Source organism: Lolliginicoccus lacisalsi (genome assembly GCF_014841105.1).
GTDB classification, from domain to species: Bacteria; Actinomycetota; Actinomycetes; order Mycobacteriales; family Mycobacteriaceae; genus Lolliginicoccus; species Lolliginicoccus lacisalsi.
This window is the reverse complement of record NZ_JACYWE010000008.1, coordinates 1-205,829: the sequence shown is the minus strand read 5'-3', so window position 1 is coordinate 205,829 and position 205,829 is coordinate 1. Positions and strand designations below refer to the sequence as shown.

161 protein-coding genes, 1 tRNA gene and 2 riboswitches are annotated in these 205,829 nt (G+C 69.0%); of the genes, 86 read left to right on the top strand and 76 right to left on the bottom strand.

The features are described 5' to 3' along the window. Window positions 1–265 precede the first annotated feature (265 nt). Both HT102_RS13615 and HT102_RS13610 read left to right on the top strand, forming a co-directional pair. Entirely contained in the window at window positions 266–1,306 is a 1,041-nt protein-coding gene (locus tag HT102_RS13615; protein ID WP_192039970.1) for a tetratricopeptide repeat-containing glycosyltransferase, read from the top strand. A gap of 53 nt (window positions 1,307–1,359) precedes the next feature. Beyond that, window positions 1,360–1,995 (top strand): DedA family protein, encoded by a 636-nt coding sequence (locus HT102_RS13610; RefSeq protein ID WP_192039969.1) that lies wholly within the window; start codon window positions 1,360–1,362, stop codon window positions 1,993–1,995. A gap of 9 nt (window positions 1,996–2,004) precedes the next feature. Here the strand turns inward: HT102_RS13610 and HT102_RS13605 are convergent, their stop codons facing one another. The 6 genes from HT102_RS13605 to HT102_RS13580 all read right to left on the bottom strand — a co-directional run bounded on the left by HT102_RS13605 (window position 2,005) and on the right by HT102_RS13580 (window position 6,553). Beyond that, complete coding sequence (locus HT102_RS13605) at window positions 2,005–2,541, bottom strand: redoxin domain-containing protein (RefSeq protein ID WP_192039968.1); 537 nt, start codon at window positions 2,539–2,541, stop codon at window positions 2,005–2,007. A 22-nt stretch (window positions 2,542–2,563) separates the two neighbouring features. Further along, window positions 2,564–2,983, bottom strand: a complete 420-nt coding sequence (locus HT102_RS13600) for a TOBE domain-containing protein (protein WP_225443691.1) — start codon at window positions 2,981–2,983, stop codon at window positions 2,564–2,566. Next, a complete protein-coding gene (locus tag HT102_RS13595; RefSeq protein ID WP_192039966.1) occupies window positions 2,980–3,714 on the bottom strand; it encodes an ABC transporter ATP-binding protein in 735 nt (244 codons plus the stop codon). Before HT102_RS13595 ends, HT102_RS13600 begins: the two co-directional genes overlap by 4 nt. Continuing rightward, window positions 3,711–4,442: an ABC transporter permease gene (locus HT102_RS13590; protein WP_333473452.1), complete on the bottom strand. Its 732-nt coding sequence runs from the start codon at window positions 4,440–4,442 to the stop codon at window positions 3,711–3,713. The genes HT102_RS13595 and HT102_RS13590 overlap by 4 nt, the downstream gene beginning before the upstream one ends. A gap of 47 nt (window positions 4,443–4,489) precedes the next feature. Further along, entirely contained in the window at window positions 4,490–5,308 is an 819-nt protein-coding gene (locus HT102_RS13585) for an ABC transporter permease subunit (protein ID WP_192039965.1), read from the bottom strand. Window positions 5,309–5,314: 6 nt separating this feature from the next. After that, window positions 5,315–6,553: an ABC transporter substrate-binding protein gene (locus HT102_RS13580; protein ID WP_225443666.1), complete on the bottom strand. Its 1,239-nt coding sequence runs from the start codon at window positions 6,551–6,553 to the stop codon at window positions 5,315–5,317. Window positions 6,554–6,692: 139 nt separating this feature from the next. Here HT102_RS13580 and HT102_RS13575 point away from each other — a divergent pair, with 139 nt between their 5' ends. From HT102_RS13575 to HT102_RS13560, 4 genes are all read left to right on the top strand, one after another. Further along, entirely contained in the window at window positions 6,693–7,373 is a 681-nt protein-coding gene (locus HT102_RS13575) for a TVP38/TMEM64 family protein (RefSeq protein ID WP_333473451.1), read from the top strand. Then, window positions 7,366–7,989, top strand: coding sequence for a CDP-alcohol phosphatidyltransferase family protein (locus HT102_RS13570; RefSeq protein ID WP_192039964.1), 624 nt, complete (start codon window positions 7,366–7,368; stop codon window positions 7,987–7,989). The genes HT102_RS13575 and HT102_RS13570 overlap by 8 nt, the downstream gene beginning before the upstream one ends. A gap of 260 nt (window positions 7,990–8,249) precedes the next feature. Further along, entirely contained in the window at window positions 8,250–8,903 is a 654-nt protein-coding gene (locus tag HT102_RS13565) for a glutaredoxin family protein (RefSeq protein ID WP_192039963.1), read from the top strand. A gap of 243 nt (window positions 8,904–9,146) precedes the next feature. Continuing rightward, a complete protein-coding gene (locus HT102_RS13560) occupies window positions 9,147–9,437 on the top strand; it encodes a hypothetical protein (RefSeq protein WP_192039962.1) in 291 nt (96 codons plus the stop codon). A 114-nt stretch (window positions 9,438–9,551) separates the two neighbouring features. Here HT102_RS13560 and HT102_RS13555 read toward each other — a convergent pair whose 3' ends face one another. Both HT102_RS13555 and HT102_RS13550 read right to left on the bottom strand, forming a co-directional pair. Next, a complete protein-coding gene (locus HT102_RS13555) occupies window positions 9,552–10,127 on the bottom strand; it encodes a hypothetical protein (protein WP_225443665.1) in 576 nt (191 codons plus the stop codon). Window positions 10,128–10,452: 325 nt separating this feature from the next. Further along, window positions 10,453–11,880, bottom strand: a complete 1,428-nt coding sequence (locus HT102_RS13550; protein ID WP_192039961.1) for a dihydrolipoyl dehydrogenase family protein — start codon at window positions 11,878–11,880, stop codon at window positions 10,453–10,455. Window positions 11,881–12,047: 167 nt separating this feature from the next. On the opposite strand from HT102_RS13550, the gene HT102_RS13545 reads away from it, so the two are divergent. Beyond that, the gene (locus tag HT102_RS13545) at window positions 12,048–12,689 is read left to right on the top strand and encodes a class I SAM-dependent methyltransferase (RefSeq protein WP_192039960.1); all 642 of its coding nucleotides are present in this window, start codon (window positions 12,048–12,050) and stop codon (window positions 12,687–12,689) included. A 111-nt stretch (window positions 12,690–12,800) separates the two neighbouring features. On the opposite strand, the gene HT102_RS13540 is transcribed toward HT102_RS13545, so the two are convergent. Further along, entirely contained in the window at window positions 12,801–13,571 is a 771-nt protein-coding gene (locus HT102_RS13540) for a glucosamine-6-phosphate deaminase (protein ID WP_192039959.1), read from the bottom strand. 649 nt (window positions 13,572–14,220) lie between these two features. Beyond that, complete coding sequence (locus tag HT102_RS13535) at window positions 14,221–15,372, bottom strand: hypothetical protein (protein ID WP_225443664.1); 1,152 nt, start codon at window positions 15,370–15,372, stop codon at window positions 14,221–14,223. A gap of 96 nt (window positions 15,373–15,468) precedes the next feature. Here HT102_RS13535 and HT102_RS13530 point away from each other — a divergent pair, with 96 nt between their 5' ends. Then, complete coding sequence (locus HT102_RS13530) at window positions 15,469–16,065, top strand: DUF6642 family protein (RefSeq protein WP_192039957.1); 597 nt, start codon at window positions 15,469–15,471, stop codon at window positions 16,063–16,065. A 136-nt stretch (window positions 16,066–16,201) separates the two neighbouring features. Here the strand turns inward: HT102_RS13530 and HT102_RS13525 are convergent, their stop codons facing one another. Beyond that, window positions 16,202–17,155: a pirin family protein gene (locus HT102_RS13525; protein WP_192039956.1), complete on the bottom strand. Its 954-nt coding sequence runs from the start codon at window positions 17,153–17,155 to the stop codon at window positions 16,202–16,204. A gap of 85 nt (window positions 17,156–17,240) precedes the next feature. Between HT102_RS13525 and HT102_RS13520 the strand changes: the two genes are divergently transcribed. Next, window positions 17,241–18,092: an alpha/beta hydrolase gene (locus HT102_RS13520; RefSeq protein ID WP_333473450.1), complete on the top strand. Its 852-nt coding sequence runs from the start codon at window positions 17,241–17,243 to the stop codon at window positions 18,090–18,092. 4 nt (window positions 18,093–18,096) lie between these two features. On the opposite strand, the gene HT102_RS13515 is transcribed toward HT102_RS13520, so the two are convergent. Next, complete coding sequence (locus HT102_RS13515) at window positions 18,097–19,146, bottom strand: hypothetical protein (RefSeq protein WP_192039954.1); 1,050 nt, start codon at window positions 19,144–19,146, stop codon at window positions 18,097–18,099. 105 nt (window positions 19,147–19,251) lie between these two features. Between HT102_RS13515 and HT102_RS13510 the strand changes: the two genes are divergently transcribed. Beyond that, window positions 19,252–21,189, top strand: coding sequence for a penicillin-binding transpeptidase domain-containing protein (locus HT102_RS13510; protein ID WP_192039953.1), 1,938 nt, complete (start codon window positions 19,252–19,254; stop codon window positions 21,187–21,189). 18 nt (window positions 21,190–21,207) lie between these two features. Here HT102_RS13510 and HT102_RS13505 read toward each other — a convergent pair whose 3' ends face one another. From HT102_RS13505 to HT102_RS13485, 5 genes are all read right to left on the bottom strand, one after another. Beyond that, window positions 21,208–21,609 (bottom strand): DUF3054 domain-containing protein, encoded by a 402-nt coding sequence (locus HT102_RS13505; protein WP_192039952.1) that lies wholly within the window; start codon window positions 21,607–21,609, stop codon window positions 21,208–21,210. A gap of 75 nt (window positions 21,610–21,684) precedes the next feature. Next, the gene (locus HT102_RS13500; protein WP_192039951.1) at window positions 21,685–23,226 is read right to left on the bottom strand and encodes an adenylate/guanylate cyclase domain-containing protein; all 1,542 of its coding nucleotides are present in this window, start codon (window positions 23,224–23,226) and stop codon (window positions 21,685–21,687) included. After that, complete coding sequence (locus HT102_RS13495) at window positions 23,223–24,722, bottom strand: adenylate/guanylate cyclase domain-containing protein (RefSeq protein WP_192039950.1); 1,500 nt, start codon at window positions 24,720–24,722, stop codon at window positions 23,223–23,225. The genes HT102_RS13500 and HT102_RS13495 overlap by 4 nt, the downstream gene beginning before the upstream one ends. Window positions 24,723–24,746: 24 nt before the next feature. Then, window positions 24,747–25,916: a lysylphosphatidylglycerol synthase transmembrane domain-containing protein gene (locus tag HT102_RS13490; protein WP_192039949.1), complete on the bottom strand. Its 1,170-nt coding sequence runs from the start codon at window positions 25,914–25,916 to the stop codon at window positions 24,747–24,749. A 51-nt stretch (window positions 25,917–25,967) separates the two neighbouring features. After that, on the bottom strand, window positions 25,968–27,455 hold the full coding sequence (locus HT102_RS13485) for an adenylate/guanylate cyclase domain-containing protein (protein ID WP_192039987.1): 1,488 nt from the start codon (window positions 27,453–27,455) through the stop codon (window positions 25,968–25,970). Between the two features lie 187 nt (window positions 27,456–27,642). Here HT102_RS13485 and HT102_RS13480 point away from each other — a divergent pair, with 187 nt between their 5' ends. Beyond that, entirely contained in the window at window positions 27,643–28,287 is a 645-nt protein-coding gene (locus HT102_RS13480; RefSeq protein ID WP_192039948.1) for a DUF1707 SHOCT-like domain-containing protein, read from the top strand. Between the two features lie 37 nt (window positions 28,288–28,324). On the opposite strand, the gene HT102_RS13475 is transcribed toward HT102_RS13480, so the two are convergent. The 5 genes from HT102_RS13475 to trmB form a co-directional block, all read right to left on the bottom strand. Next, window positions 28,325–28,684: a fluoride efflux transporter FluC gene (locus HT102_RS13475; protein WP_225443663.1), complete on the bottom strand. Its 360-nt coding sequence runs from the start codon at window positions 28,682–28,684 to the stop codon at window positions 28,325–28,327. Continuing rightward, entirely contained in the window at window positions 28,681–29,112 is a 432-nt protein-coding gene (locus HT102_RS13470) for a fluoride efflux transporter FluC (protein ID WP_192039947.1), read from the bottom strand. Before HT102_RS13470 ends, HT102_RS13475 begins: the two co-directional genes overlap by 4 nt. 8 nt (window positions 29,113–29,120) lie before the next feature. Continuing rightward, window positions 29,121–31,322: an MMPL family transporter gene (locus HT102_RS13465; RefSeq protein ID WP_192039946.1), complete on the bottom strand. Its 2,202-nt coding sequence runs from the start codon at window positions 31,320–31,322 to the stop codon at window positions 29,121–29,123. 77 nt (window positions 31,323–31,399) lie between these two features. After that, window positions 31,400–32,095 carry an NYN domain-containing protein gene (locus tag HT102_RS13460; RefSeq protein ID WP_225443662.1) on the bottom strand — a complete coding sequence of 232 codons (696 nt, stop codon included), beginning with the start codon at window positions 32,093–32,095 and terminating at the stop codon, window positions 31,400–31,402. Then, the gene (gene trmB, locus HT102_RS13455; RefSeq protein ID WP_408611364.1) at window positions 32,092–32,883 is read right to left on the bottom strand and encodes a tRNA (guanosine(46)-N7)-methyltransferase TrmB; all 792 of its coding nucleotides are present in this window, start codon (window positions 32,881–32,883) and stop codon (window positions 32,092–32,094) included. The genes HT102_RS13460 and trmB overlap by 4 nt, the downstream gene beginning before the upstream one ends. Before the next feature lie 105 nt (window positions 32,884–32,988). Here trmB and HT102_RS13450 point away from each other — a divergent pair, with 105 nt between their 5' ends. The 6 genes from HT102_RS13450 to HT102_RS13425 all read left to right on the top strand — a co-directional run bounded on the left by HT102_RS13450 (window position 32,989) and on the right by HT102_RS13425 (window position 40,052). Beyond that, window positions 32,989–34,023: a hypothetical protein gene (locus tag HT102_RS13450; RefSeq protein ID WP_192039943.1), complete on the top strand. Its 1,035-nt coding sequence runs from the start codon at window positions 32,989–32,991 to the stop codon at window positions 34,021–34,023. After that, window positions 34,020–35,648, top strand: a complete 1,629-nt coding sequence (locus tag HT102_RS13445; RefSeq protein WP_192039942.1) for a hypothetical protein — start codon at window positions 34,020–34,022, stop codon at window positions 35,646–35,648. Before HT102_RS13450 ends, HT102_RS13445 begins: the two co-directional genes overlap by 4 nt. Before the next feature lie 16 nt (window positions 35,649–35,664). Further along, window positions 35,665–37,047, top strand: a complete 1,383-nt coding sequence (locus HT102_RS13440) for a glucose-6-phosphate dehydrogenase (RefSeq protein WP_333473449.1) — start codon at window positions 35,665–35,667, stop codon at window positions 37,045–37,047. 129 nt (window positions 37,048–37,176) lie between these two features. Further along, a complete protein-coding gene (locus tag HT102_RS13435; protein WP_192039940.1) occupies window positions 37,177–37,503 on the top strand; it encodes a DUF6802 family protein in 327 nt (108 codons plus the stop codon). 325 nt (window positions 37,504–37,828) lie between these two features. Then, window positions 37,829–39,661, top strand: a complete 1,833-nt coding sequence (locus HT102_RS13430) for a phosphoenolpyruvate carboxykinase (GTP) (RefSeq protein ID WP_192039939.1) — start codon at window positions 37,829–37,831, stop codon at window positions 39,659–39,661. A gap of 175 nt (window positions 39,662–39,836) precedes the next feature. Further along, window positions 39,837–40,052, top strand: coding sequence for a dodecin (locus HT102_RS13425; protein WP_192039938.1), 216 nt, complete (start codon window positions 39,837–39,839; stop codon window positions 40,050–40,052). On the opposite strand, the gene HT102_RS13420 is transcribed toward HT102_RS13425, so the two are convergent. Beyond that, the gene (locus HT102_RS13420) at window positions 40,049–40,852 is read right to left on the bottom strand and encodes a class I SAM-dependent methyltransferase (protein WP_192039937.1); all 804 of its coding nucleotides are present in this window, start codon (window positions 40,850–40,852) and stop codon (window positions 40,049–40,051) included. The two genes, HT102_RS13425 and HT102_RS13420, sit on opposite strands and share 4 nt — an antisense overlap. A gap of 155 nt (window positions 40,853–41,007) precedes the next feature. Here HT102_RS13420 and HT102_RS13415 point away from each other — a divergent pair, with 155 nt between their 5' ends. Then, window positions 41,008–42,207: a glycosyltransferase family 4 protein gene (locus tag HT102_RS13415; RefSeq protein ID WP_192039936.1), complete on the top strand. Its 1,200-nt coding sequence runs from the start codon at window positions 41,008–41,010 to the stop codon at window positions 42,205–42,207. Here HT102_RS13415 and HT102_RS13410 read toward each other — a convergent pair. Then, window positions 42,178–43,998 (bottom strand): hypothetical protein, encoded by a 1,821-nt coding sequence (locus HT102_RS13410; protein WP_225443661.1) that lies wholly within the window; start codon window positions 43,996–43,998, stop codon window positions 42,178–42,180. The two genes, HT102_RS13415 and HT102_RS13410, sit on opposite strands and share 30 nt — an antisense overlap. Window positions 43,999–44,064: 66 nt before the next feature. Here HT102_RS13410 and HT102_RS13405 point away from each other — a divergent pair, with 66 nt between their 5' ends. Continuing rightward, window positions 44,065–45,291 carry a lipopolysaccharide biosynthesis protein gene (locus tag HT102_RS13405; RefSeq protein ID WP_333473448.1) on the top strand — a complete coding sequence of 409 codons (1,227 nt, stop codon included), beginning with the start codon at window positions 44,065–44,067 and terminating at the stop codon, window positions 45,289–45,291. Here HT102_RS13405 and HT102_RS13400 read toward each other — a convergent pair. Then, window positions 45,270–46,394 (bottom strand): DUF3068 domain-containing protein, encoded by a 1,125-nt coding sequence (locus tag HT102_RS13400; protein ID WP_192039935.1) that lies wholly within the window; start codon window positions 46,392–46,394, stop codon window positions 45,270–45,272. The two genes, HT102_RS13405 and HT102_RS13400, sit on opposite strands and share 22 nt — an antisense overlap. Before the next feature lie 139 nt (window positions 46,395–46,533). On the opposite strand from HT102_RS13400, the gene HT102_RS13395 reads away from it, so the two are divergent. Then, window positions 46,534–47,778, top strand: coding sequence for an acyltransferase family protein (locus tag HT102_RS13395; protein ID WP_192039934.1), 1,245 nt, complete (start codon window positions 46,534–46,536; stop codon window positions 47,776–47,778). Here HT102_RS13395 and HT102_RS13390 read toward each other — a convergent pair. The 4 genes from HT102_RS13390 to HT102_RS13375 all read right to left on the bottom strand — a co-directional run bounded on the left by HT102_RS13390 (window position 47,685) and on the right by HT102_RS13375 (window position 53,860). Continuing rightward, window positions 47,685–51,935: an alpha-(1->3)-arabinofuranosyltransferase gene (locus HT102_RS13390; RefSeq protein WP_269902762.1), complete on the bottom strand. Its 4,251-nt coding sequence runs from the start codon at window positions 51,933–51,935 to the stop codon at window positions 47,685–47,687. The two genes, HT102_RS13395 and HT102_RS13390, sit on opposite strands and share 94 nt — an antisense overlap. Window positions 51,936–51,949: 14 nt before the next feature. Then, window positions 51,950–52,120 carry a DUF2613 domain-containing protein gene (locus HT102_RS13385; protein WP_192039933.1) on the bottom strand — a complete coding sequence of 57 codons (171 nt, stop codon included), beginning with the start codon at window positions 52,118–52,120 and terminating at the stop codon, window positions 51,950–51,952. 72 nt (window positions 52,121–52,192) lie between these two features. Further along, complete coding sequence (locus HT102_RS13380; protein ID WP_333473447.1) at window positions 52,193–53,299, bottom strand: isochorismate synthase; 1,107 nt, start codon at window positions 53,297–53,299, stop codon at window positions 52,193–52,195. An 81-nt stretch (window positions 53,300–53,380) separates the two neighbouring features. Next, a complete protein-coding gene (locus HT102_RS13375) occupies window positions 53,381–53,860 on the bottom strand; it encodes a universal stress protein (protein WP_192039932.1) in 480 nt (159 codons plus the stop codon). A gap of 194 nt (window positions 53,861–54,054) precedes the next feature. On the opposite strand from HT102_RS13375, the gene HT102_RS13370 reads away from it, so the two are divergent. After that, entirely contained in the window at window positions 54,055–55,257 is a 1,203-nt protein-coding gene (locus tag HT102_RS13370) for a glycoside hydrolase family 3 N-terminal domain-containing protein (RefSeq protein WP_192039931.1), read from the top strand. Between the two features lie 104 nt (window positions 55,258–55,361). Beyond that, a complete protein-coding gene (locus HT102_RS13365) occupies window positions 55,362–55,961 on the top strand; it encodes a TetR/AcrR family transcriptional regulator (protein WP_192039982.1) in 600 nt (199 codons plus the stop codon). A gap of 98 nt (window positions 55,962–56,059) precedes the next feature. Here HT102_RS13365 and HT102_RS13360 read toward each other — a convergent pair whose 3' ends face one another. Beyond that, a complete protein-coding gene (locus HT102_RS13360) occupies window positions 56,060–56,941 on the bottom strand; it encodes a MaoC/PaaZ C-terminal domain-containing protein (protein WP_192039930.1) in 882 nt (293 codons plus the stop codon). Beyond that, window positions 56,941–58,284: a 3-oxoacyl-ACP reductase gene (locus tag HT102_RS13355; RefSeq protein WP_192039929.1), complete on the bottom strand. Its 1,344-nt coding sequence runs from the start codon at window positions 58,282–58,284 to the stop codon at window positions 56,941–56,943. Before HT102_RS13355 ends, HT102_RS13360 begins: the two co-directional genes overlap by 1 nt. A 232-nt stretch (window positions 58,285–58,516) precedes the next feature. Here HT102_RS13355 and HT102_RS13350 point away from each other — a divergent pair, with 232 nt between their 5' ends. Both HT102_RS13350 and HT102_RS13345 read left to right on the top strand, forming a co-directional pair. After that, window positions 58,517–59,833, top strand: a complete 1,317-nt coding sequence (locus HT102_RS13350; protein WP_408611360.1) for an acetyl-CoA C-acetyltransferase — start codon at window positions 58,517–58,519, stop codon at window positions 59,831–59,833. A 362-nt stretch (window positions 59,834–60,195) separates the two neighbouring features. Continuing rightward, window positions 60,196–62,037: a VanW family protein gene (locus HT102_RS13345; protein WP_333473446.1), complete on the top strand. Its 1,842-nt coding sequence runs from the start codon at window positions 60,196–60,198 to the stop codon at window positions 62,035–62,037. Window positions 62,038–62,344: 307 nt separating this feature from the next. Here HT102_RS13345 and HT102_RS13340 read toward each other — a convergent pair whose 3' ends face one another. From HT102_RS13340 to HT102_RS13325, 4 genes are all read right to left on the bottom strand, one after another. Next, window positions 62,345–64,357 (bottom strand): YhgE/Pip domain-containing protein, encoded by a 2,013-nt coding sequence (locus tag HT102_RS13340; protein ID WP_192039927.1) that lies wholly within the window; start codon window positions 64,355–64,357, stop codon window positions 62,345–62,347. Window positions 64,358–64,380: 23 nt separating this feature from the next. Beyond that, window positions 64,381–65,070 carry an ATP-binding cassette domain-containing protein gene (locus HT102_RS13335; protein ID WP_192039926.1) on the bottom strand — a complete coding sequence of 230 codons (690 nt, stop codon included), beginning with the start codon at window positions 65,068–65,070 and terminating at the stop codon, window positions 64,381–64,383. Window positions 65,071–65,317: 247 nt separating this feature from the next. Next, window positions 65,318–67,153, bottom strand: a complete 1,836-nt coding sequence (locus HT102_RS13330; protein ID WP_192039925.1) for an acyl-CoA dehydrogenase — start codon at window positions 67,151–67,153, stop codon at window positions 65,318–65,320. Window positions 67,154–67,322: 169 nt separating this feature from the next. Then, complete coding sequence (locus HT102_RS13325) at window positions 67,323–68,483, bottom strand: hypothetical protein (RefSeq protein WP_192039924.1); 1,161 nt, start codon at window positions 68,481–68,483, stop codon at window positions 67,323–67,325. On the opposite strand from HT102_RS13325, the gene HT102_RS13320 reads away from it, so the two are divergent. Together HT102_RS13320 and HT102_RS13315 are read left to right on the top strand one after the other, a co-directional pair. Continuing rightward, entirely contained in the window at window positions 68,482–68,649 is a 168-nt protein-coding gene (locus HT102_RS13320) for a hypothetical protein (protein WP_192039923.1), read from the top strand. The genes HT102_RS13325 and HT102_RS13320 overlap by 2 nt on opposite strands. Before the next feature lie 303 nt (window positions 68,650–68,952). Next, entirely contained in the window at window positions 68,953–69,483 is a 531-nt protein-coding gene (locus HT102_RS13315; protein ID WP_192039922.1) for a hypothetical protein, read from the top strand. A 120-nt stretch (window positions 69,484–69,603) separates the two neighbouring features. Here HT102_RS13315 and HT102_RS13310 read toward each other — a convergent pair. Beyond that, window positions 69,604–69,677 (bottom strand) — tRNA-Gly (locus HT102_RS13310). 386 nt (window positions 69,678–70,063) lie between these two features. On the opposite strand from HT102_RS13310, the gene dcd reads away from it, so the two are divergent. The 3 genes from dcd to HT102_RS16445 all read left to right on the top strand — a co-directional run bounded on the left by dcd (window position 70,064) and on the right by HT102_RS16445 (window position 73,881). Beyond that, window positions 70,064–70,630 carry a dCTP deaminase gene (dcd, locus tag HT102_RS13305; RefSeq protein ID WP_192039921.1) on the top strand — a complete coding sequence of 189 codons (567 nt, stop codon included), beginning with the start codon at window positions 70,064–70,066 and terminating at the stop codon, window positions 70,628–70,630. Window positions 70,631–70,732: 102 nt separating this feature from the next. Next, window positions 70,733–72,067, top strand: a complete 1,335-nt coding sequence (locus HT102_RS13300) for a UDP-glucose dehydrogenase family protein (protein WP_192039920.1) — start codon at window positions 70,733–70,735, stop codon at window positions 72,065–72,067. 191 nt (window positions 72,068–72,258) lie between these two features. After that, complete coding sequence (locus tag HT102_RS16445) at window positions 72,259–73,881, top strand: hypothetical protein (RefSeq protein WP_192039919.1); 1,623 nt, start codon at window positions 72,259–72,261, stop codon at window positions 73,879–73,881. A 13-nt stretch (window positions 73,882–73,894) separates the two neighbouring features. Here the strand turns inward: HT102_RS16445 and HT102_RS13290 are convergent, their stop codons facing one another. From HT102_RS13290 to HT102_RS13280, 3 genes are all read right to left on the bottom strand, one after another. Continuing rightward, entirely contained in the window at window positions 73,895–75,151 is a 1,257-nt protein-coding gene (locus HT102_RS13290) for a pyridoxal phosphate-dependent aminotransferase (protein WP_192039918.1), read from the bottom strand. A gap of 172 nt (window positions 75,152–75,323) precedes the next feature. Continuing rightward, window positions 75,324–78,497 carry a heterodisulfide reductase-related iron-sulfur binding cluster gene (locus HT102_RS13285; protein WP_225443660.1) on the bottom strand — a complete coding sequence of 1,058 codons (3,174 nt, stop codon included), beginning with the start codon at window positions 78,495–78,497 and terminating at the stop codon, window positions 75,324–75,326. A 372-nt stretch (window positions 78,498–78,869) separates the two neighbouring features. Then, window positions 78,870–80,222 (bottom strand): S1 family peptidase, encoded by a 1,353-nt coding sequence (locus HT102_RS13280; RefSeq protein WP_192039917.1) that lies wholly within the window; start codon window positions 80,220–80,222, stop codon window positions 78,870–78,872. Between the two features lie 313 nt (window positions 80,223–80,535). Here HT102_RS13280 and dnaK point away from each other — a divergent pair, with 313 nt between their 5' ends. The 16 genes from dnaK (at window position 80,536) to HT102_RS13200 (ending at window position 117,603) form a co-directional block, all read left to right on the top strand. Next, window positions 80,536–82,377 carry a molecular chaperone DnaK gene (dnaK, locus tag HT102_RS13275; protein WP_192039916.1) on the top strand — a complete coding sequence of 614 codons (1,842 nt, stop codon included), beginning with the start codon at window positions 80,536–80,538 and terminating at the stop codon, window positions 82,375–82,377. Then, window positions 82,374–83,075, top strand: a complete 702-nt coding sequence (grpE, locus tag HT102_RS13270; protein WP_192039915.1) for a nucleotide exchange factor GrpE — start codon at window positions 82,374–82,376, stop codon at window positions 83,073–83,075. The genes dnaK and grpE overlap by 4 nt, the downstream gene beginning before the upstream one ends. A 27-nt stretch (window positions 83,076–83,102) precedes the next feature. After that, a complete protein-coding gene (gene dnaJ, locus HT102_RS13265; protein WP_192039914.1) occupies window positions 83,103–84,284 on the top strand; it encodes a molecular chaperone DnaJ in 1,182 nt (393 codons plus the stop codon). Next, the gene (locus HT102_RS13260) at window positions 84,284–84,685 is read left to right on the top strand and encodes a heat shock protein transcriptional repressor HspR (RefSeq protein WP_192039913.1); all 402 of its coding nucleotides are present in this window, start codon (window positions 84,284–84,286) and stop codon (window positions 84,683–84,685) included. Before dnaJ ends, HT102_RS13260 begins: the two co-directional genes overlap by 1 nt. 133 nt (window positions 84,686–84,818) lie before the next feature. Next, window positions 84,819–85,526 (top strand): TetR/AcrR family transcriptional regulator, encoded by a 708-nt coding sequence (locus tag HT102_RS13255; protein WP_192039912.1) that lies wholly within the window; start codon window positions 84,819–84,821, stop codon window positions 85,524–85,526. A 198-nt stretch (window positions 85,527–85,724) separates the two neighbouring features. Next, a complete protein-coding gene (clpB, locus tag HT102_RS13250) occupies window positions 85,725–88,283 on the top strand; it encodes an ATP-dependent chaperone ClpB (protein WP_192039911.1) in 2,559 nt (852 codons plus the stop codon). Between the two features lie 144 nt (window positions 88,284–88,427). Then, window positions 88,428–89,096 (top strand): type III secretion system chaperone family protein, encoded by a 669-nt coding sequence (locus HT102_RS13245; protein WP_192039910.1) that lies wholly within the window; start codon window positions 88,428–88,430, stop codon window positions 89,094–89,096. Between the two features lie 128 nt (window positions 89,097–89,224). After that, window positions 89,225–89,788, top strand: coding sequence for an orotate phosphoribosyltransferase (pyrE, locus tag HT102_RS13240; RefSeq protein WP_192039909.1), 564 nt, complete (start codon window positions 89,225–89,227; stop codon window positions 89,786–89,788). 416 nt (window positions 89,789–90,204) lie between these two features. Next, a complete protein-coding gene (locus HT102_RS13235) occupies window positions 90,205–112,263 on the top strand; it encodes a non-ribosomal peptide synthase/polyketide synthase (protein WP_333473445.1) in 22,059 nt (7,352 codons plus the stop codon). A gap of 85 nt (window positions 112,264–112,348) precedes the next feature. Beyond that, entirely contained in the window at window positions 112,349–113,179 is an 831-nt protein-coding gene (locus HT102_RS13230) for a crotonase/enoyl-CoA hydratase family protein (protein WP_225443658.1), read from the top strand. Window positions 113,180–113,184: 5 nt separating this feature from the next. Next, entirely contained in the window at window positions 113,185–113,679 is a 495-nt protein-coding gene (locus HT102_RS13225; RefSeq protein WP_333473444.1) for a MarR family winged helix-turn-helix transcriptional regulator, read from the top strand. A gap of 77 nt (window positions 113,680–113,756) precedes the next feature. Continuing rightward, window positions 113,757–114,332, top strand: coding sequence for a hypothetical protein (locus HT102_RS13220; RefSeq protein ID WP_192039908.1), 576 nt, complete (start codon window positions 113,757–113,759; stop codon window positions 114,330–114,332). A gap of 152 nt (window positions 114,333–114,484) precedes the next feature. Continuing rightward, window positions 114,485–115,015, top strand: coding sequence for a copper chaperone PCu(A)C (locus HT102_RS13215; protein WP_192039907.1), 531 nt, complete (start codon window positions 114,485–114,487; stop codon window positions 115,013–115,015). After that, complete coding sequence (locus HT102_RS13210; RefSeq protein ID WP_192039906.1) at window positions 115,005–116,228, top strand: Dyp-type peroxidase; 1,224 nt, start codon at window positions 115,005–115,007, stop codon at window positions 116,226–116,228. Before HT102_RS13215 ends, HT102_RS13210 begins: the two co-directional genes overlap by 11 nt. Before the next feature lie 54 nt (window positions 116,229–116,282). Next, window positions 116,283–117,023, top strand: a complete 741-nt coding sequence (locus HT102_RS13205) for a DsbA family protein (protein WP_192039905.1) — start codon at window positions 116,283–116,285, stop codon at window positions 117,021–117,023. Then, window positions 117,007–117,603: a vitamin K epoxide reductase family protein gene (locus HT102_RS13200; protein ID WP_192039904.1), complete on the top strand. Its 597-nt coding sequence runs from the start codon at window positions 117,007–117,009 to the stop codon at window positions 117,601–117,603. Before HT102_RS13205 ends, HT102_RS13200 begins: the two co-directional genes overlap by 17 nt. 325 nt (window positions 117,604–117,928) lie before the next feature. Here the strand turns inward: HT102_RS13200 and HT102_RS13195 are convergent, their stop codons facing one another. Beyond that, window positions 117,929–119,224: a YibE/F family protein gene (locus HT102_RS13195; RefSeq protein ID WP_333473443.1), complete on the bottom strand. Its 1,296-nt coding sequence runs from the start codon at window positions 119,222–119,224 to the stop codon at window positions 117,929–117,931. A 46-nt stretch (window positions 119,225–119,270) separates the two neighbouring features. On the opposite strand from HT102_RS13195, the gene HT102_RS13190 reads away from it, so the two are divergent. Beyond that, window positions 119,271–121,694, top strand: a complete 2,424-nt coding sequence (locus HT102_RS13190) for a glycerol-3-phosphate 1-O-acyltransferase (protein WP_192039902.1) — start codon at window positions 119,271–119,273, stop codon at window positions 121,692–121,694. A gap of 1 nt (window position 121,695) precedes the next feature. Further along, on the top strand, window positions 121,696–123,108 hold the full coding sequence (locus tag HT102_RS13185) for an HAD-IB family hydrolase (RefSeq protein WP_192039901.1): 1,413 nt from the start codon (window positions 121,696–121,698) through the stop codon (window positions 123,106–123,108). Between the two features lie 21 nt (window positions 123,109–123,129). Here HT102_RS13185 and HT102_RS13180 read toward each other — a convergent pair whose 3' ends face one another. Further along, window positions 123,130–123,609, bottom strand: a complete 480-nt coding sequence (locus tag HT102_RS13180; protein WP_192039900.1) for an alpha-isopropylmalate synthase regulatory domain-containing protein — start codon at window positions 123,607–123,609, stop codon at window positions 123,130–123,132. Between the two features lie 253 nt (window positions 123,610–123,862). On the opposite strand from HT102_RS13180, the gene HT102_RS13175 reads away from it, so the two are divergent. The 3 genes from HT102_RS13175 (at window position 123,863) to fbaA (ending at window position 126,842) form a co-directional block, all read left to right on the top strand. Next, on the top strand, window positions 123,863–124,552 hold the full coding sequence (locus HT102_RS13175) for a TrmH family RNA methyltransferase (RefSeq protein WP_192039976.1): 690 nt from the start codon (window positions 123,863–123,865) through the stop codon (window positions 124,550–124,552). Window positions 124,553–124,594: 42 nt separating this feature from the next. Further along, window positions 124,595–125,692: a glycoside hydrolase family 76 protein gene (locus HT102_RS13170; protein ID WP_192039899.1), complete on the top strand. Its 1,098-nt coding sequence runs from the start codon at window positions 124,595–124,597 to the stop codon at window positions 125,690–125,692. A gap of 115 nt (window positions 125,693–125,807) precedes the next feature. Beyond that, window positions 125,808–126,842, top strand: a complete 1,035-nt coding sequence (gene fbaA / locus HT102_RS13165; protein ID WP_192039898.1) for a class II fructose-bisphosphate aldolase — start codon at window positions 125,808–125,810, stop codon at window positions 126,840–126,842. Window positions 126,843–127,061: 219 nt separating this feature from the next. On the opposite strand, the gene HT102_RS13160 is transcribed toward fbaA, so the two are convergent. Continuing rightward, window positions 127,062–127,889 (bottom strand): SDR family oxidoreductase, encoded by an 828-nt coding sequence (locus tag HT102_RS13160; protein ID WP_192039897.1) that lies wholly within the window; start codon window positions 127,887–127,889, stop codon window positions 127,062–127,064. Continuing rightward, window positions 127,886–128,080: a hypothetical protein gene (locus tag HT102_RS13155; RefSeq protein ID WP_192039896.1), complete on the bottom strand. Its 195-nt coding sequence runs from the start codon at window positions 128,078–128,080 to the stop codon at window positions 127,886–127,888. Before HT102_RS13155 ends, HT102_RS13160 begins: the two co-directional genes overlap by 4 nt. Before the next feature lie 94 nt (window positions 128,081–128,174). Here HT102_RS13155 and HT102_RS13150 point away from each other — a divergent pair, with 94 nt between their 5' ends. Then, window positions 128,175–128,783 (top strand): TetR family transcriptional regulator, encoded by a 609-nt coding sequence (locus tag HT102_RS13150; RefSeq protein ID WP_192039895.1) that lies wholly within the window; start codon window positions 128,175–128,177, stop codon window positions 128,781–128,783. Window positions 128,784–128,929: 146 nt separating this feature from the next. On the opposite strand, the gene HT102_RS13145 is transcribed toward HT102_RS13150, so the two are convergent. Further along, a complete protein-coding gene (locus tag HT102_RS13145) occupies window positions 128,930–129,604 on the bottom strand; it encodes a TetR/AcrR family transcriptional regulator (protein ID WP_192039894.1) in 675 nt (224 codons plus the stop codon). A 95-nt stretch (window positions 129,605–129,699) separates the two neighbouring features. Between HT102_RS13145 and HT102_RS13140 the strand changes: the two genes are divergently transcribed. From HT102_RS13140 to HT102_RS13130, 4 genes are all read left to right on the top strand, one after another. Further along, the gene (locus HT102_RS13140) at window positions 129,700–131,703 is read left to right on the top strand and encodes a CocE/NonD family hydrolase (RefSeq protein ID WP_333473441.1); all 2,004 of its coding nucleotides are present in this window, start codon (window positions 129,700–129,702) and stop codon (window positions 131,701–131,703) included. Between the two features lie 46 nt (window positions 131,704–131,749). Beyond that, entirely contained in the window at window positions 131,750–132,166 is a 417-nt protein-coding gene (locus tag HT102_RS16020; protein WP_225443657.1) for a DUF3151 domain-containing protein, read from the top strand. A gap of 94 nt (window positions 132,167–132,260) precedes the next feature. Further along, the gene (locus HT102_RS13135; RefSeq protein ID WP_225443674.1) at window positions 132,261–133,328 is read left to right on the top strand and encodes an FUSC family protein; all 1,068 of its coding nucleotides are present in this window, start codon (window positions 132,261–132,263) and stop codon (window positions 133,326–133,328) included. Window positions 133,329–133,683: 355 nt separating this feature from the next. Then, complete coding sequence (locus tag HT102_RS13130) at window positions 133,684–134,601, top strand: cation diffusion facilitator family transporter (RefSeq protein WP_192039892.1); 918 nt, start codon at window positions 133,684–133,686, stop codon at window positions 134,599–134,601. 31 nt (window positions 134,602–134,632) lie between these two features. On the opposite strand, the gene HT102_RS13125 is transcribed toward HT102_RS13130, so the two are convergent. Beyond that, entirely contained in the window at window positions 134,633–135,313 is a 681-nt protein-coding gene (locus HT102_RS13125; protein WP_225443656.1) for a hypothetical protein, read from the bottom strand. Between the two features lie 89 nt (window positions 135,314–135,402). Between HT102_RS13125 and HT102_RS13120 the strand changes: the two genes are divergently transcribed. Together HT102_RS13120 and HT102_RS13115 are read left to right on the top strand one after the other, a co-directional pair. Continuing rightward, on the top strand, window positions 135,403–136,692 hold the full coding sequence (locus tag HT102_RS13120) for an adenylosuccinate synthase (RefSeq protein WP_192039891.1): 1,290 nt from the start codon (window positions 135,403–135,405) through the stop codon (window positions 136,690–136,692). Window positions 136,693–136,700: 8 nt separating this feature from the next. Next, window positions 136,701–137,609, top strand: a complete 909-nt coding sequence (locus HT102_RS13115) for a ribonuclease Z (RefSeq protein ID WP_192039890.1) — start codon at window positions 136,701–136,703, stop codon at window positions 137,607–137,609. A 9-nt stretch (window positions 137,610–137,618) separates the two neighbouring features. Here HT102_RS13115 and HT102_RS13110 read toward each other — a convergent pair whose 3' ends face one another. Then, complete coding sequence (locus tag HT102_RS13110; RefSeq protein WP_192039889.1) at window positions 137,619–138,590, bottom strand: COX15/CtaA family protein; 972 nt, start codon at window positions 138,588–138,590, stop codon at window positions 137,619–137,621. 211 nt (window positions 138,591–138,801) lie between these two features. On the opposite strand from HT102_RS13110, the gene HT102_RS13105 reads away from it, so the two are divergent. The 3 genes from HT102_RS13105 to HT102_RS13095 all read left to right on the top strand — a co-directional run bounded on the left by HT102_RS13105 (window position 138,802) and on the right by HT102_RS13095 (window position 142,099). After that, window positions 138,802–139,809 (top strand): AurF N-oxygenase family protein, encoded by a 1,008-nt coding sequence (locus HT102_RS13105; RefSeq protein WP_192039888.1) that lies wholly within the window; start codon window positions 138,802–138,804, stop codon window positions 139,807–139,809. A gap of 7 nt (window positions 139,810–139,816) precedes the next feature. Beyond that, window positions 139,817–141,331: an FAD-dependent oxidoreductase gene (locus HT102_RS13100; RefSeq protein WP_192039887.1), complete on the top strand. Its 1,515-nt coding sequence runs from the start codon at window positions 139,817–139,819 to the stop codon at window positions 141,329–141,331. A 63-nt stretch (window positions 141,332–141,394) separates the two neighbouring features. Then, window positions 141,395–142,099, top strand: a complete 705-nt coding sequence (locus HT102_RS13095; protein ID WP_192039886.1) for a haloacid dehalogenase type II — start codon at window positions 141,395–141,397, stop codon at window positions 142,097–142,099. Here HT102_RS13095 and HT102_RS13090 read toward each other — a convergent pair. From HT102_RS13090 to HT102_RS13075, 4 genes are all read right to left on the bottom strand, one after another. Next, on the bottom strand, window positions 142,096–142,542 hold the full coding sequence (locus HT102_RS13090; RefSeq protein ID WP_192039885.1) for a hypothetical protein: 447 nt from the start codon (window positions 142,540–142,542) through the stop codon (window positions 142,096–142,098). The genes HT102_RS13095 and HT102_RS13090 overlap by 4 nt on opposite strands. An 8-nt stretch (window positions 142,543–142,550) precedes the next feature. Further along, the gene (locus HT102_RS13085) at window positions 142,551–143,480 is read right to left on the bottom strand and encodes a DUF368 domain-containing protein (protein WP_225443655.1); all 930 of its coding nucleotides are present in this window, start codon (window positions 143,478–143,480) and stop codon (window positions 142,551–142,553) included. Window positions 143,481–143,561: 81 nt separating this feature from the next. Beyond that, window positions 143,562–144,788, bottom strand: a complete 1,227-nt coding sequence (locus tag HT102_RS13080) for a hypothetical protein (protein ID WP_192039884.1) — start codon at window positions 144,786–144,788, stop codon at window positions 143,562–143,564. A gap of 24 nt (window positions 144,789–144,812) precedes the next feature. Continuing rightward, window positions 144,813–145,244 (bottom strand): hypothetical protein, encoded by a 432-nt coding sequence (locus tag HT102_RS13075; protein WP_192039883.1) that lies wholly within the window; start codon window positions 145,242–145,244, stop codon window positions 144,813–144,815. Between the two features lie 72 nt (window positions 145,245–145,316). Between HT102_RS13075 and purT the strand changes: the two genes are divergently transcribed. Both purT and HT102_RS13065 read left to right on the top strand, forming a co-directional pair. Beyond that, a complete protein-coding gene (gene purT / locus HT102_RS13070; RefSeq protein ID WP_408611357.1) occupies window positions 145,317–146,510 on the top strand; it encodes a formate-dependent phosphoribosylglycinamide formyltransferase in 1,194 nt (397 codons plus the stop codon). A 242-nt stretch (window positions 146,511–146,752) separates the two neighbouring features. Further along, a complete protein-coding gene (locus HT102_RS13065) occupies window positions 146,753–147,235 on the top strand; it encodes a DUF456 domain-containing protein (RefSeq protein ID WP_192039881.1) in 483 nt (160 codons plus the stop codon). Window positions 147,236–147,345: 110 nt separating this feature from the next. Here HT102_RS13065 and HT102_RS13060 read toward each other — a convergent pair whose 3' ends face one another. Further along, the gene (locus HT102_RS13060) at window positions 147,346–148,725 is read right to left on the bottom strand and encodes an FAD-dependent oxidoreductase (protein ID WP_192039880.1); all 1,380 of its coding nucleotides are present in this window, start codon (window positions 148,723–148,725) and stop codon (window positions 147,346–147,348) included. Between the two features lie 173 nt (window positions 148,726–148,898). Between HT102_RS13060 and HT102_RS13055 the strand changes: the two genes are divergently transcribed. Together HT102_RS13055 and HT102_RS13050 are read left to right on the top strand one after the other, a co-directional pair. Then, window positions 148,899–149,312 (top strand): rhodanese-like domain-containing protein, encoded by a 414-nt coding sequence (locus HT102_RS13055; RefSeq protein WP_192039879.1) that lies wholly within the window; start codon window positions 148,899–148,901, stop codon window positions 149,310–149,312. Beyond that, window positions 149,309–150,508, top strand: coding sequence for an O-succinylhomoserine sulfhydrylase (locus HT102_RS13050; RefSeq protein WP_192039878.1), 1,200 nt, complete (start codon window positions 149,309–149,311; stop codon window positions 150,506–150,508). Before HT102_RS13055 ends, HT102_RS13050 begins: the two co-directional genes overlap by 4 nt. Window positions 150,509–150,531: 23 nt before the next feature. Here the strand turns inward: HT102_RS13050 and HT102_RS13045 are convergent, their stop codons facing one another. The 3 genes from HT102_RS13045 to HT102_RS13035 are packed head-to-tail and all read right to left on the bottom strand — an operon-like array spanning window position 150,532 to window position 155,233. Then, window positions 150,532–151,422: an ATP-grasp fold amidoligase family protein gene (locus HT102_RS13045; protein ID WP_192039877.1), complete on the bottom strand. Its 891-nt coding sequence runs from the start codon at window positions 151,420–151,422 to the stop codon at window positions 150,532–150,534. Further along, window positions 151,419–154,667 (bottom strand): non-ribosomal peptide synthetase, encoded by a 3,249-nt coding sequence (locus HT102_RS13040; protein ID WP_192039876.1) that lies wholly within the window; start codon window positions 154,665–154,667, stop codon window positions 151,419–151,421. Before HT102_RS13040 ends, HT102_RS13045 begins: the two co-directional genes overlap by 4 nt. After that, the gene (locus HT102_RS13035) at window positions 154,664–155,233 is read right to left on the bottom strand and encodes a YybH family protein (RefSeq protein WP_192039875.1); all 570 of its coding nucleotides are present in this window, start codon (window positions 155,231–155,233) and stop codon (window positions 154,664–154,666) included. Before HT102_RS13035 ends, HT102_RS13040 begins: the two co-directional genes overlap by 4 nt. A gap of 77 nt (window positions 155,234–155,310) precedes the next feature. Between HT102_RS13035 and fgd the strand changes: the two genes are divergently transcribed. The 4 genes from fgd to HT102_RS13015 all read left to right on the top strand — a co-directional run bounded on the left by fgd (window position 155,311) and on the right by HT102_RS13015 (window position 161,417). Beyond that, complete coding sequence (gene fgd / locus HT102_RS13030) at window positions 155,311–156,327, top strand: glucose-6-phosphate dehydrogenase (coenzyme-F420) (protein WP_192039874.1); 1,017 nt, start codon at window positions 155,311–155,313, stop codon at window positions 156,325–156,327. A 79-nt stretch (window positions 156,328–156,406) separates the two neighbouring features. Continuing rightward, window positions 156,407–158,467 carry a phosphate acetyltransferase gene (gene pta, locus HT102_RS13025; RefSeq protein ID WP_192039873.1) on the top strand — a complete coding sequence of 687 codons (2,061 nt, stop codon included), beginning with the start codon at window positions 156,407–156,409 and terminating at the stop codon, window positions 158,465–158,467. A 6-nt stretch (window positions 158,468–158,473) separates the two neighbouring features. After that, window positions 158,474–159,670 (top strand): acetate kinase, encoded by a 1,197-nt coding sequence (locus HT102_RS13020; RefSeq protein ID WP_192039872.1) that lies wholly within the window; start codon window positions 158,474–158,476, stop codon window positions 159,668–159,670. A 193-nt stretch (window positions 159,671–159,863) separates the two neighbouring features. Then, window positions 159,864–161,417 (top strand): MDR family MFS transporter, encoded by a 1,554-nt coding sequence (locus HT102_RS13015; protein WP_333473439.1) that lies wholly within the window; start codon window positions 159,864–159,866, stop codon window positions 161,415–161,417. A 200-nt stretch (window positions 161,418–161,617) separates the two neighbouring features. Here HT102_RS13015 and HT102_RS13010 read toward each other — a convergent pair whose 3' ends face one another. Genes HT102_RS13010 through HT102_RS13000 form a run of 3 tightly spaced genes read right to left on the bottom strand, consistent with a single transcriptional unit; the run spans window position 161,618 to window position 166,579 of the window. Then, on the bottom strand, window positions 161,618–164,083 hold the full coding sequence (locus HT102_RS13010; protein ID WP_192039870.1) for a serine/threonine-protein kinase: 2,466 nt from the start codon (window positions 164,081–164,083) through the stop codon (window positions 161,618–161,620). A gap of 43 nt (window positions 164,084–164,126) precedes the next feature. Beyond that, a complete protein-coding gene (locus HT102_RS13005; protein ID WP_192039869.1) occupies window positions 164,127–165,143 on the bottom strand; it encodes a glutamate ABC transporter substrate-binding protein in 1,017 nt (338 codons plus the stop codon). Further along, window positions 165,140–166,579, bottom strand: a complete 1,440-nt coding sequence (locus tag HT102_RS13000; RefSeq protein WP_192039868.1) for a hypothetical protein — start codon at window positions 166,577–166,579, stop codon at window positions 165,140–165,142. The genes HT102_RS13005 and HT102_RS13000 overlap by 4 nt, the downstream gene beginning before the upstream one ends. Window positions 166,580–166,774: 195 nt before the next feature. Between HT102_RS13000 and HT102_RS12995 the strand changes: the two genes are divergently transcribed. Beyond that, window positions 166,775–167,626, top strand: coding sequence for an NUDIX hydrolase (locus HT102_RS12995; protein ID WP_192039867.1), 852 nt, complete (start codon window positions 166,775–166,777; stop codon window positions 167,624–167,626). A 15-nt stretch (window positions 167,627–167,641) separates the two neighbouring features. Here HT102_RS12995 and thiE read toward each other — a convergent pair whose 3' ends face one another. Further along, the gene (gene thiE / locus HT102_RS12990) at window positions 167,642–168,316 is read right to left on the bottom strand and encodes a thiamine phosphate synthase (protein WP_192039866.1); all 675 of its coding nucleotides are present in this window, start codon (window positions 168,314–168,316) and stop codon (window positions 167,642–167,644) included. Between the two features lie 37 nt (window positions 168,317–168,353). Further along, window positions 168,354–168,462: riboswitch (TPP riboswitch) on the top strand. Here thiE and thiO point away from each other — a divergent pair. From thiO to HT102_RS12965, 5 genes are all read left to right on the top strand, one after another. Beyond that, window positions 168,462–169,532, top strand: a complete 1,071-nt coding sequence (thiO, locus tag HT102_RS12985; protein WP_192039865.1) for a glycine oxidase ThiO — start codon at window positions 168,462–168,464, stop codon at window positions 169,530–169,532. Its footprint overlaps the riboswitch before it by 1 nt. Continuing rightward, window positions 169,529–169,747 carry a sulfur carrier protein ThiS gene (gene thiS / locus HT102_RS12980; RefSeq protein WP_192039864.1) on the top strand — a complete coding sequence of 73 codons (219 nt, stop codon included), beginning with the start codon at window positions 169,529–169,531 and terminating at the stop codon, window positions 169,745–169,747. Before thiO ends, thiS begins: the two co-directional genes overlap by 4 nt. Continuing rightward, complete coding sequence (thiG, locus tag HT102_RS12975) at window positions 169,740–170,513, top strand: thiazole synthase (protein ID WP_192039863.1); 774 nt, start codon at window positions 169,740–169,742, stop codon at window positions 170,511–170,513. Before thiS ends, thiG begins: the two co-directional genes overlap by 8 nt. A gap of 105 nt (window positions 170,514–170,618) precedes the next feature. Next, the gene (locus tag HT102_RS12970) at window positions 170,619–171,554 is read left to right on the top strand and encodes an ABC transporter ATP-binding protein (RefSeq protein ID WP_192039862.1); all 936 of its coding nucleotides are present in this window, start codon (window positions 170,619–170,621) and stop codon (window positions 171,552–171,554) included. After that, the gene (locus HT102_RS12965; protein ID WP_192039861.1) at window positions 171,554–172,348 is read left to right on the top strand and encodes an ABC transporter permease; all 795 of its coding nucleotides are present in this window, start codon (window positions 171,554–171,556) and stop codon (window positions 172,346–172,348) included. The genes HT102_RS12970 and HT102_RS12965 overlap by 1 nt, the downstream gene beginning before the upstream one ends. A gap of 239 nt (window positions 172,349–172,587) precedes the next feature. Here the strand turns inward: HT102_RS12965 and thiD are convergent, their stop codons facing one another. Continuing rightward, window positions 172,588–173,436: a bifunctional hydroxymethylpyrimidine kinase/phosphomethylpyrimidine kinase gene (gene thiD / locus HT102_RS12960; RefSeq protein WP_192039860.1), complete on the bottom strand. Its 849-nt coding sequence runs from the start codon at window positions 173,434–173,436 to the stop codon at window positions 172,588–172,590. After that, the gene (gene thiC / locus HT102_RS12955; RefSeq protein ID WP_192039859.1) at window positions 173,436–175,106 is read right to left on the bottom strand and encodes a phosphomethylpyrimidine synthase ThiC; all 1,671 of its coding nucleotides are present in this window, start codon (window positions 175,104–175,106) and stop codon (window positions 173,436–173,438) included. Before thiC ends, thiD begins: the two co-directional genes overlap by 1 nt. Further along, window positions 175,102–175,210: riboswitch (TPP riboswitch) on the bottom strand. Its footprint overlaps the gene before it by 5 nt. Before the next feature lie 171 nt (window positions 175,211–175,381). Here thiC and HT102_RS12950 point away from each other — a divergent pair. Together HT102_RS12950 and HT102_RS12945 are read left to right on the top strand one after the other, a co-directional pair. After that, the gene (locus tag HT102_RS12950; RefSeq protein ID WP_192039858.1) at window positions 175,382–175,717 is read left to right on the top strand and encodes a GNAT family N-acetyltransferase; all 336 of its coding nucleotides are present in this window, start codon (window positions 175,382–175,384) and stop codon (window positions 175,715–175,717) included. A gap of 181 nt (window positions 175,718–175,898) precedes the next feature. After that, window positions 175,899–176,060 carry a hypothetical protein gene (locus tag HT102_RS12945; protein ID WP_192039857.1) on the top strand — a complete coding sequence of 54 codons (162 nt, stop codon included), beginning with the start codon at window positions 175,899–175,901 and terminating at the stop codon, window positions 176,058–176,060. Window positions 176,061–176,224: 164 nt separating this feature from the next. Here HT102_RS12945 and HT102_RS12940 read toward each other — a convergent pair whose 3' ends face one another. Next, complete coding sequence (locus HT102_RS12940) at window positions 176,225–177,028, bottom strand: exodeoxyribonuclease III (RefSeq protein ID WP_192039856.1); 804 nt, start codon at window positions 177,026–177,028, stop codon at window positions 176,225–176,227. Between the two features lie 10 nt (window positions 177,029–177,038). Beyond that, on the bottom strand, window positions 177,039–177,629 hold the full coding sequence (locus HT102_RS12935; RefSeq protein ID WP_192039855.1) for a peptide deformylase: 591 nt from the start codon (window positions 177,627–177,629) through the stop codon (window positions 177,039–177,041). 185 nt (window positions 177,630–177,814) lie between these two features. Here HT102_RS12935 and HT102_RS12930 point away from each other — a divergent pair, with 185 nt between their 5' ends. The 4 genes from HT102_RS12930 (at window position 177,815) to HT102_RS12915 (ending at window position 180,949) form a co-directional block, all read left to right on the top strand. Next, window positions 177,815–178,228, top strand: a complete 414-nt coding sequence (locus HT102_RS12930; RefSeq protein ID WP_192039854.1) for a DUF3263 domain-containing protein — start codon at window positions 177,815–177,817, stop codon at window positions 178,226–178,228. A 13-nt stretch (window positions 178,229–178,241) separates the two neighbouring features. After that, window positions 178,242–178,907, top strand: coding sequence for a LytR C-terminal domain-containing protein (locus tag HT102_RS12925; RefSeq protein WP_192039853.1), 666 nt, complete (start codon window positions 178,242–178,244; stop codon window positions 178,905–178,907). Between the two features lie 101 nt (window positions 178,908–179,008). After that, window positions 179,009–179,755: a superoxide dismutase[Cu-Zn] gene (sodC, locus tag HT102_RS12920; RefSeq protein WP_192039852.1), complete on the top strand. Its 747-nt coding sequence runs from the start codon at window positions 179,009–179,011 to the stop codon at window positions 179,753–179,755. 63 nt (window positions 179,756–179,818) lie between these two features. Further along, on the top strand, window positions 179,819–180,949 hold the full coding sequence (locus HT102_RS12915; RefSeq protein WP_192039851.1) for a glutamate--cysteine ligase: 1,131 nt from the start codon (window positions 179,819–179,821) through the stop codon (window positions 180,947–180,949). 27 nt (window positions 180,950–180,976) lie between these two features. Here the strand turns inward: HT102_RS12915 and mnhG are convergent, their stop codons facing one another. From mnhG to moeA, 11 genes are all read right to left on the bottom strand, one after another. After that, window positions 180,977–181,303 carry a monovalent cation/H(+) antiporter subunit G gene (gene mnhG, locus HT102_RS12910; protein ID WP_192039850.1) on the bottom strand — a complete coding sequence of 109 codons (327 nt, stop codon included), beginning with the start codon at window positions 181,301–181,303 and terminating at the stop codon, window positions 180,977–180,979. Then, window positions 181,300–181,602: a monovalent cation/H+ antiporter complex subunit F gene (locus HT102_RS12905; RefSeq protein ID WP_192039849.1), complete on the bottom strand. Its 303-nt coding sequence runs from the start codon at window positions 181,600–181,602 to the stop codon at window positions 181,300–181,302. The genes mnhG and HT102_RS12905 overlap by 4 nt, the downstream gene beginning before the upstream one ends. Continuing rightward, complete coding sequence (locus HT102_RS12900) at window positions 181,599–182,156, bottom strand: Na+/H+ antiporter subunit E (RefSeq protein WP_192039848.1); 558 nt, start codon at window positions 182,154–182,156, stop codon at window positions 181,599–181,601. Before HT102_RS12900 ends, HT102_RS12905 begins: the two co-directional genes overlap by 4 nt. Then, window positions 182,153–183,802 (bottom strand): Na+/H+ antiporter subunit D, encoded by a 1,650-nt coding sequence (locus HT102_RS12895; protein WP_192039847.1) that lies wholly within the window; start codon window positions 183,800–183,802, stop codon window positions 182,153–182,155. Before HT102_RS12895 ends, HT102_RS12900 begins: the two co-directional genes overlap by 4 nt. Next, window positions 183,799–184,305, bottom strand: coding sequence for a Na(+)/H(+) antiporter subunit C (locus HT102_RS12890; RefSeq protein ID WP_192039846.1), 507 nt, complete (start codon window positions 184,303–184,305; stop codon window positions 183,799–183,801). The genes HT102_RS12895 and HT102_RS12890 overlap by 4 nt, the downstream gene beginning before the upstream one ends. Next, window positions 184,302–187,208, bottom strand: coding sequence for a Na+/H+ antiporter subunit A (locus tag HT102_RS12885; RefSeq protein ID WP_192039845.1), 2,907 nt, complete (start codon window positions 187,206–187,208; stop codon window positions 184,302–184,304). The genes HT102_RS12890 and HT102_RS12885 overlap by 4 nt, the downstream gene beginning before the upstream one ends. Window positions 187,209–187,259: 51 nt before the next feature. Next, window positions 187,260–188,675 carry a hypothetical protein gene (locus HT102_RS12880; protein WP_192039844.1) on the bottom strand — a complete coding sequence of 472 codons (1,416 nt, stop codon included), beginning with the start codon at window positions 188,673–188,675 and terminating at the stop codon, window positions 187,260–187,262. Between the two features lie 5 nt (window positions 188,676–188,680). Further along, on the bottom strand, window positions 188,681–190,918 hold the full coding sequence (locus tag HT102_RS12875; RefSeq protein WP_192039972.1) for an AAA family ATPase: 2,238 nt from the start codon (window positions 190,916–190,918) through the stop codon (window positions 188,681–188,683). A gap of 117 nt (window positions 190,919–191,035) precedes the next feature. Continuing rightward, window positions 191,036–191,959 carry a CDP-alcohol phosphatidyltransferase family protein gene (locus HT102_RS12870; protein WP_192039843.1) on the bottom strand — a complete coding sequence of 308 codons (924 nt, stop codon included), beginning with the start codon at window positions 191,957–191,959 and terminating at the stop codon, window positions 191,036–191,038. Between the two features lie 70 nt (window positions 191,960–192,029). Continuing rightward, window positions 192,030–192,743: a phosphatidylserine decarboxylase gene (locus HT102_RS12865; RefSeq protein ID WP_192039842.1), complete on the bottom strand. Its 714-nt coding sequence runs from the start codon at window positions 192,741–192,743 to the stop codon at window positions 192,030–192,032. Between the two features lie 133 nt (window positions 192,744–192,876). Then, window positions 192,877–194,079, bottom strand: a complete 1,203-nt coding sequence (gene moeA, locus HT102_RS12860; protein ID WP_192039841.1) for a molybdopterin molybdotransferase MoeA — start codon at window positions 194,077–194,079, stop codon at window positions 192,877–192,879. 131 nt (window positions 194,080–194,210) lie between these two features. On the opposite strand from moeA, the gene HT102_RS12855 reads away from it, so the two are divergent. Next, entirely contained in the window at window positions 194,211–194,987 is a 777-nt protein-coding gene (locus HT102_RS12855) for an HAD-IIA family hydrolase (protein WP_192039840.1), read from the top strand. A gap of 33 nt (window positions 194,988–195,020) precedes the next feature. Here the strand turns inward: HT102_RS12855 and HT102_RS12850 are convergent, their stop codons facing one another. Next, window positions 195,021–195,941 carry a pseudouridine synthase gene (locus HT102_RS12850; RefSeq protein WP_333473435.1) on the bottom strand — a complete coding sequence of 307 codons (921 nt, stop codon included), beginning with the start codon at window positions 195,939–195,941 and terminating at the stop codon, window positions 195,021–195,023. A gap of 295 nt (window positions 195,942–196,236) precedes the next feature. Here HT102_RS12850 and groL point away from each other — a divergent pair, with 295 nt between their 5' ends. Next, entirely contained in the window at window positions 196,237–197,862 is a 1,626-nt protein-coding gene (gene groL / locus HT102_RS12845; RefSeq protein ID WP_192039838.1) for a chaperonin GroEL, read from the top strand. Between the two features lie 61 nt (window positions 197,863–197,923). Here the strand turns inward: groL and cysC are convergent, their stop codons facing one another. Together cysC and HT102_RS12835 are read right to left on the bottom strand one after the other, a co-directional pair. Beyond that, window positions 197,924–198,532, bottom strand: a complete 609-nt coding sequence (gene cysC, locus HT102_RS12840) for an adenylyl-sulfate kinase (RefSeq protein ID WP_192039837.1) — start codon at window positions 198,530–198,532, stop codon at window positions 197,924–197,926. Between the two features lie 68 nt (window positions 198,533–198,600). Beyond that, window positions 198,601–200,070, bottom strand: coding sequence for a sugar transferase (locus HT102_RS12835; protein WP_225443653.1), 1,470 nt, complete (start codon window positions 200,068–200,070; stop codon window positions 198,601–198,603). A 565-nt stretch (window positions 200,071–200,635) separates the two neighbouring features. On the opposite strand from HT102_RS12835, the gene HT102_RS12830 reads away from it, so the two are divergent. The 4 genes from HT102_RS12830 to HT102_RS12815 all read left to right on the top strand — a co-directional run bounded on the left by HT102_RS12830 (window position 200,636) and on the right by HT102_RS12815 (window position 205,777). Continuing rightward, the gene (locus HT102_RS12830) at window positions 200,636–201,766 is read left to right on the top strand and encodes a glycosyltransferase (RefSeq protein ID WP_192039835.1); all 1,131 of its coding nucleotides are present in this window, start codon (window positions 200,636–200,638) and stop codon (window positions 201,764–201,766) included. After that, window positions 201,763–203,568, top strand: a complete 1,806-nt coding sequence (locus HT102_RS12825; RefSeq protein WP_192039834.1) for a DUF4012 domain-containing protein — start codon at window positions 201,763–201,765, stop codon at window positions 203,566–203,568. The genes HT102_RS12830 and HT102_RS12825 overlap by 4 nt, the downstream gene beginning before the upstream one ends. A 9-nt stretch (window positions 203,569–203,577) precedes the next feature. Next, a complete protein-coding gene (locus HT102_RS12820; RefSeq protein WP_192039833.1) occupies window positions 203,578–204,495 on the top strand; it encodes a rhamnan synthesis F family protein in 918 nt (305 codons plus the stop codon). 256 nt (window positions 204,496–204,751) lie between these two features. Further along, window positions 204,752–205,777 carry an alpha/beta hydrolase gene (locus tag HT102_RS12815; RefSeq protein ID WP_225443652.1) on the top strand — a complete coding sequence of 342 codons (1,026 nt, stop codon included), beginning with the start codon at window positions 204,752–204,754 and terminating at the stop codon, window positions 205,775–205,777. Window positions 205,778–205,829 lie beyond the last annotated feature (52 nt).

The window sequence follows — 205,829 nt, the reverse complement described above, 5'->3', positions numbered from 1 at the left end:
CTCCGCTCGCGGCGACGGTATCGGGAACCCAGCAGGCAAATGGTGATCCAAGTCGCTGGCAGTTCCGCGCGACAGTGGTCGCGAGCCGGCTCTTCACCGCCACGGTCTGCTTCTCCCCGTCCGCTTGATCCGTCACCGGCAGGGCTCGGGAGTCAGTTCCCGAGCCCTGCCGGTTCCACGTCGGGAGCAATTGGCGTCCGGTCGACCTCGGGCCAGTGTGACACGAAGGGAAACGGTAGTGAATCGCCCCACGATTTGTCTCTGCATGATCGTGAAGAATGAGGCTGGGGTCATCGAGCGTTGCCTAGCGTCGGTGAAGCCCCTCATTGATTTCTGGGTGATCTCGGATACGGGCTCGACGGATGGCACGCAGGGGATCATCCGGGATTTCTTCGCTGACGTGCCGGGTGAGCTGCACGAGGACGAGTGGGTTGACTTTGGGCACAATCGTTCCTTGAACGTGCGGCATGCGCGCGGCAAGGCCGATTATCTGCTGCTGATCGATGCAGACATGGTGGTGCGGGTCGAGGGTCCGTTGCCGGAGCTTGGGGCGGATAGCTTCATGATTCAGCACGCGGGTGAATTGCTGTATCGCAACCGCAGGCTGGTGCGCGGCGATATTGATTGGCGCTACGTGGGTGCGACGCATGAGTACATCACTGCCGATCGTGCCGTGAGCGCTAAGAACCTGGACGCATGGGTGGTCGAGCATTTCGCCGATGGCGGTTCCCGGGCGGACAAGTTCGATCGGGATGCAAGGCTGCTGCAGCAGGATATCGATCGTGATCCCGGGAACGCCCGTGCTGTGTTCTATCTGGCACAGACGATGCGGGACATGAAAAACACGCAGCAAGCCATTGACTTGTATTCGCGGCGGGCGTCGATGGGGGGCTGGGCCGAGGAGGTCTATTTCTCGTTGCTGCAGGTCGGGGTGCTCGAGGCTGATCGTGGCAACTGGGGCGCGGGGATGGATGCGCTTGTTCGAGCGTGGGAAGCCCGGCCGCAGCGCTCGGAGGCTTGCTACGAGCTCGCGTCACGATTGCGAGCCAAGGGGCATTACCAGGCTGCCCACGCGTTCGCGATTGCTGGCCTGGGGCGACCCATGCCCGACGATGTGCTTTTCATGAGTCCTTGGGTCTATCGCTGGGGATTGCTGTTCGAGTTCTCCATCACGGCCTATTGGGTGGGGGATCGTGCGGCCTCATTGCGGGCGTGCGATCAACTGCTGGCAATGGACGAGCTGCCAGCGCGCTTCCGGGAGCAGACCCTGCGAAATCGTGAGTTCGCCGCCAAGCCCGCTGCCTAGGAGGTCGACTTCCTCGCGCCACGCTCCTCGGTGCTTCGTGCCAGGATGTAACCATGCCCCATGGTGACGGTGGGTCGATCGCCGGCTTGTTCGACACCCTGGGTGGCCAGCCGCCCGGGGTCGTTGCGCTGATCCTGTGCGGGCTACTTATCATCCAGACGACGTTCCTCGTCGGCCTGCTGCTGCCGGGCGACCTGTCCCTCGTGCTGGCGGGGATGAGCGTGTCCGGTCCTGCGGAGTGGGCTATCGTCGTCGGCGGTGGCCTGGTGGGCTGCGTGATCGGCGCTTCCGGCTCATACTTGCTGGGCTCGCGGTGGGGGCCGGGGATCCGCCGCTCGCGCCTGGGCCGAATGGTGGGGGAGAAGCGCTGGACGCGCGCGGAGAGCTACCTGCAAGGCACTGATGGCGGACCGACGATCATGGTGGCGGTGTTCATCCCGGTCGTGTTCGCGCTGACCCCGTTCACCGCGGGCGCGCTGCGGGTGCCGTACCTGGTGATGATCCGCTGGTGGGCACTGGGAAGCCTGGGCTGGGTCGCGATCTATGTGACGCTGGGCGCCGTTGCGGGAGAGCTGGCTCGCCGCTATCCGGGCTGGTCGGTGCTGTTCGTCACGGGCACGGTGGTGCTGATAGTCCTGCTGGCGGGCACGTTCCGGCACAAGGCGCACCAGTCGGCCCGCCCGCAGTAGGAGATTCTGTCAGTGCTTCTTGACAGCGGCGAGCACGTCCTTGACCGGTGGGTAGTGGCCGAGGGTGTGGCCGCGGTGAAGCAGCGTGATGGTGCCGTCAGCGCCGAGGATCGCGAGGCCGGGGGCCTGGAGCGGATGCCCGGTGATCTTGCCCTGCCGTGCCTTGAGCGCGGCCTTCGCGTAGCGCCACCACGTCTCGGGGCTGAGCATCATCCACCAGTGGATCCGGGTGATGTCGAGGGCCTTGTACAGGGTGAGGTCTGGGTCGAGGAGGAGGGGGAAGCGCACGCCGTTCTCGATGAGGTGGCGGGCCTGGTAGTCGGCGGCACCGCCGACGCCAATGACGTCGGCCCCCGCATCGGTGAAGTCGTCGAGGTGCTCGCTCATCTCCTTGAGGTAGGCCTGGCAGGGCATGCAGCCGTAGTAGCGGACCATGACGATGACAGTGGGGCGGGTGAGCAGCGCATCGAGCTCGATGGGCTCGTCGTCGATGCTGCGGAGCGTGATGCCGGTGACGCGGTCGCCGACCTTGGCCTGGGTCTCCACGTTGGGATCCTCCTCGGGGGTGTTATCTCTGGGGCTGCCAATCCTGGGTGGCGGGTGCCGCGATGGGAACCCGGCCGGGGTCCCGTGCTATTCCCAGGATGACGTGGCGTGCCTCTATCGGCACGTCGATCGAGATGCGGGATCCGGGAGGGAAGGGCTGGGCGAGATCAACCTCTGCCCACACGCTGGCTCCCCCTGCATCGGGGTCGATCCGCAGCCGCTGCCGCGCTCCCATCACGCGGGCTTCCGTGACGGTCCCGGAGATGGCCGCACCGGCGGTTCCAGCCGAGTGGACACGCACGCTCTCATGCCGGAACACCAGGGTCCCGGGTCCCGGGGGCAGCTCCCCGCTGACCTCGTGTTCCCCGAGGGCGCTGCGGTGCACCATGCCGTGGCCGTGCCGGTGCAGCGTCCCAGGCATTGCGTTGAGCCCGCCCATCATGCGGTGCACGGCAAGGGTGGCCGGGCGGGTGTAGATCTCGCGCGGCGCGGCCACCTGCGCGNTGCGGTGCACGGCAAGGGTGGCCGGGCAAAAAACCGGGCCTCGAGCAGCACCGCGATCCGATCGGACAGCACGGCCGCCTCCTGCTGATCGTGGGTCACCAGCACGATCGTCGGCCGTAGCTCGGCCCGGACCTGCCGCAGCAGATCATGCATCTCGCTGCGCAGCGTGGGATCGAGCGCGCTGAACGGCTCGTCGAGCAGCAGCACCCGCGGCGTGGCGGCAAGTGCCCGCGCGAGAGCCACCCGTTGTGCTTGCCCGCCGGAGAGGGCGCCAGCGCGCCGGTGCGCGAGCTCCCCTAGTTGCACGACGTGCAGGTAGTCGCGGGCGTGGTCGCGTGCTGCCCGTCGGCCTTTCCCGGCCGCGCGTGCGGCGAAGGCGACATTGTCGAGCACATCGAGGTGCGGGAACAACAAGGGTTGCTGGAACATCATCGAGACGCCCCGCTGCTCGGCTGGGACCTCGCTCATGTCCCGGTCGGCGAGAAGGATCGTGCCCCGCGTCGCGGTGTCGAGGCCGGCGATGATCCGCAGGATCGTGGACTTGCCCACCCCGGAGGGACCGAGCACAGTGACGCATTCCCCGGCCTCCACATCGAGGGAGACATCATCAAGCACCACGTGCCCGTCGAACGACTTGCCCAGGTGGTCGAGGCGCAGTGCCACGCTCATGATCGGCGTCCTCTCACGGCTAGCAGGGCAACGAGCAAGAGCAACGGAGGCAGCACAGCGCCCACCGAGAGCGCTGCGGTGATGGGCTGGTTCCCGGTGCCCGAAGCATAGGAACCCACCAGCACCGGCACCGTCACCAGGCGACCGCCCCCGATCAGCAGCGTCACGATGTAATCCGTCCAGCCGACGAGGAATGCCAGGAAGGCCGCGGTCGCTACGGGAGCCGCCAGCAGCGGGCCCTGCACATGGAGCATGACGAACCAGCGTGAGGCGCCCAGCACGCGGGCCTCCTCCTCGAATCGCACGTCGTAGGCGCCGAAGCCCACCCGCATCACATAGGTGGTGTAAGGGATCGCGAGGACCGTCAGGATCAGCACAACACCGGGGAAGGCAGGAACGCCGAGGCGCAGGAACAGCACGTCAAGGCCCATCGCCACCGCGAACGGCGGGAACGCCAGGGGCGCGAGCAACAGCGCCGCCACCACACCGCGCCCCGGCACCCGATGCAGCGCCAGGGCTCGTCCCGCCAGGATGCCCGCCGGCGTGGCCAGCGCTGCCACGCATGCCCCGAGCAGGGTGGATGCCACGAATGCGCTGCCCGCGCCCGCCTCGATCGCGGTGCGCGCGCCACGCAGCCCCCATTCCTGCGGCAGCACAGCGGGGAACGCCCACCGGTTCGCCAGCGCCCACAGCACCAGCGGCACGAGCGGCAGCGCGAACCACGCCACCAGGAGCCAGCGTCCCGGCACCCATCTGCGCGGTCGGGCGCGCGCGGTCACCGCCACAGCGACGACCTCCGCGCCAGCACCAGCGCGATCGCCAGCACCGTCACCGACAAGACGCTCGACACCAGCGCCGCTGCCGCCGCATCCGGCCGGGAAGCCAGATCGATCGAGGAGAAGACCCGCACCGCCAGCACCGGCAGCGGCTCGGGATACGGCCTGCCCAGCAGCAGCGGAACCTCCACCGAACCGAACGAGTACACAAAAGTGATCATCGCCGCCGCAGCGAGCGCCGGGGCAGCGAGAGGCAGGGTGACCAGCCGGAACCGTGTGGCCCGCCCCGCGCCCAGCGTGGCCGCGAGATCGGAATAGCCCTCGATGCGGGTAGCCAGCGTGCCCGCCACCACGATCGCCACGAACGCGGATTCCTTCCAGGCGAACTCCAGGATCACCGCGACCCACCACGGCCCGCCCACGAGCTGCGGCCACTGCGAGCCTTCGATGCCCAGCAACCGGGGCAGCAGCCCGGAGTCCGCGATGAGCAGCCCGATAGCGGCGGCACCGATCAAGTGCGGCACCGGCACCGTCACCGCAGCGAGCACCGCGACCACCCGGCCCCGCGCGGCGATGGCGATGCCGGCGGCCAGCCCCACGATCACCGCGAGGATGGTCGACGCCGCTGCGATCCACAGCGATACCAGCGTTGCGCGCGCGAGATCGTCGGCTTGACCGGTGAACGCGCCCGCGCTTAGCGCCGGCTCGCCCACCAGGGGCATCAGTCCGAGGGCTTGCAGCGCCGCAGTGCCCAGGCCTGCCCCGAGCACGAGCGCCACGGGGATGCATGCGGGAGCCAGGAGCAGCACCGGGCGCATGCGAGGCTACTGCCCGGCGAGCACGGACCGCCGCCAGCCCTCATCGAGCGCAGGAACCCACGCCGTCTCCAGCTCGGGCCGCGCGTTGCGGGACAGCTCCTCGTACGGCGGCACGATCGGCGACGAGGGAAGGGACTCGAACGCCTCCCGGTCCGCCGCGCTCAGCCGGTCCAGATCGAGCACCGTGAATTGCCCCCACACCTCCGGCTTGGCCTTGCTCAGCTGCTGGGCCGGGGAGAGAGCGACGTTCGCCGCCACGCGGGCGCCCGCGGTGTTGCCCGAGGTAGAGGGAATGGCGAGGAAGCTCGCGTTGCCCACTGTGCCCTCGTCCAGGGTCAGCACACGCGTCGTCGGCGGGAAAGTACCGTTTGCCACGCGCTCGGTCAATGTCGCGGGGCCGTAGGTCATGGTCATGTCCACCTGCCCGTCGGCGAAGAGCTGATTGAGCTCCTCGACATCCTGCGGATAGGTGCGGCCCTCCCGCCACAGCGACGGCGCGAGATCGTTGAGCTCGGTGAACAACGCGGGCGCGTGCTCGTCGTAGGCCTCGTCGCTGTGCTGCAGCGGCACATCCTCGGATACGCGTGTGAGCACTTCCCGGATGAACACTGAGCCGGTGAAGTCTGGTGGCGCCGGGTAGGTGAAGCGACCGGGATCGGCGCGAGCCCAATCGAGCACCCCCTCGAGCGTCGTGGGTGGCTCGGCGATGCGTGCCTCGTCGTAGACGAGCGTGAACTGGGCCTTGTGCCAGGGGGCCTCGCAGCCATCGACGGGCGTGCCGAAATCAGACAGCAGCAGCGGATCATCCGGATCGGTGTACTCCATGCTGGGCAGGTCCGAGGTCCAGTCGCACAGCCACGCTCCGGCCTGCTTGCCGGTGGCGAAGTTGTCGCCGTTGACCCAGACGAGGTCGATCTCGCCATCAGTGATGCCGGCCTGCCGCTCGGCGAGGATGCGGTTCACCGCGTCCCCCGTGTCGGAGACCGGTACGCGCCGCAGGGTCACCCCCTGCTCGGCCACCGCCGGAGCGAGGATCTCGTCGACATACCGGTTGCCCTGCTCATCGCCGCCCCACATCCACAGCGACACCGTCTGCCCCTGCGCGGACTCGACGACCTCGTCCCAGCTCCCCTCGGTGGGGGTCGGTGCCTCCGAGGAGGGAGCAGAACAAGCAGACAGCATCACCGCGCTCGCGGTCGCTGTCGCCGCGAGCATCCATCCGGTTCGGTGTCGCCTCGTCCTCATCGTTGCTCCTGACATCCTTGCTCCGTCATCGCTCCTGTGCTCCGGCCCATCGATTGTGGCGGGAGCAACACTTCGCCGGGAACACTATGGGTAGTTCGGAGCATTCCCGTTACAGGACTGCCCATCTGAGAGGACCACTGTGAAAGATCCAGCCCGGCGCACCACGCTCATCAAGCTCGCGATGCTTGCGGTGCTGCTCGCCGTCGCCACGATCATTGCTCTCACCGTGAACGTGCCCGGGCCGGAGGAGATCCGTGACCGGGTCGCGGCGGCCGGGCTGCTCGGGGTGGCGGTCTTCGTGCTCGCCTACGCCGGGCTCAGCCTCACCCCGGCCCCGGCCAGCGTGTTCAGCATCGCCAGCGGGGTGCTCTTCGGTTTCGTCGGCGGCGCGCTGGTGGTGTTCGCCGCCGCCATGATCGCCGCCACCATCGCCTACGGGATCAGCCGCTACCTCGGCGCGGAGGCCCTCGCCCGGTACGGCGGCGACCGCACCGCGCGAGCCGTGGCGTTCCTCCGCGAGCGCGGACTGGTATCGGTGCTGCTCGCCCGGCTCATCCCGCTGTTCCCGTTCTGGCTGGTCAACTACGCGGGCGGGCTCAGCGGCATCACGTTCCGCCACTACACCCTCGGCACCGCCATCGGCATAATCCCGGGCGTGCTCAGCTACGTCGCGCTCGGCGCTTTCGGCACCGACCCGCTCTCCTGGCCCTTCCTCGCCGCCATCGCAGCCTTCCTCGTTCTCACCCTCGCCGGTAGCTACTCCGCTCGTCGCATGCGGAGCAGCAAGCCCATGCTCGCGGAAGGGGCCGGCCATGCTTGACGCCCCGCTGCGCGCCCGCCTCGATGCGCCGCTGGCCCGGGCAGCGAAGGCACTGGACCGGTCGTGGATCAGTCCCGACCGGATCACCACGGCCGGCCTGGTGCTGGGGCTCGGCAGCGCCGCCACCGCCGCCCTGCAGCTCTGGGCGATCGCCCTGCTGCTCTGGCTGATCTCCCGGCTCGCTGACGGGCTCGACGGGCCGCTCGCCCGGCTGCGCGCCCAGCGCTCCGGCACCGAAAGCGGCGCGGGCGGGTTCTACGACATCACTGCCGACTTTGTCGTCTACGGCACCACCGTTGTCGGTGTCGCGATCGGCGCGTCCGCCGCCTACGACGTCTCGCTCTGGCCATTCCTGCTCGTGCTGCTCGCCTACTACCTCAACGGGGCCGCGTTCCTCGCGTTCTCCTCCATCGCCGAGCGCCACCACCGCACTCTCGACGACGGACGCTCCCTGTCCTTCCTCGGCGGCCTCGCCGAAGGCACCGAGACCATCATCGTCCACAGCCTCTGGCTGATCCTGCCCATGCTCGCCTGGCACATCGCCATCGGCTGGGCGGTGATCGTCGGCATCACCGCGGCCTGGCGCATCCATGCGGGGTACCGGGCGCTGCGGTAGCTGTTGCCGCTGGTGGTGGGCCGGTGCCGCGCGGTGGTGCCGTGCGGTGGTGCTTGGCCGCGCGGCGAGTGTGCTGGGCGGCGAGTGTGCTGGGCGGCGAGTGGAAACTTTTCCCGCTGTGAGCGGGAAAAGTTTCCACTAGCGCGGGCGAAGGGGCCAGCGCGAGGCGCGGCACCCCGCGGGAATGCGCGCGGACAGCCAGCGCGTTCCCGGAGCGAGACAACAGATCAAGACCTGCCGCAATCGAGGCCGAGGAAACCATGACCGAGCCCGCTGTGACGTTCTACTGGCGTCCCGGATGCCCCTTCTGCACGTCGCTGCGGGCCCGGCTGCAACGCCTCGGCATCCCGCTCGACGAGCGCAACATCTGGCAGGACGAGGAAGCCGACCGGGCAGTGCGCGCCGCCAACCGCGGCAACGAGACCGTCCCCACGGTGGTGGTGGGTTCCACGACGCTCACCAATCCCTCGCCGAAGCAGGTGCTGCGGGCCGCGCGCGCCCAGTACCCGGGGGCATACCCAGGTGCCGACGAGGGCCCGGCGGAGGGGCACCGAACGGGGCGCGACTCCTGGCTGCTCGTGCTCCTGCCGGCCATCGCGATCATCCTGCTCTGGCTCGTGCTCGCGGTCGCCCGGCCCGAGGCGACGTTCCACCTCGCGCCCCTGCTCGTCGCCGGGATCCCCGCGTGGATCGCGAGCCGACCGGGAGGCAGCGCGGAGCGCGCGTTCATCCTCGCCAGTGCTGCGGCTGGCGGGGCGATCACGATCATCGCCGCGACATTCCTCGAGCAGCTCGGGATGCTCGCCGGCCCCGCTCTGCTCGGCCTGCCGAACGCATGGACGGAAGCAGTCATCCTCGCGCTCGCGGGCAGCGTCCTCAGTGGCCTGTTCGGTGTGTGGCGGTCGCGCGCCTGACGCGCCATGCGGCCTCGTCCCGTGCCGCCTCGTGCCGCGCCGTGCCGCCAGTGCCGTGCCACCGTGCCGCCGTGCCGTGCCGCCTCGTGCCGCGCCGCCAGTGGAAGCTTTTCCTCCCTGGCGCGGGAAAAGTTTCCACTGGCGAGGGGCCAGGGCGCGGTGACCGGCCCGAAATCGAGGCTAGGCACCAGCGAGGGGCCAGCGCGGCCACGGACCAACGGGCCAGGCTCTAGGCTTGGAGGCATGCTGAGCCGCCCGTACCGCGAATGCGTCGTCGCCGATCGATTCGTTCTGGTCCTCGATAACCGGGTCCTCGAGGTGTTCGACCGGGGCGGTGTTTCGCGCCGCTGGCATGTGCTGCACCTCGGGGTGACCGCGCGGCGAACCCGCACCGGCTTGGAGATCGTGGTGGGCGCCCGCTCGGACGAAGGAGGGCTCGAGCCAACGAGCAAGCCCGTCATGATCGACGTGCCGGAGGAAGAGTCAGCGCGCGTCGAGGAGTTCTTCGACGAGGTCAAGCGCGCCCGCGAATAGGGAGATCGCGCAGCCTGCCGGCTGGTGCCGCGCATGTGCTCGCGGAGGAACGCGCGAGCCCCGCGCCAGCATGGTTGCGGTGGCGCGGGGCAGCGGGATAGGGGCGGAGCTGGCCTAGCGGTGGGCGCGACGGGCCGCGAGGGGCAGCAGCACCAGCGCGAGCACCACGCCGAACAGAATGTGCTCGGCGATGAACGTCGGGTAACCGACCATCGTGGCCATGTCGCGGATCGGGTCCCCGCCGCCGAGGATCGACGCGGTCAGCGGGAGCAGCAGCCAGGCGCTCGCGGCGAACACGACGAAGCCGTAGACAGCGCCGGCGACGGTGAGCACCGCGCCGCGCAGCGCAGCCACCTTGGCGATGGCCGCGAAAACAATGCCGTAGCCCGCGCCGACCATCATGTGCACCAGCGCGCCGACGATTGCCGGGCCCACGATGAAGACGAAGTTGTTGCCCTCCATCGCGGATTCCATGGATTGCATCATCGCGTCACCAGAAATGACGGAGGATGCGATGTGGTAGAGCGGGGTGAAGAATCCGACGCCCTGATAGGTGGCGGCCGCCGTCATCGCAAAGGCAGCCATCGCCAGGGAAGCAATGACACCAGCAATCGCACCGGTCACGGCCCACTTTCCCCATCCTGCGGTGGTCGTTCCGCGCGCGGCGGCATGCGGGGTGTGCGTGGTCATGTCTGTTCTCCTTCGGTTGGTCCACGACCGTTCCTGGTCGTACGAAACCGAAACCCGCCAGGTGTCACTCGCCATTCCGGTTTGGGCGAGTTTTTTTGCACGGAACTTTCAGGATCCGGAAAGGCGCAGAGGCGTCATGGCCGCAGTTTCTTGGGATGCCAGCCGCGCGGTGCGGTCGTTTCTCCCGGCCGGGCTCTCGTAGTGTCGGGCTTCGTGCTGTCCCCTGCTCCGCGACGGTCGTCGAATCGGCCACCCGCGCCTTGGCCATCAATGCCGACCCTGCCCCCGTCCCCGGCAGCCTCTCCGCCCCAGACCGCCAGCGCCGCTACCGCGCAATCCTTAGCCAGCCGCGCCGCAGCGACGACAATGCCCCCATCGCGCGCTGGGCGCGAGGGGATTCGAGCTGCTCGCGAGTGTCCGCAAGCGCGGCGTTCCATATGCCGTCGTTGTAGGTCGGGTATGGGTGCATCGTGGCCGCGAGATCGCGGGCGCGCAGTCCGAGCTTCACGGCAAGCGTTACCTCGCCGATGGTCTCGCCCGCGCGGGGGCTCACTACCGTGCCGCCGATGATCCGTGACTTGCGGTCGAGGATCAGTCGTGAGAAGCCGTCGGTGGAGTGCTCGGTGATTGCCCGGTCGAGGTGGTCATGGCTGATCGTGTGGGCCGTCAAGCGGCTCGCCTCATGCGGGTCGCTCACTCCCACTGACGCGACCTCGGGATCGGTGTAAGTGACTCGTGGGATCCCGGTGGTCCCAGCCTTGCGGCGGAGGCCAAGCACCGCGTTGCTCGCGGCGATGCTGCCGAACGAGCCAGCGGCGTGGGTGAACTGGGGGAGCGGAGTGACGTCTCCTGCGGCCCAGATGCGTGGATTGGTGGTGCGCAGCGTGGGCGAAACGATGACCTGGCCACGATCGTTGGTGCGGACACCAATCTCCTCGAGCCGGAGCCCGGAGGTGCGGGCCGCGCGGCCCACGCTCACCAGCACCCGGTCGAAATCGACCACCGTGCCATCGGCCAATCGCGCCCGCGAGTCCGCGATGCTCTCCACGGATGCGCCCGCAACCACAGTCGCTCCATCATTCTTGAGCGAGCGCGCCACGATCCGCGACGCGTCCTCGGGCTCGCCCATCAGGATGCGCGGCGCGGCCTCAACGATCGTGACAGTGGAGCCGAGCCGCGCGAATGCCTGACCGAGCTCGCAGCCGATGCTTCCCCCTCCGATCACCAGGAGCCTGGGAGGCAGGTCCTCGATGTCCCAGATGGTCTCGCTGGTCAACGGCGCATGATCCGCGAGGCCTGGGATCGGGGGCAGCACGGGCGAAGCCCCGGTGGCGATGACTGCCTGGCGGCACCGGATGGGATCGCCATCGACCAGCACCGTGTTGCCGGTGGAAAACTCGGCGTGGCCTGAGCGCACCTCGATGCCCTCGGACTCCAGGGCCTCCGGGGTATCGATCGGCTCGATCGCGGAGATCGCCGAGCGCACATGATTCATCACAGCGGCGAAGTCCACCGCTGGCTCGCCGAAATGCACCCCCAGGCTCGTGGCACGACGCGCGGCAGCCACATGATGGGCCGCAGCGAGCAATGACTTCGACGGCACGCATCCCGTCCACAAGCAGTCCCCACCCGTGCGGGCGGACTCGATCAGTAGCGCGCTGGCACCAAGCTTGACTGCCGTTTTCGCGGCCACCATTCCTGCCGCTCCGCCGCCGACGACCACGAGGTCATGGACATCGTGGGTGCTGCTCATTGGGCCTCCCGGCGGGTCATCGATCATTTCCTGCGCTCGGACCAGGGCAGAACCAGGCAACGGCCAAGCGGGCGGGCAAGGCAGACTAGGAAGCAGCAGCCAGCCCCCACCACAGCCTGCCAGTTCTACGCCAACGTGCCAGTTCAACCAATGATCTAGGGAGCCCCGTGCCGCCCACGTTCCCATCCAAGTACACCGTATCCGCCCGCTTCTACGACGCGATCTCCGCCGAATGGCCGATCTACGGCGCGGGCCGCGCGGCAGCTATCCCGTTACTCCACCTTGAGGCTGGCGCCTGGGTCCTCGACGTCGGGTGCGGTACCGGGCTGAACTTTCCCTGGCTGCAGCGCCGCATCGACCCGAGCGGGCTCATCGTAGGCGTCGACGTGAGCACGCACATGCTCGAGCAGGCCCGTCGCAAGGTGCGTTCGCGGGGCTGGTCGAACGTGCAAGTCCTCGCGGGGGACGCGACCACGGCGACCGCTGCGCGATTGCGCGAACCGATCGATGGCGCGGGCTACGACGCCGCTATCGCCACCTACGCGCTGTCGCTCATGGACGACTGGCCGGCAGCGCTCGCCACCATGGCCGCCGCTTGCCGACCGGGCGCGCGCCTCGCGATCGTCGACATGCAGCCACCGCAGGGCCACGCCGCGCTGTGGTCACCGCTCGCCAGACTGGCCTGCCGCGCGGGCGGATCCGACATCCACGCCCGCCCCTGGACTCTGCTCGACCACTACTGCGAGGACATCACGGCCCGAAGCGTGCGTGGCGGGCATATCCAGGTAAGGGTCGGGACCGTGCGGTAGCGGGTGCGGTGGCTGTGGGGCGAGGTCTACCGCTGGGAGTGGAAACTTCTCCTGGTTGAGGCGGGAAAAGTTTCCTCTAGAGAAAGATGGCCGAGCCGGGATGGGGCGCGACTACGCATGACCGCGGGTGCCCTGGCGCTCACGCCCATACGCCGGCAGCTCCAGCTTGCTCGCCGCTGCCGCATCCACGACGAACGTCGCGCGCGGATGCCATTGCAGGATCGACGCCGGGCACCGGGCGGCCAGCGGGCCCTCCACGGCGGCAGCGACCGCGGGTGCCTTGCGCGCGCCCGTCGCGATGAGCACGATCTCGCGGGCCTCGCTGATCGTTCCCAGGCCCTGGGTGAGCGCCAGCTGTGGCACGTCATCGAGGTGATCGAAGAACCGGCTGTTATCCATCCTCGTCTGCTCCGCGAGCGCCACGACACGAGTGCGGCTCGACAGCGAGGACGGCGGCTCGTTGAACCCGATGTGCCCATTCGTGCCGATGCCGAGGATCTGCAGATCGATGCCCCCGTGCGTGGTGATCAGGTGGTCGTAACGATCAGCCTCGGCGATGAGATCGGCGGCATCACCTCGGGGGCCCTCGATGCGACTATCCGGGATGCCCGCGGCCTCGGTGAGATCGCGGCGGATCACCTGGTGGTAGGACTCCGCATGCCCGCGCGAAAGGCCCACATACTCATCAAGCAGGAACACCCTCGCGTGGCCGAAGGAGAGCTCGCCGCGCTGTGCCCGCTGGGCGAGCTCCTGGTAGGTGGGGACTGGCGAGGATCCCGTCGCGACGCCCAGGTTGACCACCCGGTGCCGGAGCGCGCGAGCGACGATATCGGCAGCAGCCCTGGCGACGCCGACCGGATCGGCCGCGATGACGACGTCCACTCGTCGGTTCCTCCTTCCGGCATGCTGTCGTGGCGGCCCGGTCGGTGCATCGGCCCGCTCGCTCCCATGCTGCCCCATCCGCCGTGGCCAGGCGACTGGAAACGTGATCATGGTGGAGCGTTGGGGGTGGGGCTGTGCTCTTTCCGGTGAGCGCGGCGCTCACTGCGGGTGAGCGCGGCGCTCACTGCCACCAAAAGCACCGGCAACCGTCAAACGCGATAGAAATCGGCCCGGGTTCTGGGCGGTTTCTATCGCGTTTGCCTCCTCGCGGGGCGGGTGCCCTCCTCGCGGGGCGGATGCACGGCGCAGACCGCAGCGAGCTACCTCCAATGTCGGGCTCCTGCGCGGTGGGCGTCGTGCTGCTTCCCGCCGCCAACATCGGCCAGGTCAAACGCTCACAGGTGGGTGCAGGAACTAGCGCTGTTTCTGCGGGAAACGATGCCTGAGCAGTAGGTGAGGCGACCGGATGTGCCTCGCTCTAGGGTCTTCTAGGTTTTCTAGGCGAGACCTCGTGGTGCCGGTTGGCTGCGGAGCTGTGCGGCACTGTGGGCATCGATGAGTCGCGTCTACCCTTCGGCGAGACTGAGGGCCATGTTGTGGAGCAGGCCGAGCCTCGCGGCTCGTTCGCACGCCCGTGAACTGTAACGAATCACTGGCGGTACTCCGCCGGTGTGATCGTGAACAGGTATTCCCAGATCTGCTGATCATCCTCGGTTGAGGGGGCTAGCACGTCAGCGGAACCGTCCGTTGCGATGATGAATCCGTAGTCTGTGCCGAACCACTGCTCCGAGGGGCCTCCAATTTCGGCAGCTCGGCGGTGCCTTCCTGGACGCCTCCACGAAGTCGTCACGCCGACACCCGCAACAACCCGATGGGGCATCCGTCCTGGGTAAAGTACTTCGCGACAGCGATTTCCAATTGATTTGCTGAATTCATTCGTAGCAGGATCGAGGAATTCCCATGTGCAGGTGCTTTGGTCGACGAGCATATCAAGGGCTGCCGACCAATCGCCTGCGAACGTGATTTGCGCGATCGAATCGAGCAACCGCATGATCTCGTTAGGCGTCTCAGGAGCGCACAACATTGTCACCGGCTCGAAAGTCGACTGGCCAGGAAGTTTTCGAGCGATGGCGATGCGACTATCCCGGTTGCGTCGCCACAGCGGCTCAATCTCGCTGTGCCTTCCATCCGGGGCCGAGTGCTCGGCGGGCAGCCATGGCGGGATCCAGCAATGGTCGCAGGCCATGCACAACCATTGGTCATCAGATTTGCGCTGCGTGCGGAAGGCAGCACAACGTGGGCACTGGGGCTCCGAAGCGGTGACGGGCTCGGTGTCGCGATCGGTCGCATCGGTGCAGTTGGCACAGATCAGGACAACAGAGTCGGGCTTGTTCGCAGGCATGGAGCCGATGCCTGGATCGTTGGGGTTGACCCGCTGCAAGCAAGATATGCAGATGGGATTCGCCGCACGGCGGCGGTCACGCAGGCCTGGATGGCGAGCACGTGCCTCATCGAGCGAGCCGCGCAATCGGAGGGGAGAGCGACGCTCCACCACTCGTCGGGGCGAAGGAGCCGTGCGCCGAACAGGGGCCACGGCTGGAAGTGGTGCAAGAAGGTCATCCTCAACAACGATTCCCGCGCTCAGGCGCAGGGCTTTGATGCGCTCGACGAGACGTGGGCGCTCGGCCCAGAACGGCGGGATTTGCTGGAGTCCAAGCGGGACGTCGAGCGCAAAACCGGACTCCGGATCGATCGGACCGATAGCGGAACCGGGCCATTTGTCAGATGGAAGGCGCATCACAATCTTTCACGTACCTCTCTACGGCGTTACCGCTATGATTGCACGGGGCACCGACAAGAAATCGGTTGCTTATCAGCGGATTGAAGGGAGCGACGGGTGGCGAATCCACCAGGGGTTGTCTGTTTTGAGGGCGAGTGGGAAGGCTTCGAAAGCCCGGTGACCATCAGGCCTAGCCTCGAGCTGCTGGAGAATCTCAACGCGATCCGGTTTGTTCATCGCAACGCAACGACGAAGGACGAGCTACGACATAATCTTGACCGCTGGCTTAGCAGTCGCAAGCAGGGTTATGACTTCTGCTACCTCGCTTATCATGGTTCGCCGGGCGAGCTTGACCTTGTGAACTCTGAACGGGCGGATGAAGACATGGAGGGGCTGGCCCTAGAGGACCTGGCCGACATGCTTGGCACGCGGGCCGAGGGGAAAATCCTCCATTTCGGCTCTTGCGCTGTTCTCTCGGTCCCGGATGATCGGTTGGTTGATTTCTGTCGCCGTACTAAGGTTCGTGCGATCAGTGGGTATACCCGACAGATCGATTGGGTCGATAGCGCGGCTTTCGAGATCATTGCCATCGAGACGCTGTGCACCGCGAAGAAGCTCAGGCCCGCGTACAACAGGCTGTACGGGGATCATCCCGTGCTCGCCAAGCGGCTAGGTTTCAAGATGGCCACCGCGAAGTGGGTCGACGACCACTGATCTCGTCTAGTGGTGTGCCTGGAGCGCCACCCCTCTCACCAAAAGCACCGGAAACCGTCAAACGCGATAGAAATCGGCCCGGGTTCTGGGCGGTTTCTATCGCGTTTGCCTCCTCGCGGGGCGGCGCCGCACCCGCCTACGCCCACAGCCCAGCGTGCATCTCCCACGCCAGGACCTCAGCACCATCCTCGCCAGCCGTGAGGCTCCCACCAGCGCCGGTGAGCCGCACGGAGTCCCCGGCCCGCAGCTCGATCTCGCCGCCGAGACGATCGCCGCCAGAAAGCTCGCCGGAAGCCCCGCCGTCGCCGGAAGCCCCGCCGTCGCCGGAAGCCCCGCCGTCGCCAGCGGAAGCCCCGCCGCTGCCGGAAGCCCCGCCGCTGCCGGAATCGCCAGCAACTGCCTCCACTCGCAGCGCGATGGTGCCGCGCACGACGTGCAGATGGACCCACGGGGCGGACGGCAGGTCGAGGGTGGTGCCCGCACGAGGGCGCGCGGCGTGCAGGGCGGCGTGTGTGTTGCGGAGCGAGACGGCTGCGGTTGCGTCGTGCTTGGCCATCCCGGAGGCGAGGACCATCCAGTTTCCGGAATCGATCTCCGTGGAGACATCGGCTTGCGCGTAGTCCGGGGCAGCACCGGTGCTGCTGGGTGTCACTGTCATCTGCAGGAACCGGACGCTGGCACCAGGCAGGACGCTGGCACCCTGCGAGGCAGTGGCACCGGGGTCGGGGTCGTTGCGCTCCGAGTGCTCGATGCCACTGCCCGCGCTGAGCCTTTGCACCTGGCCGGGCCTGATAATGCCGACGTTTCCGCTGGTGTCGCGGTGCACGAGGCTGCCCTCGAGCACCCAGGTGATGATCTCGCTGTCGCGGTGCGGGTGCAGGTCGAAGCCGGTGCCGGGCGCGAGGGTCTCGTCGTTGTGGATGAGCAGGCAGCCGTGGTGGGTGTTGGCGGGATCGTAGTGCGGGCCGAAGGAGAAGCTGTACCAGGCGTCGGACCAGGCGGTGCTGGTGTGGAACCGCTCCTCGGCGCGAACGATGCGAGCCGCGAGCGAGGGCCGGGGCATGGATGGCCGGGGCGATGAAGGGGACATGTCAGGCATTCCGTTCGCGTGCGTTCTGGGGGCGCGCCCGCTGCGCCACCACCCCTCGGGGCATCCGGTGCCTACAATCGAGCCCGTGGAGCATTCGGAGTCATCTTTCAATGGCGCGCAGGGAACACAGATTGTCTACCAGGTATGGAAGCCTGACGCTGACCCCACCGCGGTGGTGGTCATCGCGCATGGGCTAGGCGAGCATGCCCGCCGCTACGCGGATGTTGCGGCGGAGCTCACCGCTCGTGGCATCGCGGTGTACGCCCTCGACCATCGCGGCCACGGCCGGTCGGCGGGCCGCCGATTGGCGCTGCGGCATTGGCACGACTTCCTCGAGGATCTCGGCACGATGCTGGAAATCGCCCGCGATGCGGTGCCGGACGTGCCGCTGATCCTCCTCGGCCACAGCATGGGCGGCGCGATCGCCTTGACCTACGCTCTTGATCGTCCCCGTGACCTCGATGCGCTGGTGCTGTCCGCGCCCGCGGTGACCCTCGGCACCGGAACGCCCAAGGTTGTCATTGCGGTCGGAAAGGTGCTCGGGCGGTTCCTTCCGTGGGTGCCGGTGGAGAAGATCGATCCCGCGTCGGTTTCCCGCGATCCTGAGGTGGTGGAGCGCTACAAGGCGGACCCGTTGGTGCACCACGGCATGATCCCGGCCGGCATTGCCCGCCAACTGGTGCTGACGATGGAATCCCTGCCCGGGCGCATCCCGGCGCTGCGCGTGCCGACGCTCGTCCTGCATGGCAGTGCCGACCAGCTCACGGACGTCGCGGGCAGCCGCATGATCCCGGATCTAGTGACCAGTGCCGAATGCACCATGCATGTGTATGACGGGCTCTATCACGAGTTGTTCAACGAGCCGGAGCGCCAGCAGGTGCTCGGGGACCTGCTGGACTGGCTCGCCCCGCGCCTTGCCGGAGCGAGCACGAAGTAGGCGACTATGCCTGCGGGCGTTCCCGCAGCAGCGCCTGCACCTCGTCGCTGTGCGCGAACGGGCCGAACAGCCGCTCGACAATGCTCGTGAGCATGCCGTTGGTGGCGGTGAGCTCAAGGATCGGGGGGGCGAAGCGCAGCGCCTCCTCGATCATGTCGTCGCGGCTCACGCCGACCTCGTCGAGCAGCTCCGCGAGTGTCACGGGGGAGTACTTCTCGAAGAAGTACTCCACGCCCTCGCTGACGATGTTCCGGAAATGGGTGGTCTGGCGGAAATCGCGCCAGAACTCGAAGCCCAGGATGAGGAAGTCCTCGATGTCGTCGGGGTTGACCGCGGCGATCACCGATCCCACGGGGTCGCTGGAGTGCTCGTCCCACAGCTCGAGGATCGCCTCCACCAGGGGCTCGTTGTCGGTGAGGGCGCCGTCCACGTTCTGGCGGGAGATCAGCCGCTGGGCGGTCCGCTCGGCGAGCTCCCGGATGGCGATCTCGAGGGAGTGGCCCGCCCGGGGCACGATCCTCGAGCTGATCCGTTCGGTGACTTCCAGTAGCAGTCCCAGGCCCGGTACCGCACGGACGGCGTCATGCTGCCGCTGCAGCTTCCCCGCAGCCGAACGGTAGAGCAAGAATGACACCCAACGAGCTGTCACGGGGCTGCCGACGATCTCCTCGAGGAGCCGGCGGAACGCCGGTAGGCTCGTGACCTTCTCGGCGAGCCCCGCGAAATGCTCATCATCAACGACATCGCTGATGGGGGCATCGTCGGTGACGAGGGTGCGGGCGTGCACGCGACGCGCGATCTCCCCCGAGAGCTCCGGGATCGCTCCCTCGATGCGCCACTCGGAGGCATACTTCAGCGCCACCCCGGTCACCTGCTCGGCGGTCATCACGTCCCCGAGAGTCAGCCTCGCCGCAGCGTCGAGCGCGTGATCGACCTCCTGGTGCACGAGCTCGACGAAGCGATCGCCGGTCACTTGCTCGGTGACGTACCGCGCGAACGCTTCGACGAGCAGATCGGGGCTGGACGAGGATGGGGTCGCTTCGGGGGTAGCCACGTCCCCAAGGATAGGGTGCCCCCGGACCTGGTGCTTGCCTGGGATTCGGGTAAGAATCACGCCGCTGACTACGCATCGTTGAAACGGACAGGCACAATCGGGTCTGTGTGCCCCGCAGCCCCACCCCCAGCGCGACGCCGCTACCGCGGTGCGGTGGCGATGGCGCTCGCGGGAATGCTGGGCGCGGTGATGCTCACCGCCTGCGAGGCAGACACCGCAGGGGCACCCTCGCCCTTGCCGGTGATCAAGGATTTCACCGCGGCTCTGGCTGCTGGGGATCTCGATGCCGCGGCGAGCCTCACCACCGAGCCATCGCGGGCAGGCGATGGGCTGGCAGCGATCTTCGGCGCGCTCTCTGGCAATGGCGCGGAGTTCGCTGTGCAGGGTCTCTCCGTGGACGGCGACGAGGCGAGCTTCACCCTGGGCGCGGCCTGGGACCTGGGCGACAGCGCCTACGGTCCACGCAGGTGGGTGTTCTCCACGACGGGGATCGCCGCGCAGACCAGTGCTGGCTGGCGGATCGAGTGGCGCCCCGACGTCATCATCCCGGGGATGACCGACCACCACACGGTGCGCCTGCTGCCCGAGCCCCCGCCACCCACGGAGGTTCTCGACCGCAACGGCGTTCCGCTGCTCGCGCAGGCCGTCGTGCACGTGGTCACCGTGGATCCCGGCAGGGCATCGAGCAGCGGGGCTCTCGCCGAGGAGCTCGCGGAGCTGATCTCCCCGGTGGATCCGCGGATCACCCCCGCGACCCTTCTGCTCGCGATCAACGCGGGGCAGGGCCAGGGGGTGCCCGTCGTCGAGCTGCGCGACGAGGACTACCAGCCCATCGCCGAGCGCCTCGCCAGCATGAGTGGCGTATCGGTGCAGCAGCGTCGCGGCATCCTCACCGCGCGCGATGACCTTGCGTCGCCGTTGTTCGCGCAACTGCGCGCGGAATGGCAGCATCGCCAGGACGTCTCGGCGGGGTGGAGCGTCGAGCTCGTCGGCCGCGATGGGGACGTGACAGTGCTCGAGCAGGCCCCTGGGATCCCGCTGCCGGACATCACCACCGAGCTTGATCTGGAGGTGCAGCTCGCCGCCCAGGAGGCTGTCGCCTCGGTCACCGACAGCCCCGCCATGATCGTCGCGCTGAAATCCAGCACGGGGGCTGTCCTGTCGGTCGCGCAAAACCCTGCTGCCGACGCTATCGGTCCCATCGCGCTCGCCGGCCTGTACGAGCCTGGCCCCGTGTTCGCGATGGTCGCTGCGATCGCGGCTCTCGAGAATGGCCAGGTCACCAATGGCTCGACGGTTTCCTGCCCGCCCGATGGGCTGTACGGCGATCGATATGTCGCCAACCCCGGACTTCTCGACCTCGCCGACTCGACATTTTCTGAGGCATTCGCGCGATCCTGCGCCACCACCATCGCGGGCCTCGCCACCGGCATGGCCAACAGCGACCTGCAAGACACTGCCTCGCGGCTCGGCCTCGGGCGCGACTTCTCCGTGCCCGGGATGACCACGGTGACCGGCGCCATCCCGGAGCCAGGATCCGCCGCTGACCGGGTAGCTACGGCGCTCGGTGGTGGCGGTGCCATGGTCTCGCCGTTCAGCATGGCGTTGATGGCGGCGACGATCGCGCGCGGCACCACGCCGGAACCGATGCTCCTGCGCGACCGCCCCACCGCGACGGACGAGTCCGTGGGCGGAATCGCCTATCCGGTGCTGCGTGATGCGCAACGCCTCATGCGGGGAGTCATTGAATCGGGCGCTGCGCAGAGCCTCGCGGGATTCCGCGGGCTCATCGGCGCGACCGGCGCCGCCCAGGATGAGGCTGGCGAGGGCATCAACGACTGGTTCATCGGCGTGGATGGCAATCTGGCGTTCGCCGTCCTCGTGACCGATCCGTCGACCACCGATGCCGTCACGGTGGCGGGCCGGTTCCTGGACCCGCTGGTGGACCGAGCGTCCGTCAGCAGCGGCGGGGCCTCCAGCGGCGTGGCCCCCACCGAAGGGGCGTCCATCGAGGAAGTGCCGATCGCGGAAACCAAGAACTAGCCGCGGGACCGCGTGGATCTATGCCGCGGGGCGGGGCGCTCGGCCCGGGCGCAGTCGCAGGAAGATGCGCGCGATCAGCCGCCATCCCAGCAGCAGGCCCGCAGTGATGATCGCTGCGGTCAGCACGAATGGCCATGCGATCCCGGTCGCGGTGAGCAAGCGGAGGATCACGCCACCGAGCATGGTCCAGGCCCACACGGCGACACCAGCTGGGAACACCTTGGTCACCTCCGCCGAATCCAGCGCGCGCAGCACGGTGACCCATCCCGCGCCCAGGCCAAGGAGGAACGGCCAGGCCGTCTCCAGCACGCCACCGGGGGTCGCGACCTCGCCGTGGGTGATGCGACCAGCCGTGGCGAAGGCAAGGATCGCGACAACATCAACGACGATGGCGGCAGTAACAACGCGAGGGGAATGCACGCCGCCAGAGTAGCCGTTGCGCCCGATCGGGGACCAGTCCGTCGCAAGCCCGGCCGACCAGGGCGCGCGTCCCCGCTAGCGTGGCACCGCGAGCCGGGTCGGGGTGGGGCGGCCACGCAGGGTCACCGCCGAGGCTGGTTGCCAGCGCGCGGCCTCCGCGGCATCGGCCTGCCGCACCACCTTGTAGGCCGCGAGGACCCGACCGTTCCAGGACTTCGCGAGGTCGGTGAGCCGGGCCGCCTCGTTCACGGGATCACCGATCACGGTGTACTCGAGGCGATTGCGGGCACCGACGTTGCCCGCGACGGCCTTGCCGACGGAGACGCCGATCCCGAAGTTCAGCTTCGTCGTCGCGGGTATCCGGGATCGCAGCTCGCGGGCGGCAGCGAGCGCGGCACCGGCGTGGTTCGCGCGCGCGACCGGCGCTCCGAACACCGCGAGCACCGCATCGCCAGTGAACTTGTTGACCATGCCACCGTGGACATGCACGGTATCGACAACGACCTCGAAGAACTCGTTGAGCATCGCGGTGACCCGGTGCGGCGGCCACGTCTCGATCAAGCGCGTCGAGCCGACCAGGTCGACGAACATGACCGACACCTCGCGCAGCTCCCCGCCGAGCGAGCCGCCGCGCTGGAGGACCTCCTGGACGACGTCCTCGCCGACGCGCGCGCCGAACAGCTCCGAGATGCGTTGCCGCTCGGCCAGCCCCCGCACCATCTGGTTGAAGCCATACTGCAGGCGGCCGATCTCCGAGCCGTCGTAGATGGGCACCGAGATGTCGTAGCGACCGGCCTGCACCTGGGTCATCGCGCCGCACACCTGCTTGATGGGGTCCGCGATGGACCGTGCGACGACGGCCATGCCGAAGACACCCACCACGATCGTGAGGACCCCAAGGATCACCACGGCTGACGCGGTCTGCTCGGTGTCGGGCAGGAAGGACGAGAAGAACCGGAAAGACACGACGAGAGCGATCCACACGAGGGGGATCGCGGCGGTGACGAGCCACATCATCATCAGGCGCAGCGCGACGGTCGTGGCGGAGCGCGAGTCCACGCTGCGTCCGCTCATGGCGTCGGCGATGGTGCGGCGCAGGATCCTCTCCGCGACGAAGTAGCTGATCGCGCAGCAGATGATGCCGTTGGACACGAAGGTGGAGAACACCATCGCCACGAGTTGCGGGCTGCCGGTCCGGATGACGCTGACGCTGAACATGATGCCGACCGCGAACCAGAGGATGCCGATCAGTCCGGTCTGGCGGGCTGGGGCGCTGACGATCAGCTCGTACTGGCGCGCCGAGGGTATGCCGCCATGCTTCATCCAGAAGAAGATGGGCCGCCCATGCCAGATCGAGATGGCGCATGCCACCGCGACGGCGAGGGGGATGGAGGTGACGAGCAGCATCGTGTTCGAGGCCCGGATGTCCGGGGTGACATCCGCATTGGCGGGCAGCGGGATGATGTAGCGCAGCAACGCGAAGCTGACCACGACCCCCACGACGTTGGTGACGGTCAGGGCTGTGCCGTAGGCGATGGTAACGGGCTTGAGAAGCTGGTTGAGGATGTCGACGAACTGCTGGGTGACGGGCCTGCGCCCGTTCTTGGGCAGGCTCATTCCGGCACCTCGTCGGGCGGGACGGGCTCGGCGACCCGCTCATCGCCGATGGTCACGAACGACCAGTTCGGTGCCTGGCGCGGGGCGGCGAGCAGGGTCACTGCGCTCGCGACCACGCGGCCCGGGCGCTTCTTGGCCACGTCGCTAAGGCTGGCGGCGGTGATCACCGGGCCGCCGAGGATGGTGTACTCGAACCGGCTGCTCGCGCCGATGTTGCCAGCCAGCGCGGTACCGGTGGCGACGCCGATGCCGAAGTCCAGCGCGATGCGGCCGCGCAGGGATTTCTGCAGGGCAAGGGCGCACGCGAGCGCCTCGTGCTCGGGCTCGCTGAGGGATATCGGCGCGCCGAAGACAGCGATCGCGGCATCCCCCTCGAACTTGGTGACGAACCCACCATGCTCGGTGACCTCGTCGACCACATGCTCGAAGAACTCGTTCAAGGCGCCCACCACCGCCTCGGGCGAATGGGTGGTCGCCATCGTCGTGGAGCCCACGAGGTCGATGACGAGCGCTGTCACGGTCACCAGCGAGCCGCCCCGGTTGTTGCCCTGCTCCATCGCGGACCGCGCGATCTCCTCGCCGACGTGCTTGACGAACAGCTCCGAGAGCCGCTGGCGCTCGGACAGCCCGAGCACCATGCGGTTGAAGCCGGTCTGCAGCTCGCCGATCTCCGAGCCGTCGTACACATTGACCCGGACTCCAAGGTCCCCTTCCTCCACCCGGGACATCCCGTTGCTCACTTGCCGGAGCGGGTCGGAGATCGACCGGGACACGGCCACGATCCCGATCATGCCGATCACCATCGCGATGGCCACCTGCACGAGCACGGCGAGGTTGAGGCCGGGGTTGACGGGGCCATCCTGGTCAACGATCTGCGATAGCGAGACCAGCACGATCCCGAAGGTCGGTATCGCGGTGGTCAGTCCCCAGATCAGCAGCACGCGGGCGCCGACGCCGGGGGCGTGGATCTGCTCGGGGGTCTCCACCGACATGGCGATGGCGGTCAGGGGACGCAGGATGCGCTCACCGAGGACGTAGTTGAGCGCCGTGGATACCGCGCCCGCCATGGAGATGGTGATGATGATCAGGATGATCAGCTGGGTCGAGCCGACGCGCACGTTGATCAGCGTGAAGCCGATCACCGCGATCCCCCAGGTGAGGGCCTCGACTGCTACCTGCCGGGTGGTCTGGCGCAGCGCGACGCGTGCCTCGCGCGGGCGGGGCAGCCCGCCACGCGCCAGCCACTCGAGGTTCGGCCAGCTCAGCCGCAAGTGGACCAATGGCGCGGTGATCGCGACGATGCCGCCGCCGATGACCGACCAGGCGACGTTGCGCTCCCAGATCCCGCGGGGGTCCGGGAGGGTGGGAATGGGAATCACCGAGCCGATCAGGACCAGGGCTGTCATGGCCGCGATGAGCGAGACCATGAGCACGCTGAGGATGTAGGTCAGCACGATGGGGTGCGCGAGCTGGCGGAGCACATCTAGTCGGTTCATGAGCGCGACGGTCTCCTCACCGGCTCACGCCCCTTCGCGATCGTGCGGGTGCCGCGCCACGGTGCCGGGCAGCTCGCTCGCGCCGACGGCACCGGGCTGCGCCGAGGAGTGCCCGCCGCCCGCCACCGCGCGGGCATCACCGGCCCGGCCGGAGCGGAACACCAGCAGGAACACGATCCATCCGGCGATGTTCAGCAGCACCAGCGTGACCAGCCGGTAGACGAACACCGCGGCGAGCGCCTGGGAGGCGGGCAGCCCGGCGGAGACCGTCAGAGCGACGACCAGCGTCGCGTCCACGGTTCCGATGCCGCCCGGCGCGAGCGGTACCGACGCCACGGCCTTCGAGGCGGTGAACGCGATGATCACGCCCGCGAGGCGCGGATCCGCACCCACGGCCAGGCAGGCGAACCAGAGGCAGGCCACATCGGTGCTGCGATGCACGATCGACCACCAGAACGTGCGGGCGGCATCCCCCGGGCGCAGCCGCACTGCCTCGATCTGGTCGAGTACTGCCCGCACCCGATCGATATCCTGGCGCGGTGGCCTGCGCCGCGCTCGGTTGACCAGCCCGACCCCCCAGCGCCCCACCGACTCGAGCCGCTGAGGGTTGCGCTGCGCGATCCGCAGCACCAGGACCAGGACGAGCATGCCCAGCAAGGACATGCTGAGCGTGACCGGGCTGATGCTGTTGCCCACCGCGATGGCGCCGATCGTCCCGACGATCGCGAGCGTCGCCGTGGCGATCACCCCGGCCATGGCGAGCTGCCAGGTAGCGACGACGTGCGTGGCGCCCCAGCGGCGGGTCTGCCGGTAGGTGAAGGCCGCGGAGAACACCTGGCCCGCGGGCAGGGTGAGGGTCATCGAGGTCGATGCGTAGAGCACCGCCTCGGAGCGTCGCTGCGAGACCTCGACCCCGCCGGCGTGCAGCAGCACGCGCTGTACGCCCCCGAACCCCGTCATCGACAGCGCGATCGCGGCGATGCACGCGGCGAACCACCCGATGTGCAGCTCGCGGATCGCTCGCACCGAATCGGAGAAAGTCGGCCACAGCACCACCCCCTGCACGATGAGCAGTCCCGCGAGCACCAGGGCCGCGACGACCCGCCACCGCCGGAAGCGACCGCGCTTGCCCCGCACGGCAACGTCCGCGCGAGGAACCGTGGCCCCCTCGGGTTGCTGCGCGGACGATGTCACGTCGCCAGAGTATCGACTCGCGTGCCCCCACGTGGCGTAGGTGGAGGTTTGTCATCCCGATTCGGAGCTGGACGGATAAGCGTTGCCCGGCGGCGTGCTGCCCTGGGCGCGCGGCCAGGCAAGCTGCGTCAGCTTGATGCGCCCGCGCAGCGCCACGAGCTCGCCGAGCTCCCAGCGCTCCTGCTCTTCCTCGCTGGCGAAGTACACGGTGTGGCTGGACGCCAGCACGCTGCCCGGGCGCTTCTTCGCGAGCTCGGTGAGCCGGGCCGCCTCATTGACCGGATCGCCGATCACGGTGTATTCGAACCGCTCCACCGAGCCGATATTGCCGGCCACCACCGTGCCCGACGACACGCCGATGCCGATCCGCACATCGGGCAGGGCCTCGAGCTCGGCGCATAGCTCGCGCGCCGCCGACAATGCCGCGGTGGGCGCGTCCGCCCGGTAGAGGGGCGCGCCGAACACCGCGAGCGCCTCATCGCCGACGAACTTGTTGACGAAGCCGCCGTGGCGCTTGATCACGCCGATCACGATGTTGAAGAACTGGTTGAGCATCGCCACCACTTCGGCGGGCTGCATCGTCGCGACGATGCGCGTGGAGCCGACCATGTCCACGAACAGCACCGCCACGAAGCGCGTCTCGCCGCCGAGCTCGGTGCCAAACTTCAATGCCTGCCGGGCAACATCCTCGCCCACGTGCTGGCCGAATAGCTGGCGCAGCACGCGACGCTCGGCGGAATCGGCCATCATGCGGTTGAAGCCGACCTGAAGCAGCCCCACCTCGCTGCCGTCGTACACCTCGACCTGCACGTCGTCGCCACGATGAACGTCAGTGACCGAGCGCGTGAGCTCCCGCAAGGGGATGGAGACCTGGCCGGAGAGCAACGCCGTGGTGATCATCGCCGCCACCATCATCACGATCGCCACGATCAGCACCGACCATGCGAACGAGCGCGGCGCGTACATGTGCGGCGTGGCCAGCTGGGTGATGCACAGAGCCGCGATGCCCACGGCGGGCATCAGGGTGCCGGTGAGCCAGCCGAGGGTCATGCGCAGCCGCACGCTCGGTACCATCCGCCGGTCTGGCACGCCCATCGACAGGGCGCGCGCGGCGATCGGCCGGATCAGCTGCTCGCCGATCAGGTAGGACAGCCCGAACACCACGATGCCGGCGAGCAGCACGGTTCCTCCTGCCGCTCCCGCGAGCTCGGGCATCTCCTGCATGATCAGCACGACGAACAACGTCCCGCCCACCAACCACAGCACCAGGTGGACCAGCGCCTGGATGAGTGGGCCGCGCATCGCGACGAGCTGCTCGCGACGAGTCGGGGGACCGCCGCGCACGTACCAGCGCAGGATGATGCGCAGGATGATGATGGCGCCGCCGAGGATCACCACCCCGCTCAGGCCGAGGTAGGCGGAGAGGACGAGCTGGCTCGCCTCGCCCTGGACGATGAGGCCGGGCCCGGGCGAGGTAGGCAGCCCATAGCGGATGAACGCGAGCACGAAGAGCGCGCCCATGAAGTTGAACGCGAGCATGAAAAGCACAAACAGCGCCCAGCGGATGCTGAGCGTCCGCGACAGCGAACCCGGGATGAGCTTCACCGGTCTTACGGTACTGCCCGCGCGAGAACGCCGGCATCGGTTGCGCCGCGATGCCGGCTTGAGAGAATACTGAGGGGCCAGCGGCCGGGAGGCCGGCAACAGCCGAAAGGGCGTATCCAGCGTGGATGAGAAGGACTTGCGGGTGTCCGATGCCGAGCGCGAGCACATCGGGCAGATCCTCCAGCGCGCGGTCGGGCAGGGCTACATCTCGATCGCGGAATTCGGCGAGCGGATGGACCAGGCCATGGTGGCGCGCACCAGGGGCGAGCTCAATGCCGTCGTCGTCGATCTGCCGGGAGCACGGCTGCGGCCTGACGCGCGCGATCCGATGCCGGGACCGCCAGCAGCACGGCCTGCCCCGATCGACCCGTACCACCCGGGAGGCGAGGCGGCCCCGCACAGCGTGCTGCTGCGTGAACGCTTCGGCACGCTCACGCGGAAGGGACGATGGACCGTTCCGGGCTGGATCGAGCTTCGCACGCTCTGCAGCGATGTCACCCTGGACTTCACCAACGCCCACCTCACGAGCCCCGTCGTGCACATCAGCATCGATGACAAGGCATCAACGATCGTGCTCATCGTCGACGCGCACACCACCGTTGACACGAGCGCGGTAGAGACCATCGCCGGCACGGTGACCACCCGTGTCGGGCCATCGGCAGCAGCGCCACGGCTCGCGATCACCGTCAGCGGCAAGCTCTGGTTCGGCACGCTGAAGGTCCGGCACCCGTTCGGCACCTCCCTGCGCAGGATGCTCGACTCCTAGCTGCCCCGCGGCTGCCTGGCCTAGCGCCACAGTCCTCTCACGGCATGCCCGTCACCGACGCCAGGGCCATGAACGCGAGCAGCCCGCCAGCCGTGTTGGCCACCACATTGATCCCAGCGATGCCCCGCGCGCGGTGCTCGGCGAGCCGCACCGTGTCGAGCGCGAACGTCGAGTAGGTGGTCAGCGCGCCGCACAGGCCCACGCCCACCAGCAGCGCGAGCTCACCGGGCAGCGCGAGTCCTGTCACCGCACCGAGCAGCCCGCACCCGGCGACATTCACCGCCAGCGTGCCCCAGGGGAACGCTCCGTCATGGAACGTGCTGATCCACCGATCAGCGAGATACCGCAGGGGAGCGCCCACCGCGGCGCCGATGACGACCAGCAGCCAGTCCATCATCGTGGTTGCCCGTCATTGGACCGCGCGAGCACGAGGCGGGCGGCGCGCGTTCCAGCCCAAGCCGCTGCCAGCGCGGCGAGCAGAGTGAGGACGAGGTACGTCCCGCCGAGCATGATGCTGCCACCGGAGAGCAGGCCCTCCGCCTCGCCCGCGTACGCCGAGAACGTGGTGTATCCGCCGAGGAAGCCCGTGCCGAGAAATGGCCGGGCGAGCGGGGGAGCGGTCAGCGCCTCGGTGAGCACGACGATCAGCGCCCCGATGGCGAGGCAGCCGGAAACATTGACCAGCAACGTCGCCCAGGGGAATCCACCGGCATGCGGCAGGAGCAGCGACAGCCCATGCCGGGAGGCTGCGCCCAGCGCGCCGCCCAGGGACACCACCGCGATGGCTGGCCCCTGCCCGGCGAGGACGGTCGCGGCGCGCGCCATGCCCGGGGCTAGCCGACGCGGTCCGGCACGGGGCCAGCCGTCGCGGAATCACCGACGGGCTCGGCATCGTCATGGCCGAGCTCATCGGCGAGCTCATGCTCCTGCAGGCCGATGCGCCGCTGGATGCGCTTCATCCATTCCGGCGCCCACCAGCACTCGTCGCCCAGCATCGCCATCACCGCGGGGACGAGGAGCATGCGGATCACGGTCGCGTCGATGATGAGGGCAGCAATCATGCCGAACGCGATGTACTTCATCATCGCGATCTCCGAGAGGCTGAACGCGCCGGTCACCACGATCAGGATCAGTGCCGCGGCCGTGATGATGTGACCTGTCTGCGCGGTTCCCATCCGGATGGCCTCGGTGGGGGACGCGCCACGCGCCCTCGCCTCGCCCATGCGGGAGACGAGGAACACCTCGTAGTCGGTGGAGAGGCCATAGATGATCGCGATGATCAGCACCACCACCGCGGCCATCAGCGGGCCCGGGGTGAAGTCGAGCAGCCCGGCGCCGTGGCCCTCGACGAAGATCCAGGTGAGGATGCCGAGGGTGGAGCCCAGGCTCATGCCGGTCATGGCCACCGCCTTGATGGGCATGGTGAGGGAGCCGAACGCGAGGAACATCAGCAGCGTCGTGAAGACGATGACCATCACCGCCATGTACGGGAACGTCTCGACCATCGCATCGATGCTGTCGCGCTCGATGGCTGGCCCGCCACCGACAAGCACCTCGGTGCCGTCGGGGACGTCCATCGCGCGCAGTTGCTCGATCGAGGTGGCGGACTCGGCCTCGTCGACCAGCCCGGCGCTGAGCATCACGGCGTTGCTATTGCGCTGCTCGAGGGTGAACGGGCCGGTGAAGCCCTCGACCGCGTTGGCCTGCCGCAGCACCTGCCCGGTGGCGGAGAGGTCGCCGGTGATGACGACCTGCACCGGCTTCGTGCGGAACTCGGGGAACTGCTCGTCGAACTGCTGCTGCGCCTGCCGGGTCTCGTTGGCTGGCGGGAGGTATTTTTCTGACAACCCACCGAACGCGATGTTGTTGATCGGGATGATCAGCAGGAGCAGGCCCACGACCACGGGGATGGCGACGCGCATGGGCCGCTTGATCGACCAGTTCGCGACCCGTCCCCAGAACGTGTGCTGCATCTCCCCGGCGGGCAGCGTCGGGCGCATGCGGGCGAACCCGAGCGCATCGATGCGGCGCCCCAGGATCGACAGCATCGCTGGCAGCAGGGTCACCGCGAGCAGCGCCGCGATGGTCACGGCCGCGATCGCGCCATACGCGACGGACTTGAGGAAGCCCTGCGGGAACACCAGCAGTCCGCCGAGGCTGATCGCGATGATCGTCGCGGAGAACACCACGGTGCGGCCCGCGGTAGCCACGGTTCTTCGGACAGCATCCCGCACGTCGTAACCTTCCGCGAGCTCCTCCCGGTAGCGGCTCACCACGAACAATCCATAGTCGATGGCGAGACCGAGACCGATCAGGGAGATCACGGACTGCGCGAACACGTTGACCTCGACCACGCTGGTCAGCAGGCGCGTCACGCCCCAGGCCCCGGCCACGGTGAGCACCCCGGTGATCACCGGCAGGGCCGCGGCGACGACGCCGCGGAAGATGAGGAACAGCAGCACGGCGACGGCGGGGAGCGCGATCAGCTCCATCCGCTTGATGTCGTCCTCCATGCCCTTGCTCAGCGCGTTGGCCACCGGCTGCAGCCCAGCGAGCTCCACATCCAGGCTGGTATCGAGCAGTTGCGGCTCGATCGCCTGGTAGTTCGCGAGCACCTCGGTGTCGTTGGCGCCGAGCAGGCCAACGCTGGCGATCGCATGCTGGCGGTCGCGGGTAGCCATGACACTGAAGCCGGAGGTCCAGTAGGACTCGACGAAGTGCACCTCGTCCGGATTGCGCTCGCGCACCCCGGCGAGCAGTTCCTCGGCCTCCGCGGCGAACGCGGGATCGTCGACAGTGCTTCCCTCGGGGGCGGTGAAGAGCACGACGATGTCGCCGCGATTGTCGCGGCCGAAGTTCTCGTTGACGATGCGGGCGGCGGCGACGGACTCGCTGCCCGGATCATCCCAGCCGCTCTGCGACAGGCGATCTCCCAGCCCGAGGCCGTAGGCGCCAGCGGCGAGCAGGAGCCCAACCATCACGGCGAGGACGGTGAACCGCGCGGTGTAGACGAACTGGCCCGCCTTCGCGAACAATGTGTACTCCTTCGAACGAGCTATCCCTCTGCCGCGGCAGCCACGACCTCCAACAGTGGCAGAACGTGGGGCGGATGTCAGCGTATGGTGAGCAACGCCGCAAGCGGCCGGAACGGCTGCAGCCAGGCGCCCTCGTCGGGCAGCGACTCCAGGCTGACCCGGGGCAACGGCTCGCGGAAGACCCCGGTGATGTCCTCGAGGTCCACGAACTGCAGGAGCGTCGAGGACACGGCCCAGCTCGCGTGCTCGCGGAACCCGATGACCTGCACGGGCACGTCGTCCTCGGCGAGCTCCTCGAGCGGCTCCCGGAACGCCTGCCCATCCGCGGACGCGACCATGAGGCCGGCGAGGCCGTCGGTGGCATGGCGCATCTCGATGTGATCCAGCATGTCCGCATCGACATCGCTGTCATCGTCGATCTTGGGCTTGGCGAACACCGCGAAACCAACGTTGCGCAGTGCCTCGACCCAGGGGCGCACCACATCGGCGCTGCCGGGAGCGATGTTGGTGAAGACGGTCGCCTCGGGCTCGAGCGAGCCGGCGGGGGCCCCGGTGCTGCGCTCGATCTCGGCGGTGCGCTGCAGCAACCATCGGCCGAGGGCATCGAAGCGCGGGCGGTACGCGGCCGTGGGGCGGCCACCGAGGATCGCGCCGAGCCCCATATCGAGGTTGGGCGCGTCCCAGACGAGGAGCACGCGCCGACGACGGCCGCCCCCGCTCGGGCCGGCAGGGCCGCCCGCGTGGCTGGCAGTGTCGTCGTTGCTGAGGCTCATCGTGGAAGCTTCCCCCATGCGAAGTCGGATATGGAGTTACCGATGCGGGCCGCCCGGCCCTCGAACTTGGTCTCCAGGCGGACACTGCTCATCGGCCACGGCCACGTGACCGGGCCGAGCAGCGGCTCAGCGTTGCCGGATTCCTCGATGAACTCAGCGTACTCGGAATGATCGGTCGCGACGTGAACGCCCCCGCCCGGTCGCAGCCGCGTCGCCATGAGGTGGAACATCGCTGTCGTGAGCAGCCGGCGCTTGTGGTGGCGCTTCTTCGGCCACGGATCGGGGAAGAACACCCGGAAGCCGTCGACCGAGCCCGGCCCGAGCATGTCCTCGAGGATCGACACGGCATCGCCGCGCAGCACCCGGATGTTGCTGATGCCGTTGTCCTCGATGAGCTGTAGCAGCTTGGCGAGGCCCGGCTTGTACACATCGATGGCGACGAGGTTGATGCCCGGCTCGGCGAGAGCCATGTCGGCGGTCGCGGTGCCCGTGCCGCAGCCGATCTCCACCACGAGCGGGGCTTCCCTGCCGAACCATTCGCTGGCGTCGAGCGGGGCGTCGCTGGCATCGCGGCCCAGGATGCCCCACTGCCGGTCCCACACATCCTGGCGGGTTGGCTTGAGCACCCCGGTGCGGGTGCGGCAGCTGGTGATCCGTGGGTGGGCGGGCGCGTCGCCCTGACCGCCAGCCGGGCTGGCGGCGCTATCGCCGGAACCGGTGGCGGGCTCGGGCGTGGACGGGGACTGCTGGGGGCGTGAATCACTCGGCACGTGCCTATCGTCCCTGATGCGACTGGAAACACCACCATGGGGGCTGCCGCGCCCGAAGTGTTTGGCGTAGCCAGGAGCGCCCGGCCACACTAGGACCGGGGAGATCGCTCGAGGGGGGACGACATGGGGGAGCAGCAGATCGCGCCTTGCGCTGGACTGGTCCAGGTCATTGGCACGCCCGGTTCCGGGGTGTCCACGCTGGCCGCGGAGATCCGCGCCTGGTGGCCGGGCGAATCACCAGCCGGAGGGCGGTGGCTCGAGGTGCGCGAGGGCCAGATCACCATCGCGGGCACGATCGAGTGGGAGGGCACTCCGCCAGCGTCGCGCGGGGTGGTGGTGCACGTCCTCGGCCAGCGTTCGCGGCGGGAGGACCGTGCCGCGCTCGCCGCGCTGACGACCGATGATCACTCGGGGAGCCTGGGAGGCCGCAGCGAGCAACCCCGCAGCGAGCAGCCCCGCAGCGAGGAGCCCCGCTCCAGGGTCATCGCCGTGCGCGCGCGAGCCGACCTGTGGTGGCCCCCGCGCCGCCCATCGCACGGCGATTCGCGGGTTTCGGCGCGTCATCACGCTAGTTCGGCCGATGGTGATCCCACAATGGACGTGGTTGCCCTCAGCGCGCTCCACGCCCGGGCGCCGCGCGTGCTCACACTCGCTGACCTCGGGTCACTGCGGGCGCTCGCCAGCGCATCGGCGCACGGCACGGAGGCGTACTGGCTCGCCGGCGACTTGTTCGCCCGGGGAGCAACCGCTATCGAGCCCGAGCAGCGGCAGCGCCTGCTGCAGGTCCTCGACCTGACGGGCATCAGGATCGCGGTGGATGCGCTGCGGGCGAACCAGTCCCTGGCGCTCGACGATATTGGAGGGCTGATGCAGCAACACAGCGGGATCGGTGCACTGCGGGAGCGGCTCGCGCACGCCCTATGGACCCAATCGGCCGAGCGTGCCGGGAACGCGCGTCTCGGTGGCACCGAGGCCGCCGCGCCATTGCGCGGCCTGCCGTGGGAACCGCTGGCAGGGGACGAGGACCAGGCCACGCTGATCGAGCGCGCCGCGCGATCGCGAGCCCGTTCGCGTGCCGCGACGAGCCCGCGCGCGGCCCGGGCGGCCCTCGCCGAGTACCAGCACATGGTGCGGATCGCGCAGGGATGCGCGCAGTGAGCACCAACGAGGCCGTCCGCGCCGCCATCCAGGACAATGTAGCCGCGCGCATGCTCGCCGATGACCTCCATCGCACGCTCGCCACGCATGAGCCGGAATCCGCGGCCGAGCTCTCGGGACTGCGCTCCATCCGCGCCCCCCGCACCCGCGAAGTCATCGACGTGGTGGTGATCGGCGCGGGGGAACCGGGGCGCGGCGGCCTCATCGAGGCTCTCAACGCCACGGATGTGACCGGCAGCGTGCGCTACGTCGAGCGGGAGCTCGAGCCAGGCTACGAGGATGGCGTGACCATCCCGGTGGCGCTGATGGTGTTCGATGCCGCCGGGCCCATCGGTAGCACCGAGCTCGCCGAGCTGCGCTCCCTCGCGCACAGCGTTGACCAGGTCGTCTTCGCTATCACCAAGACCGATATGCACACCAACTGGCGGCAGGTCCGTGACCGTGACGCCCAGCTGCTCTCGATCCACACGCCGCGCTTCACCGGCGCGGAGATCCATCCCGTGGCCACCCCGCTCGTGCACGCCGCCAACGACCGTCGCGACACCGATCCCGAGGCCGCCCGCTCGCTCGCTGACTCCGCCGGGATCGATGCGCTGCATGCCGCTGTGCTCGACAGCCTCCCTGCCCCCCGGACCGACTACGTCGCTCGCAACGTGCTGTGGTCGATGGTGGGGGCGCTGCAGGACGCGCAGGCCGCGCGCCAGCGCATCGGCCGCGATATCCAGAACAATCCCGAGATCAATCGGCTGCACCGGGTGCGCGCCGAGCTGCTGCGCACCCGCGGCGCGGGCCGCACCGAGGACCTGACCACCGTGCGCGCCGACATCCAGCGGGCCCGCGTGGACCTCGGGCACGAGGTCACCGGATGGTCCAGCAGCACCGCCGCCCTCGCGCGCAACGAGATCGATGCCCTCGACGGTCGCGCGCTCGCCGACTACCCCGCCCGCATCAGGCAGCTCGTGCGAGCCGGGCGGGACCAGAACGAGGCCCGGATCACCGAGCACGCGACCGAGCTGTTCACCACCCGCTCGCTGCCCGTGCCCGCACCGGTTACCGGCAGCACGCCGCGGCCGGACGCGGAGGCGGCCAGCGACCAGGCGACCGCCGGGGCCCCGGACATCATGCCCCGCCGCGGCCCCGAGGATTACGTCATCGCGGTGCTCGGCGCCTCGGCCGGGCTCGGGCTCGGCCGGCTCTTCCTCGGGCCGCTCGCCCTCATGCCCGTGATCGACATGATCGCGATCCCGCTGACGCTCCTGCTTGGCGTGGTCGTGGCCCTCTGGATGCTGCGCGTGCGCCGGCAGGTCGTCGCCCGCGGCCGCTTGCGCGAATGGACGGCCACCCAGATCAGCCAAGCGCGGGCACTGATGGAGCGGGAGGTCGCCAACCGGCTCGTCACTGCCGAGCAGCACCTCGTCACCGCCACCAACGAGACGCATGACCGCAGGATCGCCGGTACCGATGAGAACATCGCCGATCACGAGGCGAGCCTGCGGATGCTCACCGCGCGCCGGGACGACCGGCTCGCCGAGCTGACCGGCGAGATCAACGATATGAACCGGGCCATCGACCGCGCCGTAGCGTTCCTGCGCGGCCCCGATGAGCAAGCGGAACAGGCCGGATAGCCCTAACGTGGGGTTGGTGAAGACCCGCACCTTGCTCGTGCTCGGAGCCAATGGCGATCTCGCCAACCGGCTGCTCCTGCCCGGCCTGCGCAGCCTGCTCGACGCCGAGCCTGATCTTGATGTGCGCCTGATCGGGGCGGGCCGCAAGGATATCCCGCACGCGGACTGGAAGCGTGCCCTCGAGAAGACCCTGCGCATCGATGACAGGCCCGCCAGCGACAGTGCCAAAGCCCGGCTGCGCGGGGTCATCGATAGCTCCCGCTACCTGCAGGCCGATGTCGGTGACCCAGCCGCGCTGCGCGAGCTCATCGGGGCCTGCCCCACCGCGCCAGCGGTGTACTTCGCGCTGCCACCGGCCGTGGCGATCGCTGCCTGCGAGGCCATGCGCGGGATCGAGCTGCCGACCGGCACGGTGCTGGCCCTGGAGAAGCCGTTCGGCACAAGCGTGGCGACCGCGCGGCAGCTCAACGACCTGCTGGCCACTCTGGTCCCGGAGCAGCAGGTGTACCGGGTCGATCACTTCCTGGGCAAGTCCACGGTGCTCAACCTGCTCGGCCTGCGGTTCGCCAATCGCATCTTCGAGCCGGTGTGGAACAGCACCTCGGTCGATCACGTCGAGATCGTCTATGACGAGAAGCTCGGGCTCGAGGAGCGCGCGGGCTACTACGACCATGCTGGCGCGCTGACCGACATGATCCAGAGCCACTTGCTGCTCGTGCTCGCGCTGGTGTGCATCGAGCCCCCGGCCGGTCTCGATGCCGAGGACCTGCGCGGTGAGATGGCCCAGGTGCTGCGGGCCACCCGGCCCTACGGCGGCGATCCCGCTGCGGCATCGCGCCGGGCCCGGTATACCGCCGGAAGCATCGAGGGGCGCGAGTTCCCCAGCTATGCCGACGAGGACGGGATCGATCCCGCGCGGGGGACCGAGACGCTCGCGGAGGTGACCGTGGGCGTGGAGAACTGGCGGTGGTCCGGGGTGCCATTCACCCTGCGCTCCGGCAAGGCCCTCGGTGATGCGCGCAAGGAGATCATCATCACCTTCAAGCCCGTGCCGCACCTGCCCACCGGATTCCTGGGCTGCGCGTCGCCGCCCCGGCTGCGGATCATCCTGGGCCCGGACTGCCTGCACCTCGATCTGAACATCAATGGGGCCGGGGATCCCTTCACGCTCGAGCCCGTTACCCTCTCGGCCCGTTTCGCGGAAGGCGACATGACGCCTTATGGCGAGGTCCTCGACGGCATCCTCGACGGGGATCCCCTGTTGTCGATCCGCGGCGATGTGGCCGAGCAGTGCTGGCGCATCATCGAGCCGGTGCAGCAGGCATGGCGCAAGGGTGCCGTGCCGCTCGAGGAGTATCCGGCAGGCACCCCTGGCCCGGCGGGGTGGGGCGCGCGCTGATTTCCCAGGGGTTCCTGTTCCCTGGGATTTCCGCGACGGCGGGGAACCAACGAGGGGGCCTCGCGCGTCCAAGCCAGTGCGGGAGGTCCCAGGGCGGGAGGTCCCCGCGCGATGAGGAGGGCAAGCACCATGTGGACACCGGATGAGCTCGCGGGCGGGGGGTGCCTTGGCGATCTGCTGGGGGAGCGGGACGGGCGGGCCGGCGTGTCGCCGGAGCTGTGCAGGCCGGAGCTGCTGAACCCCTCGCTGGACCTCAATGGTGATGGAATCCACGACAGCGCTCGCTTGCTCGTGGGCGAAAGCGTGATCGTGGCCACGGATTACTCCGCGGATGGGTACATTGACACCGTTGCCAGCTTCGATGCTGACGGCACGTACACGGTGTGGAATGTGACGAAACCGGCAGCTAGTGAAGGTGAACAGTGGCAGATCAACGATGAGGGGCTGCTAGCCTAGGGGCGAAGTGCTGCATTGGTGCTCGACCGTGAGCGCGCGGTGGGCCGGTGCTGCGGATCCGCTCTCACAAAGGGCTGGCTGGGTTCGTTGCGGTGGTTCCATGCGGCACTCGCAGTGGCCAGAGGCGCACAACCCCTCGCGTCGGCGCTAACCTGTTTATTAGGACACCAGGTGTTTGCATTTTCGGTCGACCGGAATCAGCATGTGCTTCCGGTTGTTCGTAGCAGTGCAGGCACCGAACTGAGTGGATGCGGCAACGCTCGCCCATCCCGGCCGCCCGGCCCGGGATCACGAGCCGCGACCGGTCCCCTACCAGGAGAGGCTGATGACAGCAGCGACCATTCCAGGGCTGAACGGAACGGGCGACACGGTTCCGACGAAGCATGCAGAACTTCTCGCATGGGTGCAAGAAGTCGCCGAGCTCACCCAGCCGGATCGCGTCGTGTTCGCCGACGGTTCCGATGCAGAGTGGGAGCGCCTCACCGATCAGCTGGTCGAGGCCGGGACCTTCACTCGTCTCAACGACGAGAAGCTGCCCAACTCGTTCCTGGCACAGTCCGATCCGTCCGATGTTGCCCGTGTGGAATCGCGCACCTACATCTGTAGCGAGCGCGAGGAGGACGCCGGGCCCACCAACAACTGGATGGCGCCCGACGAGATGCGCCGCACCATGACCGAGCTCTACCGCGGCTGCATGCGCGGCCGCACCCTGTTCGTGGTGCCCTTCTGCATGGGCCCGCTGGGCTCCGATGATCCCAAGCTCGGCGTGGAGCTCACCGATTCCGAGTACGTCGTGGTCTCGATGCGCGTGATGACCCGCATGGGCAGTGCCGTCCTCGACCTCCTCGGCGAGGACCGCCCCTTCGTCAAGGCGCTGCACTCGGTGGGCGCGCCCCTCGAGCCGGGCCAGGACGACGTGCCGTGGCCCTGCAACGACACCAAGTACATCACGCACTTCCCCGAGGCCCGCGAGATCTGGTCCTTCGGTTCCGGCTACGGCGGCAACGCGCTGCTCGGCAAGAAGTGCTACGCGCTGCGCATCGCCTCCGCCATGGCACACGACGAGGGCTGGCTGGCCGAGCACATGCTCATCCTCAAGCTCATCTCGCCCGAGGACAAGGTCTACTACATCGCGGCAGCGTTCCCGAGCGCGTGCGGCAAGACCAACCTCGCGATGATCCATCCGACAGTGCCCGGCTGGCGCGCCGAGACGCTCGGCGACGACATCGCCTGGATGCGATTCGGCGAGGACGGGCGGCTCTACGCCGTCAACCCCGAGTTCGGATTCTTCGGCGTGGCACCGGGCACCAACTGGAGCTCCAACCCCACCGCCATGAAGACCATCGAGGCCGGCAACACCGTCTTCACCAACGTCGCCATGACCGATGATGGCGGAGCATGGTGGGAGGACCTCGAGAACCAGCCCGAGCACCTCATTGACTGGCTCGGCCAGGACTGGACCCCGGACTCGGGCCGCAAGGCCGCGCACCCCAACTCGCGGTACTGCACCCCCATGTCGCAGTGCCCGACCCCCGCTCCCGAGTGGGACGATCCGCAGGGCGTCCCGATCTCCGCGATCCTCTTCGGAGGCCGCCGCAAGAACACGGTGCCGCTGGTCAACCAGTCCTTCAGCTGGCAGCACGGAACGTTCATGGGGGCGACGATGTCCTCCGAGCAGACCGCGGCGGCCGAGGGCCAGGTCGGTTCCGTCCGGCGCGACCCCATGGCCATGATCCCGTTCCTCGGCTACCACGTAGGTGACTACCTGCAGCACTGGATCAACATCGGCAAGAACTCCGACGAGGCCCAGCTGCCGAAGATCTTCTACGTCAACTGGTTCCGCCGCGGCGACGACAAGCGCTTCCTCTGGCCAGGATTCGGTGAGAACAGCCGCGTGCTGAAGTGGATCGTCGAGCGCATCGAGGGCACCGCGGACGCGCAGGCAACCCCGATCGGGTACGTGCCCACTGCCGCCGACATCGACCTCGACGGCCTCGATGCCGACCGCAACGACGTCGACGAATCGCTCGCGGTCAATGTGGATGACTGGAAGGCCGAGATCCCGATGATCGAGGAATGGCTGCAGTTCGTCGGTGACAAGCTGCCCAGCGGCATCCGCGACGAGTTCGAGGCACTCAAGGAGCGCCTCGACAGCTAAGCGGCGCGCGCATCATGCGTGAAAGGGGCCGGCCTGCTCGTTCAGGCCGGCCCCTTTCCGCGTCCAGCATCATCACGGGACCCTGCATCATCACGGGACGGCGAAACCGCTGCGCTAGCCCCGCGCGCATGGGAACAATGGGGGAACCGGCAACCCCCGAGCTACAGGAGCACCCATGGCAGACCACACCTATCGCGTCTCCGAGATCGTCGGCACCTCGTCGGCCAGCATCGAAGACGCCGTGAGCGGCGCTATCGGGCGGGCGTCGCAGACCCTGCGCGGCCTCGACTGGTTCGAGGTCACCGAGATCCGCGGCCACATCGTCGACGGGGCCGTCGCCCACTACCAGGTCGGCCTGAAGGTCGGCTTCCGCCTCGACGACCCCAGCTAGGCCTGCTCGCGCTTGCGCAGCACCAGCACCAGGTTGCTGGTGATCACTTCCCGCAGCACCGGTACCCGCAGCACCCACCAGGACCACCACGGGTTGTAGCGCGGGAACGCGGCCACGAGCTCCGCTGGACCCTCCGCCCCGGTCGTCGCCCGTGCCCACCGCAGGCCTGCCGCGGCCGTGATCGGGAACAACGACACCCCGAACCGGTTCTTCGGCTCGTGACCGTGCAGGCGGCGATACCGGCGTGCCGCGAGCTCCCCGCCCAGGAAATGCCACTGGCCGGTCTCGTGCCCGCCGAACGGGCCCCACCACAAGGTGTAGGGCAGCACCACCAGCCCGCCCGGGCGGACCACGCGCACCATCTCGTCCGCCATCCGCCACGGCGCGCTCACATGCTCGGCCACGTTCGACGAGAAGCACACGTCCACGCTGTCGCTGCGGATCGGCAGCGCCATGCCCGAGCCGCGCACCGAGCCGGGGTGACGGATGCCCGCGGCATGCATCTCGGACGCATCGGGCTCCACCGACACATAGCGGGCGCCGAGCTCATCGAACGCGTCGGAGAAGTACCCGGGGCCGCCGCCCACGTCGAGGACGAGGTCACCGGCCAGGCCCCGGCCGGTGGCACCGGCATGCACCTCGGCGAGCATCAGCGCCGTATCGTCGGCGACGGCGCCGTAGAACCGGGCCGGGTCGGACTGCTCGAAGCGAAAGGACCGCAGCAGCGACCAGGAGCGACGCAGCGACGCATGACGAGCGAACGCGCGCGAGGCCGGCGCAGGAGCAAGAAGGGGCGACACATCGATACAGCGTAGTGACGATCACGGAACGGCACACCCCGGCCGTTCGCGGTGGCAGGCAGGCCCGCGCGCGTCTATCGTGTGGCAGAGCCCACCGCGGGCACGGCCAAGCCATGCTCGCGGTGGAGCGCTGGACGAGGAGTTGGGAGCAACGCGTGCGCGAGGTCTTGCTGTTGTGCTGGCGCGATACCAGCCACCCGCTCGGCGGCGGCAGCGAGCGCTACCTCGAGGAGGTGGGGGCCGCGCTCGCGGCGCGGGGGGCGCGCGTCACCCTGCGCACTGCCAGCTACCGTGGCGCGCCGCGCTCCGAGTTCCGCAACGGCATGCGCATCAGCCGCGGCGGCGGCCGCTTCACCGTCTACCCCTGGGCGTTGCTGGCCATTGCCGGTGCCCGGTGGGGGATCGGGCCGCTGCGGGGCAGCAAGCCCGACGTGATCATCGATACGCAGAACGGCGTGCCCTTCTTCGCCCGGCTCGTCGCCTCCGCGCCGGTGGTGCTGCTCGTGCACCACTGCCATCGCGAGCAATGGCCCGTCGCGGGGCGCCTGCTGGCCCGGCTCGGATGGTGGATCGAATCGTGGCTCTCGCCCCGGCTGCATCGCCACGACCAGTACCTGACCGTGTCGTTGCCGTCGGCAGATGAGCTCATCAGCCTCGGTGTGGCGCCCGCGCGGATCGCGGTGGCGCGCGCTGGTGCCGATGCGCCACCGCCCAGCGTTCCTCCGGGAACGCCGGCGACCCGGGCCGGGGATCCGACCATCACGGTGCTCTCGCGGCTGGTCCCGCACAAGCAGATCGAGGACGCGCTCGTTGTCGTCGCTCGCCTTCGTGCCACCATTCCGGGGCTGCGCCTCGATGTGATCGGCGACGGGTGGTGGCAGCCCCGGCTGCGCCGCGAGGTCGCCGCCCTGGGCATCGAGGACGCGGTCGTCTTCCATGGGCACGTCGACGAGGAGACGAAGCATCGCCTCCTCGCGCGGTCGTGGCTGCACGTGATGCCGTCCCGCAAGGAGGGGTGGGGGCTCGCCGTCATCGAGGCCGCCCAGCATGGGGTGCCCACCATCGGCTATCTATCCTCGCGCGGCCTGACCGACTCGATCATCGACGGCGTCACCGGGCGCCTTGTCACCGATCGCGGCGAGCTCGTCGAGGTGGCGCGGGAGCTGCTCGACGCCGATGTCGAGCGTGCCTTGCTCGGCGAGAAGGCGCGCGCCCGCGTGGCCGAGTTCTCGTGGCAGCAATGCGCCTCCAGCGTCGAGACGGTCCTCGAGGCCGTGGCGCGCGGCGAGCACCGGTCGGGGATCATCGTGCCCGGTCCCGCCGCGTCACCGCTTCCCGATGCGCGCACTGCCTGACCCGCTGCGCGCTCCTGCCCGCCCGGCCGCCGCGCCCGCGAGCAGCACCGCGCCCGCTGCAAGCAGCGCGAGCCACGCCACATGCGCCACTAGCACCGTCCTATAGGCCATGGAATCGCGCTCCGCGGTCGCGATCGGCCCCGGCACCTCGTGCAGCACCACGTCCGGCCCGGCGACCACGATAGGCAGCGTGGCCAGCACCGCCGCCGCCTCGCCACGACGCCCCGGCGCGGTGGGCTGATCGATCACCCAGCGCACCCCGAGCGCCGCGAGCTCGCGGGACGGCCCGCCACCGAGCAGGACAGCCTCCACTGCGCGGGCTCGCGAATCCTCCCCGCGGACCACCGTGCCACCCACCGGGAGGTCGCTCGTCATGACCACATCGCGCGGCAGCATCCGTGCGGCGGGATCGAGCACCACGGGGCCCGGCGCGTAGGGATACTGCCGCAGCAGGCCCGCGGGCAGAACCGCGACATCGCCAGGCCCGGAGGCCCCCTCCAGGTGCTCCGCCACCGCTGCCCATTCGGCCGGGTACTGGACCGGGCGCAGCGCCCCTCCCGCCCCCCAGGCCGCGTCCGGCAGCACCGCCACCAGCATCACCACCAGCACTGCCGGGGCGGCACGAGGGGCCCACGCCTGGGCCAGCCAGCGCGTCGCGGCCGCGGCGCACAGCACCAGGAACGGCACCGCCAGCGCCACCCACTTGTGCGTGTCGCGCAGCAGGCCTCCGCCCGGCAGCGCGACCACCACCTCCATTGCCCGAAGCCCCGGGCCGGTGGCGGCGAGGGCAGGACCCAGCACCGCGGCAGCGGCCAGGATCGCTAGCACGACGCTTGCGCGCCGGGGCGCGGCAGCGGGCCCCGAGGGAACGGGGCCTGAAGGGAAGGGGCCGCGCGCGCGGCGGCCGAGAAGCATCCGCCCACTGGCCAGCACGATCAGCACGATCCAGGTGGTGGCCAGCACGCCGAGGCCCGCGGCCCGGCTCGCCGGGACAGCCCCGGAGTTCCAGATCCCGCCCAGGCTCACCAGGCTCCCCAGCGTGCCCAGGCCAGTCTCGGCCCGGGCCGCGAACGCCGCCACCCCGGCAGCATCGCTCGTGCCGGGCTGCCCGGCCATCACCGCCGCAGTCAGCCACGGCGACCCAACGACCAGGCTGATCGATACCAGCGCGCCCACCGCGCGGGCCACCCGCGGGGGCGGGAACGCGATCAAGCCCGCGCACGCCGCGACGACAGCGACGACCGCCCCGGTCGGGGTCAGGCCCGCCACCGCCATCGACACCACCAGCAGCGGGAAGCCACCGGGGGCGCGCCGGTGGATGCGCGCGGCCGCGACGATGATCCACGGCAGCGCGCCATAACCAGCGAGCAAGCTCCAGTGCCCCTGCAGGAGTCGCTCCACCACATAGGGGTTCCACACCGCCAGGGTGGCGGCCACGATCTCCGAGCCGGCCCGGCCGCTTCCGGGTCCCCACCACAGCTGCACCAGTGCGATCGCGCCCCAGCCTGCCGCGAGCAGGAACAGCGACAGCATCACCGTGACCAGCACGCCCCCATCGACCCAGCGGGAGAGCAGCGCCAGCAGCCAGTCCGGCGGCACCGCGCGCGGCGCCGAGCCCGCCACTCCCAGCGCAGTGTCCGTGACGTAGGAGCGTGGCGTGGCCACCGCATCGCGGTGCAGCAGGTAACCGGGCCGCCATAGTGGCAGCAGCATCACGCTGACCAGCAGCATCACATGAGCGGGGCCGGCCCAGCACCACCAATGCGTCGCTCGCGGACCAGGAAAGGGCATGCCGGAACGATACGTGCCGGCGGGCGCGGCTGGCTTGCCGAGGCGTGGGCACGCCATGATGGGGGCGTGAAGGATCAGGCGCGCACGGGCACCCTCATGGCCGGGATGTCCCTGGTGACGGCCGGATCGCTTGTCGCCAACGCCGCCTCCTACCTGCTCCACGTTCCCGCGAGCAGCTGGCTGGGGCCGAGCAGCTACGGCGCGTTCGCCAGCTTGCTCGCCGCGCAGCTCATCCTGGCGGTTCCAGCGCTTGCCCTGCAGATGGTGGTGGCCCGGCGGATCGTCACCGGTCGCCTCGCCGGCATCGACCGCACAGGGGAAGCGCGTCACCTCGGTGCCGCGACAGTCTTGCTGGTCGCGATGGTGGCGCTGCTGGTCGTCCCAGCGGCAGCGTGGGCGCTGGGCACCTCGCTGGTAGCGACGCTGCTGGCGCTGAGCACAGCACCCCTGCTGGTGGTGCTCGCCGCGGAGCAGGGGATCCTGCAGGGCACCGGGCGGTTCGGGGCGCTCGCGCTGGTGATCGCCGGAGCCGGGCTGGCCCGGGTGGTGCCCGCGATCATTGTCCTCGGCCTCGGCGGGGGAGTGGCAGCGGCCCTCGGGGCGGGCGCCCTCGGCACCATCGTGGCGGCTGTCGCTGCGCGGCGCCTGGTGGGAGAGGCTCCCCGGGATGACGCCGAGCAGGGCCAGGCCCGCCCCGACGTGGCCGCGGTCCTGCGGGCCTCGCAGGTGCAGCTCGTGATCATGGCGTTCACCGCGATCGACCTGCTGATCGCGCGCATGGTTCTCGACGAGGTCGCGGCCGGGGTGTATGCGCTGGGGGCCGTCGCGGCGAAGGTGGCGTTCTGGCTGCCGTTCGCGGTGGGGGTCGTGCTGTTCCCGCGGATGGCGGATCCCGCGCGCACCCGCGAATCCCTCGGCTCGATGCTCGCCGTGCTGGCGGTGCTGGGCATCACGGCGACGGGGGCGGCCTGGTTGCTGGCGCCGATCGTTCCCCACGTGGTCGGTGAGGACTACCGGCCCGTCGTGAGCCTGCTGTGGCTGTTCGCCGCCCACGGTGCCGTCCTCAGCGCGGTGCAGGGGGCTCTGCTATCGGTGATCGCGCGGGATCGCACTGCCGTCGCGGCGCTCGCCTGGACTGGGCTGGCAGTGCTCGCCGTGGTGCTCCTGCTTGTCCCCGCCACTGTCACCGGCTTCATCATCACGTCGCTGCTCGTGGCCACGGTGACGCTGGTGGCCGTGACGGGCGCGGTGCTGTGGTCGCTGCGGGAGCCCTACCCGCGCGCGCCCGAGTAGAGCATCACCGCGGGATCGTCGTCCGGGTCCGTGCCGCCGCTGGGATCGTCGCCCGCGCCCGCGACGTCCTCGGTCCGGGACGAGCGAATCCCGAGGGCGAGGCCCGCGGCCAGCGCGGCGAGCCCGAGCACCACGAGGATCCACGAGGCGTGGATCGATACCGGGCCAGCACCGATGGCGAGCTGCACCCGGTCGCGCTCGGACCGCGCGGCGTCGAGCTGCGTGGCAACGGTCGCGCTGGTGAACGCGAGGTCATGCTCGGAGACCGGGAGGCCCTGGTCCTCGGGGCCAGTACCGAAGAACTGGCTGGCCTGCTCGCGGGCATCGACGATGGTGCCCGAGACGGGCTCGACCCACAGGTCGCGCTGCACCGTGTAGTAGCGGGTCATGAACACGATCTCCCCGGCATCGGCGGCGGATTCATCCACCAGGCCCCAGCCCGACCGTGTCATCCCGACGCGGTTCGCCTGGTCACGGGTGGCGCGGAAGAGATCCACCGGGCCGAGGGACTGCCGATAGTGGCGAACGGTCACGCCGTCGAGCTCGGTGTCGCCCACGAACTCCGCCTCCGAGGAGGCGCGCGCGGTGAGGTCATACACCGGATATGCCTCCGGGGCCGCGCCGTAGGGGAACCGGTACTGCACTCCATCGCGGGGCAGCTGCACGGCCGGTGACTCCCGATCGACCTGCAACGACGCCATCGTGTCGCCCGCCGGCATCGCATCATGCCGGTCGATCGCCACCCGATCGATGTGGGCCGACACCAGCCCGCGGCCCGGCGTCGAGTCCGCGCGCATCAGCGCATGCCCTGCCTGCAATGTGGCGGTCTCGCTCGATACCGGATCCTCGACGGTGACGCGCGTCTGGCTGCGCAGGGCGACATCCTCCTCCCACGGCGCCTCGTCGCCCTTGGCGAGCAGCGCGGCATCGAGCAGGGTGCCGGAGCCCTCCATGATGCGGGTGGACTCATGGCCGAGAGGGAGCCGCTCGAGCTTCGGCGCGGTGTAGAGCGGCAGCAGCGCCGCCACAACCAGGAGGAACACCGCGAGCCCCACGAGCAAGGAAGCAGAAAGACGAGCTGCGCCCCCGGAACGTCCTGCCATGAAGGATTCCCCCCGTATGCGTCACGCACGTGGATTCTCGACTACGATCGACCGACGATAGCAGCTGTCCCAGCGGCCCGCCCGGCAGCGATTGCTGCCGTTATGCAACCAATACCCGCGGGATACGGGGGTGACACCGATGAGCAAGGAACCGCGTGGCACGACCACCGCAGTCACCTCGCCCGTGGCCGGCGCGGCTGGGTTCCTGCCGGCTTGCGAGGGGCTGCGCGCTGCTGCCGCGCTGGGTGTGCTGCTCACCCACGTGGCATTCCAGACCGGGTCGGTCACCGACACGATGGTGGGCAGGATCTACGGCCGCTTCGACCTCGCGGTGGCGCTGTTCTTCGCCCTCTCCGGCTTCTTGCTGTGGCGCCCGCATGCCCGTGCGGCGCGCGCCACCGCCGCGGCACCCGCCAGCACGGCCCGCTACCTCCGGCACCGCCTCGTCCGGATCATGCCGGCCTACCTCGTCGTGGTGATCGCGGTGCTGGCGCTGCTGCCCGAGGCGCACGGCGCGTCGATGCAGACCTGGCTCGGCAACCTCGCGCTCATGCAGGTGTTCGTTCCCTACAGCCTCACCAGCGGTTTGACCCAGATGTGGAGCCTGTCGGTGGAGATGGCCTTCTACCTGATCCTTCCCCTGCTGGCATGGATCCTGTGGCGGCTGCGAGGGCCCGCCGCGCGATGGCGCGTCCCGGTCATCGCTGGGGCAGCACTGCTCAGCCTCGGCTGGGGCTTCCTGCCCATCCCCACCGCCGATGGGGTGCACCACGACAACTGGCTGCCCGGCTACCTGGCATGGTTCGCGGCGGGCATGATCCTCGCCGAGCAAGCCATGCGGCCGCCCGCCTGGGCGGTGCGGGTGGCCAGGGTCCCTGGGCTGATGCTCGCGATCGCAGCGGTCGCGTTCGTCGTTGCCGCGTCCCCGATCGCAGGGCCTCCCGGCCTCGTGGACCTCGTTGCCCGCGAGTACGCCGCCAAGATCGTCGCCGGAGCGATCCTGGGATATGCCCTCCTCGCGCCGATCGTGCTGGGCGAGCCGGGGCGTCCGCACCGCATCCTCGCGCACCCGGTCGCCCTGATGCTGGGCCGATGGTCCTACGCGCTGTTCCTGTGGCATGTCGCGGTGCTGATGGTCGTGTTCCCCATCCTCGGTGTGCCACCGTTCTCCGGCTACATGCTGGCCGTGCTGCTGCTCACCGTCGCCATCAGCGTCCCGATATCCTCCATCAGCTTCGCGCTCGTGGAGGAACCATCGCGCCGCGCGCTCCACGCCTGGGAGGAGCGGCGCTACCGGTCGCGGCCACCCGGCCAGGCCGCGATGACCACCGCCGCCACCGCCACGAGCGCGAGCCCCTGCGTCGACGCTTCATCGCCCAGGTAGCCGTTCGGGGAGCGCCAGGGCCCCGTCGACAGGACCGCAGCGGAAAGTGCCATCGCGGTGCCCGCCCCGATGGCCAAGGCCCGGCTCGCCCGCGATGCGCCCCACCGCCGAGCGATCGCCCATGAGGACGCCGCGACGAGCGCGTAGAGCCCCGCTCCAGGCGCTCCCGCGATCATGAGCGCCGCGGCCAGCCCGCCGGCCATCGCGAGTCGCCGTGACCGCCATGGCCGCGACGGGGGAGCCTCCCGGCCCCGGTCCTCGCGGCGCAGCAGCAGCACCCCCCCGAGCGGGAGCAGCAGCGCGAGCCCGCCGAACAGGGCGAGCCGGTAGCCGCCATCCAGGGGGTACGTCAGCGTCACCGGGCCCGCGAGGCCCGCCGGGACGATCCAGCCCTGCTGCCACCCGTTGATCGTCACCGGGACGAGCTCCGCGCCGTCCGGGCCATGTGCGACCCACCCGCTGTTGCGGCTCTCCGGAACGATCAGTAGCTCATCGGATGCGGCATCCACCTCGCCGACACGACGGGCGGGGGACCATTCCCCGGCCTGTACCGGACTAGCGGATCCACTGCCGCGCGGTGCCGCCCCCGGCCCCTCCAGCCGAGCCCCGTCTACCTGCAGCGCCTCGCCCGGGTCCACGGTCACCATGCTGGCGCCAGGCCCGAGCCGCACGCCCGCGGAATCGCACGGGGTCGCCTCCACCACGACCCCTGCCCGGGCCTCGGCCTCGGTCATGGTCACCGAGAACCGCACGGTGTCCTCGCCCACCTCGAGGCGGGGCCCGTCCTCGCAATCGATCTCGATCACGCGTGGTGCTGCGCCGCGTGCCCCGATCACGCCGTCGTTGCCGCGCACCGCGATATCGGCGATGCCGGGCGGAACGGTGCTCGACAACCCGAATGGCTCGCTGGTGCGGGTCTCGCGCCACTCAAGGATCGTCACCTCCACCGCGTCGGTCCGCGCTTCCGGGACGGGGATAGCGAGGGAACCTCGTTCTTGCTGCTGCTCGGTGACCTGTGCCGTCGTCGTCGACTCCCCGGTATCGACCCGCAGCACCGTCGGCATGGCGGGCACATCCGCGCGCGGCAGCGTCACCTCCACGGCGGTGACCAGTTCCTCCTCGGGCAGTTCCACGGTCACCGTCGGAAGCTCCCCCGCGGCGACGCTCGCGGTGGCCGGGGCGTACCACACGGTCCGCGGGTCGCCATCCGCCACGGCGAACGCGCTGCCCCGGGTATCACCGATGCTCGAGGGCCCCGTGCCGCGAGGGGCGTCCTCACCGGCCAGCAATTCCTCGAGGCGCCCGCTCTGCCGGGCCTGGACGAAGACGCGCGCCCGCGCGCCGACCTCCTCGTCCGCGGTGATGCGGCGCGACACCACGCCAGGCTCCTCCGCCGCTTGGCCCAGCGACGGAAGGCAGATCGCTTGCACGGGCCCATCGAGGCAGGGCAGCCGACCCGGATGCTGCTGCCCGAGGTCCCACGCGGTGATCGTGGCGCCGGCCGGGGCGGGGGGCACCTCCAGGGCGCGCCCCAGCTCGACCTGTCGGCCTTCCGCGCTCACCGAGACATCCGCGATGCCGAACTGTCCGCCGAGCGACCCGTCCTCCGTCGATCGAGCGGTGATGCGTGCCCAGCGCGTCGCCCCGAGCGGCAACGCGGCGATGACCTCCTCGCCGGCCTCGGGCACATTCACCGTGGACGAGCCACGCTCCGTCCTGATCTCGAGGAAGCGGACCGCGGGCCCCGCGGCGGCGGCGCTCGTGGTGATGCGCAGCACCGCCTGCTCGATCGGTTCATCGAAATCAAGCTGGAGCCATTGGCCCACCGCTGCCTCGCCGCTGTTCGACAGCCAGGCGGTGGACGTGCTCCCATCCACGGCTGCCGCGGGCCCGGAACCAGGCTGCACCGCGCCGATCTGCGTGGCATCGCCGGCCGAGGACGACACCGTGATCGTCGGACCGATCGCGACCGCACGGACTAGGGGCTCGCCGGTGGCGTAGTCCGCGATCCTGTTGCGGGTGCGGCGGGGATCATCCGGGCCCAGCGCGTGCGAGCGCTGGTGGTCCACCCGGCCGAAATCGGCCTCCCGGGCTACCGGTGTGTCCGTCAGGGTGATCGGCCCCACGGGCAGGCCCGCATCGAGCGCGTCCCGCGACAGCACGTGCGGCGTCGCCTCGCCCGGATGCGCGCGCTCGTGGAGCCGCAGCAGGGCCTCGGGGCCGCCCTGGACGATCGGGACATCCTCTACCGGTATGGTGTGCACGCCAGCCGGGAAGCCGGGATCAGCCACGACCTCGAAGATCTCGATGGCAGGGAAGCGCGGGCGCGTCCCCGCGCTCGGCACCTCGAGCGATGGGTCGTCCGAATCGGTCTCGGGCGGCCGGGGGCCGACCGGCCCGCCGAAGGTCTCAGCCTTGACCAGCCCCGGGGATCCCAGGAGGGCCTGGCGGGCGATCGCTGGCGACACCGATTGGCCGGTGACCGGGTCGATATCGTTGCGCAGCACCACATGCCGGATGCCCTGGGCCGCCAGCATCGATGCCAGCCCGGGGGAAGGCTGGCCCGCGACGAGCAGGCGCTGGACGGAATCGAGCATGCGGATGCCACCAGGCGGGATCAACGGCACGATATCGCGGCTGCCCCAGGGCGTGGTGGCCAGTGGTTGCAGCGGCTCGTCGCGGGTCAAGCCCCACACCTGGGAGCCGAACGGCGCGGCCGGGACCACCAGCGCGCGCGAGGGCAAGCCCGTCTCCACGCCCTCGGAGTTGCTGGCGAGCCACTGCGCCGTCTGCGCCCAGTAGTCGGGAATGCCACCGTGCGCGCCGCGCGGGGCGAGCTTTCCCGTCCACACAAGCGATGTCGCGACCGCCACGGCAAGCACCACCGCCGTCGCGACCGCCATGATGGGCGCGCGCTCGGGATGGGCGATCGCCCGGCGCCACGCCGTCCTAGTGACCGCTCCTGGCAGGGGTGCCCGCGCGAGCAGTGCCGCTAGCCCCACCGCGAGCGGCAACCGGACCAACGGCTCCAGCTTGTGCACGTTTCGCATCGGCGCGCCCGCGCCATCGAGGAACGCGCGGGCGAGCTCGCTCACCGGCGAGCCCCACGCGCCCGCGTATCCCACACCGATCCCGACGAGGCCGACGACGAGCACCAGCACCAGGCGTCCACGGGCGGGGGTGCGCAGCGCCAGCCCCGCCAGTCCGGCCGCCGCGACCAGACCGGTGGCGAGCACCGAGACCGGCTGGGTGACCAGGATCGCCCCGGCCATGCGATCCGGCGAGATGAACGGCGTCCAGCTATCTGTCCCCCGCAGCACCTCCACCAGTGATGTCCACCGTGTCGTCGTCCCTGCGGACTCGATGTAGTCCAGGAACGGCGGGCTCACCGCGCCCAGCATCAGCAGCGGCACCACCCACCACGCTGTCGCCGCGATGCCCAGTGGCACCCACCATGCGGTGAAGCGCCACCACCGGCGGTCCGGCCGATGCGCGAGCCACCACACCACTGCGACTGCCGCGCCGAACGCGGTGGCCACCGCATTGATCGCGCCCATGCAGGCAACAGCGAACGCTGATGCGGCCGCGAGCTGCCACATGGGCCGCCGTGATCGTCCATCGAGCGCGAGGATCACCGGCAGCAGCACCCAGGGGGCGAGCATCATCGGGGTGGTCTCCGAGGAGATCGCCCCGATCGTGGTCAGGACGCGGGGGGAGCACGCATAGGCGACCGCAGCGATGATCCGGGAGGGGCGGGTGCCGATGCCCAGCGCCTCGGTGACCCGGATGATTCCCCAGAATCCAGCAGTGAAGAGGATCGCCCACCACACGCGCTGCGCCACCCACGCTGGCGCGCCCAGGGCATCGGTGGCGGTGAAGAACGCGCCCTGCGGGAAGAAGTACCCATAGGCCTGGTTCTGGGTCTGCCCGAACGGGGCAAGGCTCGACCACAGGTGGCTCGCGCGATCCAGGAACCCTCGCGGGTCCACGACAAGATCAAGCTTGGTGTCGGCGACCAGTAGCCCCGGCGCCTGCAGCATGCTCGCGACGAGCGCGAGCAGGGCAACAACAATCAATCCCCATCGGGGGAGCGGGCGCGACGCGCCCGGCACCGCGTCCTCGGCGAGGGTGCGCGCGGGATCGGCTCCGGCTGCCAAGAACTGCGCGGCGGCTAGCGGCTGCCGTACTCAGGCTGGTTGAGCAACGCCGTCTGCGCCTGCTCGGACCGATCCACCTCCGGGCGGGTGTTCTGCTCCGCCAGGCCAGTCCCCACGATCACCAGCGCGAACGCCAGAGTGGTACCAGCCAGCGCGGCGATCGCCCCGGGGACGAGGAACTTCATGGAAACACTCCTAGGATCGGGCGCGCGGTGCAGTCCCCGACAGGATAGCGGCCCAAGCGGCGATCCCGCACGCTACACGCCACCCAGCATGTCCGAGGGAACGCCCAGGGCCCCGAGCAGCGTCCGCAGCTTCGCGCTCGTCTCGTCGAGCTCCGCGCGCGGATCCGAGCCCGCCACGATGCCGCCGCCGGCGAACGCGCGCGCCCGGTCACCGCGTACTTCCGCGCAACGGATCGACACCATCCACTCCCCATCGCCCCGCGAATCGCACCAGCCGACAGCCCCGGCATAGAAGCCACGACTGCCCTCGGACGCCCGGATCGCCTCGAGCGCGGCTTCGTGCGGGGTGCCCCCCACTGCTGGGGTCGGGTGCACGTGCAGCGCCACGTCCAGCGCCGAGATGGCCGGATCCCGCAGCGTTCCCTCGATGCGCGTCCCGAGGTGCCACACCTGCGGCGTCGCGACGACGGAGGGGCGCGCCTCCACGCGCAGCCCGGAGCACAACGGCGCGAGCCGCTCGCGCAGCCAATCCACCACGAATCCATGCTCGTGCACGTTCTTCGCCGAGCTCGCCAGTTCCTCGGCGCGCTGGACGTCGACGACGGGATCAGGGGAACGGGGAGCGGTGCCCGCGAGCGGCCAGCATGACACCGACCGGCCGTCGCGGCGGACCAGGGACTCCGGGCTCGCGCCCACGAGGAACGCGTCCTCCATGCCGGGGCCGGCGGGGGACAGGTCCGCGCAGAACCCGTTGCCGGCGTGATCGCGCGCCACGAGCGCGGCGAGCAGGCCGTGCGGATCGATGCGCCCCGCGCACGCCACCTCCACCGATCGCGCCGCGACGACTTTCGCGAGCTCGCCCGCGTCGATCCGTGCCACTAGTGCCGCGATCCGGCGCATGTGCTCGGCGCCCGATGGTTCCTCGCGCGCGCCCACGATCGAGGGAAGCGGCGGAACCGCGACGGGGGGCCGCCACCGGGCATCCCGCACTGTGAACGTCGCTGGCACGGTCAGGGCGCAGGGCTCGGAGAGGTCGAACGGCAGCGCTCCCACCACGGCCCGGGCGGATCCGTCCGCGAGCGCCCGCAGCGCAGCACCCGGATGATCGAACAGGGCAAGCCGGCCCTCGCCGATCACGGATCGGTGGGGGCGGGACAGCACGAAAGCAGATCGATCCACCCCAGTGAGTATTCCTGGCCGGGCCGCGCCCGAGCAGGGCGGGGGGAGTGGTGGATCAGCGCCCCCGCGATGCCGGCGGGGCTAGCCCTCGCACGGCGGCACGATCATCACGGGGCGGTGGCAATGCTTGAGCACCTGGTCGGCCACGCTGCTATGCAGCAATGCCTTGATGCCCGTGGCGCCCCGCGTGCCGGTCACGAGGATGCTGACGTCGTACTCGTCGGCCGCATCGACGATCGCAGCCCAGACCGTGGTCACGGTCTCGATGCAATGCCCCTCGCAGCGCAGCCCGGCCTCGCCCGCGAGCCGGACACCCTCCTCGTTGACGACGCGCGCGTCGGCAAGCGCCGCGTCCTCGGCCGCGGTGTCCGGTACCCAGCCGGGCTGCATGACGCCGCTCAGGCCGGAGATGCGGGCCGCCTGCCGCGAGAGCGGCTCCCAGGCGGTGACGATGATGGCGCGGCTCGCGCTCAGGAAATGGCCCGCGTGCCGGATAGCGCGCTTGGCATTGTCCGAGCCGTCGTAGGCGATGAGGACGAGATCCGAAGCCCCCGATGCCATGATTGCCTCCCGGAACGATCAGTCTCGGTGGTCCTGGGCACAAGACTACTCCGCTCCATGCGCCAGCGCGGCGATCTTGTTCGCCCGGTTGCACGCTGTGCCCGATCGCTAGCACGGGGATCGCTGGACGTGTCGGCCCGGGCGGCGCCTCCGGATGAGTAGGATCCTGCACAGTCGACGAAGGGATGGGCGCGATGCTCACGCAAACCCGGACCGCGGCGCGGCTCGCCGCGCTGCTGCTGGCCGCGACGACCGCGACAGGTCTCGTGGCCTGCACGAGCAGCGAGACCTCCGGCGGCGGAGGGCCGACGAGCAGCGAAGCGCTCGCCACGGTCACCTCGCCGGTCGCGCACACCCCGGCGCAGGGCACGGGTTCCCTCGGTTTGCCGTGCGGCGAGCAGGAGTTCCTGGCTCGCTTCACCACGCGCCAGAAGCTCGCCCAGATGCTCAACGTCGGCGTCACCGGGGAGGCCGACGCCCGCCGCGTGATCGAGCAGGAACAGATCGGCGGGTTCTTCGTCACGAGCTGGGCAGACCCCAGCTTCCTTGCCAGCGGGCGCGTGGCGGCCGTGGCTGCCGAGTCCGAGGTCCCCGTGATGGTCACCATCGACGAGGAGGGCGGGCGCGTCAGCCGCGCCAAGCACGTGATCGGCGCATCCCCGTCGGCGCGCGAGCTCGCCCGGACCCGCACCGCCGAGGAGGTGTACGACATCGCCCGGCAGCGCGGCGCAGCGCTGCGCGAGCTCGGCATCACCGTGGACTTCGCGCCCGTTGTGGATGTCACCGATCAGCCCGACAACGCGGTCATCGGCGATCGTGCCTTCGGCGCCAACCCCGACGTGGTCACTGAGTACGCGGGAGCCTATGCGCGCGGCCTGCGCGACGCCGGAGTGCTGCCCGTGCTCAAGCACTTCCCCGGGCATGGGCGCGCCACCGGCGACTCCCATGTCGAGGGGGTGACCACCCCGCCCCTGCCCGAGCTGCTCGGCCATGATCTCGTGCCGTTCCGTTCCCTCATCGGGACCGGTGCCGCAGTGATGGTCGGCCACCTCACAGTGCCGGGGCTCACCGAGCCGGGGACTCCCTCGAGCCTCAGCCCCGCCACGATGTCCCTGCTGCGCTCGGGTGTGGGCTACGGTGCCGCGCCGTTCGATGGGCTGATCTTCACCGACGACCTCGGCAGCATGCGGGCGGTCACCGATCTGTTCGACATCACCGAGTCGGTGCTGCGCTCGTTGCAGGCCGGCGCGGATATTGCCTTGTGGATCTCGACCGATCGCGTCACCGACGTGCTCGACGTGCTCGAGGGCGCGGTCGCCAGCGGCGAGCTGCCGATGAGCCAGGTCGATGCTTCCGTGGTGCGGATCGGGAAGGCCAAGGGGCTCGTCGACTGCTGAGCCCGCCTGGCCCGCCAGGCCCAGCTATTCGCGTGCCGGGGTCGCGCCGCGCAGCCTCGCACCGTAAACTTACCCGCGGGTAAGTTTCTACGGTGAGGGTAGTGATGGGTGGTCAATCCAAGCGACTGCCGCGGGCGATCCGCGAGCAGCAGATGCTGGACGCTGCCATCGACGTCTTCGCCAAGCATGGGTACCACGGCGCCTCGATGAACGCGATCGCTGCCGAGGCGGAGATCTCCAAGCCCATGCTGTACCTGTACTACGGCTCGAAGGACGAATTGTTCGCGGCATGCATCCGTCGCGAGAGCACTCGTTTCCTCGATGCGCTCACCGGGGCCGCCGACCCGACCCTGACCCCGCGCGAGCAGCTCGAGCATGGCATCCGCGTCTTTCTCGGGTTCGTCAACACCAACCGCAAGGCCTGGCGCGTGCTCTATCGGCAGGCCCTGTACCAGAACGAGTTCGCCGAACTGGTGCTCAGCAGTCGCGATCGCGCGGTCGAGCTGACCGCGCTGATCCTGCGCTCGAGCAGCCGCGACGAGCGCAGCAACGACCAGTACCGCCTCATGGCGACCGTGCTCATCGGCGCGGGGGAGGCAGTCGCGGACCTGATCGCCGATGGGACGGCCCAGACCGAGGACGCGGTCACCCTGCTGACCGATCTCGCGTGGCGCGGCCTCGCCGGGCGCAAGCCCGTCCACTAGCGCGCCCCGCGCTGTGGACCGTCACCCGGCACCCCCACAGAAAAGAACCAGCCCCAGGGGGAAATCCCCTGGGGCTGGCGCAATGCTGGACGCGTCGGCTACCGCGCGGTCACCGTAGCGGTGAGGTGCGTGTAGCCCTTCTTCGGGTGCCTCAGCGCCAGGCTCCAGCCATTCGCGGACTTGTCCGCGTAGACCTTCACCTTGGCGGGGAGCACCACGGGCTTGCCGAACTCGACGGAGTAGTCCACCGAGTCGGGGATGCGGCCCTCGATGATGCCAAGCACCGCGGCCGAGCTCCACATGCCATGCGCGATGACCGACGGGAAGCCGAATGCCTTCGCGCCGACCTTCGAGATGTGGATGGGGTTGCGGTCGCCGGAGACCTCCGCGTACTGCGAGATCAGCGCTGGGGTCACCTTGAGGGTGGTGTTTGCCACGCGACCATCAGCGCCCGGAGCGCTATCCGTGCGCTCGGGGCGCGGCTCGTCGCTTAGGCTCGTTCGCTGCTTGCGCAGGAACGTGCTGGCCTGCCGCCACACCAGCTCGCCCTCGACAGTGATCTCGGTGATCAGGTCGACGAGCAGGCCGGACCGGTGCTCCCGCAGGTCAGCGGCATGCACATCGATGGTGAGCACGTCGCTGACGGAGATGGGCTTGATCTGCTCGATGTTGTTGGCCATGTGCACCATGCCCATGGCGGGCAACGGGAAGTCCTTGGCCACGAGCAGGTTCATCACCGCGGGGAAGCTGAGCACGAACGGGTACGTCACCGGCACCGTGTCGCGCAGGCGCAGCCCGCACACGTGGTTGTAGTCCGCGAGGTTGTCGATGTCGATGCGGACGTTCTCGATGCGCAGGACGCGGTCCGGCAGGCCAGTGGCCTTGGCACCAGGCAGGGGAAGCATTCCCGCCACGGCCTTGGCGTAGTTGCCGAGCATGCTCTGCTTGTCGAGTACCTCGATGTTGGTTGGCTTGCTCATCACGCACCCAGCAGGCTCTGGCCGCACACGCGGACGGTGTTGCCGGTGACCGCGCTGGAGGCGGGGCTGGAGAAGAACGCGATCGTCTCGGCGACGTCCACGGTCTGGCCGCCCTGCAGCAGCGAGTTGAGGCGACGGCCGACCTCGCGGGTGGCGAGCGGGATCGCGGCGGTCATCTGGGTCTCGATGAAGCCCGGAGCGACCGCGTTGATGGTGATGGACTTCTTCGCGAGCTCGGGAGCCTCGGCATCGACCATGCCGATCACGCCGGCCTTGGAAGCGCCGTAGTTGGTCTGGCCGCGGTTGCCGGCGATGCCCGCGATCGAGGAGACGTCGACCACGCGGCCACCCTCCTTGAGCCCACCGTTGGCGACGAGGCCCTCGGTGATGTTCTTCGGGGCAACGAGGTTGACGGCCAGGACCGAGTTCCAGCGCCCGTCGTCCATGTTGGCGAGCATCTTGTCGCGGGTGATCCCGGCGTTGTGGACAACCACGTCGAGGCCACCGAAGCGCTGCGCGGTCTCGGCGATCTTCTCCGCGGCGTTGCTCGCGGTGACGTCGAGCGCGAGGGCAACCCCGCCGATCTTGTTGGCGACCTCGGAGAGCGCGTCCCCGGCCTGCGGGACATCCGCCACGATCACCTTCGCGCCGTCGCGGGCCATGACCTCGGCGATGGTGGCGCCGATGCCGCGAGCAGCGCCGGTGACAAGCACGACCTTGCCGTCGAGGGGCTTGTCCCAGTCCGCGGGAGCCGCAGCGGTCTTCTCGTCCACCCGGACGACCTGGCCATCAACGTAGGCCGACTTGGCGGAAAGGAAGAACCGCAGTGGCGCGGCCAGGCCGGTGAAGTCGTTCTTGGCCTTGGGGGAGACGTACAAGAGGTTCGCGGTGGCGCCGCGGCGCAGCTCCTTGGCGATGGAGCGGCTGAAGCCCTCGAGGGCGCGCTGCGCGATGCGCTCGTCGGCCTTCTTCACGAGCTCCGGAGTGGTGCCGATGACCAGGACGCGGGCGCAGGGCGCCATCTTGCGCATGAGCGGCTGGAAGAAGTCATGGAGCTGCTTGAGCCCCTCGATGGTGGTGATGCCAGTGGCGTCGAAGACCAGGCCACCGAACTTATCGGTGCTGTCGTCGCCGAACTCGTAGTCCGAGAGCAGGTCGCGGATCGGCTCGACCAGGCGGCCCTCGCCGCCGACGATCACGGGGCCGGGGAGCGCGGGCTCGCCAGCCTTGTAGCGGCGCAGCTCCTCGGGCTGCGGCAGTCCCATCTTGCCGGCCAGGAACGCACCTGGGGCGGACGAGATCAGGGTGGAGTACAGATCAGTGCTTCCCTTTTTGCCTGACACGGGTCACCTCTCGTGAGTGTAGTCACTCGTCGCAGTTTCGCTTGTCGCAGTTTCGCTTCCGCACGGTCATTGACCTGCGGCGCGCCGCCGGGATGGGCGACATCCGCACATTGCTCCCGGCCGCGTTGTATCCTCCCGGAATGTACGCCGGAGTGCACGGTATCGACAACTAACTTACCGGTGAGTAAGAATACGTGGTAGTCCAACACTCCCGAATTGTTTGGAGACTGAAGTGACATCGTCGAATAACGCGGCCAACGCCCCCGAGGGCCGGCAGACCCGCCCGGTAGCCATCCTCGGTGGCAACCGCATCCCGTTCGCGCGCAGCAACAAGGCCTACTCGAAGGCCTCCAACCAGGACATGTTCACTGCTGCGCTCGACGGGCTCGTGAGCCGGTTCAGCCTGCAGAACGAGCAGATCGGCCTCGTCGCCGGTGGCGCCGTGCTCAAGCACTCGCGCGATTTCAACCTCATCCGCGAGTCCGTCCTCGGCAGCGCGCTCTCGCCCTACACCCCCGCGATCGACGTGCAGCAGGCCTGCGGCACCGGCCTCACCGCCATCAGCATCGTCGCGGACCAGATCGCGCTCGGCCGCACCGAGTCCGGCATCGGTGGTGGCAGCGACACGACCTCTGACGCTCCCATCGCCGTCAATGAGGACCTGCGCAGCCTGCTGCTCGACCTCAACCGCGCCAAGACCACCGGCGACCGCATCAAGCTGCTCGGCAACCTGCGCCCCAGCCAGCTCGTGCCCGCGATCCCCACCAACGGCGAGCCCCGCACCGGCCTGTCGATGGGCGAGCACGCCGCCATCACCGCCACGGAGTTCGGCGTCTCCCGCGAGGGCCAGGACGAGCTCGCCGCGGCCTCGCACCAGAACATGTCCAAGGCCTGGGACGCCGGGTTCTTCAACGACCTCTCCACCCCGTACCTCGGCCTGACCCGGGACGACAACCTGCGCCCCGACTCGAGCGCCGAGAAGCTCGGCAAGCTCAAGCCGGTCTTCGGCAACTCGCTCGGCGATGCGACCATGACCGCTGGCAACTCCACCCCGCTCACCGACGGTGCCTCCACGGTGCTGCTGGCGAGCGACGAGTGGACCGCCGAGCGCAACATCCCCGTCCTCGCGTACCTGCGTGACTACCAGACCGCTGCGGTCGACTTCATCCATGGCCCCGACGGCCTGCTGATGGCGCCGACCTACGCGATCCCGCGGATGCTCAAGCGCAACGGCCTCTCCCTCCAGGACTTCGACTTCTACGAGATCCACGAGGCATTTGCCTCCGTGGTGCTGTGCACCCTCGCGGCGTTCGAGTCGGAGGAGTACTGCAAGGAGCGCCTCGGCCTCGACGGCGCGCTCGGCAAGATCGATCGCAGCAAGCTCAACGTCAAGGGCTCCTCCCTCGCGGCCGGGCACCCCTTCGCCGCGACCGGTGGCCGCATCGTCGCCTCGACCGCGAAGATGCTTGCCGAGAACGGTGGCGGGCGCGCGCTCGTGTCGGTCTGCGCCGCGGGCGGCCAGGGCGCTGTGGCGATCATCGAGGCATAGGCCTTTCGCCCATCGGGGGCGCGCGCTAGGCCGTCTGGCCTGGCCACGCTCGTCCCGATGGTTGGCTCGCGGGAGCCCCCGGGCATTTGTTGCCGCCCGGGGGCTCCCGCGTTCCGTAGGGGCCTGTAACGCGTTGCGGGGCAACGCCGATACGGCTAGTAAGTCCCGCGCGCAGGCCCGAAACCCCGACCTGGCCGTCCGCGCGGGGCTTCCTGCGGCCCAGGGGCGAGGGAAGCCGGGTGAACGGTTCGGATTGACCGGATTGGTCTAGGCGATGCCGCCGCGCGCGTGCGATGGCGCGGGGCCTAACCTATTAGGAAGCGTGTTACCGGAGCCGCTCGCGCGGTTGGGAGGCGACTGTGGTGAATCACAAAGGGTCAAGGGCGCGGCCGCTAGTGGTCGTGGCGGGCTTGCTGATCGTGCTGGTGCTCGCCGGTGCTGTGGCGTACGCGGTGGACTGGTTCGTGTCGCGGGACAAGATGCCGCGCAACGTGACCGTGGCCGCTGTCGAGATCGGGGGAATGTCCCCCGAGGATGCGCGCCAGCGCCTCGAGGCCGAGCTCGTTCCCCGTGCCTCGGAGCCCTTCGTCGTGATCGCGGACGATGTGGAGTCATCGATCCTGCCGGAGGAGGCGGGCCTGGCCCTCGATGTCGATGCGACGATCGAGCAGGCGAGCCGCCAGCCCATGAACCCCGTGACGCGCCTCGCGGACCTCTTCCGGACCCGCGAGGTCGGCTTCGTCAGCTCCGTCGATGATGAGCGGCTCGCCACCGTCGTCGAAGAGGTGAAAGCCAGTGTCGACCAGGAGGCGGTCGAGGGCGACATCGTTTTCGTCGATGGCTCTCCCCAGCTCATCCAGCCGCGAAACGGACTGGTGCTGCCCGCCGACGAGGCGCGGACCGAGATCGTGGAGCGATGGCTGCTCCCCGAGCCGGTGGCGCTGCCCGTGCAGGTCGAGGAGGTCACCGTCACCGAGGAAGGCCTCGATGCCGCGTTGACCGAATATGCCCAGCCCGCCGTCGCATCGCCCCTCGTGGTCCGGGGCAAGGAAGGCACTGAGGCGATCCTCGCTCCCGAGGAAGTCGGCGATGTCGTGTCGTTCTCCCCGGACGGCGATGGCGGCCTCGAGCCCGAGTACAGCGTGGATGCCGCGCGCCGGGCATTGGCTCCGCAACTGCGGGATACCGAGGTACCGCCCGTCGAGGCGACCGTGAGGCTCGGCGGCGACGGCCCCGAGGTCGTGCCCGACCAGGTCGGCACCACCGTCGACTGGGACGCCACCCTCGAGGACCTCCCCGAGCTGATGACACGCGTCCAGGGCCGCACCGTCGACGCCGTGTACGAGGACACCCAGGCAGAGTTCACTACTGCTGACGCCGAGGCGCTCGGCATCGAGGAAGTGATCGGCGAGTTCACCACCGGCGGATTCGCATCCACCTCGGGCATCAACATCCGGCAGGCCGCCGAGGAGACCAACGGGGCGATCATCAAGCCCGGCGAGACGTTCTCCCTCAACAACCACACGGGCACCCGCAGCTATGCGCAGGGCTACGTGGATTCCGGCATTATCCTCGGTGGGCGGCCCTCGACCGCGGTCGGCGGCGGCGTGAGCCAGTTCGCGACCACACTGTACAACGCTGCCTACTTCGCCGGGCTCGAGGATGTCGCTCACACCGAGCACAGCTACTACATCTCGCGGTACCCCGCGGGCCGCGAGGCCACAGTCTTCGAGGGCTCGATCGATCTCCAGTTCCGCAACCAGTACGACACGGGCGTGCTGATCCAGGCATTCGGCGACGCATCGTCGGTGACGGTACGCATGTGGGGCACCAAGACAGTCGAGGTCGAATCAGTCAACGGTGGACGGTGGGACTACACCTCGCCGCCGCGGATCACCCTCCGCGAGGGTCCCAACTGCCAGCCAAGCTCCGGCGGGCAGGGATTCACCACCAGCGACACGCGCATCATCCGCGACGCGGACTCCGGCGCCGAGATCTCCCGCGAGACACGCACCGTCCGGTACGTTCCGCAGCCCGTCGTGGTCTGCGAGGCACCGCCCCCACCGCCTCCGCCACCCTCGGCGGGCGACGGGGACGACGAGCGCGAAGAGGGGGAGGAGCGTCCCTCCGAGGACCCGGAGCCCGCTCCGCCCGCCGAGACTAGCCCTGCTGAGCCGGCCCCCGCCGAGCCCACGGAGGGCTAGCCTTCCCTAGCGCTGACGAGCGCCCCGCGGTTGCTGCGCAGCCGCGGGGCGCTCGCGTCGGTGGCGTGCGCGGGTGTGCGCGGGTGTGCGCGGGTGTGCCTGGGCTCCGGGACCCGCAAACGCACCGGAAACTCGCTGCCCGTCGGCGTGTTGCACCGGCGTGTCGAGCAGCTTCTATCGCGTTTGGCGCCGGATCGCGCCACCGCCACCGCCGCCACCGCCGAGCGCCGCCATCGCCGCCACCGCCGAGCGCCGCCACCGCCACCACCGCCGCCGAGCGTCGAGCGCCGCCGCGGCTGAGCGCCGACTACGCCGGGATCGGTGGGTGCAGGCGCTTCATGCTCCATTCCTGCTGCCGTCGCGCGGAGTAGGCGGAGATGGCCATGGAGACGACGAGCAGGCCCACCAGGACGATCACCGATTGCCAGAGCCTGCCGTCCGCGCCACCGATGATGAGCTGCCGGAGCCCGGTGACGGAGTAGGTCATGGGCACGTACGGGTGGATGATCTCGAAGAGCCGCCCGGTCGTCTCGGTCGGGTAGAGGCCGCCGGCGGACACGAGGTTGACCATCAGCAGGGCGAGCACTGCGACGCGCGCGGTGGATGGGCCGAGGAGCACGAAGATCATCTGGATGAACGCGAGGAACGCGAGCGCGACAAGGATGAGGAAGACGATCAGGCCCGCGGGATTGGCGGCCTCGAGGCCGATCGCGTAGCGCGCCACGAGGAAGGTGACGATGGCCTGGGCGGCGCTGACGAGCATCGCCGGCCAGTAGGAGGCGAGGATCGTGCGGAGGCCGCCGAGCCCCGCGGCGAGCGCCCGGGGCTGGAGGGGCCGCATCAGCATCCAGAGGATGAATCCGCCGATGAACAGGGCCAGCGAGATGAAGAACGGTGCCACGCCGGTACCGAAGTTGGCGGCGTACGCGACATGGCGGGGGTTGACCTCGAGGGGGCCGCCGATGACTTCGGCGTGCTCGAGGCGTTCCTGGTTGTTCCAGGCGGGGATCTGCTGGGAACCGGCGGCGAGCTCGCTGGCGAGGAGGTTGGCGCCCTCGTCGAGCTGGGTGGTGCCGTCGGTGAGCTGGCCGACTCCACCGACGAGTTCTCCGCCACCATCGGCGAGCTGGCGCAATCCGTCGGCGAGCTCTACGGCACCGTTGTTGATCTCCTGCGCGCCGTCGCGGAGCTGGGTGACACCCCCGGTGAGCTGGTCGCCCCCGTCGGCGGCGAGGGCAAGCCCGGAGCGGAAGGGGCTGGTGGGATCCCCAATCTGGTAGGCGAGCTGGGCGGCGCCGTCGCGGAGCTGCTGGAGCTGGCTGCGTGACTCGGGGCCGAAGCCTTGCCGGTCGATCTCGCCGCGGATCCTGTCGAGCTCGGCGGCCGCGTCCTGGGCGACGGGGTGGGGAACGGTGCGCAGGTGCACAGCGACATCGTTGATCGTGCCGGTGATGTGGGCTTGCTTCGCGGCAAGCGCGTCGAGCTGGCCGACGAGCTGGTTCACGCCTCCGCTGAGCTGGTCGGCGCCATCGCCGAGCTGCCGAGCACCATCCTGGAGATCGCCGAGCCCGTCGGCGAGGGGGAGCACACCGTCGGTGAGCTGCTGGAGGCCTGCGGAGAGCTGCCCGGTGCCGTCCGCGAGAACGTTCGCGCCGTCGCGGGCGGCGACAAGGTTGGTCGCGAGCAACTGCGCGCCGTCGCTGAGCTCGGCCACGCCGTCGCGGAGCTCGCTGGTTCCGTCGGCGAGCTGCTGGCTGCCGTCAGCCGCCTCGACGAGGCCGCCGCGCACTGTCTGGAGGCCGATGAGGACTTGGTCGACCGACTGGGCGCCGATCGTCTCGGACATGACGTTGAGGATGCGATCCATCGCGGTCTGGGCGATGGTGGTGCCGATGGCGTTGGTGGCGTCGTTGTAGGTGACCTTGATCGTGGCCTTGCGCGGGTCGTCCCCCGCGGCGGAGACGAGCGCGTCGCTGAAGTCCTCGGGAAACTCGACCGCGAAGTAGTAGGTGCCGTCCTCGACCCCTTGCTGCGCCTGGTCATGATCGACACGGACCCATCCGAGATCGCCGCGCTGCTGCAGCTCGCGGGTGACCTGCTCGCCGAACCGGACCGTCAATCCGTCCACCTGCGCGCCAGTGTCGCTGTTGACGATGGCGACGGGCATCTGATCGACCTTGCCGAGCGGGTTCCAGTACGCCCAGAGGTACATCGCGCCGTAGAGGAGCGGCAGGAAGATGATCGCCACGATGGCGAGGCGGGGGAGCTTCTCTCGGCCGAACCTCTTGAGCTCGGTGCCGAAGGAGAGTGCTGCGACCATGGTTGGAGTCTCCAGAACGGGGTTCAGTGGCGGCTGGCGGCAAGCTCGAGGCGAAGCACCGCGGGATGGTCAGCGACGGGATCCACGGACGTGGTGAGCACGGTGGTGCGCTCGGTGAGGGCGGCGAGCCGCTCGACGAGGAAGCCTCGCTCGATGCTGTCCTCGATCTGCGCGAGATCATCGACGGCGAGGATGCGCGGGCTGCTCATCATCGACAGCGAGATCTGCAGCAGCAGCCGGTCGAGCTGGCTGAGGTCCCACAGCACGGTCTTGGCGGCGGGGATGGGTCGCTCTCCGAAGACTGGCCCGCAGGCCTCCTCCACCTCGTCATCGCCGGGGCGGCCCATGGGCCGGTACCAGGGACTGTTCCAGGTGGCGCGCTCGCGCAGCGCATCGCGGACGGTGAGGCTGTCGTCGAGGTCGTCGCTGGTGCTGAACCCCGCGATGGCAGTGTGCTTGCGGATGCGGTGGCCCCGCTTGGGGTAGGGCATGCCGAGGATGGTCGCGGAACCGGAGCCCGGCCGCATGCGGGCGGTGAGGGTGAGCAGGAGCGCGGTGCGGCCGGTGCCCGGGGGGCTCTGGAGCACCGCGAGTTCGCCGTCCTCGATGTCGAAGGTGTGCGGGCCATAGACGGTTCCGCGCTCCCCGCGGAGCGACAGCTCGGTGACGGAGATGATGGTTTCGGCGGTCGTGCCGCCGCGCGCGTCGTCCATGGATGGTTCCTCCGCAGTGTTGCCGCAGTGTTCCCGCGATGCCGTGTTGTCGCTGGCAGTGGGGCAGGTCCTGTGGTGACCACTATCGCGGACGCCGCTCGGGTGTGCCCGTTGATTGACGTTACTGACTGCTGATCAATCGTGTACGGGAAGGTGGTGGAAATCATGCGGGCCCACCTGGCGCACGAGCAGGGGCGGACCGCTTGCGCGGCCCGCCCCTGCTAGGTGCTGGTTGGTGCGAGGTGGATCAGAACGCGGCCTCGTCGAGCCCCATCAGGTCGAGATCGATGTTGGTCAGGACCTGCCGGATAGCGTGGATCTCGGGCAGCATGTTCTTCGCGAAGAACGAGCCGACCGCGACCTTGCCCTGGTAGAACGGCACGTCCTTCTCGCTGGCACCCTTGTCGAGCGCGGCGAGCGCGAGCTCGGCCTGGCGCAGCAGCAGCCAGCCGATGAGCAGGTCGCCCACGGCGAGCAGCAGTCGCACGGAGCCCAGGCCGATCTTGTAGAGCTCCTCGATCTGCTCGGCGGCACCCATCAGGTGGCCGGTGAAGGTGCCCAGGATCGCCTGGATATCCTCGAGCGCGGCGTTGAGGAGCTCGCGCTCGTTCTTCAGCCGCTCGTCACCGTTCGGGTCGTCGATGAACTTCTTGATCTCGCCAGCGACGTGGGCGAGTGCGACGCCCTTGTCGCGGGCGATCTTGCGGAAGAAGAAGTCGAGCGCCTGGATGGCCGTGGTGCCCTCGTACAGCGAGTCGATCTTGGCGTCGCGGATGTACTGCTCGATCGGGTAGTCCTGCAGGAAGCCCGATCCACCGAGGGTCTGGAGCGACTCGGTGAGGTACTGGTAGGCACGCTCCGAGCCGACGCCCTTGACGATCGGCAGCAGCAGATCGTTGACGCGGTAGGCGAGGTCCTTGTCGACGCCCGCGACGATCTTCGCGGCGGCCTCGTCCTGGTGGATGGCGGTGTAGAGGTAGACCGCGCGCAGGCCCTCGGCGTATGCCTTCTGCGACATCAGGCTGCGGCGCACGTCCGGGTGGTGGGTGATGGTGACGCGCGGCGCGGTCTTGTCGGTCATCCGGGTCATGTCCGCGCCCTGCACGCGCTCCTTCGCGTAGGAGAGCGCGTTGAGGTAGCCGGTGGAGAGGGTGGAGATCGCCTTGGTGCCCACCATCATGCGGGCGTGCTCGATGACCTCGAACATCTGCGCGATGCCCTCGTGCACCTCGCCGACCAGCCAGCCCACGGCTGGCTTGCCGTTCTGGCCGAACGTCAGCTCACAGGTAGCCGAGACCTTCAGGCCCATCTTGTGCTCCACGCCCGTGACGTAGACGCCGTTGTGCTCGCCGTACTCGCCGGTCTCCCAGTCCACGTGGTACTTCGGGACGAAGAACAGGCTCAGGCCCTTCGTGCCGGCGCCAGCACCCTCGGGGCGCGCCAGGACGAGGTGCATGATGTTCGGGAAGAGGTCATCGGAGGTCGCGGAGGTGATGAAGCGCTTCACGCCCTCGATGTGCCAGGTGCCATCCTCCTGCTTGATGGCCTTGGTGCGGCCAGCGCCAACGTCGGAACCGGCGTCCGGCTCGGTCAGGACCATCGTGGCGCCCCAGCCGCGCTCCACGGCGTGCTCGGCCCACTTCTTCTGCTCATCGGTGCCGAGGTGGTACAGGACGTTCGCGAACGAAGGACCGGCCTGGTACATGAAGGCGGCGGGCTGCGCGCCGAGCAGCATCTCCGCGATCGACCACACGAGGATGCGGGGCGCGGGGATGCCGCCGATCTCCTCGGAAAGGCCCATGCGGTACCACTCGCCGTCCCACAGTGCCCGGAAGGACTTCTTGAAGGAATCGGGGAGGGTGACCTCGTGCGTCTCGGGGTCGAAGACAGGGGGGTTGCGATCCGCATCCGCGAAGGACTCGCCCAATGGGCCCTCAGCAAGACGCGAGACCTCGGACAGCATGTCGCGCACGGTGTCGACGTCCAGGTCGCCGAACTCGCCGGACTTCAATACTTCCTCGAGGCCCAGGAACTCGAAGAGGTTGAACTCCAGGTCGCGAACGTTGCTCTTGTAGTGGCCCATTCTTACACTCTCTCCGTTGAGATGTTCGTCGGATTCCCTACCAGGAGCATGATGCCGTGGCCGCCATGCACAGCATGGTCAACCCAGCAACCTACTCGCCAGTAACTTTCGCCAGTTTACGTCCAGACCGCGTCCATGCCAATAGCACCACCTGCGAACTGCACCACATTCATGGCAATGCGTCGCTGCTCCCGGGCTCCCGGACCGCCTCGCCGAACTCACGCACGGTCGGGGGCAGGATCAGCACAGCGACCAGCGCCTCGCTCACGAAGAACCACCAGCCCACCGCCGCCAGGCCATGATCATTGATCGATAGCGCCACCCCCACGAGGAACACCACGGTCGTCGCCGACCGCGCCGCCACCAGGCGCCCCACCAGGCCATTGATCCGCGCCAGCGACCCATGCATCGCCTGCAGCGCCACGAACGGGAACGCCGCGGCACCCGCGTACAACAACGCCGCGCTATGCGTCCCATAGCTCGCGTCGATCAGCCCGAACGCCGTCGGGGCCAGGATCGCCAGGAACATCGAGCCCGCCAGCGCCATCAACGACAGCAAGAACGCGAACCGATAGACCAGGCCCGGCAAATCCCACGCCGACCGGTCCGCCGCGCTCACGAACGGACCCATCACCGCGGTCAACATCGTCGCGAACATCAGGATCAAGAAGAACGCAGGGATGAAATGCCCCGCCGCGATCGGCCCCAGGTTCACGATCACCAGCAGCGGCAGCACCGTCGGCATCACCGCGCCCAGCGCCGCCGGGCCATACGCCCGCAGCACCCCCCGCATCATCTGCCCGCGATCGACCTGCTGCGGCGCCAGCGCCGCGAACTCGCTCCTGCCGATCTTGCGCGCGATCACCGCCGTCAAGACCGGCACCAGCACCATCGTGGGCACGAACCAGGCCACGGCGATCCCCGTCGAGCCCAGCGAGAACAGCCCCAGCACCACCAATAGCGCCAGCCTCGCCCCCGCCTGCGCGACCATCGCTACCGCGCTCCACCGGGCCCGGCCCAGCCCCGACACCATCGCGTCATACGACGCCAGCACCGACAGCCCCGCGACCAGCGGTGGAAATGCCCACGCTTGCCAGGAATGCTCGAAAACCACCTGCCGCGGGACGATCAGCACCACGACTGTCCCCGCGAGCATCGCGACGATGAAAACCGCGGCATTGCCACGGAGGAACCAGCCCATCGCCTTCACGCCCGAGAACGGCACCACCCGCGACACCACCGCGCCGATGCCCAGGTTCGCCAGCGTGGATACCCCGGTAGCGGCCGCCACCAGCACGCCCGCGAAGCCCAGCGCCTGCACATCGAACATGAACGCGGCCACCACCCAGAAGACCGCCGTGAAGCTCGCGCCGAAAACGCTCGACACCAACGCCGCCAAGGCATCAGCATCCAGCACCCGGCGCGACGCCAGCCCCGCTGACGGCGTCAAGTCCCAGCTGTTCGTATTCGCGCTCTCCGACACGACCCAAGCCTAGTGACGCGACCGCAGGCCCCGGGCACGAAGGGGGAGACGGGGTTCGCGGCAGAGCTGGCAACCGGGGCAGCAAGGTGGCCGGGCGCCGCACATGCGCCCGGCCCCCTCTGCGTTTGCGCGCGGGCTCGCGGGGTATTCCCCCTACAGATGCCGCAGCTTCGCCCCTTCTCGCTGCCTCCGGCTTCCTGCGTTGACTCCCGCGAAAGGACAGCGACGAGGAAGTACGCGAGCAATCGTGATCGCTTCACTGCGCCATGTCCCATCCCAGCCCCTGATCGGGGGCTAAGCACAACAAGGAATCGAAATGGATACCACCACCACCATCGTCGTCATCATCGCCGTGGTCGCGGCGTTGCTGATCGCCGCCGTCATCTGGTCGCTTGTCACGAAGAAGCGCAAGGAGAGCCGCAGGGCCGAAGCCACCCACCTCCGCACTCAAGCGGCCGAGCACTCGCACGATGCCGGGCAGCGGGAGGCTCGCGCCGCCCAGACAGCGGCAAAGGCGCGCGCCGCCCAAGCCGAGGCCGACGCGAAGGCGGCCGAAGCGGCAGGATTGCAGCACCAGGCGCAGACACGTCGAGCCGACGCGGCCTCCGCCCGTGACACGGTGAACCAGGAGTTCGACCAGGCCAACGAGGTCGACCCGGACCTGTCGACCCGAGGCACAGACGTTGGCGCCAGGCCGGACGAGCACACGCGCGGCACTACCGGGCGTACGTTCGAAGCGGGCCGCGGCAACCGGGCTAGCACCGGTTCCGCCAGCAGGGCAGACATGCCCCCACAGGATGCCCCGGAACGCCAACAGCCACGGCCGCCACACGATCAGCAGCGCTGAGGGAACAGGAGAGGGCAGGGAGGTGCAGGGCGCTCCTCCACGAGGCGCGCTCGAGGCGTGCCTGGCAATGAGAGAAGGCGCCTCCCCACGGGGAGGCGCCTTCTCGATCGCGGCAACTGATGGAGCCGATGACGGGAATCGAACCCGCGTATTCAGCTTGGGAAGCTGATGTTCTGCCATTGAACTACATCGGCGTTGCAGCGTGCTTGCTGCGGTATGCGAGTGTAGCAAGCTTTGGGCAGTCGTTCCCGTCGCGGGTGTTCACGGCGGTGGGCGTGTCGGGCCGGGGCGGGTGGCAGGTGGGTCGGATCGGGTCGGGGCCAGCCGCGTGCGGGGGTCAGCGCTGGAGGGTGCCCGCGCTGGAGGGTGCCCGCGCTAGTGGGGACCAGCACTGGAGGGTGCCCGCGCTAGTGGAAACTTTTGCCGCTCGGAAGGGGAAAAGTTTCCACTGAAGGAGCGGGAGGCCGCAAGCGGCTGGCCCGAGCGGGCGCTCGCGAACGGCTGGCACGAGCGGGCAACCGCCAGCCAAGCCACCACGCGCCGGACCAGCAGCGCATCCCCGCACCGGTAGGCTGTGCCGATGCTTCTTTCTGATAGGGATATCCGCGCGGAGATCGGGGCGGGCAGGCTGGGCCTGGAGCCGTTCGATGATGCGCTGGTGCAGCCGTCGAGCGTGGATGTGCGGCTGGACACCATGTTCCGGGTCTTCAACAACACGCGGTACACGCATATCGATCCGAAGCTGCAGCAGGATGAGCTGACGTCGCTGGTGGAGGCCCCCGCGGGGGAACCGTTCGTGCTGCATCCAGGGGAATTCGTGCTGGGCTCGACCCTGGAGCTGTGCAGCTTGCCCGATGACCTGGCGGGACGACTGGAGGGGAAGTCCTCGCTGGGGCGGCTGGGCCTGCTGACGCATTCGACGGCGGGGTTCATCGATCCCGGGTTCAGCGGGCACATCACGCTGGAGCTGTCGAACGTGGCGAACCTGCCGATCACGTTGTGGCCAGGCATGAAGATCGGCCAGTTGTGCTTGATCCGGTTGTCGAGCCCGGCGGAGTTCCCATATGGCAGCGCGCGGACGGGTTCGAAGTACCAGGGGCAGCGCGGCCCCACGCCGTCGCGGTCGTACTTGAACTTCCGGACCTAGGACCAGTACTGAGGTTACGGAGAGATACGTCATAGTGAACTGATAGTCGGACTTCACCGATTGGTCGGACTTCATTAACTCGCACTGCCTAGGGTTTGGGGCATGGCGATTCGGATGACGGTGTTCGGTACGGGCTATCTTGGTGCAACGCATGCCGCATGCATGGCCGAGCGCGGCCACGAGGTGCTGGGCGTGGACGTGGACGCGGAGAAGGCCGAGCGGCTCAAGGCCGGTGATGTGCCGTTCTACGAGCCCGGCCTGCCGGAGGTCCTCAAGCGGAACATCGAGGCGGGACGCTTGAGGTTCACCACATCGTACGAGGAAGCAGCGGAGTTCGGCGATGTGCATTTCATCGGCGTGGGCACCCCGCAGCGGCGCGGTGAGTACGCCGCGGACCTGAAGTACGTGCACAGCGTGATCGACACGCTCGGGCCGCTCCTGAAGCGCCCGGCCTTGATCGCCGGCAAGTCGACGGTTCCCGTGGGAACGGCCACGGAGCTGGCGGAGCGCGTGGCGCGGCTCTCCCCGGTAGGGGACCAGGTGGAGCTGGCCTGGAACCCGGAGTTCCTGCGCGAGGGATTCGCCGTCAAGGACACCCTGGAGCCGGACCGGATCGTGGCGGGCGTGCAGCCTGGCGGAAAGGCAGAGGCGATCCTGCGGGAGGTCTACGCCAAGGCCGTCGATGCGGGCACCCCGTTCCTCGTGATGGACTACGCCACCGCGGAACTGGTCAAGGTGAGCGCCAACGCGTTCCTCGCGACGAAGATCTCGTTCATCAACGCGATGGCGGAGATGTGCGAGGCCGTTGGTGGGGATGTCACATTGCTCGCTGATGCGATCGGCCACGATACCCGCATCGGCCGCCGGTTCCTCAACGCTGGCCTCGGCTTCGGCGGAGGCTGCCTGCCCAAGGACATCCGGGCCTTCATGGCGCGAGCGGGCGAGCTCGGGGCTGATCAGGCCCTGACATTCCTGCGAGAGGTGGACAACATCAACATGCGACGACGTGGCCGCATGGTCGAGATCGCCACCGAGGCGCTCGGGGGCACGCTGATCGGCAAGAACGTTGCCGTCCTCGGCGCGGCGTTCAAGCCGGACTCCGATGACGTGCGCGACTCCCCGGCGCTCAACGTTGCTGGCATGCTGCAGCTCAAGGGCGCCGCGGTCAGCGTGTACGACCCGAAGGCCATGGAAAACTCGCGCAAGATGTTCCCCACTCTGGGCTATTCCGAGTCGGTGGTCGATGCGTGCGAGAAGGCCGATATCGTGCTGGTGCTCACCGAGTGGCAGGAGTTCCGGGAGCTTGATCCCGCGGAGCTCGAGGGAGTAGTGCGCGGCCGTGTCGTCGCGGACGGTCGCAACTGCCTCGATGCCCGCAAGTGGATCGATGCCGGGTGGAACTACCGTGCGCTGGGACGCAACCTCTCCACCGTCTAGGCGGCGGATTCCCGCAGCGTTCGCATTCGGTGACCGATAGGTTTCGATTTGACTGCGAAGCACTACAGTTGCCAGATTTCCGGCGCAGCGGGCGTTCACACTCTCCCTATCGGCGTGCGGGCCAGCGACGGCCGCTACGGAAGGGACGCTAGGTGGGATCGGTACTGGGAATCGCAATAGACGCAGGACACGTGCGGTCCGCGTTGCGCTACCCCGACGGGGCCTGCGATGAGCAGTGCATTCCCATCACGGATGGCGCCTACGCGGAAGCAGTGGTGGCAGCGGTCACCGCCATGCAGGACTGGGTGGCGCGCACCAAGGCGGCCCGGTTCGCCATCGTCGTGGTGGCGTGCCCGATGGAATCACAGAATCCCCAGGTGCTCGAGGCGCTCTCCTCGATCGAATCGCTCACGGTGCGCTTCGTGGACTTCGCGGAGGCGCAGTGGGCCTATCTCGAGGAGATCGGTGCCTACACTCCTCCGGGCAACGTCATCCTGCACGGGCAGGGCGACGAGGGGACGATCTTCAGCCTTATCGATCCGGTAGCGGGGGAGTGCCTGGCGCGGGCATACGATCCTACGCTGAGCCTGCGCACGATCGATGACGCGATCGCCTCGGTCGTGGGCAGCCGCGCGCGCATCGATCATTTCCGCCACACGCTCATTGATCGCGAGTCGATCGCACTGGGGCGCCGTGGCACGATCGACCGCAAGGACGTCGCCCGTGTCATCGATGGCGTGGCGCAGCGGTCCTTCCGTAGCTCCCTCGACGTTGCTCACCAGTTCGGCCTCTCGGCGGAGTCGATCGTCCTGCTGGGCACGGCCTCGGCGCTCGTCGCGCCGATCGCCCGCAACTATCGGTCCGTCCCACTGGTCGTCGCGGAGGATCCGACCGCGATCGCAGCGATCGGTGCCGCTGTGCTCGTCGCCCGCTCCGACCCGTCCGCAGGGGCCGCCCCTGTGGCATTCGGGGCCGGGCTGGTGATGCCAAGCTCAGCGGATCGTCGCGGGAGGGCACTGGGACGCAGCTCTCTCGCGTCCCGTGGGCTCACGCGGGCCGCGGCCGTGATCGCCATCCTCGCCACGACTGGCCTCGGGATCCATCTGACAACCGGAATGACCTCGTCGGGGACTGCATCCCTGGTCATCGATGGAACGCTCGCTGAGTCCTTGCCAGGGCAAGCCGAAGGCAGCAAGGATGTGCTGCCACGGCAGGACCGCACGATCGCGGAAAAGCCCCCGCCCAGCCAGGTCGAGACCGAGGGCGGGCCAAGCGAACCAGCGGAAGCTGGCCCTGCCGCCGCGGCCGAGCAGCCCGCTGCGCCGGAGCAACCGTTGGAGGACGAGCAGACCTCTGGGGCAGCGGCGCCGCAACGGGGCGAGCCGACGGGCCCATCGCAGGCAGAGGTACAGGAAGGGCCGCAACCGCAAGAGACGCAGCCTCGCCGCGAGCAAGGGTGGTTCCCGGCGGCCGAGCCCGCAGCGCCCGAGCCCGCGCCTGCGCCAGCCCCTCCACCCGCACCAGCTCCTGCACCAGCGCCTGCGCCAGCTCCTGCACCAGCGCCCGCCCCTGCGCCAGCGCCAGCCCCTCCACCCGCGCCAGCCCCTGCGCCAGCTCCTGCACCAGCGCCTGAGCCGGAGCCGGAGCCAGTACCGGAGCCTGCGCCAGCCCCGGCACCAGCACCTGCACCAGTGCCGGCACAAGCACCAGCGCCTGCTCCCGCCCCGGAGCCTGCTCCAGCACCGGAGCCCGAGCCTGAGCCGGAGCCGGAGGCTGCTACATCGATCAGCGAGATTCCCCTGGACCTGGGCTGAGGCGCCGTCTCACCTACTGCGAGTAGCTGGCGAGGAAGTTGCCGATGCGTTCGATCGCCACGGTGAGGTCGCGCGAGTAGGGCAGCGTGACGATGCGGAAGTGGTCGGGGTCGGGCCAGTTGAAACCGGTGCCCTGGACGACGAGGATCTTCTCGTGCAGCAGGAGGTCCTGCACGAACTGCTCATCGTTGTGGATCTCGTGCACCTCGGGATCCAGGCGGGGGAAGCAGTACAGGGCTCCCTTGGGCTTCACGCAGCTCACTCCGGGGATCGCGTTGAGGCGTTCCCATGCGGTGTCGCGCTGCTCGAGCAATCGGCCTCCCGGCAAAATCAGCTCGTTGATCGACTGGTGCCCGCCCAGTGCTACCTGGATGGCATGCTGCGCGGGGACGTTGGGGCAGAGTCGCATCGAGGCCAGCAGGTTGATGCCTTCGAGGAAGCTCGTCGCGTGGTCCTTGGGCCCGGTGATCACGAGCCAGCCGGACCGGTAGCCGGCCACGCGATAGGCCTTCGATAGCCCGTTGAACGTCAACGTGAGCAGGTCGGGAGCGAGGGCCGCGAGCGAGACGTGCTTGGCATCGTCGTAGAGGATGCGGTCGTAGATCTCGTCAGCGAGCAGCAGGAGCCGATGCTTGCGCGCGAGTGAGACGAGCTCGTTGAGCACATGCTCCGAGTAGACCGCGCCGGTGGGGTTGTTCGGGTTGATCACCACGATCGCCTTCGTCTTCTTGGTGATCTTGGACTCGATGTCCGCGACATCCGGGTTCCAGTCGTCCTCCTCCGCGCACCGGTAGTGCACCGGAGTGCCACCCGCGAGGCTCGTGGCTGCTGTCCATAGGGGATAGTCGGGTGCCGGGATGAGCACCTCGTCGCCGTTGTCGAGCAGTGCCTGCATGACCATTACGATCAGCTCGGATACCCCGTTGCCGAGGAATACGTCATCCACATCGAACTCGGGGAACCCGGGCTCGAGCTCGTAGCGGGTGACGATGGCGCGCCGTGCCGACAGGATGCCCTTGGAGTCGGAGTAGCCCTGCGCGTAGGGGAGGGCGGCGATCATGTCCCGCATGATCACATCGGGCGCCTCGAAGCCGAACGGGGCCGGATTGCCGATGTTGAGCTTCAGGATCCGGTGCCCCTCGGCCTCGAGCCTGGCCGCGTGCGCGTGCACGGGGCCACGGATCTCGTACAGGACGTCCTGCAGCTTGCTCGACTGCTGCAGGACGCGAGGCTGGTAGTGATGCGGGTGCAGGGGATCGTTTCGGCTCACGTGTTCATCGTGCCACTGCTGTCGAGTGAATAATGCACGGACCTGCCAGAGACCATGACGCCGGTGCTGGACGGGCGCCGCGGCCCGAGGCCCGGCTGGTGCTTGGCACAAGACTGTGGCCCCGATCCCCCGCTACAGGGGATCGGGGCCACAGCGTTCCTGACGTGCTCGGCTAGCTGGCGCCCTGCCCGGGACGCTTGGCGCCGGGCTGGATCCCGAGGCCCTTCGGCTTCGGCTTGTCGGCGGGCGCGGCCTTGTCCGCGGCCTCGGTCGAGGAGTCATCGCTCGCGGGCGCGCCGGAATCGTCAGCCGCAGGTTCCGATGGCGCCTGGGGCTCGGCGGCCTTGGGCTCGGGTGCCTCCGCTGGCTCCGGCTTGGGCTCAGCCTTCTTCGCGGCAGGCTCCGTCGCGGGCTTCGCGGATCCCGCTGCCTGCGACCCCGGCCGCTTGGCGGCGGCCTTCATCTGGAGCCCGCCCTTAGCGGGTGCCTTTGCCGGTGCTGCCTCCTGGGTCGCGTCCGGCTCGGCGGCCTTGGGAGCCTCCTGCGCAGGCTTCTCGGCGGCTGGCTTGTCCTCGGCGGGCTTATCCGTCGCGGGCTTGGCCGCGGGCGCGGCTGCCTTGGCCCCGGGCCGCTTGGCGGCGGCCTTCATCTGGAGCCCGCCCTTTGCGGGTGCCTTTGCCGGTGCTTCCTTCTGGGTCTCGTCCGGCTCGGCGGCCTTGGGAGCCTCCTGCGCAGGCTTCTCGGCCGCTGGCTTGTCCTCGGCTGGCTTGGCCGCGGGCGCGGCTGCCTTGGCACCGGGTCGCTTGGCCGCGGTCTTCATCTGGAGCCCGCCCTTGGCGGCTGCCTTGGCAGGCGCTTCCGACTCGCTCTTCGGCGCCTCGCTCTTTGCCGGCTCGTCCTTGGCCGCATCAGGCTGGGCTGCCGGGGTGGCCTTGGCGCCGGGGCGCTTGGTGGCCTTGACCTGGAGCCCGCCCTTCGCGGGGGCCGTGGTCGCGGCCGGCTTGGCCGGTGCATCGCCGCCCGCAGCGGGTGCGGCTTCCTTGGGCTCGGTCTCCACGGCAGCGCTCGCCTTGGGCGCGGCGGTGGTAGCCGCGCCAACTCGAGCAGGGGAGCGCTTGGAGCCGACTGTCACTCCCTCGGGCAAGCCGCGCTTGACGCCTTCGAGGAGCATCATCGCGACATCGACGACCTCGACGCCCTCGCCCTTGCCGGATTCCTGGCGCGCGGTCACGCCGTCGGAGATCATCACGCGGCAGAACGGGCAGCCGGTGGCGATCTTCTGGGCGTTGGTGTCGAGGGCCTCATCGGTGCGCTCGACGTTGACGCGCTTGCCGAGGTGCTCCTCCATCCACATGCGGGCGCCGCCCGCGCCGCAGCACAGGGATCGCTCGCCGTGGCGTGGCATCTCGGTGAGGGTGGCACCGGACGCGGAAACGAGCTCGCGTGGCGCCTCGTAGATCTTGTTGTGCCGACCGAGGTAGCAGGGGTCGTGGTAGGTGGTGATGCTCTTCGACGGCTCGGAGACGGGGATGAGCCGCTTGTCGCGCACCAACCGGTTGAGCAACTGGGTGTGGTGGACGACCTCGAAGTCGCCGCCGAGCTGCGGATACTCGTTGCCGATGGCGGTGTAGCAGTGCGGGCAGGTCACGACGATCTTGCGCTGTGACTGCGGCCGGCCATCGAAGACGTCATTGAACGTCTCGATGTTCTGCTGCGCGAGCGTCTGGAAGAGCAGCTCGTTGCCAGCGCGGCGGGCGGAGTCGCCGGTGCAGGTCTCGCCGGTGCCGAGCACCATGAACTCGACGCCAGCGATGTGCAGGAGCTCCGCGACGGCCTTGGTCGTGCGCTTGGCGCGATCCTCGAAGGCACCGGCGCAGCCGACCCAGAACAAGTACTCGGTGTCGCCGAACTCGCCCTCGTAGACGGGGACGTCGAAGTCGACCTCGTCGATCCACTTCACGCGGTCCTTGGCATTCTGGCCCCAGGGGTTGCCCTTGACCTCGAGGTTCTTGAACAGGCCGGCGAGCTCGGAGGGGAATGCCGACTCGATGAGGACCTGGTAGCGGCGCATGTCGATGATGTGGTCGACGTGCTCGATGTCGACGGGGCACTGCTCGACGCAAGCGCCGCAGGTAGTGCAGCTCCACAGCACCTCGGGGTCGATGACGCCGTCGGTGGCCGGGTCGCCGGTGCTCTCGCCGACGAGGGGCCGGCCGGCCTCGATGCGGGCGGCCTCGGGGATCTTGGCGAGCGCGTCCTCATCGGGGTTGCCGTCGGCGTCGACGAGGCCGATCTCCTCCCCGGCCATGTCCTTGCGGCCTCCGGCGAGCAGGTAGGGGGCCTTGGCGTAGGTGTGGTCGCGCAGCGCGAGGATCAGCAGCTTGGGCGACAGGGGCTTGCCCGTGTTCCAGGCGGGGCACTGCGACTGGCAGCGGCCGCACTCGGTGCACGTGGTGAAGTCGAGCAGGCCCTTCCAGGAGAAGTCCTCGGCCTTGCCGGCGCCGAACGCATCGGTCTCGGGGTCGGCCTCCTCGAGCTCGAGGACCTTGCCGCCGGACATCATGGGCTTGGCGGCACCGAGCGCGACCCCGCCATCGTCCTCGCGCTTGAAGTAGATGTTGAAGAACGCGGAGAAGCGGTGCCAGGCGACGCCCATGGTGATGTAGCGGCCGACGATGAGCAGCCAGATCATGCCGGAGAACAGCTTGATCATGGCGAAGATGGAGACGAGCACGGGCTCGGCGGGCAGGAGCTCGGCGATCCAGCGGGTGGCGAAGTAGGCGGTGTCGTTGCCGCCGTACACGGCGTACTTGGAGGCGCGGACGAAGACGACGCCGAGACCCTCGACGAGGACGACGGCCTCGACGAAGTAGGCCTGCCAGAAGCTGGAGCCGGAGAAGCGGGACATCCGATCGGGACGGCGCGGGTGGTTGCGCTGGCGGACGATGATGAGCGCGATGATGCCGATGACGGTGCCTAGGCCGAGCAGCTCCATGAGGAGGCTCCAGACGAAGAGGTCACCGATGATGGGCCAGTGGAAGTGCGGGTTGTACGTCTCGCCGTATGCCTCGAGCCAGGCGGAGGCTCCGAGCAGGAAGCCCAGCATGACGAGCCAGTGCGCCCAGCCCACGGAACGGAACTTGTTCATGCGGGTGTGCGCGAGGAACTCGATCATGAGTTGCTTGAACCGCGGCCAGACGGGGAACAGGCGTGTTCCGTCTGGCTGGCCGAGCCGGATGGTCTGCACCATCCTCCATGCCCCGGCCCAGAAGATGATCCAGCATGGAATGCTGACGACTGCGGCGATGGTGCCGAGCGTCAGCGTAACGGGCGTCACGTCGCTCATGTCGTCGTGGCCTTTCTGTCGTGGCGGCATGTGCCGCCAGCCGTAAGCCGTCCGCTTCCCCTCATATTACCCGCGAGTACCTTGTGCTTCGCTGCTCGCGGAGCGCCGGGGATTCCTGTGCGGTTGTGTCGCGGCGAGGCCTGCGCATCCCATGCCCGCCTCGCCTGGTGCCAGCGCTTGCGTGGTCCAGTCGGGGCGCGAGCACCTGATCGCGCGCACACTCGTCTGCCCTAACGGTATTACGTGCCCTGATGGCCGCATTCGCGCAGGCGAGCCTAACTTGATCATTATGCCGCCCTGGCAGCGAAAACGCCCTGGGATCGCTGGATTCCCAGCCATCCCAGGGCGTTCCTGGTTCGATCTCCCGAGGGTCTATCCGGTGGACAAGCGAGCTCCTGGCACCCGGGCGAGCACGTCATTGATCGGGGTGGCATAGAGCAGCGGGGTCTCCCCATAGATCGAGGTCTCCTCGATGGCATCGGAGCAGGATGTGAAATCACCCACGTCCGAGGCGCTGGAGATGCCCACCGCGCGGGTGCCGCTGATGATCGCGCCCCCGGAGTCGCCCTGCAGGGCGCAGATGCTCGAGGTGAACGCGTTGCCCAGCGTGCGGGGGCCGATCTCGAGGGTCAGGTTGGTCGCGGTGACGACGCCGCAGCTGAACCCGGTGGTAACGCCGGACTTGCACACGGGCATGCCGACCACGGGGTCCGCGGTGCCGGTGATGCGCAGGTCGCCGCCGCCGCGGATCCCGGGCGAGGAGAAGGCCTCCTGGTGCGCCTCGTCGATCGTGATGACCGCGAAGTCGACCTTGTCCATGTTGGTCTCGGTGAAGGTGCCGAAGACCTGGCCGGCGAGGGGGCCCTGCAGGAAGCGGGTGGGGGTGCCCGTGGTACCGGGGCCGTCGGGGTTGCAATGGCCCGCGGTGAGGTTGATCGCCTTGCCGTCCTCGTTGATGCCGTTGAAGCCGAGCGAGCAGCGCAGCGAGGTCGATTCCCCGGCGATGAACGCGTCGCCGCCCATGACCTCGAGCTGTGGCGGGACGGTGGTGCTGGCGGGAGGGAGGTCGCTCTCGGTGGTTCCCTGCTCGCCGGGCGTGCTATTGCTTCCGCCGTCCGTGAGCGGCTCCTCGTCGATGGTCTCCTCGCCCGGGACGACCTCATTGGCGGGGGTCAGCACGACGCCGGCGCGGTCGAGCAGGTCGGGCAGGTCGATCGCGGCCCCGAGCTCGCTCTCGGCGAGGCCCAGCACGACGGCGTTGCGGGTGAGGTCGATGACGGCGCCGCGGAACATGCCGTCGAGCGGCGCGGGCAGCGCATCGATCCAGCGCTGGAGGTCAGCGAGCTCGGCGCGCAGGGCTGTCTCGGTGCGCGAGACCTCGGTGGCGGCGAAGCCCGCCTCCTCTGCCTTGTCGGCGAGCGACGGTGTTGTCGTCGCGATGGTGGGCACGCCGTCGTCGAGCCATGCCCCACCGAACTCGTCGGGGAACCGGGCGCGGAGATCCTCCGCGAACGCGGCGAGGTCCTGGGCGATCGCGGAGCGCTCGAGGAACTCCTCGGCGGTGATGCCGAGGTCCCGCTCGAGGGCCTCGACGAGCGCCGCGGGCAGGCTTGCGGGAGCGGGGGCAGGTGCTGGCTCGGCATGCGCGCTGGCGAGCGGGGCCATGCCGAGAGCGAGGGCCGCGAGCGCGGCGGTGGCGGCGCGGCGAAGTGGTGAGGTGCGCATCGTTGGCTCTGGTCGCCCTTTCTCGGGTTGGCGCTGCGTGAGAGCAGGCATCGGTTCAACTCTAGGTCCGACCAGGCCTGCTGGACCAGGGCCCGGCGTGTTGCGTCATGAGATTGTGACGGCGCAGTGGCGTGGATCTCACGACGCGTGGGGTGCGGAGGGAACAAAATGCCGCGGGCGCGCCGTTATCATCGGTGTAAGGTTGAGCGATGTAGGCTCAGGTGGCTGGCGTGATCGTCGGATCAAGCGTAGCTTTGAGTCGCATCCACTCATCTTTGATCGGATGTCACGAATATCAACAAGGAGGAACACCATGGCGCGAGCGGTCGGAATCGACCTCGGCACCACCAACTCGGTCGTATCAGTGCTCGAGGGCGGTGACCCTGTTGTCATCGCCAACGCGGAAGGTGCGCGGACCACGCCGTCGGTGGTGGCATTCGCGCGCAACGGAGAAGTCCTTGTCGGCCAGCCCGCGAAGAACCAGGCCGTCACCAACGTTGATCGCACGATCCGCTCGGTCAAGCGCCACATGGGCACCGACTGGAAGAACGACATCGACGGCAAGAACTACACGCCGCAGGAGATCAGCGCGCGCGTCCTGATGAAGCTCAAGCGCGATGCCGAGGCCTACCTCGGCGATGAGGTCACCGACGCCGTGATCACCGTGCCCGCTTACTTCGAGGACGCGCAGCGGCAGGCCACCAAGGAAGCCGGGCAGATCGCGGGCCTCAACGTCCTGCGCATCGTCAACGAGCCCACCGCGGCAGCGCTCGCCTACGGCCTCGACAAGGCCGGCAAGGAACAGACCATCCTCGTCTTCGACCTCGGTGGCGGCACCTTCGACGTGTCCCTGCTCGAGATGGGCGATGGAGTGGTGGAGGTCCTCGCGACCGCTGGCGACAATCACCTCGGTGGCGACGACTGGGACCAGCGCATCGTCGACTGGCTCGTCAACAAGTTCAAGCTGCAGAACGGCATCGACCTGACCAAGGACAAGATGGCCATGCAGCGGCTCCGCGAGGCCGCCGAGAAGGCGAAGATCGAGCTCTCGTCGGGCCAGAGCACCACCATCAACCTGCCGTACATCACGGTGGACGCGGAGAAGAACCCGCTGTTCCTCGACGAGCAGCTCAGCCGCTCCGAGTTCCAGAAGATCACCTCCGATCTCCTCGACCGCACCCGCGCGCCGTTCCAGCAGGTCATCAAGGACGCTGGCGTCGCGATCGGCAAGATCGACCACGTCGTGCTCGTCGGTGGCTCCACCCGCATGCCCGCCGTGTCGGACCTCGTCCGCGAGCTCTCGGGCAAGGACCCCAACAAGGGCGTCAACCCTGATGAGGTCGTGGCTGTCGGTGCCGCGCTGCAGGCGGGCGTGCTCCGCGGCGAGGTCAAGGACGTGCTCCTGCTCGATGTCACCCCGCTCTCGCTGGGCATCGAGACCAAGGGCGGCGTGATGACCAAGCTCATCGAGCGCAACACCACCATCCCGACCAAGAAGTCCGAGACCTTCACCACAGCCGAGGACAACCAGCCCTCGGTGCAGATCCAGGTCTACCAGGGCGAGCGCGAGATCGCGCGGCACAACAAGCTGCTCGGTTCCTTCGACCTCTCCGATATCCCGCCGGCCCCGCGCGGCGTGCCGCAGATCGAGGTCACCTTCGACATCGACGCGAACGGCATCGTCCACGTCACCGCCAAGGACAAGGGCACCGGCAAGGAGAACACCATCAAGATCCAGGGTGGCTCCAGCCTGTCCGACGACGAGATCAACCAGATGATCAAGGACGCCGAGGCGCACGCGGAGGAGGACAAGAAGCGCAAGGAGGAGGCCGAGGTACGCAACCAGGCCGAGTCGCTGGTCTACCAGACCGAGAAGTTCCTCAAGGACAACGCGGAGAAGATCGACGGCGAGGCCAAGGGCAAGGTCGAGACCGCGCTCAAGGGCCTGCAGGATGCTCTTGCTGGTACCGACGCCGAGGCCATCAAGGCCGCGATGGAGACCCTGAGCACCGAGTCGCAGGCCATGGGCCAGGCGATGTATGAGTCCGCTGCCCAGGACGCGCAGGGTGCCGAGGGCGCTGGCGCGCAGCCTGGTGCCGACGATGTCGTCGATGCCGAGGTCGTGGACGAGCCCAACGATAAGGACACCAAGTGAGCGGATCCGACGCACGTGATCAGGAACCGGTAACGATCACCGATAAGCGGAAGATCGATCCCGATACTGGCACGGCCCGGAACGGCGAGGACGGGTCGGCGGCGGAAGCGCCCCTCGAGGGCGACGTCGTCGACCCGGCGCCCGCCGCCAGCGGCGGCGATGCCAGTGCCGAGGATGGAACGGCCGGGGACGAGGCCGAGGGCGCCGATGAGGGCGGCCAGGTCCGCGAGCTCGAGGCCCAGCTTGCCGCGCGGACCGCGGACCTGCAGCGGTTGCAGGCCGAGTTCGCCAACTACCGGCGACGAGTCGAGCGCGACCGGGCCTCGGAGAAGAACGCGGCCAAGGCCACCGTGGTGGGCGAGCTGCTCGGTGTGCTCGATGACCTCGAGCGTGCCCGCGCGCACGGCGATCTCGAATCGGGGCCGCTGAGGTCGGTGGCGGACAAGCTCCAGGCCGTGCTCGAGGGCCAGGGCCTCGCTCCATTCGGCACCGAGGGCGAGCCGTTCGATCCCTCCCTGCACGAGGCCGTGCAGCACGAGGGAAGCGGCAGCGAGCCGGTCGTGGGAACGGTGCTCCGCCAGGGGTACACCTTCGGCGACAAGGTGCTGCGGCACGCCATGGTCGCGGTCGTCGACAGTGATGCTGGCGGCAGCGGCAACGAGGATGCCGCGCCTGGTGGAAGCCAGGACGCGGAGTAGGAATACTGGAGGAAGGAGGGGCGCCCGATGGTTCAGCGTGAATGGCTCGAGAAGGACTTTTACAAGGACCTGGGCGTCTCCTCGGATGCGTCGCAGGAGGAGATCAAGAAGGCGTACCGCAAGCTCGCTCCCATTCTGCACCCTGACGCTAATCCGGGGGACAAGCAAGCTGAGGAGCGGTTCAAGGCGGCCTCCGAGGCGTACAACCTCCTGAAGGACCCTGCCAAGCGCAAGGAGTACGACGAGGCGCGGCGGATGTTCCGGGGCGGCTACCGCCCTGGCGGCTTCGATCCGCGTGGCGGCTACCAGTCCGCCGGGGACGCCGATGCAGGCTTCAGCTTCGGCGACATCTTCGGCGGGGGCGGTGCCGGTGGTGGTGGCGCCGGTGGATTCGGCGACCTGTTCGAGGGACTGTTCAACCGGCAGGGCCATCAGCCTGGAGCCGCGCGGCGCCCACAGCGCGGCCGTCACCTCGAGACCGACACGCGCCTGACGTTCCGCGACGCCGTCCTCGGCACCACGGTGCCGCTGCGCATCACCTCCCCGGCGGCGTGCACCACCTGCCATGGCAGTGGTGCACGCCCCGGCACCGCGCCGCGCACCTGCCCGAGGTGCAACGGCGCGGGCGTGATCAGCAGCAACCAGGGCGCGTTCGGGTTCAGCGAGCCGTGCGAGGACTGCCGCGGCACGGGCTCGATCATCGACAGCCCGTGCGCTGATTGCTCAGGGACCGGTGTGCGGACGCGGAGCCGCACGATCACCGTGCGCATTCCGCCGGGCGTGAGCGACGGGCAGAAGATCCGGATCGCGGGCAAGGGAGAGGCCGGCATGCGGGGCGCCGCGGCGGGCGATCTCTACGTCACCGTCCACGTCGACCCCCATCCCGTGCTTGATCGCTCGGGCCAGGACCTGACTGTGACCGTGCCCGTCTCGTTCAGCGAGCTCGCGCTCGGTACGACTCTCTCGGTGCCCACGCTCGATGGCCGGATCGGCGTCAAGGTTCCCGCTGGCACCGGTGATGGTCGCATCTTCCGTGTTCGTGGGCGCGGGGTGCCTCGCAAGGCTGGCGAACCGGGCGACCTGCTCGTTACCGTGGCGGTGAAGGTCCCGGCTTCGTTGTCCGCCGACGCGGCCGAGGCACTGGAGAAGTATGCGGCGGCCGAGCGTGCCGGTGGATTCGATCCGCGGGCAGGATGGGCGGGTGCGTGATGGCTGATCGGCACGACCCTTCGGTCCCGGGCCCGCCCGACCCCTCCATCGGTGTGTTCGCGATCTCCGTGGCGGCGGAGCTCGCGGGCATGCACGCGCAGACGCTGCGCACCTATGACCGGCTGGGGCTCGTGACCCCGCATCGCGCGAGCGGCGGCGGTCGCCGGTACTCGCAGCGCGACGTGGACCTGCTGCGCGAGGTGCAACGGCTCTCTCAGGAGGAAGGCGTGAATCTTGCCGGGGTCAAGCGGATCATCGAGCTGACGAACCAGGTCGAGGCGCTGCAGGCGCGTATCGCCGAGCTGCTTGATGAGGTGTCGGCGCTGCGTTCCGCGCGCGGCGAGCTCGTGCCCCTGCCGCGGAGCAATGCATTGGTGGTCTGGCAGCGCAGGAGGCCGTAGCGGCAGCGCAATGCCTGCAAGAACGCGTCCGGATCGCGGTGCGCCTACCCATTTTCCGAGATTTTGCATAAACTCACCGACGTATGCCCCTAGAAATAGGGGCAGATGGAGGTGTGTAGTGCAGAATACCCACGTGGCTACCAATAATGACCTCGGCAAGCGAGGCAACAAGCGTGGCGCGACGGCCAAGCTATCGCGCGAGGAGATCGTTCGGGCTGCCCGGCAGCTCATCGAGGCCGAGGGGCCCGACGCTTTATCGATGCGGCGGCTCGCCGGCGTGGTGAAGAGCTCGCCGATGGCGCTCTATCACCATGTCGATGGTCGCGCGGACCTGCTCGCGGCCGTGCTGCAGGAAATCTGCGCCGAGCTGCCCCAGCCCCTGCTGCCCGACGATCCGCAGGAGCGCATGGTCCGGCTCGCCGTGATCATGCAGCAGATCATGCTCGAGCACCCCTGGTCGCTCGAGATCCTGAGCACCAACACCACGATCGGTCCGGATGCCTTGTGGTTCGTCGAGGAGTTCCTGGGCTCGGCGCGCGAGGCCGGGCTGAGCGAGAGGCAGGCCGGGGTGGCTCTGCTCTCGGCCTGGCGGGTCATGATCGGCAACGTCTCGGTGGCGCTCAACCTGCGGGCCATCAGGGCATCCGAGGATGATCCATGGTTCGTCGGCCTCAGCCAGGAATCGGCGGAGCGGGCGCCCCTGTTCACCTCGATCGCGCCCCGCTGGCTCGAGCTCGAGAACGAGTGCGATCCGGACGTGACGCTCGCTCCCATCATCGCGGCCATCGTCTCGGATGCCCGGACGCGGGCCGACGATGCGCCCGTCCGCGCAGCGGTCTGAGCTCCTTCGGGCGCAAGGGGCCGCGCACTGGCCCCCGATGTGATGTGCAGCACATTCCACTCCCTCTAGACCTGAGTGGAACAGACTCAACTCTTCGGTCGTTGTAGTAGCTAGGATCGGTCGTACCTGTCAAGCAAACCGGTACTGCCGCCACCCGCTCCCACTACCACCAGAGTCGAGTCACAGGGGTGTGAACACATGGACGCTTTCTCGCCCACAACCAAGGTCCAGGCAGCCTTGTCCACCGCGATGCAGAACGCATCAGCAGCAGGCAACCCGGACATCCGGCCGCAGCACATCCTCGCGGCCCTCCTCGAGCAGCCCGACGGCATCGCGGTGCCGCTGCTCAAGGCCGTCGGAGCGGATCCGGCCGCCATCGAGCCCGAGCTCGCGCAGCTCCTCGACCGGATCCCCGTGGTCACCGGGCAAGCCGCCACTCCGCAGCTCGCGCGCGAGTCGCTGGCCGCGATCACCACCGCCCAGAAGCACGCCACCGAGCTCGGCGACCAGTACGTCTCTGCCGAGCACATCATGGTCGGCCTCGCCAGCGGGAACAGCGACGTGGCCCGCCTCCTGCACCGGCACGGCGCTACCGACCAGTCCCTGCGCGATGCGTTCACCGCGGTCCGCGGCAGCCCCCGGGTCACCAACCCCGACCCCGAGGCCACCTACCAGGCTCTGGGGAAGTACAGCACCGACCTGACCGCGAGCGCCCGGGAGGGCAAGCTCGATCCGGTGATCGGGCGGGACAACGAGATCCGTCGCGTCATCCAGGTCCTCTCCCGGCGAACCAAGAACAACCCGGTGCTCATCGGCGAGCCTGGTGTGGGCAAGACCGCCATCGTCGAGGGGCTCGCCCAGCGCGTGGTTGCTGGCGACGTGCCCGAGAGCCTGCGGGGCAAGACCGTCATCGCGCTCGACCTCGGCTCGATGGTGGCCGGCGCGAAGTACCGCGGCGAGTTCGAGGAGCGCCTCAAGGCCGTCCTCGATGAGATCAAGCGCTCCGATGGCCAGGTCATCACCTTCATCGACGAGCTGCACACCATCGTCGGCGCGGGCGCGACGGGGGAGTCCGCGATGGACGCGGGCAACATGATCAAGCCCATGCTCGCGCGCGGCGAGCTCCGGCTCGTGGGCGCCACCACCCTTGATGAATACCGCAAGTACGTCGAGAAGGATGCCGCGCTCGAGCGGCGCTTCCAGCAGGTCGTCGTCGGCGAGCCCTCGGTGGAGGACACCGTGGGCATCCTGCGCGGCCTCAAGGAGCGCTACGAGGTGCACCATGGCGTGCGCATCACCGATTCGGCGCTTGTTGCCGCCGCGACCCTCTCCGACCGCTACATCACCGCGCGATTCCTCCCGGACAAGGCGATCGACCTCGTTGACGAGGCAGCATCGCGCCTGCGCATGGAGATCGACTCCCGCCCGGTGGAGATCGACGAGATCGAGCGCATCGTGCGACGGCTCGAGATCGAGGAGATGGCGCTGGCCAAGGAGACCGACGAGGCCAGCAAGGAACGGCTCGGCAAGCTGCGCCAGGAGCTCGCTGACGGCCGCGAGAAGCTCTCCGGGCTGACAGCTCGCTGGCAGCAGGAGAAGAACGCCATCGACTCGGTCCGCGGGATCAAGGAGCAGCTCGAGAACCTGCGCGGCGAGTCCGAGCGCGCGGAGCGCGATGGCGACCTCGGCAAGGCCGCGGAGCTACGCTACGGCCGGATCCCGGAGCTCGAGAAGAAGCTCTCTGCTGCCGAGCAGGCCAGCCACGGCAGCGGCTCCGCGGACTCGGCGCTCATGCTGAAGGAGGAAGTGGGCCCTGACGATGTCGCCGACGTCGTCTCGGCCTGGACCGGCATTCCCGCCGGCCGCATGATGGAGGGCGAGACGGCCAAGCTGCTCCGGATGGAGGACGAGCTCCGCCATCGCGTCGTCGGGCAGGACCAGGCCGTGCAGGCGGTGTCCGATGCCGTGCGCCGCGCCCGGGCGGGCATCGCCGACCCGAACCGGCCCACCGGATCCTTCATGTTCCTCGGCCCTACTGGGGTCGGCAAGACCGAGCTGGCCAAGGCGCTCGCCGAGTTCCTGTTCGATGATGATCGCGCGATGGTGCGCATCGACATGAGCGAGTACTCCGAGAAGCACTCGGTGGCGAGGCTGGTCGGCGCGCCCCCCGGATACGTGGGCTACGAGTCGGGAGGCCAGCTCACCGAGTCGGTGCGCCGCCGCCCGTACACGGTGATCCTGTTCGACGAGATCGAGAAGGCCCACCCGGATGTGTTCGACATCCTCCTGCAGGTCCTCGATGACGGCCGACTGACCGATGGCCAGGGGCGGACCGTTGACTTCCGCAACACCATCCTCATCCTCACCTCCAACCTCGGCGCGGGCGGTGGCGCGGAGCAGATCATGGCTGCGGTCCGGTCGGCGTTCAAGCCGGAGTTCCTCAACCGGCTCGATGACATCGTGGTCTTCCATCCCCTCGGGCGGGAACAGCTCGAGTCGATCGTGCGGATCCAGCTCGACGTGCTGCAGCAACGGTTGCGGCAGCGTCGCCTCGAGCTCGCTGTCTCGGCGGGCGCGCGCGAATGGCTCGCCGCACGTGGCTACGACCCGGCCTACGGGGCCCGGCCGCTGCGCAGGCTGATCCAGCAATCGATCGGCGACCAGCTCGCCAAGCTGGTGCTCGCCGGGGACGTGCGGGATGGCGACACCGTGCCCGTGAACGTGAGCGTGGACGGCGAGGCGCTGGTCCTCGGCTGAGTGCCCGCCCACGACCGGATGGGGCGCTGCGCATGGAGCGCGGTGCCCCATCCGGGGGCCTGGATATCGGATTGGCCGCGAAAGCATCTCGACGTGGGCGTTTGCGCGGTGCTTCTGCCCCCGCGAGCGACTAGCATCTCGGCAATGGCTGTGGTGTGGTTTGTACTTGGAATCGCGGCTCTCGCGGGGGCCGTTGTCTTGCTGCGCATCGACAGTCGTCGGCGCGCCTGGCGGAGGAAGATCCGCAGTATCTGGGGCGCCCGGCGGGGACTGGAGTTCACGCGCAAGGTGCCGCGGATCGCGGCGCAGTGGCAGTACGGCATGATCGGCCGCCACTCCCTGGTCGACGGCGGCAACGTCGTCCGGGGAATGCCGCGCCTCGCTGTCGAGGATGTCGGGGAGCACGTCCTGTTTGATCTCGAGGACTCGGCAACGGTCTTCGCGGTGCGTGCCCAGCATGCGTCGGCCATCGTCTTCGAGGCCGCGCGCACCGACCCGGAGGGGCGCCCAGCGAGCCCCGCGCTCGCCCGCGCCTGCCCGGGCACGTCGGCGGCAGCGACGGTCGGGGAGGGGACGATCTTCTCCGACGATGTGGAGGCCGCGCGACGGACCGCCGACATGCGCCTGGTGGCTTTCCTCGACATCGTGCCGGACTTCGTGGACGTGATCTGGGCCGAGGGCGACTGGGTCCTCGCGAGCATCCCGCAGGGCACGAGCTGGGCGGAATGGGATGACGTGGAAGGGATCCTGCACCAGTTCGCGCGACTGATGCGCGTGCTTCCCCCTGCCCAGCGCGCGCGAGCCTACAGCTAGCAACCCCTTCGCTGCCGCTAGCGCTGCCGGGCACGGACCAACAAGGAAACCGGTCCGTGCCCGTCGGCATTTGCGGCCGCCATGGCGGTAGGCAATAGTGGCATCGAATGCTCGAGGAAAGGATCACTATGGCTGTCGATGCGCGTTCCCGCGAAGCACTTGCCGCGCTCATCCGCGACCACGCCGTGGTCCATGGCAAGGTCACTTTGTCCTCGGGGCGCGAGGCGGACTACTACATCGATCTCCGCAGGGTGACGCTGCATCACGAGGCGGCCCCATTGATCGGCGTGCTGCTGCGCGAGATGACCGCCGACTGGGAATTCGCCGCAGCGGGCGGACTGACCCTCGGTGCCGATCCTGTCGCGGCCGCGATCATGCATTCCCCCGGGCGCCCGATCGATAGCTTCGTGGTGCGGAAAGCCGCCAAGGCGCATGGCATGCAGCGGCAGATCGAGGGCCCCGATGTGGCGGGAAGGCGGGTGCTCGTCGTGGAGGACACCACCACGACCGGCAATAGTCCGCTCGCGGCGGTCGCGGCGCTGCGCGAGGCTGGCGCGGAGGTCGTGGGCGTCGCCACGATCGTTGACCGCGACACGGGCGCGCGGGAGGTCATCGAGGCCCAGGGGCTTTCATACCGCTCGCTCTACTCTCTCGGCGACATCCTGGACACGGGGTGGCAGGCGTCACCCTAGCCGCGAGCCGGGATGCTCCGAATACAGAGCAAGTGTTGTCAGTGAAGCAGCGGACAAGGCTTCCTGGGGATTTCCGGACCGGGCCCCCGTATGGCTACAGTTCGCCTATACCCGTTCCCCGAGGAGGTGGGCCGTGAGCCGCATGAGTGGCGCAGTGCGACTGTCAGGGGCGTTGAGTAGCCTGGTATGACTGCGATCACATGCGGTGCGCGCGGTCCACTGCGACGGTCGTACGCTTAGTGGGAAACATGCAGCACATTGCCCATATCCTTGGGATTATTGACGAGATGTGCCGAAGGCGAAGAAGAGGACTTGCAGTTGAAGGCCGCGTTGCGGATTGAACGAGTTGCACGCCGTGCGCACGGGGGAGTGCGTCGCGGTGATTCCGTATTCGTAAAGGCTATAGGGGGTTGGACGTGGCGCTGACAGGTGGTTCGAAGGACGATTGGCTGCGCTGGCTGGCCCCGCACGAGGACTCGTTCGAGCCATTTCCGCTTTCGCAGGCTCAGTACGGGATGTGGTTCGCGCAGCAACTCGACCCCGACGTCCCCGTGGTCATCGCCCAGTACATGGACTTCAACGGCGAGGTTGATGTCCAGCTGCTCGAGCGCAGCATCGACCAGGCCCGGTGCGAGATCGGGTCCGGCGCGCTGAAGATCGTCCTCGACGAGCACGGCGACCCCCTCCAGCGCATCGACCTGGGCGACCACCGATACATCGATTACCACGACTTCCGCGCGGAGCCGGATCCGTTCGCCGCGGCGCTCGCGTGGATGCATGACGAGTACAGCAGCCCTATCGACCCGTTGAAGGGACCGCTGGGCAACAGCGCGTTCCTGCAGGTCGAGGACCACCGTTATCTCTGGTACGGGCGTATCCACCACATCGCTCTCGATGGCTTCTCCGCAGCACGATGGGTCTCCCGATCAGCAGAGCTCTATACGTGCGCGATCGAGGGCACGGAGCCTCCAGCGCCCAGGTTCGCCTCGCTGCGCTCCCTCTACGAGGCCGACGTGCAGTACCGGAACTCCAGCCGGTACGCCATCGACCGCGATTTCTGGATCGAGCGCCTGAGCGGCTGGGGAGTCATCTCCAGCCTCGTCGAGGGCAGCGCCCAGGCAGTCCCTCGGACCAAGCTCGAGACCGCTCCGATCAGCCCGGGGATGGCCGAGCGGCTCGAGAACTCCGACCAGTCCTTCGGGGTGTCCGCCGCGCTGGTGCTGATCAGCGCGTTCGCCCTCTACCTCTCGCGCGCTACCGGCGAGCGAGATGTGACCGTGAGCACCACCATGCTTGGCCGCATCAACCGCCAGCAGCGCGAGTCCGGCGGAACCTTCGCCAACATCGTTCCCTTGCGCGTCAGCATCGATCCCGGTAGCACCCTCGATGACCTGTTCAAGACCGTCTTCCGGGAGCAGATCGGCGCCCTCAAGCATCAGCGATTCAGCGTCGAGCAGATCCGCCACGAGATCGGGCTTGGCGAATCCGAGCGTCGTCTCCTCGGCCCCATCGTCAACCCGATGCTCTTCGACCAGAACATCACCTTCGGCGATGTGAGCGGCGAGTTCAATATCCTCACGTCTGGCCCCGTCGAGGATCTCCTCGTCAACATCTACCCCCGCGGCCGCACGGGGCGCACCCACGTGGACTTCCGCGCCAACCCGGGTCTCTACTCCGACGAGCTGCTCGCCGAGCAGCACGGCCGGTTCATGGCCTTCCTCGAGGACTTCCTCTCCTCGACGCCCGAGCGCGCGCTCGGCGACATCCATCCGGAAACCGCCGAGCTTGGCCGGGCCATGGAGCGACGCCGTGACGCCGAGAAGTTCTGGAGCCGCGCCCTCGACGGGCTGCCCGAAGCACTCGATGTTCCGGGCGCGCAGGCCGGGGAGGGGCCGAGCACGGCGACGCTCGCGCTCGCGACCACCGCCGAGCAGCTCCGTGAGCGTGGGCAGGACGCCGAGCACGTGCTCATGGCCGCCGTGGCAGCGACGCTGGCCCGGCTCACCGGCGAGCCCGACATCGCGATCACCACCGTGGCGGCCCCCGAGGGCAATCCGGCAGTGATCCGGCTCGCGGTCGACACCGCGCGGTCGTTCGACGAGCTCGCCGAGCAAGCGCGCTCGCGCGCGGCCGCAGCGCTCGAGCATGCCACCCTCGACGCGGCCAGCCTCGCCAACGCGGTGGGTGCCGCGCGCGTGCCAGGGCATGCTTTCCTGGCGGTCCGCGCCACCGAATCCGCACCGCTTGACCTTTCAGCGTTCGATCCTTCAGCGTTCGATCCTTCAGCGTTCGATTCCCGGGCGGAAATCGCGATAGTTGTCGACCTCGCCGGCGCCGGACCGAAGCTCACCGTCACCGCTCCCGCCTCCAGCGACACCGTGCGGGGGATCGCCGGCCGGATCGATACGATGCTCGCCCGGTGCCTGGCCGCGCCGAGCAAGGCCGTGGGCGACCACTCCATGCTCGTCGAGGGCGAGCACGAGATGCTCGTCCCCGTGGAGGGGCCCGCCTCGAGCACAACGCGCACGCTCGGCGAGCTGTTCACCGAAGTCGCGGCAACCAACAGCGAGGTCCTCGCCGTCATCGCCGGCGACCAGGCACTCACCTACCGCGAGCTCGACGCGCGCGCCAACCAGGTCGCCCGCTACCTAATCGCCACCGCGGGAACGCGCGCCGAGCAACTCGTCGCGCTCGGCATCTCGCGCTCCGTCGAATCGATCCTCAGTACCTGGGCGATCACCAAGACCGGCGCTGGATTCGTTCCCGTCGACCCGAATTACCCGAAGGATCGCGTCGAGCACATGCTCGACGATTCCGGCGCGATCGTGGGCGTCACCGTGGCCGCGCAGCGAGCGAGCCTGCCCGACACCATCGACTGGGTCGTCCTCGATGACCCAATCGTGAGCGCCGCCATCGACCAGTACCCCAGCGGTCCGCTCGCCCCCACGGAGCTCGCGGCCCCGGTCCGGCTCGACAGCGTCGCCTACGTCATCTACACCTCTGGCTCCACCGGCAAGCCCAAGGGCGTCGCCGTAACCCACCACGGCCTCGAGAGCTACGCCGCCGAGGAGCGCGACGCGTTCGACGTCACCCCCGGCTCGCGCATCATGGCCTTCTCCTCGCCCAGCTTCGACGCCTCGCTGCTCGAGATCCTCTTCAGCCTCGGCAACGGCGTCACCATGGTCATCATCCCCACCACCGTCTACGGCGGCGATGACCTGCGCGAGCTCTTGCTCAAGCACCAGGTGACCCATGCCTTCATCACCCCGCTCGCGCTCGCGTCGGTCGAGCCCTCCGGGGTCGATGACCTGCGCGTGATCGCGGTCGGCGGCGAGGCGCTGCCCCGCGACCTGCTGCAGGCTTGGTCGCCCGGCCGGGTCTTCCACAACATCTACGGCCCCACCGAGACCACCATCGTCACCGCGATCAGCGAGCCGCTGCGGCCCGACGACCCCATCTCCATCGGTGGGCCCATCCGCGGCACCCGCATGGTGATCCTCGACGATCGGCTCCAGCCCGTGCCCATGGGTGTGCCCGGCGAGCTCTACATCACCGGCCTCGGGCTCGCCCGTGGTTATCACGAGCGCTTCGACCTCACCTCCAACCGGTTCGTCGCCGACCCCTACGGCCCAGCCGGCGCCCGCATGTACCGCAGCGGTGACCTCGCCCAGTGGGCGCGAGCGCCGCGCACCGGCAACCTCACCATCGAGTACGTCGGCCGCTCGGACTTCCAGGTCAAGGTGCGCGGCTTCCGCATCGAGCTCGGCGAGATCGACACCGTCCTCGCCAACCACCCCGCGATCGCGTTCGCCGCCACGCTCGGCGTGACCGGCCCCAACGGCGAGACTGCGCTCGTCGCCTACGTCAAGCCCGAGGAAGGCCAGGATCCCACCACCGACGAGCTGCTCGACCACCTCGGTGAGTTCCTGCCCGCGCACATGGTGCCGTCGCTGATCATCCCGATCAGCGAGATCCCGCTCAACCCCGTTGGCAAGCTCGACCGCAAGGCGCTGCCGGAGCCCGACTTCACCGGGACCGGCCGGACCGCCACCTTCGCCGCGCCGACCAACCCCGTCGAGGAGATCATCGCCGCGATCTTCGCGGAGCTGCTCGGTGCGGAATCCGTCGGCATCGACAACAGCTTCTTCGACCTCGGCGGCAACTCCCTCGTTGCCACCCGCGCCGTCGCTCGCATCAACGCCGCGCTCGGATCGAGCATCAGCGTGCGCGACCTGTTCGAGGCCACCACCACCCGCGAGCTCGCGCACCGTGCCGAGGGCGGGCAGGCCGCGACGCGGCGGCTTCCCCTCGTGCCGCAGGACCGTCCCGACAGCATCCCGCTGTCGCTCGCCCAGCAGCGAATGTGGTTCATCAACCAGTTCAACCCCGAGTCGCCGGCCTACAACGTGCCCATGGCCGTCGCGATGACCGGGGAGCTCGACCACAAGGCTGTTCAGCAGGCTGTCCTCGACCTGCTCGAGCGCCATGAGTCGCTGCGGACGATCTTCCCGGCTAGCGAGGACGGCGCCCACCAGGTCATCCTGCCCACGGGATCAGTCCGCCCCGACCTCGCGCCGCGCCCCGCCGACTCCGACGCGGAACTCGCCGCGGCAGTCACCAGCATGGCGACCGAGGGCTTCGACGTCACCCGCGAGATCCCGGTCCGCGCCGCCCTCTACCAGCGCGACGATACCCACCACACGCTGGTGTTCGTGCTCCACCACATCGCCTCCGACGGCTTCTCCCTCAAGCCGCTCGCCACCGACTTCATGCGCGCCTACACCAGCCGCGCCGCGGGCGCCGAGCCCGATTGGAAGCCGCTCGAGGTCCAGTACGCCGACTACGCGATCTGGCAGCGGGAATACCTCGGCGACGAGAACGACCCGGACAGCGTCCTCGCCGAGCAGATGGACTACTGGAAGAAGGCCCTCGCCGGCACGCCCGACCTTCTCGAGCTGCCCACCGACCGCCCTCGGCCCGCCGTGCAATCACTGCGCGGCGCCGACCACGCCTTCACCGTTCCCGCTGACATCCACAAGCGGCTGCGAGCCCTCGCCCACGACAACGGCGCCACCCTGTTCATGGTGATCCACGCCGCGCTCGCCGCCCTTCTCGCACGGCTCGCCGATACCGACGACGTGACGATCGGCACGCCCGTCGCGGGGCGTGGCGAGGCCGCGCTCGACGAGCTGATCGGCATGTTCGTCAACACCCTCGTGCTGCGCACCGCCGTGCACGATGATGAACCCTTCACCGCGCTGCTCGAGCGCGCCCGGACCACCGACATCGGTGCGTTCAGCCAGGCCGACGTCCCGTTCGAGGGACTCGTCGAATCGCTCAAGCCGCAGCGCTCCACCGCGCACGCCCCGCGCTTCCAGGTCATGCTGGAGTTCCAGAACCTCGGCGAGGCGCACGTCCGGCTGCCGTGGCTCGACATCGCCGTCCAGCCGCTTGGCACCTCCACCGCCAAGTTCGACATGCAGGTCATCCTTGCCGAGAAGTTCGAGGACGACGGTTCCCCGGCCGCTCTCGAGGCCACGATCACCTACGCCACGGATCTGTTCCTGCCCGCGAGCATCGCACGGCTCGCCGAGCAGTTCCGGGGGTTCCTTGGCAGCATCGCCGCCAGCCCTGCCACGCCGCTCGGCGCGATCGCGCTCACCACCAGCACCGAGCGAGACCACCTCGTGCGGGTCCTCAACGACACCGCCGCGCCCGTAGCCGGTGCGACCCTCGTCGAGAAGTTCGCTGCCCATGTCGCGCGCACCCCCGATGCGGTCGCCATCGAGTTCGACGGCACCACCCTGACCTACCGCGAGCTCGACGAGCGCTCCAACCAGCTCGCGCGCCATCTCATCACGCTCGGCGCCGGGCCGGACACCCACGTGGCGCTGGCTATGCGCCGCTCGGTCGAGCTGCTCGTCGGCATGTACGCCATCATCAAGGCCGGCGCTGCCTACGTCCCGCTCGACCCGGACAACCCTGCCGGTCGCAACGACTACGTCCTCGGCCTCGCCGCGCCCATCGGCGCGATCGTGGTCGATGCCGCGGACCTTCCCGAGGGCTCCACGGTGCCCGCGATCATCCTCGGCGGAATCTCGCTCGAGGATTACCCCGCCAGCACCATCACCGATGCCGACCGCACCCACCCCCTGCGCGCGGACAACCCCGCATACGTCATCTTCACCTCCGGCTCCACCGGCAAGCCCAAGGGCGTGTCCGTGCCGCACCGTGGCATCGTCAACCGGCTCGCGTGGATGCAGCATGAGTACCAGCTCAGTGCCTCGGACACCGTGCTGCAGAAGACCCCCTACACCTTCGACGTCTCCGTCTGGGAGTTCTTCTGGCCCCTGCAGGTCGGCGCGCGGCTCCTCATCGCCAAGCCCGACGGTCACCGCGACCCCGGCTACCTCGCCGACCTCATCGGCGGCTCCGGTGTCACCGTGCTGCACTTCGTGCCCTCGATGCTCGCGACGTTCGCCTCCTCGCTCGGCGCCGACCAGCGCGATCAGCTCGCGACCCTGCGGGCCGTCTTCTGCAGTGGCGAGGCACTGCCGCCCGCGGTGGTCGCGGACTTCCGCGCCCTCAGTGATGCGCGGATCCACAACCTCTACGGACCCACCGAGGCCTCCGTCGACGTCACCTACCACGAGTACACCGACTCCGACACCGTGTCCGTGCCCATCGGCGCGCCCGTGTGGAACACCCAGGTGTACGTGCTCGACCGCACCCTGCGGCCCACCCCTGTCGGCATCCCGGGAGAGCTCTACCTCGCCGGAACCCAGCTCGCCCGCGGCTATGTGCAGCGCGGGGATCTCACCGCTGATAGGTTCGTCGCCAGCCCCTACGGCGATCCCGGCTCCCGCATGTACCGCACCGGCGACCTCGTGCGGTGGCGCGCCAGCGCGGACGGCACCACTGAGCTCGACTACATCGGCCGCACCGATTTCCAGGTCAAGCTCCGCGGCCTGCGCATCGAGCTGCCCGAGATCGAATCCGTGCTGCTCGCCGATGCCGCGGTCGCGCAGGCAGTCGTCATCGTCCATCGCGACGAGCACACCGGCGACCGCCTCATCGCCTACCTCGTCGCCGCGCCCGGCCGCAGCATCGACACCGATGGCCTGCTCGAGCATGCGGCGAAGGAACTGCCGGCCTATATGGTGCCCGCCCAGGTGGTCACCCTCGACGCGTTCCCCCTCGGCGGCACCGGCAAGCTCGACCGCAAGGCCCTCCCCGTGCCCGACTTCGTTGCCGCGAGCGCCGAGCACGTCGCCCCGCGCAACGCCATCGAGGAAGTGATCGCCTCGATCTTCGCGGACCTGCTGGGAACCGACCGGGTCAGCGTCCATGACAGCTTCTTCGACATCGGCGGCAACTCGCTCATCGCGGCCCGCCTCATTGCCCGCGTCAACAATGCGCTCGATGCCAGCATCGGCGTGCGTGACCTGTTCGACGCCCCCACCGTCGCCACGCTCGCGGTCCGCGCCGAGTCGGCGCTGGGCCGCGAGCGCCCGCCGCTCGACAGCGTCGAGCGGCCCAGCCCCGTCCCGCTCTCGCTCGCCCAGCAGCGCATGTGGTTCATCAACCAGCTCGACAAGGGCAGCGCCGCCTACAACTCGCCGATGCCCGTGCGGCTCACCGGCCCGCTCGATATCACCGCGCTCGAGCAGGCCCTCCGCGACGTCGTCGAGCGGCACGAGACGCTGCGCACCCGGTACCCCGAGGGCATCGACGGCGCCACCCAGGACATCCTCGGCACCGACGATGTAGCCATCCCGCTGGCGCCCGAGGACGTGGACGGCGAGACCGGCCTGCACCAGCAGGCTGCCAAGTTCGCGTTCACCGGGTTCGACGTGGCCAGCGAGGTGCCCCTGCGGGCGCGGCTGTTCCGCCTCGCCCCCGAGGAGCACGTCCTGCTCGTGGTCATCCACCACATCTCCTCCGATGGGTTCTCCCTCGCCCCGCTTGCCCGCGATGTCGTCGTCGCCTATACCGCCCGCGCTCGGGGCCTCGCCCCCGAGTGGCCCCCGCTGCCCGTGCAGTACGCGGACTTCGCCGTATGGCAGCGCCAGGTCCTCGGCGACGAGAACAACCCCGCTTCGCTGCTCAACGAGCAGCTCGCCTACTGGCGCAACACCCTCGCGGGGCTGCCGGACGTGCTCGAGCTGCCCACCGATCGCCCGCGGCCGCCCAAGCAGTCCCTGCGGGGCGCGGTCGAGGAGTTCGACATCAGCGCGGAGCTGCACCAGCGGCTCCTCGAGCTCGCTCGCGCCCACAACGCCAGCGTTTTCATGGTGATGCACGCGGCGATCGCGCTGCTGCTCGCCAAGCTCTCCGGAACGCAGGACATCGCCGTCGGTACACCCATCGCCGGACGAGGCGAGGCCGAGCTCGACGATATCGTCGGCATGTTCGTCAACACCCTGGTGCTGCGCACCGAGGTGGACCTCGACGCCACCTTCGTCGACCTCATCCATAAGGCCCGCGCCGCCGACCTCGGAGCGTTCGGCCGCGCCGACGTTCCGTTCGAGCGCGTAGTCGATGCCCTGAGCCCGCAGCGCTCCGAGGCCCACTCGCCGCTGTTCCAGGTGATGCTGGAGTTCCAGAACAACGAGAAGCCGCGCCTCGACCTGCCCGGCCTCTCCGTCGAGGCGGTCGATATCCCCATCGATATCGCCAACTTCGACCTGCAGTTCATCCTCTCCGAGCGGTACGAAGCCGGCCCCAGCGGCATCACTGCTGGCCTGCGCTACGCCACCGATCTGTTCGACGCCAGCACGGTCCGCGGCTTTGCCCGGCGGCTCCTGCTGCTCCTCGATAACGCCACGGCGCGGCCCACCGCGCCGGTGAGCCACATCGACATCCTCGACGCCGACGAGCGTGCCGAGATCACCAGCATCAACGGCGGCCCCGGCAACCGTGCCGAAGGGCTGCCGGACCTGCTCACCATGGGCATCCGCGACCACGATGCCCCCGCCGTCATCGACGGTGACCGGCACATCACCTACCGCGAGCTCGACGAGCTGTCCAACCGCATCGCCCGCGTCCTCATCGAGGAAGGCGTCACCACCGAGAGCTTCGTCGCCCTCGGCTACGCCCGCTCCATCGAATGGCTCGTCTCGCTGTGGTCGGTCACCAAGGCCGGGGGCGCGTTCGTGCCCGTGGACCCCACCTACCCGCGTGACCGCATCGAGCACATGCTCACCGACTCCGGCGCAGTCGCGGGCCTCAGCGTCGAGGCCAACCATGCCTCCCTGCCCCCGCTGGTGCCGTGGATGTTCCTCGATGATCCCGCTTTCCAGGAGCGCCTCGCGCGCACCTCGGCCGCGCCGATCACCGATGCGGACCGCAACGCCCCGATCCTGCTCGAGACCTCCGCCTACCTGATCTACACCTCCGGATCCACCGGCAAGCCCAAGGGCGTGGTGATCTCCCACCGCGGGCTTGACAACTTCACCCCGGCGATGGTGGCGCACCCGTCGGTCACCCAGCACTCCCGCGTGCTGTCGTTCGCCTCGCCGAGCTTCGATGCGTCGCTGCTCGAGGTGCTGATGGCGTTCGGCGCGGGCGCGGCCATCGTGATCGTGCCCCCGCACGTCTACGGTGGTGACGAGCTCACCGCCGTGATCCGCGATCATCGCGTCACCCACGGGTTCATCACGCCGCTTGGCCTCGCGTCGGTCGACCGGTCACAGGTCGACCACTTCGAGTTCGTCGTCGTCGGCGGCGAGGCCGTCCCGCCGGAGCTCGTCAACGAGTGGGCGCACGGCCGCAAGATGTACAACGGCTACGGCCCCACCGAGGCCACCATCGTCGCGACGCTCAGCGATGCGATGCACCCCGGCGAGCCCGTCCGCATCGGTCGCCTGTTCAATGGCGTCACTGCCGTCGTGCTCGACACCCGCCTGCAGCCCGTCCCCAAGGGCGTGGCCGGCGAGCTGTACATCTCGGGCCTCGGTCTCGGTCGCGGCTACCACGAGCGGTTCGAGCTCACCGCCAACCGGTTCGTCGCCAACCCGTACGGCGAGCCGGGGGAGCGCATGTACCGCACCGGCGACGTGGTCCGCTGGGTCGATGACTACCAGCTCGAGTCCCTCGGGCGCTCCGACTTCCAGGTCAAGGTGCGTGGCTTCCGCATCGAGCTCGGCGAGATCGACTCCGCGCTGCTCAGCCACCCGAGCATCGACTTCGCCGTCACGCTCGGCCGCACCAGCCCCTCCGGTGCCACCGCGCTCGTGTCCTACGTCCGCGCGGCCACCGGCCACGCGGTGGACACCGCAGCGCTGACCGAGCACGTCGCAGGCTTCCTGCCCGCCTACATGGTGCCGTCGGTGATCATGGTGATCGAGGAGATCCCGCTCGCCGTCACCGGCAAGCTTGATCGCAAGGCTCTGCCCGATCCGGACTTCACCCTCGCCGCCACCGAGTACCGGGCGCCCACCAACCCGATCGAGGAGACCGTCGCCGGCATCTTCACCGAGGTCCTCGGCATCGACCGGATCAGCATCGACGACAACTTCTTCGACGCTGGCGGAAACTCGCTGATCGCCACCCGCGTTGTCGCCCGCGCCAACGCCGCGCTCGGCACCCGTATCGGCGTGCGCGAGCTGTTCGATACGCCTACCGTCGCCGGGCTCGCAGCGGTCATCGCCGAGCGTGCCAGCGACACGACCGACCGGCCCGCGCTCGTTCCCCAGCCGCGCCCCGAGCGAATCCCGCTCTCCTCCGCGCAGCAGCGCATGTGGTTCATCAACCAGTTCGACACGGAGTCGGCCGCGTACAACGTGCCCATGGCCATCCGGCTCAGCGGCACGCTCGACCTGCCGCTGCTGAACACCGCCATCCGTGATGTGATCGCGCGGCACGAATCGCTGCGGACGGTCTTCCCCAGCCTCGATGGCGTTCCCGCGCAGGTCATCCTGCCCCCGCGCGAGGTGGGGATCGACCTCGCGCCCATCGATACAGTGCCGGGCGAGCTGATCGCCGATATCGAGGCATTCGTCGGGCAGGGCTTCGACGTGACCACGGCCGTGCCGATCCGGGCCCGGCTGCTCCGGCTCGCCGCCGACGAGCACGTCCTCGTCATCGTCGTGCACCACATCTCCGCGGACGGCTTCTCCATGGCACCGCTCGCCACCGACGTGATGGTCGCCTACCACTCGCGGATGCACGGTGACGAGCCGGCCTGGAAGCCGCTCGACGTGCAGTACGCCGACTTCGCGCTGTGGCAGCGCGACCTGCTCGGCGAGGAATCCGACCCGTCCTCGGTCCTCGCCCGTCAGCTCGACTACTGGAAGCAGGCCCTCGCCGGGCTGCCCGATGTCGTGGACCTGCCCGCCGATCGGCCCCGCCCGGTCAACGCGTCCCTGCGCGGCGGCCTCGTGCGGTTCCCCATCGATGCCGGCACCCACCAGGCTCTTGCCGAGCTCGCGCGCGCCCACGGTGCCACCATGTTCATGGTGATGCACGCCGCCCTCGCGGTGCTCGTGTCACGGCGCTCCGGCGAGGACGACCTCGCCATCGGCACCCCTGTGGCAGGCCGCGGCGAGGAAGCCCTCGACGGCGTCGTCGGCATGTTCGTCAACACGCTGGTGCTGCGCACCGAGATCGACCAGAACGCGCCGTTCGCGGACCTGCTCACCGAGGTCAAGGACACCGACCTCGCGGCATTCACCAACACCGACGTGGCGTTCGAGCGGCTCGTCGAGATCCTGCGGCCCGACCGCTCCACCTCGCACTCGCCGCTGTTCCAGGTCCTCATCGAGTTCCAGAACAACCCCGAGGCCCGGCTCGAGCTGCCCGGCCTGACCATCGAGCCGGTCATGTTCGAGGACCACATCTCCAAGTTCGACCTGCAGCTGTCACTGCGGGAGAGCATCACCGAGGATGGCGCGCACGCCGGCATCGACGCTGGCCTCATCTATGCCACCGACCTGTTCGACCAGGACACCGTGGAGATGTTCGCGCAGCGGTTCCAGGGCATCCTCGCCGAGATCGTGGGCGACCCCGCCGTGCCGGTCGGCGATATCGCCCTGCTCAGCGACACCGAGCAGCATGCCATGCTCACCGCCTGGAACCATCCGGGCACGATCGTCCCCGAGCGCACGCTCGCCGACGCCTTCGCCAGCGCTGCCGCGCGCTTCCCCGAGCGCATCGCCGCCGTGTCCGAGATCGACGGCCAGCGCACCGAGCTGACCTATCAGGACCTCGATCAGCGCTCCAACCAGCTTGCTCGCCGCCTCATCGCGGCCGGGGCGCGGCCCGAGGCGCTCGTGGGCGTCGCGGTCCCGCGCGACGCCAGCCTGATCATCGCGCTGCTCGCCGTGATCAAGTCCGGTGCCGCCTACCTGCCCGTCGACACCACCTATCCGGCTGATCGCCTCGAGTTCATGCTCACCGACGGCGCGCCCGTCGCGATCATCACCACGAGCACGGACCAGCACCTGCTGCCCGCCACCGGCAGCGAGCTCCTGCTGCTCGACGAGGAAGCACCCGAACACAGCAGCGAGCCGATCACCGATCGTGACAGGATCGCTCCGCTCCGCTGGGACAACACCGCCTACGTCATTTACACCTCGGGCTCCACCGGCAAGCCCAAGGGCGTGGCCGTGCCGCACCGCACGGTCCTCACCCTCTTCGCGAACACCCAGGCCAGCTTTGGCTTCGACGAGAACGACGTGTGGACGATGTTCCACTCCTACGCGTTCGACTTCTCCGTCTGGGAGCTGTGGGGACCGATGCTGCACGGCGGCACCCTCGTGGTGGTCGACTACTTCACCGCGCGCAGCCCCGAGCAGTTCCATGCCCTGCTGCGCCGCGAGCGCGTCTCCGTGCTCAACCAGACACCGTCCGCGTTCTACCAGCTCGCCGAGATCGACCGGCAAGCAGGCACCAGCGACGACCTCGCGCTGCGCTCCATCATCTTCGGCGGCGAGGCCCTCGACCTTGCTCAGCTCGACCGCTGGTACGCCCGCCACGCCGACGACGCGCCGCGCCTGGTCAACATGTACGGCATCACCGAGACCACGGTGCACGTCACCTACCTCGAGCTCGACCGCGAGTTCGCCGCCAGCGCCGCGGCCTCGGTCATCGGCCAGGCACTTCCCGGCCTGCGCGTCTCCGTGCTCGATGCTCGCCTGCGCCCTGTCCCGCCCGGCACCATCGGCGAAATGTACGTCTCCGGCCCGCAGCTCTCCCGCGGCTACCTCGGTCGGCCCGACCTCACCGCGGGACGCTTCGTCGCTGACCCCAACGGCGAGCCCGGCACGCTGATGTATCGCTCGGGCGACCTCGCGCGGTGGAACAAGAACGGCCAGCTCGAATACCTCGGCCGCTCCGACTTCCAGGTGCAGCTGCGTGGCTTCCGCATCGAGCTTGGCGAGATCGAGGCAGCGCTGCTGCGCTACCCCGGCATCGCCCAGTCCGCGGTGCTGCTGCGCGCCGACAACGGGCCCGGGTCCGAACGGCTCGTCGGCTATGTGCTGCCCGAGGCCGGGCAGCAGCCGGAGCCGCAGGCGATCCTCGACGCGCTCGCCGACACCCTCGCGGCGCACATGCTCCCCGCCGCGGTGCTCGTCGTCGATGAGTTCCCCCTTACTGCCAACGGCAAGCTTGATCGCCGTGCCCTGCCCGCGCCGGACTTCGCCGCCCTCGTCACCGAGGGGCGCGCCCCGTCCACCCCGGTGGAGGAGAAGCTCGCCGAGGTGTTCGCGCAGGTGCTCGGCCTCGACTCGGTGGGCGTGGACGACTCGTTCTTCGCGCTCGGCGGCGATTCGATCATGTCGATCCAGCTCGTCACCCGCGCCAAGGCCGCCGGGATCCAGCTGCGGCCACGCGACGTGTTCAACCTGCGCACCGTGGCAGCGCTCGCCAGCGCGGCCGTGCTCACCGAGGACGAGGAAGCGGTCACCCTCACGGAGCTGCCCGGCGGCGGCGTCGGCCCCATGCCTCTGACGCCCATCATGGAATGGATGCTCGAGCGCGGCGGTGCCTATAACCGCTACTCGCAGTGCGCTCTGCTCACCCTTCCGCCCAGCATCGACCGTGAGGGCATCGCTGCCACGCTGCAGGCCGTCATCGATCACCATGATCTGCTGCGCGCCCGCCTCGATGGGCACGAGCTGATCGTGTCCGAGCCCGGCACCATTCACGCCGAGGACCTGATCGACCAGGTCACCGTTGACGCCGAACCCGGGAGCGATGCGTTCACCGAGGCGGCCGAGGCCGCGCTCGACGCGGCGGCGGACAAGCTCGACCCTGACCACGGCGTCATGCTGCGCGCCGCCTGGATCGAGCCGCGGTCCGGCAGCGCCGGGCGCATCGTCCTCGCCATCCACCACCTCGCCGTTGACGGTGTGACCTGGCGATTCCTCGTGCCCGACCTCGCGACGGCCTGGAACCAGATCGCCAACGGGCAGCCCATCCAGCTCGATGCCAGCACCACGTCGTTCCGGCGCTGGGCGCATGGGCTCGCCGAGAACGCCCCGGCCCGCCACGACGAGCTCGATACGTGGCGCCAGTTCCTCGGGGGCACCGAGCCCCACCTCGGTTCGCGGGCCTTCGACCCCGCCATCGACACCAACGCCACCGTCGAGCGCATCGACGTCTCCGTGCCCACCACGGTCACCGATGCCCTGCTCACCCGGGTGCCCGAGGCCTTCCACGGCGGCGTCAATGATGGCCTGCTCGCCGCTCTGGTGCTCGCGCTGGCCCGCTGGCGCGGCGCCACGACGCCGCTGGTGGGCCTCGAGGGCCACGGCCGCGAGGAGAACGCCGTCCCCGGCGCCGACCTCGGCCGCACCCTCGGCTGGTTCACCACCATCATCCCGATCCGGCTCGACGCGACCGGCATCGACCTCGACGACGCGTTCGCTGGCGGTGCCGCCACCGGCGCCCTCATCAAGAACGTCAAGGAGCTGCTGCGGTCGCTGCCCGACAACGGCATCGGCTTCGGGCAGTTGCGCTACCTGGCCGCGGAGACCGCCGACGAGCTCCGCCCGATCAGCCGCCCACAGGTGAGCTTCAACTACCTCGGCCGCTTCACCACCGGGGAGCTCACCGATGAGCTGCGCGCCCTCGGCTGGCTTCCCGTCGGGGACAACGAGGACACCACCAACCTCGCCGCTCGCCAGAACGACGACATGGCCGCGATGGCGGTGCTCGACATCAACACCGTCACCGAGGCCACCGCGGACGGCCCCGTGCTTCGCGGCACCATCGGATTCCCCACTGGGCTGCTCACCGAGGAGGAGGCCCGCGAGTTCGGTGCACTGTGGGTCGAGGCGCTCACCGCGATCGCCCACCACGTCTCCCGCGCCGGAGCCGGTGGATTCACCCCCACAGACCTCGACCTGGTACGCATCGACCAGGGGTCGATCGACCGGCTGGAGAAGCAGTACCCGAGCCTCGCCGATGTGTGGCCGCTCTCGCCGCTGCAATCCGGCCTGCTGTTCCACGCGGTGCTCGCCGAGCAGACCGTCGACGCCTACATGGTCCAGCTCGTCCTGCACCTGCGCGGCGTCGTCGACCAGGATCGCATGCGCCGCACCGTGCAGGCCTTGCTCGACCGCCACGCCAACCTTCGCGTCGCCTATGCCTCGGACAATGCCGGGCAGGCCGTGCAACTGGTGCCCGACGACGTCGAGGCGCCCTTCGCCATGGTGGACCTCTCCACCGCCGAGGATCAGGAAGCCGCGCTCACCGAGCTGCTGCGCGCCGATCACCAGCGCCAGTTCCACATGGGCACCGCTCCGCTGATCCGCTTCATGCTGGTCGATCTCGGCGCGGGGGAGTACCGGTTCGTCATCACCAACCATCACATCCTGCTCGATGGCTGGTCCACGCCGCTGCTGCTCACCGACCTCATCGGCCTCTACATCCTCGACGCCGACCCGTCGGCGCTGCCGCCCGTCCGCTCCTACCGCGACTACCTCGCGTTCGTCTCCGCCACGGATCCGCGCGAATCGCTCGCGGCCTGGGTCGAGGCATTCGCTGGGGTGGAGGAGCCCACCACGATCGTGCCGCTCGATCGGTCGAGGCAGCATGACGCGGGGTCCCGCGAGACCATCGTCGACTTCACCGAGGGCGAGACCGAGCGCTTCACCGCCCTTGCCCGCGACCTCGGCGTCACCCTCAACACGATCGTGCAGACCGCCTGGGGAATCATCCTGGGCACGCTCACCTCGCGCGATGACGTCGTGTTCGGCACCACCGTCTCGGGACGGCCGCCGCAGATCCCCGGCATCGAGAAGATGATCGGCCTGTTTATCAACACTCTCCCCGTGCGGGTGACGCTCGACCCTGCCGAGTCCCTCACCGACCTGCTCAAGCGAGTGCAGTCCGAGCAGGCCAACTTGCTCGACCATCACTACGTGCAGCTCGCCGATATCCAGCGCGAGGTCGGCGCGGGCGCCACCTTCGACACCCTCGCGGTGTTCGAGTCCTACCCCGTCGACACCGCGGGCGCGACCGAGGAGACCGACCTCGGCGGCATGCGCATCGTCGGGTTCGACGGCGTGGACGCCGCCCACTACCCGGTCACCCTCGTCGCCTACACCGACGATGCCCTGCACCTGAAGCTCAAGTACTTCCCCGACCTGCTCGACGACACCACCCTCGACGGCATCAAGCAGCGGCTCGACGCCGTGATGCACCAGCTCCTCGAGGAGCCTGCCACCCGCTACGCGCAGCTCGACGTGCTCACCGCCGCCGAGCGGCAGCGGTACGTGCCGGTCAGCGGTGCGCCCGGGCAGGCCACCCGCACCCTCGCGCAGCTCCTCGCCGACGCCGCCGCGGCCGACCCGCAGCGCATCGCGATCATTGATGGTGACCGCGAGATCACCTACCGCGAGCTCGACGAGCGCTCCAACCAGCTCGCTCGCCTCCTGCTTTCCCGCGGCGCCCGCCCCGAGGAGTTCGTGGCGCTCGGCATCTCCCGCTCCATTGAATCGATCCTCGGCATCTGGGCCGTCACCAAGGCCGGGGCTGCCTACGTCCCCGTCGATCCGACGTATCCGCGTGACCGCATCGAGCACATGCTGACCGACTCCGGCGCGAGGACCGGGCTCACCACCAGCAATCGCATCGAGGCGCTGCCGCAGGACGTGCCCTGGCTCGTCCTCGACGATGCCCGCACTATCGCGGAGATCGACCAGTACCCCGCCTCGCCCATCCGCGCGGACGAGCTGCACGGCACCGTGCACCTCGATTCCGCGGCGTACGTCATCTACACGTCCGGCTCGACCGGAACGCCCAAGGGCGTGCTCGCCACCCACCGTGGCCTCGGGAACTTCGCCACGGTCGCGCGCGAGCACTTCCGCACCGGACCCGAGGCCCGCGTGATGCACTTCTCCTCGCCGAGCTTCGACGCCTCGGTGCTGGAGCTGCTCCATGCCTTCGGCAGCGCCGCGACGATGGTGATCGTGCCGCCAGAGACCTATGGCGGCGAGGAGCTCGCGCACATCCTCGCGAGGAAGAACGTCACCCACGGCTTCATCACGCCGCTCGCGCTTGGCTCCATGGACCCCGCGGCCCTTCCCGGGCTGCAGGACATCTCCGTCGGTGGCGAGGCAGTGCCCTCCGCCCTCGTGGAGGACTGGGCACCAGGCCGTCGCCTCTACAACGGCTACGGCCCCACCGAGACCACCATCATGGTGCTCATCGGGCGGCCCATGCGCGCCGAGGGCCCCGTGCGGCTCGGCGGCCCCATTCGCGGCACCGACGCCGTGGTGCTCGACGCGCGCCTCAAGCCCGTGCCCGTGGGCGCGGCAGGCGAGCTGTACGTCACCGGGCTCGGCCTGGCACGGGGCTACCACGAGCGCCGTGGACTGACCGCCGAGAGGTTCATCGCCAATCCCTACGGCGAGCCGGGCACGCGCCTGTACCGCACCGGCGACGTGGTGCGCTGGGCCCCGGGCGACGACGGCACTCTCGAGCTCGACTACGTGGGCCGCTCCGACTTCCAGGTGAAGGTGCGTGGATTCCGCATCGAGCTCGGGGAGATCGACGCTGTCCTCGGCAACCATCCCGCGGTCAACGTGGCCATCACCGTCGGGCACACGCGGCCCAACGGGCAGACCATGCTCGTGTCCTACGTCTCGCCGCGCGAGGGCGCCACCATCGACACCGCCGCGCTCACCGTGCACCTCGGCGAGTCCCTGCCATCGCACATGGTGCCGTCGCTGATCATCCCGGTCGACGCCATGCCGCGCACCCCCGTCGGCAAGATCGACCGCAAGGCGCTGCCCGAGCCGGACCTCACCTCCCTCGAGATCGAGTACGTGGCCCCGCGCAACGTCATCGAGGAAGCCATCGCCGGAGTGTTCGCCGATGTGCTCGCCGAGGACCGCGTCAGCGTGCTCGCGAACTTCTTCGACCTCGGTGGCAACTCACTGATCGCCACGAGGGTGATCGCTCGCGTCAACGATGCGCTCGGCACCACCCTCGGCGTGCGGGAACTGTTCGACGCGCCCACCGTCGAGGCCCTCGCCCTGCGCGCCGAGCACGCGGCCTCGCCCGAGCTCGCGGCCGTGCCCCTCGAGCCGCGCGAGCGGCCCGCGCACGTCCCGGTGTCGCTCGCGCAGCAGCGCATGTGGTTCATCAACCAGTTCGACACCACCTCCCCGGCCTACAACGTCCCGCTCGCGGTGCGGCTCACCGGTGAACTCGACGTCGATGGCTTCACCCAGTCGCTGCGCGACGTCATCGACCGCCACGAGGCCCTGCGCACCGTGTTCCCGCGCACCGATGACGGCCCCTCGCAGGTGATCCTCCCCGCCGAGGACGTGGTGAACGGCCTCGTGCCGCAGGACATGCCGAGCGAGGCGGTCCTGCGTGACCGCATCATCCGCATCGCCGGCCAGGGCTTCGATGTGCAGGCCGAGGTTCCGCTGCGGGCGAGGCTGTTCCGGCTCTCGCCGACCGAGCATGTGCTGCTCGTGGTCGTGCACCACATCTCCGCCGACGGGTTCTCCATGATGCCGCTCGCCCGCGACATCATGGTCGCCTACCACGCCCGGCGAGCCGGTGCCGAGCCAGGCTGGAAGCCCCTCGACGTGCAGTACGCCGACTACACCCTGTGGCAGCGCGAGGTGCTCGGCGATGACACCGACCCCGGCAGCCTCGCCGGGCGCCAGATCGAGTTCTGGAAGCGCACCCTCGCCGGTGTGCCCGACGTGCTCGAGCTGCCCACCGACCGGCCCCGCCCCGCCCAGCAGACGCTGCGCGGCGCCGACACCCGGTTCACCATCCCCGCTGCGCTGCACAGCAGCGTCGATGCCCTCGCCAAGCGCAATGGCGCGACGACGTTCATGGTGCTGCACTCCGCGCTCGCAGTGCTGCTCGCCAGGCTCTCCGGCAGCGAGGACATCCCCATCGGCACTCCCGTCGCCGGTCGTGGCGCGGCCAAGCTCGATGACCTCGTCGGCATGTTCGTCAACACGCTGGTCCTGCGCACCCACGTCCCCGGGAGCGCCAGCTTCGCCGACGTGCTCGCCACCACCAAGGACACCGACCTCGCGGCGTTCAGCCACGCCGACGTGCCGTTCGAGCGGCTCGTCGAGGTGCTCAAGCCCGAACGCTCCACCGCGCACTCGCCACTGTTCCAGGCAACCATCGAGTTCCAGAACATCGGCGCCCCCGGCATGGACCTCGACGGTGTCCGGGTCGAGCCGCTTGACTTCCCCACGGTCGTCGCGAAGTACGATCTCGAGCTGATCCTCAGCGGCGACGGCAGTGGCCAGGGCGATCTCGAGGCGGCCTTCACCTACGCCACCGACCTGTTCGACGCGGGAACGGTGCGGCAGCTCGCCGACCGGTTCCTGCGCATCCTCGAGCAGGCCGTGCTCGACCCTGCTCGGCCGATCGGCGATCTCGAGATCCTCGACACCACCGAGCAGGAACGCTTCGTCCCCGTCCACGGCCCCGCAGGGCTCGAGCCAGCACTGCTGCCCGAGATCCTCGCCCGCGCCGCGGCGCGGGATCCCGGAAATACCGGCCTCGAGCTGGGGGATGCCTCGCTCACCTACCAGGAGCTCGACGAGCAGTCCACCAGGCTCGCCCGGCACCTCATCGCCCTCGGCGCGGGGCCGGAGAAGGTCGTCGCGCTCGGCATGGCACGCTCCCTCGAATCCGTGCTGTCGGTGTGGGCGGTCGCCAAGACCGGTGCCGCCTTCGTGCCCGTTGACCCGAGCTACCCGGCCGACCGCATCGAGCACATGCTCACCGACTCGGCCGCCGTCGCGGGCATCACCGTCGCCGCGCACCGGGCCGCCCTGCCGGGCCTCGTGCAATGGGTCGAGCTCGATGACCCGGCGACCCGGGATCGAATCGCAGCCCTGGCCGCCACCCCGATCACCAACGATGACCGGCGCCAGGCCCTGCGCGTGCACAACCCGGCGTACCTGATCTACACCTCCGGCTCCACCGGCACGCCCAAGGGCGTCGCCGTCACCCACGCGGGGCTGGCTAGCCTGGCCGCGGAGGAGCACGATCACCTCGGCGTCGAGCCCGGATCACGCGTCCTGCACTCGGCCTCGCCGAGCTTCGACGCATCGGTTTTCGAGATGCTCATGGCCTACGGGTCCGCCGCGACCCTCGTCGTGGCGCCGCCCAGCGTCTACGGCGGCAGCGACATGGCGGAACTGCTCCGGAGCAAGCGCATCAGCCACGCCTTCTTCACCCCGGCCGTGCTGGCCTCGGTGGAGGACGACGGCGTGGACGATCTCCGGTCCATCCTCGTCGCGGGCGATGTCTGCCCGCCCGAGCTCGTGGCCCGCTGGGCTCCCGGACGCGCCATGGTCAACGCCTACGGCCCCACCGAGACCACCATCATGAGCAGCATCACCGCGCCCATGAAGGCGGGCGAGCCCGTCACCATCGGTGCCACCACCCGTGGCTTCACCGCCATGGTGCTCGATGGCCGGTTGCAGCCCGTGCCGCCCGGCGTGGCAGGGGAGCTGTACCTGTCCGGTCCCGCGCTCGCGCGGGGCTACGAGGGCCGTGCGCGGCTCATCTCGGAACGCTTCGTCGCCAGCCCGTTCGGCGCTCCCGGCGACCGGATGTACCGCACCGGCGATGTGGTGCGGTGGACCGACCGCGCCACCGAGCCCGAGCTCGAGTTCGTGGGCCGCTCCGACTTCCAGGTCAAGATCCGCGGCCTGCGCATCGAGCTCGGCGAGATCGACACCGCGCTCGCGAGCCACTCGAAGGTCAGCTTCGCCACCACCACTGGCTACCAGCGGGAGACCGGCGATACCATCCTCGTCTCCTACGTGCGGCTCCACGACGGCGACACCGCCACCCCGGAGGAACTGAGCGCCTACATCAGCGAGTTCCTGCCCGGCTACATGGTGCCGTCGGTGATCGTGCTGCTCGACGAGGTGCCGCTCACCCCGGTCGGCAAGCTCGACCGCAAGGCGCTGCCAGCGCCCGACCTCGAAACCTTCCGCAAGGAATACGTCGCCCCGCGCAACGACGACGAGCGCATCGTCGCCGAGGTGTTCGCGAGCATCCTGGGCGTCGAGCAGGTCAGCGTGCATGACAGCTTCTTCGACCTGGGCGGCAACTCGCTCAGCGTCACGCAGGTCGTGTCCGCGCTGGAGAAGGAGACCGGGCGCGCGCTGCGCCTGCAAGCGGTCTTCCTCAACCCGACGCCCGCCGGGCTCGCCGAGCGGCTGCAGCGCCCCGACGAGGCCCCCAGCGAGCTCGCCGGGCAACTCCTTGCTCCCGTCATCCGGCTGCGCCCGCACGGCCGCAGGGAGCCACTGTTCTGCGTGCACCCCGGAGTGGGACTTTCCTGGGCGTACACGGCACTGACCGCGCACATCCCGGAGGACCGCCCGGTGTTCGGCCTGCAGCTTCCCTCCCTGACCGGGGCGCGGCCAGCGGAGTCGATCAGCGAGCTCGCCGCCGAGTATGTCCGCCATGTCCGCGACGTCCAGCCGCAGGGGCCCTACCACCTGCTCGGCTGGTCCCTCGGTGGCGTGATCGCCCAGGAGATGGCCGTCCAGCTCCGCGCCGCGGGGGAGGACGTCGCGACAGTGGCATTGCTCGACAGCTTCGTCGTCACCGATACCGAGGTGCCGACCATGGCCGAGCTCGTGGGCAGCTTCGGGGGCATCGAGGGCGTGAGCGAGGACCTCGACTACGAGGATGCCGCGCGGCTCGTCGACGAGGGGCTCGGGCAGCCCACCGGGCTGACCGCCACCCACATGGAGCGCATCCACCGCGGGTTCGAGGACGCTGCCCGCATCATGGCCATCCATGAGCCCTCCGTCCTTGATGCCGATGTGCAGTTCTTCGCTGCCCGCGGCACCACCGATCCGTCCGGCACGCTGCGCACCGCGGACGAATGGCGCCCACTGACCAGCGGCACCCTCGACATCCACGATGTGCCGGTCAAGCACCAGCAGATGGTCGAGCCCGACGCGATCGCGGTGATCGGGCCGATCCTCGCCCGCCACCTCGACGATCACTGACCGGGAGCTGCCAGCACCCCTCGCGCGTGCTGGCAGCTCACCGCCCGGTGTCCGGTGTCAGCGGGGCCAGGCCTGCTCGGCTAGCATGGGAAAAATGGCGCAGACCAGCATCACGTACCGCATCGAGGGCCCGGTGGCGCATGTCGCGCTGGCCCGGCCCGACAAGCTCAACGGACTCACCCTCGACATGCTCGCCGAGCTCGTGGAAGTGGCCGGCAAGATCAAGGAGGACCGCTCCGTGCGCGCGGTCATCCTCACGGGCGAGGGCGGCTCCTTCTGCGCCGGGCTGGACTTCCCGTCCGCGACCAAGGAGCCCAAGCGCATCGCCAAGTACTTCGTGCCGGTGCCGTCGTTCGTGCCGCTGCCGGGCCGGGGGACCAACACGTTCCAGCGCGCCTGCTGGGCCTGGCGTGAGCTGCCGGTGCCAGTGATCGCTGCCATTCACGGGCATTGCTACGGCGGGGGCCTGCAGCTCGCGCTCGCGGCCGATTTCCGTTTCGCCGCGCCCGACGCGGAGCTGTCGGTCCTCGAGGCGAAGTGGGGCATCATCCCCGACATGACGGGCACCGCGACGCTTCGCGAGCTCGTCGGCATCGACGTCGCCAAGCTGCTCACGATGACGGGCAAGACGCTCTCCGGCGCGGAAGCAGGGGAGCTTGGACTGGTCACCGAGGTGCACGACGATCCGGCCGCGGCGGCCCAGCAGCTCGCGGACATTCTCGTCAACCAGTCGCCGGATGCCGTGGCGGGCGCCAAGAAGATCTTCAACGCCGCCTGGTCCGGCTCGCCCGAGCGTGCCTTCGCCGCGGAGCGCCGCACCCAGTTGCGTCTGCTTGCGGGCGAGAACAGCAAGATCGCCCGCAAGGCACGCATGAAGGGACAGCAGCCCGAGTACCGGCCGCGGAAGCTCTACTGACCGCCGTGGCCATCGACGCTGCCGGACGGGCGGAACCCGGGGCTGCCGCCAGCGGGGACACCGGCGAAGCGGCCAGCGATGTCCTTGAGTTGGTCATCGCCGTGCATCGCCTCGTCCGCAGCCTCCGGCGCGCCTCCTCGAACCGGGGCTACTCGTCCACGCAGCTCGTGGTCCTCACCCACCTCAAGGACGTGGGTTCCGCGCGGATCGGTGAGATCGCCGCGCATGTGCCCTGCTCGCAGCCCACCGCCACCACCGTCGTCAAGGGACTGCAAGGGCTCGGCCTCGTCGAGCGGGTTCCCGATGAGGGCGATCGGCGTGCCACGCTGGTCACGATCACCAAGCTTGGGCTCGCGGCGGTGCGCGCGGTCGCCGAGAGCCGCGCCTCGGCCCTGGCCCGGCGCCTTGACTCCCTCGATGATGATGAGCGGGAGCGCGTGCGCGAGCTCATTCCGCTGCTCACCGCGCTCGCCGACGCGCCCGGCGAGGACGTGCGCTAGGGCGAGTGCTCAGGTGCCAAGCCGGCCGGACCAGGGCGGACGGGCACCAACCGGCATCATCCCGCTATCGTGGAACCATGCCGACCTCGATGCTGCGCCACCTGCGCGGTGCTGCTGTCGGCGCGGTCACGATCACCGTCGCCATCGCCGCGCACGGGGCAGCGGGCGGAGGGCTCCCCGCGGGATCGGGCCTCGTGATCCTGCTGCTCGTGGGCGCGGCGACGGGCGCGGCGGCGGCAAGCATGCGGGGCATGCCAAGCCCCCGTGCTGCGGATCGTTCCTTGCTGCCCATGCTCGCGGCGGGCCAGATCGCTTCCCACATGGTGCTCGCGCTGGCGCTCGACCAGCATGGGGCGGCGCATCACGCGCCCGCGGCGGGCGCATCGGTCGCCACCCATGGCGAATCGCTGCCGATGATGCTCGCCCACGCCGTCGCGATCATCGTCGCGGCCACGCTGATCCAGCTCGGCGAGCGCGGATGCGCCTGCGTGACAGACCTGATCAAGCAGGTCATGGCGCTCCTTGCGCTCATTGCTCCCGCCGCGGTGCCCGAGCTGGCCCTCGCCCGAGCACAGGAGCCGCCGCCGCTTCGCCCGCGGCTGCTCGACGCGGGCCTGTCCTCGCGCGGACCTCCAGCCCTGGCATTCCAGTAGCCAGGGACCGTTCCTGCCGGGCGGTTCCCGTTCCGCGCCGCGCCCATGCCGCCGCGCGGCACCCCCATCGTGCTCCGTGCCCCTTTGGTCCGGCTTGCCCGGGCTCCCCTGCACCAGGCCGCGCGGAGCCGTCGAGAACCTGGAGTGTTCCCATGAAGACCACGCGTGCAATCCGCATGCTTGCGATCCTGCCCGCCGCCGGCGTCGTGCTGGTAGCAGGATGCTCGAACGACCCCTCGCCCGCCCCCAGCGACCAAGCCAGCTCGGTGACGATCACCGATGCCTGGGTGAGGGCCGCGCAGGACGGCATGGTGCCCGCCTTCGCGCAGCTCGCCAACACCACTGACCAGGCCGTCCGGCTCTCCAGCGTCGAGTCCGCCGCCAGCGGTTCCACCGAGATCCACGAGGTCGTCACCCCCGACGGCGCCCCAGTGATGCGGGAGAAGGACGGTGGCCTCGTGATCGAGCCGGGCACCACCTACCGCCTCGAGCCTGGCGCGGATCACCTCATGCTGATGGGACTGCTCGACCCCATCGATCCAGGCGAGGACATCCCCATCACGCTGCGCTTCGCCGACGGCACCAGCCAGGAGGTCGTCTTCACCGGCCGGGACTTCGCCGGCGGGACCGAGGAGTACCAGCCCGGCATGGAGCACGACACGGGCTCGGGCAATGAACACTGACGCTCGCGCGCACGGCATCTCCCGCCGCCACCTGCTCGCCTCGAGCGCGGCGGCGGCGGGAGCGGCGGGCCTCGGATGGGGCGGCCGCTCGCTAGTGGAGCAGTCCGCGGCGAGCACGTTGCCGGACGGGCAGCAGATCGTGCCGTTCCATGGCTCCCACCAGGCCGGGATCACCACGCCGCCGCAGGCCCACGCCACCTTCGTGGCCCTGGACCTCCAGCCCGGGCTGGACCGGAGCTTGATCATCGGGCTGCTCAAGGCATGGACCCAGGATGCCGCCCGCCTCGCCGAGGGCAGGCCGGGGCTGGCGGACTCCGAGCCCGAGCTCGCCGCCGCGCCCTCGCGCCTGACCACCACGATCGGACTCGGGCCCGCCGTGTTCGAGGTTGCCGGGGTCGCGGACCAGCGACCACCGTCGATCGCGCCACTGCCACCATTGCCCATCGACGATCTCGACCCCCGATACAGCGGCGGGGACCTGCTGCTGCAGGTGTGCAGCGATGATCCCCTCGTTGTGGCGCACGCGGTGCGGATCCTCGCCCGCAGCGTCCGGTCCCTAGCGACGGTCCGCTGGACGCAGCGCGGTTTCCGGGAGGCACGCGGCTCCCACCCCGAGGGCCACACCATGCGCAACCTCATGGGGCAGATAGACGGCACCAACAACCCGAAGCCGCAGGACCCAGGCTTCGAGCAGGCACTATGGCACGACGACCCGGCCTACCCGTGGCTGCGCGGTGGCACATCGATGGTGGTGCGGCGCATCGCCATGGATCTCGACACCTGGGACGAGCTCGGGAGGCGCGACCGGGAGCTGTCCATCGGCCGCACGCTTGGGACCGGGGCGCCGCTGACCGGCACGAGGGAGCACGATCCCCCCGATTTCGGTGCGACCGACCGCTTCGGGATCCCCATCATCCCCCCGTCCTCCCACATCGCCAGGGCCCGCGCCCAGGCGCCGGAGGAGGTGTTCCTGCGGCGCGGCTACAACTACGACGACCCGCCCGAACCAGGCAGGACCAGCAACAGCGGGCTGATCTTCGCTACCTTCCAAGCAGACATCGCGAAGCAGTTCCTGCCCGTGCAGCAGCGCATCGCCGAGTTCGATGTGCTCAACGAATGGACCACCCCGGTCGGATCCGCGGTGTTCGCCATCCCGCCCGGATGCGAGCCCGGCGACTACCTCGGACGCGCGCTGCTCGAGGGATCCCGATGACCACACCCGCCATTTCCTTGCCAGGCACGGCCTGAGCCGGATAGAAGGAGAATCATGAGCAACCGTCCGAACCGTGGGCTGATCACCCAGCAGAAAGCACGGGACCAGCGCCGCGCGGCACTGCTGCGTACCGGCATCACCGCCCTGATCGTCGTCCTCGTCGTGGGCGCGGTGATCTTCATCATCTCGCAGCGCACCGACGAGAACACCGAGGCAGCCATCAACACCGAGGTCGTGGAGCCACAGGGCGAAGCGATCACCGACGACGCGGGCATCGCGTTCGGGCCCGAGGACGCCGAGGTCACGGTCGCGGTGTACGAGGACTTCCTGTGCCCGGTGTGCAAGCAGTTCGAGGACCTCTCCGGCGAGGTCCTGCGCGATCTCGCCGCGTCCGGCGAGGCGCAGGTTGTCTACTACCCCATCGCCATCCTTGACCGGCTCTCGTCCACGGCCTACTCCAGCCGCGCCGCGTCGGCCGCGTTCTGCGTCGCCGAGCACGCCAGCGACCAGTGGCTCGACTGGCAGCTCGCCATGTACGCCCAGCAACCGCAGGAAGGCGGCGCGGGCCTGCCCAATGACGAGATCGCCGGCATGGCAGCCTCGGCGGGCGCGGACTCGCCAGAGCTGCAGCAGTGCATCGCCGACTCCACCTACCAGGGCTATGCCCTCGAGGCCACCGACGATGCTCTCGCCGCGGGCGTGCAAGGCACTCCGACCGTGATGATCAACGGCGAACCAGTGGAGAACCTCACCCCCGAGGGCTTGCGCGAGGCCGTGGATGCTGCCCGGGGCTGACATTGCTCGCGGTGCTCCCCGCGATACCCGGGCGGCCGCAGGATGGGCGCTGCTCGTGCTGGGGCTGCTCGGGCTCGCGGCGGCATTCGCGCTCGCCGTCGAGCGAGTGATGCTGCTCGCCGATCCTGACTACATCCCCACCTGCAGCCTCAACCCGGTGCTGTCCTGCGGCTCCGTCATGACGACCGAGCAAGCGCAGGTGCTGGGCTTCCCGAACCCCTTCATCGGGATCGTCGCGTTCACTGTCGTGGTCACCACGGCCGTGGTCGTCCTCACCGGTGCCGCCCTGCCCCGCTGGTACTGGGCGGGCCTCGCCACCGGCTCCGTGCTGGGGCTGGCGTTCGTGCACTGGCTGATCTACCAGAGCCTGTACAGCATCAATGCCTTGTGCCCGTACTGCATGGTGGTGTGGGCAGTGCAATTGCCGCTCACCATCATCGCGGTGGGCCGGGCCTGGCCGCCTGGGCGGCTCGCGTCGGCCGTCGCGCCCTGGCGCTGGCACATCGTGGTGATCTGGTACGTCCTCGTGCTGGCGCTCATCGCCGAGCGGTTCTGGTACTACTGGTCGACGCTGCTCTAGCGGGTGCGGGTGGTCCCGCGGGTGCGGCGGTGGTCCGTGGGTGGTCCGTGGGTGGTCCGCCTCGGTCCGTGGGTGGTCCGTGGCCGCAAACGCGATAGAAGTCGCCGTAATCCCAAGTCGGCTTCTATCGCGTTTGGCAGTTTCCGGTGCTTTTGCCGCTGGAGGACGGGGAGGCACCCCGCCGCTCCGCCGTTTCGGCCACCCGCCGCTCCGCGGTCGGACCGTCGGATCTGTGCGGTTTTGCACCCTCCCAAGCGCCAAATTGGGTGCAAAACCGCACAGATGCGAGCCCCGCCGCAAACAGCGCATCCGCACGCATCCGCGGCTAGCTGGTGGCATAACCCGGCGGCCGGGCGAGCAGCACCGCGATGGCGCTGGTGAGCGGAACGGACAGCGCGAGGGCGATGCCACCGACGAATGAGCGGGAGAGCTCGATCGCGACGACCTCGCCGGTGATCACATCCGAGAGGGACCGGCCCGCGACGGAGAACAGCAGCAGGAGCGGCAGGGCGCTACCGGCGTAGGCGAGCACGAGGGTGTAGACGGTGGAGGCGATGTGGTCGCGGCCGACTCGCATGGTGCCGGTGAAGACCTGCGCGCGGGTGGCGGTCGGCTCGAGGCGGGCGAGCTCGAACGCGGTCGCGGCCTGGGTGATGGTGACGTCGTTGAGCACGCCGAGCGAGCCAATGATGAAGCCCGCGAGCAGGAGCCCGCTGATGCTCACTTGCCCGAGATACACCTGGATGTTGGTGTTGTCCTCCTCGGACAGGCCGGTGAGGCTGGCGGTCTCGATGACCAGCCAGGACAGGAATGCCGCGATGAGGAGGGAGGCGAGCGTGCCGAGCAGCGCGGAACTCGTGCGCAGGTTGACGCCGTGGGCGAGGTAGAGGGCCGCATAGAGGATCAGTGCGCCGCCGACGATGGCGACGGGGACCGCGGGCTTGCCGTCGAGTAACGCGGGCAGCACGAAGTAGACGAGGACGAGGAAAGCAACGGCAATGCCGAGCAGCGCGCGCAGGCCGCGCCAGCGGGCAACGGCGATGACGGTGAGGGCGAAGGCGAGAGCGAACAAGCCGAGGGGCAGGCCACGCTCGTAGTCGTAGAAGTTGTAGCGCGTCGTCTCGGTGACGTCGATGCCCCGCTCGAGGCGGATCTCATCGCCGGTGGCGAGGTCGGGCTGCCCTGGTCCGGGCGCGAGCTCGAGGAGCGTGTTGTTGCCCTCGTTGGGGCCAGAATCGATGCGCACGATGCTGCGGGCGCATTGGTATGCCTGGTTGGGCGGTGGCAGGGGATCACCGCTGAACACCATGCCCGCCGAAGGTGAGCCGCAGGCACCGGTGGTGGTGTCGAGCACGGTCCCGGCCTCGGTGCTCACCGCGCCCCCGGCGGCGCTCTGCAGTGGCAGTGGCACGTCGAACTTCTGCTGCCCCGGCCACAGGATGATGGCGCCGATCGCGGTCAGCATGCCGAGCGCGATGAGCGTGGCGACGACGACGCGGGCGGCGAGCGGCCCGAGCGGCGGGGGGCCACCATCGTGGCCATGCGAATGGCCGTGGCCGACGGCACCGGCGAACGGGTCGGTGCCTTCCTTGCTCCCGCGTGGCTGGTTGCTGCTGTTCACGGTTGTCACCCTAGTTCGCCCACGGTCGCGGCACGGATTAAGCACAATGAAAGCCGTGGATGAAGCGGCAGCGGGGCAAGAGTCGTCCGGGCCTGTGGTGTTCCTCGCCGATGCCCGGACGAAGGTGGAGCGGGAGCTCATCGCGGAGTGGCTCGATGCGGGGCATGCCGATGAGTTCGCGGCGGAGGCGGGGGAGCGACCGTCCCGGCTGCTGCTCGATTCGATGCGCATCGCGGGCGCGCTGTCGGGGCGGGCCGATGATCCGCTGGTGGTGCCGGTTCGGGTGACGTGGCTTCCGCCCGAGCGTGATGGCGACCGCAATGCCCGCTGGGCGGATGTGCTGACGCTGAACAATCCGCGCAACCCGAATGTGCTCGCGCAGCGACGGATCGTGCGCGATCACCCGGAGCGGACCCAGGTGGTGGTGGGTGCTCCGGCACGGTTGAGCGCGCTGCGGCAGCGGCATCGTCGCGAGGTGGGCGATGCGAGCCCTGATTCGCTGGCACGCTATATCCATCGCTCCGCGGTGGTGGCGCTCGAGCGGGCCGAGCGGGCGGTCACCGGCGACCGGTACAAGGTGCCGCGCCTGGTGATCGAGCAGATCATGGACTCGGTGGGGTTCCGGGCACGGTTGCGCGATCTCGCGCGGGACAACGGCATCGAGCAGGCGGAGGCGATGCGCCGGGCGCGCTCCTGCCTCAAGGAGCTCGTGGCCGTGCAGAGCAAGGTGGCCACTGACTTGTTCGCGCAGACGATGCGCCCGTTGCACTCATCGGCGTGGTCGGTGCACGCGGGGGCGAGCCAGCTCGACGGGCTGCGGGCGCTCAACAAGCGCTTCCCCCTGGTGTTCCTGCCGTCGCATCGTTCCTACGCGGACGCGCTGGTGTTCAATGACTTCCTGGCCCGCAATGACTTCCCGCGCAATCACATCATGGGCGGGGCGAACCTCGCGTTCTGGCCGGTGGGCTCGCTCGCGCGTCGCGCGGGGACGGTGTTCATCCGGCGCAGCTTCGGTGATGACGAGATCTACAAGGCGTGCGTGGAGGAGTACTTCGCCTACTTGCTTGCCAAGCGCTTCAACCTGGAGTGGTACTTCGAGGGTGGTCGCTCGCGCACCGGGAAGCTTCGGGCGCCGCGCTACGGGCTGCTTAACTACGTGGCGGAGGCATTGCGCGCGAGGCGGGTCCCCGACGTGATGATCGTGCCGGTCTCGATCGCGTACGAGCGCCTGCACGAGCTCGAGGCGATCGCCGAGGAGCAGCGCGGCGGGAAGAAGAAGGCGGAGGGCCTGGCGTGGCTGGCGAAGTACGCGAAGGCGCAGCGCCTGCTCGCCGGCAATGTGTACATCCGGCTGGGGGAGCCGCTCTCGATGAAGGAGCGGCTCGCGGCCGCGGGCGATCCCCTGGGCGCGACCGACAGCGTGAACGAAGCGGCCGGTGGTGATGATCTGGCGGCACGGCAGCGTGCCGCGCTGCAGAAGCTCGCGTTCGAGGTGGCGGTCGGCATCAACCGCGTCACTCCGATCACGGCGAACGCGCTGGTGACGCTGGCCCTGCTCGGTGTGCGGGATCGATCCCTCACGGTGGGCGAGATCACCGCGGCGATCGCGCCCGTGCTCCGCTACATCACGCGGCGTGGTGTGCCTACGGGCAACGTGGCGGTGCTGCGATCGACGTCCGGCCTGCGCGCGGTGCTCGCGGACCTGACGACGGCCGGGGTGGTCACCACCTACGCCGACGGCGAGGAGCCGGTGTACTCGATCGAGCCCGGGCAGCATCTTGTCGCCGCGTTCTACCGCAACAGTGGCATCCACTGGTTCGTCAATCGCGCCATCGTGGAGCTCGCGATCCTTGACGCCGCCGAGGCGGGATTCGTCGATCCGATCCGCGCGGGCTGGAAGTACGCCAACGTGCTGCGCAACCTGCTGAAGTTCGAGTTCTTCTTCCCCGACCGCGACACCTTCGAGGCCGAGCTGCGCGAGGAGATCACCCTGATCGACCCGCAGTGGAACGAGCGGCAGCCCGCGGTGGACGAGCTGGCGTCCGCGCTGGAGGGGACGGGCTTCATCATGGCGCACCGGGTGCTGCGCTCCTTCCTCGATGCGCAGCTCGTGGTCGCCGAGCGATTGTCCGCCCGCCCGGACGCGGGCCTGGATGACCGTGATGCGTTCGTCGATGAGTGCGTGCGCGTCGGGCAGCAGATGATGCTGCAAGGACGCCTTCATGGCCCCGAATCGGTGTCGACGGAATTGTTCGCCACCGCTCTGAAGCTCGCCACGAACCTGGGCCTCATCCAGGGGGCCAAGGATGCCAGTGCTGCCGAGCCGGGCGCGGTGGGGGAGGATGATGCCGGGATCAGGGTGCGTCGCCAGGAGCTAGCTGGCACGCTTGCGACTGCGGTCGCTCGCATCCGGCTCGCGGAGGCGCTCGATCCCTCCAACAGAAAGGCCTTGCCCGGTGGATATTCGTGACATGACAGCCAAGATCCGATCGGGGCCCGGTGGCGCGCAGATCGGTGCGTTCCTCGACTTCACGGGCACGATCCTGCAGGGCTATTCGCCACTGCGACCCATGCAGGTCAAGACGAACATCGACGATGACCAGGACCGGGATATCTCCCTGGACCTGATGAAGACGTTGCGAGCGTCGAAGGCACCGCAGTTCGTCGAGGACATGGTCGCCACGGTCTATCCGAGCTGGCGCGGCAAGTCCGAGGAGGACATCGCGCGCGTGGCCAAGCGCCTGTTCGAGCGGCACGTGGCGGGCCGGTTGTTCCCCGAGGCATGGCAGCTGATCCAGGCGCATCGCGACATGGGGCACACGGTGGTGATCGTGACCTCCGGGCCGAGGTTCATCGCCGATGCGGCCGCGACGGCGCTGGGCGCGCAGTTCGTTCTGGCCACGGACTTGCAGAAGCGCGACGGGGTGCTGACCGGGCTCGTTGACGGGGCGGTGCTGTGGCGGCGCGCGAAAGCGCGAGCGGTGCGGGACTTCGCGAACCGGGAAGGCATCGACCCCGCGGCGAGCTACGGCTACTCGCATGGCAGCGAGGACATCGAGGTGCTCTCCGCGGTCGGGCACCCGGTAGCGGTCAATCCCGATCGGGCGCTCGCGGGGATCGCGCAGCAACAGGACTGGCCGGTGCTGCGGTTCGCGCCACGCGGAACGGTCAGCCCGCTGCAGGTGGGGCGCACCCTGGTGGGCTACGGGGGCTTCTTCGGTGCCGTCGGCGCGGGGCTCGCCAAGGGCGCGATCAAGCGCGATCATCGCCTGGGCGTGGATACGGCCATCGGGAACAGCGCGGACGTGGCGCTGCGCATCGGGGGCGTGCACGTGAATCTCACTGGGGTGGAGAACGTGTGGTCGCACCGGCCCGCGGTCTTCATCTTCAATCACCAGAGCCAGGCGGATGTGCTGATCCTCAGCAAGGTGCTGCGCGGCGGCTTCACGGGCATCACCAAGAAGGAGATGGCCACCAGCAAGCTGTTCGGGGGAGTGCTGCGCATCGCGGACGCGGTCTTCGTCGATCGCGCTGACTCGGCGAGCGCGAGGGATGCCCTGCGCCCGGTCGCCGATACCCTGCGCGGCGGGCTTTCCGTGGTCATCGCGCCCGAGGGCACCCGTTCGCTCACCCCTGGGGTCGGCGCGTTCAAGAAGGGAGCGTTCCATATCGCCCAGCAGGCGGAGGTGCCGATCGTGCCGGTGATCATCCGCAATGCCGGGGAGCTGATGTGGAAGCACGGCCGGGTACTGCGCAGCGGCACCGTGGACGTGATCGTCGAGAAGCCCATCGATGTGTCTGGCTGGAAGCTCGAGGAGTTCAGTGACCGCATCGCCGAGGTGCGGGACATGTATGTGCGCTACCTGGAGGACTGGCCCCGCTAGGGCTGGCGGGGAGGCCGGCTCCTACAGCCGGTTCGCGGCGGCGATGACCGCGCGCAGGGAGGACTCGACCGGATCCGCGGCGATGGACATGCCCCATGCCTGCCGCTCGTCGCGCTCGGCGAGCAGGAAGGTGGCGGTGCGGTCGCCGACGGGGCGCTGGTGCAGGCCGTGGATCTCGATGTTGCACCCGAGGTCGTAGAGCATGCCGGTGAGCGCGCCGATCGGGCCGGAGGACATCGCCGTCATGGTGTGCGGCTCGCCGTCCTGCCGGATCGTTGCCTCGAACACGGTCTTGCCGGAGCCGATCTGGTGGATGCGGAAGTGATCGAGCCGGAAGTGCCCGTTTCGGGGCGAGTAGATCTGGTCGAACATGTCCCAGGACATCGATCCGGCCTCGCCACGCAGGCCGACGGGGAGCGACACGCCGAAGCGCTGCTCGAACGGGTCGATCTGTCCGGCGTGGGAAGATGATGGCGCGGATTCGCGATGCATGAGGTTCATCAAAATGCTTCCTAGAACGAGGCGGAATGGACTGGCGCGACGACACCCCGCAGCGAGGTGCCCGTCCAGTACCTAGGCCCCGCTGCGGCTGCTTACTGCCCGCACCCGCTTCATAGTGATCAAATCTACCCGCGTTGGCGCGGTGTGACAACCAATACCGGCTTGCTGGATTGCCAACCACGAGCAAACTTGGCACCGTGATCGCGTGAACCACGGCCCTGGCGTGCCCGATCCATCAGCCCTCGATCCCTCGGTGCCCGCACCGTCGGCGACCGGCCATGATCGCAGCGAGGATGCGCCGGGACCCACCGAATGGGGTGCCCCCGTGGGCGTTGGCCCCTGGGCCACGACCCGGGGCCTGCCACTGCCGACGGGCGACCACTACGACCCGGACCTGCTCCGCGATGGCGACGCCCGCAATGTCGTCGATGCCTACCGCTACTGGCGCCGCGAGGCCATCATCGCGGACATCGATGCACGCCGGCATTCGCTGCATGTCGCCATCGAGAACTTCGCCAACGACTCCAACATCGGCACCGTCGTGCGCACTGCCAATGCGTTCGCGGCCGCGGCCGTGCACATCGTTGGCCGGCGCCGCTGGAACCGACGAGGCGCGATGGTCACCGACCGCTACCAGCACATTCATCACCACGCCACCGTGCAGCACGTCATTGACTACGCCGAGAGGGAAAGGCTGACCGTCGTGGCGGTGGACAACACGCCCGGGTCCGTTCCGCTCGAGACTGCCGAGCTGCCCCGGCGGTGCCTGCTGCTGTTCGGCCAGGAAGGGCCGGGGGTGAGCGAGGAGGCCCGCGCGACGGCGTCGATGACCGTCTCCATCGCGCAGTTCGGCTCCACACGCAGCATCAATGCCGGGGTCGCCGCAGGGATCGCCATGCATGCCTGGATCCGCCAGCACGCGGATCTCAGCGCCTCCTGGTGATTTCGCGTCGCGCCCCGCGTGGCGACGGGGCAGGATAGGGGCATGGGCATGTGGGCGCGGCGCGCGGACCAGGCGGAGAATGCCATCGTGGGACGGCATCTCCAGCCGCTCTGGCTGCTGCCCGGGACCGCCCTGGGCGTGATCTCGTGGCCGCCCACCATGCGGGACCGCATGTTCGTGCGCTGGCACTACTGGTGGCAGGCCCACCTGCTCGATTGCATGGTTGACGCCGCGATGCGCGCGCCCACGCCGGACCGGCGGCGTCGCATCCGCGCCCGCTCCCGCACGCATCGGATCCGCAACGTCGGCCGCTGGACCAACGACTACTACGACGACATGGCCTGGCTGGGCCTCGCCCTCGAGCGGGCCGGCCGGCTCGACGGCGTGTCACGCGAGACCGCCGCGATCGACGCTCTCGCTGACGAGCTGCACGAGGCGTGGGATCACGAATCCGGGGGCGGCATCCCGTGGCGCAAGGAGGACGACTTCTTCAACACCCCGGCCAACGGGCCCGCCGCGATCCTCCTCGCGCGGCTCGGCAAGATCAACCGGGCCGAGGAGACCATGGACTGGGTCCACGCCCGACTCCGCGACCCCGACCGCGGCCTTATCTATGACGGGGTGCGCGGCGATGGCCGCTTCGTCACCAACATCTACACCTACTGCCAGGGAGTGGTGCTCGGCGCCGAGACGGAGCTCGCCCTGCGGGCCGGCGATCCCCGCCATTCCGAGCGTGTCCGTGAGCTCGTCGCGGCCGTGTCCCAGCATCTCGCGCCGCGCGGAGTCATCAAGACCTCCGGTGGAGGGGACGGCGGGCTGTTCCCGGGCATCCTTGCTCGCTACCTGGCGTTTGTCGCCACGCGGCTGCCGCTGACCAGCGAGGCCAACCAGCAGGCCCGTCGGCTCGCCCGGGGCATCGTCCTTCGCTCGGCCGAGGCGGCGTGGCGCAATCATCTCGACGCGCCCGCGGGGCCCCTGTTCGGCGCGAACTGGGCCGTGCCCGCAACCTATCCCGATGCGCGCAGCACGCCCTCGAAGAAGCGTGATGGGGCCGTGCGCGCGTCCGCCGTGCCCGAGCGGGATCTCTCCGTGCAGCTGTCCGGCTGGATGCTGCTCGAGGCGGCGGCTGTATGCGAATAGCCCCGCGCTGCCAGGATGGTCGTGGCGCGCGCGACCGCACCGGCCGCGGGTTGCCATACTGGAAGCGCGCGATAATAGCGACTGTCCGCGATCGAACCTGATTTGGAGGGCCCTGATGCCAATCGCCACCCCCGAGGCATATGCCGAAATGCTTGACCGCGCGAAGGCTGGTGCCTACGCGTTCCCCGCGATCAACTGCACCTCGTCGGAAACGATCAACGCGGCCATCAGGGGATTCGCCGAAGCCGGCAGCGACGGCATCATCCAGTTCTCCACCGGGGGATCCGAGTTCGCCTCCGGCCAGACCGTCAAGGACATGGTCACGGGGGCCACTGCGCTCGCCGAGTTCGCCCACATCGTCGCCGCCAAGTACGACGTCACCATCGCGCTGCACACCGACCACTGCCCGAAGGACAAGCTCGATGGCTTTGTCCGGCCGCTGCTCGCCCTCTCGGAGGAGCGCGTCAACGCGGGCCGCAATCCGCTGTTCCAGTCCCACATGTGGGACGGCTCGGCGATCCCGATCGAGGAGAACCTGCGCATCGCGGAGGAGCTGCTCGGATTGTCCAAGGCCGCCAAGATCATCCTCGAGGTCGAGATCGGCGTCGTCGGCGGCGAGGAGGACGGCGTGGAGAACGAGATCAACGACAAGCTCTACACCTCTGCGGCAGACTTCGAGATGACCATCGACGCGCTCGGCGGCGGCGAGAAGGGCCGCTACATGCTCGCCGCGACGTTCGGCAATGTGCACGGCGTGTACAAGCCCGGCAACGTCAAGCTGCGCCCCGAGGTGCTCAAGGAAGGCCAGGAGGTCGCCGCCCGCAAGCTCGGGCTCGCCGGCGACGCCAAGCCCTTCGACCTCGTCTTCCACGGCGGCTCCGGCTCGCTCAAGTCCGAGATCGAGGACTCCCTCAACTACGGAGTCGTCAAGATGAACGTCGACACCGATACGCAGTACGCCTTCACCAGGCCCGTCGCCGACCACTTCTTCAAGAACTACGACGGCGTCCTCAAGATCGACGGCGAGGTCGGCAACAAGAAGGTCTACGACCCGCGCAGCTACCTCAAGCAGGCCGAGGCCGCCATGGCGCAGCGCATCGTCGAGTCCTGCACCGACCTGCACTCCGTGGGCAAGTCCATCAGCGCCTAGGGGTCTCGCGGTACCTGGGGCTCAAGGCCTCGGTCCGGCGCCTGGTCCGCCTCCGCCTGGTCCGCCTCCGCCTGGTCCGCCTCCGCAAACGCGATAGAAGTCGCCGGAAATCCAGCGTTGCTTCTATCGCGTTTGGCGGTTTCCGGTGCTTTTGCGTCGGAGCGTCGGAGCGGCGGCGTCGCAGTCTCGCGGCGAAGCAGCCGCCCCTGCCGTCGAGGGCTACCTATCGAGGTAGAGGTCGAGCGCGACCCCCTCGGCGGGGCCGTACGGGGTGAGGTCGGTGATGCCATGCGCGGCGAGCACGTCGACATCGATCAATGCGCGCCCTGAGTTCTCGGCCGCGCTGCTTCCCAGGATGAGGATGGCTGCGTCCGCCATGATCTCGGGCTTTCGCGACACCTCGGCCTGCTTGTCGCCCATGAGCATCTCGGTCGCGGCGGTCGCGGTGACTGACTCCGGCCAGAGGCAGTTCGCGGCGATGCCGTCCGGCTCGAGCTCGGCCGCGAAGCCGAGGGTCAGGAGTGTCATGCCGTACTTGGCGACCGTGTAGGGAGGGAAGGCGCCGAGCCATCGGGGGGAGAGGTTCAGGGGCGGCGACAGCGAGAGCACGTGAGGGTTGCTGGACCTTCTCAGGTGCGGGATCGCTGCGCGCGTGAGGAGGAACGTGCCCCGTTGCTGGATCGATTGCATCAGGTCGAACTGCTTCGGCGTGGTCGCCTCTGTGCCGGTCAGGGAGATGGCGCTGGCGTTGTTGACCACGACATCGACCCCGCCGAACGCGCGCACGGCTTCATCGATGGCATGGTTGACCGATTCCTCGTCGCGCACATCGCCCACGACGCCGAGCGCCTGCCCGCCAGCGGCGCGGATCTGCTCCGCCGCGGTATGCACGGTGCCCTTCAGGCGCGGGTGCGGCTGATCGGTCTTGGCGAGCATCACCACGTTGGCGCCGAGGCGTCCCGCAGCGATCCCTATCGCGAGGCCTATGCCACGGCTCCCGCCGCTCATGACGATCGTCTTTCCCGCTAGCTCGTGTTGCTCGCTCATGCCAAGCTCCTGACCTGGTGCCCGCTGCTCATCGTGCTCGCGTTGCCCGTCGGCGGAAACCGGGTGAGGGAGTGGCTCTCGCGCAGGTCCGCTACCTCGATCCCGGGGCTTGCCGAGGTGGGGATGGCCTGCTGGCTAGCGGCATTGATGAGCGATGGTGCCTGGATCTGATCGATATCGAACGGGGTCACGAGGGATCCTCTCGCCGACTTTTCCGATCGACTGATCGGTTTTCCGTCACCGTAGCTTACCGATCGACTGATCGGCAAGGGCTAGAGTGTTCGCGTGACCCCGACCGGCAGCCGTACCCAGCGGCAACGTAGCGCCGAGATGCGCGCGCGGCTCATCGACGCGACCATCCACTGCCTGCGCACGGGTGGCTACGGCTACGCCACCACCCGGAACATCGCAGCGAGCGCCGAGGTCTCGCTCGGTGCCCTGGCCCATCAGTTCGCGGGCCGTACCGCGCTCATTGCCGCCGCGATCGATGAGGTCGGGCGCCGCTGCGTGGACGAGCTCGCCCGCCGGGTCCGGTCCATTCCCGCCGACGATCCCCGCCGCCCAGCCGAGATCCTCGATGCCGCCTGGGCCATCTTCGACAGCGATCTGTTCGTGGTGTGGATCAAGGTGTGGGCCGCGGCCGCCGAGGACGACGGCTTGTATGCCGCGCTGGCTCCCGTCGAGAAGGAGCTCTCCAGGGCGATCGCGGCAACGGTTGACCAGCTCATCCCGGACGGCATGACGGCCAGCCGGTGGAAGGCGCGCAGCAGCGTGGTCCTGGCAGCGATGCGAGGTGTGGCGTTCGCCAACGCGCTGGAACCGCGGGATTCCGTGGCGGCCGACAAATGGCCGATCGTCCGGGGGGAGCTCCTGGCCCTGGTCGAGGCGCGATGAGAAGTCGCAGGGCTCCCTCTCCGCAAACGCGATAGAAGCCGCCGGGAAACCGGGTTGGCTTCTATCGCGTTTGGCAGTTTCCGGTGCTTTTGTATCGAGGCGGCCCGCCAGCACGCCCCGGGCCAGCACGCCCCGAGCCAGCCTCGCTAGTCGATGCCGAGGTGCTGGGCGAGGTCGAGCATGAGCTTGAGGGTCTCATGGTCGAGCTTCTCGTCGGCGTGGATGTTCCGGTAGCGCGCCTCGCCGCCGAAGAGCGAGAGGGTGACCACGAGCAGGGCGCGGCGCTGGCCGGGATGCAGGTGGGCGAGGGCGGGCAGGGAGTCGGCGGCTGCCTGGATCGCTTCGGTGTAGCAGTGGAAGGTGGGGCTGACGCGGGCGCGGAGCTGCGCGTCGGTGCGGGCGTTGATGAGCAGCTCGTCCCAGACGGCGCTATAGGGCGCGCGGGCGATGGCGCGCTGCGCGCCGAGTAGCGTGGCGGCATCGATGGGGGAGGGACTGCTCTCGAGGATGCGGAGGAACTCGCGGACCTGGCGGGCGCCTACTTCCTCGGCGGCGTCCACGATCACGTCGAGCCTGGTAGGGAAGTGGCGGAACAGGGCGCCCTGGGAGACCCCGGCGCGGGTGACGATCTCCTGGATGGTGGTGCGCGCGTAGCCAACCTCGGCGATCGCCTCGATGGTGGCGTCGAGGATGGCGGTGATGGTGCCTTGCTTGCGCTCGGCCTGGGTGCGCCGAGGCTTGGTGGGCCCACTGTCGGGGTGCCCACTGTCGGGGTGCCCACTGTCGGGATGCCCGGCGTCGGGGCTGGTGCGCGCTGCCACGTAGTTGATCGTATCTGCACCAACTCGCTATCAAAGAAAGAAAGCGGATGCTATCTTCCTAAGTGATCCACGCCATCCTCCCCAAGGAATGCCTTGTGCCTCACACCCCACGGCCCGCGGCGCTGACCGCTGCCCTCCTCCTCGCGGCCACCCTCCTGCTCCCGCTCGGCATGCCTGGCGGCGTCGCCCACGCCGCGCCAGGCATGCCCGTCGACGGTGGCCAGCACGCGCAGCAGTGGGCCGCGGCGACCCGGGACCACCCGGGAATCGCGGTTACCGAGGACGTCGAGATCCCCATGAGCGACGGCACCATTCTCCGCGCTACCGTCTACCGCCCCGCCGACGCCGCGGGCAACCCGGTCGCCGAGCCACTGCCGACGCTGCTCAATCTCCCCCCTTACACGCGCCTCGTCGATACCCTCGTCGACGCTGTCGCCGAGCACCCCGAGCTGCGCCCCCTGCTCGATTCCGTGATCGCCGATGCCAGCCTGTGGGGCGAGCCGCTCGACGGCCTCCATGAGCTCGCCCAGGTCATCCCGGGCGGCGGCGCGCGGCTGCTGGGAATCAACCGCGACCTGATCCGCAGCGGATATGTGCAGGTGATCGCGGATGTGCGCGGGACCGGCTACTCCCAGGGAACATGGCAGGTGCTGCAAGGCCGCGAGCAGCAGGACACCCTCGAGATCCTCGACTGGGCCAGCAACCAGGACTGGTCCAACGGCGATACCGCCATGGCCGGGATCTCCTACTCCGCCATCAACAGCCTGCAGGCCGCAGCTCTCCAGCCACCGTCGCTGAAGGCCGTCTTCGCGGTCGAGCCTGCCGAGGATCTTGCCCATGACATCGTCATGACCGGCGGCGCCGGGGGAGTGGGCTTCATGCCGCTGTGGATCGCGCTCGTAAACGGCCTCAAGTTCCTTCCCTCCCTCGACGCTCTGCTCACCGGGCAGTTCGACCCCGTCTGGCTCGCCGACCGGTTCGCGGATCCGCTAGTGATGGGCCCCGAGCTCGTGGAGGCCGCTTTCCTCGCGAGCGGGCCCGCCGCCCACGACGGCCCGTTCTACGCCGGCATCAACCCTGCCATCGAGAACATCACCGTGCCGACTTTCATCGTCGGCGCCTACCATGACATCTTCTCCCGTGGCCAGGCCCGCATCTTCGAGCGGCTCCAGTTGCCCGCCGCCCGCAAGAAGCTCTTGATGGGGCAGAACTTCCACATCAATCCCGGCTACCGCACCGGTGGGCCGGGGCAGCCTCCCGCGCTCGACACTCTCGAGAGCGCCTGGTTCGACCGATGGGTTCGAGGGGTGCCCAACGGGATCGAGAACTACGGTCCGATCATCTCCGATCAGATGGGAGGTGGCTGGACCACCACCACCGCGCTGCCCCGGCCCGGCTCCCAGCCGCGCAAGCTCTACCTCGACGCCGCGGCAAGCGGTACTGCCCCGCACGCCGTGCACGATGGCAGCCTCGGTGAGAAGCCCACGGGCCCCGCCCGGCTCAGCATCGGCCCCGGCGTGCAGAACGCCTGCTCACGCGATGCCGCTCTCGGCACAGCGGGCCTCCGCGCGATCCTCGGTGCGCAATGCACCCGCGACAACCGCACCGCCGAGACAGAGGCGCTCACCTTCACCAGCGAGCCGTTCGGCACCGCCACCAGCGTGTCCGGACCGATGAACCTGCGGCTGGTCACCACGACCGACCTGCCGGAGGGCATGTGGCATGCCACCGTGCAGGATGTAGCGCCGGATGGCACCTCCACCACGCTCACGAGCGGCGGGCTCCTCGCCTCCCGGCGAGCCATCGACCAGGCGCGCAGCACCACGGCCAACGGCGACTACCTCGATGCGGTGCACCCGCTCACCCGTGAATCCGTCCTCCCCGTGAACCCGGGCGAGCGGACAGTGCTCGATATCGACCTGCGCCACACCGATGCGCTGCTCAAGGCCGGCCATCGGCTCCGCGTCACCGTCGCTGCCGGGAACCCCGTGCGATACCTGCCGCTGCTACCGAGCCTCGCGGCGACCGGGCTGCAGCCGCAGCACGTCGAGCTCGACCCCGCCGCACCGAGCTGGCTGCTGCTCACCACCGTCGATTAGCGGGCGGGGGCGCTTCCGCGGGGCGCACCGGGACTAGCATGGCCGCATGACGTCTTTTGGTGATCTCATGGGCCCCCAGCCAGTCCGGCTGCCCGGCGACGAGGAAGCGGAATCAGAGCTGCTCAATCACGCGGACCCGGAGCAGGTGGCGGCGAGGTACCCGGCCGCATCGATCGCCTGGGCAGCGCTGGCGGAACGAGCGCTCGACAACGAGCAGTTCGTCACCGCCTACGCGTTCGCTCGCACCGGCTACCACCGCGGTCTCGACCAGTTGCGCCGCCACGGCTGGAAGGGCTTCGGCCCGGTGCCGTGGAGCCATGAGGGCAACCAGGGCTTCCTGCGCGCTGTCGGGGCGCTCGCCCGTGCCGCGAAGGGCATCGGCGAGGACGAGGAGAACGCCCGCTGCCTGGACCTGCTCGAGGATTGCGATCCTCGCGCGGCGCAAGAACTTGGTCTCGGCTAGGCGCATCGACGCGTTCCTGCGGCAGCTCGCGCACGACCTCTCCGCGCGGCTGCCGCAGCCTATCCGCGACCCGGTGCGACGGCTGGTGCTCTCGATGATCCCGATCATCCAGTGCGCCACCGCCGCGGGCCTGTCGTGGTGGATCGCCAAGGACGTGGTGGGCAATCCGCAGCCGTTCTTCGCGCCCATCGCGGCGGTCGTGTCCCTCGGGCTGACGCTGGCCACTCGGGTGCGGCGCGTGTTCGAGCTGCTCGCCGGGGTCTCGGTGGGCATTGGTGTCGGCTCGTTGCTGATCGGGGTGATTGGCACCGGGCCCTGGCAGATCGCGATGGTCGTGGGGCTCGCCATGGCCGTGGCCGTGCTCGTCGATGGTGGCCCGGTGATCACGATGCAGGCCGCGACCTCGGGCGTCCTGGTGGCCACCTTGCTGCCGCCCGGTGACGACGCGGGCCTGAGCCGGGTGATCGACGCCCTCATCGGCGGGGCCGTGGGGGTGCTCGTCGTGGCGATCCTGCCGACGCATCCTGTGCGGCGGGCCCGGCGGGACGCGGGAGCGATACTCGCGGAGGTGGTGGCCGTGCTGCGGCAGGTGGCCCGCGGCCTCGAGACAGGCGATGCCAGCGTGATCGAGGAGGCGCTGCGGCGGGCCCGGGCGACGCAGCCCGGCATCGATCAGCTCCGGTCGGATCTCAAGGGCGGGCACGACATCAGCAGGCTGGCGCCGGTGTACTGGGGGTCCCGGTCCCGGCTCGACAGGCTTGCCGCGACGGCCGACCCCATCGATGCGGCGGTGCGCAATACCCGGGTGCTGGCGCGGCGCGCGCTGACGCTGGTGCTCGACGGCGAGCGGCTCGATCCGGCGATGGTTGATCTGGTGCGGGAGCTCGCCATGGCTGCCGGCGTGGTGCGGCAGATGGTGCTGGCGGCTCCGGGGGAGCATCCCGATGAGGCGGAGGCCGCGCGCCGCCTGCGGACCGTGGCTAGGCGGGCCCGTTTCGAGCTGGTGTCGGGGCGGGGATTGTCCTCGGGGGGGGTGCTGGCGCAGGTGCGCTCGATCCTGGTGGACCTGTTCCAGGTGAGCGGATTGCAGCGGGTGTCGGCCCTGGCGACGCTGCCGCCGACGGTGGAGCATCCCGCGGTGCCGCCGGAGGACGAGGACTAGGACGGACAAGCTGGCGCGGTGCCTTGGCCTCGGCTCCTTACTCGCATAGCTGCCATGGAAGCTGCGTAGATGCCACCCTTGCGCGAGCCTGCCACCCCTATTTGGGTGGCTGCTGCTAGCGAAGGGTGGTCGAAGTGCGCCAAGGGTGGCAAATCGCCGAGCCCGCGCCGAGCCCACGCCGAGCCCGCGCCGAGCCCCGGCAGAGGTCCGGCCGAGGCCACGCGGGCGCAACCGCCAATCGGGCGCCAGCGGCTCATCGCGCGTGGCCGCCATCACCAACCTATTGAACAATATATGCGTATGTGTGCATACTTGGGGCGTCGAGCGAAACCAGCGCGAACCCGGAGGAGGCACCATGGGCGCGGGACACGGCCACGGGCACGGTATCGAACCAGGCGAGAAGCCCACTCGGGCACGCATCAACCGGATGCTCATCGGGCTCGCCATCATCGTCGCGTTCCTCATCCTCGAGGTCGTGGTCGGCATCCTCATCGGCTCGCTCGCGCTCCTCGCTGACGCCGGCCACATGGCCACCGACGTCATCGCGCTCCTCATGGGCGTCACCGCGCTCATCCTCGCCCACCGCGGCAGCCGCAACCCCCGCCGCACCTTCGGCTGGCACCGCGCCGAAGTGCTCACCGCGATCATCAATGCCACGTTGCTGCTTGGCATCTCCGCCTACATCCTCATCGAGGCCATCGAGCGCCTGAGCGCGCCGCCCGAGGTCCCGGGTCTCCCGATGATCCTCGTCGCCCTCGCCGGCCTCGCCGCGAACATCGTGGTGCTGCTCATCATCCGCAGCGGCTCCCGCGAGTCCCTCGCGATGAAGGGCGCCTACATGGAAGTCCTCGCGGACGCCGTGAGCAGCGTGGGCGTGCTTATCGCCGGCGTGCTCACCCTGGCGTTCGGCTGGAACCGGGCCGATGCGGTCGCCGGTGTCCTCATCTCGCTCTGGATCGTCCCCCGCGCGCTCAAGCTCGCCGGTCAGGCACTGCGCATCCTCACCCAGGCCTCGCCCGCCGAAGTCGATGTGGCCCAGGTCGATGCGGATCTCTCCGCCATCCCCGGAGTGGAGGACGTGCATGACCTGCACATCTGGAGCCTGACCACGGGCATGGATGTCGTCACGGTCCACCTGACCACGAGCGCGGACAACCAGGAAGTGCTGCGCCTAGCGAAGAATGCCCTCGCCGCGCACGGCCTCGATCACGCCACCATCCAGATCGACTCCCCGGAGGAGAAGCGCCACTGCGACCACACCGTCACGTGGTGACGCAGGACCACACCGTCACGTGGTGACCCCCTCAATCGCGCACGCACACCAGGCGCCAGTTCTCGGTGTGGCGGTAGAACGTGGAGCGGGTGATCACGCGCGGATGGTCCACGCCATCACGGGTGAGCGCGATCTCGCGGGCGCCGGTCTGGATGGCCCGCCCCTCGAGCCAACGCCGACGAGGGAGTCGGCCGAGCGTAGTGGCCCGCACGCCGGGCAGCCGGCGCGAGGGCCTGATCTCGATGCCGCGCGCGGGCCCCCGGAAGAGCCGGTCATCGTCCACGTAAGCCTCGCCGAACAGCTCCTCGCCCGCCGGGGCCCGCATGACCGCGGATCCCACCAGCGCCGTGCCCGTGTCATCCCGGACCAGCGGGAATGGCTGCGCGGAGCCTTCGAGGGCTAGCCGGGTCGCCATCCTTCCGGTGGGCAGCCGGTAGTTTCGGGCGGCGCGGGAGGCCCCGGTCGGCACGAGCGCGACATCCACGTGGAGCCGGTCCTTGCGCATCAACCGCGTGACCACGGCCGCGAGCAAGGCGTCATCGCCGACGACGATCACGCGCCGCGCATGCTCTGTGGCACTGTCGATCTCGCTGCGGGCCGTGGGGCCCGGCAGCGTGATCCCAGGGAGCTGGCGCAGCGGCGCGGGGACCGTGGAGCCGTGGAGTGTGAGGACAACGGTGGTCATCTCGGTCTCCTGGGATAAGGTGGTCATCTGGTTGCGTGCGAATCCTGACTTTATCGCCTCGTTGCCATGCAGCGTGGCCACGCCCGCGGCCAGAACCACAACACAGGAGTGAGGGAATGCCGGCAATCGTCCTGATCGGTGCCCAATGGGGCGACGAGGGTAAGGGCAAAGCAACGGACCTGCTCGGCGGACGGGTCCACTGGGTGGTCCGCTACCAGGGAGGCAACAACGCGGGACACACGGTTGTCCTGCCCAACGGGGATCACTTCGCCCTGCACCTCATTCCGTCAGGGATCCTCACCCCCGAGGTCACCAACGTCATCGGCAACGGCGTCGTGGTGGATCCGGCGGTGCTGCTCGATGAGCTCTCCGGCCTCGAGGATCGCAGCGTTGATACGTCACGGCTGCTGATCTCGGCTGATGCGCACTTGCTGATGCCCTACCACGTTGCCATCGACAAGGTGACCGAGCGATTCCTCGGCAACCGCAAGATCGGCACCACCGGTCGCGGCATCGGGCCGTGCTACCAGGACAAGATCGCGCGCGTGGGCGTGCGGGCCCAGGACGTGCTCGACGAGAGCATCCTGCGCCGCAAGGTCGAGGCCGCGCTGGAGGTGAAGAACCAGATCCTCACCAAGATCTACAACCGTCGCGCGCTCGACGCCGATCAGATCGTCGACGGCGTGCTCGAGCAGGCCGAGGGGTTCAAGCATCGCATCGCCGATACTGGCCTGATGCTCGGCAACGCTCTCGACCGCGACGAGGTCGTGCTACTCGAGGGCTCGCAGGGCACCATGCTCGATGTCGATCACGGCACGTATCCGTTCGTCACCTCCTCCAACCCGACCGCCGGGGGCGCTTCGGTGGGCTCCGGCGTGGGGCCGACGAGGATCACGGTCGTCCTGGGCATCCTCAAGGCCTATACGACGCGCGTCGGCTCGGGCCCGTTCCCCACGGAGCTGTTCGACGAGCAGGGCGCCTACCTCGCGAAGCAGGGGGGCGAGGTAGGGGTGACCACCGGCCGCGCCCGACGCTGCGGATGGTTCGACGCCGTCATCGCCCGCTACGCCACCCGCGTCAACGGCATCACGGACTACTTCCTCACCAAGCTCGATGTGCTCTCGGGCCTCGAGACCGTGCCGATCTGCGTGGGGTACGAGATCGACGGCAAGCGCATCGATGACATGCCGATGACGCAGACCGACATCCATCACGCGATGCCGGTGTACGAGGAGATGCCTGGCTGGTGGGAGGACATCTCGGAGGCCCGCACGTTCGAGGACCTGCCGAAGACTGCCCGCGACTATGTGCTGCGGCTCGAGGAGCTCTCCGGCGCGCACATCTCCTGCATCGGGGTGGGGCCGGGCCGCGACCAGACCATCGTGCGCCGCGACATCCTCGCCTGAGCAGGGCATTGTCCCCGCGGGAGCTCGTGATCCTCGGGACGGCCAGTGCTGTCCCCACGCGCCAGCGCAATCACAACGGGTACTTCCTGCGCTGGGGCAGCTCCGGCATCCTCTTCGATCCCGGCGAGGGCAGCCAGCGGCAGATGTCCTGCGCGGGGATCTCCGCGCACGACATCAACCAGGTGTGCATCACGCACTTCCACGGTGACCATTGCCTCGGCCTGCCGGGCATCGTCCAGCGAATCGCGCGCGATGGTGTGCCGCACGAGGTGACCGTGGCCTATCCGGCCGCGGGAGAGCAGTACTACCAACGGCTGCGGTGGGCGAGCGAGTTCCACCCCACCGACGTGATCCGGCCGCACGCGCTCGAGGGCGCGGAGCCGCCCGCGTTCGGGCAGCCGCGGATGACGGCGCTGCCGCTGCTGCACAGCGTCCCTGTCTACGGCTATCGGCTCGCGGATCCCGATGGCGTGCACATGCATGCCGACGAACTCGCCGCGATCGGCGTGACCGGGCCTCGGGTTGGTCAGCTCAAGCAGCAGGGGCATCTCCGGCTCGATTCCGGGCGAACCATCGAGCTCGGGGACTTCTCCACCCCGAGCCGGGGAGCGTCGCTCGCGTTCGTGATGGATACCGGCTGGTGCGATAACGCCATCGCCCTCGCCTCGGGAGCGGACACCCTGGTCATCGAGGCGACGTTCCTGTCCGCCGAGGAGCACATCGCGGCGCGCTACCGGCATCTCACCGCGCGGCAGGCAGGCCGCATCGCCTCGCTCGCGGGGGCGGGCAGGCTCGTGCTCACGCATTTTTCCCAGCGCTATGGGCTCGGAGGCATGCAGGCCTTCGAGGACGAGGCGCGCGGCGAGTTCACCGGGCCGATCCACATCGCGCGCGATCTCGATGTCATCCCGCTGTAGTCGCGGTGATCAGGAGTCGCTCGATTCCCGCGCTGACCGGCGCTCGCGCTCGCGGTTTGCGAACGCGGCCCGCTGGATCTCGTCCTTGTCCTCGGCACTGGAGCCGAGCGCCCCGGCCACGGTCCCCATAGAGGTCGATAGCCACGCGAGCTTCGCGTAGTCCGCCAGCGATGCCGGTTCGCCCAGCGTGGTGCCGAGGAAATCCCAGGAGATGACGATGAGCGCGGCGATGAACGTGGCGATGTAGAGCCCCACATACATCATGCTGACGCCAAGGCCGACGGTGAGCACGGTGGCCAAGTTGTAGACCGCTGCATGGGTGTGCTTGCCGCGGGCGCCGGGGGGATCCCAGAGGCGGTTGTAAGCGATGAGCCAGAGCGTCATCGCGGCGATCGACATGGCGGTGATGAGGGTGAGCCTGGCGGGGTGGAGGGCGGTGGCCATCATCCAGATGCTGGAGAAGAAGATGCCGAAGGCGGCGGTCGCGGCCGCAGCGGCCATCGCGCTCGACAAGCTAGGGACAAGCCGCCAGGGGCGATTCACGCGGACCATTCCCAGCAGCACCCGGGGCCAGCGGGGAAAGCGCGCCCCGAACGCGGTCCGCCGGCCCTCGGTGCCTGTCTGGAGCACCGTGGTGATGGCGTTGGCGATCTTGCGGGGCAGCCCTGTCGCGCCGAGCCCGGGCAGGGAGATCAGCGCGGCGTCGGCGCGCGACTCGATATCGATAGCGTTGGGCCCGTCCTCGGCGAGCCGCGGCAACTCGGTGACCCCGATGATGATGTCGGGGGCGTTGCCATCCCCGGTCTCCGACGCGGTGCTGCTGAGGATGATCTCGCCGTCGTCGTCGAGGGGGAGCGAACGGGTGGAGAGGCTGATGTCGTAGTTCTCGGCTTCGAGCCGCCTCAGGGCCTCGCGCGAAGCCTGCGTGGCAAGACCGGGCTCGGCGAGCACCAGGACTCGTGGGGGATTGGTTGGGCTCATGGTTCTGAAGCTACCCAAGTCCCCGTGGATCAAGCATGGGTGTTGCGCATCACAGTTGCCGCGAGGTTTGCATCAGGCCTGGTGAGCGTCGTGATCAGATTGTGTCCACGGCAATTGTGCCAATGAGCATTGACATGTTTGCCGGGGCGGCTTACCGTCAAGAGCGTCTCACATGGGACACCGTGACCAAGATACTCTTTGAGGGGTAACCATGACGCTTTCCATCGACGATGCTGTGAAAGCCAGCCAGTACACCGACCTCCTCACGACGCTCTCCGAGGGGTCCACGCGCAAGCATTTCGACCCCTACGAGGACATCGCCTGGGACTCCGACGAGTACGCCGTCATCGCCGACGACCCCCGCTGGATCCTCCCCAAGGCCGATCCGCTCGGTCGCCACCCCTGGTACCTCGCGCAGCCCCGCGAGAAGCAGATCGAGATGGGCATGTGGCGCCAGGCCAACATCATGAAGGTCGGCCTGCACTTCGAGAACGTTCTCATCCGCGGCATCATGCACTACGCGTTCATGCTCGAGAACGGCAATCCGGAGTTCCGCTACGTCACCCACGAGGCGGGCGAGGAATGCAACCACACCCTCATGTTCCAGGAGGGCGTCAACCGCATCGGCGCGGACGTCCCCGGCATGACCGGGCTGCTTCGCAAGCTCGTGCCGCTCGTCGGCGTGGCCGTGCGCATCTACCCCGAGTGGTTCTTCACCTTCGTTCTCGGCGGCGAGGAGCCCATCGACCATGTGCAGAAATCGATCCTGCGCGCGGGTGGCGAGCTGCACCCCATGCTCGAGCGGGTCATGCAGATCCACGTGGCCGAGGAGGCCCGGCACATCTCGTTCGCGCACCAGTACCTCCTGCGCAACGTCCCCGAGCTCAACCCCATCAAGAAGCACCTGCTCTCGGTGCTGTTCCCGGTCACCATGCGCTGGATGTGCGACATCATCGTCATCCCGCCCCAGCAGTTCATCGACCGCTTCGAGATCCCGCGCTCCGTCATCAAGGAGCTCTACTGGGATTCGCCGGAATCCCACGAGACCCTGCGCGACATCTTCGGTGACGTGCGCGCCCTCGCCCGCGACGCCGGCCTGATGAACCCCGTCGCGAAGGCAGTATGGAAGCTGTGCGGCATTGCCGGACGGCCTACCCGCTACCGCAGCGAGCCCACCGCCGACCAAGCGATGGTCGCGAGCCTCACTCGGGCAGCGTGACCCCGGGATGCCCCACGTCGTCACGCAGGCATGCTGCGCGGATGCCTCCTGCGTCTTCGCGTGCCCTGTCAACTGCATCCATCCCAGCCCCGACGAGCCCGACTTCCTCGCGGCCGAGATGCTCCACATCGACCCGGAGGCCTGCGTCGACTGCGGGGCCTGCGTGGATGCCTGTCCAGTGGATGCCATCGTGCCCCACCGCAAGCTCGAGCCGCACCAGCAGGAGTTCCGCGACATCAATGCGGCCTTCTACCAGCAGCCCCGGCCGCGCACCCCGCTCGCGCTGATCCCCATTTCGCCACGCAAGCAGCCCTCGCCCGACCTGCTGCGTGTCGCCATCGTCGGCTCGGGGCCCGCCGCGATGTATGCCGCCGATGAGCTGCTCAAGCAGCGCGACGTTGCCGTCACGATGCATGAGCGGCTCGATAGGCCCTACGGCCTCGCCCGGTACGGCGTCGCCCCAGACCATGAGGCCACCCGCCAGGTTGCTGACCTGTTCGACATCATCAGCGCGGACCGCAGGCTCGAGCAGCGATTCGGTACCGAGCTCGGGGTGGATGTGACGGACGCGGAGCTCCACGAGACCCACCACGCCGTGATCTACGCGACCGGCGCCTCCTCGGACCGGCGTCTCGGGATCCCCGGGGAGGACCTTCCCGGCAGTGTCGCTGCCACCGACTTCGTCGCCTGGTATAACGGCCACCCTGACCATGCGGACCGTGACTATCCCCTTGACCACGAGCGGGTCGTCATCATCGGCAACGGCAACGTTGCCCTCGACATGGCCCGCATTCTCACCACCGACCCCGAGAGGCTCGCCGCCACCAGCATCGCGCCGAATGCCCTCGAGGCGCTGCGGGCCAGCGCTGTCCGCGAGGTCGTCATCCTCGGGCGCCGCGGACCCGCCCAGGCTGCCTACACCTTGCCGGAGCTGCTCGGCCTCGCCCGCAAGCATCCTGCCCGCCTCGTCATCGACAAGCAGGAGCTCCACATCGACGCTGCCACCGAGCTGCAGCGCAACAATGGCACCCTCGCCCCGGCCACCGAGCGCAAGCTCGCGATCGCCGAGGAGATCGCGCTGAACATGGGCGAAGCCACCGCGGACGAGCGGCGCATCGTGCTGCGATACCTCGTGTCGCCACGGGAGATCCACGGAGACGGCCGGGTCGCCAGCATCACCGCCGAGCACAACGAGCTCGTCGAGCAGGACGGCCGCGCACTGGCAGTCGGCACCGGCCACACCGAGACCCTCAGCACAGGCCTGGTCATCCGATCCGTCGGCTACCGCGGAACAGCCTTGCCGGGCGTGCCGTTCGACGAAGCGCGCGGCATCATCCCCAACATCGAGGGCCGCGTCACCGGAGCCGATGGAGCCCTCCGGCAGGGCAGCTACGTCACCGGCTGGATCAAGCGCGGACCATCCGGGTTCATCGGTACCAACAAGACGTGCGCGAAGGAAACCGTCGATCACCTCATCGAGGATTACAACAACGGGCTGCTGCGCGGAGCGATGCGGCGCTAGCCGCTGGGATCGAGCGATCGGCCTCGAATAGCTAGATCCACACCGTCGTGGTTGAGTGATCGCATGATCTCTGCCGTCCTGTTCGATGTACAGGGCACCGCCACGGACTTCTACTCCACGGTCACCAAGGCCTGCGGCGCGGTCCTGGGACCTGCCCCCGCCGAGGATGGCTGGGGAGGCTTCGTCAACGAGTGGCGGGCCCGGTACTTCGAGGCTCTCGCCGGCCTCGCCGGGCACACCGGCGACTGGATCAGCGTCCATTCGGTCTACCGCACGGCCCTCGAGGAGCTGCTGCACGAGAATCGGCTCGACGCGACCGAGGCGCAGCGGGAGCAGCTCGCGCGCTCCTGGCAACGGCTCGATCCCTGGCCCGACGTCGTCGCCGGCGTGCGCGCCCTCAACGAGCACGTCATCACCGCCACGCTCTCCAATGCCGACGTCGCCGCTGTGGTGGGAATCACCCGGCATTCACGCATCCCCTGGACGGTGATCCTCGCGGCCGAGATGTTCGGCACGTTCAAGCCCGATCCACGCGCCTACCTAGGCGCTGCCCGTTACCTGGGCGTGCCACCCACCGAGATCATGATGGTGGCGAGCCACAAGTACGATCTCCGCGCCGCGCGGTCTCTTGGGTTCCGCACGGCCCTCGTGGCGCGCCCCGACGAGCATGGTCCGGGCGCGGAGGTGGATGTGGCGCCAGAGGATGAGTTCGATGCCAACGTCACCGGCTTCGGCGAGCTCGCGGACTGGGTGGCACGACACCGCTAGAAGAGGGGGTCGTGCTCCTTTCCGCCGCTGCCGTGGCGCGAGGGCAAGCAGGCCTGGGAGATCGCGGCGGAGATGAGCGAGAACGCGAGGGTGACAGTGGCGAGAACCATCAGTTCCACAAGGGTGATGGAAGCGACGCTGCCCGCTCGGGCAACGGCGAGCGCGAAGAGCGCGAGGCCCGTGCCGAGGAGGACGGTGGCGGCCACCGCGGCGGTGTAGCGCCTGCGCCATGCGAAGCCGGTGGGCGAGGGGCGGCGGGATTCGCGCCGATGCGCGAGCGTCGCTCCCACGGTGGCAAACGTGCCCGCTCCTAGCCCGATGGCCACGCCCAGCACGATCGCCGACACCCACCCGCCCAGGCCCGATACGCGCATGGCGATGCCGCCGACGAGGCCGGCGACCGCATGGATCGCGAGCAGGCACAGCGCTGTGCGGGAGGTCATGCGCGAGGTCAGGCGTCGGTGGAGGTGGTGACGGGCGCGGTCCGCGGCGCCTCGTAGCGGCGGGCGATGATCATGATCGCCAGGACCGTGATGGCGCCAGCGGCCATGAGGAGAAAAGTGACGGGCACGTCACCGCTGGGCGCGAGGAGCTCCCGGCCGTCGCCCTGCCAGGGCCACAGGGCGCGGAGGGAACCAACCAGCAGGCCGGTCATCACCACCATGGTGAGGTGGTGGTAGTGCTCGAGCAGCCACTGGAGGAGCTTGACGAACACGGAGAGGCCGAGGAACGCGCCGAGCCCGAAGAAGAAGATGTAGCCGAGATCGCGGTCGTTCACAGCGTCGAGGGTGGTGGTGTAGAGCCCCATGGCGAGCAGCATGAACGAGCCGGAGACGCCGGGCAGCACGAGCGCATTGATGGCGATGGCCGCGGCGCCCATGATGATCCACGGGCTGGGGTCGGACGCGTTGCCCTCGGGGAACCCCGTGAGGAAGAACGCCACCACGGCCGCAGCGAGCGCGACGACATAGTTCATGGCGGTCCAGCGCCGACCGGTATGGGTGTAGGGCACCCAGATCGAGGCGAGCACGAGACCGAAGAAGACGGCGAAGGATCGTTGCGGATGCTCCTCGACGAGGGGCGCGAGGATTCTCGCGGCGATCAGCAGCATCGCGACCATGCCGGTGAGCACGGCGATGATCATGATCCAATCGACCTTGCGCAGCTCGGCCATGGCGCGTCCCGTTCCCTGGCCGCGGGGGATGTCGGACACGGCGAGGCGCAGCCCGCTCACGGTATGCCCCGCGGAGAGGATCAACCGGTCATACAGGCCGGTGATGAGGGCGACCGTGCCGCCACTGACCCCGGGGATCACCTCGGCGGTGCCCATGAGGCCGCCGCGGACAACGTTGAGCACATGCGTGCTGGGAGCATTCGCCATTGTTCTAGGGTAAGCGGCCCGGCAGGGGATCAGCGTGTGATCCGCACTGCACGGGCCGCGTCGCGCTTGAGGGAACCGGGCCTATCCGGTGACGGCAGCGAGGCCGGTAGGAGTGGCGTCGAGCTGCGTGGATCGGATCTCCTCCGACGCGAGATCGATGGCGTGGACGGAGTTGCCCCTGGGATCGCTCACGTACGCGGTGTTTCCCTTGGCGTGCAGCATGGGCCGGGGGTCTCGCCACGACTCTGGTGCCTCCCAGGCATCGATGACGGCGATCGCGCGGATCAGTTCTCCGGTCGAGGGGTCGATCACGTGGATGGCGCCGTCCGTGCCGAGCACGAGCGCGTGGCCGTCGGCATCGCGCGCGAGGGAGCGCGAGGTGTATTCGGTATCGAGCTCGACGGTGCGGATGCTCATGCTGGCGGTGTCCACGAGAGCGACAGTGGTGAGGGGGCCATCCTCGGTGTCCTTGTAGTCGGTGAGCACGATGGGGGAATCCTCGTGGCTGGCGGCGGTGCCTATGCGGCCTGGCTCGGTGGGGCTGGTGATCTTGGCGAAGGATCCGTCGCGGTGGACGAGCGCGCCGTCCTCGCAGCCCACGAGGAATGCTTCCCGCGCAGCGGTGGCCTCGCCGTGCACGCCCGGGCAGGTCTCGTCGCGGTAGAGCTCGGTGCCGTCGGGCGCCTGTGCGAGGAGGCCGGTGCGCTGCTCGGTGTCACCGATGCTGATGATGCGCTCCCCGGTGGAGAGCTCGATGGCCACGCCATGGTGCGCCTCAACCGCGGAATACTCGAGCGTGGCGGGTGCTTCCTTGCCGAGGTCGGTTGCCGCGAGGGAGCGGATCCCGCCGCTCGCGTCGTCGAACAGGACGACTCGTCCCGCGTGGGCCACGACATGGGCGGGCTTGCCGGCATCGAACGACACGTCGAGCATCCGGGGCTCGCTGGTGTAGGAGTGGCCGTGGTCGCCGTGGCTGTCGGTCCAGGTGGCCAGATCAAGGACACGGAACTGGTCCGCGGTGGCGGCGATGACGTGGCGTGGGTCGCCCGCGGGCTTGATGGCCGCGAGATCCTCGATGGCGATGGTGCCGGCCGTCTCGAGGGTGGTGCCATCGAGCACGGTCACGCCGGTGGGGCTGGCGACGGCGAGGCGAGGCACCGGGGCATCGTGCTCGGACTCGCTGGCGGGCGCCGCTGTCGTCCCGGCGGACTCGGTGCTCGCGGGCAGCGGGGCCTCGGTGCTGGTGCCGCAGGCGCTGAGGGCAAGGCTGCTAGCGGCAAGGAGGGGTAGTGCTGATCGGAGTCGCATAGTTACTAATGATAATCATAACTATTAAGCAATCGCGAACTGGCCCACCACGAACCCCGAGAACAACACCACGAAGCCACCGATCTCCGCGACGATCAACGCCACCATGAACGCATGCAGGCCCCGCACCGGGTTCGCGAACTGGTTCGTAGTATCCCGCCTCCAGCCATGCACCACGTACGACAGGATCGCCCCCACGAAGAACACCAGTACCGCCGCCACCGCCGCCACGTTCACCCACGAGGCCCAGGCGCTCAGCTCCGCGAACACAGCCAGCAGCAACGATGCGAACGAGTACAACAGCGCCGCCCGATGCGCGATGTCGACGTACGGATGCGCCGCATGCTCCGGCGAGCGCGCGATCTGCACGTACTTCCACACCCCGAGCAGCAGCGCCCACAGGAAGATCACCCCTGTCGCGAGCAGCGCGAACCTTGTCTCCAGAGCCAATGCCATATCCACAACTCCATCCTCTCACCCGCTAGGCTCTACACGTCACGCGAGAGGCGCACGGAGAGGGAACACCAGGTGATCATCGGTACACCGCTGAGCGACGGAGCAACCCGCGTCATGCTGCTCGGAGCGGGCGAGCTCGGCAAGGAAGTCATCATCGCGTTCCAGCGCCTCGGCATCGAGGTCATCGCTGTGGACCGCTATGCGAAGTCCCCCGGGCACCAGGTGGCTCACCGCTCGCATGTCATCGACATGACGGACAAGGACGCGCTGCTCACTCTCATCAAGCACGAGAAGCCCCACTACGTCGTCCCCGAGATCGAGGCCATCGCCACCGACGCCCTCGCCGAGGCCGTGGCCACTGGCATCACCGAGGTCATCCCCACCGCCCGCGCGACGCAGCTCACCATGAACCGCGAGGGCATCCGCCGCCTCGCCGGCGAGCAGCTCGGCCTGCCCACCTCGCCCTATGCCTTCGCCGATACCTACGACGAGCTCGCCGCCGCCACCGAGCGCATCGGATACCCCTGCGTGGTCAAGCCGATCATGTCCTCCTCCGGCAAGGGGCAGTCCGTGGTCCACGATGCCGACGGGCTCGAGGCCGCCTGGGAATACGCCCACGCGGGGGGACGGGTCCACAACAATCGCGGCATCGTCGAGGGCTTCGTCGACTTCGACTACGAGATAACCCTCCTCACCGTGCGCTCGACCCACTCCGGCGCCATCACCACCTTCTTCTGCGCGCCGATCGGGCACCGCCAGGTCGCCGGCGACTACGTCGAGTCCTGGCAGCCCCACCCCATGAGCGAGACCGCGCTCGCCTCGGCCGAGGACATCGCCGAGCGCATCACCACCGCTCTCGGTGGGCGTGGGGTCTTCGGCGTCGAGCTTTTCGTCAAGGGCGACGAGGTCTACTTCTCCGAGGTCAGCCCCCGCCCCCACGACACCGGGCTCGTCACCCTCGCGACCCAGCGGCTCTCCGAGTTCGAGCTGCACGCGCGCGCCGTGCTCCGGCTCCCCGTCGACACCGCCCTGCTCAGCCCGGGCGCATCCGCGGTCATCTACGGCGGCGTCGATGCGCGCGCGGTCCAGTTCGAGGGCGTGGAGGACGCGCTCGCCATCCCCGGCACCGACATCCGCCTCTTCGGCAAGCCCGAGAGCTTCGAGAATCGGCGCATGGGCGTTGCGGTCGCCGCGGCGGGCACCATCGAGGAAGCGCGCGAGAACGCCACAAAGGCCGCTTCCTGCATCACCGTCATCGCCCCCTAGCGCCGGCTTCGCCGCGGGCGCGCGTCTGGCGTCGCGGCGTCCACGTGCGTCCGGCCTCGAGAGTGCGTCTGGCCTCGAGAGTGCGAATTCCGTCAGCGTTCGCGAGAAACGCAGTCGTTTTTCGCGCACTCGCGGGGCTGGGCGCAGGGCTGGGCGCCCACGAGGCGCCCACGAGGCGCCCGACCCTCGCCTGTGCTGCGCATCATCGCGGATGGGAGCGGCAACCGGCTAGCGTAAGCCGCATGAACCTGCTAGGCGAGCTTATCGTCGCTCTCGTCATCGTCATCGGCATCATCGGCACCGTGCTGCCGATCCTACCCGGCGTGATCGTCATCTTCGGTGCCGTGCTGGCCTGGGCCATCTTCGAGAACACCACGCTGGCCTGGATGATCTTCCTCATCGTCACCGGGTTCATCGTCATCACGGGCGTGCTGCAGTACACCTGGCCGGGGCGGTCCCTCCGCGACGCGGGCATCCCCACGCGGTCCATCGTGGCCGGGCTCATCCTGGCGGTGATCGGGTTCTTCGTCATCCCCGTGATCGGCTTGTTCATCGGATTCGTCGGTGGCACGTTCCTCGCCGAGACGGCCCGTGTGCGCCGGGCTGACGCAGCGTGGAACGCCACGGTTCATGCCACCAAGGCGGTCGTGCTCTCCACGCTGATCCAGCTCCTGGGGGCGCTGGCCGCGGGGGCGACCTGGGCCATCGGCGCCTGGGTGCTGTAGGCCTTGCCGCCCCCGTGCTGCTCGATCCGGCCGCGAATCCCCCACACGCAACGCGGCAGCCCCCGGCGGGTCCGTGGGGACCGGCCGGGGGCTGCCGCGGGGAGCGGGTGCTACTGCTCGTCGGTGGCGCCGCTGGCGCGGAGCATCTCGTCGCGCTCGACGACCTTGATGCGGGGCCGGCCGTGCGGCTCGCCGAGGGCCTTCTCGTGGGCGTCGAGGCGGTACCAGCCATCCCAGGTGGTGAACGGCACGCCCTTGCTGGTCAGGTGCTCGGTGAGCGCGTCCTCGCGGGGATCGGTGGGCGCGGGCAGCGTCGGCGCGTCCTCGAGCAGGCAGGCGATGGTCTCGTTGGCGTCGCCCTTGGTGTGGCCGATCAGCCCGATGGGGCCGCGCTTGATCCAGCCGGTGACGTAGAGGCCGGGCAGCGGCTGGCCATCATCGCCGGTCACGCGTCCGGCCTCGTTGGGCACGGTGCCGGCCTGCTCGTCGAAGGGCAGCCGGGCGATGTTCTCCGACAGGTAGCCCACCGCCCGGTAGACCGCCTGGACGTCCCAGTCGGTGAACTTCCCGGTGCCGCGGACGTTGCCGGTGCCGTCGAGCTCGGTGCGCTCGGTGCGCAGGCCCGCGACCTTGCCATCCTCGCCGAGGATCTCGGTGGGGCTCTCGAAGAAGTGCAGGTAGATCTTGTTCGGCAGGCCCTGGGGGTCGCGGATCGCGGAATCCTGGATGATGTTGGCGACCTGGTCGACGATCTTCGAGGAGCGGCGCGCGATCTCGGAGGCCTCGTCGTAGTCGATGTCGACGGGGTCGACGATCACCTCGACGTTGGGGGAGTGGGCGAGCTCCTTGAGCTCGAGGGGGGTGAACTTGGCCTGGGCTGGGCCGCGGCGGCCGAAGACGTGGACCTCGCGGGCGCGCGAGGCCTTCAATCCCTCGTAGACGTTGTGGGGGATCTCGGTCTCGAGCAGCTCGTCGGCGGTCTTGGCGAGCACTCGCGCGACGTCGAGGGCGACGTTGCCGACCCCGAGGACGGCGACCTTCTCGGCGTCGAGTGGCCAGTCGCGGGGCACATCGGGGTGACCGTCGTACCAGGACACGAAGTCCGCGGCGCCGTAGGAGCCGTCGAGGTCGATGCCGGGGATCCCGAGGGCGCGGTCGGCGTTGGCGCCGGTGGCGAAGATGACCGCGTCGTAGAGGGAGCGCAGGGTGGGCAGGTCGATGTCGTTGCCGTAGTCAACGTTGCCGAACAGGCGGACCCCGGGCTTGTCGAGGACCTTGTGCAGCGCGGTGATGATGCCCTTGATGCGGGGGTGGTCGGGGGCGACGCCGTAGCGGATCAGGCCGAAGGGAGCGGGCATGCGCTCGAGGATGTCGATGCTGACCCCCCGTTCCGCGGCGGCGTCTGATTTCATCAAGGCGTCAGCGGCATAGATGCCGGCGGGGCCGGACCCGACGATTCCAACTCGCAACGGCCGATTCTGGTCAGTCATCAGAAGCGCTTAACCTCATTCTGGGGTGGACAGTCGAGTGTCCAGTGTAGAGTAGAAATTCCGGCACTGGTAAGCCTGCTCTAACCTGCCCGGTCCCCATTCCCTTTCTGAGCCGCTGGCGACATGCGTCGGCCAGTGTGCGCGCGAGCCCCCCGGTATGGAACGCTATAGGGGTGAGCTACGCAGGTGACATCAGCCCCGAGCAGGCATGGCAGATGCTCGAGAACGATTCCGAGGCCGTCCTCGTCGACGTCCGTACCCAGGCCGAGTGGAACTATGTCGGTGTGCCCGATATCTCATCGCTGGGCAAGCGGACCGTCTTCGTCGAGTGGGTCGGTTTCCCCACCGGCGCGCGCAACGCCGACTTCCTCAACGATCTCGCTGCCGCTGGCATCAAGCCCGGCCAGCCGCTGGTGTTCCTGTGCCGGTCGGGCCAGCGCTCCATTGGTTCAGCGCAGCTTGCTACCTCCGCGGGCCTCGGGCCCGCCTATAACGTCCTTGACGGTTTCGAGGGCGCGATCGACGACCAGGGCCATCGTGGCCATCGCGGCTGGCGTGCCCTCGGCCTGCCGTGGAGGCAGTCATGAGCTTGCCGCCGCAGCGCCCCCTGCCCGAGGGCGTGCGCCCCGAGACGATTGGCGTGCGGGGCGGCCTCGCGCGGTCGGGCTACGAGGAGACCGCTGAGGCGCTCTACCTCACCTCCGGCTATGTCTATGAGTCCGCGAGCGCCGCCGAGCAGGCGTTCATCGACGGCGATCGCTTCGTCTACTCCCGCTACGGCAATCCCACGGTCGCGATGTTCGAGGAGCGGCTGCGCCTGATGGACGGCGCCGAGGCATGCTTCGGCACGGCGAGCGGCATGGCGGCGGTCTTCGTGTCGCTCGGCGCGCTGCTGAAGGCCGGTGACCGGCTCGTGGCGGCCCGCAGCCTGTTCGGATCCTGCTTCGTCGTGTGCAACGAGATCCTGCCGCGGTGGGGGATCGAGACGGAGTTCGTCGACGGCGAGGATCTCGACCAGTGGGAGCAGGCCCTTTCCAAGCCGACCGCTGCCGTGTTCTTCGAGACCCCGGCCAACCCGATGCAGGCCCTCGTTGATGTGCGGCGGGTCTCCGAGCTCGCGCATGCGGCGGGAGCGAAGGTCGTTCTCGACAATGTCTTCGCCACCCCGCTGCTGCAGCGTGGCTTCGAGCTCGGCGCGGACATCGTGGTGTATTCCGGCACCAAGCACATCGATGGCCAGGGTCGTGTCCTGGGCGGGGCGATCCTCGGTCCGAAGGATTACATCGACGGTCCCGTGCAGACCCTCATGCGGCACACCGGGCCCGCGCTGAGCCCGTTCAACGCGTGGGTGATGCTCAAGGGCCTCGAGACGCTGGGCATCCGTGTCAAGCAGCAGAACGAGTCCGCCCAGCGCATCGCCGAGTTCCTCGACGAGCATCCCGCCACCCGCTGGGTTCGCTACCCGTTCCTGCCGTCGCACCCGCAGTACGAGCTCGCGAAGCGGCAGATGCTGGGCGGGGGCACCGTGGTGACGTTCGAGCTCGATGCGGTCGATGGCAAGGCGCGGGCGTTCGAGGTGCTCGACAAGCTGCGGATCATCGATATCTCCAACAACCTTGGTGATTCGAAGACCCTGATCACTCATCCCGCCACCACCACCCATCGCGCCATGGGCCCGGAGGGCCGCGCCACCGTCGGCATCACTGACGGCGTGGTCCGCATCTCCGTGGGGCTCGAGCATGTCGATGACCTCATCGAGGACCTGAAGCAAGCCCTCGCGTGAACCGTGGCCCCGGTGGCCCGGGCTCAGGCGTTCGCGAGATCGGGGAGCTCCCAGTAGGAGCCGAGCTGGCGATCCAGCCACTCCGGGTACTTCGATAGCCCGCCCACCGGGTAGGGGGTGGTCTCGCCGAACAGGATTTCCCCGTCGATCTCATACAGGTCGACGCGCAGGAAATCGAACCCGTGGGCGATCTCCGCGGCGAGCGCGAGCATGGTGTCCAGGCCCCGAGGCCGGGGAATGTCTGGACCGGCAGGGGTATCGACCGGCACCTCCTGGCGGACCCAGTCCGGCGTGTAGTAGTTGACCGTGAGCTCGTCCTGCCGATTGGCCTCGACGATGATGAAGCGTGGCACGCCATGGAACACCAGGAACTTGAAGTCCGGGGGCAGGGTCGTGCCGTCGCCAAGGCGCTCCTCGAAGATGAATCGCGGGGTCGCGAACTGGTAGGCCCATTCGCCCAGGACGGTCCAGTTCGGCTGGTCCATCCAGCCGCGGGTCTGGTCCATGAGCTCGTCGATATCGGGTGCGCCCGTGCCCACGATGATGCGTTGCGAGCGGTGCGCGGGCTTGAGCACCCAGGGGCTCTCCCACGTTTCCGCCGGTGCCTGCCGTGCTTGCCCGAGGGAGCTTCCGGCCCACAGGATGCGGGGTATGCCGATCCGCCCGCCGAGCCGCTCGCGCACGATCTCCTTCATGAGCACCTTGTCGCACGTGGGCTTGAGGATCTCGCGGCGATCATGGAGCATCCGCCAGTTGACCTTGTGCGTGAAGAGCTCGGGGGACCGGAGGTTCGCGAGCCGGCCCTGGTGGGTCACCGCGTACATGACCTGCCGACGCAACGCCAGCGGCATCGCCCCGAGCGCATGGCCGAGGGCGGTGTTGGCGGCGCGCTGGGCCGACGCGGCTCGAATCATGGGCTGGCTACCGCCTTCTGCGTGCTGAGTGGTCGGGCTAGGTCGATCGAGTCGGCTTCACCGCTCATGCAGAAGCGCGCGAGGTTATGCAGCAATCGCGCTCCCAGCGATTCGATCGTGGAGCGATCGAGCACGTCGGTGGCGTAGGTGATAGCGATATCGAGCACCGTGCCACCGCCAGCGCTGGGCCGCTCATGCATCGCGAGCTGCAAGTCGATCCGGGCCTTGTCCTCGGGGATATCGATGAACGAGGATGCAACGCCAGGCAGGTCCAGCGACGGCGAGGGATAGTTCTGGTAGGCCAGCATGACGTCGTAGATCGACGGTGCTGGCTGCGACCGCGACGATACGGATGGTGCTGAACGGGCACGATGCTCGTCGACCAGGGCATCGGGGAAGATGTCGAGGCGAGCGAAAGCCTCCCGGCACGATCGATGCACCCTCCCGAGCAAGGCCGGGAATGCCTCGCCCTGCCGCAACCGGATCCGCAGGGGAGCGGTGACGATCATCATGCCGACTATCCGGGCCTGGTCATCATCGTCGCGGCGGGTCACAGGGACACCGATCACGATGTCATTGCTGCCGCTCGCCTGGGCCAGGGTGATGGCGAGGATGGACTGGATGACGATGAAGCGGGTTGTCCCGTTCCGGGCAGCGAGGAGCGTTGCGGCTGCCAGGACATCCGGTCCGGACCTGACCGCATGAGTGCCCGCGGCACAATCGCGCGAGCGCGGGCGGGGCCTGTCCAGCAGCAGCGAGACATGATCTGTCGCCCCGGCGAGCATGTCGTGCCACCAGCGATGATTCGTGGCGGCGACCGAGCCAGGGTCCGCGAGATCACCCAGCAGCAAGAGCTGCGCGAGAGCGAGATCGATGTATTGCATCTCCAGGCGCTGCAGCCCGGGCTCGAGCCCGCGGGCACGCGCGCCGTAGGCGGTCGAGAGATCCCGCAGGAGGACCGCCTCGGAGAATCCATCGCACGCGATGTGGTGGACGACCAGCGCGAGCGCCCGCGCGCGCCCGCCCTCATTCTCGAGCACATGGACCCGTAGCGGTGCCTGCGCCTCCAGGTCGAAGGGGATATCGCGGACCCCGCGAAGCGCATCGAGCAGGGGTGAGCCGTCGGGGCGGCAGTACTGGACCATTCCGCGGCAGGCATCCTCCGCCGAGAGAACCACTTGCCGGGGACCAGGCTCGTTGTACGGGGTTATGGTGCGCAGGGATTCGTGCTGCTCGACGACATCGAGGACGGCGGCCTCGAGGAGCGCCGCGTCGATCTGCCCGTCGATGCGGAACGCCATGATCAGGTTGTTCATCGGCGACTCGGGGTGGCTGCGAAAATGCCGGTGCATCCGCCGTTGCTGGGGAGCCAGCGGGATGCGTTCCGGACGCGGCGCCCTGGGCGGCGGTGCGTTCCGGGGCCCGCTTGCCGTCCTGTCACGAGCGGCCGCGCTGGCCATCGCGGCGATCTCGCGTGGCGAGGGATTCCGCAGCAAGTCCTCGACCGTGGGCGGGGCTTCGAAATGCTGGCGCAGCCCGGCGAGCAAGCGGACCGCGGACAACGAATCCCCGCCGAGGGCAAAGAACGAATCGGTCGCGGTCGCGGGATACTGCAGGATCTCCGACATTTCCCGCGCGATGGCGGCCTCGAGCTCGGTGGTGTCCTCCGCCGCGCGGGAGCGCGGGCCGCCGGGATGATCCGAATCCGTGCGGATGGGCGGGAGCGCTGACCGGTCGAGCTTGCCGCTCGCGGTCAGTGGCCAGGACGCGACCGTGGCGAGCCGGGCTGGCACCAGGTGGGCCGGTAGCAGAGCCGCGAGATGGTCCCGTAGCTCAGCCACGGTCACGGGGGCGGTGGAAGTCAGCGCCGCGTACGCATCGAGATGCTCGCCCCTCGGGCTGGCCCGCTTGAGCACGACTGCCGAGCTGACCGCCGGATGGCGGCGCAGCGCATGCTCGATGTCGCCGAGCTCGATGCGGTGACCGCGCAGCTTCACCTGGTGATCATGGCGCCCCAGGAACTGGATTCCGGTGGGCCCGGAGAACGCGGCGAGGTCGCCGGTGCGGTACATGCGGCTGCCCGGCTGGCCCCAGGGATTGGCGACGAACCGGGTCGCGGTGAGCGCCGCTTTGCCGAGGTAGCCCCGGGCGAGCTGCACGCCACCGAGGTACAGCTCCACGTCCGGGCCGCTCGTCGCGGGCGACAGCCGGGGGCCCAGGAGCAAGGCCTGCACACCGCGCTGCGGATGCCCGATCGGCACTACCCGAGGGATCTCCCCGGCGCCCGCGCGGGAAGCTGGCGCCTCGGACTGGGTCGCCGATACGGCAGCTTCCGTCGGCCCGTAGAGATTGTGCACCGTTGCCGCGCACCGGGAAGCCAGCCGATCGACCGTTTCCTGGTGCAACTCCTCACCGATCACGAGGATGTGGCGCAACGTCCCGAGCGCGCGTGGCCGCGCGATATCGCCGAAGACCCGTAGCGGCGAGGGAACGAACACCGCATGGGTCACCGAATGCCGGGCGATCAAGGCGCACAGGTGGTCGGGGTCATTGCGCGCGGCGGGGGCGGCGATCACTAGGTGCGCGCCGCTGGCGAGCGGCCAGAATATTTCCCACACGGAAACGTCGAACGTGGGCGCGATCTTGTGCAGGACGGTGGCGCCAGCAGCAAGCGGGAAGCGATCGCGCATCCACGCGATCTGGTTCGCGATCGCGGAGTGGGGGATCACCACTGCCGTCGGCGTCCCGGTGGAGCCGGAGGTGAACATCACGTAGGCGGCGTTGCCCGGGCGCAACGGCGCGATCCGATCCGAATCGTCCAGCGGCGCGGAGGACAGGGCATGATCATCGAGATCCGCGGGCCCGACCGCGGGAAGCGGCTGGAACCGCAGCGGCGCGCGCTCAGCAGTGACGACCAGCGATGGGCGAGCCGTCCGCAGCATCCGGGTGAGCCGGTCCTCGGGGAGCGACCGGTCGAGGGGGAGATAGGCCGCGCCAGCCTTGATCACCGCGTGGGCGTGGACGATGAGATCGATGGAGCTGGGGAGGTCGAGCGCGACGATGTGCTCGGGCCCTATCCCGCGACGCGCCAGCGCCCGCGCGACGCGGTTGGTGCGCGCCTCGAGGTCCCGATGGGTGAGGTGGTGCTCCCCGCAGGTGATGGCGGGGGAGCCGGGAGCGGGCGGGCAGCCCAGCAACGCTGCGAGGTGCAGCGTGCCGGGCGCCCGTCCGGCCAACCTGGTCACACGCTCACGGCGGGGCGCTCGCCTTCGCCGCCCGGGCCGAACGTCCGCTGGGGCACGCCGGGCGCTAGCGAGATGTGCGTGTGGACCGCGAGCCACGGATCGTCCATGGCCTGCCGGGCGAACAACACGGTCGCGCGCCCGGGGCGAGGGAAGGCAGTGCCGTCCGCGGCGTAGCCGGTGGAGGTCCAGGGACAGATCCCCCATCCGGAGAGCCCGTCCGGTGCTTGCCACGTCCTCGATTCGTCGAGCAGGAACCGGAAGCCCGACATCGAGCCCCAGATGGCGGCCCACTGCCGGTTCGCGAGCTCATCGATGCCGAGCAGCAGCGGCTTGTGCGTGCCGAACCCGACCACGTCGCGGTGGAACATCCTTCGCGCGGCGTCGAGGTCCACGGCGTTGATGCATGTCTCCCAGGCGCGGAACCAAGCAATGAGCTCGTCGACCTGTCCAACCTGGTGGTGCGGCATGGCTTGCTCCAGCGTGAGGGTGTAGTCGGCCCGGGCGGGGCGGCGCTGAGGTGCCCGTGGCGCGTAGTAAGCCCAGGCTAGCTGAACAGGGCGGGGCATGACGCGACACGTTCGGGTCGCGAGCCCCGGGCCTGCGCGACCGGGTAGCGTGGATCCTGGCGAAGGGAGGCACACCAGTGCTCAAGCTCGGGTACAAGGCTTCGGCGGAGCAGTTCGCGCCCCGTGATCTCGTGGAGCTCGCGGTCACCGCCGAGCAGCGCGGCATGGATTCCGCCACCGTCAGCGATCATTTCCAGCCATGGCGGCACACCGGCGGGCACGCGCCGTTCTCCCTCGCGTGGATGACCGCTGTGGGGGAGCGGACCAGCCGCATCCAGCTCGGCACCTCCGTGATGACACCCACCTTCCGCTACAACCCGGCCGTCATCGCGCAGGCCTTCGCCACGATGGGCGTGCTCTACCCGGGGCGGATCATGCTCGGGGTGGGCACCGGCGAGGCGCTCAACGAGATCGCCACCGGGTTCAACGTCACCGAGGATCATCCGTGGCCCGAGTTCAAGGAGCGCTTCGCCCGCCTGCGCGAGGCCATCCGGCTGATCCGGGCCCTGTGGACCGAGGACAACGTCACTTTCGAGGGCGACTACTACAACACCGTCGACGCGACCCTGCATGACCGCCCAGAGCAGCCCCTGCCGGTCTACATCGCTGCCGGTGGGCCGGTGGTCGCTAAGTACGCGGGCCGGGCCGGGGATGGCTTCATCTGCACCTCCGGCAAGGGCATGGACCTCTACACCGACAAGCTGCTGCCCGCCGTGCAGGCTGGCGCGGACGCCGCGGGTCGCGATGCCAGCGGGATCGACAAGATGATCGAGATCAAGCTGTCCTATGACACCGATCATGACGCCGCGCTCGAGAACACGCGGTTCTGGGCGCCGCTGAGCCTCACCCCGGAGCAGAAGCACTCGGTGAGCAGCTCCGCGGAGATGGAGCGCCTCGCCGATGAGCTCCCCATCGAGCAGGTGGCCAAGCGGTGGATCGTTGCCTCCGATCCCGACGAGGCTGTCGAGCAGATCCGGCCCTACCTCGATGCCGGGCTCAATCACCTTGTGTTCCACGCGCCCGGCCACGATCAAGCACGCTTCCTCGACCTGTTCGCCCGGGACCTCGCCCCGCGCCTGCGCGCCCTCGGCTAGCGTTCCTCGCCAGGCTCGCGCGGGCTGGATTTTCGCCCCAATTAGCGCGAGCTAGCACGCAACGGTTAAGAATAGGAACATGCCGTCGAGTGTGTACATTGCCGCGCCATCCGGGGATACCGGGAAGTCCACCATCGCGCTAGGGGTGCTGCACTTCCTCGCGTCCTCCGCCGCGCGCGTGGGAGTGTTCCGGCCGATCTCCCGCACCAACGATCACACCGATTACATTCTCGAGATGCTCCTCGAGCACACCACGGCGGACCTCGAGTACGAGCAGTGCATCGGCGCCACCTACGCCGAGGTCCACGCTGATCCCGAGCGCGCGCTGTCCGACATCGTCAGCCGCTACCACGTCGTCGCGGAGAAGTGCGATGCCGTCGTCATCGTGGGCTCGGACTACACCGATGTCGTCAGCCCCACCGAGCTGACCTTCAACGCTCGTGTCGCCGTCAACCTGGGCGCGCCCGTGCTGCTCGCGCTGTCCGGAAGCGGGCGTGACGCGGAGACCATCGCGCATGCCGCGGAGCTGTGCCTGAGCGAGCTGCGGACCATGCGCGCCCACACCGTCGCGATCATCGCCAACCGCTGCGCGCCCGACCAGATCAACGACATCACCAAGGCGCTCGAGGCGACTGGTGTCGCGGCCTGGGCGCTGCCGGAGGTGCCACTCATGGTCGCCCCCACCATGCAGGAGCTGCTCGATGCGCTCGGCGGCGAGCTCTACAGCGGTGATGCCGAGCTGCTGCAGCGCGAGGCAACGGCAGTGCTCGTCGGTGCCATGACGGCCGAGCATCTCCTCGAGCGGCTCCAGGAAGGTGCCGCCGTCATCGCGCCCGCGGACCGCTCCGACGTGCTCCTCGCCCTCGTCAACGCGCACGAGGCGGAGGGCTTCCCCTCCCTCGCCGGGATCATCTTCAACGGGGGCCTGCTCCCGCACCGGTCCGTGGCATCCCTTGTCGAGGGGCTCAAGCCCAAGCTGCCTATCATCACCACCGAGCACGGCACCTTCAAGACCGCCAGCATCGCCGCCGAGACCCGCGGCCGCGTCGGCGTCGGCTCCCAGCGCAAGGTCGATACCGCGCTCGGGCTGATGGAGAAGCACGTCGACGCGCCAGCGCTGATCAAGCAGCTCGAGGTCATGATGCCGTCGGTGATGACACCGCAGATGTTCGAGTACCAGCTCATCGACCGCGCCCGCGAGCATCGCAAGCACATCGTGCTGCCCGAGGCCACCGATGACCGCATCCTCCGCGCCGCCAGCCGGCTCCTGCAGCGAGAGGTCGCCCAGCTGACCCTCCTCGGCGAGGAGTCCACGGTCCGCAAGCGCGCCGCCGAGCTCGGCCTCGACCTCGAGGCCGCCGACATCATCAATCCCGCCACCTCGGACCTGCTCGACAAGTTCGCCACCGAGTACGCCCGCGTCCGCGCCCACAAGGGCATGACGGAGGAGCGGGCCCGCGAGATGATGGTCGATGTCGCCTACTTCGGCACGATGATGGTGCACATGGATATCGCTGACGGCATGGTCTCCGGCGCCGTCCACACCACCGCTCACACCATCCGTCCCGCGTTCGAGGTCATCAAGACCGTCCCCAATTGCTCGATCGTCTCCAGCATCTTCCTCATGTGCCTCGCCGACGAGGTCCTCGCCTACGGCGACTGCGCAGTGGTGCCCGTTCCGACCTCCGAGCAGCTCGCGGATATCGCGATCTCCTCCGCCGAGACCGCCCGCCAGTTCGGCATCGAGCCCAAGGTCGCCATGCTGTCCTACTCGTCGGGCGAGTCCGGCAGCGGCGAGGACGTCGACAAGGTCCGCCGTGCCACCAAGATCGTCCAGGATCGCCGCCCTGACCTCCTCGTCGACGGACCCATCCAGTACGACGCCGCGGTCGAGCCATCCGTCGCGCGCAGCAAGATGCCCGACTCGAAGATCGCCGGCGAGGCGACCGTGCTGATCTTCCCCGACCTCAACACGGGCAACAACACCTACAAGGCCGTGCAGCGCAGCGCTGGCGCCGTCGCCATCGGACCCGTCCTCCAGGGCCTCAACAAGCCCATCAACGACCTCTCCCGCGGGGCCCTCGTCCAGGACATCGTCAACACCGTCGCCATCACCGCCATCCAGGCCCACAAGGAATAGGAGAACGTGGTGGCCCGCACCGTCCTCGTCATCAACTCCGGCTCATCGTCGATCAAGTACCAGCTCCTCGACCCAGAATCCGGCGAAGCCCTCGCGAGCGGCGTCGTCGAGCGCATCGGCGAGCGCGACGGCATCATCACCCACGCCGACAGCGGGGGCGAGACGGAGCAGCGCGCGGCCATAGCCGACCACAAGGCGGGGCTCGGGCTCGCGTTCGACATGTTCACCCGAGATGGCGGAACCCTCGACGAACTCGGTATCGCGGCCGTCGGCCACCGAGTCGTCCACGGCGGCACCATCTTCACAAAGCCCACCATCATCACCGACGATGTCGTCGCGGAGGTGGACAAGCTGTCCTCCCTCGCGCCGCTGCACAACCCGCCCAACCTGCTCGGCATCGAGGTCGCCCGCGCGCTGCTGCCCGATGTGCCGCACGTAGCTGTGTTCGACACCTCCTTCTTCACCACCCTCCCTGCCGCGGCCAGCACCTACGCCATCGACCGGGACATCGCCGAGCAGCACGGGATCCAGCGCTACGGATTCCACGGCACCTCCCACGACTACGTCTCCCATCAGGCCGCCGAGCACCTCGGTCGGCCCTACGACGCGGTCAACCAGATCGTCCTGCACCTCGGCAACGGTGCCTCGGTCTCCGCGATCCGCGACGGCCAGGCAATCGACACCTCCATGGGGCTGACCCCCCTCGAGGGTCTCGTCATGGGTACCCGCAGCGGCGACATCGACCCCGGCGCGCTCCTCCACCTGCTCCGCGTCGCTGGCCTCAGCATCGATGAGCTCGATGAACTGCTCAACCGCGGCTCCGGGCTGAAGGGCCTGTCCGGAGTCAACGACTTCCGCGCCCTGAGCGACCTCATCGCTCGCGGCGACGCGGACGCAAGGCTCGCCTACGACGTCTACATCCACCGCCTCCGCAAGTACATCGGTGCCTACCTGCTCGAGATGGGCGGCGCTGACGTCATCACCTTCACCGCCGGGGTCGGCGAGAATGCCAGCAACGTCCGCGCCGATGCCCTCGCCGGGCTAGAGCGCCTCGGCATCATCCTCGACGAGGAGGCCAACGAGGCCCGCGCCAAGGAGCCCCGCATCATCTCGAGCACCGAGAGCGCGGTGACCGTCCTCGTCGTGCCCACCAACGAGGAGCTCGCCATCGCCCGCGCGGCCTGGAAGCTCGCCAGCGGGTAGAGCAAGCAAGCGGGCAGCGCGCGCCGGATGCGTCCGATCTGCGCGTATTCCCGCGCAGCGGTGCACGACACTGTGTGAAAAATTGCATTGCCGGTTGTCAGAGGCGCCGCCTAAGGTGAATCCGCGCGCATCACCGGCCCCCGGCACCCCGGCGGGACCGCGGCGCTCCTGACCACCTGCGAAAGGCATGATCGTGCCCGAGAACCATCCGGAAAGCCCCGCCACCACCGTGTCGGCGCCGGACGGAGCGCCCGCGGTCCCCGCGCATGGCGAGACCCTGCCCGTGCCCGGGCCGGACGTCGTCGCAGCGCCCCAGAGTGGCAAGACCCCGCCCGTGCTGCACTGGCTCGTGGCCGCGACGTTCATCGTCATCCTCAACGAGACCATCATGATGAACGCGCTGCCACAGCTCATGGAGGTCTTCCAGGTCACCGAGCGCACCGTGCAATGGCTGTCGGCGGCCTTCATGCTCACCATGGCCATCGTCATCCCCACCACCGGCTGGTACCTGCAGCGCGTCACCACCCGCACCGCGTTCGTCTCCGCGATGTCGGTATTCCTCGCCGGCACCGCCATCGCCGCCGCGGCACCGATCTTCGAGGTCCTCCTGCTCGGCCGCATCGTGCAAGCCATCGGCACCGCCGTCATGCTGCCCCTGCTGATGACGACCCTCATGACCGTGGTCCCCGAGCATGACCGCGGCCGCGTCATGGGCAACGTGATGCTTGCGATCTCCGTGGCCCCCGCGATGGGCCCGGCCGTCTCGGGCCTGCTCCTTGCTGTCGGCTCGTGGCGCCTCATCTTCATCGTCGTGCTGCCCATCACCGTCGCCATCATCATCGCGGGGCTGCGCTACCTCATGAACGTCGGAGAGAACGAGAGCGGACCGCTCGACCGTCTCAGCGTCATCCTCGCGGCCCTCGGGTTTGGCATCACCGTGTACGGGCTCAGCGAGATGGGCGCGGACGAGCCCGGGCTGAACCCGGCCATCACCATCGCTCTCGGGCTGGTCGGCATCGGGCTGTTCGCCGCGCGCCAGATCCAGCTCCAGCGCACCGGAGCGCCCCTGCTCGACCTGCGCACCCTCACGCACCGCACCTATGCCCTCGCCCTCGGCCTGATGGCAGTCGGCTTCATGGCGATGATCGCCGCAATGGTGCTGTTCCCGCTGTTCCTGCAGAACGCCCGCGGGCTCAGCGCGCTGCAAACCGGCCTGCTCATGATGCCCGGCGGGCTCGCGATGGGCCTGCTCGGGCCCACCGTCGGGCGCGTGTTCGACAAGTACGGCGCACGGTTCCTGATCGTGCCCGGGGCCATCGGCACCCTCGTCGGGCTCACCATCCTTGCGCGAATGAGCCTCACCATGCCGCTGTGGGTGGTCCTGGGCGCGCACGTGCTGCTGATGGTGTCGCTCGCCGCGGTGTTCACGCCGGTGTTCACCCTTGGGCTCAGTGCCGTGCCCCCGCACCTGTACTCGCACGGCAGTTCCCTGCTCGCGACGCTGCAGCAGGTCGCCGCCGCCATGGGCACCGCCATCGTCATCACCGTGATGGCCGCCCGCGCCCGCGTCCTCGAGTCCGCCGGGGCAAGCGACATCGACGCCCTCGTCGGTGGCATGCAATGGGCATTCGGCGTCGGTGCCATCCTGGGCGTGGTCATGGTCGTGGTCGCGTTCTTCTTGCCGCATCGGCCCGATGGGTTCGGTGAGGAGGAAGCTGGCACGCGGGCAGTCGCGGGGCAGCACTAGCACCTCCGCGCGGGGGGCTCGGTCGCGCCGGGGGCCCGCTCGCGCCGGGGGCCCGCTCGCGCCGGGGGCCCGCTCGGAAGTGTTCACTTTTGCACCCTCTGGCGCGCCGCCGAGGGTGCAAAAGCGCACAGAAGTGGAGCAGCGAGAGCCGGCCCGCGCCGCGCCAGGCCCGCGCCAGCCCGCGCCAGGCCCGCGCCGCGTCAGAACAGGCTGCGGGGCCGGATCGCGTTCGCGAGGTCGATGAGCCGGTAGCGATGCCGCCGCTCCGGGGCATTGCGGGCGAGCACCCGCAGGGCACGCTCGGTGCTGCCACGCAGGCCCTCCTCCGAGAGGGAGACACCCAGGAACGGCTCGGGATAGCGGGCGCGCTGCCCGGACCGTATCCAGTCGAGCGCCACGCCGAGCACCACGACGCGCATCTGGAGGGCCCGGCGCTCGGTCTCGGGCACCATCTCGACCCGTCGGGCGGCCTCGCGGAGCTCGTTCTCGGTGATGTCCTCGACGGGCCTGCCGCCGATGAGCGCCATGACGCTGGAGAGCCGCGCGATGTGGTAGTGGCGGGAGCTCAGCGGCACCTGGTCGAGCGCCCGCACCCCACCCGTCCGGTTGCCGGCGTGCACGAGCTGCCGAGCGAGCCCGCACGCGGCGCTGATGATGTTGTGATCGGTGCGCCAGACCGTCCGGTAGTACTTCTCGGCGAACTTGTGCCAGGTGAGGTCGTCGTCGGTCTCCCAGTGATCCAGGATGAGCTCGGCGGTGGCCGCGAGCGCGACCTTGGGCGCGGATTCGCCGGGGAGCGCGGTGAGGACCGTCTCGAAATGGTTGAAGGCTTGCTCGAACTCGCCGAGCAGCAGCTCGGTGAACGCGCTGTACCAGTCGAGCCGCCAGTGCTGCTGGTCCGCGCGCAGCCTCCGCAGGATCCGTTCGGCATGCTCGGGCTCCTCGAGGTCGAGGTGGGCCCGGACCTCCGCGAGCGGGATGGCAAGGCTCTTGTCGAGGACATGCTTGGCCTCGGCGTCGCCGCTGGTGGTGGTCTCGCGGATCTTGCGGATGGAGTCCAGGATCTCATTGGGCTCGCTCGATGCGGTCGCCGTGAGCAGGCTCGCGGCCGGATCCAGCGGGTCGATGAGGGGAATCGGCAGCGCCGCTACGATCTCGCGGGCCTCCATGTGCATGTCGCGCATGTGCCCGTCGATGTAGACATCGGTCTGGCGTACGGCCTGGTCGGTGCCGAAGGTGGTGCGCTGCGGGGAGAACACGGTGGACATGCCCGGATGGGGCTCGCCCCGCTTGTGGGCGAGGACTTCCCGCAGGACGCCGCCGAGCTGGCTGGACATCTCGTCGGCCGAGGCGAACCGCAGGTTGTGGTCGGGGTGGGTGGCGCGCAGCAGCGCGCGATAGAAGAACTCGTGCTCCCGGTAGATGGGCTCGGCATCGGGGCTGGGCAGGCCGGGCTTGTAGACCCCGTCCTCGGAGGGCAGGCGAGCGGTGAGCACGGCGAGCGTGCGGCCCACGGTGTAGATGTCCGAGGCGACGGTGGGGCCGGTTTGCGCGAGCTCGGGGGCCTGGAACCCGGGGGTGCCGAAGATGTAGCCGAAGCTCTCGAGCGAGGCGACGGCACCGAGGTCGATGAGCTTGATGCCCTCGTCGGTGATCATCACGTTCTCGGGCTTCAGATCGTTGTAGGCGAGCCCGGTGGCATGGAGGTAGGACAGGGCCTTGAGCGTTTCCTGCACGAGCACGATCGCTTGCTCGATGGGCAGGCAAGCGCTGGTATCCCCGAGGTCCCTGCGCCGGTTGTGGACGAGGTGGCGCAGCGTGGTGCCGCCCACGTACTCCATCACGATGTAGCCGACCGGGTTGCCCTCGCGATTGATGTGCTCGACGAAGTTGTAGATCTTCACGATGCTCGGGTGCGAGACCTCCGCGAGGAACCGGCGCTCGGCCATCGCCACGGCCTGGGCCTTCGCGTCGCCGGATTGGAGCAGGCCCTTGAGCACCACCCAGCGGTCCTCGACGTTGTGATCGATCGCGAGGTAGATCCAGCCGAGTCCGCCGTGGGCTAGGCAGCCGCGGACCTCGTACTGCCCGGCCACGAGGTCGCCGGGGCGCAGCAGCGGCGTGAACCAGTACGGCGTGCCGCAGTTGCTGCATACCCCGTCCGGCTCGCCAGGACCGTTGGGGCCGGACCTGCCCACCGGCTGCTGGCACTTCTTGCAGAATCGCTTGCTCTCGGGCACCGCGGGATCGGTGAGGATCGCGGAGACCGGGTCGATGGGCGGTACGCGCGGGATCGGCACGAGGCCAGCGCCAAGCCGCTGGTGCGGCCCACTGCGGGTGCGCACGTACCGGCCACCGGTGCGGCCACTGGACGGACTGCCGCCGGAGGACGCGCGGCCCTGCGGCCCGGTAGAGCTGGCCCCGGAGGTTGCTACCGGATCCGTGCCGCTGCCCCCGGAGCGGGATTCGCCGGTGCTGGTGCCCTCGGAGTCGGCGAACGGATCGAACGGGACCGCGTCGGTATCGGCGCCCTCGGTGCTCGCCATTCCCGTGGTGGCCATCCCTGTCGTGGCTGGCCCGGTTTCCGCCATGCCAGTGGCCACCATCTCCGTATCAGCGGATTCGGTGGCGTCGTCGGCGGGATCGTCGGGCGTCTGGGAGTTCATGGGTGCATCCCCTGCGGTTTCCGTCGGTGGCATGGCGCGCGGCTCAATCCCGGTAGCGGGCGGGAGGGGGCCCCGGGGACGGTCCCAGCACGGAGAGCCATCGCTGGTAGAGCTCGTTCCAGGTGCCATCCTGCCGGATCCGCTCCAGCGTTCCATTGACGAATCGCACCAGGTCCGGATTGTCGAGGTTCACGCCCACCCCATAGGGCTCCGAGCTGAGGAAGCCACCCACGATCTCCAGGTAGGGATCCTGCGCCTTGAGCCCGCCCAGGATCGAGTCATCGGTGGAGATGGCGTCGGCTTGCTGCTGCTGCAGCGCCACCAGGCAGTCCGCCCATGCCGGGACACCGAGGATGCGCGCGTCCGGAGCGAGCCGCTGCAGCCGGGCCAGGGAGGTGGTGCCCTTGGTGGCGCATACCGTGCGATCAGCGAGATCCTCCGCGCTGCTGATCCCGGACCCGCTCACGGTCAGGATCCGCTGGTACGCCTGGAAGTACGCGGTGGAGAAGTGGACGAGCTCGCGCCGCTCGCAAGTGATCGTCATCGTCTTCACGACGATGTCCACGCGTGAATCCTGCAACGCGGGGATGCGCTGAGCCGAGGTGAGGATCTCGAACTCGATGCGATCGGGATCGCCGAAGATATCGCGGGCGATCTCGCGGGCGATATCGACATCGAAGCCCACGAGGTCGCCGGTGAGCGGATCGCGGAAGCTGAACAGGTTGCTGCCGGCGTCGAGGCCGACGATCAACCGGCCCCGCTCGAAGATCTCGGCCACGGTGTTCTCCGGCGGCAGCTCGCCCGGGGGCGGATTGGGGCCATCGGGGCGCAGGCTTGCTGTCGGATCGCAGTCCAGGGTCGGCGGGGGATCGAGCTCCGCGGGCTGCGGGATCTGCTCGGCACCGGCGGGCATGGGAAGCGGGGGATACGTCGGGGGGACTCCGGGCAGGTCATCAGGCACCGCGCACCCGGCGACGAGCCCGGTGCACAGCAGCGCGGCAGCTAAGAAGCGGCCCGCCAAAGCTGCACGGGGCCGAGGGATCCCTGCTCGCCGGATCATTGGTACTCCCTCAGCCGCGGCCACACCCCGCCCGCTATCGCCAGGCTCGCGAGCACCGACAGCGCCATCACGCCACCCGCGGCGAACGCGAGGGCGGTGCGGGCCCGCGTGATCGAGGTGCGCAGCTCGGCGCGGGTGGCGGCAATGCCATCCTGCAAGGCCTCGTCGAGCCGTGCGAACTGAGCGGTGGAATCCTCCTCGCCGGCGCCGACCGCGATGCGTGCCGCTCCCAGGTGATCGCCGGCCGCGTACAGGTCGGCCATTCGTTGATGCGCGTCCTGCCAGCCCTCCTGGGCGGCTATCGCGGTCTCGATCGCGCGCGTGCCTACGGTCACTCGCTCATCCTGCTGCAGCTCGGTGAGCTTCGCGGATAGCCGCTCGGAAGCGTCGGAGAATCCCTGCTCGATATCGCCGGACTCGCCGCGCCGGGCCAGCCCGAGCGTCTCGTCGGCCCGCGCCTGCTGCGCCAGGATGCGCGAGGTGGCGAGGGTGTCGAGCGGCCGCACCCCCTCGTCGAGGGCATGGTTGGCCTCGGCCCGGGAGAACAGTCCCACCACGAGCAGCCAGAGCAGCACCAGCGTCATGATGAGCGACGCGAAGACCCACCCCAGGTTGAGGGTGCGCTGCGTCTTGCGCGCCAGCCGCACCTGCGCCGCAGCGAGGACGACGACCACGAGCAGCACGGTCGCCATGGCCGCCCAGGGGGGATGCACGAATCGACCGTGCGATTCCGCCACCCGCTGCGCTTGCGTCCGGTAGAGCTCCTCCGAGATCGGCAGCACCCGGGCGCGCATCATCTGCGAGGCCTCGTTCAAGTACGCGGCGCCCACCGGGTTGCCGACCCTGTTGTTCGCGCGCGCGCTCTCCACCAGGCCCGCGTACATCGGCAGGTGCATCGAGATCTCGGCGAGCATGCGCTGCGCGTTCCCGTCGCCATCGCCCACTTGGGAGGACGCGTTCACCAACGATCGGGAGGCATCAAAGTTGGCCCCGAGGTAGCGGGCGCGCAGATCCTCCGGCTCGATGCCGCCGAACACGAATGCCGTGCTCGCCGCCGCATCAGCGATCGACAGGGCCGAGTACAGCTCCAGCGAGGAGCTCGCGATCGGCTCGGTGCTCGCGATCAGGGTGTCGAGCTGGTCCTGCCGCGAGCTGATCGACGATGCGGTCACCGCCCCCGCCCCAAGGCACAGCATGATCAGCGCGAGCGCCGCGATCACCAGCTTGCCAGGGCTCGACAGGGCCAGGTCCGAGGCGGCGCTGGCCTGGTTGGGGTAGTACTTGGCGTACTTGCGGGAGAGGGGCTTCCGTGCCCGCGGCATCAACCATTCAGGCTCGTCCCCGCCCGAAGGCGGCGCGGCGGAGGGATCGATCCCGAACCGGTTGAAGCCGAACGAGGCCGGTTCGTGCTTCTGCGCGCCCGTGGTCCTGGGCATCGCTCCACACCTCCCCATCAGCTCGCACCATGCGTCCGGTGCATCGGTCGCGTGGCATACGACTAGTCCTCAACTACTCATCTTCCACGGTGTGCTCTGCATTACTCGTGGCGGGGGGTGTGTCGTGATCGTCACCGATTCGTGACAAACAACTATCCTGGGGCTGGCAACCACCAAGGACAGCGAGGTTCCCCGATGCGCGGCGACGGCGATGGCTGGGTAGTCGGCGCTCGAGGCGCGCGCAGATGGGGCAAGCACGGGGCTGCGGGACTCCTGCTGCGCTGCCCCGACGAGCAGGGCGAGCCCACCGTCCTGCTGCAGCATCGCGCCCACTGGTGCCACCACGGCGATACGTGGGGCCTGCCGGGCGGTGCCCGCGACAGCCATGAGACGCCGATCCGGGCGGCGCTGCGCGAGGCGCGCGAGGAGACCGGGATCCCGGCGCACGAGGTGCGGGTCCGGGAGTCGCGGGCAACCCCCTTCGAGGACACGGGCTGGGAATACACCACCGTTGTGGCCGACATCGCCACCCGGCCAGGCACCACGCCGAACGCCGAGGGCATCGAGCTGCGCTGGGTGCCCGAGCACGAGGTGGCGGGCTATCCGCTGCACCCGGGCCTCGCCGCGGCATGGCCGGTGTTGCAGCTCGAGCAGGTGCGCGTCATCGTCGACACCGCGAACGTCGTGGGCAGCCGGGCAAATGGCTGGTGGCGCGACCGCGCCGCGGCGACGCGCGCCCTCGCTGAGGAGATCGCCGAGTCGCTCCCCATCACGTGCCCGCTCCCCGAGGACCGCTACGGCTGGATCAACCACATCGAGATGGTGCTCGAGGGCAGGGCGCGCGTCACCGGCGAGGAGTCCACGCAACCGGCGGGCATCACCTTCCATCAGGCCCCGGGAAGCGGGGACGACCACATCGTGGAGCTTGCGCGGCAGGAAGACGTCCCGCGCACCGTCGTGATCACCGCGGACCGCGGGCTGAAGGAGCGACTACCCCGCGCCGCCGCAGCATGGGGGCCCAAGCGATTGCTGGGCTGGTTGCCCTGAGCCCGTCCGCCCCGCCTACCCGAGCGGGGGCAGGGCAGCCTTGAGCCGCGCCGCGGCAGCCCGGGGATCCGGCGCCTCGGTGATGGCCCGCACCACGACGATGCGGCGCGCCCCATGCCCGACGACTTGGCCGACGTTGTCCTCGCTGATACCGCCGATCGCGAACCACGGCCGCGCCGGGCGCAGGTCAGCAGCCACATGCACGAGCCCGAGGCCTGCCGCCGGCCTATCCGGCTTGGTGGGGGTGGGCCAGCATGGCCCGGCGCAGAAGTAATCCACGTCCTCCTCGCGGGCGGCATCGGCAGCCTGCTCGGCATCATGGGTGGATCGGCCGATCACTACACGGTCGCCCACGATGGCGCGGGCATAGTGCACGGGCAGGTCGCGCTGCCCGAGATGCAGCACATCCGCGCGCGCGGCCGCCGCGATATCGGCCCGGTCGTTCACCGCGACCAGGGCGCCATGCCGATGCGCGGCCGCTGACAGCACCGCGAGCGCAGCGAGCTCGTCGCGCGCCTCGAGCGGGCCGAACCGCCGCTCGCCCTCGGAGCCCTTGTCCCGCAACTGGATTACATCCACCCCACCGGCGAGGGCTGCCTCGGCGAGCTCGGCGAGGTCACCACGCTCGCGGCGCGCATCGGTGCATAGATAGAGCTGGGCGGCGTGGAGACGGTCGCGTGGCGATTGCACACCAGTGACCGTATCGGGCTACCGTAAAGATGTCACCCATGGTTCGCGCGGGAGCTCCGGTCCGGGAGCTGAGAGGGAGCACGCCGCTCCGACCGTCATACCTGATCCAGGTAATGCTGGCGCAGGGAGTTGGAGGATTTCTGTGATGCCCGACGTCACCGAGCGTTGCTCCGTCGCGGTCATCGGCGGGGGAGTGATCGGATCAACCGTCGCCTGGACCCTCGCCGAGGCTGGTCATCGCGTCACGCTCTACACCGATCGTGCCGTCGAGCAATCCACGACGTGGGTCGCGGGCGGGATGCTCGCGCCCTGGAGCGAGGCATGGCCCGGCGATAGCGGCCTCCTCGATCTGTCGCTGGCCTCGATGCGCGCCTGGCCGGGCTTCGCCGCGCGCCTCGAGCAGGACGAGCACCGCGTCATCACCGCGCGGGGCTCCCTGGCCGTCGCCGCCGATGAGGGGGATGTGGCTGACCTGCACCGGGTCATGGCCTGGCTCGAGGCGCGCGGCGAGCCCGTCGCGCCCCTGTCACGCCGCGAGGCCCGGGCGCTCGAACCGGGCCTCGCCGCTGGACTGCGCCCGGTGTTCCAGGTGCAGGACGAGCTCGCCGTCGACAATCGCGCCACGCTGCTCGCGCTCAGGGAGCTCGCCGTGAGGGCGGGCGCGACCATCGAGCAACGCCGCATCAGTTCCCTCGCCAGCCTTCCCCAGGACCAGGTCGTCGTCGCGGCGGGCCCCTGGACCAGCGAGCTCCTGCCCGCGCTGCGCGTCCGTCCCGTCAAGGGCGAGATCATGCGGCTAGCGCGCCGATCCTTCAGTGCCCCACCGCCCCGCCGCATCGTGCGCGGCTGGGTGCGCGGGCGGCACGTCTACCTCGTGCCGCGCCCCGACGGCATGGTCGTCGGCGCCACGCAGCACGAGGCAGGGTTCGACACCACCGTCACCGCAGGGGGAGTCCGTGATCTCCTCGCCGACGCCGAGGCGGTGTTCCCCGGCGTCGCCGACTACGCCATCACCGACATGTCAGCCGGTTTGCGCCCCGTCACCCCCGACAACATCCCGCTGATCGGACGCGTCGATGACCGTACCCTGGTCGCAGCGGGGCACGGCCGCAACGGAATGCTGCTCGCGCCCCTGACAGGCAGCGCCATACTCGCCGAGCTCGACGGCCAGCCCCTCGCCGAGGCGGCCGCCGCACACCCCAGGAGGTTCGCATGAGCACCACCACCACGATCGAGGCCCGCGTCAATGGCGAATGGCGCGCCATGCCACGAGGCAGCACCCTGCACGACCTGCTTGGCATCCTCGGACTGCCAGCGAAAGGCATCGCCATCGCCGCGAGGGGCGACATCGTCCCCGCCGACCAGTGGGACAGCCACACCGTCGAGGCCGGGGACGCCATCGAGATCGTCACGGCGGTCCAAGGTGGATGATCCCCTCGTCCTCGCCGGCACCACTCTCGGATCCCGACTGATCACCGGGACCGGGGGAGCGAGCAACCTCGATGTGCGCGCCGACGCCCTCGTCGCCTCCGGAACCGAGCTCACCACCGTCTCGATCCGGCGCGCCAACCTCGTAGCCGGTGACGGCACCCTCGCCCTCCTCGAGCGGCTCGGCATCCGCGCCCTGCCCAACACGGCCGGATGCCGCACCAGCGCCGAAGCAGTGCTCGTCGCCAAGCTCGCGCGGGAGGCGCTCGGCACCAGCTGGATCAAGCTGGAGGTCATCGCCGACGACCGCACCTTGCTGCCCGATCCCGTGGAGCTCCTCGACGCCGCCGAGCAGCTCGTCGACGACGGGTTCACCGTCCTGCCCTACACCAACGACGATCCCGCGCTCGCCCGCAAGCTCGAGGACGCCGGATGCGCCGCGGTGATGCCCCTTGGCTCGCCCATCGGGACCGGGCTGGGCATCAACAACCCCCACAACATCGCCATGATCGTCGAGCAAGCGCGGGTGCCCGTGATCCTCGACGCCGGCATCGGCACCGCCAGTGATGCGGCGCTGGCGATGGAGCTCGGCTGCGATGCGGTACTGCTGGCCACCGCGGTCACTCGTGCCACCGACCCCGTGCGGATGGCCACCGCCATGGCGCACGCGGTGCGGGCTGGCCGCCTGGCCCGGCTCGCCGGAAGGATCCCCAAGCGGCAATGGGCCCAGGCGTCCTCGCCGCGGCCGGACCACCCCGATGCCTGCTGAGGGGATACCCGGGGCCCGCGGGGGAGCATGTCATACCTAGGTATGACTCAGGTCCAGACTTCCGGACGATGTGCACGCCATGAGAGGTAGGGCAGAGTAGTGACCATGATCCAAGTACGCGGCCTGACCAAGGCATACGGACCGACGAAGGCAGTGGACAACCTGACCTTCGACGTCCGCCCTGGCATCGTGACCGGCTTCCTCGGCCCCAACGGCGCCGGCAAGTCCACCACCATGCGCATGATCCTGGGGCTCGACCGGCCGACCGCCGGAACCGCCACCATCAACGGCAAGAAGTACACCGAGCTGCACCAGCCCCTCCAGCACGTGGGCGCGCTGCTCGACGCGAAGTGGGTGCACCCCAACCGCTCGGCCCGCAGCCACCTGCGCTGGATGGCCGCGAGCAACGGAATCCCCACCAAGCGCGTCGACGAGGTCCTCGAGCTCGTCGGGCTGACCGCCGTGGCGAAGAAGAAGGCCGGTGGGTTCTCGCTCGGCATGTCGCAGCGACTCGGACTCGCAGCCACCCTCCTCGGCGACCCCGAGGTCCTGCTCTTCGACGAGCCCGTCAACGGCCTCGACCCCGAGGGCATCCGCTGGATCCGCCTGTTCATGCAGCGCCTGGCCGCGGAAGGCCGCACCGTCATGGTGTCGAGCCACATGCTCTCCGAGATGGCGCAGACCGCCGAGCACCTCATCGTCATCGGCAAGGGGCAGCTCATCGCCGACACCTCGGTGCAGGAGTTCGTCGATCGCGCCTCGGGCGCCACCGTCAAGATCCGCACCCCGCAGCTCGATACCCTGCGCACCGCCCTGACCAGCCAGGGCCTCACCGTGCGGGAGGACGGCACGGGCGAGTCCTCGCTGCTCGTGGTCGGCACCACCACCGACGCGGTCGGCGAGATCGCCGCGGCAAATCGCATCACCGTCCACGAGCTCGCCGCCCAGCGCGGATCGCTCGAGGAAGCCTTCATGAAACTCACCGGCGATTCCGTGGAGTACCACGGCGCTGGATTCAATACAGAAGGAGGGAACAACTGATGGGCGTCCTCGCAGCAGAGCGCATCAAGCTCACCTCGGTCAAGTCCCCCTGGTGGTGCAGCGGCATCGTCGTCGTGCTGGGCCTCGGCCTCGCCGCGCTCTTCGCCGCCACCACCCGATCAACCTTCGAGAGCGCGAGCAACGAAGGTGTGACTGCGCCGCCCATGACGGCCTTCGAGGCCACCATCGGCGTGCAGCAGATCGGCGTCATGGTGCTCATGGTGCTCGCGGCCCTCGTTGTCACCAGCGAGTACCGCTTCGGCGTCATCCGCAACACCTTCATGGCCAGCAACAACCGCACCGCCGTGCTGCTCGCCAAGGCCGGCATCGCCGCGCTCTGGTCCGCCGTGCTCACCACGGTCCTCGCTGCCGCCGCCATCGTTCTCGCCCGCGTCATCGCTGGCCCCGAGGTTGGCGCCAACCTGACCTTCAGCAATGGCGACACCTTCCGCGTGCTGTACACGGTGCCGATCTACGCTGCTCTCGCTGCCATCCTCGCGGTTGGTGTCGGCGCGCTCGTCCGGCAGACCGCCGGAGCCGTGACGATCCTCCTCCTGTGGCCGCTGCTTCTCGAGAACATCGCCTCGGTCCTGCCGAAGATCGGTGAGCACATCGCGCCGTTCCTGCCGTTCCTCAACGCCAGCTACTTCCTCGCCGGTGACAACGGGATGTCCGCGGGGCTGCCCGTGGACTTCTTCCACTGGGGGCCCTGGGCGGCGATCGTGTACTTCGGCCTCGTTGCCGGCAGCATCTTCGGGCTCAGCGTCCTGGTCGTCAACAAGCGCGACGCCTGACGGCCCATGAAGGCTTGTGATTGCTAGTCGGGAGCAATCACAAGAACCGAACTCCGGGGTGGTGGTGCGCCCCGTCGAGATCGGACACGACAGCCCGGTGCCTCCCCATTGGCACCGGGTTGTCGCACGTTGTGGGGCCGACTGACGGGCCGGGCGGGCAAACGCGATAGAAACCGCGAGAATCTCGGCGCCGTTTCTATCGCGTTTGGCAGTTTCCAGTGCTTCTGCGGGAGGCGCGCTCAAGCACCGCCCAGCCGCCACAGCGGCGAGACGGGTCCGTGGCCTCGGCCGAGGGGGTAGGCCGCGCGCAGGCACTCGGTGACCCACCGCTTGGCGTACCCCACCGCTCCGGGCATGTTGACGCCGTGCGCGAGGGCGCAGGTGATCGCGGCGGCGAGGGTGTCGCCACCGCCGTGATCGTGGCCGGTCGCGATCCGCTCCACGGTGTACTCGTGCTCGTTGGTGCCTTCGGTGAGCAGGTCCGTGCTGCTGGGGGATTCGCGCAGGTGCCCGCCCTTGATGAGTGCCCAGCTTGCGCCGAGGTCGAGGAACGCGTGCGCGGCGGCGCGCTGGCTAGCTGCGTCGATCACCTCGATGCCCGTGATCAGACGAACCTCATCGAGATTGGGCGTGACGAGGGTCGCGCGCGGGACAAGTTGCTCCCGCACGGCGTCGAGCGCGTCGGCGCGCAGGAGAGGATCGCCGTGCATCGATGCTGCCACCGGGTCGACGACGAGCGGGATGGTGTCGTCGGCGCCGATGCCGAGGCGCGCGCACGTGGCGACCACAGCCTCGATGATCTCGGCGCTCGCCAGCATCCCCGTTTTTGCCGCGAGCACGCCGATGTCGGTGACGACGGATTCGATCTGCGCGGCCACGGTCTCCGGCGGAATGGTGTGCACCCCGGTGACGCCGACGGAGTTCTGCACCGTCACGGCGGTGATGGCGACGCAGCCATGCACGCCGGTGAGCGCGAAGGTGCGCATGTCCGCCTGGATGCCTGCCCCTCCGCCTGAGTCCGACCCGGCGATGGTGAGCGCCCGCGCCGGAGTGCTGCCCGGCGCGGGCGGGGGGAGCAGCCAGTCCATCAATTCGTGGTGAGCGGCAGGTAGACCTGGTTGCCGTGGTCGGCGAACTCCGCGGACTTCTCGGCCATTCCCTGGGCGAGCACCCGGTCGATGTCCTCCTGGGTGTTCATGCCGTTGCGCTCCGCGTACTCGCGCACGTCGGCGGAGATGCGCATGGAGCAGAACTTCGGCCCGCACATGGAGCAGAAGTGGGCAGTCTTGGCGGGCTCGGCGGGCAGGGTCTCGTCGTGGTACTCGCGGGCCGGGTCGGGGTCGAGCGAGAGGTTGAACTGGTCGGTCCAGCGGAACTCGAACCGGGCGCGGGAGAGGGCATCGTCGCGCTCTTGCGCGCGCGGGTGGCCCTTGGCGAGGTCGGCGGAGTGGGCGGCGATCTTGTAGGCGATCACGCCCTGCTTCACGTCGTCGCGGTTGGGCAGCCCGGGGTGCTCCTTCGGCGTGACGTAGCACAGCATGGCAGTGCCAGCCTTCGCGATGATCGCCGCGCCGATGGCGGAGGTGATGTGGTCATACGCGGGGGCGATGTCGGTGGCGAGCGGGCCGAGGGTGTAGAACGGCGCTTCCTCGCACAGTTCCTCCTCGAGCCGCACGTTCTCCACGATCTTGTGCATCGGCACGTGGCCGGGCCCCTCGATCATCACCTGCACGCCGTGGGACTTCGCAATCGTGGTCAGTTCGCCGAGGGTGCGCAGCTCCGCGAACTGTGCATCGTCGTTGGCATCCGCGATCGACCCGGGGCGCAGGCCGTCACCGAGGGAGAAGGTGACGTCGTACTCGCGGAAGATCTCGCACAGCTCCCGGAAGTGCGTGTACAGGAACGATTCCTGGTGGTGCGCGAGGCACCAGGCGGCCATGATGGAGCCGCCGCGCGAGACGATGCCGGTGACGCGCTTGGCGGTCAGCGGGATGTAGCGCAGCAGCACGCCCGCGTGGACGGTCATGTAGTCCACGCCCTGCTCGCACTGCTCGATGATGGTCTCGCGGTAGATCTCCCAGTTGAGCTTGGTGGGGTCGCCCTTGACCTTCTCCAGTGCCTGGTAGATGGGCACGGTGCCGACGGGCACGGGGGAGCTGCGCAGGATCCACTCACGGGTCTCGTGGATGTTCTTGCCGGTGGAGAGATCCATGATCGTATCGGCGCCCCAGCGGGTGGCCCACACCATCTTCTCCACCTCTTCGCCGATGGACGAGGTGACGGCGCTGTTGCCGATGTTGCCGTTGATCTTCACCGAGAACGCCTTGCCGATGATCATCGGCTCGATCTCGGGATGCTTGTGGTTGGCGCAGATGACGGCGCGGCCGCGCGCCACCTCATCGCGCACCAGCTCGGGGGAAACGCTCTCGCGGGCAGCGGTGAAGCGCATCTCGTCGGTGATGATCCCGGCGCGCGCCCAGGCGAGCTGCGTGGATGCGCCATCGATCGGAGCGGGCTTGGTCCAGCTGTCGCGAGCGCGCGGAAGACCCTGCTCGATGTCGATGGTCGCGCTGGTATCGGTGTATGGCCCGGAGGTGTCGTACAGGTCGAGATGCTCGCCATTGGTGAGGTGGACCCGCCGCATGGGAACGCGCAGGCCCGGCGCTCCGGGGACCTCGACATAGATCTTGCTGCTGCCGGAGATGGGGCCCGTGGTGATGGCCTGCTCGGCAGGATTGTGGACAGATGAAAGCGTCACGATGGACGTCCCTCCCTACGCCGGCATTATCCGGTCAGGTTCATACGGTCGACAGCCCTAGCTGTCCTCTCAGCCCGCTGGTGCGAGCCCCCGTGGAGATGTGGTGTGGCTGGATGAAGTTGTGGCCCTCACCATAGCGGAGTGGCTGCTCGCGCGCAGGCGGGTGGTGCGCGGGAATGCCTCATGGGGCCAGCCCGCGGCGGCGTGCCACGACGGGGGCGACGGCGATCGCGGGCATAGACTGGTGCTCCAAGCACGAGCGCGGGAGGAAGACCATGGCATCCCACGAGGATCAGGCCCACGAGGACCGGGCGCGCGGAGATCACGCTCGGATCGACGTGATCGACAATCAGTCACGCTCGCGGTACGAGATCTGGGTCGATGGGGATTTCGCCGGGCTCGAGGGCTACGAGATCGACGACGATGGCGTGATCACCTTGCTGCACACGATCATCGACGAGGCCTACAGCAGGCAGGGGTATGCGCGGGCAATGGTGCGGGCGATCCTCGAGGGGATGCGCTCGCGGCAGCAGTCCTTCCGCCCCGTGTGCTCGTACGTGCAGAGCTTCCTCGACCGTTTCCCGGAGTACCGGGAGCTAGTCGCCTCGTAGCGCTGGGTGACTCATCCCTGGCCCGCAGGCCCCTGTCACCAGCCGGACTCTGCCTGTGGATCAGGCACCACCCTTGCCGGAAACCTGCCACCCCTATCCGCAGCGACCACCGATATTTCCGTGGCATGTGCGCACAACAGTGGTCGGTGGGGGCCAACGGTGGCAGCAGCACGGTGCGGCGGTGGATGTCGAGCGCGTGGGTGGCGTGATCTTCGGCTGGGGCGGCGCTGCCCTGGTGGACCTCGGCGCCTCGTCCCGCGGCCGGGCGCGCCAGGCCATGGTCGTCGGTGCATTCGTGCTGATCGTGGTCGGCCCGATGGTGTACGGCATCGCCAAGCCGTAGCGGCGGGGCCGGGCTCGTCCTGGCTCGTCAGAAGCCGCCAGGGTGCGCAAAACGACAGGTCCACCGCAAATTGCTGTCGCTTTTCGCACACTCGCGCCCAACCCCAACCCCAACCCCAACCCCAAGCCCAACCCCAACCCCAGCCCCCGCTTCCGAGCAGCGAGCTAGCGCGCGATATCCACCACGACGGGCGCGTGGTCGCTGGCACCCTTGCCCTTGCGCTCGTCACGGTCGATGTGCGCGTCGGTGATGCGCTCGGCGAGCGCGGGCGTAGTGAGGACGTGGTCGATGCGCATGCCCTGCCGCTTGGGGAACCGGAGCTGCGTGTAGTCCCAGTAGGTGTACACACCGGGGCCGGGGGCCAGGGGCCGCACGACGTCCTGGTAGCCGATCTCGGTGAAGCGGGCGAACGCGTCGCGCTCGGGCGCGGAGACGTGCGTGGCTCCCTCGAACACGGCGATGTCCCAGACATCCTCGTCGAGCGGGGCGATGTTCCAGTCGCCGGTCAGGGCGATGCTCGCGGTCGGGTCATCTGCGAGCCATTGCTCGGCATTGCGGGCGAGGGCGGCGAGCCATTCGAGCTTGTACGGGTAGTGCGGGTCCTCGAGGGTGCGCCCGTTGGGCACGTACAGGCTCCACCAGGTGATCCCCGCGCACGTCGCGGCGATGGCGCGGGGCTCGACGGATTCGGTGCCCTGCCATTCGGGCTGGCCGGGGAAGCCGATCTGGACGTCGTCGAGCCCGATGCGGGAGAGGATCGCGACGCCGTTCCACTGGTTGGCGCCGTGGTGGGAGACCTCGTAGCCCAGCTCGGTGAAGCGCTCGGCAGGGAACTGGTCGTCCCGGCACTTGGTCTCCTGGATGGCGAGCACATCGGTGCCAGTCTTCTCCAGCCAGGCGCAGATGCGGTCGACGCGAGCGCGGGCGGAGTTGACGTTCCAGGTGGCGAAGCGGAGCGAGTCTGTCACGGGGGTTCCCTCAGTCGTCGTGGCCGAATGGGTCGGGTACTTCGCCGGGTGTCCAGGAGAGCCCTGGCACGCCCCAGCCGTTGCGCTTCACCGTCTTCTTCGCGGCGCGGGCGTTGCGGCCGATCAGGTGGTCGAGGTAGAGGAAGCCGTCGAGGTGCCCCACCTCATGCTGCAGGCAGCGGGCGAAGAGCCCGGTTCCGGAGATGTCCACCGGGTCGCCGTTGAGGTCGATGCCGGTGACGCGGGCCCATTCGGCGCGCCCGGTGGCGAACTGCTCGCCGGGCACGGACAGGCATCCCTCGAGATCATCATCGGGGTCGGGCATGGACTCCGGGATCTCGGAGGTCTCGAGCACGGGGTTGATCACCTCTCCCCGCCTGCGGAGGGTCTTGCCGAGGTCGTCGGTGGCCGGGCAGTCGTAGACGAACAGGCGGAGGTCGACGCCGATCTGGTTGGCGGCGAGGCCCACGCCGTGGGCGGCATCCATGGTGTCGTACATGTCCTGGACCAGTTCGGCGAGCTCCTGCGGGGGTTGCTCGACGATGCGGGTGGGTGTGTGCAGGACAGGATCGCCGACTACGCGGATCGGATGGATGGCCATGACAGCACAGATTACCTAGCGATGCCGGCAACCTTCGACTCGCCGTGGAGCGTAGCGAAAAACTGACAGTCATCGGTGGTTGAATGTGGTCTACGAAGGCTTGGATTGACGTCGGTTCCCACGAGGTGGCAGCCGGGGTCGCGGCAGGGCCGCTGCCCCGAGGGAATGGTGAGGCGAGGAGCGAGATGGACAGCGCCGCGGCACGCGATGAGCACGCAGCAGCACCGGAGGGCAACGTCGTGCCGATGCCGGGCCTCGCGGGCGATTCCCCCGTGCCCGAGGGCGACGGTGGCGGTGCGCCAGTCACGCCGGGCCCGGGCAGCGATTCCGCGCCAGGTGATTCCAGCGGCCTGAGCGAGCGTGACCTGGAGGTCCTTGCCTTCGAGCGACAGTGGTGGAAGTACGCCGGGGCGAAGGAGGAAGCGATCAAGAACCTCTTCGGCCTGTCCGCGACCCGGTACTACCAGTTGCTCAACACCCTGCTCGATCGGCCGGAGGCATTGCGGGCGGACCCGATGCTGGTCAAGCGGCTGCGGCGGCTGCGCTCGGGCAGGCAGAAGGCGCGCACCGCGCGTCGGCTGGGCATGAGGACAACCTAGTGGGGAGAAGCTGATGGGCAATCCGAATCCAGGCACGAGCACGCTGCCACTGCGCTCTTTCGCGTTCATGCTGATATCAGCCGCAGTGGTGTTCTTTGTCATCGGCGCGCTCGTGCTGCGGGAGCCAGGTGGTGGCAATGACGCGGCTTCCGCCTCCGCGACGAGCGCGGTCGGCTCCTCCGTTGCAGCCACGACTGCCGAGGACGCTGAGGACGAGGACGCCGCGCCCGGCGATGAGGCGCAGGCAGCGGCGGATCGCGAGGCCCAGCAGCAGGGCAGTGATCGCGGGACCGGCGAGCCCGCTGGTGATGATGACGCCAGCGGCGCAGCGGACGAGGACGGAACGGAGGCGGGCGCCGACGACGATGATGCCGCGGCCACGACCACCGAGCTGGCCCCGCCGCCCGCGACCGCCACCCAGGTGCACGTCCTCAACAACAGCACGGTCGCGGGCCTGGCAGCGCGTACCGCCGACACGCTGCGCGGAGCAGGCTGGCAGGTCGGTACCGTCGGCAACTTCAGCGAGACGGCCCTGGGCGCGACCACGGTGTTCTATGGATCGCCCGCCGAGCGCGCCCTGGCCGAGGAGATCGCCGCACAGATCGGTGCCCAGGTCTCCGCCCGCATCGGTGCGCTCGCGGGCCAGCCCAGCGGCATCGTCGTTGTCCTCACGGGATAGTTCGCCATCCGGTGCATCACCGGCGATGGCGTGCCGATATGCTGTGATGTGCGTTGATCGATCTCGATCCACCTCGTGGTTTGTCCAAAGGAGCTTTAGTGATGGCCTCACCTGCACGGCACTTCGTTCTCCGGCGGGGTTCCGCCTTGCGCAAGCCTGGGCTGGTCGCCGGCGCGCTCGCAGCGGGAGCGCTCGTGCTCAGTGGCTGCGCGGCCCCGTTCGAGGAGCCCAGTGACAGCACCGAGGAATACACCGCGCCGCCGGTCTGGACGGGTTCCCCCGCTCCAGCGGGCCACGGCGAGGACGACGACCACTCCGAGGACTCCTCGGAAGGCCCGTCCCGAACGGTGCGCACCACGTTGAACTCGGCCGACGGCACCTCCGTCGGCAACGTCACCATCAGCGAGAGCGCTGACCACCTCGAGATCCGTGTCGTCGTCGACGCCGACTCCGAGGTGTTGTCCCCGGGCTTCAAGGGCATGCACATCCACGAGTTCGGTGTGTGCGAGCCCGATAGCGAGGCCCCTGACGGCGACAGCACCGGTGACTTCCTCTCCGCTGGCGGGCACCTCCAGCTCGAGGGCGCGACCCACAGTGGCACCGGCATGAGCGGTGACCTCACCTCGCTGTACGTCCTCGAGGACGGGACCGGCGAGCTGGTCACCCTGACCGATCGGGTCACCATCGATGACCTCCTGATCGGCGAGGGCACCTCGATCATGATCCACGAGGGTCCTGATAACTTCGGCAACATCCCCGAGCGCTACACCGGCGGGGCCGAGCCCGATGAGCAGACCCGCAACACCGGCGATGCGGGCGGCCGGGTCGCCTGCGGCGTCATCCAGTAGCAACCAGCAAGCACCGAGGCCGCTGCCCTGCACAGGGCAGCGGCCTTGTGGTTCCATGCAGGAGTGGAACTCCGCTTCGCTGGATCGCCCCGCCCCACCCTCGGAGTGGAATGGGAGCTCGCGCTCGTCGACCGCCATGCCCGGGACCTCGCCGATCAGGCCGAGAAGGTATTCGAGCTGCTCGAGTCGCAGCACGGCATCATGCCCGGCACCCGCGTGCACAAGGAGTTCCTGCGCAACACCGTCGAGATCGTCACGGGCATCTGCGACACCACCGCGCAAGCAATGACCGAGATCAGCGACACCCTTGCCGTGCTGCACACCGTCGGCGACCAGCTCGGGCTCGATTTCTTCAGCGCGGGCACCCATCCGTTCGCGCAGTGGACCGACCACATGCTGACCGACAAGCCGCAATACCGGGAGATCATCAATCGCAGCCAGTACTGGGGGCGACAGATGCTGATCTGGGGCGTGCACGTCCACGTGGGGGTGTCCGACCCGGCCAGGGTGTTCCCCATCCTCAACGCCCTGCTGATGAAGTACCCGCACCTGCTCGCGCTATCGGGTTCATCGCCCATGTGGGACGGGCAGGACACTGGCTACGCCAGCACCCGGGCGCTGCTGTTCCAGCAGCTTCCCACCGCGGGGCTGCCCTTTCAGTTCGAGACGTGGCAGCAGTTCGAGCAGTTCACCGCGGACCAGGTCACCACGGGGATCATTGAGTCCGTCGGCGGCCTGCACTGGGATATCCGGCCCAACCCGGCCCTCGGCACGATCGAGATCCGCGTGTGCGATGGCACCCCCACCCTGCGGGAGCTCGCTGCTCTCGTCGCGCTGATGCACTGCCTCGTGGTGGATCTCGACGAGCGGCTCACCGCTGGCGAGCAGTTGCCCTCGATGCCGCCCTGGCTCGTGCAGGAGAACAAATGGCGCGCAGCGCGCTATGGCCTCGACGCCGAGATCATCACCGACGATGCCTGCACCGAGCGGCTCGTCACCGGCGAGATCTCCCGCATGCTCGAGCAGCTCGCACCGGTTGCCAAGCGGCTCGAGTGCAGTACCGAGCTGGCATCCGTGGCCGACATCCCGCGGATCGGTGCCTCCTACCAGCGACAGCGCGCCGCTGCCCGAGCGGGCGGCATGACGGCCGTGGTCGATCAGCTCGTCGGGGAACTGCGCGCGGGCACTGTCTAGCACCGGAATCGGGTAGCGGGGCGGCGCTTAGTCGTCGCGATTGGGCTCCATCTGGTCGATCGTTGTCAGGTCGCGGCGGAACAGGCCTTCCCGGTGCGCGAGCCGTCCCACGCGGTGGCCGACCACGGGAATGGTGAGGCACGCGAAGAAGATCGCTAGCACGATCATCCCGGTCGCGCTGGTGCCCCAGCTCGCGATCGCGGCGGCGGAGAGCGTCAGGATCAGCCCCACGATCTGTGGCTTGGTGGCGGCGTGCATGCGGGCAAGCGTGTCAGGGAAGCGGACCACCCCGATCGCGGCGATGAGCCCAAGAGCTGATCCGGCAAGAGCGAGCATTCCCGCGAGGATCATCATGAGCTGGCCTCCTCCGCAGTGGCGCCCGCGGGCTGCTCGATCTTGTGGTCGGGAACTCGGTAGCGCGTTACCGAGATGGAGCCAACGAACCCGAGCAGGGCGAGGACCACGATGGCGGGCACGATGGTGGTGTCGCGGGTGTGGATCGTCCAGATCGCGAGCCCGCAGATCATCAGGGCTACGATCATGTCGATCGCCACGAGCCGATCAAGGCTGTTGGGCCCGCGGACGAGCCGGTAGGAGGAGATGAGGGTTGCCAGGACGAGCATGCCGCCGCTGAGCCCGAGCAGCAGTGTCATTGGTGCAGCCTCCCTTGGTCCGTGCCCTCGTCCGAGGTGGTCTCGCGCCACTCGTCGCGGCGCTCGAAGGCTCGCACGAACCACTTCTCCAGCAGGTCGGTATCCCGGTGGAACTTGGTGATCGCCTTCTTATCGCGGACATCGAGGACGTGCACGTAGACCACGCGCTGCACCTTGTCGACCTGCATGACGAGGCTGCCGGGTATGAGGCTGAGCGCATCGACGAGCAAGGTCAGCACGAGGTCGGACCTGATGTCCACGCGACGCTTGAGGAACGCGCTGCGCGGCGGCGGACCGGGCTTGAGCACGAGCCACGACACCCCGATGGTGGCGCGAACCAAGAGGCCCGCGATGACCAGATTGAGAATGATGAACGAGATCGGGTGGATGGTACCGCCGACGGGGATGCGGGGGAGCGGAAGCAGGTAGACGATGCCGAGGCCGACGATGACGCCGGCGAGGATCGTTCCGGGGGCGGGGTCCCCCCAGAGCAGCACCCAGACCACCGCGAGCCACACCACGGAGGCGAGCTTGCGGAGCAGGTCGCGTGTCATCGATCGCCTCCTTGCACGGTGGATCCGCTGATCGGCTCGGTGGGCAGATCGAGGGAGGCCTGGTCCTCGCCCAGGACGGTGCTGATGTAGTCGGTGCCGCCGCGCAGGTTCGCCGCGGTGCGCGAGGTGAACTCCACGAATGGGCCCGCGAGCACGGTCAGCACCAGGCCCATCGCGATCAGCCCGACCGTGGGCAGCACCATGAGCACGGGCATGCGGCCGACGTCCTTGCGCTCGGCGAGCTTGATGTCGAAGGAGTCCTCGATCAGCGCGTTCGGGGTGGAGGAAATAAGGTGGCCCTCGGGGGCGTCGGCGCGTTCCCGCCAGAACGCCTTGGTCCAGATGCGCGCCACGACGGAGAGGGTGAGCAGGCTGGTGACGGCGCTCCCGGCCACGAGCATCCAGGCGAGGAAGCTCGCCTCGTCGGCGCCTGCTTGCAGCAGCGCGACCTTGCCGATGAAGCCGCTGAACGGCGGGATGCCGCCGAGGTTGAGGGCGGGCACGAGGAAGATCGCCGCGAGCAGCGGGCTGGCCTTGGCGAGGCCACCGAGGCGCCGCAGCGAGGAGGAGCCAGCTTGCCGCTCGATGAGCCCGACGATGAGGAACAGCGTGGTCTGCACGATGATGTGGTGCGTGGCGTAGTAGATCGCCCCGGACAGCCCGAGCGTGGACGATAGCGCGATGCCGAACACCATGTAGCCGATGTGGCTGACGAGGGTGAACGACAGCAAGCGCTTGATGTCGGACTGCGCGATGGCGCCAAGGATCCCGACGACCATGGTGATGAGCGCGGCCACGAGCAGGATGCTGTCGAGCAGGCCGCTGGGGAAGATCAACGTGTGGGTGCGGATGATCGCGTAGATGCCCACCTTGGTGAGCAGGCCGGCGAAGACCGCGGTCACGGGCGCCGGAGCGGTGGGGTAGGAGTCGGGCAGCCAGCCGGAGAGCGGGAAGATCGCGGCCTTGATGCCGAACGCCACGAGCAGCACGGAGAAGATGGCGGTGCGGGTTCCCTCGGGCACGTCCTGCATGCGGACCGCGATGTGCGCGAGGTTGAGCGTGCCCACGGCGGCGGAGGTGAATCCGATGCCGAGCAGGAAGATGATCGACGACACCATCGAGACGAGCACGTAGGTGATGCCCGCACGCACGCGTTCCTTGCTGCCGCCGATGGTGAGCAGCACGAAGCTCGCGGCGAGGAGGATCTCGAAGCCCACGAACAGGTTGAACAGGTCCCCGGCGAGGAAGGCATTGCTCACTCCGGCGGTCAATGCCAGGTAGGTGGGCACGAAGATCGACACGGGCTGCTGGTGGTTGCCATCGCGGATGCCCTGGCCGACGGCGTAGACGAGCACCGCGAGCAGGACCGCGGAGGAGATCAGCAGCATCAGTGCGGAGAGCCGGTCCGCGACGAGCGTGATGCCGATCGGCGCGTCCCAGCCGCCGACCTGCACCGCATGGGTGCCGTGGGCATCCGTCAGGTACATCAGCATCGCCGCGATGATGAAGACCGCGGACAGCACCGCGAGGGTGATGTAGCGCTGCACCCGGTAGTGGCGGCCAAAGAACAGGGACGCGGCCGCTCCGAGCAGGGGCAGCAGCACGGGCAGCGGAAGCAGGGTGCTCGCGAGGTCAGGGCTGATCATCCGCGATCGCCTCCCTGCTTGCTGCCATTGAAATCGTCCCTATCGAAGTCGGTGTCCGAGCCGTCCACCGGTGGCCCGTGCGGGCCCTCGGGGGGAACGGGGGGCGGGGGCTTGGGCAGCTCGTAGTCCGGCGCCTCGGCGCGGGTGCGGCGCGGCAGCTTCTTGTCCTCGTCGTCGTCATCGACGTCCTCGCGGGTCTGCAGCGTGAACGAGCGGTAGATCAGCGCGATCACGAATGCCGACAGCCCCATGCTGATCACGATGGCGGTGAGGATCAGCGCCTGCACCAGCGGATCCGCCATCGATGAGTGCGCCTCGGAGGTCCGTCCGACGATGGGGGGCCCGCCCGAGCGCCCGCCCATGCCAAGCAGCAGCAGGTTCACTGAGTTGGTGAGCAGCAGCAGTCCCAGGAGGGCCTTGAGGATGCTGCGCTCCATCACCAGGTACACGCCGCATCCGAACAGGATGCTCGCGATGACCAGCATGCCGATGCTCGTGGTCATTGGCGCTCCACCTCGATCCGTGAATCCAGGCGCGCGCCCAGGCTGCGCAGCACATCGACGACGAGGCCGATCACCAGCAGGTACACGCCGATGTCGAAGAACAGGGCACTGACCAGCTTGATCTCGCCGAATACCGGGAGGGCGAGGTACCAGGTGGCCGAGGACAGCACGGGCGCCCCGGCGACCAGCGAGACCAGGGCGACGGTGGTCGCGATGCCGAGGCCGACGCCGAGGATGCGTCCAGCATCGATGGGAACGGATTCCCCGAGCTCGTACTTGCCCCCGGCCAGGTAGCGCAGCACCAGGGCGAGGCCCGCGACGAGCCCGCCGGCGAAGCCCCCTCCGGGAGCGTTGTGGCCGGCGAACAGGAAGTACACCGAGAGCACCATCATCGCGGGGAACAACAGCCGGGTGGTCACCTCGAGCACGTAGGAGCGATTGCGCGGGTTCCGCAGCTCGGAGCCGCGCAACCACACGATCTCGGTGTATTGCAGGTGGCGCCGGGCAGGCATCGCCGCGACCTCGGGCAGTTGTTCCTCGCTGAAGTCCTCGTCCGCGAAGGATGAGTGCAGCTCGCGATGCGCCGAGGCGGGGGCATCGGATATCCGGGGGGCACTGCCGAACCGGCGGTTGCGGAAGATGAGGCTAGCGATGCCCGTGGCGGCGACGAGCAGCACGCTGATCTCCCCGAGCGTGTCCCAGGCGCGGATATCCACGAGCACGACGTTGACGATGTTGGCGCCGTTGCCCTCCTCGTACGCGAGGTAGGGGAGGTAGCTCGCGACGGGGACCTCGGATCGGGTGCTCACCGCGAGCAATCCGACGACGAGCACCAGCAGCCCGGACCCGATTCCGAGCAGGGCTCGGATGGCATGGTGGCCGGTCGCGCTCGTGCGCGGCGGCTCGGCGGGCAGCTTGCGCAGCAGCAGCACGAAGATCACCAGCGTCAAAGTCTCGACCACGACCTGTGTCAGGGCTAGGTCGGGAGCGCCGTGGAGGGCGAAGATGGCGGCAGTGCCGTAGCCGGTGACGCCGATGAGCAGGATGCCGCTGAGCCGGTTGCTGACCCTGGTGGCGGTGATCGCCGCGATCGCCATCGCGGCCCCGACCCCGATCTGCACCGGGGAGCCGAGGTTGCCCTGCGGGGCGATCGCCCAGTCGTTCCAGATGATCAGGGTCAGCGCGGGAAGCCAGATGACCGTGGCGAGGATCACCGCCTGCGTGAACGGCAGCGAGCCCCGCTGGGTGGCACCGGTGACGCGCTGCGCGAGCAGGTCGACGCCCCGCAGCACGGCATCGTAGGCGCGATCCGCATTGCCGAGCGGCGGTTTCTCGAAGCGAAGCTTGCTCACCCGCCGGTGCGCGAGGAACAGGACGAGGCCACCGAGCACCGCGAAGGCACTGAGCGCGAGCGCGAGCGCCGAGCCACCCAGCTTCGGCTTGGCTCCCTCCGGGCCGACGGGGAACTGGTCGATGTAGGGCAGCATTCCGCTGACCAGCGTGGCGGTGGCGAAGCCGGCGACAAGGCCGCCCACCGACAGCACGGCGGGGGAGAGCGTGAACAGGGCTCCGGGACGGACCATCTCGGCGACCGCGGTGCTCGGTTCCCGGTGGTGCTTGCTCGCGAACGCGCCCGAGACGAACCGGAGGCTGTAGGCCACGGTGAACACCGAGCCGCGCACCACGGCAACGAGTGTCGCCCAGCGCAGCACCGGCGGCAGGACCTCGGTCTCCGAGATGGCGGTGAAGGCGGTCTCCTTGCCGTAGAAGCCGAGGAACGGGGGCAGGCCAGCCATGCTCGCGGCGGCGAGCGCAGCGATCAGGGCCAGCACGGGCGAGCGCCTGCCCAGGCCCCACAGCTTGCGGACGTCGCGAGTGCCGGTGCAGCGGTCGATGATGCCGACGACGAGGAACAATGTTCCCTTGAACAGGGCGTGCGCGATGACCAGCGCGATCGCGGCGAGCGCGGCATGGCGGGTGCCCAGGCCCGCGAGCACCATGAGGAAACCGAGCTGGCTCACTGTGCCAAAAGCGAGGATGAGCTTCAGGTCGAACTCGCGCAGCGCCCGCCAGCCGGCCAGCACCATCGACAGGGCGCCGAGGGTGATGATCAGCGGGCGCCAGGTGGAGGCATCGGCGAACGCGGGGGCGAGGAGCGCGACGAGGAATACTCCCGCCTTCACCATTGCCGCGGCATGAAGGTAGGCGCTGACCGGGGTCGGTGCCGCCATCGCCGCGGGCAGCCAGAAGTGCATCGGGATGATGGCGGACTTCGACAGCGCGCCCACGATGACGAGGACCAGCGCCACGTCCACCAAGCGGCCCGAGGGAGGGTCGGCAAGCAGTTCGGAGACCAGGTAGCTGCCCGTCGACTGGCTGAGGATGATGATGCCGACGAGCATCGCGAGCCCGCCAAAAGTGGTGACGAGCAACGCTTTGGTCGCCGCGCGGCGGCTTTCCAGCTTCTCCTGCTTGTACCCCACGAGCAGGAAGGACAGGACGGTGGTGGCCTCCCAGAAGACGAACAGCAACAGCATGTTGTCGGAGGTGACGATCCCGAACATCGCGCCAGCGAATGCCACGAGGTACGCCGAGAACGAGCCGAGCCGCACCGCCGAGGCGGGGAAGTAGCGCGCGCAGTACACCAGCACCAGCGCACCGACTCCCAGCACGATGCACGCCATGATCGCGGTCAGCCGGTCGAACCACAGATCGATGCCCAGCCCCAGCTCGGGGGACCATGGGATCGAGACGCGGTGCGGGCTCGAGAAGCGCGTCACCACCCAGGCCAGGCTCGCGAGCGGCACGAGCGACAGAACAAGGAACGCGTTCCTGCCCAGGAACCGAACCAGGACCGGCGCGATGAGGGCGGCGAGCGCATGCGCTACCAGAACCGCGATCAAGGGCAACTCCGTCCGGGTCGTGGGCGTGAGGGCCCTGGGCGGATATCTTGTCTAGTCTAGGGGCTCAACGGGCTTCGCGCCGGCCCATCGCAGGGAGCCGTACGCGATCCCGAGGATTCCCGCGCCGCACAGACCCACCACACTGACCGCGATGATGCTGCCACTGCTCGTCGGGATCACCTGGAACCACAGCGCGGGCAGATCCGATGCGGCGCGCACCGTGGCCGAGGGTATCGCCCCCAGGAACAGAGGCTGCGATACCAGGGCGATGATGGTCAGCGACATCAGCGGCACGAGCACCGCCAGCACCACTCCGGACGGGCCGGCCCCGGGCAGCGCCGAGCCCAGCGCGATCCCCGTCCCGAGCGCGATCATCAACAGTTGCCCGATGATGGCGGCCCCCGACGCTCCGGCGATCACACCGATCACAGGAACCGCAGCGAGGATCAGCAGCCCATTGAGCACGTGATAACTGCTGTGCCGGAGGATCACACCGATCCCGAGTCCCGCGACCAGGAGAAGGGCCACCGGTGCCGCCCACGCGATGCCGATGCGCGGTACCTGGCTGATCACCGGGGCCGCCGCCGCGGTGAATGCCACCATCACCAGCAGCGCCGCGCCCGCCCATGGGCTGTTGGTGAGCGCGAGCCGCAGCGCCACCAGCCAGTGCGCCAGTATCACAAGCGCGACCGCCGCCATGGCCGCGGCGAAGCGCGCCAGCATCGGCCAGCCGCGCGAGGCCTCAGCGACGAGCGCGATTGCGACGATCTGCGCGGCTCCGAGCCCGCCTGCCAGCAGCAGCATCTCGCGCAGCCAGGGACCGGCGAGCGCATGGCTCGATCCGGTCGGCCGGGGCGGGTCGAGGATCAATCCGGCCGTGACCGCCGCCAGGCCCAGCGCCAGCAGTGTCCAGGTCAGCGAGGTCGCGACCGTGCCCGCGGCCAGCAGCCTGCCCTCGAGGTAGATGCCCGAAGCTGCCCCCGAGATGAACCCGGACAACAGGATCGGGGCGAGCACTCCGGCGGTCGCGGCCAGCGCGGGCGCGGCGCTGGGGAATGACCAGGCCCGCGAGAACACCGCCCCGATCACCACCCCTGCCAGGATCGCTGAGGCAGCGCGCAGGCCCAGGTACGCGCCCGCCCCCAGCGGGGCGCTATAGCCGTCGGCGTGGAAGAACCACAGCATCACGATGCATGCCAGCAGCGAGACGCCCGCGATCAACCAGGTGCGCGAGGACCTGCCCAGCCGGGCGGCCGCCCACACCGCCGCCACCACGGCGCACACGAGCGCGATCGGCTCCCCGAAGGCGACGACCTCCCCCGCGCGCGCGTACTCGCGGGCATCGAGGACGATCGGTAGCGCTCCGACGAGCAACGCCGTGGCCGCGGCGGGCGCGAGGAAGCCGATCATGGTGGCGATGAGCAGCTCGGGGCCGGGGCGGCCCGTTGTGGTCGGGAGGGTCATCATCGTGGTCAGTCGGCTGCCCGCCGGTCCGCGAAGGCTTTCAGCGATGCCACCTGCTGCGGATCCAGCGACGGCCGCACGGCCTTGCGCGCGGACTCGACATCCTCGGCGGTGACCACCGTCGCCTCGACCGAGCGGCGCATCGCGGCGAGCGCGGCCTCGCGAAGCAGCGCGGCGCAATCCGCGGCCGAGTACCCATCGAGCTGCTCGGCAAGCTCGTCGAGGCGCACGTCCTCGGCGAGCGGGATGGCGGCCCCGGCGGCCCGCAGGATCGCCGTGCGGGCCTCGGCGTCGGGCGGCGGAACGAACACGAGCCGCTCCAGCCGGCCCGGGCGCAGCACCGCCGGGTCGATCAGCTCGGGCCTGTTGGTGGCCCCGAGCACGATCACATCGCGCAGCGGCTCGGCACCATCGAGCTCGGTGAGCAGCGCCGCGACGACCTTGTCGCTGACTCCCGAATCGGTGCTCTGCCCGCGCCGGGGCACCATCGCATCGATCTCGTCGATGAATATCAACGACGGGGCGGTGTTGCGTGCCCGCTGGAAGAGATCGCGGACGGCCTTCTCCGAGGAGCCCACCCACTTGTCCATCAGCTCGGAGCCCTTGACGGTGTGCACGCTCAATTGCCCGGAGCTCGCGAGCGCCCGCACCACGAAGGTCTTGCCGCAACCGGGTGGCCCGTAGAGCAGGACGCCGCGCGGGGGCTGCACGCCGAGGCGCGCGAACGTGTCGGGATGGCGCAGCGGCCACAGCACGGACTCGGTGAGCGCTTGCTTGGTCTCCACCATGTCGCCCACGTCCTCGAGGGTGATGCCACCGACCGAGATCTCCTCGGTCCCCGAGCGCGACAGGGGCCTGATCACCTCGAGCGCGCCGAGCAGGTCCTCCTGCTTGATCACGGCGGGCGCCCCATCCCTCGAGGCGCGCGACGCGGCACGCAGCGCGGACTCGCGCCGCAGCGCCATCAGGTCGGCCGCGACGAAACCAGGGGTGCGCAGCGCGATGACCTCGAGGTCGAGATCCGTGGTTGGCACATCCCGCAGCAGGTGGTCGAGCAGCGCGCGGCGGATCGCCCCGCCCGGCAGCGCGATGGTCAGCTCGCGATCGCACAGGTCGGGTGCCCGCAGCCGCGGATCAGTGAGGTCCGGATGCGCCGTCGTGGCCACGAGCACTACTTGATCGTTCGCGATGGCGCGCCGCAGCCTGCTCAGGATGAGGCTCGAGACGGGCTCGGGGTCGCGCGGCAGCAGCGCGTCGATCTCGGTGATGAGCAGCACGCCGCCCCCGCGGGCGGCATCGATGGCCTGGGAGACCGTCTCCGCCCGGCTGCCGGACTCGAGCGCCCCAGTGCCAGGCCCGTCGAGCTCCACCACGTTGCGGGACGCGCACACCGAGCGCACGAGGGTGGCCTTGCCGGTGCCCGCGGGCCCGGTGACGACGATGCCCAGGCGCGGCGACGCACCGAGGGAGGTGAGCAGCTCGGGCTCGTCGAGCGCGAGGCTCAGCCAGTCGGTCAGCTTGGCCACCTGGTCCGCGACGCCTACCAGCTCGCCCACAGGGACCGGCGGATCCGCGACGACTCGCGTCGGCTCCGCGGCGCGACCAGTGCTGCCGCGGGGGGTCGTCGCCGCGCGGGGCGTGGTCGTGGTACTGCTGCCGCTTCCCATGCCCTCCCCGGTAGCGCCCCGCGTGCTGGTGATCAAAGGGTCCTGGCCGCGTCCCGGATGGTCCATCGCCGAGCCGGGCCAGGCCATCGCGGTGTTCGGCTGCACGCTCACGGCGCCCCACGGCTCGGTCTCCACGACGGTCAGCAGTTCGGAGGTCCAGGTTATGCCGACGGCCCGGCGCAGCGCCTGGGTGGCATCGGTGGTGCTGGTTCCGGGGCCGAGGTCACGGGGCAGCAGGGAAACCGTGTCGCCGACCGTGACGACCTTGCCCAGCAATGCCTGGCGCAGCGTGTTCGGTGTCAATGAGGTCATGGACAGGGAGGAGCCGCTCACCACGATCCGGCGCGCCCCCTGCACCTCGACGGGCCGCACCACCACGGTGGAATCCTCGCGGATCCCGGCGTTCGAGAGGGTCACATCGTCGAGCAGCGCGACCCGGGGCGCGGAACCCTGCGGCGCCCGCGCGACCACCGCGGCAGTGCTGCGAGTGCCATAGATCTCGATCGCGTCCCATTCGCGGAGGTCCAGCGCGGAGAGCACCTCGGCATGCACACGGACCACTCCCCGGCGGGAGTCCATGTGCGCGGTCGAGAGGCGGGCCGTCAGGGTCACGTGGGCCGTGTCGTTGGCGGGAGTCACGTGCACGAGCCTAGACGGTGGGGGAGCATCGGCGCCCGTCGATGCGGGGCGGTCGGGTCACCGTCGCGGCCGGGCACGCCCTGCCACCCGCGACAGCCTGCCGCGGGGCTTGGAGCGGCGCAGGCCGAGCCTGGCGAGGGAGCGTCCCTGCGCGCGCGAGCGCCGGATCGCGCGACGCTGCGCCGGGGGGATGTCCCAGGGCTCGGGCCGGGCCGCTACCCAGCGCTTGGTGCGGATCGCGTAGGGGATGTGCGCCAGGTAGAGCGCCACCACGAGCACGAGGACCACATAGGGATAGGTGATAAGGCCGGCCGCGATCAGCGCGACAAGGATCAGCAGGAGCGCGGCCATGCGGGGTGGCACCGATACCTGCTTCATGGCGAGCGTGGGCACGCGGCTCACGATCAATGCCGCGGCACCGATCATCCACGCCGCGACGAACACGAACGACGTCCACCAGCCCTCGCCCCAATGCTGGAAGGCGGCCAGCGGGGCAATGGCGACCAGGGCACCCGCTGGGGAGGGAACTCCGACGAAGAAGTCCTTCCGGTAGGCCGGGGCGTCCTCGTCATCGATGAGCACGTTGAAGCGGGCGAGCCTCAGCACGATGGAGACGACATAGACCAGGGCGACGATCCAGCCGCCGCTGTTGCCATGAAGGAGGGTCACATAGATGACCAGCGCGGGCGCCACGCCGAAGTTGATAGCGTCGGACAGGGAATCGAGCTCGGCGCCGATCTTCGTGGTGGCATCGAGCAGCCGCGCGATGCGACCGTCGACACCATCGAGGATCGCGGCCGCGCCGATCGCCGCGATCGCCAGATCGCCCCTGCCCTCGAGGGCGAACCTCACCGCGGAGAGTCCCGCGCACAGCGCCAGGATGGTGATCGCGCTCGGCAGCAGGCGAATGCTAGCGCTGCGGATCGGCGGTGACTGCTCGCTCGTGGTGTGCGCGCTGGCGCGCACCGGGCGCGCGCGCATCTGCCGTGAGTGATCCCTGGGTTGTCCGTCGCTCAATTGACACCTCACTCGACAGTGGCGTGGCCTGGGGTCACGCTAGTTCCGCGATCACCGTTTCCGCGCCGATCACCCGCTGGCCCCGCTCCACCAGGATCCGGCTGCCCTCGGGAAAATAGGTATCCACGCGCGATCCGAACCGGATCAGGCCATAGGTCTCGCCGAGGGGCAGCACATCGCCCGCGCGGGCATCGCAGACGATGCGGCGCGCCACCAGCCCGGCGATCTGGACGACCACGATCTGCTTGTCGTCGACGGTGCGCAGCACCATGCTGCTGCGCTCGTTCGCCTCGCTCGCCTCATCGAGATCAGCGGACAGGAACGATCCTGGCCGGTGGATGACCTGCATCACCTGTCCGGCAACGGGACTGCGCTGCACATGGACATCGAGGATCGACAGGAAGACGCTGACGCGTGGCATCGGCGCATCACCGAGAGCGAGCTCGGCCGGGGGCACCGCGCTATCGACGATCGTCACCTCGCCGTCGGCGGGGGAGACCACGACGCCGCTGCGAGTGGGCGGGACTCGCTTGGGGCTGCGGAAGAACGTGGCGCATGCGAGGGCCAGGCCGATGCCCGCGCGGCGCGCGATCCGCGACCGGTGCCCGGCAGCGGCCACCACGAGCGGTACCGCGATGAACGGGATCCCCGCCGGATGGACCGGGGGGACGGCATCGCGCACGAGGCCGAGGGCATGGGCGACGGGGTTGCGGGGGGCTTGCCCGGGCGGTGCGGGTTTGCGGGCCACTTCGGGTCGACCTCATCTCGTTCGTCGGTGCCAGGAGGCGCGAGCAGGGCTTCGCGCTGGCGTGTTCCGCCCAAGCCTACGGCACGTGGTGGCGCTATCGGCGTCGGTCAGGGATGTCCGGCGGTTGCCCGGTTCAGGGCCGCGAGAGGTCCCACACCTCCACTGCTTGCCCGGCGGGGATCGCCTCGGTCGCGGCCGGGATGTCCACCAGGCAATCCGAGGACGCGAGCCACCGCAGATAGTGGGAGGCGGGCGGGCCGATGGTGCGCACCGTGCCCGTGGCCCGATCCAGCACCCCGCGCCGGAACTGCCGCTTGCCGAGCGGCGAGCGGATGTCCTCGGCGAGGGTGGCGGCGACGACCTCCCGGCCCGTGCGCGCGTAGCCCATGGCGGCGCGCAGCGCTGGCCGCACGAAGACCTCGAACGAGATGAGCGCGCTCACCGGATTGCCGGGCAGCGTGATGATCGGGGTTCCCTCGAATGTGCCGCTGCCCTGCGGCATTCCTGGTTGCATCGCCACCTTGACGAATTCCACCCCGCGATCGGCAAGCGAGTCCTTGACCACCTCGTAGGCCCCGGCGCTCACGCCACCGGAAGTGAGGAAGACGTCCGCATCGTCGGCATGGGCGCGGAGCGTGGCGAGGAAGTCGCCGGTGTCATCGCTGACGAAGCGGAGCTGCGCGGCCACGGCTCCTGCTTCCCGCGCGGCAGAGGCGAGCATGATGCTGTTGGACTCGTAGATCTCGCCGGGGCGCAATGCCTGCCCGGGCGCGACGAGCTCGCTGCCCGTGGAGAGCACCATCACCCGGATCGGTGGTATCACCGGCACCGTCGCGTAGCCGAGGGCGGCGAGCAGCCCGAGCTGGGGGGCCCGCAGCGTGCTGCCGCGTGCCAGGGCGATCTCGCCCTTGGCGATGTCCTCGCCATTGCGCCGGATGTGCTGGCCGGGGTCGGTCGATGCGGTGATCCGCACCGTTGTCGTGCCCCCGTCGGTCCGTTCGACCGGGATCACCGAGTCGGCGCCGGGTGGCAGCGCCGCGCCCGTCATGATGCGGTGCGCCGTGCCCGCATGGTGCTGCGGGATGTCGGTGCGGCCAGCCGGGATATCCGCTTCCACCGGCAGCGTGACCGGGTTCGCCGCGCTCGCGCCCGCGATGTCCGTGGCACGCACCGCGTAGCCGTCCATCGCCGAGTTGTCGAAGCCCGGGAGCGAGCGCGGGGCGATCACGTCGCGGGCGAGCACCCTCCCGTGCGCCGCCGCGAGGGTGGTTTCCTGTTCGGGGCGTGCCGTGACGAGCGCGGCGATGGCTGCCGCATGTTCCGTGACCGAGCGCATCCCCCTATTGTGCGGTGCCGCGGTCCCGCGTGGCAGCAGGTGGCTCGAATCGGGCGACTGCCCGGCCTTCTGCTGCGACTTTCCGGTCACCCGTTGCGCCGCCCGGGGCTGTCGTGAGTAGTGTCGGAGGCATGGCTCGCGTTGAGGGCGTCTTGTTCGATATCGATGGTGTGCTCGTGACCTCCTGGCAGGCCATCGAGGGTGCTGCGGACGCGGTGCGCGCCGTGCGGGAGTCCGGTTGCCGCTGCGGCTTCCTGACCAGCACGACGTCGCTCACGCGGGAGCTCATCGCCGCCAAGCTCACCAAGCTCGGTATCCCGGCGGAGGCCGACGACATCATGACCGCGGCATATCTCACGGCGCAGCATGTGCGGGAGAACCACCCCGATGCGCAATGCTGGGTGCTCAATCACGGCGATGTCTTCATCGACATGGATGACGTCTCGTGGGCAGCCAAGAAGCCCGACCTGATCATCCTGGGCGGGGCGGGGCCGGAGTTCAGCCATGAGTCCCTCAGCCGGGTGGCGGAGCTGATGCTCGCGGGCGTGCCGGCCATCGCGATGCACCAGGGGCTCACCTGGGCCACGAGCTCGGGGCTGAAGCTTGATGTTGGCGCGTACATCCCGGGCCTCGAGGCCGCCGGGAATAGCCGCATCACCGTGATCGGCAAGCCCTCGCCCGGCGCCTTCGAGACGTCGGCCCGCATGTTGGGCATCGCGCCCAAGCACACTCTCATGATCGGGGATGACCTCAACAACGATGTCCTCGCGAGCCAGCGCGCGGGCATGCGGGGCGTGCTCGTGCGCACTGGGAAGTTCCACCAGCCGGTCCTCGACGCCAGCAAGGACAAGCCCCACCATGTGGTGGATTCGGTGGCGGATCTGCCCGACCTGCTCCGCTCGATCTGATCCCCGGTGCGAGGGCCGCGCCAGGATCGACGCTCAGCGAGCGTGCTCGAGGGCCCGGGTGCTGCGGAACGATCGCGGCCGCCCGGTAAAGGGGTCGGTGAACGCGATCTCGGCAGCGAGGAGCTGCAACGGGTTGGTGAAGTCGTCGTCGGCGCGCTCGCGGATGGTGGGGTACAGGTCATCGCCCACGATGGGGGCCCCGAGCATGCTCAGGTGCACCCGTAGTTGATGGGTTCGCCCGGTCTCGGGGCGCAGGTGGTAGAGGGCTAGCCCATTGACGAGCGCTTCGGCCTGCTCGATGTGGGTGATGGCGTTGACCGTGCCTGGCTGTCGGATGGCCCGCCGCTCGCCCGGATGCTTGACGATTCGGTCGCGCACGGCCTGCTGCACCTCCACGCCCGGGACGCGGGGCGCCACCGCCAGGTATTTCTTGGTGACCCTGCGCTCGGCGAACATACGTTGGTACGGCGCGCGCGCCCCGGGGTGGGCGGCGAGGAGGAGCACTCCCGCGGTGGGGCGGTCGAGGCGGTGGACGGGCGTGAGATGCGGGAGGTCGAGCCTGGTGCGCAGCCGGACCGTCGCTGATTCGATGACGTGGCGCCCCCGCGGCATGGAGGCCAGGAAGTGCGGCTTGTCCGCCACTACGAGGTGCTCGTCCTGGTGCAGGACAGTTACCTCGAACGGCACGGGGGCCTCCGGGGCGAGGTCGCGGTAGTAGAACAGCGTCATGCCGCGGACGAGGGGCTGGCTGGCATGGACGGGCACGCCGTGGTCGTCGACGATCTCCGCGTTGGCGAGTCGTCGGCGAAAGCGCTCGCGGTGCTCGGGATACGTCGCGGCGAGGGCTTCGCCGATGGTGGGCCAGGGGGCGTGATCGGGGAACCGGGCCCAGGCCGCGTCGACGCCGTGCCGGGGCGGGAGGGGCGAGCGTGTTGTTGGCGAGCGATGCCCCACGGTTGTGGTCCTTCCGGCTGGCTTTCGGTGGCGGGGGGCGTGGTCTCCCCGGTGCTTGTTCGCTGTGCGCGGGGCATGGGGCGCGCCCGGGCCTGTGTCTTGCACTCGCATCCCGCGAGTGCTAAACATGATTCTGGCACTCAATACACGAGAGTGCTAGGTCGGGACGGTGAGGCCAGGCGCTGACACCCTGGTCGTCCGTCGCGGGCACCGCGCCTGGCCAACAGCGCAAATGGGACGCGCAGCCGCTGCACGTTCCGTGTGTCGGCCTCATCACCTGGAGGATCACTTCACAATGGCCAAGATTATCGCGTTCGACGAAGAGGCCCGGCGTGGCCTCGAGCGTGGGCTCAATGCCCTCGCCGACGCAGTCAAGGTAACGCTCGGCCCCAAGGGCCGCAACGTTGTCCTGGAGAAGAAGTGGGGCGCCCCCACGATCACCAACGATGGTGTATCCATCGCCAAGGAGATCGAGCTGGACGACCCGTACGAGAAGATCGGCGCTGAGCTGGTCAAGGAAGTTGCCAAGAAGACCGACGACGTCGCTGGCGACGGCACCACCACCGCAACCGTGCTCGCCCAGGCGCTCGTGCGCGAGGGCCTTCGCAACGTCGCGGCCGGCGCCAACCCGATGGCGCTCAAGCGCGGCATCGAGAAGGCCGTCGAGACCGTCGTTGCCCGCCTGCTCGAGTCCGCCAAGGAGATCGAGACCAAGGAGCAGATCGCTGCTACCGCGGGCATCTCCGCCGGTGACCCCCAGATCGGCCAGCTCATCGCCGAGGCGATGGACAAGGTCGGCAAGGAAGGCGTCATCACCGTGGAGGAGGCCCAGACCTTCGGCCTCCAGCTCGAGCTCACCGAGGGCATGCGCTTCGACAAGGGCTTCATCTCGGGCTACTTCGTGACCGACCCCGAGCGCCAGGAAGCCGTCCTCGAGGACGCCTACGTCCTGCTCATCTCGTCCAAGATCTCCACGGTCAAGGACCTGCTGCCGCTGCTGGAGAAGGTCATCCAGTCCGGCAAGCCGCTCGCCATCATCGCCGAGGACGTCGAGGGCGAGGCCCTCTCCACCCTCGTGGTGAACAAGATCCGCGGCACCTTCAAGTCCGTCGCTATCAAGGCGCCCGGCTTCGGTGACCGTCGCAAGGCAATGCTGCAGGACATGGCCATCCTCACCGGAGGCCAGGTCATCAGCGAGGAAGTCGGCCTCTCCCTCGAGACCGCCGGCCTCGAGCTCCTGGGCCGCGCCCGCAAGGTCGTGGTCACCAAGGACGAGACCACCATCGTCGAGGGTGCCGGCGACGCAGCCCAGATCGAGGGCCGCGTCAACCAGATCCGCGCCGAGATCGACAAGTCCGACTCGGACTACGACCGCGAGAAGCTCCAGGAGCGCCTCGCCAAGCTCGCCGGCGGCGTTGCCGTCATCAAGGCAGGCGCGGCCACCGAGGTCGAGCTCAAGGAGCGCAAGCACCGCATCGAGGATGCCGTGCGCAACGCCAAGGCAGCCGTCGAGGAAGGCATCGTCGCCGGTGGCGGCGTGGCGCTCCTCCAGGCCTCCCCGGCGCTCGCCGAGCTCACCCTCGAGGGCGACCAGGCGACCGGTGCCAACATCGTGCGCGTGGCGCTCGAGGCACCGCTGAAGCAGATCGCCTTCAACGCCGGCCTCGAGCCTGGCGTTGTCGCGGAGAAGGTCCGCAACCTGCCCACCGGCCACGGCCTCAACGCCGACACCGGTGTGTACGAGGACCTGCTCGCCGCAGGCATCAACGACCCGGTCAAGGTCACCCGCTCGGCGCTGCAGAACGCAGCATCGATCGCGGCACTGTTCCTCACCACCGAGGCCGTCGTCGCCGACAAGCCGGAGAAGAACGCCGCTCCGGCTGGCGATCCGACCGGCGGCATGGGCGGCATGGACTTCTGATCCACCCCCGCTAGGCCACCGAGGCCCGGAGCAGCACGCCTGCTCCGGGCCTCGCGCCTTTCTAGCGCAGGGACGACAACCGGGCCAGGACGGCCGCGCTGAGCTCGGCGGCGATCGTCGCGGGCTCGCGGGCATCGTTGGCGAACGTGGCCTCGGGAGCGAGCGGGGGCTCATAAGCATGATCGATACCGGTGAAGTTCGGGATATCGCCTGCTCGGGCGCGACGGTACAAGCCCTTCGGGTCCCGCTGCTCGCACACCGCCAGCGCGGTATCCATGTAGATCTCCCAGAACGGAAGCCCATCTTCCTCATGGGTGGCGCGCGCGAGCTCGCGATCAGCGCGCAACGGGCTGATCGCGGCGACGATCGCGACGGTTCCGGAATCGGCGAACAGCCGGGAGACCTCGGCGAGCCGACGGATGTTCTCCGAGCGATCCGTCATCGTGAATCCCAGGTCGGCGTTGAGTCCGTGGCGCATGTTGTCCCCATCGAGGCGGTACGCGGGCTGCCCGGCCTCGATGAGCGCGCGCTCGAGCTCGCACGCGAGCGTGGATTTTCCCGCGCCCGAAAGACCGGTGATCCATACCGTCATCCCGGTGCTGATGCGCCGATGGCGGTCGATGCGCGCGTCGTGCCACTGGAGGGAGGCTGTACGCAGGCTGTCGCTCATGTATCTCCGCTTCGTTGGGAACTCGCGCTAGCTGGGTCCGTGCCGAGGGGGGCTTCCAGCGATCGTAGCTAGTACGCGCCCTGGCCCTTCATGACGACGCGCGCGGTGCGCCAGAGGATGATGAGATCCTGCATGAAGGTCCAGTTCTCCACGTAGGAGAGGTCAAGGCGCACGGTTTCCTCCCAGGTGAGGTCGGACCGGCCGCTTACCTGCCAGGGCCCCGTCATGCCGGGCCGGACGAGCATGCGGCGGTTGATCCTCCGCGTGTAGCTGGCAACCTCGCGGGGCAGCGGCGGGCGCGGGCCGACCAGGCTCATCTCGCCACGCAGCACGTTGAGCAACTGTGGTAGCTCGTCCAGGCTGTACTTGCGCAGGACGCGACCGATCGGGGTAACGCGTGGATCATCCCGGATCTTGAAGAGCGGGCCGTCGGCCTCGTTGTGCTCGGCCATGCCGTGCTGCTGCGAGTCCGCACCTATGACCATGGAGCGGAACTTGATCATGGCGAACTCGGCACCGGCGGTCCCGACGCGGGTCTGGCGGTAGAGGACGGGGCCGCGGTCCTGGCACTTGATGCCCAGTGCGATGAGCAGCATGAACGGGCCGAGGATCGCGAGCGCGACGAGCGCCCCGAGCTTGTCGACCAGGGCCTTGCCGAGGCGATGCGCGCCCTGGTACTGGGGCGCCTCGACATGGAGGAGGGGCATTCCTCCCGTGGGGCGGATCTTGAGACGCGGTTCCGAGACATCGGTGACACCCGGCTGCACGACGAGATCCGTCTTCTCGGCCTCGAGCTCCCAGGCCAGCTCACGCAGCGTATCCGCGCCCAGGCGCTCGGTGGCAGTGACGGCAACGACGTCAGCCTTCGCGCGACGCACAGCGGCAAGGACGGAGTGCTCGTCCCCAAGGATGGGCACGGCAAGGCCATCCACCTCGAGATCGCCGTCCCCGGATCGTTCCTGGTAGTCGCCGGGGACACAGGCGCCAACAATGTGGTAGCCGCGGTCGCGCCGGATGCTGCGGATCATGTCCTCCGCGCCGCGGCCGCTGCCGAGGATCACGACATTGGTGATGAACCTGCCGCGCTTGATCTTGGTGACCAGCCAGCGTCGCCAGGACCAGCGGCTCACGACGATCCCGAGCATGCCGATCGGGAGCGCGATGGCCAGGTAGCCGCGCGCGATGCTCAGGTCGAGCAGGAACGCGGCGATGGCGATGATGCCGAAGACCTTGACCGACGCATGGATGACGCGCTGGTACTCCAGCGCCCCGGCGCCGATGATGCGGATATCGCGCGTGCTCTCCAGCTTGAGGGCGGCGAGCCAGGCGAGCGCGATGGCGACGGAGAGCCCCGTGTAGCGCAGCGTGATGCCCGAGGTGCTGAGCAGCGCATGGTCGGTGGTGCCGAACCGGACGACCTGGGCGATCGCAACGGCTGCTATCACGATGATGTGGTCGGTGATGCGAATGCGCCGGGCGAATCCGCGCAGCCAGGTGCGCGCCGGCACGCCAGGCGGGGGAGCCGTGGGCGAGGTCAACCTCGGAATGGACGCGGTGATGGTTCCCCCGGCGGCCTGGCGCTGCGCGCTGCGCGATCCGGGGCCAGTCGCGAGAATACCATTTTTGCCTATTGCTGCATTGGCATTGGCCTGCTGCGCGCCCCTGCTGCGGGAATCCACGAGGCTCGGCACAGGCGTCCCTGGCACAGGCATCCCCCGGATATCGAAATGGGCTTTGGTGGTGCTAATCATAACTGATCAGATCTCTTCGTGGACTTGATATCCGAGGTTGCCGGAAATTCTCTGCCGGGCGCTGGCGGAGCTGATAATGCCCCCGGCCCGGACCATTGCTGCAAACAGGTTAATGACATTTTGTGCCTTGCTGCGCCAAGCGATTGCACAGCCCTTGCCTTTGCTGACAATATGAATCTGTTCTGCGGCAATCGTGTGGCATCACTCTTGCCAGGGCTTTTCGCCCGAGCCTGCAAGCACGGGTACTCTAGCCGGGCGCAGCGGGTCAAGCTTTCCGGTGAATGCCCGCCGAGGGGCCTCCGTGCCCCGCGCCTCCGTGTCCCGAGCAGGATCAACGTGGGAGCAGCAAGCCATGCCATCGGTAGCAATCCTCGGCTCGCGCGGGTACCCCAGCTACTACGGGGGCTTCGAGACCCTCGTGCGAAGGCTCGCGCCCTACCTCGCCGACCATGGGTGGGACGTGACGGTCCTGGGCCGCGCGCGCTCCACGCGCCTCGACGATCCCGAGAGAGATCCGAGGATCCACTCCGTGCGCACCCGGGGCGTCGAATCACGATCAGCAAGCACCTTGTCCTACGGCCTGACTGGCGCCCTGTGGGCCAGAGCGGCGCATCCTGACGTCGCGCTCGTCCTGAACGTCGCCAACGGGTACTTCCTGCCCCTCCTCTCCCGGGCCGGCATACCCACCGTGGTCAACGTGGATGGCATCGAGTGGGAGCGCGCGAAGTGGGGCCGGGCAGCACGCGCGGTGTTCCAGGGCGGTGCCGCCCTCACCGCGCGCTACGCGACCACGCTGGTCAACGACAGCGAGGAGATCGCGCGGTACTGGGCGCGGCGCTACGGGACCACGGGCGCCTACATCCCCTACGGTGGCACTGATCCCGGGCGGCTACCGGTCCCCGACGGGCTCGCCACGGGCACCTACGTCCTGATGGTTGCGCGCTTCGTCCCCGAGAACACCGTCGGGGAGTTCCTTGCCGCTGCCGAGAGCCTCGTCGCCCGCGCGCCGGTCGTCATCGTGGGATCTTCCGGCTACGGCGGCCCCCTCGACGAGCAAGCCCGTCAGCTCGCCGCCGCCCACGAGCACATCCATTGGTACGGGCACGTAGCCGACGATCCTCTTCTCCACGCCCTGTGGCAGCACGCCGGGGTGTGCTTCCATGGGCATAGCGTGGGCGGCACCAATCCGGCGCTGGTGCAGGCCATGGCGTGCGGCGCCGCGATCGTCGCGCGCGACACCGTGTACAACCGCGAAGTGCTCGGCGCCGCTGGGAGATTCACCCAACCGGGCCCGGCCGCCATCGCGGAGGCGATCACCAGCCTCTTGCGGGAACCGGACGCCCGCCGACACCTCTCCGCAGCAGCGCGGGCTCGCGCGGCCGAGCGGTTCACCTGGGAAGGCGTGTGCCACCAGTACAACCAAGTGCTCGAGGACGCCCTCGCCATCAAGGCCCCGGCGGGCGCGGCGGTGGAACCGCGATGAGCGTCGAGCCCGAGCACCCGGCCGGCCCCGCGCGGCCGGTGTCGCGTCGTCGGCGGTTCCTGCTGGTCACGGCTGTGATCGTGTCTATGCCCCTGGTATGGCTCGGATTCATGACCCTCCGCGCCTACTTCGCGATCCACGAGATCGAGCAGCGCGCCGATGCTGCCCGCGTGCTGCTGCGCGACGGCGAGATCGATGCGGCGACCAGCGAGATCCGGGCGATACCCGCGGCCGCTCATCGGGCCCGGGCCGCCACGACCTCCGTTCCCTGGCGCGCAGCGGCCACTGTGCCCTGGGCCGGCGCTCCGTTCGACACCATCCGGGAATCGACGATCATCGTGGATCGGATCGCCGCGACCGTGGTGGCTCCCGCGCTCGACGGGGGCATGCTCGACATCCTGGGAGGGGGCGGCCAGCCCGGGCAGATCATCGACGTCGAGGCCCTCCGCGCGGTGGACCCCGTGATGACCGAGATCGCCAGGGAGACCGGTGCGATCAGCGATGATGCGGCCCGCATCCCTGCAGCGCCGTTCCCGGGCCAGGTGAACGCCGCGCGCGACCAGCTCGTCGAGCAGGCTGCGCTGCTCGCCACGGCCACTGCCCACGCCGCCGATGCACTGCGCGTGCTGCCCGCGTTCCTGGGCGCGGACGAGCCCCGCCGCTACCTGGTGGTCTTCCAGACCAACGCCGAGTCCCGCGGCACCGGGGGACTGATGGGAGGAGCGGGCATGCTGCGGATCGAGGACGGCGGCATCACCTTCGAGGACTCGGTCAGTAACCAGGAACTGCCACTGACGGCGGAGCCAATCGACCTAGGGCCCGGGTTCGATGCGCTCTACGGTCGCTACCAGAGCACCCAGAACTGGCAGAACGCCAACTTCAGCCCCCATTTCCCGCATGCCGCGCGGATCTGGCGCTCCATCTGGGCACAACACATGGGCGAGGACGTCGACGGCGTGATCGCGACGGACCCTGTAGCGCTGAGCCACCTGCTTGGTGTCGTGGGGCCGGTGACGCTCGGCGATGGCGAGACCATCACGAAGGACAACGTCGTCGGGATCACCCTCAACGAAGCATATTTCCGATTCGGGGACCGGCAGCTCGCGCGCAAGGCCTACTTGCAGGAGATCGCGGGCGCTGTTATGGCCCGCGTCAATGCCTACGACGGTCCCAAGGGCCCTTTGGTGCGTGCCCTCGCGACGGCCATCGAGGAGAAGCGCATCCTGGCCTGGAGCGCGGACCCGGACGAGCAAGCCGTGCTCGGCAGCAGCATCGTCGGTGGCACGCTCCCGCAGGAGAAATCGCCCTATGCGCACGTGGTGCTCAACAACGGCGCAGGCGGCAAGCTCGACTACTACCTGGAGCGATCGCTGGAGTACCGAGCTGGACCCTGCACTGGCGACCGACGGGAATCGCACGTCACGCTCCGCCTCACCAACACCGCGCCCGCGCTCGACCAGTACCCCGACTACCTGATGGGTCGGCTGACGCCGGAGACCCAGTACGCGGGGCCACCGGGCACGAATCGCACTGTGATCAGCTTGTTCGCCACACCCGGGGCGCGGCTGGCCAATACCTACGTCAATGATCGGCGCGTGCCCCTCACCTTCACAAACACGCTGCTCGGGCACCCGGTCTTCACCGTGGTCGTTCTCACCGAACCAGGGGAGACCATCACGGTTCGCTACGACCTCGACGAGCCGGCCCGGGCAGGGGAGGCCACGGTGCCGGTGCAGCCGCTTGTTGATGATCCGCAGGTATCGGTCGATGTGCCGGACTGCGGCGCTGCCCACGCGGAATAGCGGGACCTGATGATGGCCTTGCTCCGCTCCAGCGCATCGAGCCTCGCCAGGCACGCGCGGATCATGCTGCTGCGGTCGCCTCTCCCGTTCATGATCCGCGCGAGGCGCTGGCGACCCGCGCTCCGCGAGCTCGACGGGGCCGAGGTGGATCAGTGCGAGCGCGAGAGCGCGGCCCTGGGCATGGCCGAGCGGACGCCACGGATCGTGGTGCTGATGCACGTCTACTACGTGGACGCGCTCCCGCGCCTCCTCGGGCTCCTGCACGCCATGCCCGCGCGGTTCGACCTCATCATCACCAACTCGAGCGGAATCCCCCTGCCCCTGCCCGAGCGGCTGCCACGCCGGCTGGACGACCTCCGGACCATTGATGTCCGGAACCATGGTCGCGATATCTGGCCCATGGTCCAGGTCATCAACCGGGGCTTGATCGACGAGCATGATCTCGTGCTCAAGGTCCATACGAAGCGCAGCGAGTGGCGTGATCGTCATGGCCTCGCGGGGACGGGGGCCCAATGGAACGACCAGTTGCTCGATGCTGTCCTCGGCGGCCAGGACCGGATCAGCAACATCCTTGCTCTGTTCGCGCGCGATCCCTCACTTGGCCTGGTGACGGCGCCAGGCAGCGTGCTCGGACCGGAGCACTGGGGCCGGAACCATTGGGCAACGCGGATCCTGCTGCGGCGCATGGCCCTGCCCCTGCGCACGTACGACCTCAGGTTCCCGAGCGGCTCCATCTACTGGGCGCGGGCATCGGTCCTGCGGCGCCTCCAGCTCGCCGCGCTCGAGGAACGCGACTTCGAGTCCGAGTCCGGGCAGGTCGACGGCACGACCGCGCATGCGATCGAGCGCGGTGTCGGATTCTTGTTCCTGGATGCAGGACTGCGCATGGCCACGACGAGAGAACTAGCCACGTCACCGATCCGGTAGCGAACCATCGACGGATCTGGCGGCACCTGTCCGTCCGTCATGTCGCGACATCGTCTCGTGCTGAATTGTTATGCGGGGGTGTCCTTTTTCATCAGGATTGCGGCTCGCTCCGCGTGCCGCCCGGATACGCTCCTTGCTCGTAGGTGCCGGAGCCGAAGGTCGGCGAACATGCTGAGAACGTGCGAGCGCTCGAGACGTCGCTCGCGATGGAGTGCCGGACGCTGAAGGGCATGACCGGATCGACCAGGAAACCCTCATGACTATCGGAGTACCGACAATGATCACGACACGTCGCCACGGGCCGGAACGAGCACGGCGGATCAGCACCATCGTCGGGGTCTGTGCGGCACTGGCACTGGGCGCCGCCCCGGCCTCGCTCGCGCAGCCTCCCTCGCCGGAGTCACCGGGCGCCTTCCGCGTCGAGAGCATCAGCGGCCGCGAGATGGTCGCGCAGGTGTACTCGCCGTCCATGGGCCGGGACATCAAGGTCGAGATCGTCCGCCCCCGCGATTCCAGCCAGCCCAGCCCCACCTTGTATCTGCTCGGCGACCTCTGGCTCGACAAGACCGATGTCCTGGACTTCTCCGCGGACAAGAACGTCAACATCGTCATCCCGCGCGGCGGGGCCTACACCTACTACACCGATTGGCGGGCGCCGGATCCCAGGGTCGGAGGAGCGAAGTGGGAGACATTCCTGACACGCGAGCTGCCACCAGTGATCGATGGATCCCTGGGCGCCACTGGGCAAAATGCCGTTGCCGGGATCTCCATGGCCGCCACGTCGGTGCTGAGCCTTGCCATCAATGCTCCGGGGGTGTTCCAGGCGGTGGGCTCCTATAGCGGTTGCGCCCAGACCAGCGACCCCCTCGGCCAGGCTTTCGTGCGATCGCTTGTCGAGGGCCGCGGCGGAGCGGACACAAACAACATGTGGGGCCCGCCCAACGATCCAGCGTGGGCAGCCAACGATCCATACCTCAATGCCGAGGGGCTCCGTGGCACCGCGGTGTTCATCTCGAACGGCAGCGGACTGCCCGGGCCGCACGACACGATCGACGCCCAGGACATCGACGGAGATCCGGTCAAGCTTCTCGATCGGTTCGCTGTCGGCGGGCTCCTGGAGGCCGCGACCAATGTGTGCACCCATCGGCTGGTTGACCGCATGAACGAGCTCGATATCCCGCATGAGTTCAAGTTCCGCATGGACCGGACGCACGCGTGGGCCTACTGGCAGGACGACCTCCACGATTCGTGGCCGCTGTTCGCCGAGGCGCTCGGCGCCTAGGATCGCGTGCCGAGGTTTGCTGCTGTGAGCTGGGGGTTTGTGCTGGGGGCGC

Excerpts from the sequence above, each read along its gene's own strand:
- HT102_RS12855 (WP_192039840.1), top strand. The coding sequence starts at position 194,211 with ATGGCTCGCGTTGAGGGCGTCTTGTTCGATATCGATGGTGTGCTCGTG.
- HT102_RS12830 (WP_192039835.1), top strand. The coding sequence starts at position 200,636 with ATGCCATCGGTAGCAATCCTCGGCTCGCGCGGGTACCCCAGCTACTAC.
- HT102_RS12890 (WP_192039846.1), bottom strand. The coding sequence starts at position 184,305 with ATGACCACGAGCATCGGCATGCTGGTCATCGCGAGCATCCTGTTCGGA.
- HT102_RS13060 (WP_192039880.1), bottom strand. The coding sequence starts at position 148,725 with ATGACTGACCAGAATCGGCCGTTGCGAGTTGGAATCGTCGGGTCCGGC.
- HT102_RS12965 (WP_192039861.1), top strand. The coding sequence starts at position 171,554 with ATGGGCGTCCTCGCAGCAGAGCGCATCAAGCTCACCTCGGTCAAGTCC.
- HT102_RS13560 (WP_192039962.1), top strand. The coding sequence starts at position 9,147 with ATGCTGAGCCGCCCGTACCGCGAATGCGTCGTCGCCGATCGATTCGTT.
- HT102_RS13045 (WP_192039877.1), bottom strand. The coding sequence starts at position 151,422 with ATGATTCGAGCCGCGTCGGCCCAGCGCGCCGCCAACACCGCCCTCGGC.
- HT102_RS13095 (WP_192039886.1), top strand. The coding sequence starts at position 141,395 with ATGATCTCTGCCGTCCTGTTCGATGTACAGGGCACCGCCACGGACTTC.
- HT102_RS13425 (WP_192039938.1), top strand. The coding sequence starts at position 39,837 with ATGGCAGACCACACCTATCGCGTCTCCGAGATCGTCGGCACCTCGTCG.
- HT102_RS13100 (WP_192039887.1), top strand. The coding sequence starts at position 139,817 with ATGCCCCACGTCGTCACGCAGGCATGCTGCGCGGATGCCTCCTGCGTC.
- HT102_RS13555 (WP_225443665.1), bottom strand. The coding sequence starts at position 10,127 with ATGACCACGCACACCCCGCATGCCGCCGCGCGCGGAACGACCACCGCA.
- HT102_RS13050 (WP_192039878.1), top strand. The coding sequence starts at position 149,309 with ATGAGCTTGCCGCCGCAGCGCCCCCTGCCCGAGGGCGTGCGCCCCGAG.
- HT102_RS13580 (WP_225443666.1), bottom strand. The coding sequence starts at position 6,553 with ATGAGGACGAGGCGACACCGAACCGGATGGATGCTCGCGGCGACAGCG.
- HT102_RS13220 (WP_192039908.1), top strand. The coding sequence starts at position 113,757 with ATGCCGACCTCGATGCTGCGCCACCTGCGCGGTGCTGCTGTCGGCGCG.
- HT102_RS13215 (WP_192039907.1), top strand. The coding sequence starts at position 114,485 with ATGAAGACCACGCGTGCAATCCGCATGCTTGCGATCCTGCCCGCCGCC.
- HT102_RS13230 (WP_225443658.1), top strand. The coding sequence starts at position 112,349 with ATGGGAAAAATGGCGCAGACCAGCATCACGTACCGCATCGAGGGCCCG.
- HT102_RS13185 (WP_192039901.1), top strand. The coding sequence starts at position 121,696 with ATGACAGCCAAGATCCGATCGGGGCCCGGTGGCGCGCAGATCGGTGCG.
- HT102_RS13360 (WP_192039930.1), bottom strand. The coding sequence starts at position 56,941 with ATGAGCAAGCCAACCAACATCGAGGTACTCGACAAGCAGAGCATGCTC.
- HT102_RS12875 (WP_192039972.1), bottom strand. The coding sequence starts at position 190,918 with ATGGACTCCCGCCGGGGAGTGGTCCGTGTGCATGCCGAGGTGCTCTCC.
- HT102_RS13190 (WP_192039902.1), top strand. The coding sequence starts at position 119,271 with ATGAAAGCCGTGGATGAAGCGGCAGCGGGGCAAGAGTCGTCCGGGCCT.
- HT102_RS13245 (WP_192039910.1), top strand. The coding sequence starts at position 88,428 with ATGGCTGTGGTGTGGTTTGTACTTGGAATCGCGGCTCTCGCGGGGGCC.
- HT102_RS13120 (WP_192039891.1), top strand. The coding sequence starts at position 135,403 with ATGCCGGCAATCGTCCTGATCGGTGCCCAATGGGGCGACGAGGGTAAG.
- HT102_RS13110 (WP_192039889.1), bottom strand. The coding sequence starts at position 138,590 with ATGAGCCCAACCAATCCCCCACGAGTCCTGGTGCTCGCCGAGCCCGGT.
- groL (WP_192039838.1), top strand. The coding sequence starts at position 196,237 with ATGGCCAAGATTATCGCGTTCGACGAAGAGGCCCGGCGTGGCCTCGAG.
- HT102_RS12820 (WP_192039833.1), top strand. The coding sequence starts at position 203,578 with ATGATGGCCTTGCTCCGCTCCAGCGCATCGAGCCTCGCCAGGCACGCG.
- HT102_RS13460 (WP_225443662.1), bottom strand. The coding sequence starts at position 32,095 with ATGAGCCTCAGCAACGACGACACTGCCAGCCACGCGGGCGGCCCTGCC.
- HT102_RS13320 (WP_192039923.1), top strand. The coding sequence starts at position 68,482 with ATGAACGCGGCCACCACCCAGAAGACCGCCGTGAAGCTCGCGCCGAAA.
- HT102_RS12900 (WP_192039848.1), bottom strand. The coding sequence starts at position 182,156 with ATGACACGCGACCTGCTCCGCAAGCTCGCCTCCGTGGTGTGGCTCGCG.
- HT102_RS13210 (WP_192039906.1), top strand. The coding sequence starts at position 115,005 with ATGAACACTGACGCTCGCGCGCACGGCATCTCCCGCCGCCACCTGCTC.
- HT102_RS13170 (WP_192039899.1), top strand. The coding sequence starts at position 124,595 with ATGGGCATGTGGGCGCGGCGCGCGGACCAGGCGGAGAATGCCATCGTG.
- HT102_RS13340 (WP_192039927.1), bottom strand. The coding sequence starts at position 64,357 with ATGGTCGCAGCACTCTCCTTCGGCACCGAGCTCAAGAGGTTCGGCCGA.
- HT102_RS13285 (WP_225443660.1), bottom strand. The coding sequence starts at position 78,497 with ATGAGCGACGTGACGCCCGTTACGCTGACGCTCGGCACCATCGCCGCA.
- HT102_RS13085 (WP_225443655.1), bottom strand. The coding sequence starts at position 143,480 with ATGGCGAATGCTCCCAGCACGCATGTGCTCAACGTTGTCCGCGGCGGC.
- HT102_RS12895 (WP_192039847.1), bottom strand. The coding sequence starts at position 183,802 with ATGATCAGCCCTGACCTCGCGAGCACCCTGCTTCCGCTGCCCGTGCTG.
- HT102_RS12935 (WP_192039855.1), bottom strand. The coding sequence starts at position 177,629 with ATGGCCATCCATCCGATCCGCGTAGTCGGCGATCCTGTCCTGCACACA.
- thiS (WP_192039864.1), top strand. The coding sequence starts at position 169,529 with ATGAGCACCACCACCACGATCGAGGCCCGCGTCAATGGCGAATGGCGC.
- HT102_RS13475 (WP_225443663.1), bottom strand. The coding sequence starts at position 28,684 with ATGATGGACTGGCTGCTGGTCGTCATCGGCGCCGCGGTGGGCGCTCCC.
- HT102_RS13450 (WP_192039943.1), top strand. The coding sequence starts at position 32,989 with ATGGGGGAGCAGCAGATCGCGCCTTGCGCTGGACTGGTCCAGGTCATT.
- fbaA (WP_192039898.1), top strand. The coding sequence starts at position 125,808 with ATGCCAATCGCCACCCCCGAGGCATATGCCGAAATGCTTGACCGCGCG.
- HT102_RS13335 (WP_192039926.1), bottom strand. The coding sequence starts at position 65,070 with ATGGACGACGCGCGCGGCGGCACGACCGCCGAAACCATCATCTCCGTC.
- HT102_RS12870 (WP_192039843.1), bottom strand. The coding sequence starts at position 191,959 with ATGCGCGCGCGCCCGGTGCGCGCCAGCGCGCACACCACGAGCGAGCAG.
- HT102_RS12825 (WP_192039834.1), top strand. The coding sequence starts at position 201,763 with ATGAGCGTCGAGCCCGAGCACCCGGCCGGCCCCGCGCGGCCGGTGTCG.
- dcd (WP_192039921.1), top strand. The coding sequence starts at position 70,064 with ATGCTTCTTTCTGATAGGGATATCCGCGCGGAGATCGGGGCGGGCAGG.
- HT102_RS13260 (WP_192039913.1), top strand. The coding sequence starts at position 84,284 with ATGGCTGATCGGCACGACCCTTCGGTCCCGGGCCCGCCCGACCCCTCC.
- HT102_RS12880 (WP_192039844.1), bottom strand. The coding sequence starts at position 188,675 with ATGATGACCCTCCCGACCACAACGGGCCGCCCCGGCCCCGAGCTGCTC.
- HT102_RS13610 (WP_192039969.1), top strand. The coding sequence starts at position 1,360 with ATGCCCCATGGTGACGGTGGGTCGATCGCCGGCTTGTTCGACACCCTG.
- HT102_RS13435 (WP_192039940.1), top strand. The coding sequence starts at position 37,177 with ATGTGGACACCGGATGAGCTCGCGGGCGGGGGGTGCCTTGGCGATCTG.
- pta (WP_192039873.1), top strand. The coding sequence starts at position 156,407 with ATGCCGTCGAGTGTGTACATTGCCGCGCCATCCGGGGATACCGGGAAG.
- HT102_RS13105 (WP_192039888.1), top strand. The coding sequence starts at position 138,802 with ATGACGCTTTCCATCGACGATGCTGTGAAAGCCAGCCAGTACACCGAC.
- HT102_RS12930 (WP_192039854.1), top strand. The coding sequence starts at position 177,815 with ATGGACAGCGCCGCGGCACGCGATGAGCACGCAGCAGCACCGGAGGGC.
- HT102_RS13485 (WP_192039987.1), bottom strand. The coding sequence starts at position 27,455 with ATGCTCGCGTTCAACTTCATGGGCGCGCTCTTCGTGCTCGCGTTCATC.
- HT102_RS13375 (WP_192039932.1), bottom strand. The coding sequence starts at position 53,860 with ATGGCATCGGGGGCTTCGGATCTCGTCCTCATCGCCTACGACGGCTCG.
- HT102_RS13005 (WP_192039869.1), bottom strand. The coding sequence starts at position 165,143 with ATGATCCGGCGAGCAGGGATCCCTCGGCCCCGTGCAGCTTTGGCGGGC.
- clpB (WP_192039911.1), top strand. The coding sequence starts at position 85,725 with ATGGACGCTTTCTCGCCCACAACCAAGGTCCAGGCAGCCTTGTCCACC.
- mnhG (WP_192039850.1), bottom strand. The coding sequence starts at position 181,303 with ATGATGATCCTCGCGGGAATGCTCGCTCTTGCCGGATCAGCTCTTGGG.
- moeA (WP_192039841.1), bottom strand. The coding sequence starts at position 194,079 with ATGCGCTCGGTCACGGAACATGCGGCAGCCATCGCCGCGCTCGTCACG.
- HT102_RS13130 (WP_192039892.1), top strand. The coding sequence starts at position 133,684 with ATGGGCGCGGGACACGGCCACGGGCACGGTATCGAACCAGGCGAGAAG.
- HT102_RS13470 (WP_192039947.1), bottom strand. The coding sequence starts at position 29,112 with ATGGCGCGCGCCGCGACCGTCCTCGCCGGGCAGGGGCCAGCCATCGCG.
- HT102_RS13000 (WP_192039868.1), bottom strand. The coding sequence starts at position 166,579 with ATGCCCAGGACCACGGGCGCGCAGAAGCACGAACCGGCCTCGTTCGGC.
- HT102_RS13525 (WP_192039956.1), bottom strand. The coding sequence starts at position 17,155 with ATGTCCCCTTCATCGCCCCGGCCATCCATGCCCCGGCCCTCGCTCGCG.
- HT102_RS13370 (WP_192039931.1), top strand. The coding sequence starts at position 54,055 with ATGCTCACGCAAACCCGGACCGCGGCGCGGCTCGCCGCGCTGCTGCTG.
- HT102_RS13325 (WP_192039924.1), bottom strand. The coding sequence starts at position 68,483 with ATGTTCGATGTGCAGGCGCTGGGCTTCGCGGGCGTGCTGGTGGCGGCC.
- HT102_RS13495 (WP_192039950.1), bottom strand. The coding sequence starts at position 24,722 with ATGAACCGACTAGATGTGCTCCGCCAGCTCGCGCACCCCATCGTGCTG.
- HT102_RS13010 (WP_192039870.1), bottom strand. The coding sequence starts at position 164,083 with ATGAACTCCCAGACGCCCGACGATCCCGCCGACGACGCCACCGAATCC.
- HT102_RS13125 (WP_225443656.1), bottom strand. The coding sequence starts at position 135,313 with ATGACCACCTTATCCCAGGAGACCGAGATGACCACCGTTGTCCTCACA.
- HT102_RS13570 (WP_192039964.1), top strand. The coding sequence starts at position 7,366 with ATGCTTGACGCCCCGCTGCGCGCCCGCCTCGATGCGCCGCTGGCCCGG.
- HT102_RS13315 (WP_192039922.1), top strand. The coding sequence starts at position 68,953 with ATGGATACCACCACCACCATCGTCGTCATCATCGCCGTGGTCGCGGCG.
- HT102_RS12925 (WP_192039853.1), top strand. The coding sequence starts at position 178,242 with ATGGGCAATCCGAATCCAGGCACGAGCACGCTGCCACTGCGCTCTTTC.
- HT102_RS13430 (WP_192039939.1), top strand. The coding sequence starts at position 37,829 with ATGACAGCAGCGACCATTCCAGGGCTGAACGGAACGGGCGACACGGTT.
- dnaJ (WP_192039914.1), top strand. The coding sequence starts at position 83,103 with ATGGTTCAGCGTGAATGGCTCGAGAAGGACTTTTACAAGGACCTGGGC.
- HT102_RS13565 (WP_192039963.1), top strand. The coding sequence starts at position 8,250 with ATGACCGAGCCCGCTGTGACGTTCTACTGGCGTCCCGGATGCCCCTTC.
- thiD (WP_192039860.1), bottom strand. The coding sequence starts at position 173,436 with ATGGACTGGCTGCTCCCCCCGCCCGCGCCGGGCAGCACTCCGGCGCGG.
- HT102_RS13500 (WP_192039951.1), bottom strand. The coding sequence starts at position 23,226 with ATGAGCCTGCCCAAGAACGGGCGCAGGCCCGTCACCCAGCAGTTCGTC.
- HT102_RS13035 (WP_192039875.1), bottom strand. The coding sequence starts at position 155,233 with ATGCCCCGCCCTGTTCAGCTAGCCTGGGCTTACTACGCGCCACGGGCA.
- HT102_RS13135 (WP_225443674.1), top strand. The coding sequence starts at position 132,261 with ATGATCCCGATCATCCAGTGCGCCACCGCCGCGGGCCTGTCGTGGTGG.
- HT102_RS13600 (WP_225443691.1), bottom strand. The coding sequence starts at position 2,983 with ATGATGGGCGGGCTCAACGCAATGCCTGGGACGCTGCACCGGCACGGC.
- HT102_RS13550 (WP_192039961.1), bottom strand. The coding sequence starts at position 11,880 with ATGAGCAGCACCCACGATGTCCATGACCTCGTGGTCGTCGGCGGCGGA.
- HT102_RS13205 (WP_192039905.1), top strand. The coding sequence starts at position 116,283 with ATGAGCAACCGTCCGAACCGTGGGCTGATCACCCAGCAGAAAGCACGG.
- HT102_RS13365 (WP_192039982.1), top strand. The coding sequence starts at position 55,362 with ATGGGTGGTCAATCCAAGCGACTGCCGCGGGCGATCCGCGAGCAGCAG.
- HT102_RS12995 (WP_192039867.1), top strand. The coding sequence starts at position 166,775 with ATGCGCGGCGACGGCGATGGCTGGGTAGTCGGCGCTCGAGGCGCGCGC.
- HT102_RS13200 (WP_192039904.1), top strand. The coding sequence starts at position 117,007 with ATGCTGCCCGGGGCTGACATTGCTCGCGGTGCTCCCCGCGATACCCGG.
- HT102_RS13280 (WP_192039917.1), bottom strand. The coding sequence starts at position 80,222 with ATGCGCACCTCACCACTTCGCCGCGCCGCCACCGCCGCGCTCGCGGCC.
- thiO (WP_192039865.1), top strand. The coding sequence starts at position 168,462 with ATGCCCGACGTCACCGAGCGTTGCTCCGTCGCGGTCATCGGCGGGGGA.
- cysC (WP_192039837.1), bottom strand. The coding sequence starts at position 198,532 with ATGAGCGACAGCCTGCGTACAGCCTCCCTCCAGTGGCACGACGCGCGC.
- HT102_RS13615 (WP_192039970.1), top strand. The coding sequence starts at position 266 with ATGATCGTGAAGAATGAGGCTGGGGTCATCGAGCGTTGCCTAGCGTCG.
- pyrE (WP_192039909.1), top strand. The coding sequence starts at position 89,225 with ATGGCTGTCGATGCGCGTTCCCGCGAAGCACTTGCCGCGCTCATCCGC.
- HT102_RS13395 (WP_192039934.1), top strand. The coding sequence starts at position 46,534 with ATGAGCAAGGAACCGCGTGGCACGACCACCGCAGTCACCTCGCCCGTG.
- HT102_RS13330 (WP_192039925.1), bottom strand. The coding sequence starts at position 67,153 with ATGGGCCACTACAAGAGCAACGTTCGCGACCTGGAGTTCAACCTCTTC.
- HT102_RS13585 (WP_192039965.1), bottom strand. The coding sequence starts at position 5,308 with ATGCGCCCGGTGCTGCTCCTGGCTCCCGCATGCATCCCCGTGGCGCTC.
- HT102_RS13160 (WP_192039897.1), bottom strand. The coding sequence starts at position 127,889 with ATGAGCGAGCAACACGAGCTAGCGGGAAAGACGATCGTCATGAGCGGC.
- HT102_RS12950 (WP_192039858.1), top strand. The coding sequence starts at position 175,382 with ATGGCATCCCACGAGGATCAGGCCCACGAGGACCGGGCGCGCGGAGAT.
- HT102_RS13075 (WP_192039883.1), bottom strand. The coding sequence starts at position 145,244 with ATGGCATTGGCTCTGGAGACAAGGTTCGCGCTGCTCGCGACAGGGGTG.
- HT102_RS13300 (WP_192039920.1), top strand. The coding sequence starts at position 70,733 with ATGGCGATTCGGATGACGGTGTTCGGTACGGGCTATCTTGGTGCAACG.
- HT102_RS13180 (WP_192039900.1), bottom strand. The coding sequence starts at position 123,609 with ATGAACCTCATGCATCGCGAATCCGCGCCATCATCTTCCCACGCCGGA.
- HT102_RS12815 (WP_225443652.1), top strand. The coding sequence starts at position 204,752 with ATGACTATCGGAGTACCGACAATGATCACGACACGTCGCCACGGGCCG.
- HT102_RS13400 (WP_192039935.1), bottom strand. The coding sequence starts at position 46,394 with ATGGCAGGACGTTCCGGGGGCGCAGCTCGTCTTTCTGCTTCCTTGCTC.
- HT102_RS12970 (WP_192039862.1), top strand. The coding sequence starts at position 170,619 with ATGATCCAAGTACGCGGCCTGACCAAGGCATACGGACCGACGAAGGCA.
- HT102_RS13410 (WP_225443661.1), bottom strand. The coding sequence starts at position 43,998 with ATGCCCTTTCCTGGTCCGCGAGCGACGCATTGGTGGTGCTGGGCCGGC.
- HT102_RS13080 (WP_192039884.1), bottom strand. The coding sequence starts at position 144,788 with ATGCGACTCCGATCAGCACTACCCCTCCTTGCCGCTAGCAGCCTTGCC.
- HT102_RS16020 (WP_225443657.1), top strand. The coding sequence starts at position 131,750 with ATGACGTCTTTTGGTGATCTCATGGGCCCCCAGCCAGTCCGGCTGCCC.
- dnaK (WP_192039916.1), top strand. The coding sequence starts at position 80,536 with ATGGCGCGAGCGGTCGGAATCGACCTCGGCACCACCAACTCGGTCGTA.
- HT102_RS13385 (WP_192039933.1), bottom strand. The coding sequence starts at position 52,120 with ATGAAGTTCCTCGTCCCCGGGGCGATCGCCGCGCTGGCTGGTACCACT.
- HT102_RS13090 (WP_192039885.1), bottom strand. The coding sequence starts at position 142,542 with ATGACCTCCCGCACAGCGCTGTGCCTGCTCGCGATCCATGCGGTCGCC.
- sodC (WP_192039852.1), top strand. The coding sequence starts at position 179,009 with ATGGCCTCACCTGCACGGCACTTCGTTCTCCGGCGGGGTTCCGCCTTG.
- HT102_RS13065 (WP_192039881.1), top strand. The coding sequence starts at position 146,753 with ATGAACCTGCTAGGCGAGCTTATCGTCGCTCTCGTCATCGTCATCGGC.
- HT102_RS12905 (WP_192039849.1), bottom strand. The coding sequence starts at position 181,602 with ATGACACTGCTGCTCGGGCTCAGCGGCGGCATGCTCGTCCTGGCAACC.